Annotated in this window: 215 protein-coding genes, 1 tRNA gene and 2 pseudogenes (1 of these 218 cut by a window edge); 82 read left to right on the forward strand and 136 right to left on the reverse strand. The window is 61.9% G+C overall.

The genetic code is table 11. The features are described 5' to 3' along the window. The 12 genes and pseudogenes from AC1RKJ_RS19740 to AC1RKJ_RS19795 form a co-directional block, all read right to left on the reverse strand. Positions 1-84 (reverse strand): annotated as a pseudogene (locus AC1RKJ_RS19740) (protocatechuate 3,4-dioxygenase subunit beta); the annotation flags it as partial. 10 nt (positions 85-94) lie between these two features. After that, on the reverse strand, positions 95-1027 hold the full coding sequence (gene lipP1, locus AC1RKJ_RS19745) for a LipP1 family hormone-sensitive lipase (protein ID WP_492792814.1): 933 nt from the start codon (positions 1025-1027) through the stop codon (positions 95-97). Between the two features lie 27 nt (positions 1028-1054). Beyond that, a complete protein-coding gene (locus tag AC1RKJ_RS19750; protein WP_492792815.1) occupies positions 1055-2242 on the reverse strand; it encodes an acyl-CoA dehydrogenase family protein in 1188 nt (395 codons plus the stop codon). Then, positions 2243-3340 (reverse strand): acyl-CoA dehydrogenase family protein, encoded by a 1098-nt coding sequence (locus AC1RKJ_RS19755; protein WP_492792816.1) that lies wholly within the window; start codon positions 3338-3340, stop codon positions 2243-2245. 14 nt (positions 3341-3354) lie between these two features. Then, positions 3355-4140: an enoyl-CoA hydratase-related protein gene (locus tag AC1RKJ_RS19760; RefSeq protein WP_492792817.1), complete on the reverse strand. Its 786-nt coding sequence runs from the start codon at positions 4138-4140 to the stop codon at positions 3355-3357. Between the two features lie 10 nt (positions 4141-4150). Further along, complete coding sequence (locus AC1RKJ_RS19765) at positions 4151-6283, reverse strand: acetate--CoA ligase family protein (RefSeq protein ID WP_492792818.1); 2133 nt, start codon at positions 6281-6283, stop codon at positions 4151-4153. 70 nt (positions 6284-6353) lie between these two features. Further along, positions 6354-7895 carry an acetyl-CoA acetyltransferase gene (locus AC1RKJ_RS19770; protein ID WP_492792819.1) on the reverse strand — a complete coding sequence of 514 codons (1542 nt, stop codon included), beginning with the start codon at positions 7893-7895 and terminating at the stop codon, positions 6354-6356. Between the two features lie 59 nt (positions 7896-7954). After that, a complete protein-coding gene (locus AC1RKJ_RS19775; RefSeq protein WP_492792820.1) occupies positions 7955-9163 on the reverse strand; it encodes an ABC transporter substrate-binding protein in 1209 nt (402 codons plus the stop codon). A 20-nt stretch (positions 9164-9183) separates the two neighbouring features. Further along, the gene (locus AC1RKJ_RS19780; protein ID WP_492793240.1) at positions 9184-9888 is read right to left on the reverse strand and encodes an ABC transporter ATP-binding protein; all 705 of its coding nucleotides are present in this window, start codon (positions 9886-9888) and stop codon (positions 9184-9186) included. Continuing rightward, positions 9881-10609 (reverse strand): ABC transporter ATP-binding protein, encoded by a 729-nt coding sequence (locus tag AC1RKJ_RS19785; protein ID WP_492792821.1) that lies wholly within the window; start codon positions 10607-10609, stop codon positions 9881-9883. Before AC1RKJ_RS19785 ends, AC1RKJ_RS19780 begins: the two co-directional genes overlap by 8 nt. Beyond that, positions 10606-11580 carry a branched-chain amino acid ABC transporter permease gene (locus AC1RKJ_RS19790; protein ID WP_492792822.1) on the reverse strand — a complete coding sequence of 325 codons (975 nt, stop codon included), beginning with the start codon at positions 11578-11580 and terminating at the stop codon, positions 10606-10608. Before AC1RKJ_RS19790 ends, AC1RKJ_RS19785 begins: the two co-directional genes overlap by 4 nt. Further along, a complete protein-coding gene (locus tag AC1RKJ_RS19795) occupies positions 11577-12449 on the reverse strand; it encodes a branched-chain amino acid ABC transporter permease (protein ID WP_492792823.1) in 873 nt (290 codons plus the stop codon). Before AC1RKJ_RS19795 ends, AC1RKJ_RS19790 begins: the two co-directional genes overlap by 4 nt. Before the next feature lie 422 nt (positions 12450-12871). Between AC1RKJ_RS19795 and AC1RKJ_RS19800 the strand changes: the two genes are divergently transcribed. Beyond that, positions 12872-13354, forward strand: coding sequence for a MarR family winged helix-turn-helix transcriptional regulator (locus AC1RKJ_RS19800; protein WP_492792824.1), 483 nt, complete (start codon positions 12872-12874; stop codon positions 13352-13354). 45 nt (positions 13355-13399) lie between these two features. On the opposite strand, the gene AC1RKJ_RS19805 is transcribed toward AC1RKJ_RS19800, so the two are convergent. Next, positions 13400-14182, reverse strand: a complete 783-nt coding sequence (locus tag AC1RKJ_RS19805) for an SDR family oxidoreductase (protein ID WP_492792825.1) — start codon at positions 14180-14182, stop codon at positions 13400-13402. Between the two features lie 171 nt (positions 14183-14353). On the opposite strand from AC1RKJ_RS19805, the gene pobA reads away from it, so the two are divergent. Then, the gene (gene pobA, locus AC1RKJ_RS19810; protein WP_492792826.1) at positions 14354-15523 is read left to right on the forward strand and encodes a 4-hydroxybenzoate 3-monooxygenase; all 1170 of its coding nucleotides are present in this window, start codon (positions 14354-14356) and stop codon (positions 15521-15523) included. Between the two features lie 54 nt (positions 15524-15577). On the opposite strand, the gene AC1RKJ_RS19815 is transcribed toward pobA, so the two are convergent. The 4 genes from AC1RKJ_RS19815 to AC1RKJ_RS19830 form a co-directional block, all read right to left on the reverse strand. Next, entirely contained in the window at positions 15578-16309 is a 732-nt protein-coding gene (locus AC1RKJ_RS19815; RefSeq protein WP_492792827.1) for an SDR family NAD(P)-dependent oxidoreductase, read from the reverse strand. A 110-nt stretch (positions 16310-16419) separates the two neighbouring features. Further along, positions 16420-17700: an ABC transporter substrate-binding protein gene (locus AC1RKJ_RS19820; RefSeq protein WP_492792828.1), complete on the reverse strand. Its 1281-nt coding sequence runs from the start codon at positions 17698-17700 to the stop codon at positions 16420-16422. A gap of 69 nt (positions 17701-17769) precedes the next feature. Then, entirely contained in the window at positions 17770-20280 is a 2511-nt protein-coding gene (locus AC1RKJ_RS19825) for a branched-chain amino acid ABC transporter ATP-binding protein/permease (protein WP_492792829.1), read from the reverse strand. Further along, a complete protein-coding gene (locus AC1RKJ_RS19830) occupies positions 20277-21146 on the reverse strand; it encodes a branched-chain amino acid ABC transporter permease (RefSeq protein WP_492792830.1) in 870 nt (289 codons plus the stop codon). The genes AC1RKJ_RS19825 and AC1RKJ_RS19830 overlap by 4 nt, the downstream gene beginning before the upstream one ends. 551 nt (positions 21147-21697) lie before the next feature. Here AC1RKJ_RS19830 and AC1RKJ_RS19835 point away from each other — a divergent pair. Further along, entirely contained in the window at positions 21698-22825 is a 1128-nt protein-coding gene (locus AC1RKJ_RS19835; RefSeq protein ID WP_492792831.1) for a nitronate monooxygenase, read from the forward strand. Positions 22826-22855: 30 nt separating this feature from the next. Here the strand turns inward: AC1RKJ_RS19835 and AC1RKJ_RS19840 are convergent, their stop codons facing one another. Continuing rightward, positions 22856-24469, reverse strand: a complete 1614-nt coding sequence (locus tag AC1RKJ_RS19840) for a flavin-containing monooxygenase (protein WP_492792832.1) — start codon at positions 24467-24469, stop codon at positions 22856-22858. Between the two features lie 115 nt (positions 24470-24584). On the opposite strand from AC1RKJ_RS19840, the gene AC1RKJ_RS19845 reads away from it, so the two are divergent. Both AC1RKJ_RS19845 and AC1RKJ_RS19850 read left to right on the forward strand, forming a co-directional pair. Beyond that, positions 24585-25850: a thiolase family protein gene (locus AC1RKJ_RS19845; RefSeq protein ID WP_492792833.1), complete on the forward strand. Its 1266-nt coding sequence runs from the start codon at positions 24585-24587 to the stop codon at positions 25848-25850. Between the two features lies 1 nt (position 25851). Beyond that, positions 25852-26262, forward strand: a complete 411-nt coding sequence (locus AC1RKJ_RS19850) for a Zn-ribbon domain-containing OB-fold protein (protein ID WP_492792834.1) — start codon at positions 25852-25854, stop codon at positions 26260-26262. Between the two features lie 16 nt (positions 26263-26278). Here the strand turns inward: AC1RKJ_RS19850 and AC1RKJ_RS19855 are convergent, their stop codons facing one another. Then, on the reverse strand, positions 26279-27154 hold the full coding sequence (locus AC1RKJ_RS19855; protein ID WP_492792835.1) for a helix-turn-helix domain-containing protein: 876 nt from the start codon (positions 27152-27154) through the stop codon (positions 26279-26281). 193 nt (positions 27155-27347) lie between these two features. Here AC1RKJ_RS19855 and AC1RKJ_RS19860 point away from each other — a divergent pair, with 193 nt between their 5' ends. The 4 genes from AC1RKJ_RS19860 to AC1RKJ_RS19875 all read left to right on the forward strand — a co-directional run bounded on the left by AC1RKJ_RS19860 (position 27348) and on the right by AC1RKJ_RS19875 (position 31616). Further along, positions 27348-29054, forward strand: coding sequence for an FAD-dependent oxidoreductase (locus AC1RKJ_RS19860; protein WP_492792836.1), 1707 nt, complete (start codon positions 27348-27350; stop codon positions 29052-29054). Positions 29055-29137: 83 nt separating this feature from the next. Further along, a complete protein-coding gene (locus tag AC1RKJ_RS19865) occupies positions 29138-30376 on the forward strand; it encodes an ABC transporter substrate-binding protein (RefSeq protein ID WP_492792837.1) in 1239 nt (412 codons plus the stop codon). Between the two features lie 38 nt (positions 30377-30414). Then, on the forward strand, positions 30415-30750 hold the full coding sequence (locus tag AC1RKJ_RS19870) for an NIPSNAP family protein (RefSeq protein ID WP_492792838.1): 336 nt from the start codon (positions 30415-30417) through the stop codon (positions 30748-30750). A 68-nt stretch (positions 30751-30818) separates the two neighbouring features. After that, the gene (locus AC1RKJ_RS19875) at positions 30819-31616 is read left to right on the forward strand and encodes an SDR family NAD(P)-dependent oxidoreductase (protein WP_492792839.1); all 798 of its coding nucleotides are present in this window, start codon (positions 30819-30821) and stop codon (positions 31614-31616) included. A gap of 288 nt (positions 31617-31904) precedes the next feature. Here the strand turns inward: AC1RKJ_RS19875 and AC1RKJ_RS19880 are convergent. Then, a tRNA-Gln gene (locus AC1RKJ_RS19880) sits at positions 31905-31978 on the reverse strand. Positions 31979-32408: 430 nt separating this feature from the next. Between AC1RKJ_RS19880 and AC1RKJ_RS19885 the strand changes: the two genes are divergently transcribed. The 3 genes from AC1RKJ_RS19885 (at position 32409) to AC1RKJ_RS19895 (ending at position 35347) form a co-directional block, all read left to right on the forward strand. Next, positions 32409-34169 (forward strand): ATP-binding protein, encoded by a 1761-nt coding sequence (locus tag AC1RKJ_RS19885; protein WP_492792840.1) that lies wholly within the window; start codon positions 32409-32411, stop codon positions 34167-34169. Positions 34170-34275: 106 nt separating this feature from the next. Continuing rightward, a complete protein-coding gene (locus AC1RKJ_RS19890) occupies positions 34276-34857 on the forward strand; it encodes a peroxidase-related enzyme (protein ID WP_492792841.1) in 582 nt (193 codons plus the stop codon). A gap of 22 nt (positions 34858-34879) precedes the next feature. Next, positions 34880-35347 (forward strand): MgtC/SapB family protein, encoded by a 468-nt coding sequence (locus tag AC1RKJ_RS19895; protein ID WP_492792842.1) that lies wholly within the window; start codon positions 34880-34882, stop codon positions 35345-35347. Positions 35348-35378: 31 nt separating this feature from the next. Here the strand turns inward: AC1RKJ_RS19895 and AC1RKJ_RS19900 are convergent, their stop codons facing one another. Further along, the gene (locus AC1RKJ_RS19900; protein ID WP_492792843.1) at positions 35379-36002 is read right to left on the reverse strand and encodes a ParB-like protein; all 624 of its coding nucleotides are present in this window, start codon (positions 36000-36002) and stop codon (positions 35379-35381) included. 232 nt (positions 36003-36234) lie between these two features. Between AC1RKJ_RS19900 and AC1RKJ_RS19905 the strand changes: the two genes are divergently transcribed. The 7 genes from AC1RKJ_RS19905 to AC1RKJ_RS19935 all read left to right on the forward strand — a co-directional run bounded on the left by AC1RKJ_RS19905 (position 36235) and on the right by AC1RKJ_RS19935 (position 42019). Further along, complete coding sequence (locus AC1RKJ_RS19905; protein ID WP_492792844.1) at positions 36235-36549, forward strand: hypothetical protein; 315 nt, start codon at positions 36235-36237, stop codon at positions 36547-36549. A gap of 162 nt (positions 36550-36711) precedes the next feature. Further along, positions 36712-36993 (forward strand): acyl carrier protein, encoded by a 282-nt coding sequence (locus AC1RKJ_RS19910; RefSeq protein WP_492792845.1) that lies wholly within the window; start codon positions 36712-36714, stop codon positions 36991-36993. Between the two features lie 11 nt (positions 36994-37004). Beyond that, the gene (locus AC1RKJ_RS19915; RefSeq protein WP_492792846.1) at positions 37005-37478 is read left to right on the forward strand and encodes a 3-hydroxyacyl-ACP dehydratase FabZ family protein; all 474 of its coding nucleotides are present in this window, start codon (positions 37005-37007) and stop codon (positions 37476-37478) included. After that, on the forward strand, positions 37471-38670 hold the full coding sequence (locus AC1RKJ_RS19920) for a beta-ketoacyl-ACP synthase (RefSeq protein WP_492792847.1): 1200 nt from the start codon (positions 37471-37473) through the stop codon (positions 38668-38670). The genes AC1RKJ_RS19915 and AC1RKJ_RS19920 overlap by 8 nt, the downstream gene beginning before the upstream one ends. Positions 38671-38683: 13 nt before the next feature. After that, positions 38684-39964 carry a beta-ketoacyl-ACP synthase gene (locus AC1RKJ_RS19925; protein WP_492792848.1) on the forward strand — a complete coding sequence of 427 codons (1281 nt, stop codon included), beginning with the start codon at positions 38684-38686 and terminating at the stop codon, positions 39962-39964. A gap of 100 nt (positions 39965-40064) precedes the next feature. Next, positions 40065-41087 (forward strand): zinc-binding dehydrogenase, encoded by a 1023-nt coding sequence (locus AC1RKJ_RS19930; RefSeq protein WP_492792849.1) that lies wholly within the window; start codon positions 40065-40067, stop codon positions 41085-41087. Further along, positions 41087-42019, forward strand: a complete 933-nt coding sequence (locus AC1RKJ_RS19935) for a lipid A biosynthesis lauroyl acyltransferase (protein ID WP_492792850.1) — start codon at positions 41087-41089, stop codon at positions 42017-42019. The genes AC1RKJ_RS19930 and AC1RKJ_RS19935 overlap by 1 nt, the downstream gene beginning before the upstream one ends. Here the strand turns inward: AC1RKJ_RS19935 and AC1RKJ_RS19940 are convergent, their stop codons facing one another. From AC1RKJ_RS19940 to AC1RKJ_RS19980, 9 genes are all read right to left on the reverse strand, one after another. Then, positions 42020-43111 (reverse strand): polyamine ABC transporter substrate-binding protein, encoded by a 1092-nt coding sequence (locus tag AC1RKJ_RS19940; RefSeq protein ID WP_492792851.1) that lies wholly within the window; start codon positions 43109-43111, stop codon positions 42020-42022. A 38-nt stretch (positions 43112-43149) separates the two neighbouring features. Next, complete coding sequence (locus tag AC1RKJ_RS19945; RefSeq protein ID WP_492792852.1) at positions 43150-44301, reverse strand: aminotransferase; 1152 nt, start codon at positions 44299-44301, stop codon at positions 43150-43152. 7 nt (positions 44302-44308) lie between these two features. Further along, positions 44309-44641, reverse strand: a complete 333-nt coding sequence (locus tag AC1RKJ_RS19950; RefSeq protein WP_492792853.1) for a rhodanese-like domain-containing protein — start codon at positions 44639-44641, stop codon at positions 44309-44311. Positions 44642-44738: 97 nt separating this feature from the next. Further along, complete coding sequence (locus AC1RKJ_RS19955) at positions 44739-46640, reverse strand: potassium transporter Kup (RefSeq protein WP_492792854.1); 1902 nt, start codon at positions 46638-46640, stop codon at positions 44739-44741. Between the two features lie 156 nt (positions 46641-46796). Continuing rightward, positions 46797-47624, reverse strand: coding sequence for an OmpA/MotB family protein (locus tag AC1RKJ_RS19960; RefSeq protein ID WP_492792855.1), 828 nt, complete (start codon positions 47622-47624; stop codon positions 46797-46799). Positions 47625-47656: 32 nt separating this feature from the next. Continuing rightward, entirely contained in the window at positions 47657-48430 is a 774-nt protein-coding gene (locus AC1RKJ_RS19965) for a motility protein A (RefSeq protein WP_492792856.1), read from the reverse strand. A 259-nt stretch (positions 48431-48689) separates the two neighbouring features. Then, positions 48690-49568 (reverse strand): CDP-diacylglycerol--serine O-phosphatidyltransferase, encoded by an 879-nt coding sequence (gene pssA / locus AC1RKJ_RS19970; protein ID WP_492792857.1) that lies wholly within the window; start codon positions 49566-49568, stop codon positions 48690-48692. A 74-nt stretch (positions 49569-49642) separates the two neighbouring features. Beyond that, a complete protein-coding gene (locus AC1RKJ_RS19975) occupies positions 49643-50341 on the reverse strand; it encodes a phosphatidylserine decarboxylase (protein ID WP_492792858.1) in 699 nt (232 codons plus the stop codon). A gap of 35 nt (positions 50342-50376) precedes the next feature. Then, a complete protein-coding gene (locus tag AC1RKJ_RS19980) occupies positions 50377-52350 on the reverse strand; it encodes an ABCB family ABC transporter ATP-binding protein/permease (RefSeq protein ID WP_492792859.1) in 1974 nt (657 codons plus the stop codon). A 215-nt stretch (positions 52351-52565) separates the two neighbouring features. Between AC1RKJ_RS19980 and AC1RKJ_RS19985 the strand changes: the two genes are divergently transcribed. Next, positions 52566-53171 (forward strand): LOG family protein, encoded by a 606-nt coding sequence (locus AC1RKJ_RS19985; RefSeq protein WP_492792860.1) that lies wholly within the window; start codon positions 52566-52568, stop codon positions 53169-53171. A gap of 15 nt (positions 53172-53186) precedes the next feature. Here the strand turns inward: AC1RKJ_RS19985 and AC1RKJ_RS19990 are convergent, their stop codons facing one another. The 4 genes from AC1RKJ_RS19990 to cysS all read right to left on the reverse strand — a co-directional run bounded on the left by AC1RKJ_RS19990 (position 53187) and on the right by cysS (position 57240). Beyond that, positions 53187-53579, reverse strand: a complete 393-nt coding sequence (locus AC1RKJ_RS19990; RefSeq protein WP_492792861.1) for a VOC family protein — start codon at positions 53577-53579, stop codon at positions 53187-53189. A 29-nt stretch (positions 53580-53608) separates the two neighbouring features. Beyond that, complete coding sequence (gene cimA, locus AC1RKJ_RS19995; protein WP_492792862.1) at positions 53609-55207, reverse strand: citramalate synthase; 1599 nt, start codon at positions 55205-55207, stop codon at positions 53609-53611. Continuing rightward, positions 55204-55728, reverse strand: a complete 525-nt coding sequence (locus AC1RKJ_RS20000) for a GNAT family N-acetyltransferase (RefSeq protein ID WP_492793241.1) — start codon at positions 55726-55728, stop codon at positions 55204-55206. Before AC1RKJ_RS20000 ends, cimA begins: the two co-directional genes overlap by 4 nt. Positions 55729-55842: 114 nt before the next feature. After that, positions 55843-57240 (reverse strand): cysteine--tRNA ligase, encoded by a 1398-nt coding sequence (gene cysS / locus AC1RKJ_RS20005; RefSeq protein ID WP_492792863.1) that lies wholly within the window; start codon positions 57238-57240, stop codon positions 55843-55845. A 295-nt stretch (positions 57241-57535) separates the two neighbouring features. Between cysS and AC1RKJ_RS20010 the strand changes: the two genes are divergently transcribed. Beyond that, the gene (locus AC1RKJ_RS20010; protein WP_492792864.1) at positions 57536-57835 is read left to right on the forward strand and encodes a hypothetical protein; all 300 of its coding nucleotides are present in this window, start codon (positions 57536-57538) and stop codon (positions 57833-57835) included. 156 nt (positions 57836-57991) lie between these two features. Next, the gene (locus AC1RKJ_RS20015; RefSeq protein WP_492792865.1) at positions 57992-59128 is read left to right on the forward strand and encodes a DUF2865 domain-containing protein; all 1137 of its coding nucleotides are present in this window, start codon (positions 57992-57994) and stop codon (positions 59126-59128) included. Positions 59129-59131: 3 nt separating this feature from the next. On the opposite strand, the gene AC1RKJ_RS20020 is transcribed toward AC1RKJ_RS20015, so the two are convergent. The 6 genes from AC1RKJ_RS20020 to rpiA form a co-directional block, all read right to left on the reverse strand. Further along, positions 59132-60886: an NAD+ synthase gene (locus AC1RKJ_RS20020; RefSeq protein ID WP_492792866.1), complete on the reverse strand. Its 1755-nt coding sequence runs from the start codon at positions 60884-60886 to the stop codon at positions 59132-59134. Positions 60887-60941: 55 nt separating this feature from the next. After that, the gene (locus AC1RKJ_RS20025) at positions 60942-61295 is read right to left on the reverse strand and encodes a diacylglycerol kinase (RefSeq protein ID WP_492793242.1); all 354 of its coding nucleotides are present in this window, start codon (positions 61293-61295) and stop codon (positions 60942-60944) included. A 13-nt stretch (positions 61296-61308) separates the two neighbouring features. Further along, a complete protein-coding gene (locus AC1RKJ_RS20030; protein WP_492792867.1) occupies positions 61309-62697 on the reverse strand; it encodes a class II 3-deoxy-7-phosphoheptulonate synthase in 1389 nt (462 codons plus the stop codon). Between the two features lie 186 nt (positions 62698-62883). Then, positions 62884-64269: a glutathione-disulfide reductase gene (gene gor, locus AC1RKJ_RS20035; RefSeq protein WP_492792868.1), complete on the reverse strand. Its 1386-nt coding sequence runs from the start codon at positions 64267-64269 to the stop codon at positions 62884-62886. 18 nt (positions 64270-64287) lie between these two features. Next, on the reverse strand, positions 64288-64806 hold the full coding sequence (locus AC1RKJ_RS20040) for a DUF2059 domain-containing protein (protein ID WP_492792869.1): 519 nt from the start codon (positions 64804-64806) through the stop codon (positions 64288-64290). A gap of 11 nt (positions 64807-64817) precedes the next feature. Continuing rightward, positions 64818-65519, reverse strand: a complete 702-nt coding sequence (gene rpiA / locus AC1RKJ_RS20045; protein WP_492792870.1) for a ribose-5-phosphate isomerase RpiA — start codon at positions 65517-65519, stop codon at positions 64818-64820. A 160-nt stretch (positions 65520-65679) separates the two neighbouring features. Between rpiA and gph the strand changes: the two genes are divergently transcribed. The 5 genes from gph to AC1RKJ_RS20070 all read left to right on the forward strand — a co-directional run bounded on the left by gph (position 65680) and on the right by AC1RKJ_RS20070 (position 70859). Continuing rightward, positions 65680-66372 carry a phosphoglycolate phosphatase gene (gph, locus tag AC1RKJ_RS20050; RefSeq protein WP_492792871.1) on the forward strand — a complete coding sequence of 231 codons (693 nt, stop codon included), beginning with the start codon at positions 65680-65682 and terminating at the stop codon, positions 66370-66372. Between the two features lie 169 nt (positions 66373-66541). Beyond that, complete coding sequence (locus AC1RKJ_RS20055; RefSeq protein WP_492792872.1) at positions 66542-66988, forward strand: hypothetical protein; 447 nt, start codon at positions 66542-66544, stop codon at positions 66986-66988. Positions 66989-67098: 110 nt separating this feature from the next. Continuing rightward, positions 67099-68136: a GTP 3',8-cyclase MoaA gene (gene moaA / locus AC1RKJ_RS20060; RefSeq protein ID WP_492792873.1), complete on the forward strand. Its 1038-nt coding sequence runs from the start codon at positions 67099-67101 to the stop codon at positions 68134-68136. A 240-nt stretch (positions 68137-68376) separates the two neighbouring features. Next, on the forward strand, positions 68377-68973 hold the full coding sequence (locus AC1RKJ_RS20065; RefSeq protein ID WP_492792874.1) for a TRAP transporter small permease subunit: 597 nt from the start codon (positions 68377-68379) through the stop codon (positions 68971-68973). Positions 68974-69014: 41 nt separating this feature from the next. Then, complete coding sequence (locus tag AC1RKJ_RS20070) at positions 69015-70859, forward strand: TRAP transporter large permease (protein WP_492792875.1); 1845 nt, start codon at positions 69015-69017, stop codon at positions 70857-70859. Between the two features lie 98 nt (positions 70860-70957). Here AC1RKJ_RS20070 and AC1RKJ_RS20075 read toward each other — a convergent pair whose 3' ends face one another. The 3 genes from AC1RKJ_RS20075 to AC1RKJ_RS20085 all read right to left on the reverse strand — a co-directional run bounded on the left by AC1RKJ_RS20075 (position 70958) and on the right by AC1RKJ_RS20085 (position 74595). Continuing rightward, positions 70958-72046 carry a TRAP transporter substrate-binding protein gene (locus tag AC1RKJ_RS20075; RefSeq protein ID WP_492792876.1) on the reverse strand — a complete coding sequence of 363 codons (1089 nt, stop codon included), beginning with the start codon at positions 72044-72046 and terminating at the stop codon, positions 70958-70960. Positions 72047-72230: 184 nt separating this feature from the next. Continuing rightward, positions 72231-73319, reverse strand: coding sequence for a TRAP transporter substrate-binding protein (locus tag AC1RKJ_RS20080; RefSeq protein ID WP_492792877.1), 1089 nt, complete (start codon positions 73317-73319; stop codon positions 72231-72233). A gap of 145 nt (positions 73320-73464) precedes the next feature. Further along, positions 73465-74595, reverse strand: coding sequence for an Mrp/NBP35 family ATP-binding protein (locus AC1RKJ_RS20085; RefSeq protein ID WP_492792878.1), 1131 nt, complete (start codon positions 74593-74595; stop codon positions 73465-73467). A gap of 156 nt (positions 74596-74751) precedes the next feature. Between AC1RKJ_RS20085 and AC1RKJ_RS20090 the strand changes: the two genes are divergently transcribed. From AC1RKJ_RS20090 to AC1RKJ_RS20105, 4 genes are all read left to right on the forward strand, one after another. Further along, the gene (locus AC1RKJ_RS20090) at positions 74752-75621 is read left to right on the forward strand and encodes an NAD(P)-dependent oxidoreductase (RefSeq protein WP_492792879.1); all 870 of its coding nucleotides are present in this window, start codon (positions 74752-74754) and stop codon (positions 75619-75621) included. 249 nt (positions 75622-75870) lie between these two features. After that, positions 75871-77463 carry a sensor histidine kinase gene (locus tag AC1RKJ_RS20095; RefSeq protein ID WP_492792880.1) on the forward strand — a complete coding sequence of 531 codons (1593 nt, stop codon included), beginning with the start codon at positions 75871-75873 and terminating at the stop codon, positions 77461-77463. Positions 77464-77505: 42 nt separating this feature from the next. Continuing rightward, positions 77506-77736, forward strand: coding sequence for a DUF1289 domain-containing protein (locus AC1RKJ_RS20100; RefSeq protein WP_492792881.1), 231 nt, complete (start codon positions 77506-77508; stop codon positions 77734-77736). 16 nt (positions 77737-77752) lie between these two features. Next, positions 77753-78268, forward strand: a complete 516-nt coding sequence (locus AC1RKJ_RS20105; RefSeq protein ID WP_492792882.1) for a TIGR02281 family clan AA aspartic protease — start codon at positions 77753-77755, stop codon at positions 78266-78268. A 10-nt stretch (positions 78269-78278) separates the two neighbouring features. Here the strand turns inward: AC1RKJ_RS20105 and dusA are convergent, their stop codons facing one another. Next, positions 78279-79277 (reverse strand): tRNA dihydrouridine(20/20a) synthase DusA, encoded by a 999-nt coding sequence (dusA, locus tag AC1RKJ_RS20110; protein ID WP_492792883.1) that lies wholly within the window; start codon positions 79275-79277, stop codon positions 78279-78281. A gap of 171 nt (positions 79278-79448) precedes the next feature. On the opposite strand from dusA, the gene AC1RKJ_RS20115 reads away from it, so the two are divergent. Further along, complete coding sequence (locus tag AC1RKJ_RS20115; RefSeq protein WP_492792884.1) at positions 79449-80570, forward strand: acyltransferase family protein; 1122 nt, start codon at positions 79449-79451, stop codon at positions 80568-80570. Between the two features lie 3 nt (positions 80571-80573). Here AC1RKJ_RS20115 and AC1RKJ_RS20120 read toward each other — a convergent pair whose 3' ends face one another. From AC1RKJ_RS20120 to AC1RKJ_RS20130, 3 genes are all read right to left on the reverse strand, one after another. Beyond that, positions 80574-81362, reverse strand: a complete 789-nt coding sequence (locus AC1RKJ_RS20120; RefSeq protein WP_492792885.1) for an enoyl-CoA hydratase/isomerase family protein — start codon at positions 81360-81362, stop codon at positions 80574-80576. Positions 81363-81435: 73 nt separating this feature from the next. Then, positions 81436-82809, reverse strand: coding sequence for an MFS transporter (locus AC1RKJ_RS20125; RefSeq protein WP_492792886.1), 1374 nt, complete (start codon positions 82807-82809; stop codon positions 81436-81438). Positions 82810-82985: 176 nt separating this feature from the next. Continuing rightward, complete coding sequence (locus AC1RKJ_RS20130; RefSeq protein ID WP_492792887.1) at positions 82986-84059, reverse strand: substrate-binding periplasmic protein; 1074 nt, start codon at positions 84057-84059, stop codon at positions 82986-82988. Positions 84060-84249: 190 nt separating this feature from the next. On the opposite strand from AC1RKJ_RS20130, the gene AC1RKJ_RS20135 reads away from it, so the two are divergent. From AC1RKJ_RS20135 to AC1RKJ_RS20145, 3 genes are all read left to right on the forward strand, one after another. Further along, positions 84250-85218, forward strand: a complete 969-nt coding sequence (locus AC1RKJ_RS20135; RefSeq protein WP_492792889.1) for a zinc-binding dehydrogenase — start codon at positions 84250-84252, stop codon at positions 85216-85218. Between the two features lie 100 nt (positions 85219-85318). Further along, complete coding sequence (locus AC1RKJ_RS20140; protein WP_492792890.1) at positions 85319-86686, forward strand: cation diffusion facilitator family transporter; 1368 nt, start codon at positions 85319-85321, stop codon at positions 86684-86686. A 298-nt stretch (positions 86687-86984) separates the two neighbouring features. Then, positions 86985-89441, forward strand: coding sequence for a PAS domain-containing sensor histidine kinase (locus tag AC1RKJ_RS20145; protein WP_492792891.1), 2457 nt, complete (start codon positions 86985-86987; stop codon positions 89439-89441). Here AC1RKJ_RS20145 and AC1RKJ_RS20150 read toward each other — a convergent pair. The 17 genes and pseudogenes from AC1RKJ_RS20150 to AC1RKJ_RS20230 all read right to left on the reverse strand — a co-directional run. Further along, positions 89362-92256, reverse strand: a pseudogene (locus AC1RKJ_RS20150) (bifunctional [glutamine synthetase] adenylyltransferase/[glutamine synthetase]-adenylyl-L-tyrosine phosphorylase); the annotation flags it as partial. The gene AC1RKJ_RS20145 and the pseudogene AC1RKJ_RS20150 overlap by 80 nt on opposite strands. Beyond that, positions 92253-93662 carry an ATP-binding protein gene (locus AC1RKJ_RS20155; protein ID WP_492792892.1) on the reverse strand — a complete coding sequence of 470 codons (1410 nt, stop codon included), beginning with the start codon at positions 93660-93662 and terminating at the stop codon, positions 92253-92255. The pseudogene AC1RKJ_RS20150 and the gene AC1RKJ_RS20155, both read right to left, overlap by 4 nt. Next, entirely contained in the window at positions 93646-94371 is a 726-nt protein-coding gene (locus AC1RKJ_RS20160; protein WP_492792893.1) for a response regulator transcription factor, read from the reverse strand. The genes AC1RKJ_RS20155 and AC1RKJ_RS20160 overlap by 17 nt, the downstream gene beginning before the upstream one ends. A gap of 356 nt (positions 94372-94727) precedes the next feature. Then, positions 94728-96320, reverse strand: a complete 1593-nt coding sequence (locus AC1RKJ_RS20165) for a Do family serine endopeptidase (protein ID WP_492792894.1) — start codon at positions 96318-96320, stop codon at positions 94728-94730. Between the two features lie 203 nt (positions 96321-96523). Beyond that, the gene (locus AC1RKJ_RS20170) at positions 96524-97027 is read right to left on the reverse strand and encodes a cytochrome c-type biogenesis protein (RefSeq protein WP_492792895.1); all 504 of its coding nucleotides are present in this window, start codon (positions 97025-97027) and stop codon (positions 96524-96526) included. 5 nt (positions 97028-97032) lie between these two features. Next, positions 97033-99030, reverse strand: a complete 1998-nt coding sequence (locus AC1RKJ_RS20175) for a heme lyase CcmF/NrfE family subunit (protein WP_492792896.1) — start codon at positions 99028-99030, stop codon at positions 97033-97035. After that, a complete protein-coding gene (ccmE, locus tag AC1RKJ_RS20180; RefSeq protein ID WP_492792897.1) occupies positions 99027-99509 on the reverse strand; it encodes a cytochrome c maturation protein CcmE in 483 nt (160 codons plus the stop codon). The genes AC1RKJ_RS20175 and ccmE overlap by 4 nt, the downstream gene beginning before the upstream one ends. Before the next feature lie 4 nt (positions 99510-99513). Beyond that, entirely contained in the window at positions 99514-100614 is a 1101-nt protein-coding gene (gene ccmI / locus AC1RKJ_RS20185) for a c-type cytochrome biogenesis protein CcmI (protein WP_492792898.1), read from the reverse strand. A gap of 179 nt (positions 100615-100793) precedes the next feature. Beyond that, entirely contained in the window at positions 100794-102215 is a 1422-nt protein-coding gene (locus AC1RKJ_RS20190; protein WP_492792899.1) for a hypothetical protein, read from the reverse strand. A gap of 127 nt (positions 102216-102342) precedes the next feature. Next, positions 102343-102804, reverse strand: a complete 462-nt coding sequence (locus AC1RKJ_RS20195; protein ID WP_492792900.1) for a DUF6941 family protein — start codon at positions 102802-102804, stop codon at positions 102343-102345. Beyond that, positions 102801-103229 (reverse strand): helix-turn-helix domain-containing protein, encoded by a 429-nt coding sequence (locus tag AC1RKJ_RS20200; protein WP_492792901.1) that lies wholly within the window; start codon positions 103227-103229, stop codon positions 102801-102803. The genes AC1RKJ_RS20195 and AC1RKJ_RS20200 overlap by 4 nt, the downstream gene beginning before the upstream one ends. After that, positions 103216-103716 (reverse strand): hypothetical protein, encoded by a 501-nt coding sequence (locus AC1RKJ_RS20205; protein ID WP_492792902.1) that lies wholly within the window; start codon positions 103714-103716, stop codon positions 103216-103218. The genes AC1RKJ_RS20200 and AC1RKJ_RS20205 overlap by 14 nt, the downstream gene beginning before the upstream one ends. Positions 103717-103816: 100 nt before the next feature. Beyond that, positions 103817-105214 (reverse strand): sensor histidine kinase, encoded by a 1398-nt coding sequence (locus tag AC1RKJ_RS20210; protein WP_492792903.1) that lies wholly within the window; start codon positions 105212-105214, stop codon positions 103817-103819. An 84-nt stretch (positions 105215-105298) separates the two neighbouring features. Then, a complete protein-coding gene (locus AC1RKJ_RS20215; RefSeq protein ID WP_492792904.1) occupies positions 105299-105994 on the reverse strand; it encodes a response regulator transcription factor in 696 nt (231 codons plus the stop codon). A 98-nt stretch (positions 105995-106092) separates the two neighbouring features. Then, positions 106093-106683, reverse strand: a complete 591-nt coding sequence (locus AC1RKJ_RS20220) for a 3TM-type holin (protein WP_492792905.1) — start codon at positions 106681-106683, stop codon at positions 106093-106095. After that, the gene (locus tag AC1RKJ_RS20225; protein WP_492792906.1) at positions 106670-107461 is read right to left on the reverse strand and encodes a glycoside hydrolase family 108 protein; all 792 of its coding nucleotides are present in this window, start codon (positions 107459-107461) and stop codon (positions 106670-106672) included. Before AC1RKJ_RS20225 ends, AC1RKJ_RS20220 begins: the two co-directional genes overlap by 14 nt. A 1-nt stretch (position 107462) precedes the next feature. Next, positions 107463-107825 carry a hypothetical protein gene (locus AC1RKJ_RS20230; protein WP_492792907.1) on the reverse strand — a complete coding sequence of 121 codons (363 nt, stop codon included), beginning with the start codon at positions 107823-107825 and terminating at the stop codon, positions 107463-107465. 190 nt (positions 107826-108015) lie between these two features. Between AC1RKJ_RS20230 and AC1RKJ_RS20235 the strand changes: the two genes are divergently transcribed. Further along, the gene (locus tag AC1RKJ_RS20235) at positions 108016-110160 is read left to right on the forward strand and encodes a lysylphosphatidylglycerol synthase domain-containing protein (RefSeq protein ID WP_492792908.1); all 2145 of its coding nucleotides are present in this window, start codon (positions 108016-108018) and stop codon (positions 110158-110160) included. A gap of 9 nt (positions 110161-110169) precedes the next feature. Here AC1RKJ_RS20235 and AC1RKJ_RS20240 read toward each other — a convergent pair whose 3' ends face one another. From AC1RKJ_RS20240 to AC1RKJ_RS20260, 5 genes are all read right to left on the reverse strand, one after another. Further along, positions 110170-112158, reverse strand: coding sequence for a DUF2793 domain-containing protein (locus AC1RKJ_RS20240; RefSeq protein ID WP_492792909.1), 1989 nt, complete (start codon positions 112156-112158; stop codon positions 110170-110172). Positions 112159-112164: 6 nt separating this feature from the next. After that, entirely contained in the window at positions 112165-116040 is a 3876-nt protein-coding gene (locus AC1RKJ_RS20245) for a baseplate multidomain protein megatron (RefSeq protein ID WP_492792910.1), read from the reverse strand. A 145-nt stretch (positions 116041-116185) separates the two neighbouring features. Further along, a complete protein-coding gene (locus AC1RKJ_RS20250) occupies positions 116186-116632 on the reverse strand; it encodes an NlpC/P60 family protein (RefSeq protein ID WP_492792911.1) in 447 nt (148 codons plus the stop codon). An 82-nt stretch (positions 116633-116714) separates the two neighbouring features. Then, positions 116715-117602 (reverse strand): phage/gene transfer agent baseplate hub protein, encoded by an 888-nt coding sequence (locus tag AC1RKJ_RS20255; RefSeq protein ID WP_492792912.1) that lies wholly within the window; start codon positions 117600-117602, stop codon positions 116715-116717. After that, positions 117599-118243, reverse strand: a complete 645-nt coding sequence (locus tag AC1RKJ_RS20260) for a phage distal tail protein, Rcc01695 family (RefSeq protein WP_492792913.1) — start codon at positions 118241-118243, stop codon at positions 117599-117601. Before AC1RKJ_RS20260 ends, AC1RKJ_RS20255 begins: the two co-directional genes overlap by 4 nt. Before the next feature lie 98 nt (positions 118244-118341). On the opposite strand from AC1RKJ_RS20260, the gene AC1RKJ_RS20265 reads away from it, so the two are divergent. Beyond that, positions 118342-118578: a hypothetical protein gene (locus AC1RKJ_RS20265; RefSeq protein ID WP_492792914.1), complete on the forward strand. Its 237-nt coding sequence runs from the start codon at positions 118342-118344 to the stop codon at positions 118576-118578. Between the two features lie 187 nt (positions 118579-118765). Here the strand turns inward: AC1RKJ_RS20265 and AC1RKJ_RS20270 are convergent, their stop codons facing one another. The 7 genes from AC1RKJ_RS20270 to AC1RKJ_RS20300 are packed head-to-tail and all read right to left on the reverse strand — an operon-like array spanning position 118766 to position 121608. Next, the gene (locus AC1RKJ_RS20270) at positions 118766-119350 is read right to left on the reverse strand and encodes a phage tail tape measure protein (protein WP_492792915.1); all 585 of its coding nucleotides are present in this window, start codon (positions 119348-119350) and stop codon (positions 118766-118768) included. Positions 119351-119353: 3 nt separating this feature from the next. Further along, positions 119354-119551, reverse strand: a complete 198-nt coding sequence (locus tag AC1RKJ_RS20275; RefSeq protein WP_492792916.1) for a rcc01693 family protein — start codon at positions 119549-119551, stop codon at positions 119354-119356. Beyond that, positions 119548-119877 (reverse strand): gene transfer agent family protein, encoded by a 330-nt coding sequence (locus tag AC1RKJ_RS20280; protein WP_492792917.1) that lies wholly within the window; start codon positions 119875-119877, stop codon positions 119548-119550. Before AC1RKJ_RS20280 ends, AC1RKJ_RS20275 begins: the two co-directional genes overlap by 4 nt. A gap of 2 nt (positions 119878-119879) precedes the next feature. Continuing rightward, complete coding sequence (locus AC1RKJ_RS20285; RefSeq protein ID WP_492792918.1) at positions 119880-120287, reverse strand: phage major tail protein, TP901-1 family; 408 nt, start codon at positions 120285-120287, stop codon at positions 119880-119882. 10 nt (positions 120288-120297) lie between these two features. Then, positions 120298-120708 (reverse strand): DUF3168 domain-containing protein, encoded by a 411-nt coding sequence (locus tag AC1RKJ_RS20290; RefSeq protein ID WP_492792919.1) that lies wholly within the window; start codon positions 120706-120708, stop codon positions 120298-120300. A 13-nt stretch (positions 120709-120721) separates the two neighbouring features. Continuing rightward, the gene (locus tag AC1RKJ_RS20295) at positions 120722-121042 is read right to left on the reverse strand and encodes a phage head closure protein (RefSeq protein WP_492792920.1); all 321 of its coding nucleotides are present in this window, start codon (positions 121040-121042) and stop codon (positions 120722-120724) included. Next, on the reverse strand, positions 121039-121608 hold the full coding sequence (locus AC1RKJ_RS20300) for a head-tail connector protein (protein WP_492792921.1): 570 nt from the start codon (positions 121606-121608) through the stop codon (positions 121039-121041). Before AC1RKJ_RS20300 ends, AC1RKJ_RS20295 begins: the two co-directional genes overlap by 4 nt. Before the next feature lie 76 nt (positions 121609-121684). Here AC1RKJ_RS20300 and AC1RKJ_RS20305 point away from each other — a divergent pair, with 76 nt between their 5' ends. Both AC1RKJ_RS20305 and AC1RKJ_RS20310 read left to right on the forward strand, forming a co-directional pair. After that, entirely contained in the window at positions 121685-122446 is a 762-nt protein-coding gene (locus AC1RKJ_RS20305; RefSeq protein WP_492792922.1) for a S1 family peptidase, read from the forward strand. Between the two features lie 51 nt (positions 122447-122497). Then, positions 122498-122779 carry a hypothetical protein gene (locus AC1RKJ_RS20310; protein ID WP_492792923.1) on the forward strand — a complete coding sequence of 94 codons (282 nt, stop codon included), beginning with the start codon at positions 122498-122500 and terminating at the stop codon, positions 122777-122779. A 273-nt stretch (positions 122780-123052) separates the two neighbouring features. Here AC1RKJ_RS20310 and AC1RKJ_RS20315 read toward each other — a convergent pair whose 3' ends face one another. The 10 genes from AC1RKJ_RS20315 to AC1RKJ_RS20360 form a co-directional block, all read right to left on the reverse strand. After that, the gene (locus AC1RKJ_RS20315) at positions 123053-123571 is read right to left on the reverse strand and encodes a hypothetical protein (protein ID WP_492792924.1); all 519 of its coding nucleotides are present in this window, start codon (positions 123569-123571) and stop codon (positions 123053-123055) included. Next, positions 123571-123924 (reverse strand): STAS-like domain-containing protein, encoded by a 354-nt coding sequence (locus AC1RKJ_RS20320; RefSeq protein ID WP_492792925.1) that lies wholly within the window; start codon positions 123922-123924, stop codon positions 123571-123573. The genes AC1RKJ_RS20315 and AC1RKJ_RS20320 overlap by 1 nt, the downstream gene beginning before the upstream one ends. 5 nt (positions 123925-123929) lie before the next feature. After that, complete coding sequence (locus AC1RKJ_RS20325; protein WP_492792926.1) at positions 123930-125093, reverse strand: hypothetical protein; 1164 nt, start codon at positions 125091-125093, stop codon at positions 123930-123932. 174 nt (positions 125094-125267) lie between these two features. Continuing rightward, positions 125268-126539, reverse strand: coding sequence for a phage major capsid protein (locus AC1RKJ_RS20330; protein WP_492792927.1), 1272 nt, complete (start codon positions 126537-126539; stop codon positions 125268-125270). 355 nt (positions 126540-126894) lie between these two features. Further along, complete coding sequence (locus tag AC1RKJ_RS20335; RefSeq protein ID WP_492792928.1) at positions 126895-127284, reverse strand: hypothetical protein; 390 nt, start codon at positions 127282-127284, stop codon at positions 126895-126897. Beyond that, the gene (locus AC1RKJ_RS20340; RefSeq protein WP_492792929.1) at positions 127281-128021 is read right to left on the reverse strand and encodes a hypothetical protein; all 741 of its coding nucleotides are present in this window, start codon (positions 128019-128021) and stop codon (positions 127281-127283) included. The genes AC1RKJ_RS20335 and AC1RKJ_RS20340 overlap by 4 nt, the downstream gene beginning before the upstream one ends. After that, a complete protein-coding gene (locus AC1RKJ_RS20345; RefSeq protein ID WP_492792930.1) occupies positions 127991-128527 on the reverse strand; it encodes an HK97 family phage prohead protease in 537 nt (178 codons plus the stop codon). Before AC1RKJ_RS20345 ends, AC1RKJ_RS20340 begins: the two co-directional genes overlap by 31 nt. 62 nt (positions 128528-128589) lie before the next feature. Next, positions 128590-128781 carry a hypothetical protein gene (locus AC1RKJ_RS20350; RefSeq protein ID WP_492792931.1) on the reverse strand — a complete coding sequence of 64 codons (192 nt, stop codon included), beginning with the start codon at positions 128779-128781 and terminating at the stop codon, positions 128590-128592. A gap of 3 nt (positions 128782-128784) precedes the next feature. Further along, positions 128785-129000: a hypothetical protein gene (locus tag AC1RKJ_RS20355; RefSeq protein ID WP_492792932.1), complete on the reverse strand. Its 216-nt coding sequence runs from the start codon at positions 128998-129000 to the stop codon at positions 128785-128787. 6 nt (positions 129001-129006) lie between these two features. Beyond that, the gene (locus tag AC1RKJ_RS20360; protein ID WP_492792933.1) at positions 129007-130179 is read right to left on the reverse strand and encodes a phage portal protein; all 1173 of its coding nucleotides are present in this window, start codon (positions 130177-130179) and stop codon (positions 129007-129009) included. A gap of 147 nt (positions 130180-130326) precedes the next feature. Between AC1RKJ_RS20360 and AC1RKJ_RS20365 the strand changes: the two genes are divergently transcribed. Next, entirely contained in the window at positions 130327-130620 is a 294-nt protein-coding gene (locus tag AC1RKJ_RS20365; RefSeq protein ID WP_492792934.1) for a GIY-YIG nuclease family protein, read from the forward strand. 66 nt (positions 130621-130686) lie between these two features. On the opposite strand, the gene AC1RKJ_RS20370 is transcribed toward AC1RKJ_RS20365, so the two are convergent. The 3 genes from AC1RKJ_RS20370 to AC1RKJ_RS20380 all read right to left on the reverse strand — a co-directional run bounded on the left by AC1RKJ_RS20370 (position 130687) and on the right by AC1RKJ_RS20380 (position 132900). After that, positions 130687-131955 carry a DNA-packaging protein gene (locus AC1RKJ_RS20370; RefSeq protein WP_492793243.1) on the reverse strand — a complete coding sequence of 423 codons (1269 nt, stop codon included), beginning with the start codon at positions 131953-131955 and terminating at the stop codon, positions 130687-130689. Beyond that, positions 131942-132637 (reverse strand): hypothetical protein, encoded by a 696-nt coding sequence (locus tag AC1RKJ_RS20375; protein ID WP_492792935.1) that lies wholly within the window; start codon positions 132635-132637, stop codon positions 131942-131944. Before AC1RKJ_RS20375 ends, AC1RKJ_RS20370 begins: the two co-directional genes overlap by 14 nt. A 98-nt stretch (positions 132638-132735) precedes the next feature. Next, entirely contained in the window at positions 132736-132900 is a 165-nt protein-coding gene (locus AC1RKJ_RS20380) for a hypothetical protein (RefSeq protein WP_492792936.1), read from the reverse strand. A gap of 437 nt (positions 132901-133337) precedes the next feature. Here AC1RKJ_RS20380 and AC1RKJ_RS20385 point away from each other — a divergent pair, with 437 nt between their 5' ends. Both AC1RKJ_RS20385 and AC1RKJ_RS20390 read left to right on the forward strand, forming a co-directional pair. Beyond that, positions 133338-133619: a hypothetical protein gene (locus tag AC1RKJ_RS20385; protein WP_492792937.1), complete on the forward strand. Its 282-nt coding sequence runs from the start codon at positions 133338-133340 to the stop codon at positions 133617-133619. 161 nt (positions 133620-133780) lie between these two features. After that, positions 133781-133951, forward strand: a complete 171-nt coding sequence (locus AC1RKJ_RS20390) for a PAS domain-containing protein (RefSeq protein ID WP_492792938.1) — start codon at positions 133781-133783, stop codon at positions 133949-133951. Between the two features lie 6 nt (positions 133952-133957). On the opposite strand, the gene AC1RKJ_RS20395 is transcribed toward AC1RKJ_RS20390, so the two are convergent. Continuing rightward, a complete protein-coding gene (locus tag AC1RKJ_RS20395; protein ID WP_492792939.1) occupies positions 133958-134329 on the reverse strand; it encodes a response regulator in 372 nt (123 codons plus the stop codon). A gap of 110 nt (positions 134330-134439) precedes the next feature. Between AC1RKJ_RS20395 and AC1RKJ_RS20400 the strand changes: the two genes are divergently transcribed. Continuing rightward, on the forward strand, positions 134440-134610 hold the full coding sequence (locus tag AC1RKJ_RS20400) for a hypothetical protein (RefSeq protein WP_492792940.1): 171 nt from the start codon (positions 134440-134442) through the stop codon (positions 134608-134610). A gap of 149 nt (positions 134611-134759) precedes the next feature. After that, positions 134760-135002: a hypothetical protein gene (locus AC1RKJ_RS20405; RefSeq protein WP_492792941.1), complete on the forward strand. Its 243-nt coding sequence runs from the start codon at positions 134760-134762 to the stop codon at positions 135000-135002. On the opposite strand, the gene AC1RKJ_RS20410 is transcribed toward AC1RKJ_RS20405, so the two are convergent. From AC1RKJ_RS20410 to AC1RKJ_RS20430, 5 genes are all read right to left on the reverse strand, one after another. Further along, positions 134956-135660: an RES family NAD+ phosphorylase gene (locus tag AC1RKJ_RS20410; RefSeq protein ID WP_492792942.1), complete on the reverse strand. Its 705-nt coding sequence runs from the start codon at positions 135658-135660 to the stop codon at positions 134956-134958. The two genes, AC1RKJ_RS20405 and AC1RKJ_RS20410, sit on opposite strands and share 47 nt — an antisense overlap. A 17-nt stretch (positions 135661-135677) precedes the next feature. Next, positions 135678-136076 carry an antitoxin Xre/MbcA/ParS toxin-binding domain-containing protein gene (locus AC1RKJ_RS20415; RefSeq protein ID WP_492792943.1) on the reverse strand — a complete coding sequence of 133 codons (399 nt, stop codon included), beginning with the start codon at positions 136074-136076 and terminating at the stop codon, positions 135678-135680. A gap of 220 nt (positions 136077-136296) precedes the next feature. Continuing rightward, complete coding sequence (locus AC1RKJ_RS20420) at positions 136297-136575, reverse strand: hypothetical protein (protein ID WP_492792944.1); 279 nt, start codon at positions 136573-136575, stop codon at positions 136297-136299. Positions 136576-136666: 91 nt separating this feature from the next. After that, positions 136667-138244: an MDR family MFS transporter gene (locus AC1RKJ_RS20425; protein WP_492792945.1), complete on the reverse strand. Its 1578-nt coding sequence runs from the start codon at positions 138242-138244 to the stop codon at positions 136667-136669. Between the two features lie 212 nt (positions 138245-138456). Further along, entirely contained in the window at positions 138457-138972 is a 516-nt protein-coding gene (locus AC1RKJ_RS20430; protein ID WP_492792946.1) for a YcgN family cysteine cluster protein, read from the reverse strand. Between the two features lie 322 nt (positions 138973-139294). Here AC1RKJ_RS20430 and AC1RKJ_RS20435 point away from each other — a divergent pair, with 322 nt between their 5' ends. The 3 genes from AC1RKJ_RS20435 to AC1RKJ_RS20445 are packed head-to-tail and all read left to right on the forward strand — an operon-like array spanning position 139295 to position 142743. Further along, positions 139295-141577 (forward strand): transglycosylase domain-containing protein, encoded by a 2283-nt coding sequence (locus AC1RKJ_RS20435; RefSeq protein ID WP_492792947.1) that lies wholly within the window; start codon positions 139295-139297, stop codon positions 141575-141577. 24 nt (positions 141578-141601) lie between these two features. Then, complete coding sequence (locus AC1RKJ_RS20440; protein ID WP_492792948.1) at positions 141602-142180, forward strand: DUF1214 domain-containing protein; 579 nt, start codon at positions 141602-141604, stop codon at positions 142178-142180. Next, entirely contained in the window at positions 142177-142743 is a 567-nt protein-coding gene (locus AC1RKJ_RS20445) for a DUF1254 domain-containing protein (protein WP_492792949.1), read from the forward strand. Before AC1RKJ_RS20440 ends, AC1RKJ_RS20445 begins: the two co-directional genes overlap by 4 nt. A gap of 7 nt (positions 142744-142750) precedes the next feature. On the opposite strand, the gene AC1RKJ_RS20450 is transcribed toward AC1RKJ_RS20445, so the two are convergent. Continuing rightward, positions 142751-143680, reverse strand: a complete 930-nt coding sequence (locus AC1RKJ_RS20450) for a LysR family transcriptional regulator (protein WP_492792950.1) — start codon at positions 143678-143680, stop codon at positions 142751-142753. Positions 143681-143788: 108 nt separating this feature from the next. Here AC1RKJ_RS20450 and AC1RKJ_RS20455 point away from each other — a divergent pair, with 108 nt between their 5' ends. Together AC1RKJ_RS20455 and AC1RKJ_RS20460 are read left to right on the forward strand one after the other, a co-directional pair. Further along, positions 143789-144292: an ester cyclase gene (locus AC1RKJ_RS20455; protein WP_492792951.1), complete on the forward strand. Its 504-nt coding sequence runs from the start codon at positions 143789-143791 to the stop codon at positions 144290-144292. A 42-nt stretch (positions 144293-144334) separates the two neighbouring features. Beyond that, positions 144335-144940 (forward strand): NADPH-dependent F420 reductase, encoded by a 606-nt coding sequence (locus AC1RKJ_RS20460; RefSeq protein WP_492792952.1) that lies wholly within the window; start codon positions 144335-144337, stop codon positions 144938-144940. A 51-nt stretch (positions 144941-144991) separates the two neighbouring features. Here the strand turns inward: AC1RKJ_RS20460 and AC1RKJ_RS20465 are convergent, their stop codons facing one another. The 4 genes from AC1RKJ_RS20465 to AC1RKJ_RS20480 all read right to left on the reverse strand — a co-directional run bounded on the left by AC1RKJ_RS20465 (position 144992) and on the right by AC1RKJ_RS20480 (position 147286). Continuing rightward, the gene (locus AC1RKJ_RS20465) at positions 144992-145609 is read right to left on the reverse strand and encodes a TerC family protein (protein ID WP_492792953.1); all 618 of its coding nucleotides are present in this window, start codon (positions 145607-145609) and stop codon (positions 144992-144994) included. A gap of 222 nt (positions 145610-145831) precedes the next feature. Further along, on the reverse strand, positions 145832-146122 hold the full coding sequence (locus tag AC1RKJ_RS20470) for a hypothetical protein (protein WP_492792954.1): 291 nt from the start codon (positions 146120-146122) through the stop codon (positions 145832-145834). A gap of 171 nt (positions 146123-146293) precedes the next feature. Continuing rightward, positions 146294-147022 (reverse strand): hypothetical protein, encoded by a 729-nt coding sequence (locus AC1RKJ_RS20475; RefSeq protein WP_492792955.1) that lies wholly within the window; start codon positions 147020-147022, stop codon positions 146294-146296. A gap of 66 nt (positions 147023-147088) precedes the next feature. Beyond that, the gene (locus AC1RKJ_RS20480; protein WP_492792956.1) at positions 147089-147286 is read right to left on the reverse strand and encodes a hypothetical protein; all 198 of its coding nucleotides are present in this window, start codon (positions 147284-147286) and stop codon (positions 147089-147091) included. Positions 147287-147427: 141 nt separating this feature from the next. Between AC1RKJ_RS20480 and AC1RKJ_RS20485 the strand changes: the two genes are divergently transcribed. Next, positions 147428-148423: a DUF2336 domain-containing protein gene (locus AC1RKJ_RS20485; RefSeq protein WP_492792957.1), complete on the forward strand. Its 996-nt coding sequence runs from the start codon at positions 147428-147430 to the stop codon at positions 148421-148423. A gap of 18 nt (positions 148424-148441) precedes the next feature. Here the strand turns inward: AC1RKJ_RS20485 and AC1RKJ_RS20490 are convergent, their stop codons facing one another. The 3 genes from AC1RKJ_RS20490 to AC1RKJ_RS20500 form a co-directional block, all read right to left on the reverse strand. Next, the gene (locus tag AC1RKJ_RS20490) at positions 148442-148789 is read right to left on the reverse strand and encodes a DUF1491 family protein (protein WP_492792958.1); all 348 of its coding nucleotides are present in this window, start codon (positions 148787-148789) and stop codon (positions 148442-148444) included. 67 nt (positions 148790-148856) lie between these two features. Next, a complete protein-coding gene (locus tag AC1RKJ_RS20495; protein WP_492792959.1) occupies positions 148857-149450 on the reverse strand; it encodes a peptidoglycan-binding domain-containing protein in 594 nt (197 codons plus the stop codon). 10 nt (positions 149451-149460) lie between these two features. Continuing rightward, complete coding sequence (locus tag AC1RKJ_RS20500; RefSeq protein WP_492792960.1) at positions 149461-151254, reverse strand: sensor histidine kinase; 1794 nt, start codon at positions 151252-151254, stop codon at positions 149461-149463. Positions 151255-151705: 451 nt separating this feature from the next. Here AC1RKJ_RS20500 and AC1RKJ_RS20505 point away from each other — a divergent pair, with 451 nt between their 5' ends. Together AC1RKJ_RS20505 and AC1RKJ_RS20510 are read left to right on the forward strand one after the other, a co-directional pair. Beyond that, positions 151706-152167, forward strand: a complete 462-nt coding sequence (locus AC1RKJ_RS20505; protein WP_492792961.1) for a DUF5330 domain-containing protein — start codon at positions 151706-151708, stop codon at positions 152165-152167. A 129-nt stretch (positions 152168-152296) separates the two neighbouring features. Next, positions 152297-152722, forward strand: coding sequence for a SufE family protein (locus AC1RKJ_RS20510; RefSeq protein WP_492793244.1), 426 nt, complete (start codon positions 152297-152299; stop codon positions 152720-152722). A 4-nt stretch (positions 152723-152726) separates the two neighbouring features. Here the strand turns inward: AC1RKJ_RS20510 and AC1RKJ_RS20515 are convergent, their stop codons facing one another. The 4 genes from AC1RKJ_RS20515 to AC1RKJ_RS20530 form a co-directional block, all read right to left on the reverse strand. After that, entirely contained in the window at positions 152727-153335 is a 609-nt protein-coding gene (locus AC1RKJ_RS20515) for a DUF6456 domain-containing protein (protein ID WP_492792962.1), read from the reverse strand. Continuing rightward, on the reverse strand, positions 153332-153706 hold the full coding sequence (locus AC1RKJ_RS20520) for a helix-turn-helix domain-containing protein (protein ID WP_492792963.1): 375 nt from the start codon (positions 153704-153706) through the stop codon (positions 153332-153334). Before AC1RKJ_RS20520 ends, AC1RKJ_RS20515 begins: the two co-directional genes overlap by 4 nt. A gap of 160 nt (positions 153707-153866) precedes the next feature. Beyond that, a complete protein-coding gene (locus AC1RKJ_RS20525; RefSeq protein WP_492792964.1) occupies positions 153867-154280 on the reverse strand; it encodes a Ros/MucR family transcriptional regulator in 414 nt (137 codons plus the stop codon). A gap of 184 nt (positions 154281-154464) precedes the next feature. Further along, positions 154465-155451, reverse strand: coding sequence for a hypothetical protein (locus AC1RKJ_RS20530; RefSeq protein ID WP_492792965.1), 987 nt, complete (start codon positions 155449-155451; stop codon positions 154465-154467). Positions 155452-155781: 330 nt separating this feature from the next. Here AC1RKJ_RS20530 and AC1RKJ_RS20535 point away from each other — a divergent pair, with 330 nt between their 5' ends. Both AC1RKJ_RS20535 and AC1RKJ_RS20540 read left to right on the forward strand, forming a co-directional pair. Beyond that, entirely contained in the window at positions 155782-157431 is a 1650-nt protein-coding gene (locus tag AC1RKJ_RS20535) for a glycosyltransferase family 39 protein (RefSeq protein ID WP_492792966.1), read from the forward strand. Positions 157432-157554: 123 nt separating this feature from the next. Next, positions 157555-158334 (forward strand): class II aldolase/adducin family protein, encoded by a 780-nt coding sequence (locus AC1RKJ_RS20540; RefSeq protein WP_492792967.1) that lies wholly within the window; start codon positions 157555-157557, stop codon positions 158332-158334. A 77-nt stretch (positions 158335-158411) separates the two neighbouring features. Here AC1RKJ_RS20540 and AC1RKJ_RS20545 read toward each other — a convergent pair whose 3' ends face one another. Then, positions 158412-159812, reverse strand: a complete 1401-nt coding sequence (locus AC1RKJ_RS20545; RefSeq protein ID WP_492792968.1) for a M20/M25/M40 family metallo-hydrolase — start codon at positions 159810-159812, stop codon at positions 158412-158414. A 140-nt stretch (positions 159813-159952) separates the two neighbouring features. Here AC1RKJ_RS20545 and AC1RKJ_RS20550 point away from each other — a divergent pair, with 140 nt between their 5' ends. Both AC1RKJ_RS20550 and AC1RKJ_RS20555 read left to right on the forward strand, forming a co-directional pair. Further along, positions 159953-161365: an MBOAT family O-acyltransferase gene (locus AC1RKJ_RS20550; RefSeq protein ID WP_492792969.1), complete on the forward strand. Its 1413-nt coding sequence runs from the start codon at positions 159953-159955 to the stop codon at positions 161363-161365. A 4-nt stretch (positions 161366-161369) separates the two neighbouring features. Then, the gene (locus AC1RKJ_RS20555; RefSeq protein ID WP_492792970.1) at positions 161370-162548 is read left to right on the forward strand and encodes an alginate O-acetyltransferase AlgX-related protein; all 1179 of its coding nucleotides are present in this window, start codon (positions 161370-161372) and stop codon (positions 162546-162548) included. Between the two features lie 15 nt (positions 162549-162563). On the opposite strand, the gene AC1RKJ_RS20560 is transcribed toward AC1RKJ_RS20555, so the two are convergent. After that, positions 162564-164210 carry a helicase HerA-like C-terminal domain-containing protein gene (locus AC1RKJ_RS20560; protein ID WP_492792971.1) on the reverse strand — a complete coding sequence of 549 codons (1647 nt, stop codon included), beginning with the start codon at positions 164208-164210 and terminating at the stop codon, positions 162564-162566. A 482-nt stretch (positions 164211-164692) separates the two neighbouring features. Between AC1RKJ_RS20560 and AC1RKJ_RS20565 the strand changes: the two genes are divergently transcribed. The 12 genes from AC1RKJ_RS20565 (at position 164693) to AC1RKJ_RS20620 (ending at position 176487) form a co-directional block, all read left to right on the forward strand. Then, entirely contained in the window at positions 164693-165058 is a 366-nt protein-coding gene (locus AC1RKJ_RS20565; protein ID WP_492792972.1) for a DUF2267 domain-containing protein, read from the forward strand. A 23-nt stretch (positions 165059-165081) separates the two neighbouring features. Continuing rightward, a complete protein-coding gene (locus AC1RKJ_RS20570; protein ID WP_492792973.1) occupies positions 165082-165504 on the forward strand; it encodes a DUF4332 domain-containing protein in 423 nt (140 codons plus the stop codon). A 117-nt stretch (positions 165505-165621) separates the two neighbouring features. Next, positions 165622-166479 carry a dihydropteroate synthase gene (folP, locus tag AC1RKJ_RS20575; RefSeq protein WP_492792974.1) on the forward strand — a complete coding sequence of 286 codons (858 nt, stop codon included), beginning with the start codon at positions 165622-165624 and terminating at the stop codon, positions 166477-166479. Next, the gene (folB, locus tag AC1RKJ_RS20580; protein ID WP_492792975.1) at positions 166476-166841 is read left to right on the forward strand and encodes a dihydroneopterin aldolase; all 366 of its coding nucleotides are present in this window, start codon (positions 166476-166478) and stop codon (positions 166839-166841) included. Before folP ends, folB begins: the two co-directional genes overlap by 4 nt. A 4-nt stretch (positions 166842-166845) precedes the next feature. Then, entirely contained in the window at positions 166846-167337 is a 492-nt protein-coding gene (folK, locus tag AC1RKJ_RS20585) for a 2-amino-4-hydroxy-6-hydroxymethyldihydropteridine diphosphokinase (protein WP_492792976.1), read from the forward strand. Positions 167338-167423: 86 nt separating this feature from the next. Next, positions 167424-169289, forward strand: coding sequence for a methylmalonyl-CoA mutase family protein (locus AC1RKJ_RS20590; RefSeq protein WP_492792977.1), 1866 nt, complete (start codon positions 167424-167426; stop codon positions 169287-169289). A 5-nt stretch (positions 169290-169294) separates the two neighbouring features. Further along, complete coding sequence (locus tag AC1RKJ_RS20595; protein WP_492792978.1) at positions 169295-169759, forward strand: GFA family protein; 465 nt, start codon at positions 169295-169297, stop codon at positions 169757-169759. A gap of 44 nt (positions 169760-169803) precedes the next feature. After that, positions 169804-171963, forward strand: a complete 2160-nt coding sequence (gene scpA, locus AC1RKJ_RS20600) for a methylmalonyl-CoA mutase (protein ID WP_492792979.1) — start codon at positions 169804-169806, stop codon at positions 171961-171963. A 52-nt stretch (positions 171964-172015) separates the two neighbouring features. Then, positions 172016-172981: a methylmalonyl Co-A mutase-associated GTPase MeaB gene (meaB, locus tag AC1RKJ_RS20605; RefSeq protein ID WP_492792980.1), complete on the forward strand. Its 966-nt coding sequence runs from the start codon at positions 172016-172018 to the stop codon at positions 172979-172981. Then, positions 172978-173649, forward strand: coding sequence for a pyroglutamyl-peptidase I (locus AC1RKJ_RS20610; RefSeq protein ID WP_492792981.1), 672 nt, complete (start codon positions 172978-172980; stop codon positions 173647-173649). Before meaB ends, AC1RKJ_RS20610 begins: the two co-directional genes overlap by 4 nt. A 95-nt stretch (positions 173650-173744) precedes the next feature. Beyond that, the gene (locus tag AC1RKJ_RS20615) at positions 173745-174992 is read left to right on the forward strand and encodes a multidrug effflux MFS transporter (RefSeq protein ID WP_492792982.1); all 1248 of its coding nucleotides are present in this window, start codon (positions 173745-173747) and stop codon (positions 174990-174992) included. Positions 174993-175116: 124 nt separating this feature from the next. Further along, positions 175117-176487, forward strand: coding sequence for a TIGR03808 family TAT-translocated repetitive protein (locus AC1RKJ_RS20620; RefSeq protein ID WP_492792983.1), 1371 nt, complete (start codon positions 175117-175119; stop codon positions 176485-176487). Here the strand turns inward: AC1RKJ_RS20620 and AC1RKJ_RS20625 are convergent. The 6 genes from AC1RKJ_RS20625 to AC1RKJ_RS20650 form a co-directional block, all read right to left on the reverse strand. After that, positions 176443-176772, reverse strand: a complete 330-nt coding sequence (locus tag AC1RKJ_RS20625) for a TIGR03809 family protein (RefSeq protein WP_492792984.1) — start codon at positions 176770-176772, stop codon at positions 176443-176445. The genes AC1RKJ_RS20620 and AC1RKJ_RS20625 overlap by 45 nt on opposite strands. 149 nt (positions 176773-176921) lie before the next feature. Then, on the reverse strand, positions 176922-179186 hold the full coding sequence (locus tag AC1RKJ_RS20630; RefSeq protein WP_492792985.1) for a DUF4384 domain-containing protein: 2265 nt from the start codon (positions 179184-179186) through the stop codon (positions 176922-176924). A gap of 80 nt (positions 179187-179266) precedes the next feature. Further along, the gene (locus tag AC1RKJ_RS20635) at positions 179267-179911 is read right to left on the reverse strand and encodes an OmpA family protein (protein ID WP_492792986.1); all 645 of its coding nucleotides are present in this window, start codon (positions 179909-179911) and stop codon (positions 179267-179269) included. A 306-nt stretch (positions 179912-180217) separates the two neighbouring features. After that, on the reverse strand, positions 180218-181693 hold the full coding sequence (locus AC1RKJ_RS20640) for a S8 family serine peptidase (protein ID WP_492792987.1): 1476 nt from the start codon (positions 181691-181693) through the stop codon (positions 180218-180220). 30 nt (positions 181694-181723) lie between these two features. Continuing rightward, positions 181724-182404 carry a hypothetical protein gene (locus AC1RKJ_RS20645; protein WP_492792988.1) on the reverse strand — a complete coding sequence of 227 codons (681 nt, stop codon included), beginning with the start codon at positions 182402-182404 and terminating at the stop codon, positions 181724-181726. Beyond that, the gene (locus AC1RKJ_RS20650) at positions 182401-182970 is read right to left on the reverse strand and encodes a sigma-70 family RNA polymerase sigma factor (RefSeq protein WP_492792989.1); all 570 of its coding nucleotides are present in this window, start codon (positions 182968-182970) and stop codon (positions 182401-182403) included. The genes AC1RKJ_RS20645 and AC1RKJ_RS20650 overlap by 4 nt, the downstream gene beginning before the upstream one ends. 298 nt (positions 182971-183268) lie before the next feature. Between AC1RKJ_RS20650 and AC1RKJ_RS20655 the strand changes: the two genes are divergently transcribed. Together AC1RKJ_RS20655 and AC1RKJ_RS20660 are read left to right on the forward strand one after the other, a co-directional pair. Continuing rightward, positions 183269-184429 (forward strand): GGDEF domain-containing protein, encoded by a 1161-nt coding sequence (locus tag AC1RKJ_RS20655; protein ID WP_492792990.1) that lies wholly within the window; start codon positions 183269-183271, stop codon positions 184427-184429. A 62-nt stretch (positions 184430-184491) separates the two neighbouring features. After that, positions 184492-185601, forward strand: a complete 1110-nt coding sequence (locus tag AC1RKJ_RS20660) for a DUF2336 domain-containing protein (RefSeq protein WP_492792991.1) — start codon at positions 184492-184494, stop codon at positions 185599-185601. 14 nt (positions 185602-185615) lie between these two features. Here AC1RKJ_RS20660 and AC1RKJ_RS20665 read toward each other — a convergent pair whose 3' ends face one another. After that, entirely contained in the window at positions 185616-186254 is a 639-nt protein-coding gene (locus AC1RKJ_RS20665; protein WP_492792992.1) for an NrsF family protein, read from the reverse strand. A 2-nt stretch (positions 186255-186256) separates the two neighbouring features. Next, complete coding sequence (locus AC1RKJ_RS20670) at positions 186257-186802, reverse strand: sigma-70 family RNA polymerase sigma factor (RefSeq protein WP_492792993.1); 546 nt, start codon at positions 186800-186802, stop codon at positions 186257-186259. A 234-nt stretch (positions 186803-187036) separates the two neighbouring features. Between AC1RKJ_RS20670 and AC1RKJ_RS20675 the strand changes: the two genes are divergently transcribed. Together AC1RKJ_RS20675 and AC1RKJ_RS20680 are read left to right on the forward strand one after the other, a co-directional pair. Continuing rightward, positions 187037-187729, forward strand: coding sequence for a hypothetical protein (locus AC1RKJ_RS20675; RefSeq protein ID WP_492792994.1), 693 nt, complete (start codon positions 187037-187039; stop codon positions 187727-187729). 180 nt (positions 187730-187909) lie between these two features. After that, positions 187910-188689: an enoyl-CoA hydratase gene (locus AC1RKJ_RS20680; RefSeq protein WP_492792995.1), complete on the forward strand. Its 780-nt coding sequence runs from the start codon at positions 187910-187912 to the stop codon at positions 188687-188689. Positions 188690-188739: 50 nt separating this feature from the next. On the opposite strand, the gene AC1RKJ_RS20685 is transcribed toward AC1RKJ_RS20680, so the two are convergent. Continuing rightward, complete coding sequence (locus tag AC1RKJ_RS20685) at positions 188740-190593, reverse strand: acetyl-CoA hydrolase/transferase C-terminal domain-containing protein (RefSeq protein ID WP_492792996.1); 1854 nt, start codon at positions 190591-190593, stop codon at positions 188740-188742. A gap of 285 nt (positions 190594-190878) precedes the next feature. Between AC1RKJ_RS20685 and AC1RKJ_RS20690 the strand changes: the two genes are divergently transcribed. Further along, positions 190879-192294: a TolC family outer membrane protein gene (locus AC1RKJ_RS20690; RefSeq protein ID WP_492792997.1), complete on the forward strand. Its 1416-nt coding sequence runs from the start codon at positions 190879-190881 to the stop codon at positions 192292-192294. A gap of 11 nt (positions 192295-192305) precedes the next feature. On the opposite strand, the gene AC1RKJ_RS20695 is transcribed toward AC1RKJ_RS20690, so the two are convergent. The 8 genes from AC1RKJ_RS20695 to AC1RKJ_RS20730 all read right to left on the reverse strand — a co-directional run bounded on the left by AC1RKJ_RS20695 (position 192306) and on the right by AC1RKJ_RS20730 (position 206142). Beyond that, entirely contained in the window at positions 192306-195431 is a 3126-nt protein-coding gene (locus tag AC1RKJ_RS20695; protein ID WP_492792998.1) for an efflux RND transporter permease subunit, read from the reverse strand. Between the two features lie 51 nt (positions 195432-195482). After that, positions 195483-196694 (reverse strand): efflux RND transporter periplasmic adaptor subunit, encoded by a 1212-nt coding sequence (locus AC1RKJ_RS20700; RefSeq protein ID WP_492793245.1) that lies wholly within the window; start codon positions 196692-196694, stop codon positions 195483-195485. 155 nt (positions 196695-196849) lie between these two features. Continuing rightward, positions 196850-198247, reverse strand: a complete 1398-nt coding sequence (locus AC1RKJ_RS20705) for a CoA transferase (RefSeq protein ID WP_492792999.1) — start codon at positions 198245-198247, stop codon at positions 196850-196852. A 61-nt stretch (positions 198248-198308) separates the two neighbouring features. Next, entirely contained in the window at positions 198309-201680 is a 3372-nt protein-coding gene (locus AC1RKJ_RS20710) for an error-prone DNA polymerase (protein ID WP_492793000.1), read from the reverse strand. Beyond that, positions 201677-203263: a Y-family DNA polymerase gene (locus AC1RKJ_RS20715; protein ID WP_492793001.1), complete on the reverse strand. Its 1587-nt coding sequence runs from the start codon at positions 203261-203263 to the stop codon at positions 201677-201679. The genes AC1RKJ_RS20710 and AC1RKJ_RS20715 overlap by 4 nt, the downstream gene beginning before the upstream one ends. Further along, complete coding sequence (locus AC1RKJ_RS20720; RefSeq protein WP_492793002.1) at positions 203160-203954, reverse strand: ImuA family protein; 795 nt, start codon at positions 203952-203954, stop codon at positions 203160-203162. The genes AC1RKJ_RS20715 and AC1RKJ_RS20720 overlap by 104 nt, the downstream gene beginning before the upstream one ends. A 332-nt stretch (positions 203955-204286) precedes the next feature. Then, positions 204287-204865, reverse strand: coding sequence for a YciE/YciF ferroxidase family protein (locus tag AC1RKJ_RS20725; protein WP_492793003.1), 579 nt, complete (start codon positions 204863-204865; stop codon positions 204287-204289). A gap of 98 nt (positions 204866-204963) precedes the next feature. Further along, on the reverse strand, positions 204964-206142 hold the full coding sequence (locus AC1RKJ_RS20730; RefSeq protein ID WP_492793004.1) for a M20 aminoacylase family protein: 1179 nt from the start codon (positions 206140-206142) through the stop codon (positions 204964-204966). Between the two features lie 178 nt (positions 206143-206320). Here AC1RKJ_RS20730 and AC1RKJ_RS20735 point away from each other — a divergent pair, with 178 nt between their 5' ends. After that, complete coding sequence (locus tag AC1RKJ_RS20735) at positions 206321-207940, forward strand: GMC family oxidoreductase (RefSeq protein WP_492793005.1); 1620 nt, start codon at positions 206321-206323, stop codon at positions 207938-207940. Here the strand turns inward: AC1RKJ_RS20735 and AC1RKJ_RS20740 are convergent, their stop codons facing one another. Beyond that, the gene (locus tag AC1RKJ_RS20740; RefSeq protein ID WP_492793006.1) at positions 207941-209497 is read right to left on the reverse strand and encodes an acyl-CoA carboxylase subunit beta; all 1557 of its coding nucleotides are present in this window, start codon (positions 209495-209497) and stop codon (positions 207941-207943) included. A 156-nt stretch (positions 209498-209653) separates the two neighbouring features. On the opposite strand from AC1RKJ_RS20740, the gene AC1RKJ_RS20745 reads away from it, so the two are divergent. The 4 genes from AC1RKJ_RS20745 to AC1RKJ_RS20760 all read left to right on the forward strand — a co-directional run bounded on the left by AC1RKJ_RS20745 (position 209654) and on the right by AC1RKJ_RS20760 (position 213783). Further along, a complete protein-coding gene (locus AC1RKJ_RS20745; RefSeq protein ID WP_492793007.1) occupies positions 209654-209875 on the forward strand; it encodes an acyl-CoA carboxylase biotin carboxyl carrier protein subunit in 222 nt (73 codons plus the stop codon). A gap of 147 nt (positions 209876-210022) precedes the next feature. Next, the gene (locus AC1RKJ_RS20750; RefSeq protein ID WP_492793008.1) at positions 210023-211183 is read left to right on the forward strand and encodes a TAXI family TRAP transporter solute-binding subunit; all 1161 of its coding nucleotides are present in this window, start codon (positions 210023-210025) and stop codon (positions 211181-211183) included. Positions 211184-211238: 55 nt separating this feature from the next. Beyond that, positions 211239-213344 (forward strand): TRAP transporter permease, encoded by a 2106-nt coding sequence (locus tag AC1RKJ_RS20755; RefSeq protein ID WP_492793009.1) that lies wholly within the window; start codon positions 211239-211241, stop codon positions 213342-213344. 202 nt (positions 213345-213546) lie between these two features. Beyond that, positions 213547-213783, forward strand: a complete 237-nt coding sequence (locus AC1RKJ_RS20760; RefSeq protein WP_492793010.1) for a hypothetical protein — start codon at positions 213547-213549, stop codon at positions 213781-213783. Between the two features lie 86 nt (positions 213784-213869). Here the strand turns inward: AC1RKJ_RS20760 and hpnO are convergent, their stop codons facing one another. After that, entirely contained in the window at positions 213870-215261 is a 1392-nt protein-coding gene (gene hpnO / locus AC1RKJ_RS20765; protein ID WP_492793246.1) for an aminobacteriohopanetriol synthase HpnO, read from the reverse strand. A gap of 124 nt (positions 215262-215385) precedes the next feature. Here hpnO and AC1RKJ_RS20770 point away from each other — a divergent pair, with 124 nt between their 5' ends. Beyond that, positions 215386-216018, forward strand: coding sequence for a DUF2147 domain-containing protein (locus AC1RKJ_RS20770; RefSeq protein WP_492793011.1), 633 nt, complete (start codon positions 215386-215388; stop codon positions 216016-216018). A 65-nt stretch (positions 216019-216083) separates the two neighbouring features. Here the strand turns inward: AC1RKJ_RS20770 and hpnN are convergent, their stop codons facing one another. Beyond that, entirely contained in the window at positions 216084-218678 is a 2595-nt protein-coding gene (gene hpnN, locus AC1RKJ_RS20775) for a hopanoid transporter HpnN (RefSeq protein ID WP_492793012.1), read from the reverse strand. Between the two features lie 215 nt (positions 218679-218893). Between hpnN and dxs the strand changes: the two genes are divergently transcribed. The 3 genes from dxs to hpnH are packed head-to-tail and all read left to right on the forward strand — an operon-like array spanning position 218894 to position 222995. Beyond that, the gene (gene dxs, locus AC1RKJ_RS20780) at positions 218894-220810 is read left to right on the forward strand and encodes a 1-deoxy-D-xylulose-5-phosphate synthase (RefSeq protein ID WP_492793013.1); all 1917 of its coding nucleotides are present in this window, start codon (positions 218894-218896) and stop codon (positions 220808-220810) included. 22 nt (positions 220811-220832) lie between these two features. Beyond that, positions 220833-221792, forward strand: a complete 960-nt coding sequence (ispH, locus tag AC1RKJ_RS20785) for a 4-hydroxy-3-methylbut-2-enyl diphosphate reductase (protein ID WP_492793014.1) — start codon at positions 220833-220835, stop codon at positions 221790-221792. Positions 221793-221798: 6 nt separating this feature from the next. Next, entirely contained in the window at positions 221799-222995 is a 1197-nt protein-coding gene (gene hpnH / locus AC1RKJ_RS20790; protein ID WP_492793015.1) for an adenosyl-hopene transferase HpnH, read from the forward strand. A 77-nt stretch (positions 222996-223072) separates the two neighbouring features. On the opposite strand, the gene AC1RKJ_RS20795 is transcribed toward hpnH, so the two are convergent. The 7 genes from AC1RKJ_RS20795 to AC1RKJ_RS20825 form a co-directional block, all read right to left on the reverse strand. Further along, positions 223073-223795: a phosphorylase gene (locus AC1RKJ_RS20795; RefSeq protein WP_492793016.1), complete on the reverse strand. Its 723-nt coding sequence runs from the start codon at positions 223793-223795 to the stop codon at positions 223073-223075. After that, positions 223792-225762, reverse strand: coding sequence for a squalene--hopene cyclase (shc, locus tag AC1RKJ_RS20800; protein WP_492793017.1), 1971 nt, complete (start codon positions 225760-225762; stop codon positions 223792-223794). Before shc ends, AC1RKJ_RS20795 begins: the two co-directional genes overlap by 4 nt. Positions 225763-225785: 23 nt before the next feature. Beyond that, positions 225786-227048: a hydroxysqualene dehydroxylase HpnE gene (gene hpnE / locus AC1RKJ_RS20805; protein ID WP_492793018.1), complete on the reverse strand. Its 1263-nt coding sequence runs from the start codon at positions 227046-227048 to the stop codon at positions 225786-225788. After that, entirely contained in the window at positions 227048-227890 is an 843-nt protein-coding gene (hpnD, locus tag AC1RKJ_RS20810) for a presqualene diphosphate synthase HpnD (RefSeq protein ID WP_492793019.1), read from the reverse strand. The genes hpnE and hpnD overlap by 1 nt, the downstream gene beginning before the upstream one ends. Positions 227891-227896: 6 nt before the next feature. Further along, complete coding sequence (hpnC, locus tag AC1RKJ_RS20815) at positions 227897-228775, reverse strand: squalene synthase HpnC (RefSeq protein ID WP_492793020.1); 879 nt, start codon at positions 228773-228775, stop codon at positions 227897-227899. A 291-nt stretch (positions 228776-229066) separates the two neighbouring features. After that, positions 229067-230254, reverse strand: coding sequence for a BaiN/RdsA family NAD(P)/FAD-dependent oxidoreductase (locus AC1RKJ_RS20820; protein WP_492793021.1), 1188 nt, complete (start codon positions 230252-230254; stop codon positions 229067-229069). Positions 230255-230298: 44 nt separating this feature from the next. After that, positions 230299-230686: the 3' end of a B12-binding domain-containing radical SAM protein gene (locus tag AC1RKJ_RS20825; RefSeq protein ID WP_492793022.1), read on the reverse strand. Its footprint extends 1199 nt past the window's final position; the window shows 388 of its 1587 coding nt (coding positions 1200-1587); its start codon lies beyond the right edge, outside the window — the gene reads right to left on this strand; the stop codon is at positions 230299-230301.

The following is a 230686-nucleotide window of genomic DNA, read 5'->3' on the forward strand; positions in this document are numbered from 1 at the left end:
CGAACGCTTGACCGTGCTCTTGTAGTCAGGCGACAGCCGCGGCGCGTGCGCGAGATTGCTCTCGCGCGGATAGATCAGAGTCATATCACAGGCCCTACCAAGATTTTCTCATCCATTGACCAATATCAGTCACCGCAGCCTCGGTTGTCGGGAAATTTGTGCCCATCGTCAGGAAGCCATGAATTTGCCCAGGAAAGTGGCGGTGATTAACTGCAACTTTCGCACTCTCAAGTTTTTGGACATATGCAATTCCCTCGTCCGCCAACGGATCATAACCCGCAGTCAGAACATATGCCGACGGCAGCCCAGCGAAATTCTTTGCAAGCAGCGGGGAGGCACGCCAGTCTTCGCAATGCGCTGGATCGCCAAGATAATGATCGCGAAACCAGATCATGGTTTCACCCAAGACTGGAAGAGCAGCCTCATCCAGCTTATGCGAAGGATGAGTAAAGGCCAGCTCAACGACGGGATAGATCAGAAGCTGGAAACGGATATCGGGGGCACCATCATCGCGGGCCGTATGCGCCACAACCGCCGCGAGATTGGCGCCAGCGCTGTCACCACCGACAGCAATTCCGGCCGGGTCAACGGCAAGCGCGGCGGCATTCGAAACAACCCATTTGGTCGCCGCGATGGCATCGTCGACGGCCGCGGGGAACTTGCTCTCGGGTGCAAGCCGATAATCAACGGCGATAACCGCACACCCTGCGGCATTCGATAAACGGCGGCAAAGAATATCATGGGATTCAAGATCTCCCAGAACCCACCCCCCGCCATGGAAAAAAATAAGGCCCGGCAGCACGCCCTTCGCACCCACAGGTCGATAGAGCCGGGCTGAGATCGATCCATCCGCGACCGGTATCTCGAAATCGCGCATTTCGCCGATGGCCGGCGGCTCGACAGCCGCAGCTTTACGAGCGGCAGCCATGGCGTTACGCGCCTGCTCGGGTGTCAGCGTTTCATAACGCGGCAAATCGAGCTCGCGCAGACGCGCAACAAAGGCGGCGCTGTCGGAATCAAGAGCCATCGTGAAACCTCCACCAAAACATTCTGTTCATCGCGGCAAGTCCAGACCGCGTGATGCGATCAAGGTGCGCTGGATCTCGTTGGTGCCCCCGCCGATGGTGTAGAGCAAGGCATCGCGAACGGCATATTCAAAACGACCGTCAATAAGTGCTGAAGGCGGCCCCGAACTTAACGATGCTCCAGTTCCTAGGAGATCGAGCGCTGTTTCCGCCAAACGCTCCATCAGTTCTCCGGCATAGACTTTCACCATCGCGGCTTGATGAACGGGAACGGAGCCGGCTTCGGTCAGGCGGGCTGTTTCCACTGCAAGCAACCTGGCCGCCTCTATCTGAACGGCAAAGGAAGCAATCGTATCGCGAACGAGCGGATCATGAGCCATCGGCTTGCCATCCCGCGTCGCGATCAAAACATAAGCGATCAACTGATCGAAGTAGGATCGCGCACGAGCGGCAATACCGGCCAGCGCGATACGTTCATAAGCGAGCGCAGCCGTGATGATCTTCCAACCGCCATTCACCTCACCCACCAACGCTTCGCGCGGCAGCCGCACATCATCATAAAAGACGACATTGGAACGATGACCGTTGAGCCCGTGAAGCGGCTGAATGGTGATGCCGGGAGTATCCAACGGAACAATAAAAACGCTGATCCCGCCAGCGCGGGGGTCGTTCGGATTCGTACGGGCGGCAAGCCAGCAGTAGTTGGCGTACCCGGCTGTGCTGGTATAAAGTTTTTGCCCACGGATGATCCAGCCGTCATTATCAGACCGCGCAGCAGTCTTGATGCCGCCAAGATCAGAGCCGTTGTCAGGCTCACTATAACCCAGCGCAAAGCATACATCGCCGCGTGCAATCGCCGGCACCATTCGAGCACATTGCTCCGGCGATCCATGATTGATCAGCGTCGGCGCGATCATCCCGGCCGAGGTGAAATGCCAGCCGATCGGCGCTTCAGCGTAGGCCATTTCCTCCTCGAAAACGAGATGTTCCATTGCTGAGCGTTCCTGTCCGCCCCATTGCTTTGGCCAGGTCAGGCTCAGCCACCCTTTCTCGCCAAGCTTCCGGCTGAAAGTGCGGTCGGCCAGCCGATGGTTGACCGGAATGGTTTGGTCGGCGCCCGCGTGATCCGGCTCCCAGTTCTCAGCAAGCCAACTGCGCACTTCGCGACGGAACTGGTTGGCGCGCTCACCAAGATCGAGATCCGGAATCCGTGGCATTTAAAGGCCCCCCAGAAGCGCGGTCGCAATTTCGCGGCGAGCCTCGTGCACGCCGCCATGCCGAACGAGATCGCCATGAACTCTTCTGAAATGCCGCGGCATTTCATGATCTTCCCAGAACGATACGCCGCCGAAACCATGATGGATTTCCAGAACGGTATCGCGCAGTGTCCGTGCAGCAGCTCCCACCGCGACCGCGGCTGGATAAGCATCCCCTCGGGCCAATCCAGCAGCACCAGCACGCAACAACGTCAGCCGGCACGTCTCGATATTGATCAGGAGATTGGCCAGCTTATGCTGGATAGCCTGATACGACCCGATCTTCCGGCCAAACTGGCTTCGAACTTTCACATAGTCCGTCAGCAACTCGAAGCCTCGCTGCGCGGCACCGAATGCTCGCCCAGTCAAAAGCAATCGCGCTATTGCCCGAAGGCGACGCAGATCGATATCAGAAGTCAGCTCAAAAAGAGGTCGCACGCGATCAAAGCGGATATCGGCCAGCGCGGGGGCCGTCAGCCCCGGTGTAGGGACGATACGCAGACCTTGCTGATCTTGCGAAACGACAGCGAGCCGCCCAGCCTGTTCGTCGAGAACGACGATAAAGTGCGTTGCCGATTGAGAATTCTCGACGAAAGAGACCTGCCCATCGAGGAAGGTACTTTCTGCGTCCGTCGTCTGAGACAGAGCGTAGCCTTTCTCATCCCTGCTGGAGGCGCCAAATATCCACGCTATCCTCGCGCGGCCATCAAGCAGACGAGCGGAGAGTTCTTCTGCGTGCCGGGTTTGAGAGTTTCGAGAGCGCTGAAATGTAATATTTGTCAGAAAGACGTCCAACAGCGGTGCCGGGCACGCCGCCCTGCCCAACTCCTGCATGATGGTGAGGCACAACGATAGTGAAGTGTCATCGCCATCATCGATACCGAGCGCCGTCCACCCTTGTTGGGCCATGCCGTGCCAGATCCGCGCGATCTCATCCGGTTGATCCGCCATCATCACAGCGCGCGACTCAGGCCAATGGGTCAACAGGAAACCGCGCGCGGCATCCTGCACCATCGCAATGTCTTCGAGCAGGCCGAATGGACGATCAGCGCTCGTCATCAACGATCTCCCGACTAGCTATTGGTCCAATTCGGCTTTCGCTTCTCTGCAAAAGCGCGCGGCCCTTCCAGATAGTCATTGCTGGAGCGCAGGCGCGCAACAGCATCCGATTCCGTTGTAAAAAGATTGACGAACTCCGACGATAGCGCGCTCTTGCGAGCGACCTGCTTTGTTGCACGCAACGCCAACGGCGAGCATTCCAGCAACTGCGCCGCCCATTTCCTGGCTTCGGACAATGCCGCGCCCTCCGGCACCAATGCAGTGACGAAGCCGAGATCGAAAGCTTCTTTCGCAGGAACGCGGCGGCCGGTGAGCAGAATGCCCATTGCACGCGGCAGACCAATCGCCTTGGGCAAATATTGAGTCCCGCCGGCCAATGCCGCCAAGCCGACACGCGGTTCGGACAGCGCGAACATCGAGTTCTCTGCCGCAATGATAATGTCGGTCGCCAACGCGAGCTCGAACCCGCCGCCCATGGCGACACCATTGACCGCAGAAATAACAGGCTTTTCAAGACCGAACCGGGTGGTGAGACCCGCAAAACCTGACGGCGGGAAACGTCGGCGGCCGCCGATCTTGGCATGGGCCTTCAGATCGTTCCCGGTGGAAAACGCGCGCTCCCCCGCCCCCGTAACGATAGCGACCCATTGGTCGGGATCATTCGCGAAGTCGGTCCAGACCCCGTCAAGCTCCAGATCGCCTTCATAATGGAGGGCGTTCATCACCTCCGGTCGATTGATCGTGACGATCGTGAGGTGACCTTCACGCTCGACTGTGCAGTATTCCAGCTTCTTGCTCATCAAAATTCCTCTACCTATTCTGCACGCGGCCAACGACCAGCGCATCAAGCGCCTCGATCCGATCTCCCGATGCGACCAGCGGGTTGACCTCCAGTGTTTCGAGCCTTGATCCAAGCGCCAGTGCGGCGTCACCGATCTTCGCAATGATCGATGCAAGCTTCTGCACATCAACCGCCGGTGTGTTGCGATAGCCCGCCAGCAATTTCGCGCCGCGCAACTCCGAAATCATCTCGACCACCTGCCCTTCCGTGACGGGCAGGAGCCGCAGGCTGGTATCCTTCAGAATTTCAACAAAGACACCGCCAAGACCAACGGCAAGAACGTATCCCCATTCGGGATCCCGGGTTACGCCGACCAGAAGCTCAACACCGCCTTTGCGCATGGCTGAAACCAGAACGCCGTCGAGCTTCGCATCGGGACGACGCGTCTTCACCGTCTTCATCATGCGATCGAACGCAGCGGCAACATCGGTCTGTGCAAGATCAAGCATGACGCCGCCGACATCACTCTTGTGAGCGATATCCTCCGAGGCAATCTTGATGACGAGTCGCTCTCCAAGTTTCCCGGCGGCGTCCGCGGCTTCGTGCGGCGTGCGCGCCAGAATCGTCGGCACGACCGGCACGCCGAATTGAGAGAGGTATTGTTGTGCTTCGTACTCGGAGTTCGGCAATGGCAGGGACGCATCGGACCTGTCGGCCGATGTGTGATCAACAAAGGCAGGGATGCCCTTCCGCTTCCTCTCCCACCAGCGGATTGCGCGGCTGATCGCCGGCATCCCGAGTTCCAGGCCACCGGACACGTAGGGCAATTTGTTTTTTGTGATGATCGAACGGCCGGACTCGCTCACCGTCTTCATCATACTCGCAAGTACGATGACAGGAGACGACGCTTCTCCCACGCCTTTTCCGATCGATTCGAGCGACGCCAGCGAAAAGGCGGTCGTGTCGTCCTCGCCGGTAGGCACTTCGAATAGATAGCACAACAGCGAAACCGACGGATCCCGGGAGATCGCCTTGATGGCCTCCTGCATCATCGCAGGATGCTCCGTCGCGGCACCGGTCAAGTCGAGCGGGTTATGGGCGGTGCCAAAATCAGGCAATAACTGTTTCAGGCTCGTGAGCGTCTCGCTACTGAACGATGGAAGCTCAACGCTTTCTTCGTCAGCAAGATCCGCTGATATCTCACAAAGTCCACCGGAGATAGAGACAAGTCCGACACCTGCCCCCGCGAGCGGTCCGGCTTTTGCCATCAGATCCGCAGTGACGACCAATTCCTCGATGGATCGCACGCGAATGATCCCGCTCTGGGCACATAATGCGTCGAACACCTTATCGTCGCCGACAAGCGCTCCGGTATGGGCCTGAGCAGCCTTTGCCGTGATCTCACTGCGGCCGACCTTCAGAGCAATGAGAGGCTTACCATTCTCAAACGCGCGAATGGCCGCTTGCCGGAATGCCTGCGGATCGCGCACCGACTCCATAAAAACGCAGATGACTTTGGTAGATGGATCATCGATCAGATAGTCGATGCCGGGCGCCACGCCGAAGTTAACTTCGTTGCCGGTAGAAATAATGCAACTCAAACCCACGCCCTGCTGATAGGCAAAATGCCCCATGGCGTTGGCGACCGCGCCGCTTTGCGACACGATTCCGATATCACCCGGAATGAAGGGTAGCCGCAACGTTCCCGTCCAGATCGCCGCCCTTTCCGCAAAATTCGCGAAACCAAGGCAGTTCGGTCCCAGAATCGTAATACCGTATCCATTGGCGCGGTCGCGCAGCTCATCCTGCAAAGCCTTGCCGCTATCGCCGGCTTCGGCAAAGCCGGACGAGAGTACAACTGCATAAGAAATTTTCGCGGCCGCGAGATCTTCCAGCGCATCGAGCAATCCCGCCGCCGGAATAAGCAACAAAGCAACATCGACCTGCTCGCCGATGGCCGCACATGAAACTGACGCCGTTTGCCCCAAGATCTCTCCACCGCGCCTGTTCACGATGTGAAGCTTCCCCTGAAAGCCAAGAGCTTCGAGGTTCTTCTTAGCCATCCGTGCCCAACGCGACTTGTCGCTTGCGCCGACCAATGCGATCGACTCGGGACGAAAGAACCGATCAAGCGGCCTTTGAGACTGAAGAGATGCGGTCATTTTCTGTATTTCCGTTATTGATTTTCTTGATGTGCAGATGCCGACCCGCTGTTCCACGAATTGATTTCATTCACGCCGCAGGCGTGAAGATATTTCGACCCTCGACGTGGACGACGGACCCCGGCCGACCGATCGAATCTGCTTTTTCCAGTCTGTCAAAAATCGACGGCTCTACCGGCGTATTGGCGACAAAACGGCGATTATCATCCTTGAGGCGACCAACAATGATGCCTGCTTCGGCACCGTTCTTGCCGTGAACGACCGTATAGGTCTCGATCACGGCTTCGCCCGTGGCTTCCTTGGCGACCGGTACGAGCGGAATGGCGTCGATCTCTCTTTGCGCGGCGGCGGGATCGGGTCTCGACCACGGTTCCGACAGAGGTGTCGCCGAATACAGGCCTGCCGCATGTTTCGTCAGCAGTCCGCCGTTGGCGGTAACGAGCCCGTACGTGCCGGGAACCTTCCGAAGGCGTATGACGATCTCGGCTATCGCGTGAGTGACATAGTTATTGCCGGGACCGCCAAAAAACGGAAGACCACCCGTAACAGTGAGACCACGCGGATCCGTCGCGCTTATACCTAACTCATCACATGCGACCTGAATGGCGGAGCCGAAGCAGCTATAGATATCGAAGTAGGAAACGTTTGAGATATCGATCTTTGTCGACGAGAAGGTATCCGCCGCGACCCGCTTGATGGCAGGCGACCTGTCAAACGACGCCCGTTCCGTCACAAACCACTGATCATGAGCTTCGCCGGAGCCATGCAAATACACCCGCTTCCCGCGCGCAATACCGAGCTCGTCCGCCTTCTCTTCCGAGCAAATCAGAATTGCCGCGGCCTGATCGACATAGACGTTGGCCGTCATCAGTTTTGTGTAGGGAAATCCGATGACAGGGTTCTGTTCCGTCACGCTCGCAATCGTTGCCGCGTCGTAGCCCTTCCTGCGAGTCGCATAGGGATTGGCCGCTGCAACGCGAGCGAAAGGCTCGAACATTTCGCCCAAGGCGTCGCGCCGCTCATTAACCGTCTGTTTCTTGCTGCGTCGAAGTGATTGCTCGAACAAGGCATACATGGCAATCGCCGAACGCATGCCGTGGTCGATTTCATGACGCGTATAAAGCTCCGATGGTCCACCGAGTTCGTTGGGAAGTTCCGGCGCATCCTCGTGCCAATCCAGCGTGATGGATTCGCGGCGAGCGCCCAGTTGGGTGCGCAACGCCTCGGCACCGACGATCATCGCAACTTGGCTCTCACCGTTCGCGATTCGCTCGCAGGCGCGCGCCGTCAAGGTTTGCGGCGTATCACCTCCTTGCGGAGCATAGATCAGTTCGTTCGGCGTGGCGCCGATCCGTTTTGCAACCGACCATGGCGCATTCTCGAGACGGCCAAAGGGTGAGCGAAATGCCGGCACCGTATCCGAGAAGGATCGGATGACGGCAAGAGAATCAATGGAGGGCAGGATTTTCGCGGCCGCTCCAGCGTCTGCCGCCGCAAGCCGCGCTGCGTCGACCATCAATGCCAACGGTGACCGTGCCTGGCCCGCGGGTGTCGTCGTGTCTGCGATCTGACTGACGCCAACGATAATAGGCATGCGACTTTTATCGATCATGGAACTTTCCAACGATCCTGGTTCTCATTGCAACTGGGCGGTCAGACCGCGAGAGAAACTCACCTTGCCGTATTGATCGGCGGAGCAATCGCCGGTCCGCTGGACACATCTTCCGGCCATACCGTGACCAGCTTTCCGTCCTGCCATTGCGTGAGAAGCGCACGGCGGCCTTTGTTGAGACTTCCTTCGAACTCGATGAAAGAACTCGAGGTCGCCACGCGCTCGCCCGGAATCTTGATCTTCGCGATAGCTGACGCGATCGCGTCCGGTTTCCGGCTCGCCGCCAGTTCCAGGACTTCCGCAATCGTGCGGACGGTCTGATAGCCCTGGGCGGCGTTGGTCGACATCGGCGACTTGTATTTCTCAAGGTATGCAGCCGACACCGTTTGAACTTTTTTCAGATCGATGGCGAAGCTCGTTGAGTTGAAAACACCATTCGCGCTCTTGCCGACTTGCGCGCCAAACTTTGGATCAGCCGTCCCGCCGCCCAACGTCACGATCATGGGATGGAAGTCGTACTGATCAAACGCACGGGAAAAACCCACGACCTCGCGAAACGCACCGTTCAGGACAACCATTTGAGCCCCAGTCGTTTTGATCTTCAAAACAGTCGGGCCAAAGTCCTGTGCACGCGCGCTGTACTCGACATCACCGACAATCTCGAAGGTCTTCTGGGCTTTCATGAGTTCCCGGAAGGCACGGCCTGCGGCCTGCCCGGTCTCGTTGTCGCCATAGACCATGGCTACGCGCTTCAATTCCGGCAGCTGCTTTTGCGCGACACCAAGCGCTGCAATCGCCGTCGACATGAAATCCTTGTCCTGAACGCCGAGCGACCACAGCCACTTGAATCCCCGGTTTGTGATTTCCTCCGATTGACCATTGATAACAATCATCGGAATGCCTTTGCGCTCCGCAGCCACCGAGAGCGGTATGGTTTCGGCCGATGTGCTCGCTCCCGCGAGTACCGAAATATTCGATTGGTCGATCAGGCGCTCGCCTTCACTCCCCGCACTCGCCGGGGTGCTGTGAGAATCGCCAAAAATCACTTCCAATTGAGCTCCGCCCAAGCTCTTGAGACCTCCCTCGGCATTCACCCGTTCGGCGGCGAGCGTTGCGCCGTTACGGATATCGCCGCCGGCCGTCGCGAACGGACCGGTCAATGCGACCACCACACCAACCCGCACCGGATCCGCCGCAAATGCAGTGCCCGCCATCGCGATGGAACAGAAGGCCCCAAGTACGGCCGACAGCTTTTTGCTCTTGAACATTGTGCTCTCCCTATTTTCTTCTAAATGCCGAGGTATGCGCGCCTGATTCGATCGTCGCTCGCAATCGAGGACGCTTCGCCTTGAAGGGCTATAGATCCGTGCTCCAGCACATAGGCATAACTCGCCACCTGGAGCGCGAGACTTGTGTTTTGCTCCACGGTGAGAATGGTAATGCCACGATCCTTCAACGTTGAGAGACTGCGAAAAATGTCCTCGACGATTACCGGAGCAAGACCAAGGCTGGTCTCATCGAGCAACAGAAGCCTCGGCGCGGCCATCAAGGCCCTACCGATCGCAACCATCTGCTGTTCTCCTCCGGAGAGCGTTCCGGCCATCTGGCCGCTCCTCTCCTTCACCTTCGGAAACAGCGAGAAAACCAAATCCAGATTGTCTTTGCTGCGGCCAGCAGCCCTGTGGCTCGAAGCACCCACAAGAAGGTTTTCAAGAACCGACATGCGCGGGAACAGGCGTCGTCCTTCGGGTACATGGGCCAGCCCCGCAGCCACGATGTCTTCAGGTTTCAGTCCGTCGATCCGACCATCGGCATAGAAAATCTCTCCAGACGACGGGCGCAACAAACCCGAGATGACACGCATCAGCGTTGTCTTACCTGCTCCGTTGGCTCCTATGAGCGCAGTAATCTCACCTTCGTTGAGGTTCATGGAAAGGTTGTGCAGAACAGCACCATCACCATAGCCGGCAGAGACGTTGCGAATATCAAGCAGCATGATGGCCTTGTCCGAGGTAGGATGTGATAACCAACTCGTTTCGGCCGATCTCGGCGGGCAAGCCCTCCGCGATCCTCTCGCCATTGGCGAGAACCACGATCCGGTCTGAAATCGACATGATCGCCCGCATCACATGCTCGACGATCAGAATCGTGGCGCCCTCCTTTCGAATGCTGAGGAGAACCGGCATCATCTCATCGACCTCGGTAGGAGTCAGACCGGCCATCACCTCATCGAGCAGAAGAAGCTTGGGGCGCGGCGCAAAGGCTCGCGCAAGCTCGAGTCGCTTTTTCTCGGGAAGCGTCAGCTTCCCCGCGGGAATATCCAGACGCTCGCCGAGCCCGAGATAACCCAATGCTTCCGACGCGATCTTTCGAGAGACTGCCACGCTATGCCCGTGGGCAACGAGGCTGACCAGGACGTTGTCGAGCGTCGACAGATGCACAAACGGCTGAACAATCTGAAACGTCCGCCCTATCCCACGCCGCGCACGCAGGTGCGGCGGAAGACGGGTAATGTCGTCGCCGAGATAGGATATGTTGCCTGAGTCGGGAGTAACGAGACCGGAGATAGTTCCGAACATCGTCGTCTTTCCGGCACCGTTTGGACCGATGAGCCCCAGTATCTCACCATGCCGAACCTCGAAGCTCACATCTTTGAGCGCCTGCAGTCCGCCGAAACGGCGGGAAACATTGTCGACCTTGAGAAGCGACGTCATGGTGCGACCACCGCTTGGGGTTTCAACGCCCTTTTCCAACGCTCGCGAACGAGTTCAACAACGCCCTGCGGAGCAAATCGCATGACGAGAATGATAATCACGCCATAGATGATGAGATGAAGTCCCGATATCTTTCCACCCAGGGCACCGAGCAGCGAGTCCAGCACCGGCACGAGAATAACGGCGCCCACCAACGGCCCAAGTGAAGTTCCAACACCGCCGATGAAGGAATAGACGATGGCGTCGATTGTGAACGAGATGCCAAAAACGGAATCGGGATCGATGAACAGCACATACTGCGCATAGAAGGTCCCGGCTGCCGCCGCGATCGCCGCCGTGATCGCCGTCGTAACAACCTTCAGGCGAACAACATCAATTCCCAAAGCAGAAGCCGTTTGCTCGTTCTCACGAATGGCGGCGAGCATGTAGCCGAAGCGCATCCGGCTGATGGCCACCGACAACCCTGCAGTCAACGCAAGAAAGGCGAGCGCGATATAATAGTATGGCACCTTCCCCGCGAACTGAAATGCCATGACACCACCGGTCGTTGGCGGGATGATCAAACCATTTGCGCCTCCGATCACCGACCAGTTCAACGCGATGAACAACCCCATTTCACCGACAGCCAACGTAACGAGTGCGAAATAGACGCCGACCAGCCTGCGCTTGAAGATCACGTATCCCATGATCGCGCCGATCAGAGCCGCCAATACCATCCCCACCGGAAGGCCGAGCCACGGCGTTAACCCGTACCAGAGATACAGAACGGTCGACGTGTACGCGCCGATCCCGACGAAAAGGGACAACCCCAACATCATCTGACCGCACATTCCGCCGATCAGGTTCCAGCTGAGCGCAAGCATTCCATGAAGCGCCGTCATGATCAGAACGTGCAGCGCCTGAGCAGAGACGAAGGCCGGCACGCTCAGGAGCACGATGACCGCCACGAAGACGAAGGAAAAGCGTTTCATAGCCGCGCACTCCCGAACAAACCCTGCGGACGAAATAGCAGGATCAGCACGAAAAGCCCGAAGGTGAGAGCAAACGGCATCGATCCGCTCGTCAGCAAACCTCCTAGGGATTCAACGAGCCCGATGATAATGCCACCAATGATCGCGCCGCCGAAGTTTCCAAGACTCCCGAGAACGACAATCACGAACGCTGTCAGCGTGTAGCTGTGGCCGATCAGCGGCGAGACGTACAAGGTCGGAGCAAGCAAGACCGCGACGATACTCAACATGATGAGACCAGCACAAAACGCGACGAGATAGACACGACCGACGCGAACCCCACAGAGAGAGGCGGCGTCCTTGTCCTGCGATGTCGCGCGGATCTCTCTTCCCAGTCTGGTGTAATGCAGTATCCAGCCAAGGCTGAGGCAAAGACCGAGCGAGACAGCCGCGGTCAAGGCAACAGGGACACGCACTATGAGCGGGCCAAGTCGCGCGGTGTAACTGGCGAATTCGCTGGGAATGGTCTGCATGTCGGCGGTGAAGATCACCAGCGCGAGATTCTGAAGAATGAGACCGAACGCAAGTGTCGTCACGATCTGATTATGCTCGTTCGTCGACAGCACCGGCTCGATCAGCACGTAGTAAACCATGACCGCGAACAACAGCATCACCGGCACGACGACAACGATGGAGGCGTAGGAATCCAGCCCAAGCCAAGTCACCGACACGTACACCAGATAGAGAGCCACCATCAGAAATTCGCCGTGGCAGAACGTCACGATCCGCATCACACCAAAGATGAGCGTGAGCGTGACACCGATAGCGGCGTAGATAGCTCCCAGCAAAAGCCCATCGAACAATATCTGTAAAAAAACTGAACTCGGCATCCCATCCCCTAGCCATTGCTTGCGCAAGCTACTCACGTTTCCCTACACGGCGAGTTTCATCTCGCTACTTGTTCTTATGCTTCGCATATTTCCCAACTATGTTGTTATGTCAATATAGCGTTCATTCTTCCTAACTATGTTGACTTGTCAATAAGCATTCATTGTGCTCACCAATTTCAAGGATGACCCGGCATGCACCGTTTGCATGTGCGAAATAACCAAGATCGAACGACGGGGGCTGGCCCTTCCGGTCCACCTGACAAACCAATCGCTGGCTGATCCTCAATGGAAAGACCTGATTGCCACCTCAGGATGGAAGCATTTTCATCATCGCCCCCAATACGCCTTGCGGATGGATCGCTCTCCAGCCAATACTTCATTGAAACACTGAAGAATCGCCGCGAGAGTACGGATCCCATCGCATGCCTTCCAAGAAATCGACCCAAGCCCGGGCCGCACTTCATCTCGAGCAATACGTTCCGGGACTTCTTACCTGGCTCTCGAACAAACTTGCTGCGAGCGCATCCCAAGTCTACCGGAGCCGCTTCGGCGTCGGCGTTGTTGAGTGGCGCATACTATCTTATCTCGCCGTATATGAAGGCGGGACGGGCGCGCAAATGAGCCAGCTCATGGGGATCGACAAGGCGGCCATCAGCAGGGGCGCCGCGTTTCTCCAAACCAAGAAGATGATCAAGAGCAAGCAGGGGTTTGGGCGAAATCTTGAATTCAGCCTCATGCCCAAGGGTCGCGAACTGCACGACCGCATCATTCAGCTGGCATTGGCGCGTGAGGACGCGCTTCTTGTCGGCCTGAGCAAGAAGGACAGCGACAAGCTTATCGGCTATCTTCATATTCTTCTCAAGAACCTGCCGGCTGTCGAAGCAATCAACGCCGACGAATATTGACGAATCCTTGAATCAACCCGCAGCATCTGCGCCATATCGCCGGCACTAGCTCGGAGTTGGCGTTGATGCATCGCCTGCGTCTCCAAAAGCAGCCCACCCTCCATCAACCGACAAGACAACCCCGGTGATGTAGCCCGCCGCCTCCGAGCTCAGAAAATGGATGGCCGCAGCAATCTCCTGCGGCGTCGCCAGGCGGCCCATCGGAATCCGCCGCTCAAGTCGCGGCACGTCGATAGATCCATCGCTCTCGAGTTTCTTGACCAGCGCCGTCGCCACATACCCCGGCGCGACGGCGTTGACGCGGATTCCGCTGGACGCCCATTCGCACGCCAGCGACTTGGTCATCATCGCGATTCCGGCCTTGGCAGCTCCGTAAGCGTTTCGACGGGGAAGCCCGGTGACACCGGCGATCGAGCTGATATTGACGATCGCGCCCGATTTTTGCGGCACCATCAGCGCATAAGCCTCTCGCGAGAACAGGAACGTACCGGCGAGATGAATGCTCAGGACTCTCTCGAAGCTATCGAGAGTCTGCTCTGTGGTCGGCAGATGCGGACTGCCAATGCCGGCATTGTTGACCAGAACGTCGAGACGGCCAAATCGCGCCTTGATGAGCTGACATGCATTGCGGACATCCTGCTCCTTCGATACGTCGCAACCGACCCCGAAATGATGCGCCCCGAGCTCCGCCGCGCGTTCACCGACACTCACCGCGTTAATGTCCACTAACGCAACGCGATAGCCTTGTTGCGCGAACAGCTGGGCTGTCGCCCAGCCAATTCCATCAGCGGCTCCCGTAATCGTTACGGTCGGATTTTGATCAGCCACTGCATTCCTCCTTATCATGGCGCCTCAGCATGCAACGCTGTCGGCAGGCTAGTTCTTTATGTTGCCGTGTCAACATGGTGCATTGCGCCTTGTGCGAGGGACCGCCGTATTTGCACATTGACCTGACTATTCGCTGCGCTATGTTGCTATATCAACATAGGAAGTGCGGATTTGCGAACTCAAGTTGCGATCATTGGAGCCGGTCCTGCCGGGCTGCTGCTAGGCCAGCTCCTTCATCACCACGGCGTGGACAATATCATCCTGGAGCGCAAGGACGCGGATTACGTTCTGGCGCGCATTCGCGCCGGCGTGCTGGAACAGGGAACCGTCGACACGCTGCGAACAATAGGCGTCGCCACTCGGCTGAACACCGAAGGCCTGCCGCATGACGGGATCGAACTCGCCTTCGACGGATCGCGTCATCGGATCGATCTCGCGGCGACAACCGGAAAGCGTGTCACCGTCTACGGCCAGACCGAAGTTACGCGCGACCTCATGGAAGCGCGGGAAAAGGCGGGGCGGACTACAGTATACGACGCAGGTGACGTCACGCCACATGGGTTCGACGGAGCAAAGCCTAGCGTCAGCTTTGTGAAGGACGGTATCACGCAGGTGATCGAATGCGATTTCATCGCCGGTTGCGACGGGTTTCACGGCGTCTGCCGTCAAAGCATCTCCAAACCGGCGCTTCGTGAATTCGAGCGTGTTTATCCGTTTGGCTGGCTTGGCATTCTTTCAGACACCAGACCCGTCTCCCATGAACTGATCTATGCCGGCCACGAGCGCGGATTCGCGCTGTGCTCGATGCGCTCGATGACGCGCAGCCGGTACTACATTCAATGTCCGATTGACGATCACATCGACCAGTGGCCGGACGACCGGTTCTGGGATGAGCTAAAGCGGCGGCTGGACGATGAAGCAGTGGCCAACCTCGTCACGGGACCTTCGATCGAGAAAAGCATCGCACCGCTGCGGTCCTACGTGGCCGAACCGATGCGCCTCGGCCGGATGTTCCTTGCGGGGGATGCGGCCCATATCGTCCCTCCGACGGGCGCGAAAGGCCTAAACCTCGCGGTCAGCGACGTTTATTACCTCTCCGAAGCACTTCGCGAATTCTATGATGAAAAATCGGACGCGGGGATCGACGCCTATTCCGCAAAGGCGCTGGCGCGCGTGTGGAAGGCCGAACGGTTCTCGTGGTGGATGACGTCTGTTCTGCATCGCTTTCCTAACACCGACAGCTTTTCCGCCCGCATCCAGCAGACCGAACTCGAGTATCTGATCAGTTCGAAGGCGGCGACCGCATCGCTCTCCGAGAATTACGTCGGATTGCCATTCTAGCAGCGCTGGCGAGAGGCCCTGCCGTCAGGGCCTCCGCCTAGCGGGATGCGTTCTTTACAGCGAAAGACCGCCATCGACGCTGAGTTCGGCGCCGGTCATGTAAGCACTGTCGTCCGAAAGCAGAAACAGAACGACCTTCGCGACATCTTCAGAGGTTCCCATCCGCTTCAGTGGGATCAAGGCCGCGCGGCGTTCGAGATCCTCGCGCACCCGGCTGCTCAGCATCGTGGTGTCGATGAGGCCGGGATGGACCGAGTTCACCCGGATGCCAAGCGGGGCAAATTCAAGCGCCGCCGACTTGGTCATGCCGCGCACCGCCCATTTGGTGCCGACATAGGCAATCGCATTAGGGATGCCCTGCAGGCCGGCGGTCGATGACACATTGACGATCGCGCCTCCGCCCGAACGTTGCATTAGCGGCGCAGCGTGCTTGAGACCAAGAACAACGCCGAGCTGGTTGACCCGGAAATGGGCGTCGAGCAACGCCGTGTCGGTTTCCGGAATGGATTTCGGGCGATAGATTCCAGCATTGTTGACAAGCCCGTGCAGGCCGCCGAGCGCCTCGCAATCGGCGATGACCGCCTGCCAGTTCGCCTCGTCGGCAACATCAAGCCGCCTATAGCTCGCGCGGACGCCAAGGCTTTCGGCAAGGGCCCTGCCCTGCTCGTCCAGAATATCCCCGATGACGACGCGCCCGCCTTCCTTGACGAGTCTGCGCGCCTCCTCCGCCCCCTGACCTCCCGCGGCTCCGGTCACCAGAATGATCTTGTTTGCGAAGCGATCCATCGGACACTTTCTGCAGCCTGTCACGGGCGGCGGCTCATCCGTCGAAACACCCCCCGCCGCATTGATAGGAACCTATCCATACGGCGGGGGCAGATGGGTCCAGCTCTCGATTACAGAGCTTCCATGTTACAGCCGATCTCGTCCTTGGACCCGAACAGCCGGCCGAGCTCCGCTGCATCCGCCGCAGCCTGAGGCTTAACCTTCAACGTGTCCCACTTGTCCGACGGATTGGCCTGCGCCGTTCCGACTACAGGACGCCGGATCATCTGATGATCCCAGTCACGGAATCCGACTTCCTGATTGCCGTCCTTGAAGCGGAGACCTTCGAGCGCTTCCACGAGCTTCACGGACTCGGCGGATTTCCCGCTTTCCATCGCCGACAGAAGGAAGCGCGTCATGAACCAGCCGAACCAAACGCGATCGGTCGGCGGCTTGTCATTGGCCTTCCGGTAGGCCTCGACGAACACCTTGTCTTCCTTGGAATTGTTCGGATCGTTGAAGTACCAGGTCTTTCCGTAAATGCCTGTGAGCGCCTCGCGCGGAACGCTCCACAGGTCCGTGTCGCTCACCGCCGGGCCGGCGACGCCGACCTGCCCGGTCATGCCGAATTCCTTGAATTGCTTCAGGATCGGTCCGACATTCGCAAGCCCGCTGATGAGCAGATCAGGCTTCGCCTGCCGCACTTTCAGGATGTACGAACTGAGATCCGTCGTTTCGACCGGCACGCGGTCGGTGCCGACAATCGTTCCGCCCGCGGCCTTGATGATGTCGCTGTAGGTCGAGAGCACGTCATCGCCGAACGTGAACGAGGCGATGAGGAAATACCACTTCTTGCCGACAGCGAGCAGTTCCGGCGCCATCGCGCGGGCATAGACCGGCACCGAAGCAGGCCCGCGGAAGGTGAAGCGGTTGCACTGTTTGCCGGTGATTTCCCGAGCCGCGGCGTTCAACGAAATGAACGGCACGCGGCTGCGCTTTGCCACCGCGCCCATGGCGAGCGAGTTCGCGCTCGAGGTGCCGCCGATCACCACCGACACCTTCTGCTCCTGAATGAGCTTGGTGATGTTCTGGGTTGCGCTTTGCGGATCGGACTCGTCGAGCCAGGTCAATTCGATGTTGCGGCCCAGCGCCTTGTTGCTCGCCTCCTTGAGAGCGATCTGGACGCCCTGCGCGAGGTCAGCGCCCTGCTGCGCGAACGCGCCCTGCTTGGCGAGCACCATGCCGATGCGGATCGGCTCGTCAGCTGCTGCGGTTCGCAGATAGGGCGCCGACAGCGACAACGCGCTGCCCGAAACGATCGCGGCTCCGGATGTCGTCAGAAAACGACGCCTGGAGAATCGCGAGAGGACCGGGAGCCCGGCGTCGCTGTTACCCTTGTCAGATTTTTTCATAGTCGCTTCCTTTCCCGTTTATTCCCGTCAAATCGATTTTGTACCAGACTGAGATGTCGTAACCTGCTGTCACTCGGCGTGAGCCAGTCCGAGGTACTTCGCCTGCACCGCCGTATCTCGCGACAGCGCGTCGGCCTCGCCCTGGTAGGCGACAGCGCCGTTGACCAAGATGTAGGCACGATCGGCGATCTGAAGGATCGCAGAGGCATCGTGTTCCACGATGATCAGGCTGGCGCGGGAACGCAGTTCGAGGATCGCTGTCATGATGTCGTCGACGACGGCGGGAGCGAGGCCTTCGAACGGCTCATCCAGCAGGATGATGCGGCTCGGCACCATCAGCGCCCGCGCGATCGCCACCATTTGGCGTTCGCCGCCGGACAGGTTCTGCGCCTTGGCGTTCTGCATCACTCGCAGCTTGGGGAACAGCGCATATGCCTCGTCAAGCGAGGCGCCGCCCGGCCGCATGGCCAGAAGCAGATTCTCGGCAACCGTCAGATTCGGAAACAACCGGCGCCCCTGAGGAACCAGCGTGATGCCTAGGCGGTTGATCTCGTGCGAGGGAACGCCGCGCAGCGTCTTGCCATCCAGGCTGATATCGCCGGACTCGATCTCGCAGGCCCCCATGATGGCGCGCAACGCAGTAGTCTTGCCGACACCGTTGCGCCCCAGCAATGCAACCACCTCGCCCTCGCGAAGCTCGATGCTGAGATCACTGAGGATGCGGCTGCCTTCGTATCCGCCTGTGAGATTCGCGACACGCAGAAGCTGCTTGCCCGGCACACGCGCCGAGCGCTCGACCGTCCGTTCCGAAGCCGCGTCGCCAGCACCGCGCGATTTGCCCAGATAGGCCGCAATCACGGCGGGATCGCGCGCGATCTGGTCCGGCTTTCCGTCAGCGATCAACTTGCCCTGGTGCAGCACCGTGATCCGGTCCGAAACACTCAACACCCGATCGATGTCATGCTCGACGAGGAACACGGCGTGGCTCTTTGAAAGCCGCACGATCAGATCCGTGATGACGCGGCGATCCTGCTCCGCGAGACCGGCCAACGGCTCGTCGAACAGCAGAACCTTGGAATTGCCTGCCAGCGTGACGGCGATTTCGAGCAATCGCTGTTCACCGTGAGCAAGGTTCTCGCACAGAATCTCCGCGCGATCCTGCAGGCCGACCGCAGACAGCAGGCTCCACGTCTTGCCGTTGATGTCGCTCACCCCATAGGCGTCGCGCCACACGTCGAAGCGTTTCGGGCTGGTGGCCTGCACCGCGATGCGGGCGTTCTCGAAAGCCGACAGATGCGGAAAGACCCGCACGATCTGGAACGACCGGCCGATGCCGATCCGTGCCCGTTTATGCACCGCCATCCGGGTGATGTCCTGCCCGGCGAAGAAAATCTGCCCGCCATTTGGTGGCAGGACGCCGGTCAGCATGTTGAAGAATGTCGTTTTGCCCGCGCCGTTGGGCCCGATGAGGCTATGCAAACCTCGCGACATGATCTGCAGGTCGATCTCATGGGCCGTCACCAGCGCGCCGAAGTTGCGCGACAGCTTGCGGACTTCAAGAATCGGCTCGACCGGCGCGGCATCGTCGCCGCCCGCATCATAGGGCACGATATGCTGCGGCCGCTGCGGAATCCCGTCCCTCACCAGCGTATAACGCTGGCGCGAGAAAATCCGCTGGGCCAGCCCGTGCAATCCCTGCGGCGAGAAAAGCGCGAGCACTATCACGATCGGCGCAAACAGCAGCCACCAGTTCTCGGTGATGGCGCTCAGATAGTCCTGCAGGACAATGAAGACGATTGCTCCCCACAGCGGACCGAGAAAATGATGAACGCCGCCGAGCACATTGGCCATCAGGGCATCGCCCGCATGCTGCCAGCTCAGATTATTGGCGTAGGCTCCCTGAACCAAAAAGGCCAGCAGTCCGCCGGCCAGGCCGATGACGGAGCCGGAGATCACGAACGAGCAGAGCTTAAGCCGATAGACGTCGTATCCGAGGCTGCGCGCCCGCTCCTCGTTCTCACGAATGGCCTGGAAGGTGCGGCCGAGCGGGGAATGCCCAAGACGCCACAGCGCAAACAGCATCGCGATGGTCAGCGCCAGGCAGAACAGATGAAAGCTCTTGGCGTCCGGAAACAACACACGCGACACGTTCTGAAGACCGTTTTCGCCACCGGTGACGTCAGTCCATTTGAACGCGATCTCGAACGCAATCTGGGAACAGGCCAGCGTCAGCAGCGAAAAGTACAATCCGCGCCGCAGCAGCACCAGCGCACCCAGCGAAAGACCGAGCAACGCGGAGAACGCGACACTGATCGCCAGCGCCCCGATCTCGTTGCCGACATAGCGCTGGATCGCGATGGCCGACGCGTAGGTCGCAAGGCCAAAGAAAACAGACGCACCGAACGGGACGAGACCGGTGTAACCGAGCATCACGTTCAGTCCGACGCCATACAGAACGTAGATCACGATCTCTGTGATGATCGACAGGTGAGAGCCCAGCACGAGCGCCTGCAGCGTCAGCGCGCCGAGAACGATCGCGGCCCATAGAACCGGGTGGCTCCAGAATTTTGATTTAATCATTCGAAGCGTTCCCATGCTTCCCCAAACAGTCCGCGCGGACGCAACAGCAGCACCACCGCCATCAGCACGTACATCGCCACGCCGGAGGCTTCAGGCAGGAACTGAACACAGAGCGCCGTCACAACGCCGACGAGCAGTCCCGCCACGATCGCGCCCTTATAGGAGCCGAGGCCCCCAATGGTGACGATCACGAACGCCGGCATGCTCGCGGCCGAGGTCATTGCGGGCGAGACAGTCCAGAGCGGTCCAGCAAGCGCGCCCGCAGCGCCAGCGAGAAAACATCCCAGCGCGAATGCGCCGGTCATGACTTTCGGAAAATTGATGCCCAGCAGCGCCAGCATTTCGGGATCGCGACTGCCCGCGCGCAGAATTCGGCCGTAAGGCGTGAAGGCGAAGAACGCCCACAGCAGCACGAGAAGGAAAGCCGTGATGACGAGAAGGCCGAGGCGGTACGTCGTCAGGAGGATAGGACCGAATTCGACGAGGCCGGTCAGGAACTGCGGCGGGCTCATCGGAAGACCGGCCGATCCCCAGAACGTGCGGATCAGCGCCTCGATCAGCAGCGCGAGCGCGAACGTCACGATCAGGCTCATCAGCGGCCCTTCGCGATACAGCCGTTTGATCAGGACCAGTTCGCACACCACGCCGACCAGCGCGACCGCGATGGGCGCGAAAATCACCGCCCACCAGCCTACATGTCCGATGATCGTCACCGCGAAATACGCACCGAGCGCGAAGAACGCGCCATGTGCGAAATTCACAATGCCGAGCAAGCCAAAAATAATCGAGAGGCCGACCGCGATGAGAATGTAGAGAAATCCCAGAACGAGACCGTTCGCAAGCTGAGACAGGATTGCATCCATCATGACCGCGACACTCTTGCGAAGCGGACAACATCCATCGCAACTGCATCGCGATCGGATGACGCCGAACATGCGCCTCTCCGGACAAGCGGAGCGCCAATCGTTCGCGCAGCAGTGCACGTCGCGCACGCTACTGCAATATTCCTGCCTTCCAAATGAACGTTATGATTCATTGCTGAATGTGCATCCTCAGTTAACCGCGCCTTCTCAGCCGCGGCGACCGCTTAAGCGGGCGTCATGCTCTGCATGGAACCCACTCATCCATGGCAACAATGACAGCTCACACATCGACGACGGCACCGACATAATTGCATGGAGATGCGCAAACACCGGTCCAAGCCGCCCGCAGCAGCAAATCTCTCGTCGATCCCTCACCCATTCTTCTACGTCCGGCTTCGACTGGCTGTCTTACCCAGGACAATGTCGCATGCATGTTGATAGCGCAACATTATTTATTCGACGCAAACCTCGCACTGCATCGCAGCAAGACATGATGTTGACAACACAACATTCGTCTGTATCGATATATTCTTGATCTTTCTTGGAGAACTGCCGTGCAAACCGACATTTGCCGACGACTGGGCGCCGAAATCCCAGTATTTGCCTTTTCGCATTGCCGCGACGTCGTGGTGGAAGTTACAAAAGCTGGCGGCTTCGGCGTCCTCGGCGCTGTTACGTTCTCGCCCGAACAACTCGAGCGAGAGCTGCAATGGATCGACAACCACGTCGAGGGGCGCCCTTATGGCGTCGACGTATTGATCCCTGTGCGTTATGACCACGCCGCGGAAGGCGCGACAGCCAGCGTCCAGGATCTCATCCCAGAAGCGCAAAAAACATTTGTCGACAATTTCATGACGCACGAAGGTGTGCCGGAGCTTTCGCCGACAGAAGCTCTGCGGGCTTCGCAAGAACTCTCTGCCCGTGAACGCAACACGACTCCAGCCGGCGCCCGCAAGCTGATTGATGTCGCATTGAAGCACCCACAAGTCCGGCTCATCGTCAGCGCTTTGGGACCGCCGCCGAAGGACCTTGTGGGAGAATTTCACGCCCGCGGATTGCTGGTCGGTTCGCTGTGCGGCAAGCCTGAACATGCCATCCACCACAAGGAAGCCGGAGTCGATATAGTCATCGCTCAAGGGACCGAAGCAGGCGGCCATACGGGCACGATCTCCACGATGGTGCTGGTACCGCAGGTGGTCGATATTTGCGGTCCCGAGGTGGCGGTATTGGCAGCCGGCGGCATCAGCCGAGGGCGGCAGATTGCGGCCGCCCTTGCGCTCGGCGCGCAAGGCGTGTGGTGCGGCACGATCTGGCTCGGCACTCGCGAAAGCGAACTCACTCCGCTGGAGAAAGGCGTGCTGTTCCAGGCAAAGACCGAGGATGCCGTGCAACGTAAATGGATGACGGGGAAAACCGTCCGGATGATCAAAAGCAAGCTGTCAGAAGCTTGGGAACAGCCCGGCGCGCCCCGACACCTAATGCCTCCGCTCCAGAACACTCTCTACTACCTGGCCAAAGCGCGTATTGAGCGTGCCAAACGCGGCGACCTCCTCTCAATCCCTGCGGGGCAGGTCGTCGGCACGATGACTGAGGAGACTTCGGTTCGCAGCGTCATCGGAGATTTCCTGAATGACTACGTTGAAGCGACCGAACGCATGAAGCAGTATTTCCCGGAGGCTTAATGCCTCCGGTTGGTTCACCATGAGGCCGGCTCACGCCAATCTAAAACCCTCGTAGTCTTTCTTCGCGACATTATCGATAACCTGCTTGTAGACAGCTGCGCCGCCGAGATATGGCATGAAAACGCGCGGCTTTCCCGGAATGTTCGCTCCAACATACCACGAGTTGTTGTTCGGCATCATGGTGCGGTTCGCCACTTCATTGACGTGAGAAACCCACTTCTCTTCAGCTTCAGCAGTTGCTTCAATTGCCGAGAAGCCGCGCTTTTTCAGATGCGCAAGGCAGTCCGCGATCCAATCCACATGCTGCTCGATCGATGTCACCATGTTGGTGAAGACGGACGGACTTCCCGGCCCCGTAATCATGAAGAGGTTCGGAAATCCGGAGATCGCCATTCCGATATATGTCTTCGGGCCTTCGGCCCATCGGTCGCGTAGCTTGAGATCAGAGCGGCCGGTGATATCGATGCGGAGCAGCGCCCCCGTCATGGCATCGAAGCCGATCGCCATGATGATGACATCGAGGTCGAATGTTGCCGTCGCGGTTTTGAGGCCCGTCGGCGTAATCGCCTCCAGCGGACCGTCCTTGACGTCCACCAGCGTGACATTGCTGCGATTGAACGTCTGGAAGTAAGCCGTATCGACGCAAATGCGCTTTCCGCCAATGCCGTAATCGCTCGGCATCAAACGCTTGGCGACTGCCGGATCATCGACCACCTTGGCGATCTGGCGGCGCACGAAATCGGACGCGTGCGCATTGACCTCTTTGTCGCTGGTCATATCAGGGTAGGCGTACATGAAGCTGATGCCGCCGATCGACGTCCAACGCCGCTCGAATTCCTTCTCACGCTCCTCATAGCTCACCGAACTGCCGAGCACTGTTCCGGCATGGTTGAGCGTATTGTTGCGCGTTTCCCGCGCAGCCACGCGACGATCGCGATAGTTTTTCTTCCAGCCAAGCTCGTAGTCCTGATCCATCGGACGGTTGAGTGCGGGGATCGAATAGTTCGGCGTGCGCTGGAATACGTAGAGGTGCTCCGCCTGCTCGGCGATGTGCGGCGCCGCCTGGATTCCGGATGAGCCGGTACCGATCAATCCGACGCGCTTGCCCGTGAGATCGACACCGTCATGCGGCCAGTCCGACGTGCGATAGACCTCCCCCTTGAAACTATCCATGCCAGGGAATGTGGGAATGATCGGAATGGACAGGCAACCTGTCGCCATGACGCAAAACGGCGCCACGAAGGTATCGCCCGTCTCCGTGCGCACCTCCCACATCTTCGTCTGCTCGTCGAAGGTCGCGGCGACGACCCGCGTGTTGAGCTGAATGTCCTTGTTCAGGTCCAGCTTGTCAGCGACGAATTTGATATAGCTGAGAATTTCCGGTTGCGGCGCGTAAAGCTGCGACCAGCTCCACTCCTGCTGTATCTCATCGGAAAACGAAAACGAATACTGCATGCTCTCGACGTCGCAGCGCGCCCCCGGATAGCGGTTCCAGTACCACGTGCCGCCGATCGAATCCGCAGCCTCGAGCACCCGGACGGAGTATCCATCGCCGCGCAGCCGATGCAGCGCGTACACGCCCGCAAAACCCGCTCCCACGACGATAACATCCAAGCTGGTTGAGACCTTCTTTTTATCGCTCATCGAGCCCTCTCGCACACGTTTGGCAATCCTGACACGGGTGTCCCCACTGAACACACGCCGCAGAGGGGTCTATACATCTCTCATGTTGAGATCACAACATAGAACTTGGTGTGATTTGAATGCATTGCACAAGCGTCGAACCTGTGTTGACATAACAACAAATAGCAATGAAATTGCGGTAGCCGTCAGCCTGGTCTCTAAGACGCTTAAGGATATCGAGATGACCATCAGGGACATCGCAGCCGTCTCAGGCATCGGAGAGACGGCTTATACACGCGGCGGCGTTCCCACTCCGACAGCACTCGACCTGCAGATGGAGGCCGCGCTGAAAGCTGTAGCGGATGCCGGAATTGAGCCCCGGGACATCGACGGGATTGTTATTCCAATGGGTATCAGCCCGGTCGTTGCGGAAGATTTCATCACCAATTTCGCACTGCCGGATCTAAAGTTTTCAGCCGTTACCCCTCTTGGGGGCGCGAGCTGCGTCGCGGCTCTTCAGACCGCCGCCATGGCGATCGCTTCGGGGGTGTGTCGGCATGTCCTGCTCCCCGTCGGTCGAACCGGCTTCTCCGGCGCCCGGATCGGAACCCGGCTTCATGCCATGCCTCAGTTCCGAACGGTGGGCGAGTTCGAGCTGCCTCAAGGCGCCGTCGCTCCCGCCACGCTCTACGCGCCAATGGCGCGGCGACATATGGAGTTATTTGGAACCACCAGCCAACAGTTCGGCGAAATTGCAGTGACCATGCGCAAGCACGCAATGTTGAATGACAATGCCATCATGCGCACGCCGATCTCGCTGGACGACCATCAATCGTGCCGGATGATTTCCGATCCGTTCCGGCTTTTGGATTGTAGCCTTGAAAGCGACGGAGGAGCCGCGATCATCGTCAGCGCGGCTGACGAAGCTCGGGACATGCCGCAGCCGCTTGTCGTCATCATGGGCGTCGCGGAAGCTCATCCGGATAGCCCCAGCACAATCACTCAGCGCCCTGATATGCTTCGCCTCGGAGTTGCCAAAGCGGCCCCGCGAGTTTTTTCGATGTGCGGGCTGACCCCAGCGGACATCGACGTCGCGCAAATCTACGATTGCTTCACCTACATCGTGCTGTGCCAGCTTGAAGATCTCGGCTTCTGCAAGAAAGGCGAAGGCGGCGCGTTCGTTGAAAACGGCAACATCGGTCTGAACGGCAAGCTTCCGGTCAACACTCACGGGGGACTGCTGTCGCAGGCACATCTCGCCGGCATGAACCATGTCGTCGAACTCGTAAAGCAACTGCGCGGGCAGGCGGGAAAGGCGCAGGTCAGGAATCCGGAGATCGGGTTGGTGACCGGGTATGGCGATCTTGGCGACGGCGCCGTCGCCATCATGAGGCGGGGATGACATGAGCGAACCTTCTTCGCGTCCCCTGCCCGATATCACGCCGCACAGCCAACCCCATTGGGAAGGCTTGACGCACGAGAGATTTCTCATTCAGCAATGCGGACAATGCGGAACGTTGCGCCACTATCCGCGTCCCGTCTGCAGCGCATGCTACGCGATGGACGTCTCCTGGCTGCAAGCTTCTGGCAAAGCGCACATCCATAGCTGGACAGTTGCCCATCACGCCTATCACCCGGCTTTCAAAGCCGAAGCGCCCTATGCTCTCGTTACAGCGGAGTTACCCGAGGGCGTCCGTATGCTGGCGCGGCTGCACAATCCCGGAAATGTCACCTTGCGGATCGGCTTGCCGCTTCGCATCGGATATGAGCGAGTAAGTGATGGCGTCGTGCTTCCCATCCTGATTCCGGAATAACGATACGCACACGCATTCACCTCAGTTCCGAGCGCATAATCGTTTCACGAAATTTTCCCGGCGACACACCGGCGCCACGTGCGAAAAACCGATTGAAATATGCGGGATCGGAGAATCCGAGAGATACGCCTATCTCCCCAACATTCATCCCGGAGTACAGCAGGCTCCGCTTGGCTTCGATCAGAATCCGGTCGTTGATCAGGGACAGCGACGATCGGCCGGTGATCATGCGGCAGGAGGCATTGAGACGGGCGGTTGTAACGCCAAGCTTTTGCGCAAAATTTTCGAGCGACAGATGATCGCGGTAGTGCATCTCGATGAGTTCGCGAAAATGGAAGACGAGATCGGAATCGCGAACGCTGGAAACGGAACCGCCGCGATCCTTTCCAACGAGGCGGTCGATGGTGACGGCGATCAATTGCAAATAGGCCTTGATGGCGGTGCGGCGCCCCGGCGCGGCCCAGACAAATTCCCGCTCCAGAGAAGCGAATACATCGACAAGATTGATGCTCGTTGCAAGCCGATCCTCGGAGAAATGGCGTGGCTTTAGAAATCCGTCGAGCAGCTTCGCATCCTCCTCCAGCGCGGACCGTAGAAACGACGACGCCACCGTGATCACGAACCCATTGGTATCGCGCTGAAACTGAAAGGCATGCACGGTGAGCGCGGGGACCACGATCAGCGCCGTCGGCGCCAATTGCCAGCTTTCGCCCTCGATCAGGAGCGTTCCGCCGCCCCGATCAAGGACAAGGATTTGATGATGATCGGGGTGAGAATGAGGCCGAATCGTCCAATCGTGACGGCTGCTTCGGACCGGAATGGCCTCGATATGGAGAAACGCGGGTTCGAGCTCCGAAGCCGTTTCTTCATAGAGAAAATAGCGAGGAATCATCGCCCATGCACCATTCAGACAGTGTCGTTCTGACGCATGGAAGAGTAAGCGCAGTTACGAAAAGTGCAATAGAAATCCGAATTCGTCCATTGGCGCTGTTTCACCTCCGGCCTAAGAATTTTCCGGCACGCAGATGCTCCCGCGATGAGATCACACTCACGCGACCGACATGCTGAAAACGGGAGGAACACCAATGCACAATGCACAGCGAGATCGCGCATGCGATGTTCTGATCATCGGCTCGGGTGCCGGCGGGCTGTCCACCGCGATCACCGCGAAAAAAAACGGACTCGACGTCATCATCATCGAGAAGGAGGAATTCTTCGGCGGGACGACAGCGTTTTCCGGTGGAGTTCTCTGGATTCCCGGCAATCCTCACGCCCGCAAGGCGGGCGTCAACGATACGCGTGAAGCCGCAATCCAATACATGCGGAACGAAACCGGGAACTTCTACAGCGAGAAAGCAATCGACGCTTTCCTCGACCAGGGCCCGCGCATGCTCGAATACTTCGAGCGCGAGACCGAGGCCAAATTCGTGTTGTCCGGCTATCCGGACTACCACCCGGATGTACCCGGCGGCGCCGCGATTGGCCGTTCGGTCACGGCCGCCGCATTCGACGCGCGCGCGCTAGGCGATGAGATCAAGCGACTACGTCCGCCGCTGACCACGATCACCTTCATCGGAATGATGTTCAACTCGTCAAACGAAGACCTCAAGCACTTCTTCCGCGCAACCCGCTCGCTTAAATCCGCAGTATACGTCGCCAAGCGTCTTGTGAATCACCTGAAGGATCTCGCGCTCTATCGCCGCGGCGTTCAGATCACGAGCGGTAACGCGCTGGTGGCGCGACTGGCCAAGACCGTTTTCGATCTAAAGATTCCCCTTCTCACGAAGACGCCCGCGCGGCGCCTGCTGAGCGAGAATGGTGCAATCCGTGGCGCGATTGTGCAAGACGGCGATGGCGAGTACCGCATCTCCGCGCGCCGCGCTGTGGTGCTGGCGTGCGGCGGCTTTCCTCACGACAAGGAACGCATCGCGCGCGCTTACCCGCATGTGGCTCGTGGCGGCCAACATCTGTCACCGACGCCTGACGGCAACACCGGCGATGGCGTGAAAATGGCGGAGAGCGTCGGCGGCACGTGCGAGATCCGCTTTCCCAATGCCGCGGCCTGGATGCCTGTCTCCAAGGTGCCGATGGGTGACGGCAAGTTCGGCTTGTTTCCCCATCTCGTCGATCGCTACAAGCCGGGCATCATCGCGGTCAATCGTCACGGCAAGCGCTTCACCAACGAAGCGAATTCCTATCACGACACCGGCGCCGCGATGATCGCCGACAGCGAGGCGGAATCGGAAACCGCCGCGTGGCTGATCTGCGACCATGCCACGATCCGGAAATACGGTCTTGGACACGCCAAGCCCGCGCCGGTTCCGACCAGCATTTATGTGCGCAATGGCTACCTTCAGTCGGCGCCGACCCTGCGCGATCTAGCCAAGGCCGCAGGGCTTGATGCCGAGGCTCTCGAACAGACCGTGCGCGAGTACAACACGGGGGCCGTCGTCGGCGAGGACCCCGCATTCGGCCGCGGAACGACTGCCTTCAACCGCTTCCTCGGTGATCCGGCACACAAGCCCAATCCGAATGTGGGACCGATCGGTAAGGCACCCTACTACGCCCTCAAGCTTTTCATGGGCGATCTCGGCACCTTCGACGGGCTGACGACCGACACCGTGGGCCGCGTTCTCGGCGAGAACGCCACGCCAATCCCCGGCCTCTACGCGGTCGGAAACGATCGCGCGAGCATCATGGGCGGCAACTATCCGGGAGCCGGCATCACGCTCGGTCCGATCATGACATTTGGCTACATCACGGGCCGGCATCTGGCCGGAATCGACGAATAGACGCCGTTCACGCGACACGGCAAACCGCCGCCTTCGAAAGCCACGACAAAAAACTCAAGACAAACACAAAAGGGAAAAACAAAATGAAGATCGATCGCCGCACGTTCATTGCGACGGGATTGGCCGCTGCCACCACGATGAGACCGAAAGCCGCCCGTGCGCAGGCCGGCAAGACGATCCGCATCGGCGTCATCACCGACATGTCGGGCGTCTATCGCGATGTCTCCGGTCCGACCACCGTCGCCTGCGCCCAGCAGGCCGTCAACGAGTTCATGGCCCAGAATCCCGACATCAAGGTCGAGGTGCTGGTCGCGGATCACCAGAACAAGGCCGACATCGGTCTCGGCATCATCCGCAAGTGGTTCGATCAAGACGGCGTCGACTTGATCGAGAACGTCGGAAACAGTTCAATCGCGCTCGGCGCGCGCTACCTCATCGAGGAAAAGAAAAAGGTCGCGCTGATCACGACCGCTGGAAGCTCGGACCTCACCGGCAAGAGCTGCAGCCCCAATCTCGTTCACTGGGCCTGGGATTCCTGGTGTCTGGCCCATTCCACCGCAACATCGCTGGTCCGGACGGGCGGCACGAAATGGTTTTTCGTCACCGCGGATTACGCGTTTGGCCACGCTGCGGAAGCCGACGCCTCCAAGTTCGTCAAAGCGGCAGGCGGAACGGTTCTCGGATCGGTTCGATATCCGTTCGGATCAACCACTGACTATTCGTCCTTCCTCCTGCAGGCGCAGGCCAGCGGCGCGAACGTCATCGCATTCGCCAATTCCGGCAGCGAGTTGATCAGTTGCCTCAAGCAGGCGCAGGAATTCGGCCTCGACCGAAGCGGTGCCCGCATGGCCGCGATGGTCGGATACATCACCGACGTGAACGCCATGGGATTACCGATCGCCAAGGGACTGTCGCTGACGGAGACCTTCTATTGGGACCTGAACGACCGGACCCGGTCCTTCATGTCGCGTGTCAAGCCACGCCTCGGCAACGGCGTTTTCCCGAACATGAGCCAGGCGGGCGACTATTCCTGCGTCACGCACTACCTCAAGGCGGTCAAGGAGCTCGGCGTCGAGCGGGCGAAAGCCTCGGGCCGCGATGTCGTCGACCTCATGAAGAAGATGCCCACCGACGACGATTGCTTCGGTGCCGGGAGAATCCGCGAAGACGGCCGCAAGATTCATCCTGCCTATCTGTTCGAGGTCAAGAAACCTGAAGAGAGCAAACACGCGGGCGACATCTACAAGCTGGTCTCCACCCTGCCGTCCGAAGAAGCTTTCCGGCCGATCGCGGAAGGCAGCTGCCCGTTTATCAAGACCTGAGCCACCACAAATTCCACAACGAACCACGGTGATATCGCATGCCCTATGATGCTCCGATCGTCGACCTGCGGGTTTACACAATCCGCCTGAGGAAGATGGCTGAGTTCATCGATGTATTCGATCGCCTCGCGATGCCGGTCCAGCTCAAATATCTGGGCCGGCCGCTGGCCATGTATACGAGCGCCGTCGGCCAACTTAACCAGATCGTCCACCTCTGGGGCTTCGACGACATGGGCGAATTCGAGCAGCGGCATGCCGCGCGCGACAAGGACCCCGCCTGGCCGGCCTATCTTCAAGCGTCCGAGCATCTCATCACGGCGCAGGAGAACAGACTGATCCGGCGGATTGAGTTGCCGTCGCTCAAGACCGCGTAGCCAAACCAACGGCGACTCATTCGCCGCGATCATCAGCATCGCGGTGACACATGCAGGACGAGGATAAAATGAGCTGGATTGATCTCGCCGGTAAGGTCGCCGTCGTAACGGGTGCGGGCGCAGGCATCGGGCGCGGCATCGCTCTTGGTCTCGCCAAGGCCGGGGCGGTGGTGACATTGCTCGATCGCGATGAATTCTCCTCGCATGCGCTCGATGACATCCGGTCGATCGGAGGGAGCGGAACATTCATTCATTGCGACGTCACCAGCGACGACAGCGTGAACGAAGCTGCAACGCAGGCCCACAAGGAGTTCGGTCCAGCCGCGATCCTCGTCAACAACGCCGGCACCATGCGCGCGGGACATCTCGACACCATGTCGCTCGACGACTGGCAGACGATCCTGTCCTTGAATCTGACCGGTTATTTTCGCTGCGCGCGCGTGTTCGGAGCGCAGATGCTGAATCAGGGACGCGGCGCCATTGTCCATGTCGCGTCCATCGCCGCGCATGCGCCTCAGAGCTTCAGCGGCGCTTACAGCACCAGCAAGGCTGCGGTGACCATGCTGTCCGAACAACTCGCCACGGAATGGGGCCCGCGCGGCGTGCGCAGCAACGTCGTCAGCCCCGGCCTCATCCGCACCCCGATGACGCAGAGCCTTTACGACACGCCCGGCGTCACGGAAGCGCGGCGCGCCCTCGTCCCACGACGCCGTATCGGAGAACCTGAAGACATCGCCAACGCGGTCGTGTTCCTGGCCAGCGACCGTGCGGACTACATCACGGGCGCCGATATCATCGTCGATGGCGGCTTTACGCGCGGCATCATGGGGACCATTCCGCGGCCCGGTTTCGAAAGCCCCCGATAACCTGCCTGGTTCTCGCCTTCGGAAGAAGGAGGCGGTTGATCATGCGGTGGGCCGTACAGGCTTATCGTGACAATGCACCTGCCCGCTTCAATTTCCAGTACCTCTACTGAAATTAGCAATGTCCAAAGTCGATGATTTTATGTCTGAACTTCATGCACACCAAACAAGCCGACGCAGAATAAGACATTCCATAACGCGTCACTCAGAGACCGGTGGACGTTAAAGAAGCCCGCAATTTGCTGGCTTTTCTTCCATATGGGAAGGATATTCTATGAAAGCCGGACTGGTTGGCTGGGGGACTAGGATTCGAACCTAGATAGCCAGAGTCAGAGTCTGGAGTCCTACCATTGGACGATCCCCCAATCGATCGCGGACCTGATCAGACGCGTGGTGTGTCACCTGGCGGATCGTTATCCAAATCAGCAAATCGATATCGCGCGCTGGATATAAAGCGGGGTTGCGCTGCGGTCTACCCCTGCCTTGCCCTATCCAGCCAACGGATCGAAAAAACCGATCCCGGATAATCCCCCCGGGCCAGTAAGGGCATCGATTAATCCAAGGTAAACAAAGACTTAATGCCACATACTGGGCGCTTCGCCCTGCGCCCTGCCGGGATGAAAATACCCTTTGAACTACGGGATATTAGCAGACCGGCGGCTTTCCGGACGCTGCCGGCTCCGTTCCCGGCTGGACGAAGCAACGGCGGCCCCTTCGGAAACGTTTAACAGTTCCTGCAACAAGCCTTTGTACAGTCGAGAAAATCCTCGACGTTCAGACAGGCCAAATCTCCGCATGATGAATTCACCGCAACCAGCGGCCCTCGGACGAGTCATTTCGGTTCGCGGCTCGCAAGCGCGCATCGGGCTCGTGGCGACCAGCCAGATCAACGATTCGAACGTGCGCGCGACCGTCGGCCAGTTTTTCGGCATCCGAACCGCAAACACGATCATTGTCGCGATGATCACCGAGGTCAGCCGCGAGAACCTGCCGGCCGCCGACAACTGCATCGCGATCGCGTCCGTCGATCTGCTGGGCGAAATCGCCGCCGGCCCCAACGGCCGCTTCCAGCGCGGCGTCACCAGCTATCCGACCATCGGGGATCTGGTGGACGTGCTGACCAACCAGCAACTCCGGACGGTCTATGCGCCTTCAAAAGCCGAGCAGATCAACATCGGCACATTGCAGCAGGATCCGTCCGTCACCGCCTATGTCGACGTCGAGGACATGCTGAGCAAGCACTTCGCGGTGCTCGGGTCCACCGGCGTCGGAAAATCAAGCGGCGTTTCGCTGCTGCTGAACGAAATTCTCCGCGTGCGGCCGAACCTGCGCGTCTTCCTGCTCGATGTGCATAACGAATATGGCCGCTGTTTCGGCGAACGAGCCCTGGTTCTCAATCCACGCAATTTGAAGCTGCCTTTCTGGCTTTTCAATTTCGAAGAATTCGTCGACGTGATCTTCGGCGGACGCCCCGGCGTTCCGGAAGAGCTTGAAGTGCTCGTCGAGCTTATTCCCGTCGCGAAGGCCACCTACACGCAATACCAGAACAGCGACCGCGTCGGCCTGAAGCGCGTCGATGCCAAGACCATCGGCTACACAGCCGATACGCCGGTCCCCTACCGGCTGGTCGATCTGATCTCGCTGATCGACGAGCGCATGGGCAAGCTGGAAAACCGCTCGTCGCGCATCGTCTATCACAAGCTGATTTCGCGCATCGAAACCGTCAAGAACGATCCGCGCTACGCCTTCATGTTCGAGAACGCCAACGTCGGCGGCGACACGATGGCGGAAGTCATCAGTCTTCTGTTCCGGATGCCGGCCAACGGCCGGCCCATGACCATCATGCAGCTCGCCGGGTTCCCCGCAGAGGTCGTGGACTCGGTGGTGTCTGTGTTGTGCCGCATGGCGTTCGATTTCGGATTGTGGAGCGACGGCGCCTCGCCGCTGCTGTTCGTTTGCGAGGAAGCGCATCGCTACGCGTCTGCCGATCGCGGTGTAGGCTTCGGACCGACCCGCAAGGCCGTGTCGCGCATCGCCAAGGAAGGCCGCAAGTACGGCGTCTATCTTGCACTCGTCACACAGCGGCCGGCCGAACTCGACGCAACGATCATTTCCCAATGCAACACCCTATTCGCGATGCGGCTTGCGAATGACCGTGACCAGGCGCTGTTGCGCTCCGCGGTGTCGGACGCCGCGGCGAATCTTTTGTCCTTCGTGCCATCGCTCGGAACACGCGAAGTTCTGGCATTCGGCGAAGGTGTCGCGCTGCCGACACGGCTTCGCTTCAAGGAAGTTCCGGCCCATCAGTTGCCGCGCAGCGAAGCGACCATCGCGACGACGCCCTCGGCACACAGCGGCCACGACATCTCCTTCGTCAGCTCCGTGCTGGAGCGCTGGCGTGGCGCGACATCCCATCGCGAGACGCCGAACGATCCGACGTTCGATCGAACTGCCATCGACCGCCCGGTTCAGCGCATGCCGGACGCGCCGATGCTGCAGCCCTCGCTCGGGCTCGATCCGGATCGGTTCTCGCTGCTAAAGAAGCCCTTGCGCTGATTGCCGAACCTTCGCAGAACTGCCGTGCGCGAGCCGCCGCTTTGCGCCGGCGTCGTCCTCGATTATGGTCCACGTCATCCATGACGCTTGCATCGGACCCACCATCATGACGACGCCTCCCATCAGCCGCTTTCCAGTGCCCGCACTGAATTCATTGCCGGACGACATCCGCACGCGCATTCTTGGCGTGCAGGAGAAGTCGGGCTTCGTGCCGAACGTCTTTCTCGCGCTGGCCTACCGGCCGGACGAGTTCCGCGCGTTCTTCGCCTACAACGACGCGCTGATGGAAAAGGACGGCGGACTGAGCAAGACCGAGCGCGAAATGATCGTGGTCGCAACCAGCGCAGCGAACCAGTGCCACTATTGTGTGGTCTCGCACGGCGCGGTGTTGCGCATTCGCGCGAAGAACCCGCTGATCGCGGACCAGATCGCCAACAACTACCGCAAGGCCGATATCACACCACGCCAGCGCGCCATGCTCGATTTCGCGGTGAAGGTCTGTCTGGAATCACAGAAAACATCGCCGCAGGATTTTGATATTTTGCGCGGCCACGGATTCAGCGACGACGACATCTGGGATATCGCCGCGATTGCGGCGTTCTTCGCGCTATCGAACCGCATGGCGAGCGTCACCGACATGCGCCCGAACGACGAATTCTACATGATGGGCCGCGTGCCGAAGACATAACGCGCCCTCGGAAAGGCGATCGATGCTCGACTGGTGGGACATCGTTTTGCGGCTCGGCGTCGCCACGCTGGCGTCCGGCGCGATCGGACTCAACCGTGACCTGCAGGGAAAGCCGATCGGTCTGCGAACGCTGGGGATGGTCGGCCTCGCAACCGCGTTGATCGTCCTGATCTCCAACCCGGCGGCTCTCGAGGCAGGCCAGCTTTCAGACGCAACAAGCCGTGTCATCCAGGGAATCCTCACTGGCATCGGCTTTCTCGGCGCCGGTGTGATCGTTCACGCCGAACAGCATAAAGTGAAGGGACTTACGAGCGCGGCCTGCGTCTGGTTCACGGCCTGTATCGGCGTCGTATGCGGTCTCGGACATTGGCGACTGGTCGGCATCGCGCTCGGCATTGCGTTTCTGTTGCTTGTGTTCGGCGGACCGCTGGAGCGGACGGTGCATCGGGCCTTCGGCGGAAAGCCGTCGGATGACGCAAAACCCGACTGATGCAAGCCTGAAATGAATTAGCAGATGAGGCCTAGTCGTCGTCCGCTGGACCGCACCAGCCGGGCAGATAGATCGCGTCCTTGCTTTTGCCGAGCGACAGCGCCTGTTCGATGGCCTTGTCGAAATCACCATCGACCGTCTTGCGCGATATGCGCCGGCGCAAAAAATCCGCCCACAGGAATTCACTGAACGGTGTCGTATCTTTCGCGAAGCCTCCGGCCCGGCGCAATTCGCCGGCGAGACTCCGGAACGGATCGTCCTTCAACCCGGTCACGTCTTTCGGCAGATCGCTGTAATTGCGGCGCTCGCCCTTCGCATCATAGGGGTACACCCAGCGATGATTGTCGAGCACAACCCAGAATGCCTTTCGGTCGACCATCGTGAGATCGGCGACGACGGAGACCAGAACATCCTTCTCGCCTTCCTCATGCAGTGCCTTGGCCAGATGATGATGATCAATCACATAGTTTTTCTTGTCCGGGCCGACGACGACCGGGATCATGTGCTTGCCGAGCAGTTGAGCTCGCTTTTTATCTTTGTGCTCACGCCAGCGTTTGCGCTTTTCTTTGACCTCCCTCATGCCGACGGTCATCTGCGTCGGACGCAGCGACAAAATTGAAACAGGTGTCAGAAGAGGTTCTCGCTTGCTTGCCATGATTGCAGGACTCCAGTGGGCGATTGCAGCAATCTACCAAACTGCAGAGAGACGAAGCGCCCTGTCACATCACTTTCAGGACATCGCATTTCCGGTCATCATGCGCCGCACAGGCGCTCTCCGGAAAGCAGGTTCCGACCTATCCTTTTTGGCATCACAGGAATACTCTCTTTTCCGGAGACACGAGTGTTCAGCGGACTAGTATGATCATGCTGATTTGGAGCCGCTTCCCATGACCGACGGCGAACATCGCGTGCTGAAATTCCGTCCACGCACGCATGCGCGGCCGCCGTCAGCCGCGACGTCCGGCAAGCTGGCGCCGGACCTGTCCCGTTATGAGCGCGGAGACGAGAGCCCCGACGAATATCGTCACCGGATGATCACGAACGTCGCCGCCATCGCGTTTACGGCGGCGCTGACCGGCGTTGGCATCTGGCTTGCGGTGACCTTGGCCGATCTGCGCAGCAAGCAGGATTGCGTGCTGATGGGCCGGCGGGATTGCGCGCAAATTTCCGCGCAGAAAACCGACCCGGTTCGCCACAATTAGCCCCGAAAACCAGCCTCTTGCCAGACCTGCTGCGCCATTGAACTCAGAGCATCGCTCCGATATACGGGGATTCAACCCGTCCGGAGGGGACCGCGGCACGGTTTCGCAGCGTGCTCCCCGCGCCAAACATGGCATTTATCTCTGAAATCTCAAAGGTTTAGCATGTCTGCTACATTCGATCAGGTCGCCACGATCATTGCGGAAACCTGCGACATTCCACGCGACACGATCACCCCGGAAAGCCACGCCATCGACGATCTGGGCATCGACAGTCTCGACTTCCTCGACATCGCTTTTGCGATCGACAAGGCATTCGGGATCAAGCTGCCGCTGGAGAAGTGGACGCAGGAGGTCAATGACGGCAAGGCCACGACCGAGCAGTACTTTGTCCTGAAGAACCTCAGCGCGCGCATCGACGAATTGGTCGCCGCCAAGGGCGCCTGACGCGCCCGGCCATGCATCTCGAATACTTCCAGCTGATTGACCGCATCACCGATCTCGACGTCGGCAAGCGGACAATTACGGTCGAAGCGCAGGTTCCGCAGGCCAGCACGATCTTCGAAGGGCACTTTCCCGGCTATCCACTAATGCCGGGTGTGCTGCTGATCGAAGCAATGGCGCAGACCTCCGGCTGGCTCCTGATCGCCCATCTGAAATTCCAGCGGATGCCGTTTCTGGCCAGCGTCAAGGAAGCCAAGATGAGGGACTTCGTGACGCCGGGCGAACTGCTGACGATCGACGCCAGTCTGGTCCACGATGGCTCCGGATTTGCAGTGACCGAGGCGAAGATCCACATCGGCGGCAAACTGAAATGCAACGCGACGCTGACCTTCCGTCACACGCCGTTCCCGCATCCAGACTTGCGCGTGCATATGGAAGCGATGGCGAAGCGTATCGGCTTTCCTGAACAGGCAATCGCTCATGGCTGAGACCCCTTCATCGACTGGCGGCCCGCGCGAAGCCTGGATCACGGGCATCGGCCTTGCCACCTCGCTCGGCGAAGGCCTCGACGCGCACTGGGATGCACTGAACAGCAAGACGATCAATGTCGATGAGACGGCGTTCGCCCCCTACGTCATCCACCCGATGACGAAGCTGAGCTTCGACGCGCAGATCCCCAAGAAGGGCGACCAGCGCCAGATGGAAGCGTGGCAGCGCATCGGCACCTATGCCGCAGGTCTCGCGCTCGACTCCGCCGGCGTCAAAGGCAACGCTGACATTCTTTCCCGGATGGACATGATCGTCGCCGCCGGCGGCGGCGAACGGGATCTCGCGGTCGATTCCGCGATCATCAATGCCGACGTCCAGGGCAACGCCGCGCCGGGTTTTCTCAACGAACGGCTGATGAACGACCTGCGCCCGACACTGTTCCTGGCGCAGCTCTCCAACCTGCTTGCCGGTAACATCTCCATCGTCCACGGCGTCACCGGATCGTCGCGCACGTTCATGGGCGAGGAAGCAGCGGGCGTCGATGCCGCGCGTATTGCGCTGGCGCGTATCGCAGCCGGTCAGAGCGACATCGCTCTTGTCGGCGCGGCGCAAAACAGCGAGCGCAAGGAAATGCTGATGCTCTACGAGTTCGGCGATTTCAATCTCAAGGATAAGTTTTCGCCGGTCTGGCAGCGGGACAACGGCTTCGCGCTCGGCGCGGGCGGTGTGTTTCTCGTCATCGAATCGAAAGAACACGCGCAGGCGCGCGGCGCGAAGCCCTATGCGAAACTCACGAAGGTTGTCGCCGACCGCGCACCGCGCAAAGCGAGCGGCGACGTGACCGCGACGCTTGACGGCTTGTGGTCGAAGATCGGCGCCGCCGGCCAGACCAGCGCGATCATCACCGGGGCCACCGGGGCAGCGCCCGTCACCGCCGAGGAGCGCGCATTTCTTGGTAATCACAAGGACATTCCCGCACGCGCGACAGGTACCGCGTTTGGCCATACCGTGGAGGCGCAATTCCCTCTCGGCATCGCACTCGCCGCGCTGTCGATCTCGCGGGGAGCGCTGTTCCCGCCGAACGATACCACTGGCGTCGAGATTGAAATGACCACGCCGCCATCCCAGATTGTTGTGATCGGAGCCGGTCACTGGCGCGGCGAAGGCATGGCGCTGGTCGAGGCCGTATAAGCGGGGAAACACGATGACAGCGACTCGCGACAAATTCGGACGGCCGATCGTCGTCGTCACCGGCATGGGCGTCGTGACATCTCTCGGCGCGGGCAAATCCGATAACTGGGCCAAGCTGTCGGCGGGCGAATCCGGCATCCGGACCATCACGCGCTTTCCGACCGACGGTCTCAAGACCACGATGGCGGGTACGATCGACTTCATTCCAGTCGAGCCGTTCTCATCCACAGTGCTGTCCGAACGCCTTGCCGACGTCGCAACGGAAGAAGCCGTCGCGCAGGCCGGCATCGGCGCCAAGGGCGACTTCCCCGGTCCATTGTTTCTGGCGGTCGCGCCTGTCGAACTCGAATGGGAGCCGCGGCAGGACATCGCCCGCGCCACGGGGCTGAAATCCGGCATCGACTACGATGCGCTTCTCAAGGCAAGCGGCGGCGGCAAATTCACCGCCCTACACCGCCGTTTCGTCTTCGGCTCGGTCGCCGATCATCTGGCCGACACCTTCGGAACAAAAGGTTCGCCAATCTCGCTGTCCACGGCTTGCGCATCTGGCGCGACCGCGATTCAACTCGGCGTCGAGGCGATCCGCCGCGGCGAAACCGATGCTGCGCTCTGCGTGGCGACGGACGGCTCGGTCAATCCCGAAGCGTTGATCCGCTTCTCGCTGCTCTCGGCGCTTTCGACGAACAACGATCCGCCGCACGCGGCGGTGCGGCCGTTCTCGAAGAACCGCGATGGCTTCGTCATGGCGGAAGGCGCAGGCGCACTCGTGCTGGAAAGCCTCGAAGCCGCTACTGCGCGCGGCGCGAAGATTCTCGGCGTTGTCGCTGGCTGCGGTGAACTCGCGGACTCGTTCCATCGCACCCGCTCCAGCCCGGACGGCAAACCCATCGTCGGATGCGTGCGCAACGCGCTGTCGGACGCCGGTGTCGGCATCGAGCAGATCGACTACATCAACGCTCACGGCACCGGAACACCTGAGAACGACAAGATGGAATATCTCGGCATTTCGATGGTGTTCGGCGATCGCGCCAAGGAAATTCCGGTCTCATCCAACAAGTCGATGGTCGGACATACGCTCTCCGCGGCAGGTGCCGTGGAAGCCGTGTTCTCACTGCTGACGCTAGAGCATCAGCGTATCCCGCCGACGATCAACTACGACGTTCCGGATCCCGCGATTCCGTTCGACGTCGTCCCGAACAAGGCCCGCGATGCACGTGTGACCGCGGTCATGTCGAATTCGTTCGGCTTCGGCGGCCAGAACGCGTCCCTGATCCTGACGCGCGAGCCTATCTAGCGGCCCGGCTACGGCCGGCCGGCAGTTGACGCCATCGGCCGAACCGGCGATACGCAGCCCAACAGTTTTTCATCACCTTTCGTACCGGAGACACGGTATTATGCGTGCGCTCAGTCTTGTTGCCGACCGCCAGCTGGTGGTCGCCGATGCGCCGCCTCCCCCGCCGCCGGGCGCGGGAGAGGTGCAAATCCGCGTCAACGCGGTGGCGCTCAACCATATCGACGTCTGGGGTTACCGCGGCATGGCGTTCGCCAAGCGCAAGCTCCCGCTCGTGGTGGGCGCGGAAGCCTCCGGTGAGATCGCATCCGTCGGTAGCGGCGTGACGCGCTTCAAGCCCGGCCAGAAAGTCGTGATGTACGGCGCGCTGACCTGCGGCACCTGCCCTGCATGTCAGGCCGGCCGCGATAACCTCTGCGAAAACGTCGCCGGCATCATGGGCTTCCATGTCGATGGCTTCGCGCGTGAATTGATGAACCTCAACGAGCGACTGGTCATTCCGGTGCCCGATGGCGTGGCCGATCGCGACGCCGCCTGCGCGCCGATCGCATTCTCCACCGTTCAGCACATGCTGTTCGACAACGCCAAGCTGCTGCCGGGCGAGACCATTCTGGTTCATGCCGGCGGCTCCGGTATCGGTACGGTCGCGATCATGATGGCCAAGGCCATCGGCTGCACCGTCATCACCACCGTCGGCGACGATTCGAAAATCGAGGGCGTGAAGGCGCTCGGCGCGGATCACGTCATCAACTATCGCAAGGATCGCTTCGAGCACGAGACGCGCAAGATCACCAAGAAGAAAGGCGTCGATGTCGTGTTCGAGCATGTCGGCGCGGATACCTTCAACGGCTCGCTGCTCACGATGAAGCGCGGCGGACGTCTGGTGACCTGCGGCTCGACATCGGGCCCGACCACGACCATCAACCTGATGCAGCTCTTTCAGCAACAGTACCGCATCTTCGGATCGTTCGGCGCCACCATGCGCAACATCGCCGAGAGCCTCGACAAGATGGCCGTCGGCATGAAGCCGGTGATCGATACCGAGGTGCCGATCGACGATGTGGCCGCGGCGCTCAAGCGGATGGAAAGCCGACAGGTGTTCGGCAAGATCGTCGTGACATTCTGATGCTTCGCGTTGTCCTCCGAACGAGAGCCATTCTGCGCGATGCGCTGAAGCCCGTGACGGGCGCGATCCTCGGCGCGATCGCCGTCGCCCTGTTGCGGGTCACTCGCTACTTCGATCCGGACAAGACGGCTGACTTCTTCGCATCGGTCACGCGCGCCATCGGACCATGGCTGCCTGAACACAAGACCGGCCGCACCAACCTGACCGCAGCCTTTCCCGACAAATCATCCGCCGAGATCGACGCCATTCTGATGGGCGTGTGGGACAACCTCGGTCGCGTCGGCGCCGAATTTGCGCATCTCGATCACATCTGGAACCTCGATCCCAATCATCCGGACAAGGGCCGCATCGAACTGGCGCCCGACGCGACGGCGAAGTTTGAAGCGCTGCGCGATGACGGCAAGGGTGCGCTGGTGTTCGCGAGCCACCTCGCCAATTGGGAACTGCCCGCGCTCGCGGGTCCGGCCTACGGACTCGAATCGGCGGTGCTGTTTCGACGGCCGAACATCGCCGCCGTCGATCGCGCCATCCAGGACATCCGCTCAGTCAACATGGGCACGATGATCGCAACCACGCACGACGCGCCGTTGCGGCTGGCTCATGCTCTTGATAGCGGCGTACACGTCGGCATGCTGGTGGATCAGCATTTCGGGCGCGGTGTGGATGTGACGTTCTTCGGCCGCACCACCAAGGCCAATCCCCTGCTCGCCCGCCTCGCCCGCCAGGTGGACGTGCCGATCCACGGCGTCCGTATCGTCCGGCTGCCGAACCACCGCTTCCGTGCCGAAATATCGGACGAGGTGAAGCCGGTGCGCGACGCCGACGGCAAGGTCGACGTGCAAGCAACGACGCAGGCGATCACCACAGTGATCGAGGGATGGATTCGCGAACATCCCGAACAATGGCTGTGGCTGCACCGCCGCTGGCGGTAATCACCGTCCCGTCTTTACCCGCGTCCAGAGCCGGTTGATGATGCGCTGGGTCGCCGGATCGCGCGACGTAATGACGAACAGCCGGTTCAGCGTCGCCTGATCGGGATAGACCGTCTTGTCATTGAAGATTTTCGGATCGATCAGCTTCTGGCTGGCAAGATTGCCGTTCGCGTAAGACAAAAAATCGGAATTCTTCGCCGCGACATCGGGCCTGTAGAGATAGTTGATCAGCTCATAGGCCTCAGCGACATTCCTCGCGTCCGCCGGAATGGCGAGATTGTCGAAGAACATCTGCGCGCCCTCCTTCGGGATCGCGTAGCCGATCTCGACGCCGTTCTTCGCTTCTGCCGCGCGGCTCTGGGCTTGCTTGATATCGCCCGACCAGCCGACCACAAAGCAGATTTCGCCGGTCGCAAGCGCGCTCAAATATTCGGAGGAGTGAAACTTCCGCACATAGGGCCGCACCTTGCCGGCCAGATCGGCGGCCTTGTCCAGATCGGCCTGTTTCGTCGAATTCGGATCGAGGCTGAGATAGTTCAGCGCCGCCGGCAGAATGTCATCGGCGGAGTCCAGCATGTGAATGCCGCAGTCCTTGAACTTCGCGAGGTTCTCGGGCTTGAACACCATATCCCAGGATTCGATCTTCGCATCGGGGCCGAGAATTTCGCGCAGCTTGCCGACGTTGTAGCCGATCCCTGTGGTGCCCCACATGTAGTTGGCGGCAAACGTATTGCCGGGATCGTAGATCGCGAGGCGCCTGGTCACTTCAGGCCATGCATTGACGAGATTCGGCAGCTTCGACTTGTCCAGCTTCTGGAAAACATTCGCCGCGATCTGACGCTGAAGAAAATACGCCGTAGGCACCACAACGTCGTAGCCGGACTTGCCTGCGAGCAAGCGCGTTTCAAGCGTCTCGTTGGCATCGAAGGTATCGTAGGTGACCTTGATTCCGGTCTCCTTGGTGAACTGTTCGAGCACACCGGGCGCCATATAGTTCGACCAGTTGTAGAAGTTCACGCTGCGCTGCTGCGCCTGCGCTCCGGTCAGTGCCCCTATCGCCACCACCCCCGCGACGACGCAGGTTGTCCGCATGGCTCTCATCAAAGCAACGCGCATCGGTATCTCTCGTCTTAGCGGTGAAGAACGTGCGACAGCCGCTCCAGCGCGGTGTCGAGCGTCGAATCTTTCTTGGAAAAACAAAACCGGACCACCGAGGTTACATGGTTTTCCTCGTAGAAGGCCGATACCGGGATCGCCGCGACCTTGTGATCGTGCACGATCCGCTTGCAGAAAGCCTCATCCGTCTCGTTCAGCCCGAGCGGCGCGAGATCGACATTCAGGAAATAAGTGCCCTGTGAATCGAGCACGGGGAATCCGAGACTGGAGAGTCCCTTGCTCAGCCTGTCGCGGCTGCGCGCCAGTTCGGTCCGCATCTGGATAAAATAGTCGTCCGGCTTGCCGAGGCCGTAAGCAACCGCGACCTGAAGGTTCGGCGCGGTCGTGAAGGTGATGAACTGATGCGCCTTTGCAACCACGCGCAGGATGTGCGGCGCGGCGCAGACGAAACCAATTTTCCACCCGGTCAGCCCGAACATCTTGCCCGCGGAGCCGATCTTCACCGTGCGGTCCCGCATCCCGGGAAGCGAAATCAGCGGAATATGCGCGCGGCCGTCGAACACCACATGCTCCCAGACCTCATCGCAAATCGCGATCAGATCGAATTCCTGGCAGACACGTGCCAGCATCTCGAGATCTTCGCGCGGATAGACCACGGCGGCCGGATTGAGCGGATTGTTGAGCATGACATAGCGTGTCTTCGGCGTGATCGCGGCGCGGATCGCCTCTTCCGGCAATCGCCAGTGCGGCGGCTCCAGCCGAAGAAATTTCGGAATGCCGCCCGCGAGCCGGATGATCGGGACATAGGAATCGTACATCGGCTGGAAAACCAGCACCTCATCGCCGGGCTGGACCAAGCCGAGGATAGATCCCGTCAACGCTTCCGTAGCGCCGGAGGTCACCATGACCTCGGTCATGGGGTCGAGTTGCACACCGTGCCAATGGGCGTAATGCGTCGCGATCGCCTGACGCAACTCAGGGATCCCCATCATGGAAGGGTATTGATTGTAGCCGTTCAGTACCGCGTCGGCGGCTTTCTGGCGGATGTCGAGCGGCCCCGGATCGTCGGGAAAACCCTGACCGAGATTGATCGCGTTCAAATCACGCGCGGCCTGCGACATGACGTCGAAGATGGTGTTCGGCAGGTCCGCGAAAATCTTGTTCATCGGAAGATCAGCCGCCGGTCTTGGACGGGAGTCCGGCCGCCTTCCAGGCCAACATGCCGCCGGCGAGGTGAGAGTCATAAGGCTTGCCGTCGGCCTGCGCGGCGAGCGAAGCCGTCACCGAGCGCTTGCCGGAGCGGCAGGCAAATACGACCGTCTTTCCCTGCGGGTCGGGAATATCTGCTGTGTCGAAGGCCGAAAGCGGCACCACCACCGCGTCCGGATACGCCTCGACAGCGACTTCATTCGGCTCGCGCACGTCGACCAGAAGATAACGCCCTTCGGCAATTCCGGTGGCGACCTCTTCCGCTGTCAAATCGTGAACTTTATGATCTTGCGACACATCGACCTCCGCTGGGCATGATCCCGAAAGGCTTCGAGGGACCGTGCATGAACGGCGCAACCCTCTCTTTTTGCAGAGAGAAAATCAAGCTGTCAGTCTAGATCGTGACCTGCGTGCCGACTTCCACCACACGGCCGGTCGGAATCTGGAAATAATCGGTCGCATCATTGGCCGAACGGCTCATGGCGATGAACAGGTGATCCTGCCACTTTGGCATGCCGGACTGCGCCGCAGGCTTCAGCGAACGCCGCGAGACGAAGAACGACGTCGACATGATGTCGAACTGCCAGCCGAGCTTGCGCGCGATCGCCAGCGCCTTGGGCACATTCGGCGATTCCATGAAGCCGAAATTCAGCCGGACAGCTGTGAATTTGTCGCTGATATTTTCCATCCACACCCGATCCGTCAGATCGACGCGCGGCGTCTCCGCCGTGCGAATGGTGAGGATCACGTTGTGTTCATGAAGAACCTTGTTGTGCTTCAGATTATGCAGCAGTGCGGTGGGAACGTATTCGGGACCGCTGGTCAGGAACACGGCGGTGCCCTTGACGATGTGGGGCGGCCGCTTTTCGAGGCTCTTGATCAGGTCGAGCAGCGGCACTTCGGTGCGCCGCGTTTTGTTGGTCAGGATCGTAGCGCCCCGGCGCCATGTCCAGACCAGCATGGCCATGAACATTCCGAACAGCACCGGCACCCAGGCGCCCTGGAAAATCTTCAGGAGGTTCGCGGTGAGGAATGTGAGATCGACGATCACCAGCGGCACGATCAGCGCAGCCGCCGTCGCCGCGCGCCAGTTCCAGAGCTTCCAGATCACGACGAAGCCCATGATGCCGTCGCAGACCATCGTGGTCGAGACGGCGATGCCGTAAGCCGATGCAAGCCCGCTCGAGGTGCGGAACAGTCCGACGAGCAGCAGAACGCCGATCAGCAGAAGCACATTGACACGCGGCAGGTAGATTTGCCCCGCGTGGGACTCCGAGGTGTAGCGAACCTCGAAGCGCGGCAGCAGCCCGAGCTGAATGGCCTGTGCTACAAGCGAGAACGCGCCCGTGATCACCGCCTGGCTCGCGATGACGGTCGCCGCGGTCGCAAGACAGATCAAGGGCACCAGCATCTGGTCCGGCACCATGCGGTAGAATGGATTTTCGATGGCTTCCGGATGCGCCAGAACGAGCGCGCCCTGTCCGAAATAATTCAGCAGCAGGCACGGCAGCACGAAGAAAAACCATGCTGACTGGATTGGCTTGCGGCCGAAGTGACCGAGGTCGGCGTACAGGGCCTCGCCGCCGGTGACGGCGAGAAAAACCGCACCGAGAATGACCAGTCCGATCATGCCGTGCGTCAGCAGAAACTGGATCGCAAAGATGGGATTGATCGCGTGCACGATGCTTGGATCGTCGCTGATATGCATCAGTCCCATGACGCCGAGCGTCAGAAACCAGATGATCATCACCGGGCCGAAAGCGTTGGCGACCATCGCGGTCCCCCGGCTCTGCACGGCAAACAAACAAACGAGAATGAGGATCGCCAGCGGAACGACATAAGGTTCGAGCGCGGGCGCCGCGATTTTCAAACCTTCCACCGCTGACAGAACCGAGATCGCCGGCGTGATCATTGCATCGCCGAGGAACATCGCGCCGCCGATCACGCCCAGCGCCAGCAAGAACCAGCTGCGTCGCCCGAGCGCCCGCTGCCCGAGAGCCATCAGCGACAGCGTTCCGCCCTCGCCGTTGTTGTCGGCGCGCAGCAACAGCAGCACGTATTTGACGGTGACGACGATGATCAGCGACCACAGGATCAGCGACAGCACGCCGAGCACGATTTCGCGCGGCACAGGTCCGCCGTGAGTCGCGTTATGAACAGCTTCGCGAAAGGCGTACAGCGGCGACGTGCCGATGTCCCCGAACACCACGCCGATGCTGCCGAGGGTCAGAGCCCAAAACCCGGTGGTTACCGGCACCTCTTGGGGCGTATCGGCAGGTGTGTCGCTGGCAGCCATGATCGAGGAAACGCCCTGACGGAGTCATTGATCCCGGCAAGTCCGGTAATCACCTTGGAGTGGCGCTTCTTATATCACTGCCATGCGAAGTCCACTGCGACAGCTGCATGGAACCCGCAAAACATACCCAATTCAAGGTATTATAATACAGTCAAATCACGGCTTGAGATTCGGGGGCAGCGGCGGCTCCTCCCGCATCAATGTGATGGTCACGCGCCGGTTTGCGGCCAGCGTGGGATCGTCCGGAAACAGCGGCTGGGTGTCGGCCTTGCCCGTGACGGAGCCCACGTGCGAGGACGGCAAGCCCTCCTGCTCGAGGATTTGGCGAACGACGTTGGCGCGGTCGGCGGACAAGTCGAAGCCGTCATAACCGGATCGCGAGGGCACAAATCCCGCGGACGTGTGTCCGACAATGGCCACGCGCAGCGGCGTCGCCTTGAGCGGTCCGGCCAGTTTCTGGATCAGTCGCCGCGTCCGTTCAAGCGGCTGCTTGGAGCCGTCGGCGAACATCGAGCGGCCATCCTGATCCACGATTTCAAGATTGAGCCCCTGCTTGTTTTCCTCGAACATGATGTGCTTCGACAGTTCGGAAATCTCCGGAAGATCCTGCAACGCCTGGCGCAGCGAAGCCGACGCCAGCGCGAATTCGCGATCGGTCTTCATCCGCGCGCCGGCGGTCTTGTTCTTGTCTTCCTGATCCGGGGTCGGCGTGTTGGACGCCTCTTCGGGTGGGATGTGCGCGACGTTTCTCATTTTCGGACGCGTCGGCAGACCGTCGGATTCGATCAAACCAGAGAAGCGGGAGGCATTCTGGACTCCGAAAGCGTCGCGCATCGAGCCGGCGACGATTTTCAGCTTCTGCTGGTCCTGCGTGGAGAACGCAACGAGCATGACGAAGAAGCTCATCATCAGCGCCATGAGATCGGCGAAGGTCACGAACCAGCCGTGGCCTCCTGCGTGCGCTCCCCGTTTCTTCTTGGCCATGTGCTGTGTTCCGTCCCGTCCGTGCTGTTATCTCAAGCCGGGACCGGCTCGCCCTCTTCCATCCGATGCTTCTCCGGCAAATAGGCCAGAAGCATTTCGCGGACCAGCGTCGGCGACTTGGCGTCGCGGATCATCAGGATGCCGTCGATGATCAGCGTCCGGTTGACCTCCTCGTCGCTCAGCTTCACGTGCAGCTTGTCGGCGATCGGCAGACAGAACAGGTTGGCGACCAGCGCGCCGTAAAGCGTCGCCAGCAGCGAAATCGCCATGAACGGACCGAGCTTCGACGGATCCGCCATGTTGGAGAACATCTGCACCATGCCGATCAGCGTACCGACCATGCCGAAGGCCGGCGCGCAGTCGCCGATGGCGCGATAGATTTTCTGGCCCTCGTCGAGGTGAAGCAGGAAGTTGTCGCGGTCGCGCTCGAGATTGTCACGAATGAAATCCATGTCGTAGCCGTCGGCGACGTAGCGGATGCCTTTGGCGAGGAAGGGGTCGTCGGTCTCGACCTTCTCAAGTCCGACCGGCCCCTGCTTGCGCGCGACTTCAGCAAGACGCGCCAGTTCGTCGACCAGATCGCGCGACGTCGTGCGGCGCATGGTGAAGGCGTATTTCAGACCCAGCGGCATGCCGTGAAGGATGGCGACGAAGGGAAAGCGGATCAGCGTTGCCGCGAACGATCCACCGAAGATGATGATCATCGCGTGGCTATCGTAGAAAATCCGGAAATCGCCACCCATCAGGACGAGAGTGACCAGAACGGCAATGCCGATCAGAATGCCGGCTCCGGTGGCAATATCCATAACCAACTCCAACGCAACTGCACGGCGCGGCTCTTTCTGAGGCGCGCGGTTAACCTTAGCGTCGGGCCAATTAAGGTCGGGTAAAGGTTATCGAATTCACGCACACATCCGGCAAGATTGTCGGGTGCGCAACGAAAACAGCATCAAATGACGGTAATCCATGCCGATATTCACGCGGAGCGACGCGCGACCATAACAACTGTCAGGAATTGGTTAACCATAAGAGCGCGCGAACCCACGGTCTGTCGGGATCATGCCCCTAGTTCAGGCGCGGGGGCCGGTCATCCGCGGCGGCGGGATCGGCCGTCGCGGGAAAATCGGACGGCGGAACAAAAGCGGGAGCCGGATCGGACACCGCAGCGGCGCGGGCGCGCCGTTCGTGTTCGCGATAGGACGACCACCCGACCGGCAAGCTGAAAAGATAAAGCAGCGAGCCGCCGGTCAGCAGATGCCACGGATAACTGATCAAAACGGCGATGAACAACACGACAAGCACGACCACCGGCAGCACCATATCCGGCGCAATCTTGCCGCCGATCATCTTGCCCGAGAACACCGGAAGCCGTGACACCATCAGGAAGGCAATTGCCAATGTGAAAACAGCCGTGATCGGCGCCGGCAGTTGGGGCGCGCCGATGAACACCAGATACATCGGCAACAGCACGCAGATCGCACCCAGCGGCGCAGGCACGCCGGTGAAGTAGTTCGCGGCGAAAGCGGGCTTGTTCGGATCGTCCATGGTGGCGTTGAAACGCGCCAGCCGCAGTCCGCCGCTGATCGCGAAAATCATCGCCGAGATCCAGCCGACGTTATTCAGGTCGTGCAACTGCCAGAAATACAAAATGAGCGCGGGCGCAACGCCGAAGTTCACGAAGTCCGCGAGACTGTCGAGTTCCGCGCCGAAACGGGACTGGCCCTTGATCATGCGCGCAACGCGGCCATCGACGCCGTCGAGCACCGCGGCGAATACGATCAGGCCGAGCGCGAGCTCGGTACGACCTTCGATAGCCATGCGGATTGCAGTCAGGCCGGCACAGATCGCGAGCAACGTAATGACGTTGGGCACAAGCATCCGGATCGGAATCTCGCGAAACCGGCGGCGGCGCAGATCAGGTCTGGGATCAGGAGGCATTGTCATAGGGCCTTATATAGCAGGCCCTATCCTGCTTCACCATTGTGGCGAAAAGCCCGTTAGGGCGACCAAGGATTTGGTTAATCGACGCGGTAGCTGCGTCCGCCGTCGCCGAGCTGGAAATCGGCCAGTACGGTCTCGCCGGCAATGGCGGTCTGCCCTTCCGAGACCAGCGCTTTGGCGCCCTCCGGCAGAAAAACATCGAGCCGGGAGCCGAAGCGGATCAGCCCGAAGCGCTCGCCTGCCCCCAGAACCTGTCCCTCTTTCACGAACGACACGATGCGCCGGGCCACCAGACCGGCAATCTGGATCACCCCGATCCGGCCTGCCGGTGTCGAGATCACCAGCGAGTTGCGCTCGTTGTCCTCGCTCGCCTTGTCGAGATCGGCATTGAGAAACTTGCCGGGGCGGTAGGCGATGCGGTCGATACGACCGGCCACCGGGCTGCGGTTCACGTGGCAGTTGAACACGCTCATGAAGATCGAGATGCGGGGCAGCGGCTTGTCGCCGAGACCGAGTTCAGCCGGCGGCACCGCCTGCACCACCATCGAGACGCGGCCATCCGCCGGCGACACCACGATGCCCTCGCGCACCGGCGTCACGCGCACCGGGTCGCGGAAGAACAGCGCGCACCACACGGTCAATCCGCATCCGATCCAGCCGAGCGGCGTCCAGATCCAGAACAGGATCAGACTGGCGAAGGCGAAGGCTCCGATGAAGGGATAGCCTTCGGGGTGGATCGGCGGAATTTGCGCGCGAATGGAATTGACGACGGACATGAGTTCACAGACCTGTGGTTAAACTTGAGCCAAAGCTATTCGGCAGCTTCCGGCGCTGCCAGCGGATCGACGACCGGCGGCGGCACACGGTTGGGCGCGATGTTCTCGTCGGCCATCATGGCCAGCTTTTCCCGCGCTTCCTGAGCCTCACGTTGCCTGTTCCACATGCTGGCGTAAAGGCCGTTTGCCGCCAGAAGCTGTGAATGGGTGCCGCGTTCGGCGATGCGACCCTGATCCAGCACGATGATTTCGTCCGCGCCCACAATGGTGGACAGCCGATGCGCAATCACCAGCGACGTTCGGCCGCGCGCCACCTTCTCCAGTTCGTCCTGGATTTCCTGTTCGGTGTGGCTATCCAGCGCCGACGTTGCCTCGTCCAACACCAGGATCGGCGGGCCTTTCAGGATCGTGCGTGCAATCGCAACGCGCTGCTTCTCGCCACCGGACAGTTTCAATCCGCGCTCGCCCACCTCGGTCTCGTAACCATGCGGCGACATCCGGATGAAGCCGTCGATCTGCGCCATCGTAGCGGCTGCCTCTACTTCCGCGTCGGTCGCGTCCCAGCGGCCGTAGCGGATGTTGTAGCGGATGGTGTCGTTGAACAGCACCGTGTCCTGCGGAACCATGCCGATGGACGCGCGCAGCGACGACTGCGTGATGTCGCGAATGTTCTGGCCATCGATCGTGATCTTGCCGCCGCTGACATCATAAAGGCGGAACAGCAGCCGCGAGATGGTCGACTTCCCCGCGCCCGATGGCCCGACGATGGCGACAGTCTTGCCGGCGGGCACCTCGAAACTCAGTCCTTTCAGGATCGGGCGTTCCGGGTCGTAAGAGAAGCGCACATCCTCGAAGCGCACAGTGCCGGTAGACACCTGCAGCGGCTTTGCGCCCGGGATATCCTTCACTTCGGGATTTCTCGACAGCACGCCGAACATCTTTTCGATATCGATGATCGCCTGTTTGATTTCGCGATAGACCATGCCCATGAAGTTCAGCGGCTGGTAAAGCTGGATCATCATGGCGTTGACCATGACAAAATCCCCGACCGTGTTCGTGCCATTGCGCACGCCCACGGCGCACATCAGCATCGTCGCGGTGAGACCGAAGGTAAAGATAATCGCCTGTCCGGTATTGAGCACGGCAAGCGACGTATAGGTGTGGACGCTGGCGCGCTCGAACCGCTCGATGGACTTGTCATAGCGCTGTGCTTCGCGTTGCTCTGCACTGAAGTATTTCACGGTTTCATAATTGAGCAGCGAGTCGATCGCCTTGGTGTTCGCCTCGGTATCGGAGTCGTTCATCCGGCGGCGAATATCGATCCGCCATTCCGTCGCGTAGTAGGTAAAGACCATGTAGACGACCACGGTCACGAACGTCACCAGCACGTAGCGCCAGTCGAACTGCCACAGCAGCACACCCATCATCAGAGCCAGTTCGACGATGGTCGGTGCCAGTTGCAGGATCACCATGCGCACCATGGTCTCGATGCCGGTGCGTCCGCGCTCCAGCACGCGAGTCAGGCCGCCGGTCTTGCGCTCCAGATGGAAGCGCAGCGAGAGTTCGTGCATGTGAACGAAGGTGAGAAAGGCCAGCTTGCGCACCGCGTGCATCGCCACGCTGGCGAAAAGACCATCGCGCCATTGCGTCAGCACCATCATGACGATGCGGATGGCGCCGTAGCTCAGGGTCATGATCAGAGGCGACGCGATCAGCCACAGCATCCAGTTCGACGACTGCACCGGCGCGGTGTCGGCGCCGGTCAGGGCATCGACGGCCCACTTGAAGGTAAATGGCACGAACAACGTCGCGGCCTTGGCGACGAGCAACAACACCATCGACCACACGACGCGCATTTTGAGATCGAAGCGATCGCCCGGCCAGATATACGGCCACAAATGCGCGAGCGTTCCGAACAGCGTCGCTTTCTCGGCATTCAGATCGGCGGCTGCCGGCGGCTTGGCGTCAGCCAGAACTTCGGCGGGTTCAGCGGGATAGAGGTCGGCCATTAAGCGTCAGTCGCCTTGAGGCCTGAGGCGGCAAAATGCTGCGCCGGGCGCCTGTTCAGTGGTGTCGTCATTCCCCTCATATAGAGCTTTCGAAGCGTTTTCGCACCCTTCCGCAGCGATTCTTTTCCCAAAAAGCGCGATCTGCAAAACAATCGACCGTGCACCGCAAACCGCGCGTCTTGACGATGTCGCAATGCAGTGCCACATCGCCTTGTATGAATACCATTAAGAACGTTTGCGTCTATTGCGGTTCCGGCCCCGGCACCAATCCCGAGTTTGTCAAAGCAGCCACAGCCTTCGGCAAGACCCTTGCCGAAAACGGCGTCGGTCTCGTTTATGGCGGCGGCTCCATCGGCCTGATGGGTGCGGTGGCGACCGGCGCGCTCGACCATGGCGGCAAGGTCACCGGCATTATCCCGACCTTCCTGACCAAGCGCGAGAACGCGCTTCAGCGCGCGCAGGAGCTCATTGTCACCAAGGACATGCACGAGCGCAAGCGATTGATGTTCGAGCACTCGGATGCCTTCGTGGCGTTTCCCGGCGGCGTAGGCACCCTGGAAGAACTGGTCGAGCAGATGACATGGTCGCAACTCGGCCGCCACAGCAAGCCGATCCTGCTCGCCAACATCGACGGGTTCTGGAATCCCCTGCTCGTTCTGATCGAGCACATGAAGCAGACGGAATTCATTCGCGCCAATCTGTGGGTCGATGTTCTGACCGCCGATCGGGTCGAGGATATTCTCCCGACCATGCAGAAAGCGGCGGCGAAGGTCCCCGAAGCTGAGAAGCTGATGGACGACAAGGTCGCCAGCCGGCTGTAGGCTGCGCGTCGTGGATTACGCCGCCGGCTGCTCATCCTTCAGGAATGTCACGACCTCGATACGGTTGCCGTCCGGATCGATGACGAAAGCCGCGTAGTAGCTCGGGTGATACTCCGGGCGCGGGCCCGGCCCGCCGTCGGAGCGGCCGCTCACCTCAAGCGCGGCGACATGAAACGCATCGATCTGCGCCGCGCTTCTGGCGCGCAGGCAGATATGCGTCCCACTTTCCGGCGGCACCGGCGCCATGCCCGCACGAAGATTGATCCAGAACTCCGGATAGTCCTTGCCGAACCCGATAGTCCCGGGACGCACGATCAGCTTTTTCAGCCCCAGCGGCGCGAATGCCGCCTCGTAAAATCCCGCTGCTCGCGCAAGGTCGGCCACGCCGACTGACACATGATCGATCATCGGACCTCCAGTTTATGCGCGGCCGCCGCTCACACAGGCGCGTTGGATTTCACCAGCTTGTAGATCACCGAATCCATCAACGCCTGAAACGACGCGTCGATGATGTTGGGCGACACGCCGACCGTGGTCCAGCGTTGGCCAGCCTCGTCTTCGCTCTCGATCAGCACGCGCGTCACCGCGCCGGTGCCGCCATTGAGGATACGGACGCGATAATCGACCAGCTTCAGGCCTTCGATGTACTTCTGATACTTGCCGAGGTCCTTGCGCAGCGCGACATCGAGCGCATTCACCGGGCCGTTGCCTTCCGCCGCCGAGATCAGCATCTCGCCTGCGACATCGACCTTGACCACCGCCATCGCCACAGTCACGCGCTGGGCCATCGCGTTATCGCGCTGCTCGACATTGACGTCGAACTGCACGACGCGGAAATAATCCGGCACCTTGCCGAGCGTGCGGCGCGCCAGCAGATCGAACGACGCATTTGCCGACTCGTAGGCGTAACCCGCCGCCTCCTTCTCCTTCATCTCCTCGACAAGACGCGTGAGCTTTGGATCGTTCTTGTCGAACGGTATCCCTGCCCGTTCCAGTTCGGCGATGACGTTGGAGCGCCCGGCCTGATCGGAGACCAGGACCTTGCGGTGATTGCCGACGGATTCAGGCGCGACATGCTCATACGTCTGCGGATCTTTCAGCACCGCCGATGCGTGAATACCGGTCTTGGTCACGAAGGCGCTTTCGCCGACATACGGCGCATGACGATCCGGCGCGCGATTAAGAATGTCATCCAGAGCGCGCGAAGCATGGACCAGTGTCGCAAGCTTTTCCTGCGAAACGCCGATCTCGAACTTGTCGGCAAATTCCTTCTTCAGCTTCAGCGTGGGGATCAGCGAACAGAGATTGGCGTTGCCGCAACGCTCGCCGAGACCATTGAGCGTGCCCTGAATCTGCCGCGCGCCCGCGCGCACCGCGGCCAGTGAGTTAGCGACGGCCTGTTCGGTATCGTTGTGGGTGTGGATGCCGACATGGTCGCCGGGAATATGCCTGACCACCTCGCCGACGATGGCCTCGATCTCGTTCGGCATGGTGCCGCCGTTGGTGTCGCATAGCACCACCCAGCGCGCGCCTGCGTCATACGCCGCCTTTGCACAGGACAATGCGAACTGCGGATTTTCCTTGTAGCCGTCGAAGAAATGCTCGCAGTCGAGCATGACCTCCCGGCCCGCCGCTTTCGCGGCGCCGACGCTGTCACGGATCGAAGCGAGGTTTTCCTCGTTGGTGGTCTCGAGTGCCACGCGAACCTGATATTCGGACGACTTCGCGACGAAGCAGATCGCGTCAGCCTTGGCTTCGATCAACGCGGACAATCCCGGATCGTTCGAGGCCGAGCGGCCGGGACGGCGCGTCATGCCGAACGCGGTGAATTTCGCATGATCGAATTTCGGCTTGGTCGCGAAAAATTCCGTGTCCGACGGATTGGCACCCGGATAACCGCCCTCGACATAGTCGATGCCGAGATCGTCCAGCATGTCGGCGATGATCTGCTTGTCATGCAGCGTAAAATCGACGCCGTTGGTCTGCGCGCCGTCGCGCAACGTGGTGTCGAACAGATAGAGACGTTCGCGGCTCATGATGGCCTTCCCGGCATCTCGCCTCGCAGCGCATCGCCGCCGAGGGATTTTGTCATCGTTGTATTGGCCAGCCACTCGTCGCCAACCGTCACGGTGTTTCGTTGCTGGCCGGTATAGCCGCGGCGCACGAAAAACGGCTCGGCGGTGTCGCTCGCCTCTACCGTCAACGCGGTCGCCCCGCGCGCGGCCGCGAGCTTTTCCAGCGCATCGCAAAGCGCCGATGCGACACCCTGCCTCGCAAAACCCGGATGCACATAAAGCAGGTCGAGGTGATCCGTTCCCTTCAGCGAAGCGAAGCCGACGGGCGAGCTTTCAATGGTCGCCACCAGCGTGAGCTGGCCCGCAAGACGCTTGCCGAATTTCTCCTCGTCCTCGGCGGAGCTGGCCCAGGCCTCGCGCTGCGCTTCGGTATAATCCTCCTCGGTCAACTCATCGATGCTGGCGACGAAAATCGCCGCGAGCACCGGCGTATCCGCTGGAAGGAGCGGCCGCAGGCCGACTTTGGGGATAGCTTGGCCCATAGGTTTACCAGACATCGATCAGTTTCAGCGCCAGCGCGAGGGCCGCCACGATCAGCAGCCACTTGATCGCGATGTAATAACGCCAGTGTTTCGGAAACGGAGTGTCGGGCTTGGTCATCGCGCGATCTCCCAGGTGGTCACCGGTTTGCCATCGGCATCCTTGCCGTCCTTGATGACAACATTCATCGCGGCAAGTTCGTCGCGGATGCGATCGGATTCCTTGAAGTCCTTGCGGGTGCGGGCAGCGGTGCGGTCCAGAATCAGCTTATCGACCTGCGCCGCGTCCACGCCACTGGCGGTCTGCTTGCGCGCATTCCATTCAGCCGCGCTGGTTGACAGAAAGCCGAGCAACCGCAGCGATGCTGCGAATTCGCCGCGGCGCTCTTCGTCGCCGGACGCCGCAGCATTGCGAAGACCGTGCAACGACGTGATCACTTGCGACGTATTCAGATCGTCGGACAACGCGTCGGTCACGACACGCGACGGACGGCCACCCTTGTCGTCCGCAGCGACCCAGTACCAGTCGTCCAGCGTCTTGGCGCTTTCTTCCAGCCCCTTGAGCGTCCAGTCGATCGGAGACCGATAATGTGTCTTCAGCATGTTGAGACGCAGCACCTCCCCCGGCCAGTCCTTGAGCAGATCGTTGATTGTGACAAAGTTGCCGGTCGACTTCGACATCTTCTCGCCTTCGACCTGAAGAAAGCCGTTGTGCATCCAGACATTCGCCATGCGGTCTTCATGAAACGCGCAGCATGATTGCGCGAGTTCGTTCTCATGATGCGGAAACACGAGGTCGATGCCGCCGCCGTGAATGTCGAACTTCTCGCCGAGATGCTTCCACGCCATCGCCGAGCATTCGATATGCCAGCCAGGACGGCCTTCGGCCGTGATGCCGCCCGGCGACGGCCATGACGGCTCGCCCGGCTTCGACGGCTTCCACAGCACGAAGTCCATCGCGTCGTGCTTGTAGGGCGCGACATCGACACGCGCGCCGGCCAGCATCTCGTCCAGCGAACGCCGCGCGAGTTTTCCGTAGTTCGGATCGGACGCCACCTTGAACAGAACGTGGTCTTGTTCGGCATAGGCGTTGCCGTTGGCGATCAGCTTCTCGATGATCGTGCGCATTTCCGCGATATGCTCGGTCGCACGCGGCTCGACGGTAGGCCGCAGGCAGCCCAGCGCATCGACGTCGTCGTGAAATTGCTTCTCGGTCAGCTCCGTGACACGGCGGATTGCGTCATTCAGCGCAAGGCCGGGAAAATCCCGCGCTGCGCGATCGTTGATCTTGTCATCAACGTCGGTGATGTTGCGGACGTATTTGACGTGGTCCGCGCCATAGACGTGACGCAGCAGCCGGAACAGCACGTCGAATACGATCACGGGACGCGCGTTGCCGATGTGCGCGAAGTCATAGACCGTCGGCCCGCACACATACATGCGCACGTCATTCGGATCTAGCGGCCGGAACGGCTGCTTCTCCTTGGTCAGCGTGTCGTAGAGCTTCAGCTCCATGGAATCCAAAATCCCTTGCCTTGCGGCCGGGTCGTCCCATGATCTCGATTGAGAAAAGACGGCTCCAGCCAGCGAATCGCTAGCTAATAATCTCGCGGCAGATGCCGAAAATGGAGAGAGAACCGTTCATGGGCCGCACAATGGTCCAGCCCGGGGGACCGCGTCAAGGTCATCCGGCGACGATTTCGGCGCGTGATTAAGCCTTTGGCCGCCCGGCCTCGCCGTCCTTAATCATTCTTAACCCTTCGGACTTATTGATGTATGCGGCTGCCTTTTTCCAGAACCGGTTCATGCCATGCGATTCGCATTCACGTTGTCCGCCATCGCCTTCCTAGCCATGTCCGCCGAGACTCGTGCCGACAGCCGGGTGTTCATTGTTGCAAACCAGCCGGACGGCTACGGCATCGACGAGTGCCTCGCCAAGGGTGAAAAATGCGGAGCGCCCGCCGCGCGCGCGTATTGCCAGTCACGCGAGTTTGCACAGGCCACCGGTTACCGTCGCGTCGATCCCGATGAAGTGACCGGCGCTACCCCGGCCTCCACCGCAAGTTCGCGCGGCAACAGCGAATATATCGCGATTACCTGCCAGCGCTGACACGGCCCTTCCGGTTCCGGATCGCTAGCCGAGGCTTCTTTTCGTCACGATTGTCTGCCTTATCTCTGCCCGTAAATCGACGTGACCTCGCCGCCGGAAGCTAGTATGGGAGCGTCCGTCGGCCGCGTCGCGGTCAGCTAAACGGATCGTGACAGCTTGCCGAGTTTTTCTCATCTGCGATGGATCATTGCCGGCGCTGCGCTCATCAGCACAGCGCTGCTGAGCCATGGCGCGTCCGCGCAGCAGCCATATCCGCCACCGCCCGGCGGTCAGCCCGGCGTGGGCGGCAACCCGATCTGCCAGCGGCTGGTCGGCCAGTTGTCGGCCATCGACGGCGGCGGCGGTGACAGCGCCAAGGCCGAGCAGGTCCGCCGATACGAAGAAGCGCAGGGCCGGCAGCAATCGGAGCTTGAGCGCGTGCAGGAGCAGGCCAAGCGACAGGGCTGCGACAGCTCGGGCTTCTTCTCGCTGTTCAGCGGCCAGTCGCCGCAGTGCGGACCGCTCAACACGCGCATTCAGCAGATGCGGGCAAACCTCGACCAGATCACCACCAATCTCGAGCGGCTACGCGGCGGCGGGTTCGGCGGTTCGGAGCGCGAGAACCAGCGCCGCTCGGTGCTGATGGCGCTCGCCCAGAATAATTGCGGCCCGCAATACGCCGGCATGCTCCGCAACAGCGGTGGCGGCGGATTCCTTGAAAACCTGTTTGGTGGCAACAGCCCGCCTCCGCCGAGTGGCGATTACGGAGCACCGTCATCGACATTCCGCACAGTCTGCGTGCGCAGTTGCGATGGCTATTATTTCCCGATTTCCTTCGCCACGGTCCAAAGCCGCTTTGCGGACGACGAGCGCACCTGCAAGGCGCTCTGCCCGGCTGCCGACGCGACGCTCTACAGCTTCCGCAACCCCGGCGAAGACATCAATCAGGCAGTCTCGATCAACGGCCAGCCGTATCCGCAGTCACCCAATGCGTTCCGCTACCGCCAGAGCTTCGACAAGGCCTGCAGTTGCAAGGCGGCGGGCCAGACATGGTCTGACGCGCTGAAGAACATCGACGAGAAGGCATCTGCCGCGCAGCAAGGCGATATCATCGTCACGGACGAAAGCTCGAAGAAAATGTCGCAGCCGGCGCGAGTGCCTGCGGCGGCTCAGAAGAAGGGGGGCACCGTTGCAACCCCTGCCAACGCCCAGCCGTTGCCGACCGGCGCGGCCCCTGCGCCTGCGGCCGAGGCGCCTGCGTCCGGCGACAAGCCGATCCGCTCGGTGGGGCCGACGTTCATCCCGGCGCGGTAAACTTCAGCCCTCGAACGCTTCCGCAGATCCGCGGCTGGATCGTGTCACCAGCGCATGATCGGGCTCGGCCGGCGGCTTTCCGGTGTCGCGGAATTTATTGACGATCGGATAGCGGCGGTCGCGGCCGAAATTCTTGCGCGTCACCTTCACGCCCGGGGCAGCCTGACGGCGCTTGTATTCGGCAATATTCAGCAAGCGGTCGATCCGCGCGACGGTGTCGCGGTCGAACCCCTCGGCCACGATCGACGCCAGCGGCTCCTCGCGCTCCACCAGCCGTTCCAGAATCGCGTCGAGCACGTCGTAAGGCGGCAGCGAGTCCTGATCGGTCTGGTTCTCGCGCAACTCCGCCGTCGGCGGGCGCGTGATGATGTTCGGCGGGATGACTTCGCCGGACGGGCCAAGCGCGCCCTCGGGCTTCCACGAGTTGCGCAAGGTCGAAAGACGGAACACCTCGGTCTTGTAGATGTCCTTGATCGGGTTGTAGCCGCCGTTCATGTCGCCGTAGAGCGTGGCATAGCCCACCGACATTTCCGACTTGTTGCCAGTGGTGACCAGCATCGAGCCGAACTTGTTGGAAATCGCCATCAGCAGCACGCCGCGCGTGCGCGCCTGAAGATTTTCCTCGGTGACGTCGCGTTCCCGCCCGGCGAACGGTGGCTTCAGGATTTCCTCGAAGCCGTTTACCGCCGCGGCGATGGGCAACACTTCGTACTTGATGCCGAGCGCCTTCGCGAGTTTCGCCGCATCGTCGAGCGATTCCTGTGCCGTGAACCGGAACGGCAGCATCACGCCGCGCACCTTGTCTGCGCCAAGCGCGTCCACGGCAATGGCCGCGCACAGCGCTGAATCGATGCCACCCGAGACGCCGAGCAGCACACCCGGAAAACCTGTCTTGCCGACGTAGTCCCGCAAGCCGAGAACGCAGGCGGCGTAGTCGCCCTTGTCGCCGTCGAGCACCGGCACAACCGGTCCCTTGCAACTCCAGCCATCCTCGCCTTTGGTCCAGCGCACCGTCGTGATGTTTTCGACGAAGCCGGGCAACTGGAACGCCAGCGAGCGATCCGCATTCAGCGCGAAGGACGAGCCGTCGAACACCAGTTCATCCTGTCCGCCGATCTGGTTCAGATAAATCAGCGGCAATCCGCTTTCGGCGACACGCGCGACCGACACCGACAACCGCATGTCGTTCTTCTCGCGTGTGTAAGGCGAGCCGTTCGGCACGATCAGAATTTCCGCGCCGGTCTCCGCAAGGCATTCGACGACGTTTTCGTAGTCGGCGGATTCCTCCATCCACGTATCTTCACAAATCGGAATGCCGACCCGCACGCCACGGATGGTCACAGGGCCGGACACAGGTCCGCGCGCGAACACCCGCTTCTCGTCGAACACGCCGTAGTTCGGAAGATTGACCTTGAAACGCAGCGCGGCGATGCGGCCTTCGTCGAGCAGAGCGCAGGCATTGTAGAGCTTGCCGTCATCGACCCACGGCGTACCGATCAGCATTGCCGGTCCGCCGTCGGCGGTCTCGCGCGCCAGCATCTCGATTTCAGCACGGCACGCGGCCTGGAACGCCGGTTTCAGCACGAGGTCTTCGGGGGGATAACCCGCGACGAACAGCTCGGGCAGCACCACAAGATCGGCGCCGTCCGCGTTCGCGCGTGTTCGCGCGGCCCGCGCCTTGGCGGCGTTTCCCGTGACATCGCCGACCACGGGGTTAAGCTGCGCCAGCGTAATCGTGAATTGCGTGGATTTGGTCATGATCGCTTTTAGCCCGGCGAGCGAGGCATCCGCAATTGCTCACGAAGAGCACAAATCAGATGAGACCCATGCGCTCGACGATGGCGAACAGCCACAGCGCCCCCGCCATGACAAGCGTAAGACCGACCGCGGCCGATCCCATGTCCTTGACGCGGCCGATCTGCGGATCGTGCTCCATCGTGAGACGATCCGACAGTTTCTCGATGGCCGTGTTGAGCAGTTCAACGACCAGCAGCAGCAGCACGACCATTACGAGTTCGAGGCGCCGCACCGGCGTGACCCCGATCAGCCAGGCAAGCGGCAAGGACAGCAGCAGTGCGACTGTCTCTTCCCGGAACGCCTGTTCCGACCGGAATGCGAATTTTATTCCGTTGCCGGTGTTGATCGTGGCCCGCCACATCCGCAGCAGAATGGAGCTCACATTAAAACCCAGCGACGGCCGGCATCGGCTTCACCTTGCCCACGCGTTCCTGCTTGAGCAGTTCGGCGATCAGGAAAGCCATGTCGATGGACTGCTCGGCATTCAGGCGCGGATCGCAGACCGTGTGGTAACGGTCGTTGAGATCCTCATCGGTGATGGCGCGCGCGCCGCCGATACACTCGGTGACATCCTGCCCGGTCATCTCGAGGTGAACGCCACCCGCATGGGTGCCCTCCGCCGCATGGATCGTGAAGAACGACTTCACTTCACCCAGCACCCGATCGAACGGCCGGGTCTTGTAGCCGCTCGTCGAGGTGATGGTGTTGCCGTGCATCGGATCGCACGACCAGACCACCGACCGTCCTTCACGCTTCACGGCGCGGATCAGTTGCGGCAGATGCGCGTCGATCTTGTCCGAGCCGAAGCGGTTGATCAGCGTCAGGCGCCCCGGTTCGTTATCGGGATTGAGCACGTCGATCAGCTTGATCAGTTCGTCCGGCTTTAGTGACGGGCCGCACTTCAGACCGATCGGATTCTTGATGCCGCGGAAATATTCGACATGGCCGTGATCGAGCTGGCGGGTGCGGTCACCGATCCAGATCATGTGGCCCGAGGTCGCGTACCAGTCGCCCGTTGTGGAATCGACGCGCGTGAACGCCTGCTCGTATCCGAGCAACAACGCTTCATGGCTGGTGTAGAAATCCGTCGCACGCAGTTCCGGATGGCTTTCCAGATCAAGGCCGCACGCCTGCATGAAGTTGAGCGCGTCCGAGATACGGTCGGCCAACTCCTTGTAGCGGCGCGACTGCGGCGAATCCTTCAGGAAGCCGAGCATCCACTGATGCACGCTGCCCAGATTGGCGAAACCGCCGGTCGCGAAGGCGCGCAGCAGGTTCAGCGTCGCCGCCGACTGGCGGTACGCCATCAGTTGGCGCTGCGGATCGGGAATGCGCGCTTCAGGCGTGAACGCCATGTCGTTGACGATATCGCCGCGATAGCTCGGCAGCTCGACATCGCCCTGTTTCTCGACCGGCGACGAACGCGGCTTGGCGAACTGCCCGGCGATGCGGCCGACCTTTACCACCGGAAGACCGGCCGCATAGGTCAGCACGACCGACATCTGCAACAGCACGCGGAAGAAATCGCGGATGTTGTTGGCGCCATGTTCGGCGAAGCTCTCGGCGCAATCGCCGCCCTGCAAAAGAAAAGCCTCGCCGTTTGCGACTCGGGCGAGCGACTTCTTCAGGTTGCGCGCCTCACCTGCAAAAACCAGCGGCGGAAACGTCGCAAGCTGCGCCTCGACATCGGCCAAGGCTTTCGCATTGGGATAGTCTGGCACTTGCAGGACTGGCTTCTTGCGCCAGCTGTCGGGCGTCCACCGCTCGGACATGACGGAAACTCCTCAGGAAACAACAATATCTAATAGCGCCGGGTTATACACAGATGGCCCGGGTCTTGCCAGTTGCAAATCGGCATGACGGATCAGGGGCTTGGCCGGGTTCGAGGCCGTTAAGCATGGCTGGACGGGGCCAGCCCAACCCGATGCGGACAGATGCCGCTGGACAGCGTCGAGTGGCTATTCCGCAGCCTGACGGACGTGGCGGGCGCTCGGCGTGCGCAGGGTCACCAGTTCTTCGGCGGCGGTGGGATGGACCGCCATGGTGGCATCGAAATCGGCCTTGGTCGCCTTCATCTTCACTGCGATGCCGACGATCTGGATCAGTTCGCCCGCTTCCGGACCCACGATATGGCAACCGAGGATACGGTCGGTGGCTGCATCGACGATCAACTTCATCATGATGCGGGACTCGCTTCCCGACAGCGTCGACTTGAGCGACCGGAAATCGGTCTTGTAGATGTCGACGTGGGTGTATTGCGCCCTCGCCTCCGCCTCGTTCAGTCCCACCGTGCCCACCTCGGGCTGGGTAAACACCGCCGTCGGGATGTCGGCGTGGTCGACCCGCGTCGGGCGCTTGCCGAACACGGTATCGGCAAAGGCATGACCCTCACGGATCGCGACGGGCGTGAGATTCAACCGATGCGTGACATCACCCACCGCATAAATGTGCGGAACGCTGGTTTGCGAAAAGCCGTCCACGGCGATGCCGCCGTTCACCGGGTTCAGCGCGACGCCAACCTTTTCAAGGCCAAGACCCTTGATGTTCGGATGACGGCCGACGGCAAACATCACCTGATCGGATGCGATGCTCGATCCGTTCGACAGATGCGACGTGAAAGCCTCACCGTGCTTGTCGACCTTGGTGACGATGCAGCCGGTCAGCACCGTGATGCCCGCCTTCTCCATCTCCTTGCGGACATGCAAACGCACGTCGTCGTCGAAACCGCGCAGGATATTCTCGCCCCGATAGATCACCGTGACATCGGCGCCGAGACCCGCGAAAATGCAGGCGAACTCCAGCGCGATGTAACCGCCACCCTGAATGACGATGCGTTTCGGAAACTTCGGAAGATGAAAGACCTCGTTGGATGAGATCACATGCTCAATGCCCGGGATGGCCTCGCCGTGATTGGGCGCGCCGCCCGTCGCAATCAGCACATACTTCGCGTTGACGCTTTCGCCCGTGCCCAGCCGCAGCGTATGCGCGTCCTCGAACACGGCGCGGGTCTTGACGATACGCGCACCGGATTTCTCGACGTTGAACGTGTAGGCGGCTTCCAGCCGGGCGATTTCCCGATCCTTGTTGGCAATCAAGGTCGGCCAGTCGAATGTCGCCGGCGGGATAGTCCAGCCGAAGCCCGCGGCGTCCTCCAGTTCGTGACGAACATGGGAGGCATAGACCATCAGCTTCTTGGGCACGCAGCCGCGGATCACGCAGGTGCCGCCCATCCGGTATTCCTCGGCGACCAGTACGTTTGCGCCGTGACCGGCGGCAATCCGGGCCGCGCGCACGCCACCCGAGCCACCGCCGATTACGAACAGATCAACGTCCAAATCCGCCATCTGGAAAACCTGTGATGCTTAGATCTCTTTGCCGCGCTTCTTCATCTCAGCACGAAACTTGCCGTTGATCTCCTCGGCAAACTTCTGCGCCCACTGGTCCATATATTGGCGCGCCTGGTTGAATGCGATGGGCTCCGTCGTGATCACCTTGGCACCGAGCGGCGACTTGTAGAAGGCCGCAAGCTCCTTCAGCTCCGGCTCGGTGAAGGAAGTCGCGTAAATCCGCGCCATCTCTTCGCCGATTTCCTTTTCGCGACCGGCGAGGTCCTTCACGACCTTGAGGGCAACTTCATCGAGGTCCTTCTGATAATTCAGGTTCGACTGAAGCAGGACGTCCTTGGTCCGCTGCACCAGACCCGGAACGGCGCCCTGATAGATCCCCGCGACATTCTTGGCCAAAAGGATTTCCTTGGCATAGCCAAGAGCCGCAGCGGACGCCGGCTTCGCTGCCGGAGCCGGTGCCTGTGCGGCAGCGCTGCCCAGCATCAGGCCGAGCGCGGCACCTGCCACCAGCACCATGTTCAAAAGCTTCTTCATTTCAAGTCTCCTCAATTGCGCCGTTCAATAACGCGAATACCCTGAGGCCCTGCCAGCACCGCTGTGCGCGCAAGGCCGATAAACAAGCCGTGTTCGACCACGCCTGGAATGGAATTCAATGCCGCCGCCAGCCTGGGAGAATCCGGTATTGCCCCCAGATGGGCGTCGACAATCCAGTGGCCGCCATCGGTGACGAAAGCATGGCCGTCCTTGGCCTTGCGGACATCCATTTGTCCCGAAACGCCATTTTCCGCAAAGATCGTCTCGATGGCCCGACGGGTTGCGCCAAGACCGAAAGGAATGACCTCGATCGGAAGCGGAAAACGGCCCAGCGTCTTCACCCATTTGGTGTCATCCGCGATCACGATCATCCGGTCGGACGCGGCTGCCACAATCTTCTCGCGCAAGAGAGCGCCGCCCCCGCCCTTGATCAGTTCGAGGTCGGCGTCAATTTCGTCCGCACCATCGACCGTGAGATCGAGCCGATCCACCTGATCCAGCGTCGTGAGCGGCACGGCGCAGCGCTCCGCGTCGGCGCGTGTCGCTTCCGATGTCGGAACGCCGATGACCTTAAGTCCGGCGCGGACCCGCTCACCGAGCAATTCAACGAAATGTTTTGCGGTCGAACCGGTGCCCAACCCGAGTTTCATGCCGTCTTGCACTTGCTCGACTGCGCGCGCCGCCGCCTGCCTTTTCAGATCGTCCATCGACATGATTGACCTCAACGCCCTGCATCTCGGAACGCGGGGCATATAGCGCGATTTCGCAGGCCGTGGATATGGGCTTTCCGGCTGAAATACCCTCAAAAACGCGCGGTATCCCGGGCCCGCCTTCGCGCTTGCATGATCGCTTCCCGCCCGGTAGCGATCCGCCATGACATCTTCCCTGGCCTCCTTTCCCCTCATTGTGTTCGATCTCGACGGCACGCTGGTCGATACCGCCCCCGATCTCGTCGGGGCGCTGAATTTCGTGCTTCAACGCGAGGGACTTCCGCTCGTGCCTGCCGAATCGGCGCGCACCATGATCGGTGCCGGCGCGCGCAAGCTGATCGAGCGCGGACTGGAACTCGATGACCGCACCATGAGCGTGCAGGACATCGATCGGCTCACCGGCGATTTCATCACATATTACGAAGCCCACATCGCAGATGCGTCGCGCCCGTTTGAAGGCCTGTATGCCGCGCTCGACGAGTTGGAAGGCCGCGGGTTCAAGTTCGCGATTTGCACCAACAAGCTGGAAGGGCTCTCCAGGCTGCTGCTCGAAAAGCTGGACATGACGAAGCGATTTTTGGCGATCTGCGGGGCCGACACATTCGGCATCTCCAAACCCGACCCAGCGATCCTGCGCCAGACCATCGCGCAGGCGGGCGGCGACGTCTCCAGAGCGATCATGGTCGGCGATTCCGGACCTGATGTCGGCGTCGCGCGACGGGCCGGCATCCCGGTCATCGGAGTGACATTCGGATATACGGAAACGCCCATCGCGGACCTGAAGCCCGACATTGTCATTGGTCATATGCGTGAACTGCCAGGCGCCGTCGGCAATTTGTTCGCCCACATCGCTTGAATTTAAGTAATTGATATTACTGATATATTTTTATTAAATGCAAGATTCTCAACTGCCGTTAACCTATCTTTAACGAATAAAAGCCACCCCGTTGCACGTGGGTTGGGACACTTCTAAGGTCCCCTCGGGGACTATGCGGCTAAACCCGCATCACTTGGCGGATGCAATCATGCGTATCATTGTTGTCGTGGCGGCGGGCCTTGGCCTCGCGGGCTGTTCGTCGTTCTCCATGCCGGAAATGTTCAAGTCGACGCCGCCTGTGGTCAAGGTTCAGCTCGAATCCTTGCCTGCCGGAGCGGACGCGCGAACCTCGACCGGTGAAAGCTGCAAGACGCCCTGCTCGGTTTCGATCTCGGCCGAAAACAATTTTACGGTGACATTCTCGCTTCCGAAGTATCAGTCGGAAACCGTTCAGGCTCAGGTGATCCGCGACCCGGCGAATCCCGGCTTCAGCAACGTCGATCCAAATCCAGTTTACGCCGAGTTGCAGCCTGCCGCTCCTCCGGCGAGAGGCCGCAAGGCGCCGCCAAAGGCCGCTCCGAAGGCCAAGCGGCCGCCACCTGCTGCTGCCGCACCCGCCGAGGAATCGCCGTTCCCGCCACCGCCGGGACGCTGACCTCACCCCCCGATAGATTGATTGTGCCCAGGCCTTATCGTGCCTAGATTATGGTTGGCATACCAAGCCGGAACAACGGGCCGGTATGCCACCACAAGCAAGGCATGCGAATGAACGGCCCTCTTCCGGGTTCCCTGACCAAGGCGACCACGTCTTCGATGACCGATCCGTTCGGCCGATCGATCAGCTATCTGCGCGTGTCGGTGACCGACCGCTGCGATCTGCGCTGCTTCTATTGCATGTCCGAGGACATGACGTTTCTGCCGAAATCCGACCTGCTCTCCCTCGAGGAACTGGATCGGCTGTGCTCGGCCTTCATCGCCAAGGGCGTCCGCAAGTTGCGGCTGACCGGTGGCGAACCGCTGGTCCGTCGCAATGTGATGTCGCTTGTGCGCTCCCTGTCGCGCCACCTCGGCACCGGCGCGCTCGACGAGCTGACACTGACCACGAACGGCTCGCAGCTTGAGAAATTTGCTGCCGAGCTCAAGGACGCTGGCGTGCGGCGTATCAATGTCTCGCTCGATACACTCGACCCTGCAAAATTCCGCGAAATCACGCGCTGGGGCGACCTCGACAAGGTGCTGCGCGGCATCGAGGCCGCGCGTGATGCCGGTCTCAAGGTCAAGATCAACGCGGTCGCGCTCAAGAACATGAACGAGGACGAGATCCCCTCACTCATGGAATGGGCGCATGGCAAGGGCATGGACCTTACCCTGATTGAGGTCATGCCGATGGGCGACATCGGCGCTGGCCGGATCGATCAGTATCTGCCGCTCTCGCTGCTGCGGGCCCGCCTCGCAACACGCTACACCCTGACCGACCTCGACGACGACACCGGCGGGCCGGCACGCTATGCGCGCATCGCCGAGACCGGCGGCAAGCTCGGCTTCATTACGCCGATGACCCACAACTTCTGCGAATCCTGTAACCGCGTCCGCGTGACCTGCACCGGCACGCTGCACACCTGCCTCGGCCACGAGGATGCTTCCGATTTGCGCAAACCGCTGCGGGCGTCGAGCGACGACACGCTACTAGCCGCCGCGATCGATCGGGCAATCGGCCTCAAGCCGAAAGGCCACGACTTCATCATCGACCGCCGCCACAATCGGCCGAGCGTCAGCCGGCACATGAGCGTCACGGGCGGTTGACCCGTTCCGAAAATTGCGGGATCGAACCGTCCCGCATTCATAAATTGCGGAAAACGCGGTCGCCCGCTATCTTCGCCTTTATTCCTTCATGAAATCTCCAAACTTCCAATTGACGGCGACGTAAGCCGCTGATTTGGTTTGGCAGCTTTATGCGCCTCCGGCTGGAAAAGCCGGCCCGCCGTCACCTCTTTGGTCCCGGCAGAGCCAAGCAACGCAGGGGCACATTCGGGAGGGTGGGGTTTGCAATCGCTTCTCAAACTGAGTCGCGCGATCGACGCGTTCAATACGTTTGTCGGTCGCTGGGTGTCGTGGCTGATCGTGCTTGCCGTGATCATTTCGTCGGCGAATGCGACCATCCGCAAGGTTTTTGACGTTTCGTCGAACGCCTACCTGGAATTGCAGTGGGTGCTTTTCAGCATCGTGTTCCTGCTCTGCTCGCCCTGGACGCTGCTGAACGGCGAACACATCAAGATCGACATCATCAACCACACACTGCCGCTGAAGGTGCGAAGCTGGATCGACATGGTCGGTCACGTTTTGTTTCTCGTGCCCTTCTGCATCATCCTGATCTGGACCTCGATTCCGTTCTTCCTCGTGTCCTTCCATCAGAATGAGCAGTCGTTCAGCGCCGGTGGCCTGCCGCAATGGCCCGCGAAGTCGCTCATCATGATCGGTCTTGCGATGCTTCTCGTTCAGGCCGTCTCGGAAATCATCAAGCGCGCCGCCGTCATGCAGGGTCTTCTGCCCGATCCCAATGCACATGCCCTCAGTGCGCATGAGATCGCCGAACTCGAAGCATTAAGGCTGGCGCAAGCCATCACCACCGAAAAACCATGACCGGCGTCGCCGTCAAAGCCCGCAACCAGAGAGATTCCTAAATGGCGGCGATGTTCATCCACTACATGGCGCCGATCATGTTCGCGTCGCTGGTGCTATTCCTGCTCCTGGGATACCCGGTCGCGTTCTCCCTCGCAGCCAACGGACTGTTGTTCGCGTTCATCGGCATCGAGCTCGGGCTGTTCCGGCCCGATTTTCTGCAAGCCCTTCCCGAGCGCGTCTATGGCGTGATGAACAACGAGACGCTGCTGGCGATCCCGTTCTTCACCTTCATGGGGCTGATACTCGAACGGTCGGGCATGGCCGAGGATCTGCTCGAAACCATCGGGCAGTTGTTCGGCAGCATTCGCGGCGGCATCGCCTACGCGGTCATTTTCGTCGGCGCCCTGCTCGCGGCAACCACGGGCGTCGTCGCTGCATCGGTGATTTCGATGGGCCTGATCTCGCTGCCGATCATGCTGCGTTACGGCTATGATCGCCGCGTGGCCACCGGCGTGATCGCGGCCTCCGGCACGCTGGCGCAAATCATTCCGCCGTCGCTGGTCCTGATCGTGATGGCCGACCAGCTCGGCCGCTCCGTCGGCGACATGTACGAAGGTGCGTTCATCCCCGGCATCGTGCTGTCGATCCTGTACGCGGTCTATATTTTCCTGGTCTCGACGTTCTTTCCGGAAGCAACACCCGGCCTGCCGCTTGAAGCACAAACCCTGCGCGAACCGGAAACTGCCAAACATCCCGTGATCCTGCCGCTGGCCGCGATTTCCGCCGCCGCGACCGCCTATTTCTTCGTGGTGAAGCTCGGGCTGTTCGACTGGACATCGCCGGTCTTCAACATGATCTCCGACAATCCGCTGGTCCTGCATGGCTTCTGGTTCGTGATTTTCACGGCCCTGTTTGCAAAACCGTTCATCGGCATCATCCGCACCATGACGCTGTCGCTGTTTACCGTCCTGATCGGCGCGACCGCGATCGCGCTGGAGATCATGCAATTCACCGGCGTCAAGGCCGGCGCGGACTATGTCGTGCTCACCATGTCGATCGTGGTGGCGATGTCCTTCGTCCTTGCGGTCATCAATCGCATCTCGGGCCTCAAGCTGCTCTCAAAACTTGCCGAGCAGGTTGTTTTTGTCATGGTTCCGCCGCTCGGCCTGATCTTCCTTGTGCTCGGAACCATTTTCATCGGCGTCGCGACGCCGACGGAAGGTGGCGCCATGGGCGCGGCCGGCGCGATGATCCTTGCGATGATGAAACGCCGCTTGAGTTTCGACCTGACCCGGCAGGCGGCGGAATCCACCGCGAAGCTCTCGGCCTTCGTCATCTTCATTCTCGTCGGCGCGCGCGTGTTCTCCCTCACCTTCTATGGCGTCGATGGACATCGCTGGGTCGAGGAATTGCTGGTCTCGCTGCCCGGCGGCCAGACCGGCTTCCTGATCTTCGTCAACGCGTTCGTCTTTGTGCTGGCCTTCTTCCTCGACTTCTTCGAACTCGCCTTCATCGTGATCCCGTTGCTCGGGCCGGCGGCCGAGAAGCTGGGTATCGATCTGATCTGGTTCGGCGTCATCCTCGGCGTCAACATGCAGACGTCGTTCATGCATCCGCCATTCGGTTTCGCGCTGTTCTACCTGCGATCGGTCGCACCGAAGGAAGCGTATACCGACCGTCTCAGCGGCAAGCGCATGGAGCCGGTCACCACCGGGCAAATCTATTGGGGCTCGGTGCCATTCGTGGTCATTCAGGTCATCATGGTCGGCCTCGTCATCGCCTTCCCGGCGATGGTGATGCACTACAAAGGCACGTTGTCGACCGTCGATCCGAACAAGGTCGACATTCAGATCCAGCAGCAGGAAATGCCGGCGCTCGATTTCGGGCCACCGAGTATCAAGTAGAGCCGGGTCGTTCTCGCCCTCGATTCTCCAACGAAGAAGCCCGGCCCTTCTCGCGAAGGCCGGGCTTTTGATTGTTCAGTCTGCGCCGAGCGGAACGATCAAATTCGCGTGCGCGACCGGACCTGGAAGTTATCGAACGCGAATTCCGCGACCTGCCACCACGTGTACTGGTCGTTGCGGAACGCTGCCATGTTCTCGTAGATTTTCTTGAAGTTCGGGTTGCTCGCCGACGTTTCCGCGTAGACTTCGTTCGCGGCCTTCAGAGACGCTTCCATGATGGATTGCGAGAACGGACGCAATTGCGTTCCGCTGGCCACCAGCCGCTTCAGCGCGGGTGGATTGTAGGCGTCGTAGCGCGCCTGCATGGTCTCGTTGGCGAGCGCGGATGCTGTCTTGATGATGGACTTGTAACTCGCCGGCAGGGCTTCCCATTTGGGGAGATTGACCAGGTTGTGCAGCGTCGGGCCGCCCTCCCACCAGCCGGGATAATAGTAGAACTTCGCGACCTTCTGGAAGCCGAGCTTCTCGTCATCGTAAGGCCCGACCCACTCCGCCGCATCGATCGTGCCCTTCTCGAGCGACGGATAGATGTCGCCGCCGGCCACCTGCTGCGGCACGACGCCGAGCTTGGTCAGCACACGCCCCGCAAATCCGCCGATGCGCATTTTCAACCCACCGAGATCTGACGGCTCCTTCAGCTCCTTCCGGAACCAGCCGCCCATCTGGCAACCGGTATTGCCCGCGACAAATCCGATGACATTGTGGGGTTTCAGAAAGTCATTGAACAGTTCGCCGCCGCCGCCGACCTGGAGCCACGCTGTCTGCATGCGGCTGTTCAACCCGAAGGGCACTGCGGTCCCTAGCGCGAAGGTGGGATCTTTTCCGATGTAATAGTATGTGGCCGTGTGCGCCATCTCGACAGTGCCGTTGGAGGCGGCATCGAGCGCCTGCAGGCCCGGCACGATCTCGCCCGCGGCGAAGACTTGAATCTGGAATTTGTTGTCAGTGGCTTCCGCGACGGCTTTTGAAAACACCTCGGCTGCGCCGTAAATGGTGTCGAGCGATTTCGGAAAGCTGGACGTCATTCGCCATTTGATTTCCGGCGATGACTGCGCGATGGCGGGTGATGCGACCGCGGCGCTTGCCGCGCCGATGCCTGCCACCTTGATAAAGTCACGACGCTTCATGAAGAGCTCCCTGCTGTGATTTGTGTGTGCACCACCTTCTTGTTGTTGAGCTTGTTGTTGAGGCTTGGCCTGAGCATGGAACAAGCCGCAGCCAATATCCATGACGATTCCTGTCACCGCAGCGCAAAAGAAAAGCCCGGCCTCCTTGCGGAGGCCGGGCTCATGAAGCCTGATCGAGGCCGGATCAGCCGCGCGTGCGCGAGCGGATCATGAAGCTGTCGTTGGTGTATTCGGCAACCTGCCACCACAGATACTGATCCGAGCGGTAGGCCTGCATCGCGTCGATCGCCTTCTTGAAGTCGGCGTTCTTGCCCGAGATTTCAGCCCACAATTCGTTGGTGGACTTCAGGCAGGCGTCGAGCACTTCGTTGGTGAACGGACGCAGCTGCGTGCCGCTGGCGACCAGACGCTTCAGCGCGCCCGGGTTCTGCATGTCGTAACGCGCGGTCATCCAGGTGTTGGTGTTGGCGCACGCGTTGGTGAGGATCGCCTGGTAGTTCTTCGGCAGCGCGTTGAACTTCTCGAGGTTCGTGAAGGCATGAACCGTCGGTCCGCCTTCCCAGAAGCCAGGGTAGTAGTAGAACTTCGCAACCTTGTTGAAACCGAGCTTTTCGTCGTCGTAGGGACCGACCCACTCCGCCGCGTCGATGGTACCTTTTTCAAGCGACGGATAGATGTCGCCGCCAGCGAGCTGCTGCGGAACGACGCCGACTTTCGCCAGCACCTGCCCTGCGATGCCGCCGATGCGCATCTTCAAACCCTGAAGGTCAGCGACGGTCTTGATCTCCTTGCGGAACCAGCCGCCCATCTGCGTGCCGGTGTTGCCGCAAGGCAGGCCCATGACGCCAAACTTCTTGTAGAAATCGTTGGCGAGTTCGTTGCCGCCACCCTGATACAGCCACGAATTCATCATGCGCGTATTCAGGCCGAACGGGACGGACGCGAAGATCGCGAAGGTCGGGTCCTTGCCGACGTAGTAATAGGAAACCGTGTGGCACATTTCGACGGTGCCGTTGGAGGTCGCGTCGAGCGCCTGCAGACCCGGCACCACTTCGCCCGCCGCGAACACCTGAATCTGGAACTTGTTGTCGGTCATCTCGGCGACCTGCTTCGCCATGTGCTCGGCGCCGCCGTAGATGGTGTCCAGCGACTTCGGGAAGCTGGATGTCAAACGCCATTTGACCTCAGGCGACGACTGGGCAATGGCCGGCGAAGCGACCGCAGTGGCGGCTGCTCCGGCAGCAGATACTTTCAAAAAATCACGACGCTTCATCAGGCATCTCCTTTTGGGGGGTGTTTCTTTTTGAAATCCCTCTGGGGGCGCTCTCTAGCACGGAACGGGACCAACGGAAAATGCGGGATTGCAGGCGTTTTGCCGGATTAAACGAAAGTCGAATGACCCGGGCAAATCCCGCCTGTTACGGCCCGACAGGCGCGCCCAAGAGCTGTTTTTTGATCTCTGCGCCAATCGCGCGATAGATCGCGGCATGACCGCCGTCCGGCTCGCTGTCGACCACCGGCGTGCCTGCGTCCGACGCCGAGCGGATCGACATATGCAGCGGAATTTCGCCAAGAAACGGCACCTTGAGCCGCTCTGCCTCACGCCGCGCGCCGCCGTGCCCGAAAATATCCGAACGGGTGCCGCATTCGGGACACTGGAAATAGCTCATGTTCTCGATGATGCCGAGCGTCGGCACGTTGACCTTCTCGAACATGGCGATTCCGCGCCGCGCGTCGATCAGGGCGAGATCCTGCGGGGTCGATACGATCACAACGCCCCTCAGCGGGACCTGCTGGGCAAGCGTGAGCTGCGCATCACCGGTGCCGGGCGGCATATCCACCACCAGAACGTCCAGTTCGCCCCACGCCACGTCCCACAGCATCTGCCGGATCGCCGACATCACCATCGGCCCGCGCCACACCATCGCGGTGTCTTCCGCAACCAGAAAGCCGATCGACATCAGCGGCAGCCCGAACCGGACGATCGGGACCATCTTCTTCGCTTCATTGAGCGTCGGTTTTTCGTGAACGCCGGTCAGGCGCGGCACCGACGGGCCATAAATGTCGGCATCGAGCAGCCCGACGCGCAGGCCGTGACCGCGCAGCGCCAAAGCCAGATTGAGCGCCGTGGTCGATTTGCCGACGCCGCCCTTGCCCGACGCCACCGCGATGATGGAGCCGATGCCGGGAATGGAAGCCTGTTTGCCCATGGGAGAATCCGCGGGCGTGGCATGCACGTGCGGCTTGTGCTGCCCCAGCGGTTTCACGCCGGGGGACTGTTGTGGCGCAGGCGCTGCGCCGGGCCGGCGCTCCGCTGTCAACGCAACCATTGCCGTGGTGACGCCCGGGACCGCACGAACCGCGGCTTCCGCTTTGGCACGCACGTCTTCCCACGCCCGCGCCTCGTTCGCATCGACGTTGATCGAAAAGAATACCTTTCCGTCGGAGGCGGTGATTTCGGACAGCACTTTTGCGTCAACCAGTGAAACGCCCCGAGGCGATGTCACGGCGCGCAGAGCATCAAGAACCTGATCCTTATCGACAGCCACAATCCATCTCCAGGCAAGCGGCCAGTTCAAGCACCGCTTGCGGCCTTCATACGCGCGTCACCTGCGCCGTCAACGCTCTTGCATCCCGGCGCTTGCTTCGCATACCTGTGGCCTCCGATCACCGGCCCAAATCACCCCATTCAAAGAGCATATGGCATGGCAAAAGTCGCATTTCTCGGTCTTGGCGTCATGGGATTCCCCATGGCAGGACATCTCGTCGCCAAAGGCGGCCATGAGGTGACGGTGTACAACCGCACCGCGGCCAAGTCGAAGACCTGGGCCGAAAAATTCGGCGGACGCGCCGCAGCCACGCCAAAAGCCGCAGCCGAAGGTCAGGATTTCGTGATGGCCTGCGTCGGCAACGATGACGACCTGCGCGCCATTACGATTGGTGCGGACGGCGCTTTCTCCGCGATGAAACCCGGTGCCGTTTTCGTCGATCACACCACCGCCTCGGCCGAAGTCGCCCGGCAGCTCGATGCCGAGGCGACCAAGCGCGGCTTCCAGTTCATCGACGCGCCTGTGTCCGGGGGCCAGGCGGGTGCGGAAAACGGCGTGCTCACCGTGATGTGCGGCGGCGCTGAAGCCGCCTACAAGCAGGCCGAGCCGGTGATCGCGTCATACGCCCGGATGTGCAAATTGTTGGGCCCAGCCGGCTCCGGCCAGCTCACCAAGATGGTCAACCAGATTTGCATCGCGGGCCTCGTCGAGGGACTGTCCGAGGGAATTCACTTCGCCAAAAAGGCCGGCCTCGACGTTCAGGCCGTTATCGACACCATTTCAAAGGGTGCCGCGCAGTCCTGGCAGATGGAGAACCGCTACAAGACCATGAACGAGGGCAAATTCGACTTCGGCTTTGCGGTCGAATGGATGCGCAAGGATCTGTCGATCTGCCTCGCGGAAGCCCGCCGCAACGGTGCTAGCCTGCCGGTGACAGCGCTGGTCGATAATTTTTATTCAGAGGTCGAGACGATGGGCGGCAAGCGCTGGGATACCTCCAGCCTGCTGGCCCGGCTGCAAAGATAATACTCTCACTGTCGGATCACGCGCAGGCGGCACGGTTTCGTGCCGCCTTTTGCGTTTTGGACCCGCCACCTGCAGGCTGGCGGCCCTCAGTCGCGGCATGCGGCAACGACGAAATTCATACTTTCTTAACCGGATTAAATTGACCTTTAAGCCACCTCTTAATGATTTAGCGCCAGTAATAAACGGGCGGCAATGCGCGCGGGCGGCCCGGCGCAGCATTCGCATTTGTTCAGGATTCGTCGCGTAAACATGAGTGAAACCGCCGACAGAAAAGAACTCTCCGCATCATCGGCGGAAATACCGGCGCGCAGCCGCAGGGCGGCCTCCCAGCGTGTGCGCGAGGCGCGCGACCGGCTGACCTCGACCAGCGGAACCCGGCCGGCCTTCGATCACGAGTTGCTGCGGCAATACGCGCAGACACGCATCTCTGCGTCGCTGGTCGTCATCCTGCTCGTCGTCTCAACAGGCATCCTGGCGAGCTTCTGGATTGTTCCTGTCGCAGCGGTGGTCTGGACCGCCGGGATTCTCGCGATCCACGGCATCGTCATCCGCTTCTGCTCGAAATTTCTCGCCACCACGTCGTCATCTCCCGCCATCACGCGCAAGTGGCGGATGCGTTTCATCGGACTGGACCTGATCTACGGTCTCGCGTGGACGCTTGTTCTGATCCATCCGTCAGGCATCGACGTCGTCTCGAACACGCTGATGCTGTTCGTGATGCTGCTGGTCATTGCCGTATCCAGCATGCTGGCCGCGAGCCTTCCGATCGCGGCGTTCGCCGCGACGGTCCCGGTGTCGGCGGCGATCGCAGCGAACTTCATTCTTCGCGGCACCTTCGACGATTACATTCTCGCAGCGCTCGCGGTCACGGCGGAGGGCTATTTCGCCTTGCTCGCCCACCGCCTGCATTCCACCACGCTGGCAACGCTGGAAGCCCGCGCCGAAAAGGACGCGCTGATTGGCGAACTCGAGCAGGCAAAGTCGATCTCGGACGAAGCGCGTTACCGCGCCGAATCCGCCAACGTCTCGAAATCGCGTTTTCTCGCCCAGATGAGCCACGAACTGCGCACGCCGCTGAACGCCATTCTCGGATTTTCCGAGGTGATGAAAAGCGAGATCTTCGGCGCGCACGCCGTCGAGGTGTACAAGGATTATTCCGCCGACATTCACAACTCCGGCGTCCACCTGCTGAATCTCATCAACGAGATCCTCGATCTGTCGCGCATCGAGGCCGGGCGCTATGAACTCAACGAAGAACCGGTATCGCTGGTCCACGTGGTGGCGGATTGCCATCATCTGCTGAAGCTGCGCGCCTCAAGCCGCGGCATCACGATTCACGAGGTGTTCGAGCAGAACATGCCGAAACTGTGGGGCGACGAACGCGCCACGCGGCAGGTCGTGCTCAACCTGCTGTCGAACTCCATCAAGTTCACGCCGCCCGCCGGCGAAATCTGGCTCAAGGTCGGCTGGACCGCATCCGGCGGCCAGTATCTCAGCGTCAAGGACACAGGCTCCGGCATCGCCGAGGATGAAATTCCGATCGTGCTGGCCTCGTTCGGCCAGGGATCGAACTCGATCAAGTCCGCCGAACAGGGCGCGGGTCTCGGCCTTCCGATCGCAAAGAGCCTGATCGACATGCACGGCGGCACCTTCACCCTCAAGTCGACGCTGCGCGTCGGCACAGAGGTGATCGTCACCTATCCGCCGGAGCGCGTGATGACGGCGCTGGCCCCGATGCGCGACGATTCTCCGCCGCTGCAGCCGGAGCGGCCGCCGGAAGGATTGAGTGAGAAAAGCCGCCCCCGCTACAAGCCGATCATGAACGCAGGAACTGGTTTGTAGAACATCTTGCGCGAGCGATGAAAATGTCCATCAGTACCGTCCATGACACAAGAAACGCCGCCAAAAACAGATACGCCCTGCATAGCGGTGTGCTTCATCGATCCGAAGGCCAAGCTCTGTCTCGGTTGCGGGCGCACCCTGCCCGAGATCGCACGCTGGCACGCGATGGAGCGCGCGGAGCGGCTGGCCGTGATGGCGACGCTGCATCGGCGGATGCTGGACGCAGGATTGCCCATTCCGGCGGAAGCCGCCGCACGTCAGACCGGCTCCTGATCGCCGCAGGTGCGGCATGATGCGAAAACTCACGATCCTCGCAATCATTATCGCGGCCGTCGGCTTTCTGCTGTCGATGTCGAACCCGGTTGCGTTTGCAAATGTGAAAGGCGCGCTGATCCGCGCCACCGATCGGACCCTGAATGCGAAGCCCGCCCGCGCCGTCGAAATCGCACGCGGCGACAGCGGCGAATTCTCGCTGCGCGCGAAGATCAATGGCGTCAGCACGCCGATGGTGATCGACACCGGCGCGACCTCCGTGGTTCTGACCTACGAGACCGCGAAGGCGGCGGGGCTGCCGCTTGAACTGCTGGACTACAGCGTGGATGTCGAAACCGCAGGCGGCCGCGTTCGCGCGGCACGGCTGACGCTGGATCGCCTGTCCGTCGGCAAACTGGTGGAACGCTCGGTGCCCGCGCTGGTGGTGCCGCGTGGCCAGATGAAGTCCAACCTGCTCGGCATGAGCTTTCTCAACCGGCTGGAAAGCTGGGAAGTCCGTCCCGACAAGCTGATGCTGCGCGGATATCCGTAATCGATCTGCCTTACGCAGCGATCGACGCATCCACGCGCTGTCCGACGATGCGAAGCGCCTCACGCAGTGAATCCGTTCCCGCGCCAGGCTTGGTGCAGACCTCAGCGAGATAACGGCGAAAGCCGCGTGCGCCCGGCACGCCATGAAATGCGCCGACGAGATGCCGCGTGATCGAGTGCAACCGCGTACCGGCGGCAAGTTCGCGCTCGATATACGGCATCAGTGCCTCGATGGCGTCGTGCATGGTGGCATGAGGGGCGGCCTCGCCAAATAACTCCGGATCGACGCTGAGCAACCGCCACGGCTCCTGATAGGCCGCGCGGCCGAGCATCGCGCCGTCGACATGATCGAGATGAGCCTTCGCAGCGGCGACGGTGGCTATGCCGCCGTTGATTGAGACAGGCACATGCGGCAGCGCCGCCTTGAGGCGATAGACGCGATCATAGTCAAGCGGCGGGATGTCGCGGTTTTCCTTCGGCGACAATCCATTCAGCCACGCCTTGCGCGCGTGAACGACCAGCGCATCCGCACCGGCCGCGATCACGGCGCGCGCCAGCGTATCGAGCGCGACCTCGGGATCCTGATCGTCGATACCGATGCGGCACTTCACGGTGACGGGAATTTTCACTGCCTGTTTCATCGCGGCAACGCAATCCGCAACAAGCTGCGGCTCCGCCATCAGGCACGCGCCGAAGTTTCCGCCCTTCACGCGATCCGACGGGCAGCCGACGTTGAGATTGATCTCGTCATAACCGAACCCTTCACCGATCAGCGCGCTCTCCGCGAGATCGCGCGGGTTCGAGCCTCCGAGCTGGAGCGCGACGGGATGCTCAACGGCATCGAAGCCGAGCAGTCGCTGACGGTCGCCATGGATGATCGCGCCGGTCGTCAGCATCTCGGTATAAAGCCGCGCACGGCGCGACAGCAGACGGTGGAACACCCGGCAGTGCCGGTCGGTCCAATCCATCATCGGGGCCACGGAGAATCTGTGCTGCTGAAATTCCTGCATTTTTTCCTGAGAATGCCGGCGCGGTGAGGCACCTCTTACGATAGAAAATAGGACTTTTCGACCCGTTTCAAAGCCGGAAAACGGGAATGAAGGGCTGATATTCTCGCGGGATATTCGACCTCCGGCCCCGTTTTGGCTAAAACACGCCGAACAGCAACCGATCAAGACACCATGACCAGCCAACGACTGACCGCTTTGGACGGCCTGCGCGGGGTAGCGATCGTGCTGGTGATGGGATTCCACTATTTCTATCACCTCGAGTCGTTTTACTACAAATCGACGCTGTATCCCTACGGCGAGACGTTCAGCAATGTCGTGATCTTCAAATACGGCTACATGGGCGTCGAGCTGTTCTTCATCATCTCGGGCTTCGTGATCGCGATGACGCTGGAATCCTCAAAGTCGTTGCTCGATTTCGCGATCCGCCGATTTGTCCGTATCTGGCCCGCGCTGATCGTCTCCGCCGTGATTACCTTCTTCCTCCTGAACTGGTCGGACGCGCCGTTCGCCCTCACCCGCCGCCAGTTCTGGCCGAACTTCCTTCCGTCGCTGACGCTGACGCCGACCTCGCTGTGGTCCGGGCTGTTTCCGAAAATTGATTTCGTCACCGGCGTCTACTGGTCGCTGGTGGTCGAGATCCGGTTCTACATGATCGCGCTGATCCTCTACTGGATGTTCGCGCGGCAGAATCTTGCGCGCAATCTCGTCATCTTCACGGTGGCGATCTACATCGTTCGCGCGCTGCTCCGGCGCTGGCTGCCCGGCTACAACGGCGTTTATGATGCGCTGTTCATTCCCGACTACATGCCGTGGTTCGCCGCAGGCGCGGTGTTTTATGAACTGTACAAGGAGCGCCTTACGAAGGGCGCCGCTCTCGTCATGCTGGCGGTCGCATATGCGATGATCGCGCGGATCAGCATCAACTACGCGCCGATCGGCCGCGATCCGGTTGTCGCCAGCAGTTTCGCGCTGATGTTCCTCGTCCTGTTCTGGTTTCTGGCGACCAAGCCGGCTTCAATGAGCATTTTTGAAATACGGCCGCTGGTCTGGATCGGCGAGTGCAGCTACTCGATCTATCTCTACCACTATGCGGTGGGAATGGTTCTGATCTCGCAGGTCTCGAAGACCATCGGCCTCGTGCCGCAGCTGTTGCTGGTGGCCGCGATTTCCCTGCTGGTGCTTGTCGTCGGGCGCATCTCCTACGCCACGGTTGAAAATCCGAGCCGGCGATGGCTGACAAGGCTGTTTATCGGGCCGCCGCAGAAACCTGCGACGGCGACATCGGCCGCGTAAGTTTTACTTGCCGATAAACGTCGCCGGGCGCTTGGCGAGGAACGCGCTGACGCCTTCCGCAAAATCCGCCGTGCCGATACACCGGCCGAAAGCCGCGGCCTCGGCGGCAAGCTGATCGTGCAGCGAGTTGTCCAGCGAACCGCGCAGCAAGGCCTTGGCTTGCCCGAAAGCGAACGTTGGTCCTTCGGCAAGGCGGCGTGCGAGCTTGTCGGTCTCGCTCGCCAGATCCGCCGCAGGCACCACGCGATTGACGAGGCCGAGGCGCAACGCTTCAGGCGCATCGTAGACGTCCGACAACAGCGCGATCTCCATCGCCTTGCGCAAACCGACAAGGCGCGGCAACGACCACGACCCGGACCCGTCGGGGCTGGTTCCCAGTTTCGCGTAAGCCAGCGTGAAGATCGCGGTGTCGGCGGCGATCGCGAGATCGGTCGAAAGCGCAATGCTCATCCCTGCCCCGGCGACCGCGCCTTGCAGACTGGCGATCACCGGCTGCGGCAGACCCGCCAGGATTTCGAGGCCCTCATGCAGCGGCTCCATGATGGTCGGCACACGCACGCGCACCTCGTCCGCCGCGCCCGCGAACGCCGAAATGTCGCCGCCCGCCATGAAAGCGCGGCCCTCGCCCGCAATGACCACGACGCGAATTGCCTTGTCGGCGGCTACGCTTTTGCACGCCGAAAGAAAGGCGTTCGCCGCCTCGACGCTGAGCGCGTTCAGAACCTTGGGACGATTGAACACGATGCGCGCGACGGGCCCATCGACCTTCAGAAGTACTGGCTGATCTGACACCGGCTGATCCGACACTGGACACCTCCCCTAGGACTGTTCTTTGAACAATCGGTAGGACGGAAAATCCGGAGCGTCAACGCACCGTCAGGCGCAGGAAACTCATGACGCAGCCGAGGGCGGCGAAACCGGCGCCCAGCGCGAGCGCCCATGTCGCGCCCCCATGCCCGGCAAGACCGAAGCACAGCGCGGCCAGCGCCGCCCCGACGGTCTGGCCGGTCAGGCGCGCGGTTGCCACGAGACCGCTGGCGCCACCGCTGCGGCTCGGCGGCGCACTGCTCATGATAGCTTTCATGTTGGGCGACTGGAAAAATCCGAAACCGCAGCCGCAAATCGCCATGCGCCATACGATGTCGATCACAGTCGGTTCGGCGGGCAGCATGGCCAGCAACGCCATTCCGATGCCGAGCAGCAGAAGTCCGAGGCCGCCGAGCAAGCCCGCCGGCTGCCGATCGGACAGACGCCCGGCGATCGGCGCCATAATGGCGACCACCACCGACCACGGCGTCATGAAAAACCCGGTTTCGACCTGGCTGCGATGAAGGACGTCCTCGAAGTAGAAAGGTAGCGACACGAAGGCCAGTCCCTGCACCGCGAACGAGCAGACTGCGGTCGCGACGGACAATGAGAACATCGGCCTGCGAAACAGGTCGATGGGCAGCATCGGCGCCGGATGATCGGCCTGCCGGCGGATGAGCATCGCTCCGAAGATCACCGCCCCCATAAGTTCGGCGATGACGACGACTGCCGATGTCCCATGCGCGGCGCTGCCGATTCCGAGAATGAAAAGACACAGGCAGATCGAGGTCAGCACTGCGCCGAGCATGTCGAAAGCATGGGGCGCGCGCGGCGTCTGCGGCAACGTCTTCATGCCGATCAGCATCGCGGCGACGCCGAACGGAATGTTGATCGCGAACAGCCACGGCCATGAGGCGACCGACAGAATGCCCGATGCGAGTGCCGGGCCGATCGTGAATGCAACCGCAACCACCAAGGCGTTGTTACCGAACCCGCGCCCGTGAAGATTTGAGGGATAGACGAACCGGACCAGCGCAGTGTTCACGCTCATCACCGCGGCCGCACCGAGCCCCTGCAGAATGCGCGCGATCAGCAAGGTGGGCAACGACCACGCCAGCGCGCAGGCAAGCGATGCAATCGTGAACAGCAGCAGTCCCCAAAGATAGATTCGCTGATGGCCGACGATTTCACCAAGAGCTGCCAGCGGCAGCAGCGTCGCGACCATCGCGATCTGGTAGACGTTTACGACCCAGATCACGTCGGCTGGTGTTGTGTGGAGGTCAGCCGCGATCGCCGGAAGCGCGATATTGGCGATCGCGGTGTCGAGCGCCGCCATGGCGAGCGCTGTGAAAATCGCAAAAACCGCCCAGCGTCTGCGTTCGGGAGGAAGACCGTCGGTGACGGGCGCGGGCTTCGCCGAAATTGCGTCCATCTTGAACCTGTCACCGATGCGATTTAGGGGCACTTTGCAGAAAGCGTCTGTAGCCGGTCTGCGTTCTGCGCTGCACTGACGGCGCTGCATGTGGCATATGCAAGGCGCGGTAAACCGGGCAAACCGCGCCCCTCACGAAACCGTTACGTTGAGATGGTTCGCGGCCTCCCTCGCGATCAGGGTGAACTCAGCGAGTCTTCTCCCAGATAACGGATTCTGGCATCGCTCCATGCCTCCTTCTGCATCGCGTCGAGGATGGCGATCGACAGCGACTTTCTGAGCTTGCTGTCCGGCGGCAGCGCAAATGCATAATTCTGCGTCTCGATTGAGATATCCAGCAGCTTGAGGCGGGACGCGTAGCCCTGACGAATAGCCCATGTCAGCAGCGGCTTGTCATAGACGAACGCATCGAGGCGGCCCGCGCGCAGCGCCTTCAGTCCCTCGCCAGGCGTGTCGTAGGGCTGGAATTTGAGCTTGCGGCGCAGGAGATCGCCCTCGGACGATGTTCCCTTGACGGTGCCGACGCGAACGGCTGCAAGGTCGGAGATGCCGTAGATCGTTCCCTGGATCTGGGATGTCGTCAGCACCGACGTCACGCCGGCGGTGAAAACCGCAATCGTGATCACCGACACCACCAGCCAGATCACCGCGACACCACGGCCGAGGATCGTCTGCGGGCCCTTTTCCGCCGACGACCGCTGGGTCATGGCCAGCGTCGACCACCACACGCTGGAGCTGATGCCCTTGGTGATGCTGCCGCCGAAATATTCGTTCTGCCGCCGCTCCAGCAACCAGACAAGAATGCCGGCGCCCAGCGTCAGCCCAATCAGCGCAAAGATGGCCTGCAGGAAATTGAACGAGGTCAGCGCCCGGCGCAGCGTGCCCCAGTTCATCACGCTGACGATCGGAACGGCGATGCCTGTCCCGGTCGAATAATAGGACTGCGTGAAATCGAGAGCTTTCTCGCGCTCGACGGTGACCGTGATCGCGCCGATCGCCACATCGAGACGGCCGGCCGCCGTTTCCTGAATCAGCTCGGGCATGTCCCGAAGTTCGGTAAAACGAAATGCGTGGTTCGTCGCTTTCGCGACTTGCCGCCAAAGCTCGATGCTGAGGCCCGACCATGCGCCGTCGGCCCCCTTGAACGCGAACGGCGGCGCGTCCTTGACGCCGACCACGAGTTCGCGCTTCGCAACGGGCGATGCCTTCTGCGACTGCGCATGCGCGAGCGGCAGACAGGACAACAACATGAGCGCGAGACACGCTATCCTCAGCACTTTCGTCGCTCCCGCACGTCCGGCCGCATCGGGAGGCCGAAGCTGTGAATCAAGTGCCGCGTTTGTGACAGATTCTGTCGCGGCGCGCGTGGTCTTTTGTGAGCTGGCGCGACTGCTATATTGAGGACGACCCGCCCTGCCGCATGACTGAAAGAGCAATCCCATGAAAGCCTATGTCTATGGCGCGAACGGCGCCGCGATCACCGATGTGCCGAAGCCCACGCCGAAGGGGTCACAGGTTCTGGTCAAGGTCCACGCCTGCGGCATGAACCGGGCCGATCTCGGCATGATCAAGGGCCATGTCCACGGCGCGGCCGGCGGCGTCGGCACCGTGCTCGGCATGGAGTGGGCCGGCGAGATCGTCGAACTCGGACCCGACGCCAAGGGTGTCAAGGCCGGCGACCGCGTCATGGGCTCCGGCGCTGGAGGCTATGCGGAATACGCCGTGACCGATTACGGCCGCGTGTTTCCCATCCCCGCATCGATGGATTTTGAACAGGCCGCGTCGCTCCCGCTGGCGCTGACCACCATGCACAATGCCGTCGTGACCAACGGCGCGCTGCAGCCCGGCCAAAGCCTTCTTGTGCAGGGAGCCAGCTCCGGCGTCGGGCTGATGGCGCAACAGATCGCCAAGCTCAAAGGCGCAAAGCTGGTGATCGGCTCGTCCACCGACCCGGCGCGCCGCGCGCAGCTCACTGCCCATGGCGCGGACATGGCCATCGATTCCAACGATCCGGCGTGGGTCGATCAGGTGTTGAAAGCAACCGGCGGCGCGGGCGTCGATGTCATCATCGACCAGGTCTCGGGCAAGTTGCTCAATCAGAACCTCGCCGCGACCAAAGTCCTCGGCCGCATCGTCAATGTCGGACGCCTCGGCGGCACTCATGGCGATTTCGACTTCGATCTCCATGCCGCGCGCCGCATCAGCTACATCGGCGTGACGTTCCGTTCGCGTTCGATCGAGGAAATCCGCGATATCTTCACGACCGTAAAACAGGACATCTGGCCCGCCGTCGAATCCGGCAAGCTGAAGCTGCCCATCGACCGCGTGTTTCCGTTCAGCGACATCGCGCAGGCGGTGGACTACATGTCGGCAAACAGGCATTTCGGCAAGATTGTCCTGAAGCTTTAACGCCCTGTTCGCTCCTGCGAATGATACGCATTTTGAATCGCGAACTCCCGCATTGACGTTCAATGCACGGCCGTGACAAGACCCGCGCATTGAGGGTCCAATGAGCGCAGTCAAGCAACGGGTCGCCGCCATCTCGATTGTCGCCAGCGCCAGCATGGCGGCGATCAAGTTCGTCGTGGGCGTGGCCATCGGCAGCATCGCGCTGATCTCCGAGGCGCTGCATTCCTCGGTCGACCTGATCGCCACCATCGTCACATGGATCGTGGTGCGGATTTCCGACAAGCCCGCCGACGCCGAACATCATTACGGTCACGGCAAGCTGGAAAGCCTGTCCGCGCTGGGTGTGATCGCCCTGCTCTATATTCTGGCCGGCGGCATCGTGGTCGAGGCTTACAGCCGGCTGCGCGAAGGCGTGGCACCACCGGTGCTGACGGCGCTGCCGTTCGTCGTGCTGGCGGTCGATATCGTCGTGAATTTCTGGCGCGCGCGCGCGCTCCACAAGACGGCAATGGACACCAAAAGCCAGGCGCTGGAAGCCGATGCGCTACACTTCGCCTCCGACGTCCTTGGCTCATTCGCCGTCATCATCGGCCTCGGCCTGACGGCGTTCGGTTATGCCTGGGGCGATGCCGGCGCGGCCATCGCGGTCGCGGTGCTGATTTCGGTCCTGGGACTGCGGCTCGGCAAATCCACCATCGAGACACTGCTGGACCGTGCGCCGGACGGCGCCTCCGAGAAGGCGGAAACCGCCATCCGCGCCATTCCCGGCATAGTCGATGTGGAGCGGCTGCGCGTGCGCATGGTCGGCGCACGGCATTTCGTCGATGCCACGGTACAGGTGCCCCGCACCTACCCCATCGACCGCATCGACGACATCAAGCGCAAGGCGCAGGACGCGGTAACCGCGGCACTTCACGACGCGGACCTGACCTTTACGGCGGTACCGGTCGCACGCAGCAATGAGAGCGTGCGCGAGCGAATCATGGTGATCGCCCGCAATTCCGGCCTCGCGATCCACCATGTGACCGTCCACGACCTTGGCGGGAGGCTCACCGTCAGCATCGACCTTGAGGTTGACGGCGACATGCCGCTGAACGCGGCCCACGACATCGCACACCGGCTCGAACATGCCATCCGCGACGAGTTCGGCGCCGATGTCGAGGTCGATACCCATATCGAACCGCTCGAACCGGAATTGCCCCACGGCACCGATGCCGCCACCGGCCGTGTCGATACCATCCAGCACGCACTGACGCGCTTCGCCGCCGAGAGCGGCGCGATCCACGACGTGCATAATGTGCGGGTGCGCGACACCGATGCGGGCGAAATCGTCAACTTCCACTGCCGCGCGTTGCCGTCAATGAGCGTTATCGACGTCCACGAAAAGGTCGACGAGATCGAACGTGCGCTACGCAGTGCGTTTCCGTCGGTGAAGCGCGTCATCAGCCACGCCGAGCCCGCGCGTTAACGAATCGGCTGCTGGCACAATCGAAATTCAAAACGCTGTGTCGTCCCGCGAAGTCCGGGATGGTCAAAGTTCCTTTCACAACTCATCGCGCGCGCCGCGTTCTCGTTTCGGACTCACGCGCTGACTCAAAAACGAGTCCAAATTTCCTCCAAATTTCCTTGGGACAACATTTATTTCGCTTTAACGATTCGTTGACTCTCGACAGCGCCAAAAAAACAGATTCAAATCAAAGTCGATTCGGGTGGTTGGGGAATGCCTTCCGGACGGGGTGCAGACAAGAAAATTCGAGGGGCAAGGAATGGCGCGTTCGCACGCAGCGACAACGTGTGTCCAATCCGATTCTATCAAGGGATTGGCGCAGTCGATCGCGAAGCCGGCGTATCACCGCCTGCTGATCGCGGAGCCGGCCCTGCGACGCGCCGTTCCCACCCTCATCATCGCCTTTCTCGTCACCATCTGCATCGGCGCATTCGTTCAAGTCCTCGACCAGACCCGGCAAAAGCGCACATCGATTAAACGCGACCTTTCAGCGCTGGCAGATGTGCTGGCGGAACGTCTCGACCGCGCGACTCCTGTTCGGCAGGACCGCGCGGCGTCGGCCGAGCGGCTTCAGAGCCTGTTGCCCGGTTTGGTGCCCTCCTGGGGCGCCGCCGCCGGCCGCCATATCATCGTGACCAGCCCCGAGCAGCGCATCGTCGCGCGAATCCCCATCGATGCTCCAGCAGAGAACGCAAGCCGCATCATGGACGTCCTCAGCGCCACCCAGCAGCTTGGCGTTCCGGGACAGAGCAGCGTCATCGACATCGAACTGCCGGGCGGCCTCCGCGCCCTCGCCACCCAGCGCGTCGTCAAGTCCCTGCCCGGTCAGGTCATCGTCGTGCAGGAGCAGACCGAGGCGCCGTGGCGCTCCGACGCCGCGCTCCAGATCACGCTCTCCGCCACCACCGGCTTTGTCGTGCTGATCCTCGGCTTCGCGTTTCACTGGCAATCGTCCCGCGCCCGAGAAGGCGACCTGATCAATGACGCCGTCCGCGCGCGGATCGACACCGCGCTGAACCGAGGCCGCTGCGGATTGTGGGACTGGGACCTGTCGCGCGGCCGGATTTTCTGGTCGCAGTCGATGTTCGAACTGCTGGGGCTTGAAGGCCGCAGGGACCTCCTGACCTTCGGCGAGGTCAATGCGCTGGTAATGTCCGACGACATCGACCTGTTCGTGATCGCCGACCAACTGGTTTCAGGCAAACTCGATCATATCGACCATTCCTTCCGGATGCGCCATGCCAACGGCCACTGGATCTGGCTCCGCGTCCGCTGCGAGCTGAGCCAGGGGCAGAACGACAGCGGCAGCCACCTGATCGGTATTGCCGTCGATATCACCGAACAGAAGAGCCTCGCCGAGAAGACCGTCGAAGCCGACCTGCGGCTGCGCGACGCCATCGAGACGATTCCGGAAGCCTTCGTGCTGTGGGATGCCGACAACCGCCTCGTGCTTTGCAATTCGCACTTCAAGCGCCTGCACAAGCTCCCCGACTCCGCCGTCAAGCAAGGCACGTCCTACGAAACCGTCATCCAGGTCGGCCGTATGCCGGAAATCCGCACCCGGATGCCGAATTCGCCAGCCCCCGGCGCGCGCACCTTCGAGGCGCAACTGGATGACGGAAGCTGGCTGAATATCAGCGAACGCCGCACCAAGGACGGCGGCTACGTTTCGGTCGGCACCGATATCACCCAGATCAAGCTGCACGAGCAGAAGCTGATCGATAACGACCTCCGCCTCACCGCGAACGTGATCGACCTGAAACGCTCGCAATCCGAACTCGAGCGCCAGGCCCAGTTGCTCGCCGAACTCGCCCAGAACTACGCCGACGAGAAAAACCGCGCCGAGGAAGCCAACCAGACCAAGTCCAAATTCCTGGCGAACATGAGCCACGAATTGCGCACGCCGCTGAACGCCATCATCGGTTTTTCGGAAGTCATGGGCAGCGGCATGTTCGGCGCGCTCGGCTCCGAGAAGTATCAGGAATACTGCCACGACATCATGACCAGCGGGAATTACCTGCTGGACGTCATCAACGACATCCTCGACATGTCGAAGATCGAAGCCGGCCGCATGAAACTCGACTACGAGCCGCTCGATCTCGCCCAGACGCTCACCGAATCCCTGCGGGTCGTCTCCGGCCGCGCCGAAAACAAGAACCTCACAGTCAACGCGGATATTCGCGGCGCGATCCCGATCCTCGCCGATCGGCGCGCCATGAAACAGATCGCGGTCAACCTGCTGTCGAATGCCGTGAAATTCACACCCGACGGCGGCAAGGTCACGGTACGCAGCAGGATGCGAGATAATACAGTCCTGCTCACCATCGCGGACAGCGGCATCGGCATCGCGCCACAATCACTGGCGAAACTTGGACGGCCGTTCGAGCAGGTCGAAAGCCAGTTGACCAAGACCTATCACGGCTCGGGTCTTGGCCTCGCCATCGCCAAGTCGCTCGTCAACCTGCATGGCGGCTCGATGAAGCTGCGCTCAAGGCTCGGCGCCGGGACCATCGTTTGCGTGGCGCTGCCGTGCGGACACGGCGCGAATATCGCACCGGGCATCAGTGCCGGGGCGTCCCCTCAAGCAGCGCCAGAAACACCTCGCGTACCTCATTCTGCGTTTCCCGTACACGCGCTTCAAGCGACGAAAAGTCCGGCGCATCGCCCGCCCGCGTCATCACCCGCAGAAGATCTTCCCCTGCTGTTTCAGGCTTGAACTTCCCGATCACGCAAAGCCGGATGATTTGCGTCAGATCGTGATAGAGACGTGACGCCGCGCGAAGGACATCGGCGTCGGATTGCGGCAGCACGCCCAGCCGCGCCGCGCTGTCCAGCACCTGCACCGTGCTGACGTTGAGAATACCGGGCTTGTCCGCCGCGTGGATGAGTTGCAGATACTGCGCGATGAACTCGATATCGACCATGCCGCCGGCGGCGTTCTTCAGATCCCATATGTCGCCCTCGCCCTTTTCCTCGGCGATGGCGCGGCGCATTTCGAGAACATCGTTGGCAATGATGCCGGTTTCGCGCTTGCGCGTCAGCACGTCACGGATGGCGGCTTCGATCTTAGCGGCGAACCGGGGCGACGCGGAAATTACGCGGGCGCGCGTCAGCGCCATGTGTTCCCATGTCCAGGCTTCGTGTTCCTGATATTCCGCGAAGGAATCGATCCGCGACGCCAACGGCCCCGCCCGGCCTGACGGCCGCAGCCGCATATCGACCTCGTAGAGCACGCCGTAGTTGGTGCGCGTGGTGAAGGCGCTGATGAGACGCTGCGTCAGCCGCGCGAAATACTGCGAACCGTGCAGCGGGCGCGGGCCGTCCGAGTCCGGAGCCTCGTGATCGAAGTCGTAGATCAGGATCAGATCCAGATCGGACGATGCGGTCATCTCGCGGCTGCCGAGCTTGCCCATCGCCACGATGGCCGTTTCCTGATCCTTGATCCGCCCGTGCTGCTCCGCGAACTGGCCCATGACCAGATCGTGCACGGTATGCGCAATGCCCTCCGCGACGTCCGCGAACGCCACGCTCGCCTGCTGCGCCGACACCGTGCCGGACAGGATGCGCGTGCCGATCAGGAACAGGCTCTCCTGCCCGAACAGCCGCAGACGATCCAGAAACTCCTCGTAGGAATTGGCGTCGGACAACGTTGCGGAAAGCCGCGCGGATAATTCGCTCTGATCCGGCATCGCGCCGAAGAACCGCGGATCGATCAGGCCGTCCATGATCTGCGGCTTCCGCGCCAGCATGTCGCTGAGGCGCGGCGCGGCGCCCAGCACCAGCGCCACCAGCGCCACCAGTTCCTTGTTCTGGCTCAGCAGCGAGATTAGCCGCCCGCCTCGCTGCAAGGCTTGCAGAAAGCGATCGAATGCGGTCACCGCGTCGTCCGGCTCCTCGGCGCGCGACAGGCCGCGCATCAGGTCGGGCACGAATTCATTAAACGCCTGCCGCGTCGCCTCGATCTTGAACACGCGGTAATCCCCGCTCATCCAGGTGCGGACGGTTTCCGCCACCATCTTCGGCTTCTTGAAGCCGAGCGTCAGCAGATGCTCCAGCAGGCCCTTGTCGTCGGGCCCCGCGTTGTAATCGATGTCCGGCAGCTTCTCCGTGCCGGTGGGGTCGCCCTCGAACAGGCGGCCGTAGTGATTCTGCACGCAGGTGAGATGCGCCAGCAGATCTTTCGCAAAGGCGGCGCGGTCGTCGTATCCGAAAAAGCGCGCGAAACGCTCGACCGCCTCCACCTCGGCGGGCAGCGCATGGGTCTGCTCGTCGGCCAGCATTTGCAGCCGGTGCTCAACGCGACGAAGGAAGTCATAGGCCGCCGTCAGTTCGTCACGCGCCTCGACCGTGATCCAGTTGCTCGCGGCGAGAACGTTCAGCGCCTCGAGCGTCGGGCGTACCCGGAGTTCGGGATGTCGCCCGCCCGCAATCAATTGCTGGGTCTGCGCGAAGAACTCGATCTCGCGAATGCCACCGCGCCCGACCTTGACGTTATGGCCCTCCACGGAAATCTCGTTCTGGCCGCGGAACGTCTGCATCTGGCGCTTCATGTCGTGAACGTCGGCGAGCGCCGCAAAATCGAGATGCTTGCGCCAGACGAACGGCGCGATTTCCGCCAGCAGCGCGTTGCCCGCTTTCAGATCGCCCGCGCAAGGCAAGGCCTTGATCATCGCGGCGCGCTCCCAGGTGCGACCTTCGCGCTCGTAATAATGCAGCGCCGCCGCGATCGAGATCGCAACCGGCGTGGATGCCGGGTCCGGCCGCAGTCGAAGATCGACGCGGAACACATAGCCGTCGCCGGTGCGCTGTTGCAGCAGCCGCGACAACCCCTGCGCAATCTTGACGAAGAACGGCGACGGCTCGATGCCTTCCGCGAGCGTTGCCGCCTCCAACTCGTAGAAAACGATCAAGTCGATGTCGCTGGAATAATTCAGTTCGCCCGCGCCCATCTTGCCCATGGCGAGGACGACAAGACCGCTGCCCTCTTCCGGATGCTCGGCATCGAGCGGCAGCAGACGCCCGCGCGCGGCTTCCTGCTTGAGCAGGAAACGAATAGCGCACTGGACCGACGTGACCGCGATGTCGGTCAGCGCCCGCGTCACGCGCATCACCGGCCAGACGCCGCCGATGTCGCAGAGCGCGATCAGCAGCGCCGCCTCGGACTTCATCCGGCGCAGCGCCGTCATGATGTCGGCTTCGCTCGCGGCGGCGGCGGCATCGGCCACCGCCTTGCCGAGCAGCGCGGCGATATGGCCGTCCGGTTCGCATTGAAGCAGACGCAATGTCCGCCCCGCGTCCGCGCGCATCAGATCGAAAAGGTAGGGCGACGCCTCGGCAATACCTTCAAGGATCGCTTTCGCCTGCGGGAACTCGCGGGAAATATCCTTGAGTGCGTTCGCATGCTCGGGCGAACAGTCGCCCAGCCAGTCCGCAAGCCGCTGTTCGGCGGCCTCGCGCGCGAACAACTTCGGTCCGGCCACGAAACGGGCCGCCAGGGGACGGTCCGCGCCGCCCATCGCGGGTGAAGTCATACGCTCTTTTGTTCCACGCCCCGGCTCGGGATCACAAGCGTCACGCGCAGCCCCGGCTGGCTGTCCGCGAGTCGCAGGCCGCCACCATGCAACGTCGCGACGGCCGATGCCAGACTCAAACCGAGCCCCGACCCCGGCTGGGTCCGGCTGGCCTCCAGCCGCACAAAACGCTCGACCGCGCGCTGGCGGTCGGCCTCGGGAATGCCCGGCCCGTGATCCGTGACACTGAGAAGAACGTCGTCGCCGTCCCGTCGGGCCTCGATCAGAATGTCGGACGGGTTGCCCGCGCCGCCTGCGACCGGCTGGCCGTATTTGATCGCGTTCTCGACGAGATTGGCGAGCGCCTGACTGATGAGCTCGCGGTTGCCGTGGATTGTCGCGGTGTCGGCCTTCACGGTCAGCGTGAGGCCCTTGTCTTCCGCCAGCGGCTCGTAGAGTTCGTGAATGCCGTGGGCGATTTCAGCGGCGTCGAAGTCGGTCATGTTGTCGCGGGCCTGGCCGGATTCGGCGCGCGCGATCATCAGCAGCGCGTTGAAGGTCCGGATCAGTCCGTCGGATTCATCGATGGTCCGTTCCAGCGCGGCGCGGTATTCGCCTTCGTTGCTGGATTTCGCCAGCGCTTCCTCGGCACGATTGCGCAGCCGTGTTAGCGGCGTCTTGAGATCGTGGGCGATGTTGTCGGAGACTTCCTTCAATCCCGCCATCAACGCCTCGATGCGCTCCAGCATGGCATTGAGATTTTCCGCGAGCCGGTCAATCTCGTCGCCGCTGCGCCCCACCGGGAGGCGTTCGCTGAGATCGCCGGCCATGATCCGCTGCGTGGTGCCGGTCATGGCGTCGATCCGGTGCAGCACGCGCCGCGCCACGAAGATGCCGCCGCCGAGGCCCAGCACGACAACGATCAGGACCGACCATTGCGCGGCCTTGGCGACGATGCCGAACAGCCGCCGCCGTTCATCGAGATCGCGCCCCACCAAAATCCGGAAGCCGCCGGTCAGCTGCGACACCTTCACCAGCGCGAAGTGGTTCTTGGTGTCGGTTTCTTCCAACCGCTTGTAAGACGTCTCGGCCCAGCCGGGCTTGTCCATCACGCCAGGCGCGAGCGACGACACGTTGCCCGCGACGCCCTGCCCCTGCGGCGTGGTGACGAGATAGAGATTGGCGCCCGGACGCAGCGCGCGGCCTTCCACCCCGGCGACCAGTCCGCGCAGGCCGCCGCGCTCATACTGGCTGATGAGTTCGCTTAGTTCGGAATTGACGGTCTCGGTGATCTGTTCGGTGATCAAGCGCCGCGTGTTCCAGGCGAAATAACCCAGCAGTGACGCAGCAAACAGCGCGAACAGGAAAAGATAAACCAGCGTCAGCCGGAACGCCGTGGTCCGGATCAGTTTACCGAATGCCGTCACGGATCATGTATCCGGCACCACGAATGGTGTGCAGCAGCGGACGATCGTGTCCCTTGTCGATCTTGGAGCGCAGCCGCGAGATATGCACATCGATCACATTGGTTTGCGGATCGAAATGATAGTCCCACACGTTCTCAAGCAGCATGGTGCGGGTCACGACCTGCCCCGAATGCTTCATCAAATATTCGAGCAGCCGGAATTCGCGCGGCTGGAGCGTGATCTCGGTCGTGCCGCGCTTGACCTGATGGGACAACCGGTCGAGTTCGAGATCGCCGACACGATAGGTTGTCTCTTCGGACGGTCCGCCGTGACGGCGCGACAGCACCTCGACGCGCGCCAGCAACTCGGCGAATGAATAAGGCTTCGGCAGATAGTCGTCGCCGCCAGCCCGAAGTCCCTTGATGCGGTCATCGACCTGGCCGAGCGCCGACAGGATCAGCGCGGGCGTGTGATTGCCCTTGCCGCGCAGGGTGCCGATGATCGACAGGCCGTCGCGCTTGGGCAACATGCGATCGATGACAAGCACGTCGTAGTCGCCGGACTCCGCCAGCGCGAGACCCTCCTCGCCGTCGCTCGCGAGATCGGCGACATGACCGACCTCGCGAAATGCCTTCACGAGGTAGTCCGCCGACTCGCGGTCGTCTTCAACGATGAGCAGTCGCATCTGTGATTCGGTCTGGCTCGATATGACAGGGCTTTGTAGCACCATGGCGCGATGATCGTCCTCATGCAAGGCAACGAAACGTGTCGCTCGCCCCGGCTGAAAAAAACGGGCGGTGAAGCTGGGGGACCTCACCGCCCGCACTGCACGACCGACTGGAGTGCGATCGCGCCTGCACTCGACGGAGGGGGGCGTTTTCCATCGAGAGCAATCCGGGCATGACGGCTGGGGGACCGTCACACTCTGATTTCAAGGGACGGGTTTTTAAGGCCCGTCCCCGGGAAGGAGCCGTCGGCGGGGGCGAATTTGCCGGCGACAACTCCCCATTTCTCGTCCGCTCGCGCGGACCGTTAACTGTCGAAGTGGGCATGATCTGATCCGAAAACCGGTGCCCACTTTTTGCCTCAGCCCTTGGAGACCGGCATCGCAACGAAGCGCGACGAGTCACCGGACTTCACGCGAACCAGCACGCTGTTCTTGTTGTCGGCGCGCGCCGCGGTGATCGCATCGCGAACCTCGCCCGGCGTTCCGACCAGCTTGCCGGCGACTTCGAGAATGACGTCGCCTTCCTTGAAGCCGCGCTCGGCCGACGGGCTGTTCGGATCGACGTCGGTTACGACGACGCCGTCCTTGCCCGCACCAGCCACGCTGTTGGCCGGAGCCAGCGTCAGTCCGAGGTTGGGCACCGTTACGCTGCCCTTCGAGAACTTGCCGCCACCATCCTTCTGATCGGTGTCGGCCTTCGCCTGCCTGGCGTTCGGCAATTCACCGAGCGTCATGTTCAGGATCTTGTCCTGGCCCTTGTGGACCACAACCAGCTTCACGGTCTGGCCGGGAGCCATGCCGCCGATGGTCCGCGCAAGCTCGCGCGCATCCTTGACCGGCTGATCGTTCACCCGCGTGATGACGTCGCCGGATTCAACGCCCGCCTTCGCGGCCGGGCCGTTGGCCTGCGGTTCCGCAACCAGCGCGCCTTCGGTCTTCTTCAGGCCGAGGCTGTCGGCAATCTCCGGAGTCACCTGCTGGATCTGAACACCGATCCAGCCGCGGCTGACCGAGCCCTTGTCCTTGAGTTGCTGCACGACGCTCTTCACCGTGGAGGCCGGGATCGCGAAAGCGATGCCGACGCTGCCGCCGGACGGCGAGTAGATCGCGGTGTTGACGCCCATCACGTCGCCTGTGGTGTCGAAGGTCGGGCCACCCGAGTTGCCCTTGTTCACGGGCGCGTCGATCTGGATGAAATCGTCATAAGGTCCGTTGCCGATGTCGCGGCCGCGGGCCGAGACAATGCCGGCGGTCACGGTGCCGCCGAGGCCGAACGGATTGCCGACCGCCAGCACCCAGTCGCCGATGCGCGGCTGACTGTCGGAGAGCTTGGCGAACGCCAGATTGCTGACGCCGTCGACCTTGATCAGCGCGAGATCGGTGCGCGGATCAGTGCCGATCACCTTCGCGGTGTGGACCTTGCCGTCGTCGGTGGTGACTTCAACCTTGTCCGCGCCGTCGACCACGTGGTTGTTGGTCACGGCAAAGCCGTCAGCCGAGATGAAGAAACCCGAGCCCTGCCCGGTCATCTGGCCACCGCCGCGGCCACCGCGGCCGCCACGTCCACCCGGGAATCCATCGGGACCGCCGAAGCGCTTGAAGAAGCGCTCCATCGGCGAATTAGGCGGGAACGGCGAATCTTCCGAGGGGCCATCGTTCGAGACCTGCTTCTCGGCCATCTTCACGCGCACCGAAATCACCGACGGCTTCACGCGCTCGACAATGTCCGCGAAGCCGATCGGCTGCTGAACCTGCCGGACTTCCTTGTTGACCTGCGCATGGGCGGTCGTGGTGAGCACGTCGAAGTTGTTCGCGGGGCTGAGGCCGTAACCGGCAACGCCGAGACCCGCGACGACCGAAGCCATCAGCGCGAACTTGCGCGCGGAGAACAGCGAACGGCGCGGCGCAAGATAGGACGGGAGTTTCGAAAGATCGGTGGGATGGTCGGTCATGAATAATCTCCAGGAGGGCGAAAGCGGACGGGAAATCTCGCGGTGCCGAATCTTGAAAGACGCTGCACCTGTCCTCTGGAAGATGGGACACGCGGCCTTACCGCGCTCTGACGGGGGAATTAATGTTTTGTAATAAAAAAGCGGCCTGAAACAGCCGCCGGAACCGGCTTTCGACTGGTCCTGGAACCGCGCAAAATCCCGCGTCAGACGGGCTTTTTCGCAGCTTCCTCGCCGGCGATCAGCTTTTCCAGCCGGGCCTCTTCCTCAGGGGTGAGCTGGAATGACGCACCCTCCTCGTCGGCGGCAACGCGCGCGCGGCGACGGCGATTCCCGAGCCAGAGCGCCAGCCCGCCACCGGCCATAACCAGCGGGGGAACAAGCCACAACAGCAGCGTGCTGCTTTGAACGCGCGGCTTGAGCAGTACGAACTCGCCGTAGCGCGCCACCAGGAAATCCATCACCTGTTCGTCGGTGCTGCCGGCGGCGATGCGCTCGCGTACCAGGAGCCGCAGGTCGCGCGCCAGCGGCGCATCGGAATCGTCGATGGACTGATTCTGGCAGACCATGCAGCGCAATTCGCGCGACAGATTTCTGGCCCGCGCTTCCTGCACAGGATCGGCCATGATCTCGTCGGGCTGCACGGCGAAGACCAGCGACGGCATGAGCGTCAGCACGATTGCAAACAGCGCCGGCAGAATACGTTTCATCGCAGCTACTCCGCCGCCTGCAACGCGCCGGTCTTGCCGGTCTTGCCGGCCTTGGCGGGCTTCGGCGCACCGACGCGCAGCCGCCGGTCGGTCAGCGAGAGAAATCCGCCGAACGCCATCAGCAGCGGGCCGAACCAGATCAGCAGCACCATCGGCTTGTGATAGATGCGCGCCGCCACCGACCCATCGGCGTTGCTATCGCCGAGCGAGATATAAAGCTGGCTGAAGCCGCGCGTCAGCAATGCGGCTTCCGTCGTCGACATCGCGCGCGTGGAGAAATTTCGCTTCGACGGCGTCATGACGCCAATGGTCTTGCCGTCCAGCGACACCGTGAAATGCGACACCACCTCGCGGAAATTCGGACCCTGCTGCTGCGTCACGTCGTCGAGCCGCACCTGATAACCGCCGACGGTCACCGTGTCCTTCGGCTGCATCGATGCGATGCTCTCGCTGTTCCAGGTGGTCTCGCAGACGATCCCGATCAGCGCCACGCCGAGACCCGCATGGGCGAACGCCGAGCCCCAAGTGGAGCGCGGCAGGCCGCGTGCGCGGCTGAACGATGTGGCAAGCGGCGCGCGGAACAGTTGCGTGCGCTCGGTAATGTCGGTGATCGCGCCCAGCACGACAAAAGCCGCGATACCGATTATCAACGGCGCAAACGCGCCGCCGCCGCGGGTCCACGCCCACAGCACGGCAATGGTCACCAGCGCCACGATGCCCGCCGCCATCAGGCGCTGCGCCGCGCCCACGATGTCGCCGCGCTTCCACGCCAGTTGCGTGCCGAACGGCACCGCGAGCAGCAGCGGCAGGAACAACGGCGCGAATGTCAGATTGAAGAACGGCGCGCCGACCGAAATCTTCTCGCCGGTGAGAACCTCGAGCGCCAGCGGATAGAGCGTGCCGACCAGCACCGTGGCGCAGGCTGTCGTCAGCAGCAGGTTGTTCAGCACCAGCGCGCCTTCGCGCGAGATCGGCGCGAACAGCCCGCCCTGCTTCAGCGCCGACGCCCGCCACGCATAGAGGCCGAGGCTGCCGCCGATGAACAGGCACAGGATCATCAGGATGAACACGCCGCGCGATGGATCGCTGGCAAACGTATGCACCGACGTGAGCACGCCCGAACGCACAAGGAATGTTCCGAGCAGCGAGAGCGAGAACGTCAGGATCGCAAGCAGGATGGTCCAGACCTTCAGCGCCTCGCGCTTCTCCATCACCACGGCGGAATGCAGCAGCGCGGTGCCCGCGAGCCACGGCATCAGCGACGCATTCTCCACCGGGTCCCAGAACCACCAGCCGCCCCAGCCAAGTTCGTAATAGGCCCAGTAAGAGCCCATCGCGATGCCCAGGGTGAGAAAGATCCACGCCATCAGCGTCCACGGGCGCACCCACCGCGCCCACGCCGCATCGATGCGGCCTTCGATCAGCGCGGCGACGGCGAACGCGAACGAGATCGAGAAGCCGACATAGCCGAGATAGAGCATCGGCGGATGGATCGCGAGGCCGATGTCCTGAAGGATCGGGTTGAGGTCGCGGCCCTCGATCGGCGGATTGGCGATGCGCGCGAACGGATTCGAGGTGGCAAGAATGAAAAGATAGAATGCCGATCCGACCCAGCCCTGCACCGCAAGGACATGCGCGCGTAGCGCGCGCGGCAGGTTGTTGCCGAAGGCCGCCACCAGCGCACCGAACAGCGCGAGGATCAGCACCCACAGCAGCATGGAGCCTTCGTGGTTGCCCCATACGCCGGTGATCTTATAGAGCAGCGGCTTCAGCGAATGGGAATTCTCGTAGACGTTCAGCACCGAGAAATCCGACGTGACGTGCAGCCAGGTCAGCGCTGCGAACGACAGCGCGGTGAACATGAACTGCGTCAGCGCGGTGGAGCGCGCGACGTTCATCAGCGCCGGATCGTGCAGCCGCGCACCGATCACCGGCACCACCGACTGGATCAGTGCCAACGCGAGCGCCAGCACCAGTGCATAATGTCCGGCTTCCGCGATCATTTCGCGTTCCCCTGCACGCTTGACGCGCCGGACGGTTTCTTGTCGTAATCGTCCTTCCAGTGGCCGGTCTTTTTCAGTTCGTCCGCGACGGCTTTCGGCATGTAGGTCTCGTCGTGCTTGGCCAGAACCGTGTCGGCCTTGAACACGCCGCTGGCGTCGAGCGCGCCCTCGGAAATGATGCCCTGCCCCTCGCGGAACAGATCCGGCAAAATCCCTTGATAAGTCACCGGCAGGGTTGCATTTCCGTCGGTCACTTCAAACTTCACTTTAAGCTGGTCGCCGCGCACCAGCGATCCCTCGCGCACCAGACCGCCGAGCCGGAACCGCTTGCCGGGCTGGATTTGCTTTTCAGCGGCCATGGACGGCGTCGAGAAGAACACGATGGAGTCGCGCAGCGCGTTCAGCACCAGCGCAGCCGCGATCGCGAGCACCGCGAGCGCTCCACCGATCAACGTCAATCGCCGCTGCTTGCGCGTCATTAATTTACCCGTCTAATCCGAGACTCTTGAGACCGTCGTTCAACTGCTGCAGCCGCGCGGCGTCGCCGCCGACCGCCTGCCGCGCCTCGCCGCGCGCCGCCTGCGCCTTGTCGCGCTCGCCGAGAACCATATAGGCGCGCACCAGCCGCAACCAGCCCTCGACATCGTCACCGTTATCCTTCAGCCGCGTGGCGAGGCGATCCACCATGCCGCGGATCATGCTGTTGCGGTCGCCCTCGGTCATGCTCTTGGCGGCGGCGACATCCTCATCGGACAGCTTGGGAGCCGCAACGCCGATGCGCGTCAGCGCGTCCTGCACCAGCGGACGCCACGGCGCATCGGCCGGCGCCGAGACCAGCATCGCGCGCCAGATCTTCGCGGCGTCGTCCTTGCGGCCGTCCTGTTCGGCGGCAAGGCCGACAAAATAGCGCGCCTTCACTTCGTTCGGATCGAGCGCGATGGCGCGCTCGAATTCAGTCTTTGCCTCCGCGGTGACGACGCCGCCGCTGGCGGCCGCCATCGCCTCGCCGAGATCGGCGCGGCGTGCCGCGCTGTCGCCGTTATAGGTAATGGAATTGCGCCAGGCTCGTGCGGCATCGTCGAAGCGGCCGAGCTTCACCAGTACGGGCGCGAGCACTTCCCAGCCGCGTCCGTCGGTCGGATTCTTTTCGAGATGGGTTTCGACCTGCGCGACCAGCTTGTCCATCGGCGTGGATGCGGCCGGCGCCTGGGCGCGCTCCGCGAGCGGAAAGTCGCCGAGCGAGGGTGAGCCGAACTGCGCGTACATCCCGGCGGCGAGCAGCGGCAGGCCGACCAGTGCGACCACGGCGACGACGCGGCGAAACGTCGTGCTCGACGACGACGTTGCATTTGTCTCGGCGTCGGACGCCGCGAGCAGCCGGCGGCTGATTTCGACGCGCGCGGCTTCGGCTTCGCTGACGCCGATCATGCCTGCGGCGGCGTCGCGCTGCACCTCGGCGAGTTGATCCTTGTAGACCACCGCCTCGCTGCCCTCGCGCGCCGGCGACGTGCCGCGCCCGAGCGGCCACAGCACGGCAAAAGCCGCGGCGGCAGTCATCAGCGCGAACACGAACCAAAGCGTCATTTCAACGGGTTCCCGGCGAGAATAGAGCCGTTACAAGCGGCCCTTTCGTGCCGGGTTACACCACGGCTGGCGGAACCGTGCAATTGACATTTCCGTCACGGATTCAACGGGATTCCGGGCCGCCTTGCGGCATTTCAGCACGAAAGAATATGGGGAAGGACTAAGGCGCGAGGCTAGGATCAACTCGCGCGCGAGGGCTTGCGGTCGGTGGCGCGCGTCGCCTCGGGTGCCTTGCGCTCGGCGGGGCGCGCCATTTCGGCGGCCTTGCTCATCAGCGACGCGTAGTCCGGTCCGAACAGGACTTCGCAGAACCGGATCGCGGCCTGCATCTGCATCAAACGGAAGGCGCGGACCTTCTGGTCATGGGTGCGGAGCGATTCCACCAGCGTCTCGGTGGCCTTCTCGACGTAGTGCTGCAATTCGGTGTAGGCGCGCAGCGACACTTCGTTGATCGCGAGTTCGCTGGCATAGGAACGGCAGACCGCGACGAAATCGATCAGCGCGGCCGTCTCCTCGATGTCCACCGGATCGATCCGGTTGGCGGAGGTCACGTCCTTGTCCGGCCCCTGCCGCAGCAGCCGCCGCACCCGGCCCGGCACGCTGTCGATTTCCGATTGCAGCGCATTGGAAATCTCGGAGCGGATCGAGGCCAGTTGCTTGCCCCACGCCGAGTCCGAGCGGATGTCGAGTTCGGTGCGCAGGCCGCGCATGCCGTCGTGCAGCGTCTTGAGATGGTTGGAAGTGTCCTTGAACTGGCCGCGCTTGATGTCGTTGCGCAGGTCGGAGGCCGTGCGCGAAAGATCGTGCATCGCCATCGTCACGGTGACGCCGAACGGCGTGCCGGCAACGCGGATCTCGTCGTCGGATCCGGCCACCATGATGCCGAGACGGACGATCTGCCAGGGCGCCGCGAGCCGCTGCATCAGCAGCGACACGGCGAACGGCAAAACCTGCGGCGTTTGCAGCGATGGCATGTTGAGCGCCGCCATCGCCGACCTGATGTGGGATTCGGCGAACACGCGGATATTGCCGGGCAGCTTGTGATTGAGCTTGTCCAGTGAGTCGCGGGCGCCCAGCACGGCGCCCATCGGCGCGATGTCCTCGATCACGCTCGTCGCACCGAGCCGGCCGAGCGTGCGCTGCCGGTCGCCGCCGCTGACGGCGGCAATCGCTTCCGAGGCGGCAAGCTGGAGGGTCCGCACGGCGGCGTTGAGGTCGGGAGCGCCTGCCGTGTCGTGCGGATGCGCGAGCGCCGCAGCGAAGGCGGCGACGGCTTCGGGGCAGCCTTCGCGGCCGAGCCAGAGCCAGACCGGGCCGAGCGACGACCGCCTGATCTGGCCGGGACGGACATGAGGAACGTTTTCTACCAGAAACGGCTCGAGCGGCCGAAATACCTGCCGCATCGGGTCTTCGCTGCGCGGGGTTATGTCCTCGCTCGGCGCGCGGACGATCATGCGCAACTGCTCAAGCACGAAATTCGCGACGGTTACGTCCTCGCCGCGCTCGATGGCGCGCTCGAACTCGCGCATCAGCAGGGCCTGCGCCTTCGGCGGCAATTGCCCGAGATAGTCCCTCAACCGCTCGATCGACGATTGGCTCATACGCCCAAACGCTCACTGGCCGGAGCCCGACAGACGGGGTCCACCGGGTGTCATAGCCGGAACGTCGTTAATTTGGGGTTGAGGAACAAGAACCTGAATTCGCCAAAAGCTGTCCGAAGCCGGAATATTAAGCGCTTTTGGATGCTGATAAGCTCAAATTCTCTGCAATCAGATGTTCCGGTATCGGACCAATAGCTACTCGAAAATCATGGATTTCCATTTCATTCTCTGGATCGGAACGCAACGACAGCGTCATCCTATATCGACCGGCTTCAGAGAGTTTAAGGCTATTAAATTGAAATCCCATAATCGATCGCCCCTCAGTACCTTCTTGAGGAGGCGACGGAGACAACACGACATCACCGCCTATAACCGTTGCACCGCTTGGGGCACGAATCCTCATTGTCAAATCGATCTCATTCGATGGGCTCCGAGCGAACACAGTGAAAACCAAAATTGGAATCACGGTGGGCAGTTGGGGTACAATCATGTCCTCAGTATACATTCCTCCGATTACAAATTTTCCCGACTGATCCAGCGTCGCGAAATCTGACATCAAAACAAAACGGATATCTGGAAGCTCAATCATTTAGTTGCCTGGCCGATAACCGTTGAAATCACGTTGGAAGTTTTGGGCAACCGATTTCCGGTCAGGAGAAAACTTCCGACAATATTTCTGGCTGACGAGGTGGATGAATTTGCAGTTGGCTCCGCCGTCCAATTATGAGGTCGCATCTCTTCAATTGCCTCAGGAAGAAAAGCCAAGCGAAAACCGAGCGCAGATGTCAGAAGAACAATGGTATCTAAGGTTATTCCCGAGCGTGCGGATAAAACTCTGGAAATTTGACCTTTGTCTCGTCCCAATGCGTCGGCCAACGATTTTATTGTTACACCGTTTTCCTTCGCGCGTTTTTTGAATGCCGATTTGAGCGCTAAATAAGCTCGCATACGCCCATCGGCCTTATAATCTGCCTGCTCAACCTCAGACAGTTTCTTCAGTTCAAATCCCGCCATCGAAATCTCCCAACAACTCTACGCGAGGCGCTTTCAACATTTTGCGATCAGGAAAGAGGACTTCCCACCGCTGGCGAACGAGATCGATTATTGGTTGGAAACCGTACGCGGCCAACTGGCTGCGAATTCCATAAGAAAGCGCAACAAATTCGCCTTTCCTAAGGAAACCTCCCAAGACACGCGCTTGGGGAAAATAAATGATCTTGATTTCCCATATTCCGAGTTTGCCGTCCGGACCTTTAGTGATCGGCTTGAACATAGCGTCATCATCAAAGTCGGCTCCTCCCACAAAAGAACGAAATACGGCGCGAACGCGTGCGCCATACTCAACACCTTCGTCTGGCGCATTAGCCCATGCATGGACTTTCGGATGGAGCCAAAGGCGCCGGTTACAAGATCGGTCAGGCCACAAATCAGGAGAGTGATGGACAAGACTACGGACCTTATGAAGCTCCGAAAGATGATCTTCTGTTGACTTATTTGTCAACCACCACCCCTTAAATATGATGAACGTTAGCAAATGGAACCCCAGTATGGAGGATGGTGATGCAATAGTGCAACCTTTGTACGCCTAGCGGGCGAAACCTTCACACCCCCGGCAGGGTCAGTTCGGCCCGGAGGCCCCCGATCGGGGCCGTTCCCAGCGTAAGGCTGCCGCCATAAAGGGCTGCGAGGTCGGTCACGATGGACAGGCCGAGGCCCGAACCGGGTTTGGTCTCGTCCAGCCGCTGGCCGCGGCGGGCGACCTGACTTCGTTCGGCGGGCGACAGTCCCGGCCCGTCGTCATCGACGATGATCCGCAGCGTCGGGTCGAGCGCCCCGCCCGGCGTCAGTTCCAGCAACACCTCGATGAACACCCGCTGCTCGGACCACTTGCAGGCATTATCGACAAGGTTGCCGGTCATCTCCTCGAGATCCTGCTTCTCGCCGCGGAACTTCACGCCACCCGCCGCCTCGACGTCGATGAGAATGTCGCGGCCGCGGTGAATCTTTTCCATGGTGCGGGCCAGCGCCTCGAGAACTGGCGCGACCTCGGTCACGGTGCCGATCGTCTGCACCCGCGCGGCGATCCGCGCGCGCTCCAGATGATGCGCGACCTGATCGCGCATGATGCCGGCCTGCTCCAGAACCTTCGCCGCGAACGGATCGTCCCTGTTGGCGGCAGCCTCGTTGACGATGACGGAGAGCGGGGTCTTGATCGCATGGGCCAGATTGCCGACATGCATGCGCGAGCGCTCGACGATGGCGCGATTGGCGTCGAGCAGCGCGTTGGTTTCGCGCGCAAGCGGCGCGATCTCCAGCGGGAATTTACCCTCCAGCCGCTCGGCATTGCCGGAACGGATGGCGGAAAGCGAATTGGAAATGCGCTTGAGCGGCGCAAGACCGAAGCGCACCTGAAACAGCGTGGTGAGCAGCAGGCCGGCGGTCAGCGCCGCGAACGTCACCCCGAGATAGGTGTTGAAGGTCCAGGTTTCTTCCTCGATCTCGGTGGCGTCGCCCGCCACTGAAGCAAGGAATTTTCCATCGACCCCGAGATCGACCGGCCGCTCGACCATGCGCAGATACTGGTTTTCCGGCCCGTTGACATAGGCAAGACGAACGCCGGAGGGATCGAGATCGATACCCATATCCTCGAGCCTGGGCAGCTTGACGTCCCACAGCGACCGCGACGCGCGCACCTCGGGCTTGTCGCCGTCGATGCGCTCCATCCGCCAGTACCAGCCCGACAGCGGCAGTTCGAACAGCGGCTCGCCGAGCGACTGCACCGACTTGTCGGATTTATCGCCCTTGTCGTTCGGATCGTCGGGCTGCGCGGCTTCGGCGATCAGGGTGCGCAGATAGAAATTCAGCCTGCGATCGAAGGCGCGCTCGGTGGAGCGCTTGTAGACCGAGGACAGCACGAAGCCGGTGATGAGCAGAATCAACACCACCCACGCCGTCGCGGACAGGAAAAGCCGTGTCGCGAGTGAGTTCGTGCGGTTCAAAAGGTCTTCCCGTGCCTGTCGCGCCTCTGCACACGCGTCATTGCGAGGAGCCGTGGTTTCACGCCCACGTTAACCGATTATCCCCTAGCGCGCATCGGTTGCGGGAGACTTCGCATCAGCCACCGGCGGCGTCAGCAAGTAGCCGAGGCCGCGCACGGTCTGGATGATGTCGACCTCAAGCTTCTTGCGGATCCGGCCGACGAAAACCTCGATCGTGTTGCTGTCGCGGTCGAAGTCCTGATCGTAAAGATGCTCGACCAGTTCGGTGCGCGAGACCACGCGGCCGGAATGATGCATGAGATAGGCCAGCAGCCGATACTCGTGCGACGTCATCTTGATGGGATTGCCGTTGACGCTGACGCGGTTGGTGCGGGTATCGAGCATCACCGGCCCGCAGGTCAGCTCGGACTGCGCATGTCCGGCAGTTCGGCGCAGCAGCGCGCGAATCCGAGCGAGAACTTCTTCGAGATGAAACGGCTTGGCGACATAGTCGTCGGCGCCGGCGTCGAAGCCCTGCACCTTGTCGCTCCAGCGGTCGCGCGCGGTGAGGATCAGAACCGGCATGGTGCGCTTGTTGCGCCGCCACGCCTCCAGCACCGAAATGCCGTCCATCTTGGGAAGGCCGATATCGAGCACCACCGCGTCATAGGGCTCGCTATCGCCGAGGAAATGCCCCTCCTCGCCATCGAAGGCACGGTCCACGACATAGCCCGCGTCCGACAGGGCTGTCGTGAGCTGACGGTTCAAATCCGGGTCGTCTTCAACGACAAGAAGGCGCAAGGCGGTCTCCGCAAATCTGACATTCCACTAACGCTATCATGAACGGCGCGGCGGTGAATGATGGATGAACGGCGGCGCCCCCAGGACAACTTCCAAGATTACTTTTTCGTCACGGTCGCTGTTTTGCCGGTCACCGCCCTGGCCAGTTTGTCGAACACGCCGGGAGCATCCTGGCCGGTAGCTGCGCAGACCTTTTCGCGGGTGCGGCCGCTCATGTAGACGCCTAACACGCCGAATCGGAAGCCCCAATAGCTCACGAGAAGGCCCGTCGCGCCGACCAGCGCGTTGATCGCCGCCATGTCGCCAGTCCAGAACTCATGAACAAGAACACCCCACAAGGCCGCGCATTCCACGGTCAATTCCAATGCATAAAGCGGACGCCACCAGCGCTGCAGCGCATCCTCGCCGGTGAGTTCCGCGCGAATCGTCGCCTGGGTTTCCGCAATGGAGCCGCGCGCCGCTTCGGCCTCAGCGCGAACAGCCTCGGCCCATGTGGATTCGGCCTGCGCGATCCGGTCCGCGCCGCCGGCCGACAGCGCCTTGCCCACCGCCTCCGGCGTGGCATCGGTTGCGCCGACGACATCCGCGAGAATTCGTCCTGCGGCAGCGCCGAGCGGGCCGCCCAGCGCCGTGCCGAGAATCGGCGCGCCGAGCCCGATCACCTGTCGCGCCACATCAGCCCAATTCATGGGATGTCCTTTCAGCCAAAGGCGGCACCGCCGCTTCCTGATTCACGCGCCGGCGCCAGCGCCAGATGAGAAAGATTGCGAGCGCTGTGAGCCCGGCTGCCGCGGCGACTGCCGCCGCCACCTCAAGCCGCGACGTCGCCACCGCAGCCGCCGCGCCAGCGGCGATGACCGCGCCCGCGGACGCCTGCCCCGCCGGAATTGTCGCGGGCACAACGGCCTTGCCTTCCGACGGCGTGCTCGCGACGGGCGCAGGCGGACGGCTCTGTGCCATCGCCAACGCCGCTGTGCGCACGCCGCCCACGCGCGCGGTCCAGCCGCGCCCGAACACCGGAAATGTTTTCAGCGATTTCAGGAACGCGAGACGCTCCGCGCAGATCGCAATGACGAGATCGCCCGCGTGACGCCGCGCGGCGGCAGCGACCACATCGTCGGTGATCGCACTCGTATTGTCGGACATCGTGAGCATGCGCCGCAGCACCTTGCCCGCGCGGCCGGTGCCGGAATTCACGCCGTAATCGAACACCGCGTAATCGACACCTGTGGGAAGCTCGTCGCAACGCATCGCGTTCCAGTAGCGCTCGCGATAGATTTTGCGCGCGACGCTTTGCGGCAGCGCGCGCACGTCGTCGGCGGTGGCGTTGACCTTCCAGTAACGCCGCGCGTCGGCCAGCGTGATGCCGAAATTGGTCGGCCCGCCAGGATCCGAGGGATGATCGGTGTAGCCGCCCTCATCGCGGAGCAGCCGCGTCAGCGCCTGATCGTAGGACGCCGCCGCCATCTCAAAACGCCCACGCGACGACGATGAGCGAGACGAGCCACACGACAAGCACAGCCTTCAATGTGATCCAGGGCCGCGCCGCGATCTGCCTTGCAATCCATTCCAAAGGCACAGCGAGGCGATCACGCAATGAAGCGAGCGTCATTTTGATTTCTCCGTGGGACAGCGGCCCGCGACGGGCAAAGAAAAAGCCCCGCACGAAGCGAGGCTCGGGTTCGTCAACCTTGTGGTACGGCGCCCATAGCGCCTTCCCCGTCGCCTGCCCGCGGCTGGCGTTGATGATCGCTGGAAATTTGTAATCCGCGCTGTAGGAGCCTCTTTTTAGCAGGTTGGCCGTTTCCCCGGCAGCCTTGATCGCATTCACACGCCCTTCGGGAACGTGAAGTCGCCCGGCACCATGCTACCTCCAAAATTTTGTTTCTGGCCGGCCCGCGCCCGCACGAGCTGTTCGCGAAAATCTTCCCAGCGATTGCTGCGGGCTCCGGCCGAACGAGAGGCTTGGCATCAGTGCGGGAATCTGCCTAAGCCTTCAGTAACTAATCAGAAAGAAAGCGATGACGGATACAGGAGCCCCCGAGAAAGCTCAGGGCCGCAGAGGAAAACTTCTTGTAACCGCTGTCCTTCTCTTGGCCGCAACGATAACGGCTGTTTACAACACCACATTCGCCAATTTTACGGATTCGATCGCGCGATTTAGTGCGCATGGCCTCGTGTTGATCGTGTGCGCGATCTTGACCGCGTTTCTGGTTGCAGCATTCAGACTGAAGCTGATCGCCGCCGACTTCGGTTATCCTCTGACTTTTTCCCAAAGCGTCGCGACGGTCAGCGTTGGCCAGGTCGGAGGATTCCTCTTTTTCCAGTTGATCGGCCAGCTGATGGCGCGCGGCGCATACCTCGCTCGTCACAATATCTCGATGACCGGAACGGTGCTGATTACCGGAACAGAGCGGGTTGGAGCGGCTTTGATTTCTGCCGCTCTCGCCGTGTCGGGAGCGATTTACATTTTCAGCGGACTAACGCTGCAGGTGAACCTCAGTCCGATCCGCCTGATCGTGGGGATGTCATTCGTTCTCCTCGTCTCAGGCTATATGTGGCGCGGTGCGCTTTTGACCGCATGGCGCGCAATAACATTCAGCGACGTCAAAAAGCTGCTGCGATCCCTCGCGGTTTCAGTTCTCGTTCAGCTTCCGATGATGGGCGCGTATGTAACCGCCGCCCACGCGATAGCTCCGCAGATTCCGCTGCTTGATCTGGCCGCCGCCGCCACTCTCGTCATGTTCGCCGCTAGCATTCCGATCAGCTTCGCCGGTTGGGGCGTCCGCGAGTTGAGCGCCGTCGCAGCCTTAAGCGCAATCGGCGTTCCCAAAGAAGGCGCACTGCTCGTTGCCTTGCTCATCGGAACAATATCGATCTTGGCCGCGTTCTTTTTGACTGCGGTATCGACGGTTGGCCGGGTCAACAAAATCGAGGCTCCCGCAGCGTCACCACACGCCGATCGATTGACGGCGCGCGATCTCCTGCTGCCGCAGATCATTCCCGTCGTCGCAGCCGTCCTGATTTTCTTTCAAGTCAACCTTCCCACCCAATCGACTCTGATCAATGTCAATCTTGCCGACCCGATATTGATTCTCGGCGGATTGATTTCCTTGTTTGCGATGTCTCAGGGGCGATTTCCGCAATGGCGGATTTCCGGAATGAATCTGCATTTCATTGCCTGCACTCTCGCGATGACCCTGGCGCTCCTGATCGGCGCTCACTCGATCGGCTGGACCGAATGGGCCCTGGCAAACAAGTATCTTGGATGGTTCGTTCTCATGGCGACCGCGCTCACCGGAGCGATGTCAGCCAACATCGGCCTTGAGAAGATATTGAGAACTTTTGTCGTTGCCGGTTGCGCGGTTATTGTCTTCCAGTACGGCTCGAACCTTCTTCAGATTTTTGGCATCATCAAAACCAGTCTGACGGTCGGTTTTACGCAAAACTCAAATGCTTTCGCATTTCAATGCATCATGGTTCTGTGCGCGGCCTTGGCGCTGCCAGGGCGGCGAACGCTATTCATAGCCATCGCGTTCACTGGACTGTGGCTGGCGCTTTCAAGGGCCGGCTTGATTGCCGGCATAGCCGTCATCCTGATAGCCTCCATCTATATCAGAGGCGTCGTTGTCCCAGTTGCACTCGCTCTGTGCATCGCGGCGCTCGCGACGATCTCACTTCTGCTTGTTTCAGGTTACTCGACCGGACTTTACACCGGGGGCGGTTTGCAAGCCGTCGATAAGCTTGCTGTCTGGCGTGTGGATTCTTCCACCACTGAGCATCTGACGAATGCGACGGGCGCGGTCAAAATGTTTACCGAAAATCCGTTGTTCGGAGGCGGGCTCGGTGTCTACATCCATCAGTGGAAAACAAATGCTTTGGTCATCCACTCCACACCTCTTTGGCTCCTTGGTGAGTTCGGCCTGGTCGGACTACTTGTCTTCTTTGCCCCGATTGCGCGCATCGTCGGCGTCGAGCTGCCGCGATTTCGTTCCAACGATATGGCAGGCAATTTTACGGTTCTGATTATCGTTGCGCTTGCTGTCATGTCGCTCTCTCACGAATTGCTCTACCAGAGAACTTTCTGGTTCCTGCTGGGCGCCGCCTTGATACCGCGCCCGCACGAGTTACACGTCGGACAACCAGCCGCACAAATCCGCGCTTGAGTTCGCTCGCTAATGCACCGTGAGCCCCACGCCGTAAATCGGCACGCTCTTGCTGTTCAGCGTCTTGATCCGCGCCTGAAACGATGTACCCGACGTAAGAGCCGTGTCCGCCGTCTCTGCGACCTTGCGGCCGCCCTGGCTGTAAGACGTGACCGCGGACAGCGTTGCGCTTGCCCAGTTCGTTCCGCCGTTCGCGGAAATTTCCACCGTCAGATCGGTGTTGAGCGCAGGCGCTGCCGTATTATCGTATTCGATCAGAACCCTGCCGGTGCTCACGGATGAATCCGCCGTCTGCGCCGTCGTCACCAGTGTCATGTCGGCGGGGGCGCTGGTCGCCGTGTGCGTGTAACGCATCGGATAGGTGCTGCCGGTGTCTTCGCCCGCCGTGGCCTGCCCCGTTCCGGTCAAATCGGCCGCGACATAGGCGCGCCCGCCCGACGTGTTCTTGACGTTCGGATTCGATCCACCGGCGCCAACGTAACCCGCAAGATAATACGATCCGCTGCCGGGCACGGCATAAGACGAAGTGAGCGCAAAATCCTCCCAGCCAGAACCGGTATGTGAGAACGTCTGGGAAACGACCACATCGTAATTGTTCGCGGAATTTCGCTTTACAATCTTGGCGGTCACGCTGCGCGCAACCGTCGAATACCAGCCGATGCGGGAAACCGTCACACTGTTCACAAGCGCTGTGGTGCGATCGACAAAGGTATATGTCTGACCGGCCACCGTGGTATCGGCGGAATTGATCGTGACCGTCGTGCCGCTGACGGTTGCCGTCGGAAGAACATATCCGCTCGCGGCTGCATTCGTGGCGTCGTAGTTGCTCGACGATCCTGCGACGATCCCGCGCAGCGTATCGGTCGAGGCCTTGAACCCTGTTGCAAACAGGTTCACCAGCCGCCGGATATCGCCGAGCGACTTCGACTGGTAGATCAGACCGAGCACCGAGTTCTGCCGCTCGGTGTCGGTCATCCCGGCTGCACTTCCTCCGCCGCTGCTCGTCGACGCGATCGCGCGCCACCGCTGCGTGGTGCCGTCGTAGCGCAGCGACAGCGAGGCATTCGCAGCGAGCGTGACATTGCTGCCCAGCAGGAAGCGATTGGCCGCCGCCGATGCCGAATCCTGGTTGGTCAGGACGATGTTCTGGGAGCCGACGTTGTGAATGATGATCGTTCGCCCGTCCGCGCCGCCCGCAAGCCCGGTGACGTTCCGGCTGGCATCGCTCGACAGCCGGAGCGTCGAGGCAGCAGCAAAGCCGGTCGGCGCATAGTCGTTCTGCGCCGACGTGATCTGCGACGGCGAGATCACGCCGGTCAGCGCAAGCCCGCGCTGGAGTGAGGCGTTGCCGGTGCTCTGGTTGAACGTGATCGCCTCGACGAATGTCGATCCGTCGTTCGAGACCTTGAGCTTGAACGTATCCGATTCCACGAGGCCGAATTCTGCGCGGCCGGAGAACGCATCGGAGAACACCACCGACGCGGTATTAGCGCTTCCCTCCTTCGAGATCTGCACGCGCATGTCGCCGGAGCCGCCATCGGCCACGCCGACGGCGTTGAAGAGCGCCGCGTTGGATTTCACCGTCAGCAGGTTCGGATCGCTCGCGGTGTCGTTGATGCCGAGTTGCGCGACGCTGCCGGACACGGCGCCGATCCCGCCGCTCGCCGCCGCGGTCCATGCTGCACCGTCATAGACAAGCAACGCGCTGTCGGCGTCGGACCACGCGCACCAGCCAAGCTTCGGCGTGAGAAAGCGCCACGCCCCGTCTTCGTATACGGCGACCGCGTCATCCTGTCCGGCCCACGTGCCGGTCGCACCACTCGCCACGATATGGCGATCGCCCTCCGCTGGCGTCGGCGGCGGCAGGGTTTGATCGGTATCGAGCACTCCGATCTGGATCGCGGCATCCAAGATTCGCAACGCTTCATTGTGCGTAATATGTTTCTGCGCCTGGCTGCCTTCGATGAAGGGCATCCCGAGATGAGGTGTGTTTGTCATGATTGCTCAGATCGTGAGAGTGAATTCTGCCGGATGCCCGCGCCCGACCGTGCTTGACATCTGCACAACGCGGCCATGGAGGCTTGTTTGCGGCGCGCCGAAATCCGCGAGTTCGTCGGCGCTCGCGTAGAACGCCGCAGGTGCGATGCAGGGAATGCTTCGCACCACCGACGCGCCCGAGAGAATGTCCAGCGCGTAGGCCTCGGTATCTTCGCCGAGCGGCACTTCCACGCCCCAGCTGTCGCCGTCGCGGCGCGTCCTGCGAATCCAGGACACATGAATGCCGTCACCCGTGCGCGCGGCCTTCACATGCACCGGCGACAACGGCATCAGCGCGGTCGGCTGCGGCGTCACGGTCAGCGACAGCGCCGACGGATCGTCGTGACTGCGGCCTGTCGCGACAATGCGCAGATCGATGGCGCGGTCGAGCGCGCCGAGGCCCCGCGCGATTGCGAGCAGATGATCGTCGAGCAGCACGAACGGCGCGCCGGCGGGCAACGGATCGGCGATGGCCTGCTCGCTGCCCGCCTGCCCGCGTAGCAACCGCGAAAGCCTGTAGGTCTTGTCGTCCACCAGTTCGGCGTTGGCGAACTGAAGAATTTCCCACGCGCCCGTGGTGTTGAGCACCGCAGCCGCGTTCGCGCCGTCAAGCACGCGCGCGTCCGCGACCGACGCCAGCGCGCCGCCATAAAGCTGCACGCGCATGTTGCCACCGCGATCCCACCGGCTCGTCGGTCCCGCCGGCAGCGGATCGAGCGTCTCGCCGATGATCGAGGGTGCAAACGCCGTCGCGGCTTTCTCAAAACTCAAGCCATCGGTGGAGCGCCACACCGTCATCGACCCCGGCCAGGGATCGGCGAAGATCGCGAGCCGCGTCAGCACCGGCGGCTCGGACGCATCGATGCCCGGAAGATCGAGCACCAGCGCCTGCACCGGACCCAAAGCCGGCGGAATCACCGGCGGCTTCACGCGCGGCGCGAACAGTGGCACCGAGAAAACCTCGGGATCGATGCTGCGCGCCTTGACCTGTCGCGAGGTCGTATCGACCAGTTCACCGATCTCGAACAGCCTGCGCCGCGCGTTGATGGTCACGCCGACCACATCGCCGGGTGTCAACGTCAAAGCCCTCATGCCGAGCGAGAACTCGACGCTCTCGCGCCCCGCCCACAGATCCTGCAACCAGATGTCCGCGCGGCGCGTGGCGGCGGCATCGTCCGTCACCACCGCGAAATCCGAATGCAGCGCACGGTTCGATCCGCCGGTGAGACGACGCGACGTGACGGCGGAACGGCGATAGTCCGCCGCGCCATCGGTGAATCCAAAAGAAACCTCGCGTGGCAGTTCGGTTTCCTGCCCGCGCGTCAGCCGCGCCAGTGCGCCCTTCGCTGGGTCCACGAGCTCGTCTTCGGTAATCTCCGCAACCGGTGGCGCGCCGCGCTGCACGAACGCCAGTTCGCCGCCAGCGACCGTCGCATCGAATGCGTAAGCCATCGCCAGCGGATCGATCGCTGCGCGCGGTGACATCGGCCGGTCGATGACATAGCCGTCGCAGCTTTCGCGCAGTTCATCGGTGCGCGCGCCGGTCACAGCCGCGTCGTCGAGAATCGCCCCGACCAGCGCATCAAGCGGCGCGGCGCCGAGCCGTCCGGTCAGCCAGTGCCCGGTCTGCCAGTTCGGCGCGTCGCTCCAGACATCGGCAGCCGCCGGAAACACCGGATACGGCCGCGCGTCCCAGGTCCACAAATGCAGTCCCGACACATCGATCATCCGCCCGCCATAGACGGGTGACACCGGATTCAATGCGCCACCAAACGCAGGATCGAACGCGGCGACGATCGTCTCGATATAGCGGCGCTGGATCAGGTCGTCGCGCTGCCCGTTCGAGAAGTAGGGAATGTTGCCTTCGGCGGATTTCGGGTCGGGAAACACGCTGGGCTGGTTCGCGCCCTTGTCCACGGCGGGACAGCCAACTTCCGTGAGCCAGATAGGCTTGCTGCGCGGCGTCCATGCGGTCGCGCCGCCGAGTTCAATGCCGCCGACGCGTTCGACATGCGCACTCGCCCACCAGTTCCACAGATCCTTGGGACGATAGGTCCACGGCTTGCCGAGACCATCGGTGATGCTTGCGCGGGTCTGCGCGGCGCGTGCCGCATCATCGGCGTAGTACCAGTCATAGGCCTCGCCGCCGTCGAGGTTCGACGCGAGATAGCCGCGATCATGGATCGACGACGTGATCGACGTGTCGAGTTGCCCGGCGTCGTCGCGCCAGTCCGACAGCGGCGCGTAATAATCGATGCCGACGACGTCGATAGCGGGAGAAGCCCACAGCGGGTCGAGCGGAAAGCGCACCTCGTCGCCCACCACATGCGAGCCGTATTCGGTCCAGTCCGCGCCATAGGTCACGACGGTGTCCGCGCCGACGACAGCCTTTACATCCGAGGCCAGTGTCGTCAGCGCAGTCACCGCAGGATAGACGCCCGGCGACGAGCGCACGCGCGTCAATGCCTTCAACTCCGAGCCGATCAAAAATGCATCGACGCCGCCGCAGGACACAGCGAGGCTGGCGTAGTGCAAAATCATGCGGCGATAGTTCCAGCCGCTCGGCCCGCCGCCTGAAAAGAAGTTGGTCACCTGCGATGCCGCCGTGCTGGTGCCGTCCACCGAGCCGCTGACTCCCGGGGCGGGATGACAGGTGATGCGGCCACGCCAGGGATAAACCGGTTGCGGCGCCACGCCAGTCCATGGATCGGTCAGCGAGTTCCCTGCCGCAATGTCCATCATCAGGAACGGATAGAGCGTGACTTTCAGTCCGCGTGCCTTCAGCTCGGCGATCAGATGGCGCAGGCTGTCGTCCGACGGCGTGCCGCCGTAGGCCGGACGCCCGTCGATGGACGAGACAACGTAAGCACCTGCCCGGCTCAGGCCCGCGACCGACCATGTGCCGCCCGACGTCACTTTAATGGCGTTGTCCACGCCGGGGCGCACGGTGCAGTTGCCCGCGCGCAGATCGTTCCCGAACCAGGCCACGACAATGGCGACGCGTTCGAGGTTGGGACACGTCGCCTGCAGATCGTCGAGCGACGCCATGACATTCGACGCGGCACTGGTGACGTGACGGTTTTCCGGCGCGGACTGGCCGGGGCCGAGCACGCGCACCACGGCGGATGTCTCGTAGCCGAACTCCGTGGTGCCGGGGATCAGCGTCACCGCGCGCGCCATCTGTTCGAGCTGGCCGATGGGCCGCACGATCTCGAACGACAATTGCGGAATCCGGTTGCCGAAATCCGCCAGCGGCAGCCGCTCGAACACGACATAGGCGACGCCGCGATAGGCCGGCGCGTTAGCCGCGCCCTCCTTGGCGACGATCAGATCGTCTGCCGCCTGCTCCTCGCCGCCGCGATGAACGCGCATGGTGAGTCCGGACACATCCAGCGGCTTGCCGTCAGCCCAGATGCGGCCGACCTGGCCGATCTCGCCTTCGCACAGTCCGACCGCGAAGTTCGCATAATAGGAGTATGTGGTCGTCGTGGTGGTGACGGCACCGCCGCCTCCGCCGCCGTTGCCGAAGCCCTTTCCTCCGCCGCCGCCTGACGTCTCGGTGCGCGTCGAGACCACTTCCTCGAGCCGCGTCGCCCAGATCACCTGACCCGAGAGACGCGCGCGTCCATAGACACGCGGGATCGGCGCGCCTTCGGTCGAGGCCATAACGTCGAGATCGGCGAGCCGCGGCCCCTGCACACTGCGGCTGGAATCTTTCGCGAACAGCGAGCGGTCGAGAATGTTTCCGGCCAGCGCGCCGGCGATGCGACCGGCGATCGCGCCCGCAGGCCCGAACACCGCGCCCGCAGCACCACCGGCCACTGAAAGAACAAGGGCTGCCATCTGGATGTCTCGTGTTGGCGTCCCGGGCGCGATGCAATGCGCAGCGTTGCTTCGCAGAACCGGGACCGCAAAATCTCGTATGTAACGGTCCCGGCTCTGCGGATCGGCACTACGTGCCGCACCGCGTCCGGGACACAGCGGGAACTCAATCTTCCGCCACTCCCGGAAACCGGAACGCAAATGCGAGCCGCCTGCGCCACCACGCCGACAGCGCGACCTCGCACACCGCAGCGCCGTCATGCGCGTGAATCATTGTGCCGTCCGATGTCGCAATCGCTGCATGCTTGGCGACAAAGCCGTCGCGCCAGCGAAACAGCAGCACGTCGCCGCCGCCGATCTCCTCACGCGCCACCGGCACGAGATGACGCAATGCAGCTTCAGCAAGCGTCTCCGCGCCCGATGCCTCCGCCCAGTCCGGCGCGTAAGCCGGCGGCGTCTCCGGCTCGGAGCCGACGCAGTTGCGCCAGACCCCGCGCACCAGACCGAGACAATCGCAGCCGACGCCCTTCAGCGAACCCTGATGGCGATAGCGCGTGCCGATCCAGTCGCGGGCCTCGGTGACGATGGCGGCGCGGGTGAGAGATGGGGTCATTGGTAATGTCCAACTCAATTCTGAAATACGGCGACATGCTCTACCTCTCCCCGTTCTTACGGGGAGAGGTAGAGAGCTCCGATCACCCCATCGAGCCGCCGTCATTGCCCGCGCCGGCGTCGGGCGAGGCGATGACAAAGTCGTTGCCGGGAATTTGCGGAAAGCCGCGAAAGTTGATCACGTTGGCGAAGCGGTCGCGGCAGGTGGCGAGACGCTTGTCGCATCCGGCGGTGACGACAAACGCGTCGCCGTCCGCAATCGGTTCGGGCATCGCCTGCCACAACGACAGCCGCGCATGGCCCGCGACGATCCGGTGATCCTTGATCTCCGCCGCCAGCCCGTCATTTTCTCCCGACGTCCACGTCAGCTTGCCGCCGGTGAAAACGCCTTCGGAAAATCCGTCGAGCCCTGCGGCGACAAGCGTGGACGCGGACTCGATCGATGACACGCTGCCCTCGCCTTCCAGTCCCGCCGCGGCGAGATCGAATTTGCAATGCACGTCGCCGAGATCGGCGCTGCATCGCGCGGTGAACAGCCGCCCGTTCGCTTGCGACAGGGAATCCGCCAGACCGCGCAGCTCGGCACTGAACGCCTGCCCTTCACGCCGCACCTCGCCGAGGGTGGAGCGCGCAGTCAGCACACGCAAGCTCACATCGCTCCAGTCCACCAGCCAGGTCTCGACGCGCGCGGCATCGTAACGGCCCGCCGCCAGATCGCTCTCAAGAAGCGCATCGTCCGACAGCGCGCCCGCGATTTCCGCGCCGTCCACCGACAGGTCGAAGCGGCTGGTGGCCTCGGACGAGGTGAAGCCGGTCCCCGCGCGATAGGTCACGCCTTCAATAAGCAGATCGTCGTCATGATCGGTGAAGCCCTGCACGGCGTCATCGCGCCGCGTCAGCCTCCAGCAATGACACAACGTGGTCACACCGGAATCCAGCTTCGCCTGCAAGGCGGTTGGGATGTCCCTCATGGCCGGATCTCCACCAGCGGAATTTTCGGGATCGCACCCGCAGCGAAGGCCGACAGATCGACCTCGAGATAATCCGTATCGAACCGTACCGGCACATCGAACTGAAAGCCCGCTGTCACCGCCGCGCCCGATGCCGGAACATGCCCCGGCAGGAACGTCACCACACCAGTCGCCGTGTCGCAGGTGAACGCCGTGCCTGACGGCACTTCACTGCCCGCGACTGCAATGCTCACGCTGCCGGGCACGGGCTTGGACACGGCGCGCGTATACGGCGCGTAGGTGCTGCCGTAGGTTTTCAGCAGTTGGAATGTCGCGAGCGCGCCATCGCCGGTGCCCAGTGTCTGGTCCAGCGGGGAAATCGCCGACGCCGGCGGAGCGGACGAATGATCGAGCCGGTCGCGCCAGCGGAAGCCATAGAGCTGCCCGCGCCGCTCCTCGAAGAACGCGACCACCTCCTGCAACGCATCGAGCGTCTTCACACCGTAGCCGGCATCGAAGCGGCGGCGCGAATGCGCCCAGCGCGCATTGCGTTCCTCGCGTCCCGAACCGAACGTAATAATGTCGGTGCGCCGCTCCGGCCCGCCCGCGCTTTTCAGCGCGATGTCGAGCGGGAACAGCACCTCATGAAAACCGGCGGGCATCGTTCAACCTCGGCGTTTGTTTGAAAGTGGACCGGGAACCGATGCGCCCGGCAGCCATTGACTGATCGGATGTCGAGGCAACCAACGGGAGATCAGACATGACCCAGTGCGAAACCTGCGGAAACGATTACGACAAGGCATTTCAGGTCACGACGGGCGGCAAGACCCACACCTATGACAGCTTCGAATGCGCGATCCACGCCCTGGCGCCGACATGCGCGAACTGCGGCATTCGCATCGTCGGTCACGGGCTCGAGGCTAGCGGCAAGTTCTATTGCTGCGACCACTGCGCCGAGCACAAGGGCGTCAAGGGGCTGCGCGACCGCGTGAACTAGAGACCGGTTCGGCCTGTTGGTTTTGTCCTCACCGCGCTTGTCCCGGGCGCGATGCAGCGTGTAACGCTGCTTCGCAGAACCGGGACCATCACAGGCTCAGAGCCTCGAACGGCCCCGGCTCAGCAGTGCACTGCTGCGCACTGCACTGCGTCCGGGGCACGACCGAACGTTTTTGTAAGAGTGGCTTTCACAAACTTCGCTGCCCGCGCGAGACGGCGCGCGCGATCTGGCCGGTGATGTAGTTTTCCGAGCGGCGGAAACTTTCCAGATCCGGCGTCGCGATCTGGATGGTCACGCTGTTGCCGCCGCCGCGCCCGGCGACGCCGAGCTTGCCGTCGGGCCCGCGCGCCAGCGGCATGATCGCCTCCGGCCCGGCCTCGCCGGCGAGACCGACGCCGCCTTGCATCAGCGGGAAGTAAGTCGGCGTGCTGATCACGCCGCCACTCGCGAACGGCTTCACCGCGCCGCTTGCCGCTGCGAGGGAAATCGTTGAAGGCGACTTCGCGCCGGTCAATCCCGAGAGAAGGCTGCTCAGTCCACCGGCGAGGCCAGTCTCCAGCGGCTTGAACGCGAGCCGCACCGCGAGATCCGACAGCCGCAGCGTCAGGGATTTGAGCACGTCATCGAACTGCTTGCCGCCGACCACCGACGCCGTGAACGCACCGGTCATCGCGCGCGAAAACGCACTGGCCCCGAGCGCGAGATCGCGAGTGCGCAAGCCGAGCGTGCCCAGCGTGAGCGAAACGTCCTCGCCGGATGAATCGAGCGCCATCGTTTACTCTCCACGTTTATCGGGAAACATCTGCATCAGCGCGGCGAGCCCGGCGCGATCGATCGGCTCATGGTTCGGACCGCGCACCGCCGCCACCGCGTAAGCAAGTTCGCGCGGCGTCATGCGCCAGAAATGCTCCGGCGGCAGCCGCAATACACCTAGCCCGAAGCCGATCGCCTCTTGCCAGGGAAACGGCTTCATGCCGCGTCCGTGACGGGCGCGCCGTCGAATGTCGCCGCGATCAGGTCCGCGGCCACGCGCACATAGCCCGCGGCTCCGCCGTCCACGGTCATGGCTGCGACCTCGTCGTCCGAGATGTCTTCGCCCGCGCCGCGCAGTCCAGCCGCGATAATGCGCACAAGATCGCGCGCCGACAGCCGGCCGGTGCCGAAGCGTTCCGCCAGCGCCATCAGGTCGCTCGCACCGAACGCGGATTCCAGTTCGGCCAGCGCGCCGAGCGTCAGCACCAGGGTGCGGCGCTTACCGCCGAGGTCGGCGGCGATCTCGCCGCGATAGGTGTTGGGCATGATTAGCTCGCGGTGAAGGTGAGCGCACCGGCGGATTCCAGCGCAAGATCGAACGTCACCTCGCCGTTATGCTCGCCGGAAAACTCGAGACTCGAAATCTGGAACAGGCCCTCGATGGCGCCGAAGTCCGGCACGATCACCTGACAGGATTTCAGCACGCCGTCGAAAAACGCCTGGCGCACCATCGCGTCGGACGCGGCGTCCTTGAACAATCCCCTGCCCGACACCGATGCGCGCTTGACGCCCGCGCCGGCGAGCAACTCGCGCCATCGCTCGGTAGATTCCGCGTGAGTGACGTCGACGGTTTCGGCGTTGAACGCGATCCTGCGGCTGCGCAATCCAGCGACGGTGACGAAGCCCGCGCCGTCGTGCATCTTCAGCAGCAGGTCCTTGCCTTTCTGGGCGGCCATTGGTTTCTCCTCAGATCAGGGGTTCGGTGACGGCGCGAAACCGCACCAGCGCGTGATAGGTGCGCCCGTCGGACTCGCGGCGGATGTCGGCAATCGAAAATCGCAGGTTCACCAGCCGATGCCCGTCGGGCGACAGCGGCGCGTCGTCGAGCGCCTGCAGCAGCGCGCCGGCGATGACATGCGCTTCCCGGTGCCCGCCCTTGCGCGACCAGGCGTGCAAGGTGAGCTGATGCTCCTGCGTCTGCCCGCCGTCGGACGAGACATCCAGCAATCGCGCCTCGCCCAGCGTCACATAGGGAAACTCCGCGTCGCGCGGCGGTTCGTCGTAAATCCGTTCGCCGCCGAGCGCGCTCGTCAGCGGCGTGTCCGCGCGCAACGCATCGTGAATCGCGGCGCGGAGCGCGACATTGGCTGTGGTCATGACGGGTCCTCGATCAGGAGATGCGCACGTCCGCATCGATCTCGATGAAGCGGCGGTCGTCGCGGTCGCGGATGGCATTGATGCGATAGATGCGCGCGCCGTCGCTGAAACGATGCTGCAGCGTGAGACTGAGATTGCTGCGCAGAACGATGCGATAGCTTTGCGTCGCGCCGTCACCGTCGGCCTGCATGTCGCGGCGCGCAGCGAGCGGCGTCACCTGCGCCCATACGGTCGCGAATGTCGTGTAGCTGCGGACCACGCCGCCCTGATCGTCGGGCGTCTCCACAGGCTGCTGGATCACCAGCCGCGTCCTGAGTTGTCCGGGATCGATCATAGCGACAGCACCCGATGCGAGGAGATCATGGCGTTGACGGAAGCCGGCATTATCGCGACGGATTGGCCAATGGCGATCAGCCCGCGGTTTTCATACCAGTGCGCCACCAGTATCCGGATCGCCTGAAGCAACGTCGGCGGCACGTCGGACGACGCCTCGCCGTACCCGACCTCGATGTCGAGTTCGATTCCCGCAATGCCCCGCCCCGGCACAGGCAGCGACCAGCCGGGTGCCGCGATCACGCCCGCCGCGCGATCGAACACGAATGTCTCGGGATCGATCGTGCTCGCCTCGCCGGACCCGCTGAACACACGCACCGCCGCGAGCGACCGCAACGGACCGATCCGCGGTTTGATCCGCCCGCCGTCCGGCCATCGGTCCAGCACCAGCCGCCAGGTCTGCGCGATCAGCGCGTTGCGCGTCAGCGCCTCGACGTGATTGCGCGCAGCCGACACCAGTGCCGCGATGATCGCATCGTCGGCGTCGTGTTCCACGCGCAGGAAGTTCTTCGCCTCGATGAGCGACAGCGGCTCGGCCGCGGGCGCGGTGAGAAGGTATACAGACATGGATTGAAACTTTCGTGTTCGAAGAAGTCACCCGTAGCGGTTGACAAAACGCGCGCATCAAGGCTCATCCTTGCGGATGATCCATCCGTCCCGTCTTCTCTTTATTCTCGTTGCCGCAGCGCTTGCGCAGCCGGCACACGCCATTACCGGCAGCCGTTCCGCACCATCCGAGGCGGTTGCGCGGTCGATCGTCACGGTGATCGGCTCGCGCGGCAACGTGTGCACCGGCTCGCTGATCGCACCGAACATCGTGCTGACCGCCGGTCACTGCATCACGCCGAACACGTCGTACCGGGTCGTCGATTACTCGACGCAGCCGCCGCGCCTGCTCACCGCGCAGAAGACCGTCACCCATCCGCAATTCAACATGCAGGCGATGAACGCGCATCGCGCCACCGCAGATGTCGCGCTGCTGCAACTGCCCTCGTCCGTTCCGAACAAAGCGCCAGCGACGCTCGGCCTGCCGCGCATCCCGATCATGCCGGGCGCGCCGTTCACCATTGCCGGCATCGGCACCACCGCCTCGGGCAGCGACGCAGGCGTCGGCACGGTTCGCGCGGCGGGGCTGACGGTGACGGGAAATCCCGGCACGCTGCAGGTGCGCCTGGTCGATCCGCTCACACAGAACAAGCGCGCGGGCATCGGCGCGTGCACCGGCGATTCCGGCGCGCCGGTGTTTCAGGATCAGAATGGCATGAGCGTCATTGTCGGCGTGGTGAGCTGGTCCACCGGCGCAAACAACACGGACGGCTGCGGCGGCCTCACCGGCATGACGCCGCTGACATTATATAAAGACTGGATCGTGAAAACCGCGCGAAGCTGGGGCGCGGTCTTCTAGGACAGGCGGCGCTCGCGGCGTAACGATGAGCGCAGGAACAAGGATCCGACCATGGGACGAGGCTCGGCGACAATCTTCCGGTTCGCGATCACCGCTGTGGCGTTCGGCGTGCTGACCCCGGCCGCGCTCGCGCAACAACCAGATGCAACGCTTTCGCGACCGCGCGCGAAAGCTGCAACATCAAAAGAAACCCAGAAACCGAAGCCCATCGCGCAGCCCCGCGCCGCGACACCCTGCACGGAATTCGGCGCCGGGTTTGTGCGGATGCCGGGCTCGAACACCTGCGTTCGCGTCGGCGGATCGATCGATGTGGGCGTCGGCATGTCGCGCTGAAGCGCGCTAACTCTCAGCGCCGTCCGCGATGCCGCCATTTCTTGCGCGGGTAGACTGACGGCGGCTGCGTATACGGCTGCGAATACGAGTCCCGGTACCGCTGCCGCGATTCCTGCAGCGCCCGCTGATAGCCTGGCGAGCCCGTGATATTCGCTGCCCCGCCGCCGCGCGCGGAGGCTGGGGTGATAGCGGATACAGAAACGAGAAGGAAGAAAGCTATTGTTAGTTTGGTGTAGCTGCTCATGCTCTGCCTCCAACTGTTGCTATCGAAGGCTACCGTTTGTCCCAACCTATAGGAAGGTCGAGCTTCCTTTGCTCATTCTCGCGAATAGTATGAAAAAGATTGGAGAACGGCATGGTGTCGTGATGCGCCTGCCGGAGCGCGACAACTAAAAGCGAAGATGTCTGAGGCACTCGGCTAACCCTGCCAACGTCTGCAGAGCGACCTTCCACCGTGAATTCACCTCCGGTCATCGCATCGACAAAGTCAGACATTGCAGTATCTAACCTTGCTTGGGATGCAGTTCCCAAGCGGTGTCTAATAGCAGCATAAAGGCCGTCACAAAGTGCCTGAGATCCAAGTATCTTGGCTTCAGCAATGCGAGCCTTCGCTTTATCAGTGTATTCAGTCGCCCAATATTCAGATGCGACCGCGGCAGACTCTGAAATAACCTTGCACAACTCGTCACATCGAGCTGCCAGTTCGTCGCGTCGGAATTTCCAAATTTGGAAACCCCCTGTAACCCCGGAACCAATAAGCGCGCCTACAAGGCCGGAGAGAAGAACCAGCATCAGTGCCGCGCACGGTCAGAAGTGCGTGCAGCAGCTTCTTGGATATATATTTGAGCCCGCAAGCGATGGTGTTGAAAGCGCTGGGTCTTTGCTTCGATATTCAAGTACTTTGATAGCTGCTCTAGGGTCAGCCCTTCTCTCAACAATCCGCCAAAAGCTTCTTCGAGAAAAGAAGAGCCATATCCAGCGACATCATCCAGAATAACTACCAATCTATCATTCTTTTGTATCGCTTCCTGGATAGCTGGAATCAATTGCTCTTGCCGAAATTGCTCGCCGCTGAAAGGACCATCCTTTCTGTAACGAGGGCCCGGATATCGGCTGAATTTATCTGCAATGGAAAGCATCATCATGGCTGTTAAAGCTCAATTCGCCATTCGATAAGCGTACCACCGATCGAATTCGCATAGTTGCGGGATATGGGTTTTTTATTCTTCTCCCAAACGCAGTCACCGAAGCGACTTAGGATACGAAGTCGACCCGAACGGGCACGATCAACGACCTCACGCATCGTGTGCAGTCCTTTTCCGTGCTGCGGCAGTTTAGTGTTAGTTGAAGCTACAGTCATAGCTAGCCTAATAGCCTGTCCATCATAAGTAGGATCGCCCGCAGGGTCTGACAATCCCGATCTAGCTAGAAGACGTTGGACCATTCTATCAACTTTTCCCCAATGTTCCCAATGAGGAAGGCTTGCTGGAATGGACACACCTTGATCATAAACTGCAACGGTTACCGTTCGGTTCCGCGTATCGATTGCCCCGGTAATCCACCACCTGGGCAGAACAGGATAGTCCCATTTGTGGTTTGCCGGATATGCCCACGTGGCAGAATTCAAGGCAGCTTCCAGCATCCCACCATACGGTTCAGCGTAAAGAAGCCGCTCTTGCTCATCCCTTGGAAGCAGAGCCACAAGCTTTTCCTGAAGCTGACCTAGCCTTTCACCTTCTGCCTTCTCGCCGGAGACAAACTTGAGAATTCGAAGCGCTTCGTCGGCTTGTGGTCCAGCAATCTGGGGCTCCATTTCCAAAAGCTCATGAAACCCCAAAGAGCGAAGCACTGAAATAACCTCAGGCTTCCACAAATGCTCATCAATCGTGTGGGGTTTAGCTTTCGTAATGTACTTACGCCGATCAAATGTTGCCGCCAAAATCAGAGCGGCCGTGGGGCTAATGTGCGTCAAGGATTTGAAGTCAAAATAAGACGATATTCGTCGGCCACCTTTACGCCGAGACAGAGGTTTAGAGCGAATCGCCATTGCCTCGCGCAGAAGGCTGTTTTGCATATTCTCTAGAAAGGCGATTGTTTCTACAGGATTCTGATCCAAGCAAAATACCGCCGGAAGCGACGTCTTTCCATAAGCCCAAATTCGCTCATGACGCCCGCGATTAAAAATACTAACTCGCTCACGAAAGAGGCCGACACGCTTGTCACGACGCCAGCGCTTCCACGCGAGGCCTCTCTGCTGTTTGTAAACGGCGTGCAGCACAAAATGAATGCGCCGCGCTATCGCTAAATTCTTCAACGTAATCTCACAAAATATGAAGGCTTCATGCCTTCATATTTATACTCCTATGCTGGACTAGCTCGCAATAACTTCATGAGTTGATAGGAAACACCTCATATCCCACAGTACAATTCGGTAAAAAAGAATACGGCGTGCTGGCCTAGCACACCGCATCAGTAGTCTAGCGCCCGCTCAACTCGCCGCGAACTTCACCAGCTTGATGGCGTCGAAATCCTGGACGCCGCCGCCGACGCGCTTGGTGGTGTAGAACAGCACGTAAGGCTTGGCGCTGTACGGATCGCGCAACACGCGCACGCCGACCCGGTCCACGATCAGGTAGCCGCGCTTGAAGTCGCCGAACGCGATCGACAGCGAATTCGCGCCGATGTCAGGCATGTCCTCGGCTTCGATCAGCGGAAACGTCATCAGCGATGCGCGACCGCCCGCCTGCGCCGGCGGCTGCCAGAGATAACCGCCGCCGGTGTCCTTGAACTTGCGGATCGCGGCCTGCGTCTTGCGGTTCATCACGAACGTGCCGTTCTGCCGATAGCCCGCCTTCAGCGCGTAGATCGTATCGACCAGCACGTCGGACGGATTGGAGCCGGGGAACGCGCCTGCCGATCCGCTCGCGACATAGCCGAGATTGCCCCAGGTCCACGAGCCGTTGGCCACCGCCGTATAGTTGAGGAAACCCTTCGGCTTGTTGGAGCCGTCGCCGCTGACGAAGGCGGCGCCCTCCTGCACCGCGAAGGTCATCTCGACTTCGGAAGCGATCCACTCGTCGATATTCACCGCCGAGTCGTCGAGCAGCGTCGCGGTCGCCGCCGGCATGGCGTAAAGCTCCATCGCCGGGAAGCTCAACGCATCGAGCGTCGGCGATGTGGTCTGCGAACGTGTGTCGGTCTCGCCCACCCAGCCGGTGGCGGGGCCTGCGGTCATGAACGGCTTCTTGTAGACGTTGCCGGAAATCTCGCGCACCGAGGAAATGGCACGGATCGGCGAGATGGCGGCGAGCCGCGATCCGATCTCGTGTTCGAGTTCGGCCGGCACGAGGTAGCCGCCGTCCGCGTTGGAGCCGACCGACAGCGCCTTGGTTTCCATCGCGCGCAGTCCGCCGCTTTCGCCCTGGCGCACATAGGCGTCGAACGCGCTCTTGTGCTCGCGCGCTTGCGCATCGGTGGCGCGGGCACGCCAACCGTCCAGCCGGCCGCCTTCAAGCAAAGGCCGCGCGCCCTTCAGCGCGAGATCATCGATCCGCTTCATCTGCGCGTCGAGCGCGCCATTGATGCGGTCGACTTTCTCATCGAGCAGCACGTCGGCACGGCGGCCGAGCGAGGCCAGACGTTCGTCGTTCGAGGCCTTGAACTCCTCGAACATCTGCATGATGGCGTCGTGCTCGCCGCGCGCGGCGGACGAGATGCCGGATTTATGCTCCGGCGCGGCGTCGTTGATGTCGTAGTCCATTTTCATTGCTCTCCTGATGTTGGTTCGTGTTGAACTTGAAATGCACAAACAAAAACGCCGCCCGAAGGGGCGGCTGGTCGGTGATAGCTCAGGGATAGTCGTTAACAGAACAGAACGTCGGCTTTCACTGAGCCTCTGCGATCTAATCGAAAATAAGGTTGCGAAGGTTTTCGGAGAGATACTCGCGCTTCAGTTGATCTTTAAAACGGTCCGCGAATACATAGACACCCATACCAGGCTGTTTGTCCGTAAATTCTCTCATCACCTCCATGGTGATCGACCAGTCCGGGAAATCTGCGAGAATGGATCGTCATCACTCGCACCGCTCGCGACAAAATTGATGCAGCCGGCCAACTCAGAACGTTATGTCGCGCAGCTCAGCAGGAAGATACTCGCGTTTGAGTTCATCTTGAACTTCATCGACTGCGACAATGATTCCCATGCCGGGCCATCCATCCGCTTCGTTTCGCATCACCTGCATCGTGATCCACCAATCCGGAAAATCGACGAGGATAAGCTGAAACCTCCGCACGAATTCGGGCCAAAGCGGCGAAAGTACGAGCTCGGTCTGGAGACGGCTCCAACCCCAATCGTCCGGGACAACAAAATACTCTTCCTCGCCGATCAACCCCTGCCGTGAAAACTCGCTGAATATGGCGCCAACTTCATCATACAGCTTCTGCCAGACCAACTCGTGAGCTCGCTCTCCTTCATTAAGGCCATTATCCTCACCCATCGTCGTCATTCCCTGCCGCCGCGGAATATTCGGCGCAACATTCGCAGCGTCCGATTGTAGTCTCGAATGGTGGGATTCTCCGACTCTCTGACCTCCTTTAGAAGATCGCGAGCCTGCTCTGGTGTCATTTGACTAGGGATGATGTTGCGCTCCTTCATAAAGCGCTCGCTCAGCTCGCGTGTCGCTTCGTTGTAATTTCGGTGCGCTTCGTCCCACTGGTGACCTCTTAACACACCGTCCACCTCGTATCTCCCTGTCGGCAACTTACCGGTAGTCGCTTGATTGAAAACACGGCGAGTTTCTTCGGGTAAATCCCATTTCTTGAATATATTCTGCGGCAGGTCGTGGTGACCGCCCGGAGCATAATACGGCTCGCCGAAACTATCGAGAAGAGGCTTCCCGTCACTAGCAAGCTGAATACCTCCGAACGCGCCATCGCCGGGTGTGATCTGAAACAGCCCGAACAGGTCACTAAAACTCGGCAAGTCGCCGAAATTGATCCGCCCCGTCTGCGAGGCTGAATCGCCACCGGCACCGCCTCCGCCGTCCGTCCATCTGCCGCGCCAGTCACGCGGCTGACTCGGACTATATTTCCGCTCGTCGGGATGCGGTGGCGCCAGCCATCTGTCCACATCCGGCCGAATATACCGCGCCGCATCCGGCCGCATGAATCGCGCACGTTGCCGCGCGTGAAAAATTTCGACGTGCCGCAACATCAGCGCCCCGTCTTCGACAGCGAGCGCCACTCATGTTCAGCGCGCGTCCGCGGCAGTGACAGCTTTGGCCTGGGGAATGCCTGCTTCACCGCGCGAACACGCGCCCCCGCCAGCAGCGGGAACGTGACGATCGAAATCTCCCAGAGATCGACCTGATACAGTTTACGGATGCGCGTCTTCGGATCGATCTGGCCGCGCACGGTGCGGTAGCCGATCGAGAGCCCGTCGATCGCGCCCTCGCTCACCAGCGCCAGCAGTTCGCGGCCGCGCGCAACATCGGGGATCAGACGCCCCCTCGCCCACAGCCCGCGAAAATCCTCATGCAGGTCGAGCCAGATGCCGACCGGCTCGGCGGGATCGTGCTGGAACAGCATCGGGATCTTGCGCAAGCCCCGCTGCGCCAGCGTCTTGGTAAACGCGCCGGGCATCACCATGTCGCGCGCCTGGTCCACTTCGCCGAACAGGCTGGCGTAACCTTCCACCGTGCCGTCGCTTGCGAGCGACATGCGTGATGGCGATGACATCGGCGCGTGCATGGGCATCCTCGCGAACTGCGCGTGGTGGGGTTGGCTTGGTGATCGAAAATGTGCCGGAGGTGTTACGTCGCCTTGCGCTTCGCCTTGCGCCGCGCGGATTTGCTGCGCGCGGGTTTCGGCGATGCGGGCCGCGCCGGCGCCTTGTGCTGAATCCTGCCGAGATGCGCGAGAAATTCGCGGAACACCGTCAGATGGTCCGGCGTGGATTTCTGCTCGGGCTGTATCGCGCGCAAGACCGTGTGCAACGTATCCATGAATTAATCCTCGTTGATGAAATGAGTGAGATCGCGATGGCTCTTTGCCTTGCGATTGAAACGCGACAACTGACGAACGAATTCATCGAACCGGCGCGACGCGGCGGCCAGCTCGCGCAGCGTGAACAGAAACGCGGCGCTCGCCGCCAGCGCCCACAGCAGCAGCGCCAGATGCGCGAGATCGCCGCGCTCGGTGAAAATGCGGATCAGGTCGGACATGGAAAGTCATCCCAAACGGTCGCCATCGGCAACCGGCGCATAGCCCGTCGCCTCGCGCTTCTCGTTCAGCGTGAGGAACGGCGCGCTCGCCACGCGGTCCCACAGTGCAGCGCGATCCGCCGCCAGCGCATCGATCCGGTCGGTGTCGACGACGATGCGCAAGTCACCGCCGAATTGCGGACTGAGCCATTGCGCCAGCGATGCACCGACGCGCGAGGCCAGCGGCAAAATCGTTTGCCGCCAGAACACGCGGTTGGCTTCCTGGAAATTCGCGTAGGTGTTATCGCCGGGAATGCCGAGCAGCATCGGAGGAACGCCGAACGCCAGCGCGATCTCGCGCGCGGCGGAATTCTTCGCCTCGAGAAAATCCATGTCCTTCGGCGTCAGCGACATCGCCTTCCAGTCGAGCCCGCCTTCCAGCAGCAGCGGCCGTCCGGCGTTCACCGCGCCCTGATAGGTCTCGGTCAGTTCGCGCTTGAGCCGGTCGAATTGTGAATCCGACAGCACCGCGCCTTCCGGCCCGGAGTACACCAGCGCACCGGAGGGCCGCGCCGCGTTGTCGAGCAGCGCCTTGTTCCAGGCTGACGAGGCATTATGGGTGTCCACTGCAACAGCCGCCGCTTCGATGGGCGCTAACCCGTAGTGATCGTCGAGCGGATGGAAGAATGTCAGATGCAGGATCGGCGGCACCTGTGACGCGAGCTGATCGAACCGCACGCTGCGGCCCGCCACGCTGTACTCATAGGCCTCCGGCCAGCCGTCGGCGCCGGGCACCACCTTCATGCGGTCCGGCCGCAGCGCGTGCAGCTCGCGCACCTGGTCGCCGAGCGCGACGGCTTCGACATAGGCGTTGCCGGCCAGCAGCATGTGCGCGTAGAGCGCCTCGAAAAAACTCGCGCCGTCCTGCCGCGCGTTGGGCCGCGTCAAAAGCAGCGACAGCGGATGCGCCTCGCGCTCGACAGCGCCTTCATAAAGCAGAAATCCACATGACGCGGCATTCTCCGCGATCAGCCGCACCGCGCGATGCACGATGGCGTTGGCGAGATAACCTTCGCGCGCCAGCGCCGCGTAATCGCGCGGCGTCCACCGCGCCCGCCCGCCGGATTCGAACGCGAGCACTTTCGCCGTGCGGCTGGCTTTTGCTTCAGGGGACCGGAACAGGTTTTTGAAGTTAAGCATTTGAAATGTCCAGTTCTCGTGTCCCGGACGCGGCACGGCATGAAATGCCGCTCCGCAGAGCCGGGACCGTTACAGACTCATAACTCTTGACGATCCCGGTTCCGCGAAGCCACGCTGCGGATAACTTCACGCTCGGGACATGGATTGATGAGCAATCAGTTCTTCGTCTACATTCTCGCCAATACACCGCGCGGCGTGCTCTATGTCGGTGTGACAAACGATATGGCGCGTAGACTCACCGAGCATCGTGCGAAGCTCGCTCCCGGATTTACTGCTGCATATGGCGTGACAAGATTGGTACATCTCGAGGCATACACATCGGTGATCGAAGCCAGATCACGCGAACATTCGCTCAAGCGTTGGCGAAGATCATGGAAATTTGACATGATCGAGAAACACAATCCGGACTGGTGCGATCTAAGCGACCAAATTTCAAACTGACCCTCTTGCGGTCCCGGTTCTGCGAGGCAGCGTTGCACGCTGCGTCGCGCCCGGGACACAAACTCCTCACAACCCCCGCACCCTCGGCGCGGCGCGCGCGGTGAATGTCAGTGACGCGATCGCCCACACCAGCGCGTCGAGCCGGTCCGGCGAGCGGCCCGACGTCAGGCCGGTCGGCCCGAAGTCGCACATCTCGTCTTCCAGCCCCGGAAAATTCCCGGCGTGCTTGACGCGGCCCTGCTCATACAAGGTCGCGACCGGCTCCGCGCGCAGCCACTTGCCCCGCGAGGCGCGCACCGAAACGACGGGCACACTCGCATCGACCTCGTTGATGACCGCGCGGACCATCTCGCCGCCCTGGTTGACCTCGGCCACCAGTGAATCCGCCTCCACGCGCCGCCACAGCGCAATGGCTTTCGCCGCCCACACCGCGGGTGTCGCGCCCGACACCGTGTCGTCGGCGATGACGTAAATGCCGCCCTCGCCCGTGATGCCCGCAGCGACAATGCCGCAGGCGTCGGCGCGCTTGCCGGACGACGCCGGCGGATCGACCGCGACCACGATGCGCGACAACGCCGGTGCCTCGTTCACGCGGCAACTCTCCAGCAGCGTGCGCGACCACAGCGCGTCGGGCCGGTCCTCGATGATCTCGCCGTCGAGTTCCTGCCGTCCGAGCCGCGTGTCCTTGTAGCGCGCCAGCACGCCCTTCAGAAACGTCGGCGCGAGATGGTACGCATTGGCCTGCGTCGCCGCGCGCGTGACGACGCTGGTCGGCTCGAGCATCAGCCGCTTGATCAGCGCGGTCGGACGCGGCGTTGTGGTAATGAGCTGGCGCGGCTGGCTGCCGAGCCGCAGCCCGAACTGCAGCATGTCGAACGTCGCCTGCGCATAACGCCACTTCGCCATCTCGTCGGACCAGGCGCAGCCGAATTGCGGGCCGCGCAGGCTTTCCGGATCTTCGGCGGAAAATGCATAGGCCACAGCGCCGTTGCTCCATTCCAGCCGCCGCCGCGACGATGTCCACACCGGACGCTCATCACGGCGATGCACCGCGAGCAGCCCCGACACGCCCTCGATCATCACCTCGCGCACGTCGTGTTCTGTTTCGCCGACCAGGGCGATATTTGTGACCGGCGCCTCGGCCAGCGGCGCGATGCCGAGCGCCTGCGCCCTCACCCATTCCGCGCCCGCGCGCGTCTTGCCGGCGCCGCGTCCGCCGATCAGAAGCCATGTCAGCCACGGCTGACCGTTCGGCGCGAGGACCGGCGGCACCTGATGATCGTGCGCGAACACATCCCAGCGCGACAAAATTAGTTCGAACTCAGCCCGGCTCATTCCCTCCAGCAGGAAGCGGCGCTCCATTGGCGACCAGCCCTTCCAGGCGTCGCGAAAGTTCGCGGCGGAATTCGTCGAGGTCTCGGGGAACGGCGTCGTCATCGGCGGCTTTCGCTTTGTCGTCTCCGCTCGCCTCGCTGCGCAGCCGCATCACTTCCTTCAGCGTGCGTGCAAGCGACGCCAGCACGCGTGCGCGGCTCTCGGTCTCGATGCGTTGCGCAGGCGCGATGCGCATGGGATTGCCGATGATGCGCTCGATCTTCGACAGTTCGCGCTCGATGGCGTCGCTCACGCGCTCGACCATCGATGCGGACGGCGTTTCCCCCGGAGGCGGATCGTTGGCGTTGTCCACCGCCGTGCGTTTGCGGGGCCCGCGTACCGGGCGCGCCGCCCTCGCCCGATCGAGCGCGTCCCGCGCCTCATGATCGTGCGCATCCACGGCGATATTGTCGGGATGCTCGTTCAGCACTTTCGTCCGCGGACGCCGTTGCTTTTCAGGTTTGATTTCGGCGGGCTTGATAGCCTTCGGCTTTTTGGCCGTGGTCTTCCGAGGCGCCGCTTTCTTGCCGGTCGCGACCTTCCTGACGACAACCTTTGCTCTCTTCTTGGCGGCTGTCTTGCGCGCAGCTTTCTTCGCCACCGGCTTTTTCACCGGCGTGGAGGAAGGCTTTCTGGGCATCATGAGAAACTCGCGTGCTGATACAACAACGCCGCGCTGAGGCGCGGCGTTTAAGGAATCCGGAATTCCGCAACGAGGGCGATGCGCTCCCTCCGCGCGTGCTAGGTCCGGAAGAACACGAACCAGATGATCGCGAGCACGAAACCCGCTGCGATGGTGCTGATGGTCAGGAGCGCCAGGATCGACGGCCCCGGCTCTGCGCCCCGCGCTTCGGTGGGTGTTTCGACGATCCGGCGTTCGCCTTCGATATGCTCGACTTTTGCCATGACGTCCTCATTCATTCGAATGCGCGGAGATGCGCGGTCATATGAAGGAAACGCCTGATGCCAAGGGTGGTTCCGGTGTGGTGCGGCAGCTTGCCCCGAAGCACAATTCTGGAGCATGACGCAACACTACTGCGGCAGCGTTACGCTGTCAAGGATTATTTTCCTATCAATCTCATCGCGCGCAAAGTCAGAGAGATCAACTTTCTGTCAAAGAACCTACGACGGGGGTTTCCGCTTCGCGCGACTCAAAAATCGTGATCTAATTTTTCCCAAGAACAATCAAAGTTAGATTTTTATTTCACGAAAGAAAATTTGAAATGCGCACCAATTTCAATTCCCGCAGCCAGCATCCGGAAAGCCGGGAAAGGTGCAACGAGGTGACTCCTTGAAACATTGATGCCTGATCCTTTGACAATTCAACCGTCAATTGGTGGCAAATGAAAAAGAAACCTTCTGGGGCAACACAATCAAGTCGAACCGTGCCGATTACTTTGGCATCCCGATCTCGAAAAAATCGATCTGAAGTACATCGATCGGAAACACATCGGCTGGAAATCATAAAGCGCAAATCTGTCGGCGATCTCTGTCTGGAGATTGCGGAATTTGCGAAGAACCGCGATTTCAGAACTCTCTACTTTCTTCTGAGAATGGCCGCTGCGGAGGCCTACGAACAGACCTCGGAGATGCTGCCCGTCGATCCGCCCGGCAAAACGAGTTGATCGGTTTTTGAGATTGGGACGTCAGTCACAACCTAGCTTATGTCAATACACTTGCCGCGAAGCTGTTCGATGTCCCTTCAACGGCTACCACAAAGGGACTTCCCCTCGAATGCTATGTCAGGGCGATCCATCCCGACGATGCAAAGCAATTCACACAGGCAGTGCATCGTATCGCGGCTGAGGGGGGACAACTCGATACAACTTATCGCGTCGTCAGTAACGACAAAATCGTCTGGATTCGCGCCAAGGGCACTTGCTTTATCGATCCGGGCAAAGTCCCTGTGAGATTTCCGGGAGTCCTGTTCAATGTGACGGCAGCAATGGCGGGTTGACCCCGCTCAATGCACTGCATGACGCCGGCAGGACTGCTCCGCCTCGCGGAGCAGTTCCAGCGGCAGCCACGGCTTCGGCATGAACATGACGTTGTCGGGAATGTCTTCGACATCTTCACTTGAGGTGACGATGACGTCGATATGCGGATAGCGCCGCGTGGCGATCTTCGCCAGTTCGATTCCCGACATGTCGGCGAGATCCGCGGTGAACATCAGCGTCAGGTCGCTTCCGGATTTTTCCAGCACGACAGCCGCCGCCTCCGCGCTTCCGCACTGAATGACATGCATGTCGCTTTCCTCGAGAATCAGGCTGACGAGTTCTCGCTGCAACTGGTCGTCTTCAACCACCAGCACGATGTGTTTCCAGGCGCGTCCCATCGTTGCCTCCCGTTCCATGAGTAAAGGCAATGCGTCGGCGTCCCATAAGTTCGATTATTGCATAAGGAACGAAATCCTCGGAACCACGTTTGACTGGAAAGAGGTGCGTCATGAAAGAAGTGGTCGAGCGGGTGATGAAGGCGTTCGCGCAAAAGCACACGGAGATGACACCGGAGCAGGAGCGCAAGGTGCGCGCCGAAGTTTCTGATTTCGTGGCGGAACTTCTCTCGAAGCGGGCGGCGCAATTGACAAGGTTCAGCGGCGTCGAACCTCGAACCTGATTTAATTTGTAACGAAAAATTCCAGCACCCCGCCCTCATTGCGAGAGGCGGGTTTTCGTTTGACCTTCGATCCCAGGGAACGACCAGGAACAACGAGGAACGGAACCCGCGCGAGGCCGTTGCCACCTGACAGTGTGGAGGTTCCCGTCATGACACATCAGGAGCGTGTTCTCGACGCCGTGCTGCGGGCGCAGGGCCTTCTGGCGCAGTATATCGAGCCGGGCCCGCATGATTGCGCCCAGACCCTGAGCAGGCTTTTTCTGATCTTCGACGACCAGGAACTGACCACCGCCGTCAACCTGTTGAATCTGGAGACGGCCGGCGCTGCCATGGCGGCGGACGCAGTTAGGCAGCCACCCACCTCTCCTCTTTATAATCGAACCACCGGCTGAAGCCTTTGCCGTCCCATTCGTATTGCAGATGCCGTTCCTGCACCGGCACACCGATCACATCCGGCCAGAACGCCGCAACGCATGAGCCGCCTTCGTCGCGCACGCTCGGATAAACGATGCCGTCGCTGTCGGCTTCGCGCAGCCCCGCGGCAAACGGCCGGCTGTGGGCATAGGACTTCGGATCCAGGATTCGCCGCTTCAATTTGTCATCGAGCCGCGACACGTCATGCAGCCGCGCGTCGATGCCTCCCAGCAGCACGCGCATGTCCTCGCGGCGCGGTGGATCGTTCGAATCCGAAGCGAAGCGCGCGAAGTGATAGCCAGTCTCTTTAATTGCGGTCTGCAACGTGCGCGCGGCGTAATAGACGCCGTAGCTGCCGTCCGAAAACCGCGAGCCGTGCCTGTTGATGTGCGTGAACGGCGCCATCACCCAGGATGCGTTCGGCCCGGTCACGCGCCGCTCCGGCGGCACCAGCGCGATCTCGCCGGCCTCGTCGCGCACGCGCGGATTGGTCGCCTGCTCGAGTTCGATCAGCACATCCCACACCGCGGGATTGTCCGAGACGCGCTCGAACAGCGCGATCGGCGGATAGCGCGAGGCGATGATCCGCCACGCCTCCCGCCAGCGCACGCGCGTTAAGGCCGGTTCATCCGCCACGCGTTAAGACCAGCACTTCAGGACCACGGCGCGCGCGCGGCATCGACATAAGCGCGCACCGCCGCGAGATCGGTGACGTCGCCCGCGGTCATCCGCGCCAGCGGCGTCTGCCCGGCGAAAAACTTGTTCGGCCGCATGATCCAGCCGTCGGCCAGCGCGGCGTCGGAATAGACGATCTGCAACGCCTTCCAGATGCCGGCGACATAGCCGATCCGGCGCAGCGTATCCTCCGGCACCCGCGCCGCCTTGCCGCTCTTCCATTGAAAGAACGTGCGCTCGGCCGGGTTGCCGAGGATGCGGCGGGCTTCGGTGTTACCCACACCCCACCGCGCCATGATCTGGAAGAATCCTTCCAGCGCGAGGCCGTGGCGGGCGGCGGGAATGATATCCGAGACTTTCTGCGGATTTGCAGTCATTGGCCTACCTTATGCGATATTGCATAAGATAGGGATTTGGCCTGCGGGCGTCAACGGGCGGCCCGACGTATGCCGGGAGCCGTGAAACGCAATTCTGGAGCATTCCTGAACCCTACAGCGGCAGCGTCACGCTGTCAAGGATTAATTTCCTATACCCGAAGCCGCCAGATTGACACCCGACGGGGGAGTGTTCCCGGCAACAAAGGGAGCTGACTGTAAATCAGCCGCCGCCGATATCCTGCGCGGTGCAAATGCCTCTGGCGACACGCTGCCGGACCTTGGCCTCGCAATAACTGTTGCAGATCTGGCCGTTCAGCTTGCTGCATTTCGTCATGCAGGCCTGATAGGTGCAACTTGCGCCGCCCGCGGATCCGGCAGTCGCGGCCTGCGGCGCGGACATCGCGCTCGCGAACAGATGCACGATCAGCAACCCGCCCTTCAACATGCCCTGCTCCGTCTCATGCGGCTCGGTTTGGCAGAATGCAGCACCGCGCGGCATCCGGCGCAACCCGGACGCGCGCCGTCGCCATTTTGCCTTATGCGCCGGAGTTCGTCACCGTTTCGCCTTTTGGTGTCAGCGGGGCGTTTTGCTACTCCGCCATCTCGGCGGCGGGCTGCGGCGGACCGGCGAGCGGACGCTCTTCCATCAACGCGATGAGCGTCGCGGCGGTCGCAAGCAACACGGCGGCGGCGGCGAATACATAACGGAACGCCGCGATCATGTCGGCGCTCGCGATGGCATGTTTCGCGCCGATCTGATGCTCCGCGCCGATGGTGAGATTTCCGCCGAGCACCATCAGCAGGATCGCGGTGAAAATCGCCACCGTGAATGAGGCCATCAGCGAACGGAAGAAATTCATCGCGCCGGTCGCGGTGCCGACCTGCATCCGCGGCACCGCATTTTGAATCGAGACGACACTCACAGGAAACACCGTGCCGAGACCCACCGCCATGAGCGACAGCGCCGCAAGCAATTGCCACAGCGGCAGCGGTGTCGCTACCGCCAGCGCGAACGCAGCACTGGTCGCAAGACTCACGCCGGCAATCGCCGCGCGCTTGTAGTGCTTGGTGAACATCATCGCACGGCCCGCGATCCACGCGCCAAGCACCGACACCGCAACCAGCGGAATCAGAGCAAGCCCGGCTTCGCTCGCGGTGAGGCCATAGACGACTTCGTAGTACAGCGGCATATGCACCGTGAGACCGATCATGGTGCCGATGGCGCAGCCGCCCGCCGCCATCGCGTACGGCACCACCGTTCCCGACAGCAATGGAATCGGCAGGAACGGTTCGTCGGTGCGGCGCGCATGCCAGACGAAGGCAGCACCGAGAAAAATTGCCGAGCCAACCATCGCAATGATCGCGGGCGACGCCCAGGCGAAACGATTGCCGCCCCATGTCAGCACCAGCATCACGATCACTGCGGACGCCATCAGCAGCACGCCGCCGAGCCAGTCGACCTTGCGCTTGCGATGAAAGACCGGAATCTTTTTCATCTTCGGCAGCAGCAGCGCGAGCGACAGCGCGCCGAGCGGAAGATTGATCCAGAAGATCACCGACCAGTGCAGATGTTCGGCGAACAATCCGCCGAGCACCGGACCGCCGATGCCGGCCGCGACCCACACCGATGAGAAATAAGCCTGGTACTGGCCGCGTTCGCGCGGCGTTACCACGTCGGAGATCACGGTTTGCACCAGCGGAAGAATGCCGCCGCCGCCGATGCCTTGCAGCGCGCGCGCAAGAATCAGCGTCAGGATATTCGGCGCGACTGCGCACAGCACGGAACCGAGCAGGAACAGCGCCAGCGCAATGACGATCATGTTGCGGCGGCCGTAGATGTCGCTCAGCGTGCCGTAGACCGGCGCAACCGCGGTTGATGACAGGAGATACGCCGTGATCACCCAGGACAGATTGCTGACGTCCTGAAACTGGCGTCCGATGGTTGGCAGCGCAGTGGCCACGATGGTCTGGTCGAGCGCGGTGAGAAACATCGTGAGCATCAGGCTCAGCAGGATGGTCCGCACTTCGCTTTTCGAAAGCGGCGGCGCCGGGACGATGGGCGGCGCGTCGGTCAGATCGATCACTTCAGTCGCGATGTTGGAAATTTCGTCCGTTGCGTCCAGCGCCTCGTCGGTTGCGTCGCCGCGCTGTCGATGTGTCTCGGTCATGAATCGTCGGACGTTTTTCTGAGACGGTTTCCTGAAAGGAAGAATATTCCGGAGAATGGCCCGAGGGCAAAAGGCCTGCACTCAAAATCTCTCGGACGACGGCAAACATAGCCTGTTTCGCGCGGCCCCATAAGGAGTACAGGCGCATGGGTGCATCGCGCGGACGGTGCATCACGTGGCCGTTATCGCACGCGCGTGCAATCGCCGGATGCTTATCGGGCGGGCCGCTTCTTCAGCCGCGCGCGCTTCGGCAGCACGCCGGGCCACTGCACGATGTGGTCCTCGAGATCGGCTTCCGCCACCTCGTCTTCACTGCCCCACACCCTGCCCCGCACCGACACGCCGGCTTCATGGACGGTGTTGGGATCGCCCGAAATCAGCGGGTGCCACCAGTACAGGTCGCGGCCTTCCGCCACGAGTTTGTAGCCGCAGCTCGGCGGCAGCCATGTCAGCGTCCGGACATTCTCGGGCGTCAGCCGCACACAGTCGGGGACTTTGGCCGACCGGTTGGGATAGTCCTTGCAGGCGCACAGGCCCGCATCGAGCAGCGTGCAGGACACGTGGGTAAAGTAGATCTTGCCCGTATCCTCGTCTTCGAGCTTTTCCAGGCAGCAGCGTGCGCAGCCGTCGCACAGGCTTTCCCATTCGCTGTCGGACATCTCCTCCAACGTCTTGGTTTTCCAGAAAAATTCGCTTTGGGTCGAGGGCCGCCGAGGCGGGGCTGTCATGGTTTTGAACCTGTCGGGATCGCGAGGCGCCGTTACATTACCGGGAAGCTTTATGGGCCTTGGAGGCGCTGGCGCAAGCGCGAAGGTGAAGGGCGGCTTTTCCGGGACTGAAAAGCGTGGGCAGCGTCCACCCTCGCCATCAAAAAACCAGCGCGGCCATTGGTTTATGGTGCATGGTCAGCTAGAAGGTTCCGGATTCCCGATGTCGAAATCGCCTTCCCGGCCGCCTTGGGGATGCCGCAAATTATCGAGCATCGTCTAACCAGCGCTTTTTATCGGCGACTCGTGATCCGTCGCCGCGTCATTTGGATTAAGGGTTCCGGTGCGCCAGATCGTACCCAACGAGTGGAAAAAGCGGTTCCGGCATTTCCTGCTGGACCTCGACGCGCGCATCGATTCGACGCTGTTCTCGTCCGCTGTCGGACTGCGCGAACTCTGGGAACGCTACTCCACCTTCATGGACCGTTTCTATGTGGGCCGCTGGAAGCGCTGGGTCTTCATCGAACCGCTGTCGGAAGGCGCAACCATTGGTCTCGCCGGCCTTGTGCTGATGCTGGCGCTGGCCATCCCCGCCTTCCGCGAAACGTCCGACGACGACTGGCTGAAGAAATCCGATCTCGCGGTGTCGTTTCTCGATCGTTACGGCAACCCGATCGGCAACCGCGGCATCAAGCACAACGACTCAATTCCGCTTGAGGATTTCCCCGATCATCTGATCAAGGCGACGCTGGCCACCGAGGACCGCCGCTTCTACGATCACTTCGGCATCGACGTCGCGGGCACCGCGCGCGCGCTGATGACCAACGCGCAGGCTGGCGGCGTGCGGCAAGGCGGATCGTCGATCACGCAGCAGCTTGCGAAGAACCTGTTTCTCAACAACGAGCGCACCATCGAGCGCAAGGTGAAGGAAGCGTTCCTCGCCGTCTGGCTGGAAACGCGGCTGACCAAGAACGAAATCCTGAAGCTCTATCTCGACCGCGCCTACATGGGCGGCGGCACTTTCGGCGTCGACGGTGCGGCGCATTTCTATTTCAACAAGTCCGCGCGCGACGTGAACCTCGCCGAATCGGCGATGCTTGCCGGCCTGTTCAAGGCCCCGACCAAATACGCGCCGCACATCAACCTGCCCGCCGCGCGCGCCCGCGCCAACGTCGTACTCGACAATCTGGTCGATGCTGGATTCATGACCGAAGGTCAGGTGTTCGGTGCTCGCCGCAACCCGGCCAACGCCATCGACCGACGCGACGAGAACTCCCCGAACTATTATCTCGACTGGGCCTTCGACGAGATGCGCAAGCTCGTCCTGACCTTCCCGAAATCCTATACCGAGCGCGTGTTCGTCGTTCGCACCGCGATCGATATGAACGTGCAGCGCGCGGCGGAAGCCACCGTCGAAAACCAGCTCCGCCAGTTCGGCCGCGATTACCACGCCACGCAGGCCGCGGTGGTTCTCGCCGACCTTGATGGTGGCGTGCGCGCAATGGTCGGCGGCCGCGACTATGGCGCCAGCCAGTTCAATCGCGCCGTCGATGCGATGCGCCAGCCCGGCTCCTCGTTCAAGCCTTACGTCTATGCCACGGCGCTGATGAACGGCTTCACGCCGAAGTCGATCGTGGTCGACGGCCCGGTCTGCCTCGGCAACTGGTGCCCGCAGAATTACGGACGCTCCTATTCCGGTTCGATGACGCTGACGACAGCGATCACCCGCTCGGTCAACGTCATTCCCGTGAAGCTTTCGATCGCGATCGGCAACAATCCGCGCAACCAGTGGGAAGCCGCAAAGAAGGGCCGCGCCAAGATCGTCGAAACCGCGCGCAAGTTCGGGATCACGGCCCCCTTGATCGATACGCCGTCGCTGCCGATCGGCTCCACGGAAGTCAGCGTCGTGGAACACGCCGTTGCTTACGCGACTTTCCCCAACAAGGGGCGCTCCGTGAAGCCGCATTCCGTGCTGGAAGTCCGCACCGGCGCCGGCGATCTGGTCTGGCGCTGGGACCGCGACGGCAAGAAGCCGACACAGGCAATCCCCGCATCGGTCGCTGCCGACATGGCGGAGATGATGAGCCACGTCGTCGATGAAGGCACTGCCCGCCGCGCACGGCTCGACGGCATTCCGGCGGCAGGCAAAACCGGCACCACGAACGCGTTCAGGGACGCCTGGTTCGTCGGCTATACCGGCAACTTCACCATGGCGGTCTGGTACGGCAACGACGACTATTCGTCGACCAACCGCATGACGGGCGGCTCGCTTCCCGCACAGACATGGCATGACATCATGGTCGCAGCGCATCAGGGCGTCGAGATCAAGGACCTGCCCGGCGTCGGCGTGGGCAAGAAATTGCCTGACTCTGTCGCCTCGAACGCCAACGCGAAGGCTGCCGAAATCAATCCTGGTCCCCCGCCGATCCTGACCCGGCGCGGCGCAAATATTCTGGTGCGGGTGGAAAAACTGTTCGACGATGCGGCGAAGACCGCCATCGTGCCGGGCAAAACCTCCTCGAACGATGGCGGCAAGCCGGCGTCGCCCTCCACCGTCGCCTTTCCGGACAGTTTTGCATCGGCGACATCCGATCCGGCGGCACCCGCGCCTCCGCGCAAAAACTGACCGCTTCATGATGGCGCTTCGATCGTGCGGTTGATCTTCATCACTCTCGTGACACTGGCGATTGCAACCATCGTCGGCCTCGGCGCGACATGGACGACGGCGACGCGCGGCGTCAACGTCGGCACCATCACGATTGGCGCGTGGACCGCGCGGCCGAAGACCGGAACCAGCGACATCGACCCCTACTCGCGCGCATCGGTTGCGCGCAGCGGCGAACTTCCGGTCGGAACCGGCGATGGCGTAATGTTCACCGCAACCGCTGACGATTCAGGCCGCCCGCTCGACGGGCGGTGCGACGTCGTGGTGAAGGGTGTCACGCCCGCCGCGCGATTCTGGACCATGACGATCTACGACACCAAGGGTCAGCTCGTCGCCAATTCACTGCAACGTTACGGCTTCACCAGCCAGGAAATCGTGCGCGGATCGGACGGCGGATTCGAACTCCGGGTCACGTCACGTTCGCGCGCCGGAAACTGGCTTCCGACCGGCGGACTTGACCGGTACATGCTGGCGCTGCGGCTTTACGATACGCCGGTCGGCGTCGGAACACGCACTCAGAAAGATGCGCCGATGCCCTCGATCAAGACGGTGGGGTGCCCATGATCCGCTGGCTGTTCGCGATCCTCGGCGGCGCGTTGCTTGGCGGCGTCGTCCATCTCGTGAGCGTGCTGGTGCTTCCGCGCGTCGCGTCACTCGACGCCTATTCGCGCCTCGCGCCGATCACCAGTCTGAATGCCGTCACGGCGCTGCCGCCCGCAGCGCCCGGCACCGCGCCGATGCCGCTCATGGATCCCGCCTTCGCGAACGCCGCGTGCCGCTACGATCTCTCCAAAGGCCCGCTCAAACTCACCGTGCCGGTGAGCCAGTCGTACACATCGGTGTCGTTCTACACCCGCAACGATATCGCCTATTACGCGATCAATGACCGTTCCGCAGGACGGCGCGTGATCGAACTCGACCTGATGACGGAAGCACAACACGCCCAACTTCCGGAAGAGGAAGATGTCACCGCCGCCGACCGGCTGATCATCGATTCGCCGACGACGACGGGCCTCATCGTTCTCAAGGCGCTCGCTGCGGAGCCCGGCCTGATGCCGCAGGCGCAGGCCTCGCTCGCGGCTGCGAGTTGCGAAATTCAGACCGAAACACCGCAGGCAAAGCGTTAGTCCGCGATCAACCGATGCTGCCCGCAAACCGTTCGGCAAGATGCTCGCGGCGGAAGGCTTCGGCGACGAAATCGACAAACGCGCGCGTCTTTGCCGGCAGCAATGTCCGGGTTGCGTAATAAACCGAGATCGAACCCGCGTCGGCGTACCACTGCGGCAGGACACGCACGAGCGCCCCACTTTCGAGGTGGTGTAGCGCATCCGGCACCGCGATCAGCGTCACACCGAGACCGAGCAGCGCGGCGCGGCACATCGCAGAGGGATCGTTGAACACGATCGTGCCGGGCAATTGCACATCGACCTCCGAACCTGCGGCGTTGCGCATGGTCCAGCGGCGCACACGTCCCGTTCGCGCAGCACGCATCACGATGCCGTCGAATGCCGCCAGTCCTGAAGGATCGACCGGCAGCGTGCGGCCTTTCAGATAGGCGGGCGAAGCAACAGCGATGATATGCAACGGCGCGAGCGGCCGTGAGACAACGCCTGGCGCGAGGTCGATGCCGCCGCCAATAGCCGCATCGAAATTCTCAGCAATCAGATCGACCTGCCGGTTGTCGAAGTGCCAGTCGATGCGAACGCGCGGATACCGCGCGAGAAACGCAGGCAACAGCGGCAGGATGTGGTCGGTCCCGAGCGTCGGACTGAGGCTGACCCTGAGCACGCCCACAGGCTCGCCATGGTCGGTCGCAGCTCCAGCGATGGCCGCTTGAAGCCCTTCGAGATTGCCCCGGATCTCAAGCAGAAAGCGCTCGCCCGCTTCGGTCAGCGTGAGCTTGCGTGTGCTGCGCTGAAACAGGCGGATTCCGAGATTCCGCTCCAGCATCGCGACGTTCCGGCTGACCGCGGCCGGCGTCAGCGCCAGACGGCGGGCAGCGGCGGAAAACCCGCCATTTTCAGCGCTTTGAACAAAGGACTCGAGATTGGCCAGTGTTTCCATGCAGTTATTTTATAGCAATACTTGAAAATAAATCCAGTAATTACCGTCTAATCAGGGATCAATAAACCGGCGATATCGGATCCGTCACCAGCCAAAACGGAGCCGACAATGTCCCAGCCCCTCTTCACCACCCGCCGCAGTTTTCTGCTCGGCCTCGCAGTTGCCGGCAGCGTCACCCCGGCATTTGCCCAGACCACCGGCGCTCACCTCGAAGCCAACAAGGCCGTGGTGCGCACGGTCATCGAGGATGTGCAGCGCGACGGCAACTTCGCGAATTTCGAAAAGCTGTTCGCGGCAAGCTACGTCGACCGCACCGCGTTCCCCGGATTCGCCAGCGATCGCGAGGGCACCCGTAATATCTACCTCACGCTGCGCAAAGCCTTTCCCGGCTTCCACGCCGTCATCCATCGGCAGGTTGCGGAAGGCGATCTTGTCACGACGCACAAAACCTACCACGGCAAACACCTCGGCGAATTCAACGGCGTCGCCCCGACCGGCCGCGATATCTCGTTCGAGGTCATCGACATCATGCGCGTCCGCGACGGCCAGATCACCGATCACTGGGGTGTCACCGACATCGGCGCGCTGATGCGCCAGATCAGCGCGCGCTGAATCCCGTCGCTCGTTCTCCTCCAAACCTGAAAGGAACACGTCATGACCAAGACCATCGGAATTATCGGCTCAGGCTCTATCGGTTCGGCCTTCGCACGCAGGCTTGCCAGCGCCGGACTGGAAGCAACCGTCGCCAACAGCCGCGGCCCTGCGTCGCTGAAAGATCTCGTTCGCGAGATTGGCCCGTCCATTAGTGCTGGCACGGTAACGGACGCCGCAAGCAAGGATATCGTCCTCGTTGCCGTCAACTGGTCGAAACTATCGACTGCGCTTGCCGGCCTGCCCGCCTGGAACGGCCGCATCGTGATCGACGCCAACAACCCAATCGAAGCGCCGCTGTTCAAACCTGCCGAACTGAACGGCCGGATCTCGAGCGAAGTCTTCGCCGGACTTGTACCGGGCGCACGCGTGGTCAAGGCGTTCAATCATTTGCAAGCGCATGTGCTCGCAAGTGACCCGCAAGCCGACGGAGGCAAGCGCGTGCTGTTCTATTCCGGCGATGACCATGCCGCGAAGGCAGAAGTCGCAACGCTGATCGACACGCTCGGCTTCTTCGGCATCGATCTCGGCTCGCTCGCCACAGGCGGCAAGCTCGTTCAGTTTCCCGGCGGTCCGCTGCCGGTCCACAATCTCGTCAAGCTCGGCTAAACGAAATGGGCTGCCTGCAATCTCGCGGCAGGCAGCCCCTTTTTGTGCGCGTTATTTCAGATGCGGCCAGACCTCGATGACGCCGCGATAGATCATTTCACCGGCGACATAGAGGATAACCGCGAGGCCGACATAGGCGATCCAGCGGTGCTTTTGCAGCAGCTTCGCAATGAACGATGCGGCAACACCCATCATCGCGATCGACAGCGCAAGGCCGAAAATCAGCACCATGGGATGTTCACGCGCCGCGCCGGCGACGGCCAGCACGTTGTCCAGCGACATAGACACGTCGGCGACGATGATCTGCCAGGTCGCCTGGGCCAGCGTCTTGGTCGGGGCACCTGAAGCTTCCCCGTCAGACGGCACGGCATGCTGCTCGTGCCCGGCGCTCAATTCACGCCACATCTTCCAGCAGACCCACAACAGCAAGATGCCGCCCGCGAGCAACAGACCGACAATGGCCAAGAGCTGGGTCGTCAGAGCTGCGAAAATTATTCGCAGAAGTGTCGCGGCGCCAACGCCGATCAGGATTGCCTTGTTGCGCTGCTCTTTTGGCAGACCCGCAGCGGCAAGGCCGATGACAATGGCATTGTCACCAGCGAGTACGAGGTCGATCAGGATGACCTGTACGAGTGCAGTCAAAGCTTCTGGAGTAATGAGATCAAACATGAGCCGGGCTTCCCTGTGTGTGGAAGAGCGGCCTCCTGTCGCAGGCAAATATCGAACGCATCGCAACGTGTCACAGATCGACGAGTAACGTCGATGCGTCACACGGAACGCACGTTCCGCATATCTAAAAGGGGCCACTCCAATTGAATTCCAGTCCGACATCGCAGCATGAGGCTGCCAGAGGGGCCCGGCCTGGTGGTTCTGGTGTTAGTCTTTCTCCTGCTATTGCTCGTTGGATCGACGTTCGAACAGATGCTCGAACAATTGTGCAACCTGCTCCGGCTCACCCATCACGGATGCGGCGCAGCCGGTAATAACGAGGCCGCCTGCAACGTCCCAGAGATTGAGATTCTCCGTGTTTTTTTGAGTCCTGATCGAAAGCGCCATGATTGCGGCCAGCGCCGCTGCCGAAAAAAGCAGCGCACTGAACGCGGGCAGCACCAGATGCGATTCCAGCGCATAGACGATAAAGGCCGCGGGTGCCGCAACAGCCATCGTCAGCGCCGTCAGCACGCCATGGGATCTTCCGAAAACAAGCATTTTAGCGACTGGGGAACCTGTCATTTCATCCCCCATTCTCAGATGACAAATCAGTAGTTCGATACTGAAACCAAACAACCGATGGCGCGCAGAAACAACGCGACCTTCAGCCGCGCGCGCGAACGTCGCACGATGGAACCGGGGTCAGCCGCCGACGCGAAGGGCGCGGCCGACGACGGGCGGCGCGCTGGTCCATGCGTCTGACGCACGCTGGGACAATTGCAGGATCAGGCGGTCGGCATCCGCCGCCATCTGGTCCGGCGCATGAATCACCAGACGATCGAGCGCCCATTTGTAGGACGCAACGCGCTGTTGCAGGCACTGCTGCACCCACTGCACGACCAGAACGTTCTCGCGCATGCGCGCTTGCGCGTCGTCGTATTCACGCGGCGACAGCTCCGAGACCATCCCGAGCGCCTTGTTGCGCTTGATGTCGAGATCGTTGATACGCACCGCGACCGGAATGAACTGGTCAAGCATGACGCCATCGTTGCGCACATCTTCCATGAGGCCGGTATAGGCCGACGCTTGCGACCGGTGCGGCTCGTCGATCATGCGGCGTCCATAAGCCGTGCGATCGAAAACCACCTTCTGCCGCCAGGGCGCGGGGATTTTCAGATAATCGCCGAACACGGCCTTCCACGCGGGATGTGAATGCGGCGGCTCGATAAAATAGTACGCGAGATCGCGCAGCGTCCGCTCCTGATCGGTGAGCTGGAACTGCGACGGCCGTCCGCCAAGGCTGGTGGTGGCTTCGACACCGACCCAGCTGTGCATATCTTCATGATAGAAGGTTGCGCGCGTCCGGCCGAAGTCGTCGCTCGGGCATGCGAGGCTGGCAACGAAGGGCAAAAGGTAAAGCGGATTACACATCGTGGCCCGGTCTGAAAGCGTTGCCGATCCGGCGAGGCTGCGCCGGCAGGAAAGTCTGACCTGTATTCAGGACCGCGCGCGGCGCTTGCGGCGGCGTCCCGGTGCCGTTCCCTCCTCGGGCCCTACTCCATCGTCGGCGTAACGCTCGATCCTGATGGAAGGGAGAATCAGAATTGTTGCCGTGCTTTCGCGCGGGGCCATGTGCGCATCCGGGACGGCGCGACGCGCCGCTGCATCCGCCGGAAATTCAACAACGATGCCCATTTCGCTCTCTCCTGGCCCCGATTCTTCAAATGCCCGGCGGCCTAGTGTCCTCAGTGACGGTGATTAAGGACAATCATGGTTAACGGCTTATTAAAGAGCCCGCGATAACGTCAGCCGAGATTTAAACCTGCGTACCCCGGCATGACGATACCCCCGATGTTTCACGGCTTCGACGGCCTGATGACACTGTCCCGGCGCGAGGGCGTTGATATACGCCCGACGCTGCTTCGCGTGCTCACCGATCTGTATGTCCAGACCAGCGACCATACGCATGATGAGGAACGGCAGTTCGTCGAACTGGCCTCGCGCCTGATCGATGAGGTCGATGACGCCACGCGCGCGGCGGTGCGGGCGCGGCTGGCGATCTATTCGCGCACGCCGCGCGAAATCGCCTGGAAGCTGCAACTGCGGCACACAGCAGATGAGCGTCCGTGCGCTCCGCGAAACGAGCCACAGTTTGAGGACAGGCTGGAGATCGATCCGGCGTCGGATCTGGAAATCGTGTCGGCACCCGAGGAGCCCGCCGCTCCCGCCATGCCCACGCCGACCATGTCGATGCAGCCCGACGATGCGGCCAAACTGATCGAGATGTTTCTTGCCGCCGACAGCAGCCATCGCGCCCAGATACTGCACGGCCTGACGGACGCCCCGCTCAAGCCCTCGACTCCGGTCGATCCGCGCCGGGCCGCACGCGCACTCGCGACCCTGGAGCAAGCCGCGATGGCTGCGGATTCTGCGCGCTTCGTGGACGAACTCGCCGATGCTTTGATCCTGACTTCGCGCGTCGCGACGCAAATCGTCAACGAGCCGGGCGGCGAGCCGCTCGCATGCGCGCTCAAGACGCTCGGCATGCCGGGCGAATCCTACCAGCGCGTGCTGCTGTTCCTCAATCCGTCGCTCGGTGCATCGGTGATGGATGTCTACCGGCTCGCGCGACTCTACGAGGTTATCGAACCACGCGCCGCGCTGGTTATGCTGGCTGCGTGGCGCGGAGCAGCGCTGGCCGCCACGCGCGCGAAGTATCGCCCTGCCCTCTACGACGACGAACGCCAGCGCGCACGCGCCGCAGCGGCGCAACCGCGTTCCGCCGTTCAGCCGGCCTCGCAGGTCATCACGCGCAATACCTCGCGCGGATAATCGTCAGGCTTTCACGCGTCAGGTCTTGGTCAGATCGAGGAAGTGCCGGCCCGCCCTGTCTTCGATCTCGACGATCCAGACGTCCGGATCGAAACCGATTTCCTTCGCAAGGCGTGCTTCGATCGCCTGTTCCTCGACGGCCTGCGGCGGCGACGCCGTGAACACGCGCTCGATAGGCCGGCTGTCATCATAGGCGGTCTGGGGTGCAGGCATGAACAGCATCGCGGTGCCGTCCATCAACGCCACCTTGACGAACACGGCACCCGCCTCTTCCGCGCCTCGCCTCCGGACCGCGCCGAACACGCCCGCACTCTGGCATCGCCGAAGATACCCTGCGACCCAGATGGAAGATTTCAGACGGGACATGTGGCCGAACCGATCGCACGAAGAAAACGATGGAAGCGTGCTAGCACAATCGGGACGTGGAAGCCGCCTATTCGATCGGACGGCCGGTCAGAACGGTCAGATCCTTGATCAGCCGATCGGATAACTGGCCCGTCGGCGGCATCTTGCGATCCCGCTCGAACTTCTGAATCGCCGCCTGCGTGTCGGTGCCGATGACGCCGGTCGGCTTGAGCTGACCGTAGCCATATTCAGTCAGCGCGCGCTGGACTGCAGCGATGCGCCGCGTCGAAACGATCAGATCGCCGACCGGATCGCTCCGGGTTGCAGGAACAGCCGCAGGCGGACGCAGCGCAGCCGATTTCGCGGGCGCAGTTGCAGCGTCCGCAGGCTTGTCGATGACCCGCGCCTCAGCTTCCACCGGACGAACCCGTGGCAACGGCGCTGATACGGGCGCCGCGACAGGAAGCGCAGATACCGTCGCGGTGCTGAACATTGGCGATGGATGACGGCCGGCTTGCAGGAACATGGCATTGGTGACGATGGCGATGACAGCGGCCACCGCTGCGCCTGCCGCCAGCGTGTCCTTCGGGCTGTGGAGCAGCACGCGCAGAATCAGGCCGCGTTCGGGCTCAACAGCAACTGCGGCCGCGCGCTTGCGGCGGCGGGGTTTCTCATCGTCCATGGAAATCTGTCTAGGCACGTTTCTTCACCTGATAATTTTGGGATTCTGCGCGCGGCGGCGCAAGCGTTGCGATATTGGATGAATCTTTCAGCGGCGGTGTAAACACCATCGGCAGCGCAATGGTGACGGTCGTGCCTTCGCCGATCTCGCTCTGGACCGTCATTTCGCCGCCGTGCATGGCCACCAGGCTCTTGACGATGGAGAGGCCGAGCCCGGTGCCTTCATGGCGGCGCTGATAGGTCTTGCCGGCCTGGAAGAACGGATCGCCGATCCGCTTCAAATCCTCGACGCCGATGCCCACGCCGTTATCGATCACCCGCACCAGCAGGCGCGACCCTTCGACGGCGGCGGTCACCGTGACGGAGCCGCCACGCTCGGAGAACTTGATGGCATTGGACAGCAAATTCAGGATCATCTGCTTGAAGGCGCGCGGATCGCCGGTGATCTGCGGCAGATCGGCCGGCGCGCGGGTCACGATATCTATGCCGCCTTCCCGAGCCTTCAGCACCATCAGGTTGCAGCAGCCGATCAGGGATTCGCGCGGAGCGAACAGCTCGGGAAGAATTTCAAAGTTGCCGCTTTCCATCTTCGACATGTCGAGGATGCCGTTCACCACGGACAGCAGATGGAGGCCGGATTCATTGATGAGCTTCGCGTATTCCTGCCGGCGCGCAGCATCGATCATCATTTCGTTCTCGCGAACGATCATTTCCGAGAACCCGATGATCGCATTCAGCGGCGTGCGCAGTTCGTGACTCATGGTGGCGAGGAAGCGGGATTTGGATGCACCCGCGCGCTCGGCTTCAATATGCGCCAGTTCGAGCGCCTGTTCCTGCGTCTTTCGTTCGGTGACATCACGCATCACGGCGACAACCTCGACGCCCTGCGATGCATCGATCGGCCGGCAGCGCATTTCGATCCAGACGAATTCGGTGGCCTGCGCGCGGTCATTGTCGCGCCTCACGCGGAATTCGACGCTGCGCTCGTGTCCGCTTCGCGCGGCCTCCGAGAGAGCGGTGAGATAAGCTGGCCGGTCGGCGACATGGACACGATCGAACAGGCCGTGTCCCAGTAACAGCGCCACCGGCGTACCGAGCAACGCCTCCGCGGCGGGCGAAATGAACTGGATTGCGCCGTTGCGGCTGTGTCTGGAAATGACATCGCTGATGTTGTGCGCAAGGAGACGATAGCGCTCCTCCTCCACGACCAGCAGTTTCCGGCTGGTCTGGGCCAGCGATTCGGCGCTGAATGCCAGAGCCGAGGCGTACATGGTCGCGCTCGCAATGCCGAGCGCCTCGAACAGCGAACTGTACTGAGCGGGAATTTTGGAGGCCGGCAACGCGCCGAAAACATCAATTATGACGAGACCGAGCGCACAGCCAAGGGCCAGTACGACGGCGATGGCGACCGCGCGGCGCGAACTCGACAGCGCCGCATCGAGCGGCACGGCGACAAGCCAGATCGCCGCGAATGACGAAATACCGCCGGTGTTGATGCAGACGGCCATGACGACGGCTGCAAGCGCGGTCGATGAGAGAATATGCGCGCGTTCATAGTGGCCGGTGCGCGACAGATAGTATGAAACGAGGATGGGCGCGATCAGCCATGCAAAGACCATGACTTCGATTTCCTGCGGCGCGCCGCGCAAGGCAAGATAGATCGGAAGCATCGCAAGCGCCGCGAGGCCGCCCAGCAGCCTCGGCCCGATAAAGGCGCGATGGCGGGCGCTCGTCATCAGATCCCGCCGCGCCGATGGATGCAGCAGCGAATCCAGATGATCGCGTATGATGCCGGATAATCTCACGTTGTTCTCACCGTTCGGCCGGTCGTCGTATTCGACTGCCGGAACGCCCCCGTTTTTCGTTTGGCCGATGGTGTCAGAGCGAACTTAAGCGAACGCTAAGGCGCGTGGCCGATTGCGAATTGCATCGGCCGAATGCGGGTTTTCGCGCACAATTGGCGTTTTCATTCGGCGGGAATGGTGAACGCGAAGTTTCCATGCCGGGTCGTTATGGTTTCGAAATCGTGCACGGCGGAACGATTGGCAAGGACCGGTGCTGACCCGATCGAATCAAACAATTCGCTTATCAATCGAAAATTTACGCCAAATCAAACCATTCAAATTTTAGACAGCGCCCAAACCGGAGATTTATCCGCGCCTGATACGACAGGTAACGATTGCGGGGTAATCGCAACGGGGCGGAGCGCTTCAACAACAATGAAGCATCTCCGGCATAAGACCGACGGGGTGTGTGATGTTCTTCCTTCTTCGCATGGCGTTCTGGCTGGGACTGGTTCTCGTGCTGCTGCCGACCGACAAGACGCCCGACCAGGACAAAGGTCCGCAGATCGGCGCGTCGGATGCTATTTCGGCCGCAACCGCCGCCGTGTCCGACATGAGCCAGTTCTGCAATCGCCAGCCGGCGGCATGCACCGTGGGCGGACAGGCCGCAACCGTGATCGGTGCGCGCGCGCAATCGGGCGCCAAGAAAGTTTATCAGTTCATCACGGACAAGAACGAGAAGAACGACACAAAGGCGCCTGAAGCCGTGGAAAAATCGAACAAGAAAGCACCGGATCATACCGGCTCCATAGGCACGCCATACGACACCTATCCCGCCGACATGCAGAACGTCGCGGCGCGCCAGACGTTGACGCAAGACGACCTTGCGATCGACTGGCAGCCGGTGCCGCCGGACACGATTCCGGCGGAATAACGCCCGGCAAAGGCGCCATATTCCGGGCCGGAACGACCCGGAACTTATGGCTATCGAGGCTCCGCGATCTCATATAAGGCTCGTGCCAAGAATTTTGACACGAGTTTTGACATGAGTTTGCGGACCGCCATGACCATCGACGAGATCAGGGACAATTTCGAACTGCTCGAGGAGTGGGACGACCGCTACCGCTATGTCATCGAGCTTGGCCGCACGCTGGCCCCGATGTCCGATACCGAGCACTCCGCGAAGAACAAGGTTCAGGGCTGCGCCAGTCAGGTCTGGCTGTCGCGCGAGATCGACCGCGACGGCAGTGAGCCGGTGCTGAATTTCAAGGGCGACAGCGACGCGCATATCGTGCGGGGGCTGATCGCGATCCTGCTGACCATCCAGTCCGGCCGCACGGCGCGCGAAATCCTCGACGCCGATCCCATCGCCATTTTCGACGAACTCGGATTTCGCGAACACCTGACGCCGCAGCGCTCCAACGGGCTCCGCGCAATGGTGGAGCGGATCAAGAACGACGCCCGCGAAACGCTCGCGTCCGCTTCCTGAACTGTCACGGCGTGAAGGCGGCATCGTCCGCGAGCCACGTCCTGATCGCCGCGCTGCCGCCGCGGGCATCCGTCCGCAATCCGTAGTGCCGCGCCAGCCGGTCGAGCGCCAGTTGCAGCACCACCTTCGCCGAACGTGACGGCCAGCCGCGCTCGCGCTCGACGTCTTCCAGACCGCGCAAGAAGCAGCACACGTCGAGTAACAGTCCCGAAAATTCCGGACCGCAGGCCTCAAGCGCGTGCCGGACACGCTGACGCGACGCCACGATCAAATCCGTCATCTCGCCGCCGCCGCCGAATCCCCGAGTCCGGCCGATACCGGACCAGCTTGATGTGACACGCGGCATCAGATGCCCGCGTGTGAAGTCGGTACGCAGGCGTTCGCCCGCGATGAACTGGTCCGGTCCGATCATCGCACGCCCGTCGCGGCCCTTGCGCCGCGCCAGCCAGGCCAGGGGACTTTCGCTGTCGTTGACAATGACCTGCGTCAGGCCGGTGTCCGTCATGAGATCGCGCGTCGAGAGATCAAGATGCTTGGCACGGAATGCGCCGACGTCATCTGGCGTCTGCACGGTTTTGCCGGAAAGTCTGTTGCAGCCTTGCTGTTGCTTCATCGGACTGCTCCGCCAGCGGCTGCGCGGCAGATCAGTTCCAGCGTCGCGACGCGGCAGTCGAACCAGATGTCGTCGCGACCGTCTTCCACGACACGGCACGCATGGGCTACCGTGGTGCGGTCACGCCCGAAAGCGTACCCGACGCTCTCGAAATTCAGCCCGAACCCGACATGGGCAAGATACATCGCGATCTGGCGCGCGAAGGCCAGCCGCTGCGAGCCGCGCAGCCCGCTTTCAAGTTCGGCGGCATCAAGCCCGAAGTCAAAAGCGACACAGGCCGCGACCATGCGGCAAATGTCGCTCGGGCTATCGGCGGCTGTGCTGGACGGAGCTAACGGAACGGGAGCAACAGGCGATCTGATTTCAAGCATCGTGACCTCACTAGGAATTTATACCTATACCCTAGATGAGACGCAAATCGCGGGGATAGCTATCCCCTCAAAAACCCAAAGTTTTTCGGCTTGACTTCCGGAACGTACAATATGTGGAATTATTCCTAAAATACGGCAAGCCCAAGATCGCGCAAAGCCGCTATTTCCTGCGGCGGCGCTGCTGGCCGAGGCCCATTTTCTTGGCAAGTTGCGAACGGGCGACGGCATAGTTCGGGGCGACCATCGGATAGTCGGCCGGGAGGCCCCATTTCTCGCGGTATTGCTCGGGGCTCATGTTGTACTGCGCCCGCAGATGCCGCTTCAGCGACTTGAAGCGCTTTCCGTCCTCCAGGCACACGAGATAATCCGAAGTCATCGATTTCTTGATTGAAATGGCGGGCTTGGCCGGCTCAACCGGGGCGTCCGTCCCGCCGTGCGAAACCCGCACCAGCGCCGCATGGATCTGGCTAATCAGCGCGGGAAGTTCGGACGCAGGGGTCACGTTGTTACTGACATAGGCAGAGACGATCGACGCGGTCAGATCGACAAATCCCTTGGGAGTGGTCTCGCTCATCGTGATGTCTTTCAAAGCGGTCGCCGGATTTACAGTCGAAAAATCAGACAATCCAAGCAAATGCCCGCCAAACCAAAGTTTCGGCGGAATCTATACTTGGAAGTATGGGAGAAGTCGCACCGGCCTGACAAGCAGGACGGCACGGCGCCGCGCTTTATTTACGAGCGGATTTACGGGTCGCCGGCTAGGTGCGCTCATCCAGATGCGCGCGCAGTTCGTCGATGGATGCGAACCGCACCATGCCTTCCGGCATCTGCGCCTCGATCGAACCGTCGGAGTACAGCGAATAGGCCATCGAATCGACCACGCCGGACTTCACGATTGTTACGGACGAAGCATCGGCGCGGCGCGGCAGCTGAAACCGTTCGCGGGCAGGTTCCGGCGCTTCATCTTCGTCGGTGGATTGCGGAGATGGCGCAGCGCGGCCATTCCGCGCCGCTGAAGTGTCCGGCCGTGACCTGCTGCTTTGGGGCCACGCGCTGTCAAACGGATTGGCCGCTTCGGGTTCAGCCTCGCGAGACTGAGAGTCATCGGCAGGAGGCTGAGACGCATTGTTGTCGTCCGCCGGCGGCGGATCGCGCGGGGGAAACTCCCTGCTTTTGCCGTCGCGCCGGTGCGACGAGAACATGATATTGCGCCGCGGACGCTCGGCAGGTTCGGCCGGTGGCTCGAGCGATTCCATAGTTGGTTCAGGATCGCGCGCGCGGCTGATGGGATGATCCGGCCAGGAAGTCGGTGAAGACATCGGCAAGGGTGCTGGAGGCTCGGCCCATCCCGCCGGCAGCGGTGGTACGCGCGAGCGGTCGTCGTCATGCCGAGCATCGCGCAATGACCCCTCTGCGAACTCGTCCCGGTCGTCGGTCAAATCGGACGGCTGATCGCGTGCGAACAGCGTATCGTCGTGGGCAGGCTGTGCTTTCGGAGGAACTGCAGCCCTGTCACGGGGCAGCGCCACGGCAGCCGGAACCCCTGTGTCCAGCCGGTGGGTCAGGTTCCTGAGTTCGCGGCCAAGAAAATACAGGCCAATCAGAATCAGCCCGGTGCAGGACACGACGGCTCCAGCCAGGATCATCGTGTTGCCGAAGCTGAATTCCTTGATCGGGATACCGAAAACGACCGTCAGGAGGCCGATACATAGAACGACCGTGCCGCCGATCAACAGCGCAATCATTACAAGCTCCAAATCCGCGCCGCAGACTCGCGCGATGCCTCATAATACTTTCATCGCAGACGCATTACCAATTGGTAATTCACCCCCCGTACATCGGGCGTGCTGCATCGTTAACGCGTAACACGGGAAAAGAACCAACCCCGATCGACGGGATTGCCTGCTACGTCCCTCCGCCGAACTGGTTTTACCCTGATAGCAATGTTGCGTTGCAATTAGGGAATTTACGCCACAATTGAGAATTACTCGAATACCAAATTGGGGTACAAAGTTCCCGGGAAAAGCCTGACCGGACAAGCACGCAGGCGTGGAACGCTGGGTTAACTGACCGAGATGTCATCCATTACTACATCGGCCCTCGAAACGCCGGCCGGGCGTTCGATCGAGCAGACTTGCGACGACCTTGCGCTCGCCATCCTGGCGGTCGTCGCGGTGGTCGCGGGCCTGACGTTCCGCGACTACGGCCTGGGCTGGGACGATTACACCCACGCGGAATATGCCGATCTGCTGCTCAAGATGTTCGGCAGCGGATTTACCGATACCAGCGCGCTGTCGTTCGCCAACCTCTACATGTACGGCGGCGGCTTCGACATGGCCGCCGCGCTTCTGCACAAGATCGTACCACTCGAACTGTTCGAGACCCGGCGGCTGCTGGGCGCCATCGTCGGCGTGATCGGCCTTGGCGTAACGTGGCGGGTGGCGCGGCGCATCGGTGGACCGGTTGCCGGCCTCGCCGCGATCGTCCTGCTCGCGCTGTGCCCAACGTTCTACGGGCACATGTTCATGAATCCGAAGGATGCACCGTTCGCAGTCGCGATGGTGATCCTGATGCTCGGACTGGTGCGGCTGGCGCAGGAATATCCTTCACCGACGCCGCACACGATCCTGATCATAGGCCTCGGCGCGGGACTGTCCATCGGCTCTCGCATTCTGGGCGGGCTGGCGCTGATCTATGCCGTGATCGGTTTCCTGCCGATCTGGATCGAAGACATCCGCACGCACGGCCTGCGCGAAGCCGCGCACCGGCTCGGCCACGTCGTTTATGTGCTGCTGCCCGGCGTGCTGCTCGGCTATCTCATCATGGGCCTGATCTGGCCCTGGTCGATCATCGACCCGGCCAATCCGTTTCGCGCGCTGACGTACTTCTCCCACTTCTTCGAGAAGCCCTGGAAAGAACTGTTCGACGGCGCGATCGTTTCCGTGCCCGATATGCCGTGGTCGTATCTGCCGACGCTGTTCGCGTTGCAACTTCCCGAGGTGATGCTCGGCCTGCTCGGCGCGGGCATCGCAGGCACAATCGTCGCGCTGTTCCGCTCCAACGTCGACACCCGGCGCAAAAGCATTCTGCTGATGCTGACGCTCGCCGCGATGCTTCCCCTCATCATCGCGATGGTGAAACGTCCTGCGCTTTACAACGGCATTCGTCATTTCATTTTCGTCGTCCCGCCGATGGCGATCCTTGCAGGCGTCGCCTTTGCCGCGATTGTCGGCTGGCTGAAGCAGCACAGCCGCGCGGCGCAGGCCGTGTTCGCCGCGTTGTTCCTGTTTGGCCTGATGCTGCCGCTCAATGAAATGATCCGGCTGCATCCTTATCAATACACGCACTTCAACCACATCGCGGGAACCGTGCGCGGCGCCGACGATCGCTACATGCTCGATTACTGGGGGCTTGCGCTCAAGCAGGCGTCCGAGGGATTGCGGCAGGAGATCGAGGAACGGCAGGAACCCGCGCCGCGAAATCGCAAGTGGCGGGTTGCGGTGTGCGGTCCGCAGCGCCCCGCGCAGGTCGCGCTCGGCCCTGATTTCACCATCGGGTGGGATAGCCACGCAGCGGACTTCGCCATGACGCTTGGCGAGTTCTACTGCAAGGGCTTGAACGCGCCCGTGGTGGTCGAGATCAAGCGCGACGACGTGGTGTTCGCCCGGGTTTACGACATCCGCGGCAAGAGCATCGCCAGCCTCCTCGCCATTCCGGCTCCCTGAACCGACAAACGCTGTTTTGCAGCCCGGAGCATGGCGCCCCTGCGAAGGCGTCATGTTGCGATAGCTGGATCGCAAGGCTAGGCTCGCGGCACAGAAGACCAATAAATCGCAGAGGAAATCGTCATGTCGCCTGCCGAAGCACGCCTCAAGGAAGTTCAATCCACGATGTCGGAAGCCGAGTGGGAGCAGCGCGTCAATCTCGCCGCCGCCTATCGTCTTGTGGCGCTTTATGGTTGGGACGATCTCGTGGACACTCACATTTCAGCGCGGGTGCCCGGCCCTGAGCATCACTTCCTGATCAATCCGTATGGTTTGATGTTCGACGAAATCACGGCGTCCAGTCTCGTGAAGGTCGATCTCGACGGCAATCAGCTCAGCGAGAGCGACTACAGCATCAATCCCGCCGGCTTCACGATCCACTCCGCCGTTCATGAAGTGCGCGAAGACGCCGGCTGCGTGATGCATCTTCACACCGCGGACGGCACCGCGGTCGCAAGCTGCATGGAAGGCCTGCTGCCCCTGAACCAGACCGCGCAGCTCGTCACCGGCGACCTCGCCTATCACGACTATGAAGGCATCGCGCTCGACCATGACGAGCGCCCGCGCATCCAGAAGGACCTCGGCACCAAGAACCATCTGCTGCTGCGCAATCACGGCACGCTGACGGTCGGCCGCTCCGTGGCCTCGGCGTTCGAGCGCATGTACCACCTCGAGCGCGCCTGCACGATGCAGGTTCGCACCCGCATGCTGGGGGCGACCGCCTACCCGGTCGACAAGCTGGTGATCCAGAAAAACGAGAAACTGGTCACCGACCCGGAACGCTCAAACCTTCGTTCCACCAAACTTGTCTGGCCCCCACTGCTGCGCAAGCTTGACAGGATCGATCCCAGTTATAGAAATTGACCCGTCAGCCTCTACACTGACCGGACTGCAAACGCCGCCCAATTCCGGGCGGCGTTTTTGCGCGGGTGCCTGATACCTCAGCGCGGCGAGTCAGCGAACGCCGCAAGAATGCGCGCCCACGAGCGGATGCCCTTGTGGAAGCTCTTGAGGTCGTACTTCTCGTTCGGCGAATGGATGTTGTCATCCTCAAGCCCGAACCCGATCAGCACCGTATCGAGCCCCAGCGTCTTCTTGAAATCCGCGACAATGGGAATCGACGCACCGGACCCGATCAGCAATGCGTCCTTGCCCCACTCATCGGTCAGCGCGCGCTTCGCCGCCGCGAGCGGCTTCATGCCCCAGTCGAGCGCAATCGCCGGCGCGCCAGCATGATCGATGAATTCCGCCGTGCAATCGGCGGGCAGACGCGCCGTGACGAAATCGCGGAAGGCCTTGCGGATTTTCTCCGGGTCCTGTCCTTCCACAAGACGAAATGACACCTTTGCCGAGGCGTGCGACGGAATGACGGTCTTGGAGCCCTCGCCGGTATAGCCGCCGAAGATGCCGTTGATGTCGCAGGTCGGACGTGACGACACCTGCTCGATCAGCAGCCGGTCTTTTTCGCCGGCCGGAACCGACAGGCCGATCGGCTTGAGGAAAGACTCCGGCGTGAGATTGAGCTTCTCCCACTGCGCGCGAATGTCCAGCGGCAGATCCTTCACGCCATCGTAAAATCCCGGAAGGGTGATGCGTCCACTATCGTCATGGATGCCGCCGAGAATGCGCGTCAGAACCCGGATCGGATTCTGCGCGCCGCCGCCGAAGATGCCGGAATGCAGGTCGCGGTTCGCCGCCGTGATCTTCACTTCATCGTACACAAGGCCGCGTAGCGACGTGGTGATCGCTGGCGTGTTCTGGTCCCACATGCCGGTGTCACAGACCAGCACAAAGTCCGCCGCGAGATCTTTCTTGTGCTTGTCGAGGAATGGTCCGAAATTCTTCGAGCCGACTTCCTCCTCGCCCTCGATCAGGATCGTGACGTCGAGCGGAAGCGATCCGGTAACGCTCTTCCAGGCCCGGCAGGCTTCAACGAACGTCATCAACTGGCCCTTGTCGTCCTCGGCACCGCGCGCGACGATGATCTTGCGGCCGTCGGCATGATCCGTGACGACGGGTTCGAACGGCGGCCGATGCCACAGATCGAGCGGATCGACCGGCTGCACGTCGTAGTGACCGTAGAACAGCACACGCGCGCCGCCGTTTCCGTTGCTTTTGCCGACAATGGCCGGATGCCCGGCGGTCGGGCGCACCTCGGTCGCGAATCCGATGGATGCAATGTCGGCGGCGAGATGATCCGCGGCCTTTTTGCAATCGTCCGTGAAGGCCGGATCGGCCGAAATCGACTTGATCCGGAGCAGCGTGAACAAGCGCTCAAGGCTCTTGTCGAAGTCCTTGTCGATGTGGTCGAGAACGGCGGAGAGTTTTGGCGCGGCTGACATATTTCACTGATCCTTCCGGTCCGGCTGCACCGCCAGCGACGGCGCATAACTGGACTTGATGAGCGATTTCTGCTTGATCCTCTATCATCTTTTATCACGTCGCTCGCGGCTTTTTTACTGCCCGGAAGCATCGATCGCACATGCTATTCTACGAACCGCTCTTCCTGACGATCTTCCCCGCGCTCTACGCATTTTATCTGATATTGACCGGCGCTCCTGCGAAAAAATGGACGCTGCTGATTGCGAGCACGCTGTTCTATATCTGGGGCGAGCCGGTCTTTGTTCTGGTGCTGTTCGCTTCGACCGTCATCGACTACGCCTTGTCGTTTCATCTTGGCCCTGCAGGTCCGGCGCGCATCCGCAAGCTGGCGTTGACCACAGGCATCCTCGGCAATCTCGCCGTTCTTGTTTTCTACAAGTACGCCGATTTTCTCGCCGCCAATCTCAACGTCGCCGTCACGCCGCTCACCGGCGGCAGCATTCCGCTGTTGCATCTGGCTTTGCCGATCGGCGTATCCTTCGTCGTGTTCGAGAAAATCACCTATCTGGTGGACACCTATCGCGGCATCTCGAAGCCGGCGGACAGGTTCTCGGATTATTGCCTGTTCGTGCTGTTCTTCCCGAAGCTGCTCGCAGGCCCGATTCTGAAATACCACGAGATGCGCGACGCGATCGCCAGCCCGCCGCCCGTTGTCTGGACCGATTTTCAGGAAGGGTTTCTGCGCTTCGCGCGCGGACTCGGCAGAAAACTGTTCATCGCCGACCCGCTCGGCGCATTCGCCACCCAGATTTTTGCCGCCGATCCCGCAACGCTGGGCGCAGGCAGCGCGTGGCTTGGGCTCGGCTGCTTCACGCTCCAGATCTATTTCGATTTTGCAGGTTACTCCGATATGGCCATCGGCCTTGCGCGCATGTTCGGATTTCGTCTCAACGAAAATTTCAACGCGCCCTATGCGTCGCGCTCGATCACGGAATTCTGGCAGCGCTGGCACATCTCGCTGACCACATGGATTCGCGATTATCTGTATGTGCCGCTCGGCGGTAACCGCAGCGGGAACGCCCGAACCTATCTCAATCTCTGGATCTGCTTCCTTCTGTCCGGACTGTGGCATGGGGCCAGCTGGAATTTCGTTCTGTGGGGTGCTTACAACGGCCTGTTCCTGACACTGGATCGCCTGTTTCTCCGCGACCTGCTCAATCGCTGCGGCGCTTTCATCGCAACGGCCGTGACATTGTTCATCGTCATGATCGGCTGGGCGATCTTCCGCTCGGAGTCACCGGCACACCTCGGTCCATTCCTGACCGCACTGTTCGGACTGTCTCCTGCCCGCGCACCGATCAGCATTCCGGCGGATGTCCCGCTGACGCTGATCTTCGGCGCGGCCATTGCACTGTTCCCGGCAACGATGCTGTTCGCGCCGCTCAAGGCGGCATACCATCGCCATGGCTGGCTTCGGCTTGTCACCGCGCTCGCGCTCGTGGTGCTGTATGTTCTTGCGATCGCCCGTTCGGTGACGGTGCCGTTCCAGCCCTTCATCTATTTCAGGTTCTGAGACGATGAACAGGCTCTCCTCTTTTCACCCTGCCGTCCGCGCCGCTTGCTGCCTGTTTCTGCTCGTGCTGCCGGTGCTGACTGCGTGGAATCTTGCGAACCCGAAACAGGAGATCAAGATCGGGCCGAAACTCGCGGGCGTCACGCGGCCGCCGGTGCTCGACTGGTCGCTGCCGGCCATGATCGACGGCAGCTTGCAAAAAGCAATCACAAGCCGTGTCACAGAGGCGCTGCCGATCCGTCCGCTGCTGGTGCGTTTCAACAATGAACTGCGTTTTGAGCTGTTCGGCGACCTGACTTTGCCCGGCGTGGTTCATGGCGCAAACGGACACCTGATCGAGCAAGTCTATCTCGATGAATACTGCAGCCGCACCGAAGACATGGCGGAGACGCGCGCTCAGGCGATCATCCCGAAGCTCAAGGACATTCAGGAGTATTATCGCTCTCGCGGCGCGGTGTTTCTTTACGTGATCTCACCTTCCAAAGTCGCGCACTTGCCGGAGTACTTCGTAAAGCCCGGGCAGTGCCCGAGCACGCCCGCGGCACGGACGGGATTCGTGCCGAAATACGCGAGCCTGCTGAAGCAGGCCGGCATCGCGGTGGTGGACACCGCGACCTTCATTCATTCCCTGAAGGGGAAGTATGAAATCGAACTGTTTCCGCAGGGCGGATCGCACTGGAACGAAATCGGGGGCGCGCGGGTCGCAACGCTGATCGCCGAAGAGATCAACCGTCAGGCCGGCCAGGTGCTCGCTCCGCCATTTACATTTACTTACAAAATATCGGGGGTCACACAGGGCGTCGACCGCGAACTGGCCGATTTGCTGAACGTCTTTTTCCCGCCGCTCGGCTATCAAACGCCAAAGGTGACGTTTCAGCCATCGGCGTCATGCACGGATCATCCGTCGGCGAAGCTGAACGTCGCGGTGGTCGGCAGCAGTTTCACGCATCTGCCGGCGGAAATCCTCGCGCGCGACAACTGCCTGTCGGCGTTGAATACGTATTTCTATCTGACGCTGAGCCGCCACGGCGGATTTCCGTACCGGCGGCTCCAATCCGACCTGACGCCAAACGACCTCAGGCCTCTGCGCGATGCGAAGATCCTGCTCCTCGAGGAAAACGAATCCTTCGCGGGCGCCAGCGGCTATGTCGAGGCGTTGCGCGAACTGCTCGCGAAACCCTGATCGTTGGCGCTATCGTCAGCGCCGCAGCAGGCTGCCAAGCACATTGCGCACGATTGAGCGACCGATCGATCCACCGAGCGAGCCGCCGACCGACTTGCCAAGGCTCGCGGCAACATCGCCGGCAACCTTGTTGGTCACCGAGCGCGTCACGCTGCGCGCAATCACCTGTCCGGTCGACATCTTCCCGCGCGGCGTGTTGGTGCCGAACACCGTGCCGACGATCGAACCGAGCTGGCCGAGCATCCCTCCTCCGCCCGATTCACCGTCAGCGGGCGCGGCTGTTCCTGCGACGCGCTTTTGCAGAACCTCGTAGGCAGAAACTGAATCGATGGTGGTGTCGTATTTACCCTTCACCGGGCTCGCGGCCATGATCGCCTTGCGCTCCTCCGGAGTGATCGGTCCGATCCGCGCGGTGGGCGGCCGGATCATGACGCGCTCGACCATGGCCGGCGTGCCGTTGCCTTCGAGGAACGATACCAGCGCCTCGCCCTTGCCCAGTTCCGTGATGACCTGAGCCGTATCGAGCGCGGGATTGGGACGGAATGTCTGCGCGGCCGCCTGCACGGCCTTCTGATCGCGCGGCGTGAAGGCGCGCAAGGCGTGCTGAACGCGATTGCCCAGCTGGGCGAGAATCTTGTCCGGCACGTCGATCGGATTCTGGGTGACAAAATAAACGCCAACCCCCTTCGACCGGATGAGGCGAACGACCTGCTCGATCTTGTCCATCAATGGCTTCGGCGCGTCGTTGAACAGCAGATGCGCTTCGTCGAAAAAGAACACCAGTTTCGGCTGGAGCGGATCGCCGACCTCGGGAAGTTCCTCGAACAGTTCCGACAGCATCCAGAGCAGGAACGTCGCATAGAGTTTCGGACTCTGCATCAGCTTGTCGGCGACCAGAATGTTGACCATGCCCCGGCCGTTGGCGTCGGTGCGCATGAAATCCTTCAACTGAAGCGCCGGTTCGCCGAAAAATTTGCTCGCGCCCTGATTTTCCAGCACCAGAAGCTGGCGCTGGATGGTGCCGACCGTCTGCTTGGAGACGTTTCCATATTGCGTGGTCAGACTATCGGCGTTTTCGGCGATGAACGAGAGGATCGCGCGCAAGTCCTTCATGTCGAGCAGCAGCAGCCCCTGCTCGTCCGCCACGCGAAACGCGATATTGAGAACGCCTTCCTGCACATCGTTGAGGTCCATCATGCGGGACAGCAGCAGTGGGCCCATTTCAGAGACCGTGGCGCGCACCGGATGGCCCTGCTCGCCGAACACGTCCCAAAATACCGTCGAAAACTGGTCGGGTTTGAAGTCCAGTCCCATGTCCTTGGCGCGGCTGAGCAGAAAATCCTTCGCCTCACCCATCTCCGAGATGCCCGACAGATCGCCCTTGATGTCAGCGGCGAACACTGGAACCCCAGCGCGCGCGAAACCTTCGGCCATGATCTGGAGCGAGACGGTTTTGCCGGTGCCGGTCGCGCCGGTGACAAGACCGTGGCGGTTTGCAAGACCAAGCGTCAGGAACGCCGGCTGTTCGCCCTTGCCGATGAAGATCGACTTGTCGGTATCGGCGGATGCAACGCCGCCAGCACTGGCCTGTTTCGCCGCTGGCGCGGCTTTCGGACTGGATACGGCCTTGTCGGCAACGGTTTTGATTGTCTTTTTTGCCATCTCTCGCCTTTCGCAGGCTCTCGAACCCCTGCGCCTCGCCCAACGCGAAGCATATCTGATCTTGCAGGCTGAATCCGGCTGGTCAACCCGCCGAGAGCCCAGGCTGATACCGCGCCGCATTATATTTATTGTCTCCTGGAGCAACGGATGAGCAAATTCCTGCAGCAAGCTGCCTACCTTCTCCTTGCATCGGGCGGTCCATTGCCGGTGCGGATCGCACATCGTGCAAAATGGACGTTTCGTTTTGAAACGTCGTCGCGCTCACCGCGTCATTCGGGATCGTGCAGACACAAATTCTTCTTCTGCCGCGGCAATTGATTGCAAAATCAACTACGACTCTTGCATCTCGGCAACACTTCACGATCGATTGCGCTCAAATGCAGGATTCAAAAGCCTGCATCGCTTGTAATTCGCACCGCACGCGCTCAAGATAAAATCCATAACAAGGATCCGGCACGCAACCGGAAGGCACGGGGCATTTTATGGACGAGCTGATTGATCGGCTGGCTGCAAAAGCCGGCATCGAGAAAGCCGTAGCTGAAAAAACAGTTGGTGCAATCCTCGGGTTCCTCCGCAAGGAAGGCCCGGCCGATCACGTGCAGGCTTTGTTCGACAAAATTCCCGGCGCTGAAACTGCAATTGCCGATGCCGGTTCCAGTGGTGGTTTTTCAGGCATGTTGGGTGGCGGCGTCATGGCCCTTGGCGCGAAGCTGATGGGCTTCGGGCTTGGCATGGGCGACATTCAAACGATCGGGCGCGAACTGTTCAGCTTCGGCCGCGATAAAATCGGCGCGGACGATATGAATGCGATCATTGCCGGAACGCCCGGTCTTTCCCGGTTCGCGTGAACATTCATTACTAGTTTGATCCCATGTCTGATTCCGTTTCATCATATCCCATCTCGAAGATTGACGGACTTGGCCCGCATGCCCAAGCCAAACTCAAGGCGCAGGGCATTCGCACGACCGCCGGTCTGCTGGACAATGCAAGCACGGTGAAGGCGCGAAAAGCCCTGGCCGCCAAGACGGGCCTCAGCGAACAGCAGCTGTTGGCGTGGGCGAACATCGCCGACTGTATGCGCATCAAGGGCATGGGGAAGGCCAAGGCCGAACTGCTGCGGGCCGCGGGTGTCGTGACCGTGCGCGAGTTCGTGCAGCGCAATCCCGAGCGACTGGCGCAGGCCATGAAGGAAGCCAACGACAAGCGCAAGCTGGTCCGGGTTCTACCCTCGGACAAATCCGTCGCTGAGCTGATCCAGCGCGCCCGCAAGCTGCCTCTGAAGATTTCCTACTGAAAACGGCCCACTCCCCGGCCCGCGCAGGCGTCACCGCGCATCTTCAGCCGCGGTCTTGGGCCATCTCCCCCTCCGCCATCGCTTGACAGGCCAGCGGGGACCGCGCAAAGCGACGCCATGATGGCCGCTCCGTCCCGATCTTCGAATCCGGCTGCCGCGCAGCATCATCCGGTACTGCGGCCGTTGCTCGCACGGCCGTTTCCGGCGGTCATGGGCGTGCTCAACATCACACCGGACTCGTTCTCCGATGGCGGCCGCTTCGCCGCGCCCGAGCAGGCTCTCGCGCAGGCATCACGCATGATCGCCGAGGGCGCCGACATCATCGACATCGGTGCTGAATCCACCCGTCCCTACGGCTCGCAGCCCGTCTCCGCCGAACAGGAAATGCAGCGGCTGGAAAATATTCTGCCGGCGGTCGTTGCCTTCGGCCCACCCGTGTCCATCGACACAATGAAGGCCTCGGTTGCGGCATGGGCGCTCGGCAAGGGAGCGGCTATCGCCAACGACGTATGGGGCCTGCAACGCGATCCCGAGATGGCGCGCGTCATTGCGGACCATGGCGCGCCGGTCGTGGTCATGCACAACCGCGACAGCGCTGATCCCGCCATCGACATTGTGCAGGACATGCTGGCATTTTTCGCTCGCTCGCTCGACATCGCGGCCAAGGCAAACATCCCGGCGGGGCATATCGTGCTCGATCCCGGCATCGGGTTCGGCAAGACCCCCGAGCAAAGCATGATCGCGCTGGCGCGGCTTGGCGAATTCAGCCGGTTCGGCCTGCCGCTGCTGGTTGGCGCCTCGCGCAAGCGCTTTATCTCATCCGTGATGCCCTCCGAGCCGCACCAGCGGCTGGGCGGCTCCATCGCGGCGCATGTGCTGGCGGCGCTGCACGGCGCCAAAATCATTCGCGCCCATGACGTGGCTGAAACGGTGCAGGCCCTGCGCGTGGCATCGGCAATCGAGGACAAACGATGAGCGACACGATCTTTATCAAGGGGCTTCTGATCCACGCCCGCCACGGCGTCATGGAGCACGAAGCCGAGGTCGGCCAGCGCTTCGTGATCGATCTCGAACTGTCCATCGATCTCGCCGAATCCTCCCGCACCGACAAGCTGGCCGACACCGTCTCCTATTCCGACGTGGTCGCGACAGCGAGCGCGGCCTTCAAGGGCCATAACTACTATCTGCTGGAGCGCTCCGCAGGCGCTGTCGCGGAGGCCATCCTGAAAGCCTTTCCGCGCATCAGCACGGTCAAGGTGACTGTCCACAAGCCGCACGCGCCGATCGCCGCGATCTTCGACGACGTCGGCGTGGTCATCACACGCACACGGTCCTGAACAAATGGCGAATGTTCTCATTGCTCTCGGCGGCAATGTCGGCGATGTCCGCGCAACCTTCGGCAAGGCCATCGCCAACATCTGCGGCATGACACAGGCCGTGCTGGTCGCGCGATCCTCGGATTACGCGACACCGCCGTGGGGCGACGAACAGCAGGAGCCCTTCATCAACGCCTGCATCGAGATCGAAACGCCTCTCGATCCGCACGCGCTGCTGTTCACGCTGCACAAGATCGAGAAAAAATTCGGCCGCGACCGGGCGCAGGAACGGCGCTGGGGCCCGCGCACGCTGGATCTCGACCTGATCGCCTACGACGACATTCGTCTCGACAAGCCGGAACTGATCCTGCCGCACCCCCGCCTGTTTGAGCGCGCTTTCGTGCTTGTGCCGCTCGCGGAGATCGTGCCCGATCGTCTCATTGCGGGGCAAACCCCGCGCCAGGCCCTCGCGAGGGTTTCGGCTGATGGCATCGAACGCCTGCCCGACTTGCACTAGACGCGGCAAACAGCCATTGGCTTGCGCGCAGCCACGTGGCATTTTCCGGACAACAAAATCCAAAGCTCCGGGAGCTAACCGTCTGAATGTCAATCAAAACCGACAACCTGCCGCTCGCGGCCGATTTCGCCCCCGCCACGCATGACGACTGGCGAAAGCTGGCCGACGGCGTGCTGAAAGGCGCACCGTTCGAAAAGCTGGTGGGCAAGACCTATGACGGGCTGCGGATCGATCCGATCTACGAGCGCGCGCGAAACGCGACGGCGATTCCTGCCCGCGCAGCGGGGAGCCCGTGGCAGATCATGCAGCGCGTCGATCATCCCGACGCGGCCATCGCCAATGCGCAGGCGCTGCACGATCTCGAAAACGGCGCCAATGGACTGACGCTTGTTTTCGCGGGCGCCAACGGCGCGCGCGGTTACGGCCTCCCTCCGACCAAAGAGGCGTTGGCGCGCGCGCTCGACGGCGTGTACCTCGATGCCGGCATCGGCATCGAACTTGAGATCGGCCTGCAATCGCGCGACATGGGGCAGCATTTTGCCGAGCTGCTTGCCGCGCGCAAGATTTCACCGGCTGCGGTGAATGTCCGCTTCGGCCTCGATCCCATCGGCGGCAATGCCGTGCGCGGCGGCAGCCCCGGCAGTTGGGAATCGACAGCAAAGGTGTTCGGCGACAAGATCGCGAAACTTTCAAAGCTTGGCTTTCGCGGCCCGTTCGCACCAGCCGATGGCCGCGTGATCCATGACGCGGGCGGCTCGGAAGCACAGGAGCTCGCTTTCGTGCTCGCAGTCGGCGTCGCCTATCTGCGCGCGCTGGAAGCCGCCGGCATTCCGCTCGACGATGCACGCGGCATGATCTACGCGCGTCTTGCCGCCGATGCGGATCAATTTCTCACCATGGCGAAATTCCGCGCACTGCGGCTGCTGTGGGCGCGGATCGAACAAAGCTGCGGACTGACGCCGAGGCCGCTTTTCGTCGCCGCCGACAGCGCATGGCGGATGCTGACGCAGCGCGACCCTGACGTGAACATGCTGCGTGCGACCATCGCGGCGTTCTCGGCCGGCCTTGGCGGCGCGAACAGCATCAACGTGCTGCCGCACACGCTGGCGCTCGGCCTGCCGGATGCGTTTGCGCGGCGCATCGCGCGCAACACGCAACTGGTGCTGCTGGAAGAATCTAATCTCGACAAGGTCTCCGATCCCGCCGCCGGTTCCGGCGGCATCGAAACGCTGACGAAACAGCTTTGCGAAGCCGCGTGGACGCTGTTTCAGGACATCGAAAAGGCCGGCGGTGCGTTCGCCGCACTCGAGAAGAATATCATACAGACGAAAGTCGCCGCCGTGCGCGCCGCGCGCGACGTCAACATCGCCAAACGCAAGGATGTGCTGACCGGCGCCAGCGAATTCCCGAACCTGCACGAAAAGATTCCGGCCGTGCTGGATGCGAAGCCCGTGGCGTTGCCGCCCGGCGAAGCGCCAACGATCACGTTCGACCCGCTCGCACCCATCCGTCTGGCGTCTCCGTTCGAAGCGCTGCGCGACATGTCGGACCGGATTCTGAAGGACACCGCCGCGCGGCCAAAAGTGTTTCTCGCCAGCCTCGGAACGCCGGCTGACTTCACCGCTCGCGCGACATTCGCGAAAAGTTTTTTTGAGACCGGCGGCATCGAAGCCCTCGACACCGACGGCTTTTCCGATCCGGCAGCGCTGGCGGCCGCCTTCAAGAGTTCCGGCGCGGCGCTGGTGTGCCTCTGCTCGTCGGACAAAGTCTACGCCGCCAGCGCCGTTGCCGCCGCGCAGGCCCTTCAATCTGCAGGTGCAAAACATATCTATCTGGCAGGGCGCCCCGGCGATCTGGAATCCGGCCTCCGCTCGGCCGGCGTCGGTGAATTTATCTTTGCCGGCGGGAATGCCCTCGCGACACTGAAAGCTGCCTATCAACTCATGAGGTAGGTGTCATGAAGAACAGAGAGCCCGTTATGACCGGCGGCTGCCAGTGCGGCGCGGTTCGCTTTGCATCGTACAGCAACCCCGGACGGATCAGCGTCTGCCACTGCCGAATGTGTCAGAAGGCTGTGGCCGGGCCGTTCGCGGCGTTCGTGGAAATACCGCATGGCGATTTCGCGTGGACCCGCGGCACGCCGGGAACGTTTCGCTCGTCGTCGCTGGCGGAACGCGACTTCTGCACGGCCTGCGGAACGCCGCTCAGCTATCGCAAGCTTAACGGCTCGGCGATCGAGTTACTCACCGGCGCATTCGATCGGCCGGATCGCGTCATCCCGACCTATCAGATCGGTATTGAATCCAAGCTCGCCTGGGTCGGCCATCTGCACAACCTTCCCGGCAAAACCACCGCAGAAAGCGCTGGTTTCATCGAGGCTGGCAGCATTGTCAGCTATCAGCATCCGGACCATAATACGTAGCCGCGCGTTGCCGGCTTGATTGCACGCAAAGTCGAGACAGTAGAATGAGCCGTATTCCGAATTTCGCAGATGTCGCGTTCGCGCCAGCCACCGTCACCGGCGGCGAGAGCAACGCACAACCGTGGCTCACGCCCGAAGGCATTCTGGTCAAGCCGGGCTACACCGAAGCCGATCTGCAAGGCATCGATTTTCTCGACACATGGCCCGGCATCGCGCCCTATCTGCGCGGCCCCTATCCCACAATGTACGTCAACCAGCCGTGGACCGTGCGTCAGTACGCAGGCTTCTCGACGGCGGAAGATTCCAACGCCTTCTATCGCCGCAATCTAGCTGCGGGCCAGAAAGGTCTTTCGGTCGCGTTCGATCTCGCCACCCATCGCGGCTATGACTCGGATCATCCGCGCGTGTCCGGCGACGTCGGCATGGCGGGCGTCGCCATCGATTCCATCTACGACATGCGTACGCTGTTCGCCGGCATTCCGCTCGACCAGATGAGCGTGTCGATGACCATGAACGGCGCGGTGCTGCCGATCCTCGCGCTGTTCGTCGTCGCCGCCGAAGAACAGGGCGTGCCGCCGGAAAAGCTTTCAGGAACCATTCAGAACGACATTCTGAAAGAGTTCATGGTGCGCAACACCTACATTTATCCACCGACGCCATCGATGCGCATTATCTCGGACATCTTCGCCTACACGTCGCAACGGATGCCGAAGTACAACTCCATTTCCATTTCCGGCTATCACATGCAGGAAGCCGGCGCGACGCAGGATCTCGAACTGGCCTACACGCTCGCCGATGGCGTCGAATATCTCCGCGCGGGCCTTGCCGCCGGACTCGATGTCGACCGTTTCGCGCCGCGGCTGTCGTTTTTCTGGGCCATCGGCATGAACTTCTTCATGGAAGTCGCCAAGATGCGCGCGGCGCGGCTGCTGTGGGCAAAGCTGCTGAAGCCGTTCAATCCGAAGGACATGCGCTCGCTGTCGCTGCGCACCCATTGCCAGACCTCCGGCTGGTCGCTCACCGCGCAAGACGTGTTCAACAACGTGGTCCGCACCAACATCGAGGCGATGGCGGCCACGCAGGGACACACCCAGTCGCTGCACACCAACGCGCTCGACGAGGCGCTCGCGCTGCCGACGGATTTTTCGGCGCGGATCGCGCGCAACACGCAGCTCTTCCTGCAACAGGAAAGCGGCACCACCCGCATCGTCGATCCGTGGGGTGGCTCGTTCTATGTCGAACGGCTGACACACGATCTCGCCGCCAAGGCATGGGCGCACATTCAGGAAGTCGAGGAACTCGGCGGCATGGCCAAGGCCATCGAGGCCGGAGTGCCGAAGCTGCGGATCGAGGAAGCCTCGGCCAAGACGCAGGCGCGCATCGACGCGGGACGTCAGTCCGTCATCGGCGTCAACAAGTACAAGCCGGAGAACGAGGCAGCCATCGACGTGCTGAAGGTCGAGAACTCCACCGTGCGCCGTTTGCAAATCGACAAGCTGAAGCGCCTTCGCTCCGAGCGCAAACAGGCGGACGTCGATGCGGCGCTCAACGCCCTCACCCGCTCGGCTTCCGAAGGCACCGGCAACCTGCTGGCGCTGGCCATTGATGCTGCGCGCGCAAAGGCCACCGTCGGCGAGATTTCCGACGCCATGGAGAAAGTGTTCGGCCGTCACCGCGCCGAAATCAAATCCATCACCGGCGTCTATAAACGCGAGGCCGCCACCATGTCCGACAGGGTTGAGAAGGTACAGGCGCTGATCGATGCGTTCGAGGACGCGGAAGGCCGCCGCCCGCGCATTCTGGTCGCGAAAATCGGTCAGGACGGCCACGATCGCGGACAGAAGGTGATCGCTTCGGCTTTCGCGGACGTCGGCTTCGACGTCGATATCGGGCCGCTGTTTGCGACTGCCGACGAGGCTGCGCGTCAGGCGGTGGAAAACGACGTGCACATGCTCGGCCTGTCGTCGCTGGCGGCAGCTCATCTCACCGCCGTCCCGGAATTGAAGGAAGCGCTCAGGAAGCGCGGCCGTGACGACATCATGATCATTATCGGCGGCGTGATCCCGCCGCAGGATTACGACGCGCTGTACAAGGCCGGCGCGGAAGCGATCTTCCCGCCAGGCACCGTGATCGCGGACGCTGCGGAAGAATTGATCCGCAAGCTCAACCTGCGGCTGGGACACTCGAGCGCGGCTGCGGAGTAAATGGCGATTGGAATTCGCGTTGCCTTCACCGGTCATCAGCTCAGGTAACACGATGCCGCAACTCGCCGATGCCCTCCGTTCCGGCGACCGCGCCGCGCTGGCCCGCGCCATTACCCTGATCGAAAGCCGCCGCGCCGATCATCAGGCGCAGGCGCGCGATCTGGTGCAGGAACTGCTGCCGTTGACCGGCAAGGCGGTCCGCGTCGGCATTACCGGTTCGCCCGGTGTCGGAAAGTCCACCACCATCGATGCGCTCGGCATGGCGCTGATCGCCAAGGGCCACAAGGTCGCGGTGCTGGCGGTCGATCCATCGTCGGCGCGCACCGGCGGATCTATCCTGGGCGACAAGACGCGCATGGCGCGGCTCTCGGCGGAAGACAACGCTTTCATCCGCCCCTCTCCCGCCTCAGGCACGCTCGGAGGCGTCGCCGCGAAAACCCGCGAGGCGATGCTGTTGTGCGAGGCCGCGGGCTTCGATGTCGTGCTGGTGGAAACTGTCGGCATCGGCCAATCGGAGACGGCCGTCTGCGACATGACCGATTTTTTCCTGGCGCTGATGCTGCCTGGCGCCGGCGACGAATTGCAGGGCATCAAGAAGGGCCTCGTCGAACTGGCGGACATGATCGCCGTCAACAAGGCCGACGGCGACAACATCAAGCGCGCCAACCTCGCCGCCGCCGAATATCGCGGCGCGCTTCACATCCTTGCGCCACGCTCCGAACATTGGCATCCGCCAGTGGTCACCTATTCTGCGCTTGCCGGAACCGGCATCGATGCGCTGTGGGAGAAAATCCTCGCGCATCGCACGGCCATGAGTGCATCGGGCGACTTCGACGCGCGCCGCCGCCAGCAGCAGGTCAAATGGATGTGGACCATGCTGGAGGGCCGGCTGAAAGCGCGGCTGCGCTCCGACCCCGCCATCCGTGCGCAGGTCAAGGAGACCGAGGCCGCGGTTGCCGATGGCCGCATGACGCCCGCCATCGCGGCCGATGCCGTCGCGGCGCTGCTCCATCAATGACAAGCCGCAAGCCGCGAATTCTGGTCACGGGCTTCCGCCCATTTCCCGGCGCGCCCTACAATCCGACGGAAAAACTCGTTGAGCGGCTGCTGCGCTTGCGTCGGCCCGCGCTCGACGGCGTCGAACGGATCGGACATGTTTTTCCCGTGACATACAGCGCGGTCGATCGCCAATTGCCCGCGCTGATCACGACTCATCGTCCCGATGCGCTGCTGATGTTCGGGCTCGCGTCACGCACATCCTTCGTTCGCATCGAGACGCGTGCGCGCAATACCGTCACGCAAATCTGGCCCGACGCCGAACATGCATCGGTTCGCAGCCGGACCATTGTCCACGGGCCGGATTCGACGCTGCGCTTCGGGCCGCACACGCGCGGGCTGCTGCGCGCCGCGCAACAGACCGGCGTGGATGCCCGCGCCTCATTGAGCGCAGGGTATTATCTCTGCAACTACCTGAGCTGGCGCGCCATCGAGGCGACCCGCATCAGCGACGGCCCTCGCCTTGCCGCCTTCGTCCATGTGCCGCTGGTGCCCCGCGCGCCGGTGCACCGTCGCAGGGGACTTTCCGAGCCCGTCACGTTCGAACAACTGGTCGATGCCGGGGAAGCCGTGCTCATGGAAGTGGCACGTCTGGCGCGACCTTTGGCGAGGAACAGAGCCGAGGCCTGATCGGTCGCCGATTCCGGCTGGCAGCCATACGGGAACTGACGTTGTGCGCCGCAGCATCAATCCTTAGATAGAGGGCTCCTTGTTGCGAGCCCTTCATGACCGACACCAGCGCCAATTCATGGATTTCCTCGACCCATCGCCCGATGGGCTTCCGGGAATTCGTCGCCATCGTAGCGGCCATCATGGCCCTCAATCCGCTGGCCATGGACCTGATGCTCCCAGCCCTGCCGGACGTGGCCTCGGCCTTTCATATTAGCAACGCCAACCGCGTGCAGGCCGTGCTGTCGGTGTTCCTGACCGGCTTCGGAGCGGGCCAGTTCATCATCGGGCCGCTTGCGGACCGTTACGGCCGACGACCTATCCTTCTTGGCGGCTTGATCGTCTACGGTATCGCCAGTTTGCTTGCGATCATCGCACCGTCCTTCGAGACGCTGCTGCTTGCCCGCGGATTGCAGGGGCTCAGCACCGCCGCTGCGCGCGTGATCGCGACCTCCATTGTCCGGGATTGTTACAGCGGCCGCCGTATGGCGAGCGTGATGTCGCTCGCCATGATGATCTTCATTTCGGTGCCGGTGATCGCGCCGTCGTTCGGACAGGCAATCATGCTCGCCGCGGAATGGCACGGCATTTTCATCGTCCTGCTGGTGTACGGCATACTGACGTTGGGCTGGGTTGTCGTTCGCCTTCCCGAAACCTTGCCGCTCACCGAACGCAAATCCCTCGCTGTCCGTGAAGTGGCCAAAAATTTCCTCCAAACGATCAAGACGCGGCAGACCTTCGGCTATGCGCTCGCCGCCGGCAGCATCCAGGGAATTCTGTTCGGATACGTTTTGTCCTCGCAGCAGATATTCACGGGTGTCTACGGACTCGGCCACTACTTCCCGCTGGCTTTCGCCGCCATCGCCATCGGAATCGCCGTCGCTGGTTTCGTGAATTCGCGCATTGTCGGCCGCTACGGAATGCGCATGATTTCGCACATTGCCCTCGTGGCGCAACTGCTCCTCGCCACGGTCATGCTGACGACAGCCCTGGCGGGATGGCTTCCGCTGTCCTTGTTCATGGTGTTGGCCACAGCCAGCCTGTTTACGTTCGGATTGATGTTCTCCAATTTCTCCGCACTGGCGATGGAGCCTCAGGGACATATCGCGGGAACCGCCTCATCGCTGTTCGGATCTATCACGACCCTGATCGGAATCGCGGTCGGATCGGCGATCGGCCAGTACTATGACGGCACGGTGATCCCGCTTTCGATCGGCGCATTGCTGAGTTCGGTGGTCGCACTTGCCGTTGTGTTCGCCGTCGAAAAAGGCCGGCTGTTCAAGCCCCACAACGCGCCAATCTGACCGGCGCGCGGCTTCATTCCATTAACCCTACCACCGACAATCGCGCGCAAACGCGCGGGTAGAGGCATCGTTCGCTGCATTCCTGCATTAGGTCTTAGCGTGCATTTTCGCACAGGGCCGCATCATGGACATCAGCCGCCGCAGCCTCATCAACGCCACCGCCGCGGGTGCGGCAGCGGGCGTGCTGACGGCCGCGCCTGAGCGCGCACAGGCAGCGCCGCTCATGTCCACGCTCGGCCGCGATGCCGCGCAATACGGCGTGCGGCCGAACAGTCCCGACGACCAGACCAGGGCCTTGCAGCGCGCGATCAACGAGGCTGCCGGCGCGCAGATGCCGTTAGCGCTGCCGCCCGGCGTTTATCGCACCGGGGCGTTGCGGCTGCCGAGCGGCGCGCAGCTTGTCGGCGTGCGCGGCGCGAGCATCCTCAAATTCACCGGCGGCCCTTCCCTGCTCGGCAGCGACGGCGCCAGCGGCATCGGGCTTTCCGGTCTCACGCTCGACGGCGCAGGCATCAAGCTCGCCGACCGCCGCGGGCTGGTGCACTTCCAGAACGGCCTCGATGTCCGCGTGCAGGATTGCGACATTGTCGGCAGCGGCGGATATGGCATCTGGTTCGAGAGCATCGCGGGCGAAGTCAGCGGCAACACCATCCGCAAGACGGCGAATACCGCATTCACATCGTTCGATGCGCTGGGACTGCTGATCGCGCAGAACACGATTCAGGACGCCTCCGACAACGGCATCGAGATCCTGCGCACCACGATGGGCGACGACGGCTCCATCGTCGTCAACAACCGCATCGACGATATCAGAGCCGGTCCGGGCGGCTCCGGACAGCACGGCAACGCCATCAATGCGTTTCGCGCCGGCAATGTCATTGTCAGCGGGAACCGGATTCGCAATTGCGATTATTCCGGCGTGCGCGGCAACTCGGCATCGAACATCCACATCACCGGCAACAGCATCAGCAACGTGCGCGAGGTCGCGCTCTATTCGGAATTTGCATTCGAGGGCGCGGTGATCGCCAACAACACCGTCGACATCTGCGCGGTCGGCGTTTCGGTCGCAAATTTCAACGAGGGCGGCCGCATGGTGACGGTCCACGGCAACATCATACGCAATATTCTGCCGAAGCGTCCCATCGGCACGGCACCCGACGACGACGCCGGTATCGGCATCGTGGTCGAAGCCGACGCCGCCGTGACCGGCAATGTCGTCGAGAACGCGCCTTCATTCGGGATCATGGCAGGCTGGGGCAAATATCTGCGCGACGTGACCATCACCGGCAACGTGTTGCGCAACGCCTTCATCGGCATCGGCGTATCGGTGGTGCCGGGCGCCGGCACAGCGCTGGTCAGCAACAACCTGATTTCGGGATCGAGGGGCTCCGCGATCGTCGGGCTCGATCATGCCAAGACAGTAACGGCCGATCTTGGCGCCGACGGAGCTTCACGCTTTGCGCAGATCGTTCTCGGTCTTAACGCCGTGCGCTGACGAGATATCCGTGAACGGCTGTGTCGGGACCTCGGCATTCGCCGCCTGCGCCAGCGCGACCTCGACCGGCTTGTCCAGCACCGGATCGGGCGGTGCCAGCTTCTCCCACGTTTTCAGCGCCGCGCGGGCTTCCTGAATGACCTTCAGGAAGTCCGGCTCCTTGTAATAAAGCTTCCAGCGGCCGGTTTCGTAAAGTTCGACCAGATAGGTCAGGCGTCGCTCGGCCAGCATGCGCCAGCGTGTCACGACATTCCGTCCGTGTTCGGTATTGCCGGAATTGGCCATTTCGAATCCAGGAAATTGCTGCAGCAAATGTCACGCAACGCAACCGGAATCGCCCGCAGGCTAGCAACGCAAAGCAGATAGCTCACTCTTTACCGCGGATACATGCGACTTTCGTGACCCGCGTTCGCGGCAACCACGACTGCCTGAAATTAACGCACCTGTAGCCTGATCGCAGCGCGAAGCGACACCCGCGATCCCGCCGCCGGCGGCTCGCGGCCTGAAACCGCCACCCCGCCGGTATTTGTTGTGCCGGATACCGATGACGTTCCGGGCTTGATGGCCTCCACCGCGATCGATCGTGCAAGTGCGGAGGTGTAGTTCGGTACCGGCGTGAACTGGTTCTTCTTGAAGTCGTGCTGGATGCGGTCGCCGCCACCGGCCTGCGTCGCGCATACAGCCGTCACAGTCTCAATGCCCTTGTCCTTCATTCGGAACTGAAACGGCGCACCGGCTCCCGGGAAGCGAATCGGTACGCCAGCCCGAAGAAGGTTATCCTGCTGGAAGCTGTTTGGCAGCAGCACGGTGCCCTCGCCGCGCTCGTCGATGTCGGTCAGGGTCAGGAAGCAGTCGCGCGGCGCCACGATGGTAAAGACCGGCGTATCGCCGAGATTGTAGCTGTCCTTGTCCGATGTCAGGGAGAGATCGTCCCTGCTGACAATCGGCCTTGTCAGGGGTTCGGGCGGCCGCGCATTCCTGATCGCAACAACCGTCAGATCCGTGAGGTCGGGGGCGATCTGGCGGAACGCCGCTTCGAACTGATCGCGCGGAACGGCACCCTGGGCGAGCCGCCGGACCAGCGGGCGGAATTTCTGCTCGACATCCGCGACACCCTCGTTGAATTCGGACTTCGTGAGACCGAGTTCGGACGCCGCCAGCGTCAGGTCGAGATCGTCTTCATAGCGCTTGGCAAGCGCGTTGATCATCTCGATGCCGTTCAATTTCAGCGTCGCATCGAGACCGGCGCGCTTCATGGCATCCGCAAAGCGTTTCGCATCATCCTCGATCATCGCGTCCATCTTGTCATGCGGGGGATACAATCCCTCGACCGCATCGCGCACATCCTTCGGGAACGTCCGCCCCTTCAGAACCAGGTCGCGGACGTCGTCCTTGGCCTTGCGCATCCCCTGATCGTGGCAGCCCATGCAGGAAATGCCGTTGGTCACGGTGAAGTCCTTGCGCGACGGATCGCGCACGATGGCGGTGGGTCCCTTGTCGAGGCGGTCGCCCTTCGCAGTGTTCAGGTAATAGGCCTGAAATCCGTTCGGCAGGCTGAAGATGGTTTCGCCGCCATCATGATGAAACGCATTGGCTCCGGTCGGCCCGAGCGGATGATCGAACAGGCTCTGGCGGTCGCGGTTGCCGGCAAAATCATATGAGGTCCAGAAGAAGCCGCTGCGTGAAGGGTGCCGCTCAATCAGCCGGTTGTTCTGGCTGACGCCCGAGCGCTGGAACGCGGCGCGCTGCGCGACGAAGTTGCGGATATTGCCCTCGACGTCGATGCCCTGCTCCCGCGCAAGCTGCTGAAACGTATTCGGCAATTGCAGCAGCACGTCATAGAGCGGCGGCTGCGACGCGGTGAATGCGAACCAGTCCGCGCGAACATACGGCATCGGTGTCCGCGCGCCCGACGCCAGCGTGCGGCTGAACTCGGTGTCCGGCGCGATATTATAGGGATAGACCGCGATCACATTGTCCCAGTCAGATGCCTTCCAGCCGAGATCGGCGAGATTGAAGCGCAGGATGCTGCCCTCGGGATCGATGGTCTCCAGCCTGACGACATCGGACGAGCGCGAGAGCGAGTTGAGAAACTTGACCGCGGCCTGCTGGTAAACCTTCATCGCCGCAGGATCGGTGCAGATATTGGTGAGATGCGTCAGCGTCAGGTAACGGGTCGTGGCCCGGCGTTGCGGACGCTGCTTGTCGAGGTCGGACCCCATGAAGGACACCATGTCCTCCGGCGTGATGAACTTGTGGGTCTCGCAGCTTGCGACGGCCTTGGTTCCGAGCGCCGTGACCCAGCTTTCCAGTGCCTTGAGATCGGCCTCCGACGGCGGCGCGTGCGACGCGCCTTCGTAATAAATATCGTAGGGCATTTCCTTGTCGACGATCTGCCGGAACAGCTTCGAGCCAAGCGGATTGCCGGGAAGAACGTAATGCGGATTGGCGGCGATTTCGTCGAGCTTCAGCACGTTGCCGAAATTCTTCGCCGGGCGCTCGCGCTCGACCAGCTTGCCGGTCTGATGGCAGCGCGCGCAATGCTTGTCGAGGACGTCGAACGCGGCCTTCGCAACCGGATCGGACGGCGGGGCGATCGCCCCGGCGTCCTGCGCCAGCGCAGTTCCGGCCACACCGAAGGCCAGCCCTGCGGCAGCCGTCACACGGAGCGCGCGCAGACCAAACCCCGGAAATCTCATGAACGTCCCCTTCAAATCAGTCGCTTCGGCGAAATCCCGCCATGCATTGGTCACGCCGGCCTATCGTCAGGTTCAGACGTTCATCGCCCGGCCGTCGCCTGCACGGTGGTGTTGACGATCTGCACGCGGCGATTGACCTCGCCGAGCGGATTGGCGGGGGTTTTCAACTGCTCCTTGCCGAATCCGGCGGCAATCAGGGTATCGGGCGCGAGCTTGTATTGTTCGATCAGAACGCGGCGAACCGAATTGGCGCGGCGCTGCGACAACAACTGGTTGTAGTCGGCGCCACCCGCCGCGTCGGTATGGCCGTTGATGAAAAACACCGAGCCCTTCAAATCCTGCCGCGACAATGCGTTGCCGAGCGCAACCAGTGCCGGCGCTGCTTTGGGGCTGATATCGGCGGAATTGTATTCGAACAGAATTTCGAGATCGATCGCGGGCTTGTCGCGCGCGATTTCAGCGATCTGGGCGCGTTCGTCGGCCGTCGGCGCAGCCACGGCTTCGACGGCGATAGAGCGCGTCCGCAGCCGGTCGATGATCTGCTTCTCCGCCGCGGCTTTCGGATCGGGCGCTGCCGTGATGCTGCGCGTCAGCGGTTTCTTCGCCTGGAGCGCGGAGCCGATCTTGTCTTCAAGCGATTGAGCGTGCAGCGGCACCGGGCTCAACGCGAAAAAGATCACCAGCGCGATCAGACCGCGGGCCCGTTTCGGAAACTGGTTCGGCATTGCACGGTCCCTGATCAAATACTTTTCGCGGCAAATGGATGAATCTGCCTCATCCTTGTCCACATCGCCCAAAGCGGTCAAGAGTCGCAACGGGCTATCGCTTAACCGATGCAACGATTGCGACAAGACGGCCCGCCCGGGGGACACCGGGCGGGCCAAACCATGACGGCGCGAGGGTGGATGGGCGCCCGCACCAACCTGGCTGCGAGAGACGAGCGTGTCGTCGCCCCGCAGCCATTGGTCGGCGGCAACATTCATCAGGTTCAGGAAATTTACGAACTTGACGGCACCCTGTCAGCGACGGCGCTACTGCTTCGGGCTGCTGTCCGACGCTGCGGCCATCGGAGCCGCCGTGATCGCGGAAACCGCGCTGAACGCATCGGCCTGCCCTGCCCCGAACTGATCGTCGCGGCCCTTCGGCCCGAGATCGCGCGCGGTCGACAACAGTGTCCCGCGAACTTCGGCAGCAGAGACGCCGGGATTCCGGGCGATCATCAATGCTGCCACACCGCTGATGAAAGCAGCAGACATCGAGGTGCCCGACGACATCTGATATTTGCCGTCAGGAGCCGGCGACAGGATGTCCACGCCGGGCGCGGCAATCGCAACGTAGCTGCCCCGATTCGACTGCGCGAACAGCCGGTCGGACTGGTCGGTCGCCGTCACTGCGATGACATTGCGGTCCGCGGCCGGATACAGCGGCGGCGATTTCGCCCCGGCGTTGCCTGCGGCGGCCACCAGAACGATGCCCTTGGCGGCGGCGGCGGCCAATCCACGCTCCATGGCGGGATCGTGCGGCCCCGCGAAGCTCATGTTGATGATCTGTGCATTCTTGGCGAGTGCGTAATTGAGGCTCTTGAGAATGATGAAAGACGTACTCTCCGCGCCGCTCTTCTGCGCGCCGAACGCACGAATGGCCAGCAGGCGCGACGACGGCGCCGTTCCCATCAGCCGCGCATGGGAGGCGATGACGCCCGCGATGCCGGTGCCGTGAGGATGCGCCGCTTCGCCGTTGTTCAACGCATCGAACGTCCCGGCAATCACGCCGGCCAGTTCGGGATGGGTCACGTCGATGCCGGAATCGATCACCGCGACCGTCACGTCCGCGCCGACCGACAGAGCGTGCGCCTCGGGCAGCCGCATCTTGGCAAGCGCATATTGCGCGGGATCGCCTTCGGACTTCGGAGCCGTATCCTGCTGCAGCTTGAAGATGTTGTTGCGCTGTGCCGCCTTCACGTTACCGCCGGCAACAAGCTCGCGCACGACAGCGTCGACCGATCGTCCGTCGGAAATGCGCCAGCGAAAAAACGTGCTGTTGGTCAGCGGGAAATTCTGCGACTGAACGCGCGTCAACCGATGGCGGCGCGCGAGATCGTCAGCCTGCGCATCGGTGGGGCTGCCGTCGACCTCGATCAGCACTTCCTTGGCGACATAGGTTCTGTCGATAGCGACCGGCGTGTTCTTGCGGGCGGCGCGGCGCGGCGGTCCGCCTCGATCGTCTGGCGGCGGACCTTGATCGGCGTCACGCATGATGCGCGGGCGCGGCCTTGGGCCAGCATCGTCATATCCGTCGTAACGAATGTTCGGCGAAAAGCGGATCGACGGATTCACGTTGATCCGCGGCCCCGTATTGATGCTCGGCGCCGTGCGCATACTGAAATTGCCGTAGCCCTGCGCAAACACCGGCGGAGCCGCCAGATTGAAGATCACCGCAGCCACCGCCACCGGCCGCGCGGACCGAACGAGACCTGATCGCCGCTTGCCCTTGCCTGTCTCGGTCATCTGGCGTCCTCGGATGTTCTTGATCGGCCGTTAGTCGGCAGCCACCGCAAGGCTGACGATTTTTTCAGCCTGGAGCCGCGTCAGCAGTTGCGCCGCTTCCTCCTTCGACAACGCCTTGTCGCCGAACCGAACGCGGAACACCCCGGCCTTCGGACCCGAAACGATGGATGCATTGTAGGTGTTGAGCAATTGCGTGATGTCGTCGGCTTTTGCATCCGGCGAAAAGCGCAGCAACCCGAAAGTGCCCGCACTCGACTGGGTCGGGAACGCGGCTGTCTGGAAATTGCCGTCTGCGCGATCCTTGACCAGCGTGCCGATGACGCCGGCCTGCAACAACAGCGCCACTGCGCCAACGACCGCGGAATAAGCCAGCGTTCGCGGCGAAAGGCTAGAGAAGAACCCGACAACCCGCATCACGGGATTGAACGATGCATTCTTGCGCGCGGGCTCGGCATCGATGGCCGCGAACAGCTTCTGCATTGCCCGCGACGACGGCGCGCCGAGGCTCTCGTTCAGCAAAATCGTCTCGGCATACTCGTCCTGGATTGCCGCATACTGCCGCGCCAGATCGGGGTCGCTGGCCAGCGCCTCGTCGACGCGGCGGGCGTCACGCAGGTTGAGAGTCCCGGCAGCATGGAACGGCAACAGAGCCTCAAGCTCGGTGGGTTCGCGATCGGCGGTTTGCTTCGTGGTCTTGCTCGCAGAAGTCATGGCCAACCTCGCTCTATGCCGGCTGCCTTGAGCAACTCGGCTAATTTCTTTCGCGCGTAAAACAGGCGCGTCTTCACCGTGTTCTCCGGGATGCCCACGATTTCGGCCACTTCCTCCACGGATTTCTCGTGGTAGTAGACGAGATCGACGATCTCCCGATGGTCTGGCGAAAGTGCGGTCAGGCAATTCCGCAACGCGTTGCTCGTGTCTTTCTTCGCAACTGCGACTTCCGGATTGTCGGACGTATCCTCGATCGCGGCAGCCGCTTCGTCGTCCAGTTCCGCGTCCTTCCTCTTGCGGAGGGCAGACAGGGCCTTGAACCGGGTAATCGCCAGCAGCCACGTAGAGACGGCGGACCGGCCCTCAAACTTGCCGGCCTGACGCCACACATCGAGGAAAACCTCGCTGATGAGGTCTTCCGCGATGGACTCGTTCCGAACGAGCCGCAGCGAGAAGCGAAACACCCTGACGTGGTGCCTTCCGTAAAGCACCTGCATCGCGAGCCGGTCACCTTGGGCGATGCGACTGATCAGGACTTCGTCCGAAGTCGCGTGAGTTGCACTCAATGGCCGTCTCGCAAGGTTGGTCGCATGCGACTGGGAAGGGGTTCGATCAAATCTGTGAAAATCTTCGCGATTTCCCAGAACTGTCCGGATCGGCGAAACGCAAAATGCCCCTGAATCACGAACAAGGGCAAGTTATCAGGTTAGGGATACGATTTCGGTATTAATTTACCGGTTTCGGACTAATCGAGCATCACGAAAGGCTCGGGGCAGCCAAGGTAGCCTGTCCCTCCCAATGATACCAAACCTAAAGGCTTTCCCGCCTACAGTTCCGCATTGCTTACCTTCAGCGGCGAATTTCATGCGCAGCGCGGCGTCATCAGCACCTGAATCATTGCTAGGCGCTTCGGGCCCAGGGCCTTCGGTGCTTGAGATCGAATTAACGCCCGAGGTCCTCGCCCGCCGAACGAAACAGCGGCGGCAGATGCTCGACATGGTTGGCGTCAGCTACACAATCGACGCCGCGATCCTGCTGATTTACGCCTATGCGGGCACCACCACCTTCACGGTTGCGGCAGCCTATGGGGTCTGCGGCTTGCTGTCGGTGGCTGCGTTTATTGCGATATCCGAAGCCAGGGTGAACGACAGGTTCAAGGATCATTATTTCATCAGCCAGCAAAGCACCATCAGCCTGGCGATCATGCTGGTGTTCCTGTACGTCGCGCCCGAAGTCGGCTGCCTGTTCCTTTGCTCGATCTTCCTTGTCTACACATTCGCCGCCCTGCGTTCGTCTCCTCGCCAGACGATCCTCGGATGGACCATCGCCGCCATCGGGCTGACGGTTCTCTTTCTTCTCACAGACAAGCCCATCGCGCTGCCTCACGAAACGCCACTCGAGCGTTTCGCAACCATGCTGGTTTTCATTCTGGTGCTCGGCCGCGGCATGACCGTCGGACTGTTCAGCTCCTCGCTGCATGAATCTCTTTACAGGCGCGGCATCGAACTGAAAGCGGCCTACAAGCGCATCGAAGAACTCGCCGAACTCGACGAACTCACCGGCTCGCTCAACCGCCGCAGCATCATGCACACGCTCGACGAAGAGATCGCCCGCGCGCGCCGCAGCAAGATGCCCTGCGCTGTCGCGCTGATCGACCTCGACTGGTTCAAGCGGATCAACGATCAGTTCGGTCATCCCGTGGGAGACGAAGCGCTGCGGGCATTCGCGATTACCATATTCGCCAACATCCGCAGTATCGACAAGTTCGGCCGGTATGGCGGCGAGGAATTCCTGCTCATTCTCCCGGAGACGTCCGAGGGCGCAGCACTGCGCACGACCGACCGGCTGCGCATGATTGTGGGCGATCTCGACTGGAGCGCGATTTCGCAAGAGATGCGCGTCACGATGTCGGCCGGCCTTGCAATGCTGCGGCCGGATGACTCCGCGGACAGCATTCTCGCTCGCGCCGATCAACTGCTTTATCAGGCCAAGGCCCTCGGGCGTAACAAGGTCGTCGCTGCTTAGTTACTTCAGGCCGTCAAGAATTCGGCGGGCCGTGTTGTTTCAGTGTTTCAGGACAGAAAGTCATGAGTTTGAGATCCGCGGCGCGGCCGGTAAATCTTCTCGACGAGTTGCAGAACGCCCTTGCGAGCGGGAGCGTCGCCCGCCGCGTGGAAACGCTGCGCCGGGTCACCGACCTCTTCCTGCACGGCGTGGTGGACTATACCGACGAGCAGATCAACGTTTTCGACGACGTCTTCCATTGCCTGATCCAGCAAATCGAAATCTCCGCGAAGTCACGGCTGGCGAATCGCATGGCGCCCGTATCGAAAGCACCGCCGCGCCTGATCTATACGCTGGCTTTCGACGACGAGATCGAGGTCGCAGCACCCGTGCTGTCGCATTCCGAGCGGCTGGACGACAACATGCTGATCGAAAACGCGCGCAGCAAGAGCCAGGGCCATTTGCTCGCGATCTCGAAACGAAAAGTTCTGAGCGACGTCGTCACCGACGTTCTTGTCGAACGCGGCAATGCCGAGGTGGTGGAGAGCGCAGTCAACAATCCGGGCGCGGAGTTTTCCGACAAGGGCTTTACGCAACTGGTATCCCGCGCCGAAGGCAACGACGACCTCGCGACATGTCTCGGATCGAGAAAAGGGATTCCAAGGCCGCACTATCTCAAGCTGATCGCACGAGCGTCGGACTCCGTGCGTGCGCGCCTGCAGGCCGCCAATCCGCGCGCGTCGGACGACATCTCCGTCGCCGTCAAGGAAGCCGCTCGCGATGCCAGCCAGGACGCGTCCGTGGGCATGCAGGCCGCCAACGCGCAACGCCTCGTAAAATCCCTGTTTGACGACGGGCGTCTCGACGAAAAGGAAATCGCCGCGTTCGCAGCGGCCGGAAAATTCGAGGAAACCAGCGCAGCGATCGCGATCTGCGCGAACGTCTCCGTCCCGACCGTCGAAAGCATGATGATCGAATCACGCTCCGAAGGGCTGATGGTTCTCGCCAAGGTCACCGGGCTGTCGTGGGCGACGCTCAAGCTGATTTTCGCGATGCGAACCGCGGCGGGAGATGACATGGGCGACATCAACGAGCATCAGTCGAGCTACGACCTGCTGCGCCCATCCACCGCCCAGCAGGTCTTGCGCTTCTACCGGATGCGACAGGACACGGCGCAGACCGAAACGATATAGCCGACGACGGCGGCCTAGAATCTCAGGACGCGCGATCCCGCAAGCGCGCCGATCGCGGTGACGAGCGCAATTGCAATCGAATACCAGGTCGCCACGAACATCGGCGAGTCGTCGGTGCAGTGCGAGGCATAAAGCGTCGCGGCGAGGCCGGCGGACAACAGCCCGGCGAACGCGCCGGCCACCGCGGGGCGCGACGGCGCGCCGCGGCGCAGGGCGATCAGCGCCGCCGCCAGCAGCGGCAACGACAGCAGCGGGATCGCGGTGAGGCAAACCTTCGAGTTGGAGCCGATCAGCCGCGTCGACATTGATGTCCGGTGCGGCATCATCATCTCGCCCATCAGGCCGATGCCCAGAAGACCAAGCGGAATTGCCAGCAGCCAGCCCCAGCGTCCGAGCGAGGCTTCTGGCCGCGACAGATGCAGACTGATCGCGATGGCCGAACCGGCAAGAGCCAGAGTGATTGCAAACTTGAGATCGAAGAACGGATTGCCCATGGCGGTCATGACATCAGGCCGCATTCCCAGTCCGGCGAGAAAAAGCGCGAATGCCACCGGCATGGCGAGCAGCAGCGCGACCAGCAGCACGTTGCCGACCGGGCGCTGGTGCGTGTCGTTATCGGCGGCAAGGGTGCGGATCAGATCGTTGGTATCCATGGTCATTCTTTCCGCAGTTTGCTGGCGAGACCGGTCAGCCCGCGATGCAGCGCCACGCGCACCGCGCCTTCGGTCATCGACAGCCTCAAAGCCGTCTCCTTGATCGACGCACTATCGACCGCAATCGCTTGCAGCACATCCCGCTGCCGTTTCGGCAACCCTTCGAGATGGGTGGCGACTTCGCCCGGCGGCACGGTCTCCTCGACCGGCGCGCCCGGCAGCGTCTCCGCAAAATCGTCGATGTTGACGAAGATCCGGCGGCCACGGCGGCGCAGGGCATCGATCAGCTTGTTGCGGGCAATGGCGAACAGCCACGGCGCAAACGGGGCGTTCGTGTCCCAGGTGTGCCGCTTCAAATGCACCGCGAATAAAATATCCTGCACGATGTCCTCGGCTTGATCGACCGGCTGACCGGCGCGGGCCAGACCCCGCCGCGCCGCCGCTCTCAGGACCGGCGTGACGGCCTTGAGGAGGCGAAGATATGCGGCGTTGTCCCCGGCATTGGCCGCCCTCATCAGGTCGGTCCATTCGTCTTCACGTCCGCGCACGCGCGCTCCTATCAAGGCAATTCGCTTCTGTTCCTAAAGTGTTACGGGCGGAAGTTGCAATCACGCAATCGTGAATACGTGATCCGGGGACATGAATTGGCCTGCCCAACCGTCCCGGTCTGAGCCTTTTTTAGGGCGGCAAGTCACAAGATTCCCTTTTTTCGCCGTCCTGTGGCCATTCCGCACCGGTCTGGTCCGCTTGTGCTGGTGGCTCTGGCAAAAGGGGAAATTGCCATGCGGACAAGGACTGCTGGAATAGCGGCGCTGGTCGCAGCGGCCGGAATCTGGATGAGCTTTTCCGGCGCGCCGGCGATGGCTGCCAAATCGACCGCCAAGCCGGTTGCAAAAAGCAGCGTGGCTGCCGCGGACCGGCCGATGGTCCTTTCGAAATTCAAGAAGCAGCGGCGCGCGCAGGCCACGAAGAAAACCCGGACGGCTCATGTCCGGCACGTGAAAAAATCCGCGTCGAAAGCGTCCTCCAAATCCGTCGCGCAGAAGCCCACTCCGCAAAAACTTGCCGAGAAGGATGACGCGGCAAAGTCCATCAAGCCCAAGCTGTCGCCCGAAGTCGCGAACGCCCACGCGGAATCATTTGCCAATGACGAGGCGCGGAACATTGCCGCGCTCGACAGCACCAACGTGTCGTCCGTGAATGGCGTTTTGGTCGCCGCCGCCGACCCGCCGAACAATTCCGACAGCAATCAGCAGATTGCGCAAGATGCCGCGCCGGCCCCTCCGGTTGCCGTCGCGCCACCTCCCCCCGCCTCGAACGGCAAGATCGTCCGGGCAGTGTCGTCGTCGGAAAAGCCGGTGTTCAAGGGGGACGACAGCGACCCGTGGAGCAAGACCTCGCTGATCGGCAAGATCTTCATCGCCTTCGGAAGCCTGCTGACGCTGGCTTCGGCGGCGCGGCTGTTCATCGCCTGACGCAAACACCGTCTGCATTAAATGCAAACGCCGGTCCGCATCCCTGCGGATCGGCGTTTTTGCTTCGCGCGCCTTAACAGACCCGCCGTCACCGGTCTTGCGGATCGATGCCGCGAAAGGCAGATTGCGGCCAACGGCGCGCGACGCGCTCCATTTTCACAAGCACATCAGGGGCGAAACATGACGGCATTCGAACACATCATCGTGGAGAACAAGGGCGCGGTCGGCATTGTGCGAATCAACCGGCCTAAGATGCTCAACGCCCTCTCCTATGACGTGTTCAGCGAGATCGCCGCCGCCGTCGACGATCTCGAGGAAGACGAAGCCATCGGCTGCATCGTCATCACTGGCAACGAGAAAGCGTTCGCCGCCGGCGCCGACATCAAGGAGATGCAGCCGAAGCAGTTCATCGACATGTTCAGCCAGGATTTCATGGACATCGGCGGCGATCGTGTCACCACCTGCAAGAAGCCGACTATCGCCGCGGTCAGCGGCTATGCGCTCGGCGGCGGCTGCGAGCTCGCCATGATGTGCGACATCATCATCGCGTCCGACACCGCCAAATTCGGCCAGCCGGAAATCACGCTGGGCACCATTCCCGGCCTTGGCGGAACGCAGCGCCTCACGCGCGCCGTCGGCAAGTCCAAGGCGATGGACCTCTGCCTCACCGGCCGCATGATGGACGCCGCCGAAGCGGAACGCTCCGGACTCGTGAGCCGCATCTTCCCAGCCGACAAACTGATGGAAGAAGTGCTCGCCATTGCGGACAAGATCGCGGCTATGTCGCAGCCGGTGGCCGCGATGGCGAAAAGCGCCGTCAATCGCGCGCTGGAAACGACCCTCGCCGAAGGCATGAATGTCGAGGGCGACCTGTTCCACGCGACGTTTGCGCTGGAAGACCGCTCCGAGGGCATGGCTGCATTCATCGAGAAGCGGAAGCCGAACTTCAAGAACCGTTAAAGCACGATCCGGAAAAGTGGGTACCTGTTTCCCGACAAGATCATGCTCAACTAAATTTTGCTACGCGCCAACGCGGCGCTGACCAGCGCACGGTAAAGCCGGTCGGCAAACGACGCCGGCTGGTCGAGTTGCAGTCGCGCCAGACAGGCGGCTGTTTCCTCGTCCGGCGGTCCTGCGCGAAATCCTTGCCACGCAAGCTCAAGCAGATCGAGCTTGCTGGCCAGGGCTTCCTTCAAGATCTGCAAGGCCGGAATCAGCCGCCGCTCGACATCCGTGAAATCGCTGCCGAACGGAAACGCGGGCAACAGGCCGGCATCGCGCGACGGCTTGAGCGCGGCGGCAATGCGGTCCGGAAAGTTCTCGCGATGCGCGGTGGGGATTTCGTAAATCTTCGGCAGCTTGCCCGCGTCCTTAGCCTGTCGCATCAGCTCGCCCTGAAATCGTGAATCCGCGACGCTCAGCATTGCCGCGATGACGTCGGCATCCGATTTGCCCCACAGATCGGCAATCCCGTATTCTGTGACGATCACATCGCGCAGGTGGCGCGGAATCGTGGTGTGACCGTAGGACCAGCGGATATTGGATTGGGCATTCCGGCCGGAGCCGCGCACCGATTCCAGCGTCAACATCGATCGTGCGCCCTCCAGCGCGAATGCCTGCGCCACGAAATTGTACTGGCCGCCGACGCCGCTAACGACCTGACCGTTATCCAGACCGTCGGAGATCGCAGCCCCCATCAGTGTCGCCATCATCGCGTTGTTGACAAACCGCGCATCGATCCGCGCGCGGCGCTTGGCGTCCTCGCCTCCGTAAAGCTGGTTGGTGAACGACACTGGCACCATCTGGATGCGTGCAATGTGCTCCGGTTTCATGTCGCGCAAGGCGCGATAGAACGATTTCGGCCCAAGGAAGAAAGCTGCGTGCAGCAGCGCGCCATCGACTTCGCGCTTCAGCACACCGGCGTCGATCAGCGCGAGAAACGCCTCGAAGAACATTTCGCTGAGGCCGTAGAGGCCGGTCGCAAACGGGCCCGCTTCGCGCGGCGTGAGCCCCGGAGCCAGCCGCGACATCACCGCGCGATAGGCGGCATTGTCGCGATGACGAACGATCAATCCCTGCGCCAGCGCATCGCCGACCTGACCGATGCCGATCTGCAAGGTGCCGCCATCGCGCACCATCCCCGCCGAATGAAGTCCGATCGCGTATTTCGTATCGGAGATCGGCTCCGACGGCGGCGCGAATAACGGAAAGTCCGTCTCCGGGCTGTCGAGCACCGCATGAAACTCGTCCGCGGGCAGATCGCCCTGCCCCGGCATGAACGGCAGTTCGGAGTTCACCTGACCCACGATCTTGAACGCGATCTTGCCGTCCGCCCGCGCCCGCATCAAATCGAGCGTGGTGTCGGTGTTGCTGCTCAGGCTGTAGCGTGTCTCCCCATCGACGACCCGCTTGGCGACCAGTTGCGCGATGACGTTGACGCCCCGCGTCAACAGATAGGACGACGCGTGGGTGTAGTTCGCCGAGATGTAATGCTGCTGCGAATAGGGATTGCCGAGCCACTTGCCGGCGAGGAAGAAAAACTCGACGATTTCGATATTCGGCGGCAGCTTCTTTGCGTGGAGCGCCCGGGCGTAGTCGAGGTCGGGATAGCCGCCGAACAGCCGGTCGATCACCGGCGCGATGAACCGTCGCTCGAGGTCCGCCGCCGGCGTCGGCTTTTCCAGCGTCAGGGCGGTGAAGATGGTGAGATGGATCGAACTGTCGCTGGCCGCCCGCCGAAACAGCGCATTGACGATGTGGTTAGCCTTGCCGAGTCCTAACGGAAGCCCGACCACCAGTTTCTTTCCGACCTCGCGGATGATGTCGCCCGCGATCGCATCTGGATCGGAATAGATTTTCGGCATCGGATATCTGCTGGTCCACCACGCCGGGGGGCCCGGCAACGCACAAGGGAGGCGCGGCATCGTACTCCCGAATGGGGTCCGCTAGCCTGTAATTTCATCAGAAGGCCTTGAACGGTCAAGCGAATACCGCTCCGCGCGATAACAAATCAGTGCACATTGTCACAGTCGCCGATTTTCTTTGTCGGGACGTTTGCCCGCGCCAACAACGCGCTCTAAACAGTGTACGAATGAAGCGTGCTGGTTCCGGATTGATGCAATCCCCACCGCGACTTGTTACGGGAAACGATGGTTCGGCGGGCTTCAAGGTTTGGCGACGTAGGCTGGCGCTTTGGTGTGTCGGGCGCAGCTATCGGCGTCGTGCTGTTTGCCGGGTTCACGACCGCCGCGCAGGCGGAAACGCTGAACGAGGCCCTCGCCCGCGCCTATCAATCCAACCCGCAGCTCAACGCCACGCGCGCCCAGCAGCGCGCCACCGATGAAAATGTGCCGCAGGCGCTGGCGGGTTATCGCCCGCAGATCGTCGCGAGCCTGAGCGCAGGGTTGCAGCCGGTTCGCAACCTGCTTGTCGACAACACGATCCAGACCGCCACGTTGAAGCCGTGGACCATCGGCGTCACCGTCACCCAAAACCTGTTCAACGGTTTCAAGACCTCGAACAGCGTCCGGGTTGCTGAATTCCAGGTGCTGTCGGGCCGCGAGGCATTGCGCAATGTCGGACAGGGCGTGCTGCTCGATGCCGTCACTGCTTACATGAATGTGATCTCCAATCAGGCGCTGGTGGAAACCCAGCGCGGCAACGTGGCTTTCCTGCGCGAAACGCTCGGCATCACGAAAAAGCGCCTCGACGCGGGCGATGTCACGCCGACCGATACCGCGCAGGCGGAAGCGCGGCTGAGCCGCGGCCTCGCCGATCTCAACGCCGCCGAGGTCGCGCTGGAAACCAGCCGCGCCGTCTACGAGCAGGTGGTGGGCAACATGCCGGGCAACCTTGCCGCCGCGCAGACCGTCGACCGCTTCGTGCCGCGCAGCCGGCAGGAAAGCATCGATACCTCGATCCGTGAGAACCCGGCGGTGATCGCGGCGACCTACGACGTCGACGTCGCCACGACGACCATCAGCGTCGCCGAAAGCAGCCTGCTCCCCCAGGTCAACGTGCAGGGCAATGTCAGCCGCAGCGCCGACAGCGATCCCAATCTGGGCACCAAGCGCGCCGATCAGGCGTCCATCGTCGGCGCCCTTACCGTGCCGATCTACGACGGCGGCACCGCCGCCTCGCAGACCCGGCAGGCGAAGGAAACGGCGATGCAAAGCCGCCTCGTGCTTGAGCAGGTCAGGAATCAGGCGCGCACGGCGGCGATCAGCGCATGGATCAGCAGCGAGGGCACCAAGGTCGCGCTCGCTGCCGCCGAGGCCGAGGTGAAGTCCGCCAACATCGCCTTGCAGGGTGTACGCCGCGAGGCGCAGGCCGGTCAGCGCACCACCATCGATGTGCTTAATTCGCAGCAGGATCTCACCGCGGCGCGATCACGCCAGATCCTGGCGCAGCGCGATCGCGTGATCGCGTCCTACACGTTGCTGAGCGCCATCGGCCGCCTTGATGTCCGCACCCTCAGCCTCAACACGCCCGACTATCTACCCGAGGTGCATTATCATCAGGTGCGCGACGCCTGGCACGGCGTGCGCACGCCGTCAGGACGTTAGTTTCGGGAGCGCTAGTTCTGCGGAACCCGGCGCGAGAAGATCGAGATCAACACCGGTAGCGTGACGAGAATGACCAGCGGCGCAAGCATCATGCCGGTCACCACCACCACCGCGAGCGGCTTCTGCACCTGCGATCCGATGCCTGACGACATGGCCGCCGGCAGCAATCCGATGCCCGCCACCACGCAGGTCATCAGCACGGGACGCAATTGCAGTTCGCCAGTGCGGATCACAGCCTTGACGCGTTCGTACCCTTCATCGATCAGCTGATTGTATTGCGACAGAATGATGATGCCGTCCATCACGGCAATACCGAACAGCGCGATGAAGCCGATGGCCGCCGACACGCTGAACGGAATGCCGCTGAGCAAGAGCCCGAGCACGCCGCCGAGCACCGCCATGGGGATCACGCTCATCGCCAGCAGCGTGTCCACCATCGATCCGAAATTGAACCACAGCAGAACTCCGATCAGCGCGAGGCTGATCGGGACCACGATGGAGAGCCGCCGGATCGCGTCCTGAAGATTGCCGAACTCGCCAACCCATTCCATGCGTGAGCCGGGCGGCAGATGCACCTGCTCGGCCACCTTGTCCTGCGCTTCCTTGATCGCGCCGCCGAGATCGCGTTCGCGCACCGAGAACTTGATCGGCAGGTAGCGTTCCTGCCCTTCGCGGTAGATGTAGGCGGCGCCCGACACCAGCGTGATCGATGCGACTTCGGATAGCGGAATTTGCTGGATGCCGTTCGGACCCTGCGCGCCAATCCGCAGATTTTGGATGGCTTCCGCGCTCTTGCGGTATTCGGGTGCGAGGCGAACGATAATCGGGAAATGCCGGTCGCTGCCCGGCTCGTAAAGATCGCCCGCGCTGTCGCCGCCGATGGCGACGCGGATGGTCGCATTGATGTCGCCGGGGGACAGGCCGTAACGGGCCGCCCGCGCGCGATCGATGTCGATCTGGATCGTCGGCTGGCCCAATGAGGTGAACACCGACAGGTCCGTGACGCCCTTTACGGTCGACAGCACCGACTTGATCTTGTTGGCCGTATTGGTCAGTTCGACAAGGTCGTTGCCGTAGAGCTTGATGGAATTTTCGCCCTTCACGCCGGACACCGCCTCGGCGACGTTGTCCTGAAGGTACTGCGAGAAGTTGAATTCGACGCCCGGAAATTTCTTCTGCAACTGCCCGAGCAATTCGGATGTCAGTTCATCCTTGTCCTTCGATCCGGGCCATTCGCCGACCGGTTTCAGGGGTGCAAAGAATTCCGCGTTGAACAGGCCGGCAGCGTCGGTGCCGTCGTCGGGCCGTCCGTGCTGCGACACCACCGATTCGACTTCCGGCCGCTGACGAATGAGCTTCCGCATCTCGTTGACGTAGGAATTGCCCTCTTCGAGCGAGATCGTCGGCGGCAGCGTGGCGCGGATCCACAGATTGCCCTCCTCCAGCTTCGGCAGGAATTCGAGCCCGAGCATCCGCACCGCGATGAAGGTCACGACAACGAGGCCGGCCGCCACCGTCATCACGATCCGCCTGTTGCCGACAGCCCATCGCAGCAGCGGCATGTAGGCGGCGTGCAGCCAGCGCATGATCCGGGTTTCAGTCTCCTGCATGTGGACGGGCAGAATGATCGCGCTCAGCGCAGGCGTGACCGTGAAGGTCGCAAGCAGCCCGCCCGCCAGCGCGTAGGCATAGGTCTTCGCCATCGGCCCGAAGATGTGGCCTTCGACGCCGGTCAGCGTGAACAGCGGCAGGAACGCCGCGATGATGATCGCAGCGGCAAAGAAGATCGAGCGCGACACGTCGGCCGCCGCGCTGAGAATGGCGTGCGTCTTCATACCCATCAGGGTTTCGGGCGAGATCGCGCTCTGCTCGGACGGCGAGAGTTCGGTGGTGTGCGACAGGCGCCGGAAGATCGCCTCCACCATGATGACGGTGCCATCGACGATCAGGCCGAAATCGATGGCGCCCACCGACAGCAGGTTGGCGGATTCCCCGCGCAGCACGAGAATGATGACCGCGAAAAACAGCGCGAATGGAATCGTGGCCCCGACGATGACGGCGCTGCGCAGATCGCCGAGAAACAGCCATTGCAACAGCACGATCAGCAAAATGCCGATCACCATGTTGTGCAGCACCGTGTGGGTAGTGGTGTCGATCAGGTCCTTGCGGTCGTAAATGCGCTCGATCCGCACGCCGGGCGGCAGGACGCTGGATTTGTTGATCGACTGCACGAGTTGCTCGACCCGCGCGATGGTCGGCGAACTCTGCTCGCCGCGGCGCATCAGCACGATGCCCTGAACGATGTCGTCGTCCATGTTCATGCCGGCGATGCCGAGGCGCGGCTTCTCGCCGACGGTGACATTTGCAACATCACGCACCAAAACCGGATTGCCGCCGCTCTGCGAGATCATCGTGGTTGCGAGATCGTCGATGGAGCGGATCAGCCCGACGCCGCGAACCACCGCGGACTGCGCGCCAATGTTCACGGTGTTGCCGCCGACATTGATGTTGGCGTTACCGACCGCCTGCAACAGTTGCGGCAATGTCAGGCCGTAGGCGATCAGCTTGTTGAAATCGACCTGCAGCTCGTAGGTCTTGGTCTTGCCGCCCCAGCTTGTGACGTCGATCACGCCAGGCACGCTGCGGAAGCGCCGCTGCAGCACCCAGTCCTGCAACGTCTTGAGATCGAGCACGCTGTAGTTCGGCGGTCCGACCAGCCGGTACCGGAAGATTTCGCCGATCGGACTCAAGGGAGAAATCGTCGGCTGCACGCCTCCCGGCAGTGGGGTCAATTGCCCGAGGCGATTGAGCACCTGCTGCAATGCCTCTTCATAAGTATAGTCGAACGAGAATTGGAGTTTGACGTCCGACAGCCCGTAAAGCGAAATGGTGCGGATGGTCCGCAGGTTCTTGAGGCCCGCCACCTGCGTCTCGATGGGGATCGTGATGTAACGCTCGATCTCCTCCGCGGACAGACCGGGACTTTGCGTCACGATGTCGACCATCGGCGGCGTCGGGTCGGGATAGGCTTCGATGTTGAGCTGCTGAAACGCGATGACGCCGCCAACGAGAGTGATGGCGAACAGCACGACCATCAGGAAGCGGCGATTGACCGCGAGAGCGACGAGACGATCCATCAAGACCGGGTCTTTCGGAAGGAGCTGAATCTTGGGGAAAACACGGCCGGACTAGCTTCCGGATGCCGCGCGGTCGATGAACAGGCTGCCCTTGGTGACGATCTGCTCGCCCGGAAACAGATTGCCCTTCACCTCGACAAGATCGCCGTTGGCGAGGCCGACCTTGATCTGGCGCAGTTCGATGGACTTGTCGTCGCGCACGACCCAGACCCGCACCTGATCGCCTTCGTAGATCAGGGCCGTCTTGGGCACGCCGACAGCCGGACGATCCGCCGACGAATAGATCGTCACGTTGGCGAACATCTCCGGTTTCAGCAATCCATCGGGATTGTCGATGGTGGCGCGCACCATCAGCCGGCGGGAAGCAGGATCGATCGCCGCCGAGACGTAGTTGATGCGCGCGGTCATCGTGCGCCCCGGAAAGGCCAGAACACTGAATGCGATCTCCTGCCCCATCTCGATGGCGGGCGCTTCGGTTTCGCGCACGAATGCGGTCAGCCAGACCGTCGACATGTCGCCAATCACGAAGACCGGGTCGCTCGCGCCCGCGTTGACATATTGTCCTGGGCCGACCTTGCGCTGAACCACGGTGCCGGCGATCGGCGAGAAAATCGTGGTCTCGGGATTGATACGGCCCTTCTCCTGAAACGTCGCGATGGCCTCGTCGGTGAGACCGAGAATGCGCAGACGGTTGCGCGCGGCTTCCAGCGCCGTCTCGCTCGACCGCATGTCGTTCTTCGCGGAAATCAGCGCCGCCTGCGACTGCTGATAGTCCTTCAACGGGACGGCCTTGCCGTCATAAAGATCGTGGGCGCGCTTGTCCTGGATTTGCGCCAGTTCGAGCTGCGACTTCGCCTTGTTGTAGCCGGTCGCCGCGCTGATGAAATCGTTCTGCGCCTGAACATTGTCCGGCGCCTCGATCACGAACAGCGCCTGCCCCTGGGTGACGTGATTGCCCGGCCGCACCAGCAATCTCGTCACGCGGCCGGCATAGGGCGAGAACACCGGCGTCGACCGGTCCTCATCGATGGCGACCTTGCCTTCGGTGACATGCTCGGCGCGGAACGGACGCTGCACCACGGGCTGGACGGTCATGCTCGCCCACTCCGCCGCGGTCGGCGTATAGCGCAGCAGATTCTTCCGCGACTGGCTCGATACGTCGGAATGATTTTTCGGCGTGGTGGCGCCGCGCGTCAGGCTGAACACGGCGAGCCCCGCGATGACCGCAAGACCGGCGGCCACGGCCAGCCGCCGCCGGTGCATGGCCCGCACTCCGGCAATAAACGCACTTGGTTTGGTGGTCTTCTCGGTCACGTAACGGCTCCTGCGGCGCGCTGACGCGGCTTGCAGCTATTAGTGCCACTTCATGGATTTGGACAATCCAAAAACGTCGGGATGGAGATTATTTTCGGTTAACGTCAGGGCCGTGACGGCCACTCCGGGGCATCGGACCCCAGCGGCACGGCCGGACGCAGCCAGAATGCGGGTGTTGCCGACATCACGGCGGCGTGACGAACCGCTTGCAATGCACCAAAACCGGACTGACTTTGCTCGATCAACGGCAGAATCCTGTCCGCCGTCAGGTCCGCCGCGGCAGGACCATCCGCCAGCCGGCCAAGATTCCACAGCCAGCGTCCGGTCTGGGCCAGGGAAACCCGGACATGCCAGCTCCCGCCTTCGCGGGCCTGCCGCAGCCGCGCCATCATCGCGCCGAACGCCATCAGATAGCCGGTGGCATGATCGAGGATCTGCATCGGCAGTTCCTTCGGCCCGTCAATGCTGGCGGCCGCGCCCTCGGCATGGTTGAAACCTGTCGAGGTCTGCACCAGTGAATCGAAACCCCGGCGACCGGCCCACGGCCCGGCATGGCCATAGGCGCACAGCGACACGTAAACGATGCCGGGGCTGATCCGCGCCGCATCGTCCGGTGAAAAACCGAGCGCGGCGATGGAGTCCGGGCGATAGCCTTGCGAAAAAATATCGGCCCGTCCCAGCAGACCGCGCAACGTGTCCGTTCCCGCCTCCGTTTTGAGATCGGCAAAGCTCGACAGCTTGCCGCGCCCGGTGTCGATCACCAGCCAGGGGATCGACGGCAGATTGGGACTTGAGATCAGCATGACATCCGCGCCGTGAGCAGCCCATGTCCGCCCCGCGACCGGACCGGCGATGACACGCGACAGATCGAGCACGCGCAATCCCGCCAGCGGGCGATCGCCATTGGGCCATGGCCTCGGCGCGGCGTCGCCAATCTTCTCGATCTGGATCAGCGGCAATTGTTCGAGCGTTTGGGCCTGCGGCGTCGCCAGCCATTCGTCATGGGAGCGCATCATCGAGACGACGCAGCCGCCGGCATAGGCCGCGGTCTCGAATGCCTCGCCCTTCCACTGCATCAACGCGCGCTGCACATCGTCGCGCTCCGGCTTGCAGTTCAGCACCTTGCAGACGTTGTCGCGATGATGCGGGAAGTTGGTGTGGAGCCGCACGAAGCGTCCATCGCCTGTCTTGTAGACGCCCGCGATGGCGTCCCACGCCGACGGCGGCGGTTTATCATCGACGCGCAGATAGCGTTCGCTGCGGCACTCAACGGCGGCGTGCGTCATGTCGACGGATATACTTTGCGCCTCGCCGCTGCGCGCCTGCCAGACCTGCGCGGCAGCCAATCCGGCGGCGGCAACGGTAACTTGCGACGCTGCTCCGACACGAAACGACGACGGCAGCACCGGCTCGCTTCCGGTCAGCGTGACGGTGTCGAGCGCGGACGGCTCGCCGCCACCAAGGGCCCAGAGGTCGGCGAGAGCATCGCGGATGGATTGCATGAGCATCTCCGGCGGAATCGCAGCGGAGCATCGCGCTGAAAATACGGCGCATCAAGGACGCTTAATGAAAATCCCGCGACCGTGGAAGAATACGTACATTGCGCGGATGGCGTATCTTGTGAACCGGACTGCCGTCACGCGCGGGCAATTCATCCGCCAGCGGCTCGATCACATCCGCGCCCGCAGGAACAACATGTTTCCGGCTCAGCGCATCGTTGGCGAGCATCATCAGATCGTGCGAGCGATCGACCAATCGCTCGGCCACCAGATGCACGACCTTGTCGGGGCTGCTCTGGATTCGTCCTTCCACCTCGATCAGCCGCGCGCCCATCACTTCCTTGCGGAAGGTTTCCATGACCTTCGGCCACACCACGATGTTGGCGATGCCGGTCTCATCCTCCAGCGTCATGAAGACGACGCCCTTGGCGCTGCCGGGCCGCTGCCGCACCAGCACCACACCGGCGCAACGCACGCGGCGCCTATCGTTGACATGGGTCACGGTCTCGCACGGGATCACCCCCTCCTGCGCGAACATCGGCCGCAGGAATTCCATCGGATGCCCCTTCAGCGAGAGACGGATGGTCTGATAATCGGCCACCACCTGCTCCGGCAGCGGCATTTCCGGCAAGGGCTGCGCGGCCTCGTCAGGTTGCTCGCGCGCCGCAGCCATCTCGAACAGCGGCAGCAGAACATCGTCCGGCAACCGCCGCACCGTCCACAACGCTTCGCGGCGGTCGAGGCCGAGCGAGCGGAACGCATCGGCATCGGCCAGCAGGATCAGCGCGCGTTTCGGCAGTCGCGTCTCGCGCGCAAAATCTTCCAGTGACGTGAATGACTTTCGCGCGCGCGCGGCGACAATGCGCCGGTCCCAGTAATCCTCGCGCGGCTTTTTGCGGCTCTTTGAATCGGCGGGCTTGCTCTTCTCAAGTTCCTCCCCATCCGGATCATACACCTCAAAGCCGTCGATCTGACGGAAGCCGAGCCGCATGGCGCAATACTCGCCGCTTTGCTCTTCCAGAGTGTTCTGGCCGAAGCTGAACGACACATCGATCTCGCGCACCTCGACGCCATTTTTCTGAGCATCGCTGACGATCTGCGCCGGTGCGTAAAAGCCCATCGGCTGCGAGTTCAGCAGGCCGCAACAAAATGCGTCGGGATGATAATGCTTGAGCCATGACGACACATAGACAAGCTGCGCGAACGCGGCGGCGTGGCTTTCCGGAAAACCGTAACTGCCGAACCCCTTGATCTGGTCGAAGCAACTGTTTGCAAACACCGGATCGTAGCCGCGCGCGATCATGCGATCGACCATGCGCCTTTCGAATTTCGGCATGGTCCCGACATTGCGGAACGTCGCCATGGCGCGGCGCAGGCCATTCGCTTCTTCGGAGGTGAATTCTGCCGCGACCATGGCAATGCGCATCGCCTGTTCCTGAAACAGCGGCACGCCGAGCGTCTTGTGCAGGACGTTCCTGAGTTCGTCTTTGTCACCACTCTTCGGATAAGGATAGTCGATCTCTTCAGGCTTCATGGCACGCCGCTTCAGATACGGATGCACCATGTTGCCCTGGATCGGGCCCGGCCGGACGATGGCGACTTCGATGACGAGATCATAGAACGTGCGTGGCCTGAGGCGCGGCAGCATGTTCATCTGCGCGCGGCTCTCGACCTGGAACACGCCGAGGGATTCGCCCCGGCACAGCATGTCGAAGACTTCAGAACTGTCTTTATTCTCCGCCTTGATGTCCGCCAGCTCATAGCGCTGGTTTTTATGTTCTTCGATCAGATCGAAGCACTTGCGGATGCAGGTCAGCATTCCAAGCGCCAGCACATCGACCTTCATCATCTTCAGCGTGTCGATGTCGTCCTTGTCCCATTCGATGAAGGTGCGGTCGTTCATCGCGGCATTGCCGATGGGCACATAGGTGTCGAGCCGGTCCTGCGTCAGCACGAACCCGCCGACATGCTGCGACAGATGGCGCGGAAACTCGATCAGTTCGGTAGCAAGTTCGACCGCGCGGCGGATCATCCCGTTTTGCGGATCGAATCCGGCTTGCCGTATCTGCATGTCGCTGACGCCATCACCCCAGCTTCCCCACACCGTATCGGCAAGTGCTGCCGTGACGTCTTCCGTCAGCCCCAGCGCCTTGCCGACATCGCGGATGGCGCTGCGCGGGCGATAGTGAATGACGGTCGCGACAATGGCCGCGCGATGGCGCCCGTAACGCCTGAAAACATACTGCATCACCTCTTCGCGGCGCGAATGCTCGAAATCGACGTCGATGTCGGGAGGCTCCAGCCGCTCCTCGGAAATGAAGCGCTCGAACAGCACATCGGTCTCGGCCGGATTCACCGACGTGATGCCGAGCAGGTAACACACGGCGGAATTCGCCGCCGAACCGCGGCCCTGACACAAAATATGCTGTGAGCGCGCATAGCGCACGACATCATGCACGGTCAGGAAATAATGCGCGTAACCGAGCTTGTCGATCAGCCGCAATTCCTTCTCGATCGTCGCGGCGAGCTTCTCATCGATCCCGTTCGGAAAACAACGCCGGATGCCCTCCTCGGTGAGATCACGCAAATGCCGCTGCGCGGTCTTGCCGGGCGGCACCGGCTCGTCGGGATACTGATACTGCAATTGATCGAGAGAGAACGTGATGCGGTCCGCGAAGCGCATCGTCTCTTCGATGGCCTCCGGCAAATCGCGAAACATCCGGCTCATTTCCGCCGCAGGCTTCATATGCCGCTCGGCATTGGCCTGAAGTTTTTTCCCGACGGCATGGATGGTGGTCTTTTCGCGAATGCAGGTGAGCACATCCTGCAAGGGCCGGCGCGCGGGATGATGATAAAGCACCTCGTTGGTCGCCAGCAGCGGCACGCGCGCAGTCGCCGCCACACGATACAGCCGGGACAGACGCCGCTTGTCGTCGCCGCGATACAGCAAACTCGCCGCGAGCCAGATGTCCTTTGCGCCATCGGCGCGGCTGCGCTGCAAGCGATCCAGAACGTTAAGTGCTGCCGCAGTCTCGAAACGATGCGGCAGCATCAGAACAAGCAACTGCCCTTCGGCAAATTCCAGCAGATCGTCCAGCTTGAGATGGCACTCGCCTTTTTCGGCGGCGCGCTTGCCGCGGGTCAGCAACTGGCACAGCCGGCCGTAGGCGGCGCGGTCGCGCGGATAGACCAGAATATCCGGCGTGCCGTCGATAAAGACGAGACGCGCGCCGATCAGCAGCTTCGGCTTGTGGATGATCTCCGGATTGCGCAACTCGCTGTAAGCGCGCACCACTCCGGCCAGCGTGTTGCGATCGGCAATCCCGATCGCCGGAAGACGAAGTTCGCCCGCCTGATGCACGTATTCCTGCGGCTGCGATCCGCCGCGCAGGAACGAGAAGTTCGTCGTGATGCCGATTTCCGCATAGGCCGTCATGCGAACAGTCCGTGCACGAACCATTTGGGCGGAATGGGTTCGCCTTCCGCGTTGACAGGTTCTCCGTAAAGTCCGTCGCGATAAACCCAGAACCGCAAGCCCTCCGCATCTTCCATGCGGAAGTAATCGCGCGTCAGCGTTTGCTCCTCATGCTTCCACCATTCCATGGCGATGCGCTCGGGGCCTTCGACGCGCATCACCACATGGGTCGCCCGCCGCCATGTGAAATGACGCGGTGGTCCATCCGGCACCGTTGCAAAGGGAACGTCGATCATTTCCGGCCGCTCGAACAGCCGCAACGGACGCAGCGGCGGCTCCGCCTCGACGCGCGCTGGCCAGTCGGCAACAGCTGCTGCCGCAAGATATTGCTGTGCGGGCGCGGCCAGCGCCGCGCGTTCCGGGATATGCGTGTCCTGCGGCAGATGCACCACGACACGCTTGCCGCCGATACGCGCGGCGATGCGGTCGATCAGCGCCGCCACTTCGTCGTTGTCCTGCGTGCGGGTGTCGAAATCGCGCTGCTCCTGCACCACGATCTCGACATGGCTGGCGGACAGCCGGATGAGATCGAACCCGAATCCGGGATCGAGCGGATCGGCCAGCGCATCGAGCCGCTCGCGAAACAGCCTGTCCACGACATTGACCCTGGTCACTGGCTGTCCGGCATCCACCGCGATGGTGCGCACCGCGCCGTCGGTGCGGAAGAAACTCGCTTCCAGCCGCCGCGCGCCCTTGCCTTGTTTGTCCATCGCCGCGACCAGCATCTGCGCGAGGCCCGAGAGTATCGCGGCAATCACGGTATCGGTGGCGACAGGCTCTGGAAAACGCTTCTCCACCATGAAATCCGGCAGCGGCTTGCGCGGCGAGATCGGCGCATCACCCTGCCCCAGCGCCTGCTGCAACAGGCTCGTGAAGTCCGCGCCGAACCGTGCAGTGATCTCATGCGGCGCGCGGGACGCCACATCGCCGATAGTCTTGAGCCCCGCCCGGCGCAAGCCGCGCGTGATCGCATTGGCAGCACCCAGCGCGAATACCGGCAGTGAACTGACGGCGCGCGCTTCCTCGCCGTCCGGCACGATGCAGCTTCGCGCCGCGCGTGTCATGGTGCGCGCGCAGACCGGCGTACTCGCAATCGCCGCATTGACGATAAAGCCTTGCCGTTCGAGCGAGGCGCACACCGTGCGCAGCATCGCAGCCTCGCCGCCGAACAGATGCGCGCAGCCGCTGATGTCGAGCAGCAGACCATGAGGTGGATCGAGCGCCACCAGCGGCGTGAAGCGGTCGCACCAGTCGGCGATGGCCTCGAGCAGCCTTGCATCCGCCGCCTCGTCGGCGTCGCACACCTGCACGTCGGGACAGACCGCCCGCGCGTTCGCCAGCGGCAGGCCGGCCTCAAGACCGATATGCGCAGCAGCATCGTTCAGCGCCGCGATCTGCAACGCGTTGTTGAGCTTGGCGACGACGACGCAGGGACGTTCGTTATCCGGCGCGGCGTCGCCCGGCAGCCGCTTCAAGCGGTCGGTCGGCAGGCGCGGCAGCCACAGGCTGAGGATACGCCGAGTCCTTATGGAAGATGCCTTCACGGAAGAGGCCCTCATCACATTTCCACTCCATGATCCATTGCCCGGTCGAGCCGTGACGGTTGCGAACGAGTTGTGCGTCGAACATCGGCGCGCCCCACACCTCGTTTACGGATGACGATGGTGCTGCGCGCACGACCCATCGCGTCTCGGCGGTGCTGGCGGATGGTGTCGCCGCCGTTCGCAGCACCAGACACGCGACATTCGATGTACGTGCAGTAAGCGTCAGCCTGCGACTCGCGACCAGATCGAGCGCGCGCACCTCGCCCCACACATCCAGCACCACCGCGCCGAGCGCGTCGCAGGCAAGCGCATCGGCGGCCACGCGCAGCGCGGTCTCCGCATCCGCCGCCCACACCGTCACCAGCAGGCGCGGATCGAGCCCGAGTTCGTTGAGGCCGCTCATCGACAGCGCGCCGGATTCGATTTCGGTGAAATCCTGCCGCACCCAGACCAGCGGCCGCCGCCCCGCGAGACGATGCGCAAGACCGGCGACAAAGCCCGTCGCCACAGCACCGTGGCGGCCACTTTCCGCGAACACCTCATGCAGCGCGCCGCGCACCAGCCCGCCTTGAAGCATCGCGTCCGCCTCGGCATGACCGAGCGCCACGCGCGCAAGTCCACCGGCCTCGCCTTCAAGGCGGCCGATGGTCCCCCGCAGGGACGCAAGTGTTCTCGTGCGCGCGCTCATCATGCGCCGCTCCTGACAATCCGGTTCGTCACTCTCCTTATGGAACGGGTGACGGTCTCATTTGTTCATGATATGTTCTAATATAAAGCTAACAGTCGCCTGCGAGTCAACCGGCTTTATGGGTCATTTTTCTTGAGCAAAAACAATCATCTAGAAGGGCAACAAGGCGCAACATGAGTTTTCGCAGCCCCAGCACATCAACCTTATGGTGAGGAGCACGGCTCTCGCCGCGCGTCTCGAACCATGAGGCATGACGACATGCCCTCATCCTTCGAGACGCAGCCAAAAAGGCCGCTCCTCAGGATGAGGGGATGGATCGCCTTCAGATTATTCCGTCACGCCGCAAGCGCTTCGGGATTCACTTCCGCCAGCGCGAGGCTCGTCAATGCCTCGTCGGTGTTGTGTTCCTGCTGGAGCGTTTCATCCAGCAGCCGCACGGCTTCCGACATGCCGAGCTTGGTCGCCCACGCCTTCAAGGTTCCATAGCGCGAAATCTCGTAATGCTCGACCGCCTGAGCCGCTGCGAGCAAACCAGCATCGAGCGCTTCGGTGCCCTTGTACTCGTCCATGATCTCCTTGCCCTCGTCGAGAATTCCCATGATGGCGTGACATGTTTTTGCTTTCGCAGGCTTGTCGATCAGGCTGAACACCTGCTCGAGGCGATCCACCTGGCCCTCGGTTTCACCGTGATGTTTCTTGAACGCCGCGCTCAGGTCCGCCGACTGGGCCGCCTTCGCCATCTTCGGTAGTGCCTTCAAAATCTGTTTCTCGGCGAAGTAGATGTCCTTGAGCGTGTCATGGAACAGGTCGTTGAGATCCTTGTCCTTCGGCGCAGCCCTCTTGGCCGCCGGCCGTTTGGGTGCCTTCTTCGCTGACTTCCTGGCTGATTTTTTCGCGGATTTCTTCGCTGCCATCTGTCCGACTCCAAGTTGAATGCGGGATCGTTCCCGCCTCTCAACTCAACGTCCGGAGCAATGTTCCGTCAGCATGCTGAATCCAGCCGATCCGCGCTTCAGCTCGCGGCAAGCTGTGTTTCGACCAGCTTGATCCAGTAAGACGAGCCATAGACGATGGCGTCATCATTAAAATTGTAGGCGGGATGATGCAGCCCGGCGCTGTCGCCGTTGCCGATAAAGATGAAAGCACCTGGTCGGGCTTCCAGCATGTAGGCGAAATCCTCCGCGCCCATCACCGGCGGAATCTCGGAACTGACATTGCTGTCCCCTGCCACGGCGGCCGCGACCCGCGCGGCAACGCCGGTTTCGACAGGATGGTTGACCAGCACCGGGTAGCTGCGCTCGTAATCGAGGGTGATCTTCGCGCCCGACAGCCGGGCCACGCCTTCCACGACCTCGCGCACGCGCTGCTCGATCAGGTCGCGGACCTCGGGCGTGAGACTCCGCGCGGTGCCGAACAGTTCCGCCGTCTGCGGAATGACGTTGCGGGCATTGCCGGCATGGAACTCGCAGATCGAAATCACGGCAGCGTCGAGCGGATCGACGCTGCGCGAGACGATCGACTGCAAGGCGGTGATGAGTTGAGCGCCGACCAGCACCGAGTCGATGCTCTTGTGCGGCCGCGCGGCATGACCGCCCATCCCCTCGATGTGGATGTTGATGTGATCGGTCGCGGCCATCGCCGGGCCGACGCGCGTTGCAAAGGTGCCTATCGGCATACCGGGCGAGTTGTGCATCCCGTAAACCTGCTCGATCTTGAAGCGATCCATCAGGCCGTCTTCGATCATCGCGGCAGCACCCGCGCCGCCCTCCTCCGCCGGCTGGAAAATCACCACGGCGTCGCCGGCAAAATTCCGCGTCTCGGCGAGATAGCGCGCTGCACCCAGCAGCATCGCGGTGTGGCCGTCATGACCGCAGGCGTGCATCTTGCCGGGCACCGTCGAACGATAGGCTACGCCGGTTTCTTCCTCGATCGGCAGCGCATCCATGTCGGCGCGCAAACCGATTGCCTTCACGTCGCCGCCGTTGGCTAGCTTGCGTCCCTTAATGACGCCGACCACGCCGGTCCGCCCGAGGCCCGTCGCCACTTCATCGCAACCGAATTCGCGCAGGCGCTCGGCGACGAATGCCGCAGTGCGATGCACGTCATACATCAGCTCTGGATGCGCATGCAGGTCGCGGCGCCAGCCCATGATCTCGGGTTGCAGGTCGGCGATACGGTTGAGGATAGGCACGGCTGACACCTCACGGGACTGATCGAAACAGGAAAACTAGCATGATGCGGCGGCGGACCCAACATCCGTGCAAACGTCAATTGCACAGGATCGGACTGTACAGCCAACCCCGGCCGAGGCCATAAGATAAGAAACGTCTCGAATACGAAGAAACGCAGGCGAAGAATCAGGACAGGGAATGGCGAAACGTCTCGAAGGAGATTTCGACTACATCGTCGTCGGCGCCGGCACCGCAGGGTGCATCGTCGCCAACCGCCTGAGCGCCGATCCCCGCAAGCGCGTCCTGATCCTGGAAGCCGGCGGCAAGGACAACTGGATCTGGTTTCACATTCCCGTCGGCTATCTCTTCGCCATCGGCAATCCGCGCTCCGACTGGATGTTCAAGACCGAACCGGAGCCCGGTCTCAACGGCCGCGTGCTCGCTTATCCGCGCGGCAAGGTGATCGGCGGCTCGTCGGCGATCAACGCGATGATCTCCATGCGCGGTCAGGCGGCGGACTACGATCACTGGCGACAACTCGGATTGAGCGGCTGGGGCTGGGACGATGTGCTGCCCGCGTTCAAGAAACTGGAAGATCATTTTCTTGGGCCAAGCGAGCATCATGGCACAGGCGGCGGCTGGCGCATCGAAGCGCCACGCCTGTCATGGGCGGTGCTCGATGCCGTCGGCAATGCCGCACATGAGATGGGAATTCGCCGCACGTACGATTTCAACACCGGCGACAACGAAGGCATCGGATATTTTCACGTCAACCAGAAGCGCGGACGGCGATGGTCGGCGGCGCGCGGTTTTCTCAAGCCCGCGCTGTCGCGGCCGAACCTGCGGCTGGAAACCAATGTGCTGGTGGACAAGCTTATCGTCGAGAACGGCCGCGCCGTCGGCGTGCGCTTCACGCAGGGCGGCGAGACGATGGAGGCCCGCGCGAAGGGCGAAGTCATTCTCTGCTCCGGCTCTGTCGGATCAACGCAGGTTCTGCATCGTTCCGGCATCGGCCCGCAGGAATGGCTGTCGCCGCTCGGGATCGACACCGTGCTCGACCGGCAAGGCGTCGGCCGCAACCTTCAGGATCACTTGCAGCAGCGCGCCATCTATAAAGTGGACGGCATCCGCACCCTGAACGAGACCTACTACAACCTGTTCCGGCGCAGCTGGATGGGCGTCGATTACGCGCTGCGGCGGCGCGGGCCGCTCACCATGGCGCCGTCGCAACTCGGCATCTTCACGCGCTCCGATGCACGGCAGGAGCGCGCCAACATCCAGTTTCACGTGCAGCCGCTGTCGCTGGACAAATTCGGCGAGCCGCTGCATCGCTTCCCGGCCATTACGATCGCCGCCTGCAACCTGCGCCCAACCTCGCGCGGCACCATCCGCATTAAATCCGGCGCCCCCGATCAGGCGCCGGCGATTGCACCGAATTATCTCTCAACCCCCGAAGACCGTCAGGTCGCCGCCGACGCGATCCGGGTGACGCGCAAACTGATGAAGCAGCACGCGCTGGCCGCCTACCATCCGCAGGAATATCTCCCCGGCCCGGCTGTGGGCGATGACGATGCGTCGCTGGCGAAGGCAGCCGGCGACATCGGCACCACGATCTTCCATCCGGTCGGGACCGCGAAAATGGGCAGCACTAGCGATCCGTTAGCAGTGGTGGATGAGCGCCTGCGCTTTCACGGCCTCAAAGGGCTGCGCGTCATCGATGCATCGGTGATGCCGACGATTACATCGGGCAACACCAACACGCCCACCGCGATGATCGCGGAAAAAGGCGCATCGATGGTGATCGAGGACGCGAAATAATTACGGCCTGATTGTCATGTGCGCCACGCCCGGCGTGCGCAGCGGCTCGGCCAGCCGCGCGAACTCGCACAACAAGCCGCGCGTCTTGCGTGGATCGATGATTTCCTCGACCCAGAATTTCTCCGCCGTACGAAACGGCGAACGCAGCTTGTTGAGACGATCCTCGATCTCCGCGAGCTTTGCCTTCGGATCGTCGGCTTCCGCGATGTCGGCGCGATAGGCAGCCTCGATGCCGCCTTCCAGCGGCAGCGACCCCCAATAGGCCGACGGCCATGCATAGCGCATCGAGAACCGTCCCGCAGGCTGATGCACCACACCCGCGACGCCGAACGAGTTGCGCACGATGATCGTGCACCATGGCACGGTGCTCTGGTTGACGGCGGCCATCGCACGGACGCCGTGGCGGATCGTGGCCGCCTTCTCGGCATCGAGACCGATCATGAAGCCGGGGCAATCCATCAGATAAACCACCGGCAGATGGAACGTCTCGGCAAGATCCACGAACCGCACGACCTTCTGACAGGCGTCGGCCGTCCACGAACCACCATAGACAAAGGGATCGCTCGCCAGCACCAGCACGGCGCGGCCCTCAAGCCGTGCAAAGCCCGCGATGACCGAGCGCCCGAAATTCTGGGCCATCTCGAAGAACGAGCCCTTGTCCATCACCGACTCGATGATGGGGCGCATCTTGTAGACCTGCTTGCGGCTGCGCGGCACGATGTTGAGCAGCGCTTCGTCGGTGCGCTCCGGATCGTCGTCGCACGCAGTCGTCGGCGGAAGATCAAACACCGACGATGGCAGATACGACAAAAACCTGCGCGCGCATTCGAACGCTTCTTCCTCGGTGTCGACCGCATGATCGACACCGCCGGCCTTGGTCTGGATCTGCGCGCCGCCAAGCTCCTGCTTCTCCAGCGATTGCCCGAGACGCGCAACCACCGGCGGACCCGCGACGAACATCGCGGATGATTTTGTCATGACGGAATAATGACTGGCCGCGAGCCGCGCAGCACCCAGACCCGCGACCGATCCCAGACCGAGGCCGACAACCGGCACGCGCGCCATGTTCGCAGTCGTGTACCAGTACCATTCCGTGCCGCCGATGCCGCCCGGCAGATTGGCCGCGCCCTTGGTCTCGATGGTCTTCACCGATCCGCCGCCACCGGAGCCTTCGATCACGCGGATGATCGGCAGGCGGAAATCATGCGCCATCTGCTCGGCCATGGTCGGCTTCGCGGAGATCGATGCATCGGCCGATCCGCCGCGCACGGTGAAGTCGTCGCCGACCACGACAACAGGACGGTCGGCGATCTTGCCGCGGCCGAACACGCAATTGGCCGGCGTCACGGTTTTCAGTTCGTTGGTCTCGTCATATTCCGCGATGCCCGAGAGCGCGCCCATTTCATGGAAGCTTTTGGGATCGACCAGCTTGTCGATCCGCTCACGCACCGTCAGCCTGCCCTGATCGTGCTGCCGCTTGACCTTGTCCGCGCCGCCCATTTCGCGGGCGAAGGCTTCCCGCCGCGCGAGTTCATCGAGTTCAGGCTTCCAGTTCATCGTGACTCCTTGGAGTACGCGCTGCGAACGCGCGTTTTCATTTGCCCACCGGCTCAAGTTTCCTCTTGCGGATCACGCTACCCCGGGCAATCTTTCGTCACAACAAAGAAGCCGCACGGGCATAACTTGCTCAAAGCGGAGGGAGGGGAAACTTTCGTGGCCGACATCAAGATCACGACCGAGGTTGCCGGACGCATCTGCGTGATCGCGGCCAGCGTCGGCGGAAGCGTCGGCAACGGAGACGATGTTGTGCTGGTCGAAGCCATGAAGATGGAAATTCCAGTCCCCTCGCCCGCCGCAGGAAAGATCAAATCGATCCTCGTCAACATCGACGACGTTGTGGCGGAGGGACAGACGATCGCAATTCTCGAAACGTGATTCGTTTGCACTGCAGCTTTTCCGCGACAAACTGTCCGGTAAACCTAAGTAGGCTTGCGGGCGTTGCGCCGGGTGCGGCACGATGACATGATCCGACAAAATCAAAAACGCATTCCGCATAGCGGAAGCACTGGGAGGACTTATTTCATGACGCGACCAATCACTACGATTGCGGCAATGTTTCTCGCGGGTGCGGCGGCGATATCGTCCGCGCAGGCCCAGGACGTCAAACTGCCGCCGACGATGGCGTTCACCGCCTATGATACCGGCACCTCCGGTTTCAATATCGCCGTCGGCGTCGGCAAGATGATGAAGGACAAATACGGCTCCGACGTGCGCGTTCTTCCCGCAGGCAACGACGTGGCGCGTCTCGCCCCGCTGCGCGCAAACCGCGCGGTGCTGGCTTGGATGGGCACCGGAAGCTATTTCGCTCAGGAAGGCGTGTTCGAATTCGGCGTCAAGGAATGGGGTCCGCAGGCGTTGCAAATGACGCTTTCGACCGTCGACTGCAACGGATTGTCGGTCGGCGTCGCGAAGGATGCCGGCGTCAAGGAGTGGAAGGATTTCCGCGGCAAACGACTCGGATTCGTGGTCGGCTCGCCTGCTCTGAACCAGAACGCTCTTGCGATCATCGCCTATGGCGGGCTCACGCAGAAAGACGTGAAGATCGTCGAATTCGCGAGCTACGGGGCGATGTGGAAGGGACTCCTCAACAACGATGCCGATGGCGCATTCGGCTCGACGGTGACAGGGCCCGCCAAGGAACTGGAAAGCTCGCCGCGTGGCATTAACTGGCCGCCGCTTCCGCCGGAAGACAAGGCCGCATGGGAGCGCGTCAAGAAAGTCGGCGCGTTCTTCACCCCGCACAGCGTGACGTGCGGCGCCGCGATCGAAGCCTCGAAACCGCAGAAGCTCGCGACCTACCCCTACCCGATCGCGACGACCTACGCGACGCAGCCTGCCGATCAGGTTTACGGACTCACCAAGGCGATGATCGCCGGTTACGATTCATACAAAGACGCCGCGCCGGGCTCGTCCGGCCTCGACGTCAAGCGCCAGACCAAGCAATGGGTCATTCCGTTTCATCCCGGAGCGGTGAAGGCGCTGAAGGAAGCCGGCAACTGGACCGCCGAGGACGAGACGTTCAACAACAATCTCATCAAGCGGCAAGGCGTTCTGGCTGACGCATGGAAAGCCTACAACGCAGCGAACCCGCCGGCGGAAGCCGACAAGTTCCTGACCGGATGGATGGCTGCGCGAAAGGCCGCGCTGGCCAAGGCGAACATGCCGAACGGTTTCGAAGAATAACAGTTTCGATCCCGGCAAATACGGACGTCGTCAACATCCACTATCGGAATCGCCAATGTCAGCTTCGTCCGACGACACCAATCCGGCAGCCGCGCCCGTCGCGGCTGCCGCCATCGCCTCGGCACAGAAGAAAGTACAGTTCGACGATCCCCATGCCGGGGTCGGCGGCTTGCAGGAGGCCGAGGTCACGCGGGTGCGCACCTTGCGCGGCGGATGGCGCTGGGCACTGGTCGTCGCGACCGCCGCGACCATCCTGCTCTGCATCAACCAGCAATTCGCGCTGCGTTTTTTCGTCGATTTCACACAGCTCAACACCGAATACTTCTATCTGCTGATCGCGCTGATGCTGCCGTTCACGTTCCTGATTTTTCCGGGCACGGAGACCGCGCCGCTCGATCGCATTCCCTGGTACGACATTGTCCTGTTCGTCATGACATTCGCATCGGCGATCTGGCTGATGATGAACATCCGCAAGGCCGCCGCGCTCGGCTGGGAATTCGCCGGCGCGCCGATGCCGGTCATCGCCGGCGGTCTGGTGATGTGGGCGGTGCTGATGGAGGCGCTGCGCCGCACCGGCGGCTGGAGTCTGCTGCTGAGCGTCTTCCCCTTCACCGTCTACCCGCTGTTCGCGGAGTCGTCATGGCTGGGGCCGTTTCGCGGCAGCCAGTCGACCCTCGAACAGGCGACCGCCTATCATGTGCTGTCGGGTGAAAGCCTGCTTGGCATTCCGATCCAGGCTTTCGCCGACACGGTAATCGGCTTTCTGGTGTTCGGCACCGCGCTGATGATGACCGGCGCGGGCAAGTTCTTCATCAACATCGCATTCGCGTTGTGCGGAACATTCCGCGGCGGCGCCGCCAAGGTTTGCATCTTCGCGAGCGGACTTCTCGGCATGATGTCCGGATCGATCATTTCCAACGTGCTGACCGCAGGCACCATGACCATCCCCGTCATGAAGAAGAGCGGATTCCGCGCGTCCTATGCGGCCGCCATCGAAGCCTGCGCCTCCACCGGCGCGGTGCTGGCGCCGCCGGTGATGGGCGCGACCGCGTTCGTCATCGCGCAATTCCTGAACGTGAGCTACGCCGACGTCGCGCTCGCCGCGATCATTCCGGCTGCGCTTTATTATCTCGGATTGTTCATGCAGGTGGATTCCTACGCGGCGCGTCACGGCCTCGCCGGAATACCGCGCTCCGAACTGCCGAAGATCTGGGATACGATCAAGGAAGGCTGGTACTACATCTTCGTCATCGCGCTGCTGATCGTGATGCTGCTGTACTTCAAGCGCGAAAGTCATGCGCCGTTCTATGCAACCGCCCTGCTGCTGGTGCTGAACCAGTTGTTCTCGAAGGACACACGCTGGACCTTCGCGACGATCGGAAAATTCCTCGAGGTCAACGGCCGCACCTTTGTCGAGCTGGTGGGCATTCTCGCCGGATGCGGCCTGCTGATCGGCGCGTTCTCGATGACGGGCGTGGTGTCCAGCCTCGCCAACGATCTTCTGACGATTGCCGGCGATAACGCGTTCCTGCTGCTGGCGATGTGCGCGTTCACAAGCCTGGTGTTGGGACTCGGGCTGACGACAACGGCTTGCTACATCTTCCTCGCCATCCTTGTCGCGCCTGCGCTCGAGAAGGTCGGTCTCAACAAGATGGCCGTCCACATGTTCATCTTCTATTGGGGCATGTTGTCGTCGATCACGCCGCCGGTCGCCATCGCGTCGTTTGCCGCCGCAGGCATCGCCGGTTCACCCGCGATGAAGACTGGCTGGGAATCGATGTGGGTCGGCAGCATCATCTACTTCATCCCCTTCTTCTTCGTGCTGAACCCCGCACTCGTGTTGCAGGGAGACTTCCCCTATTTCGAGGCGCTCGGCCTGACGGCGCTGGTGGCATTCGGCACGCTGTTCATCTGCGGCGGAATTCAGGGCTATCAGGCTTTTGTGGGAGACCTCAGGCGAACCGGCGCATTCGAATGGCCGCTTCGTTTTCTGCTGATCATCGGAGGATTCACTGTCGCAACGCCGGGCGGCGGCATCGTGCCGATTTCGCAGCTGCAAATGACAACGCTGGGACTGTCGATCCTGGTTCCGACATTGATTGTCGCTCTCGTATTGATGCGCCGGAACCCGCTTGCGCCGACGCCGCTGTCGGCGCGCTAACGCTATCGGCAGCGCGCGTTCGAGCGGACCGTGCGCTCATCGAAATGTGGCAGCAAGTTGTACGGCGTGTTCCAACTCAGTGCGCGAACGCCACACCCGGCGAAATACGATTTCGCTGTCTCGATGCGTAAGACTTGTGTCTGGCCTTCTGATGTGTTGGACATATAGTCCAGTCATCAACGAACCTTCATAAGGGATAACGATGTTCAAAGCACTTCTCGCGACCACATTGCTTGTCTCGGCCACGGCCGGTGCATTTGCCCAAGGCCAGCAGCGCAGCGGCACACCCGAAGAACAGAAAGCCTGCGCACCGGACGTCTCGCGTTATTGCCGTACCGTGATGAATGATGGCGACTTCGTGATTCTGGGCTGCCTTCAGGCGAACCGCCCCAAGATCAGCAAGAAGTGCGACGCGGTTCTCAAGAGCCACGGTCAATAACAGACCGCCTGCCCTGGCGCCCATGCCGGGACGCATATGACTGGACCGGACCGATCAGCCTGACACCCGTCAGGCTGATTTCGTTGTCAGGCTGATTTTCTCGCGGCGTTGTCGACCAGGGTCTTGCCGAGCGACCAGATCGCGCCGGGCACGCGATGACTGCTTTCGATCACGTTGTCGAACGCGCCGGTGATCCAGTCGCAATCCTCGGTGGTCAGCGTCAACGGCGGGATCAGCTTGATCGTATGGCTGGCGTGGCCAGACACCTGGGTGAGGATCTTGTGGTCCTTGAACAGCGGAATGGTGATCAGCTGGCAGAACAGGCCTTTGCTCGCCGCCTCCAGCATGGTCCACGACGCCTTGAGCTTCAGCGATTTCGGCGGACCGAACTCGACGCCGATCATCATGCCCTTGCCGCGCACGTCCTTGAGCAATTCATAGCGCGGCACCATCGCCGACAGCGCCGAGAGCAACTGCTCGCCGCGCGCCGCCGCGTTCTCGATCAGCTTCTCGGATTTCAGCACCTCGAGCGTGGCAATGCCGGCCGCCATGGCAAGATCGTTCTTCGCAAAGGTCGATCCGTGCACCACGGCACGGTCCATGCGATCGAAAATCTTGTCGAAGATCGCCTTGCGCGTCAGCACCGCGCCGACCGGCACGTGGCCGCCGGAAAGCGATTTCGACAGCAGCACCATGTCGGGTTCGACATTCCAGTGCTCGACTGCGAGGAAGCGCCCGGTGCGGCCCATGCCCGTCTGAATCTCGTCCGCGACGAACAGCGTTCCGTAGCGTTTGCACAGCGCGGCGGCCGTTGGCAGAAAGTCATCGCCAGGAATGTTGACGCCCTTGCCCTGGATCGGCTCGACGATGAAGGCCGCGATCTGGCGGGAGGCCAGCGCCTTCTCAAGCGCAACGAGATCGTTGAACGGGATCGAGGTGCAGTCCGGCAGCAGCGGCCCGAAGCCGGTGCGGAAATTCGTATCGCCGGTCAGCGACAGCGAGCCATACGACAGGCCGTGATAGGCGTGGTCGCAATAAAGGATGCCGGTGCGGCCGGTCGCGCCGCGCGCAAACTTGATCGCAGCTTCGACACATTCTGTCCCTGAATTCGCGAAAAAGACCTTATCCAGATAAGGCACATTCGCGATCAGGCGCTCGGCCAGAATGCCGGCCAGCGTCGACAGATCGAGCTGAACGAGATTCGGAAGATCGCTGTCCAGAACGCTCTTGAGGGCGTCCTTGACGGTGGGATGGTTGCGGCCAAGCGCGAAAACGCCGAAGCCGCTCAACAGATCGAGGTAACGGTCGCCGTCGCGGTCGAACAGATACTGGCCCTGCGCGCGCTGAAAGCCGACGTCATAACCGATGGTCTTAAGCACCCGGACGAGTTGCTCGTTGAGGTACCGTGTATGCAAAGTGTTACGCTGGAACTGGCGATCCGCGAACATCTCTGAAATGTCTAGATTTGACTGCATGATGTCATACATACTTCGCTTGGCGGGCATCTAGTCAACCTAAAATAGTGTCTGCGTCGTTTTGTCAGTATCTAGAACAATGAGCGACTCTTGTGATTAAAGTTGGTTGCAATGCACGCGAGGATTCATGCGGAAATTAGCCTTTAGTGGAATGTTTTTTCTCGCCGCCGTCGGAACAGCCCATGCCGCCGACCCGCTGGGTGAATGGCGGGACGAGGACGGCAAGGCGACGATCCGAATCGTCGAGTGCAATTCACGCATATGGGGGATCATTGCGTCCGAAAAAACCCCCGGCACGATCGACAAGAACAATCCCGACAAGGCAAAGCGCACGCGCGCCACACTCGGCATTCCCATCCTCATCAACATGAAGAAGGATGAGGAAGAAAAAGACAGATGGGAAGGCGAAATCTACGACCCCATCCGCGGCAAGAACTTCTCCTCATCGATTCAGGTCAAATCCGCCAACGCATTGCGCGTCGAGGGATGCCTGGCGATGGTCCTGTGCGGCGGTCAAACCTGGACCCGCGTTGAACCTGGAACATCCGGTTTCACCTACTTGCCGAGCCTCGCCGCAAAGGCAGCACCGGGCGCGGCTCCTGCCCCTGCCGGCGCGCCCAAGACCACAGCCTCGCCCTTCCCTGCTCCGATCGGCACGCCCAAGGCTGCCGCCCCGAAAGCGGGCGCAGCCAAGGCGGGCGATTCGGTCTCGCACGAAATCTGCATGCTGCCCGAGATCATGTCCGCCCCGGTCAAGTAGGCTTCAGGCAGACGTCAAACAAACTTTAAAGGCAGGCTTCACGAAGCCTGCCTTTTTTACGGTCGTTACTTGTCCGTGGTCTCGCGCGGCTTGCCCATCAGCGCAGGCTGGAACAGCACAGCGGCCGCGAGAGTCGTGACCAGCGAGAGCGCCAGCAGCTTGCCCATGCTCGATGTGCCGGGATGGCTCGAAAGCCACAGGCTGCCGAACGCCGTCGCGGTGGTCATCGCGCTGTAGAAGATCGCGCGCGTCAGCGGAGACTGTAGCAGGTCGGTCTGACCGTTTCGCCACGCCGTCACGTAGTAGATCTTGAACGCGACGCCGATGCCGAGCAGCAGCGGTAGCGCGATGATGTTGGCGAAGTTCATCGGCAGCCCGATCAGGACGCAGATCTCCAGCGTGACCACACCTGCCAGAATCAGCGGCACAAGCGTCAGCAGCACGTCGCCGATTCGCTTCAGCACGATCCAGAGCAGGATCGCGATCGACAGCAGCGCCCAGCCGCCGGCCTGAATGAAGGCCGACACGATGGTGTCTCCCGATTTCAGGATCGAGATCGGACCGCCGATGGCGTCCGGCTGAACTTTCAGGATCGCGCCGGCAAACTTGCGCAGCGTGTCGTTGTCGTTGGGATCGCCCTTCGGCTGTGCCTCGACGCGGGTGCGCCCATCCGTGGACACCCAGTCGCTCAGGATGTCGGGCGGCAAGGTTTTCACGCTGACCGGCTGCGCCTTGAGCAGGCCACGGACCTGATCCAGCGCGACGTTCAACGGCGAGATGAACGTCGTCTCGGCCTTCTCGCGGGTGGCCTTGTCGGCCTGCGCGAGTTTCGCCAATGCGTCAGCCAGACGGCGCGCCGCCAGAGCGCCCGCCCCCTTGTCGTCGCCTGCGGTCTTGCGCAGGCTTTCCACGGAGCCTTTTAGCGCCGCGACGTTTTCCTCATCGGACGGCGCGGTGCCGCGCGATGTTTCGTTCAGGATCGGATTGAGCGACGCCGCAGCCTTGCGAATGATCCCGAGTTTCGCTTGCTGATCGTCCGGGATGAAGGTGTCGAGCGAAAGCGTTCGCGACACTTCGGGAAGTTTCGCAAGACGGGCCTGGATTTCCTTCGCCGCGGCCGGGGACGCAGCCATCACTTCGACGGCATTGGTGCCGGTGTTGGGATCACGCCGCAGATCGAGATAGGTCGCAACGGATTCGACCTTTGCGCTGCGCAGGTTCATCGGATTGAAGTCGAACTGCAGGAAGTAAAGTAACGGCAAGCCGAGGACAGCCACGCCGAGCGTCGCGACAACGACGCCGACGCGATGCCGCTCCAGAAAGCTGTCGACCGGAGCCAGAAACTTGAAGCCGAGCGCTTCGGCCTCGCCCGGAGGATTCAGGACCTTGAGCAGCGCGGGCAGCACGGTGATCGCCGCAATAAACGCGATGATCATGCCGGCGCCGGCGATCTTGCCCAGTTCCGACACACCCTTGTAGTCCGTCGGCAGGAACGAGAGGAAACCGGCCGCCGTGGCCACCGCCGCAAGCGTGAGCGGAACCGCGGAATACTCGGCGGCCTTCTCGATCGCGGGACTGAGTTCATCATTTTCGTGGCGTTCGGCGCGATAGCGCACGCTGTACTGGATGCCGAAATCGACTCCCAGACCGACGAACAACACGAAGAACGCAATCGAGATCAGGTTGAACGCCCCGACGATCATGAGTCCCATGGCGGTCGTGACCGACAGGCCGATCACCAGCGTGATGAAAACCGCGGCGATGATCTTGGATGACTTCAGCGCGCACCACAGGATGAACAGCACGATCAGGACGGTGCCGGTATGGGTGACAAGCGCCCCCTCCTGCACCGTCGCGAACTCATCGTTCGCGATCGGGACCGGCCCGGTCAGACGGACCCTGGCGCTGTAATCGCCCGCGAGTTTCACGTCCTCGGCCGCCTTGCGGATGGCATCGACAGCGGCGCCGCCCGGCTCCAGCGCCTTGAAGTCGAGAACCGGCCGGATCATGAGAAGCGTGCGCTTGTCGGACTCGGTCAGAGGCTCGGTGCTGGACAATTCCCTCCAGGAGAAGGTCGCAGGCTGGTTCGCCGTCACCTTTTCGACGGTCTCGGCCACCTGATTGAGCGGCTTCGCCATGGAATCGCGGGAATACTGGCCCCGCTGGGATCCGGCGAGGCCGAATTCCAGCACGCCGGTCAGGCCGCGCAGGCTGGGGTCATCGACCAGAATGTCGAAAATCGGGGCTGCGGAGGCCAACTGGCTGGTCTGCTTGGCCACCTCGGGGGTCGGCAAGAACAAAAGACCGTTATTATCGAAGAACGGTCCACCGCCCGGCCGGCGCACCCAAATGAACCTGTCGGTTTGTGGGAGCAACTTCTTCTCAAGGGCGTCGGCGGCCTGCCGGGAGAGTTCCGGGGTCGGCGCCTCTACAACGGCCAAAATGGTGTCATTTCGGCCCGGAAACGCCTTTTCGAACGTAATTTCGCGCTTACGCCAGTCCAGATTAGGAGAGATCAGCGTCGCAACGTCGGTATTGATGGCAAAGTTCCGGTGGGAATAGACGCCTGCCGCCGCTGCCAGAGCTACGCCGGCCAGGATGACCAGCCATGCATGGCGCGTGCAAAAACGAACAAGCGATACAATAGTCCTTGTCAGCACAGGTTTTCTTTCTATTTCTGGCGGCCAGCTTGAGGAAAAGAGGCAACTGCCGGGGGGGCAAGCCGTTAACTAACTGATGCCTCAAACGATGCCCTTAAGTCACACAATAGTGGCATTTAACCGGCAGTTCCTCAGAACTACTGATGGATAGCTGCAATAATGCTACACTGCAAAATGTTCCCGTCTTGTTCCACTGTCGCATTGGAAGCCTTGTTATGACCTCATCGACCCCATTGCTCGACGCAATCAAAACGCCCGCCGACCTTCGCAAGATGAAGGAAAGCGAACTGCCTCAAGTCGCAGCAGAGCTTCGCGCCGAGACCATCAACGCGGTTGCGGTAACCGGCGGTCACTTGGGCTCCGGCCTTGGCGTCGTGGAACTGACGGTGGCGATACATCATGTTTTTAATACGCCGAACGACCGTGTCATCTGGGACGTCGGCCATCAGGCCTATCCCCACAAGATTCTGACCGAACGCCGCGACCGGATTCGCACCCTGCGTCAGGGTGGCGGATTGTCCGGGTTCACCAAGCGCGCGGAGAGCGAGTACGATTGTTTCGGCGCGGCGCACTCCTCGACCTCCATTTCAGCAGGCCTCGGTATGGCTGTCGCGCGTGATCTCGCGGGCGAAGAGCGAAATATCGTCGCAGTAATCGGCGACGGCGCGATGTCCGCCGGCATGGCCTATGAAGCGATGAACAATGCAGGTGCAATGGATTCGCGCCTGATCGTCATTCTGAACGACAATGAAATGTCGATTGCGCCGCCGGTCGGCGCGATGTCGTCCTATCTGTCGCGCCTCACCTCCAGCAACACCTACCGCTCGCTCCGCGAAATCGGCAAGCAGGTGGCCAAGCGTCTTCCAAAATTCGTTGAGAAGGGCGCGCAGCGCGCCGAGGAATATGCCCGCGGAATGTTGTCCGGCGGCACGCTGTTCGAGGAACTCGGCTTCTACTATGTCGGCCCGATCGACGGCCATAACCTTGACCATCTTCTGCCCGTGCTGAAGAACGTGCGCGACTCCAAGGTCGGCCCGACGCTGATCCACGTCGTCACCGAAAAGGGCAAGGGCTACTCCCACGCCGAAACCGCCGCCGACAAGTATCACGGCGTCGTCAAATTCGATGTCGCCACCGGCAAGCAGGCGAAAGCACAGGCCAACGCCCCCGCCTACACCAAGGTGTTCGGCAACAGCCTCGTCAAGGAAGCCGAGAAGGACGACAAGATCGTCGCGATCACCGCCGCCATGCCGTCCGGCACCGGCGTCGATATTTTCAGCAAGGCTTTCCCGGAACGCACGTTCGACGTCGGCATTGCAGAGCAGCACGGCGTGACGTTCGCCGCCGGTCTCGCCTCCGAAGGCATGAAGCCGTTCGTCGCGATCTACTCCACCTTCCTGCAGCGCGCTTACGATCAGGTCGTACACGACGTCGCGATTCAGGGCCTGCCCGTCCGCTTCATCATCGACCGCGCCGGTCTGGTGGGCGCCGATGGTCCGACCCATGCCGGTTCGTTCGATCTGGCCTATCTCGGCTGCCTCCCCGGTATGGTGCTGATGGCCGCTGCCGATGAAGCCGAACTGGTTCACATGGTTGCCACCGCGGCCGCGATTAACGACGCGCCATCGGCGATCCGCTTCCCGCGCGGCGACGGTGTCGGCGTCGATCTGCCCGCCGTCGGCGTTCCGCTGGAAATCGGCAAGGGCCGCATCGTCCGCGAAGGCACTTCGGTGGCGCTGGTGTCGCTCGGCACGCGTCTCGCCGAATGTCTCAAGGCTGCAGATATTCTAAAAACGCACGGCTTGACCACGACGGTGGCCGATGCACGCTTTGCCAAGCCGATCGATACGGACATGATCCTGCGTCTGGCGCGCGAGCACGACGTGCTCATCACCATCGAGGAAGGCTCCATCGGCGGCTTCGGAGCGCAGGTCCTGCATGCCCTTGCAGAGAACGGTGCGCTGGACAGAGGACTGAAGGTTCGCGCGATGGTTCTGCCGGATACGTTCATCGACCAGGACAGCCCGGCCGCGATGTATGCGAAGGCCGGCCTCGATGCCAAGGGCATCGTGACGCGGGTGTTCGAGGCATTGGGCCGCGAAGGCAAAACCGGCGCGGTGCAGCTTGCTTGATCGCGCGCCAATGAACGCCCCGATGAAAATCCTGCTGGCTCAGCCGCGCGGGTTTTGCGCTGGCGTGGTGCGTGCGATCGAGATCGTCGAGCGCGCGCTGGAGAAGTACGGCCCGCCGGTCTATGTCCGTCACGAGATCGTGCACAACAAGTACGTCGTCGAAAGCCTCAAGGCCAAGGGCGCGGTTTTCGTCGAGGATCTGCACGAAGTGCCGGCCAACGCCATCACGGTATTCAGCGCGCACGGCGTGGCCAAGAGCGTCGAGGAAGAAGCCGCTTCGCGCGGGCTGCCCGTTCTGAACGCCACCTGCCCGCTGGTGACCAAGGTCCACAACCAGGGCAAGCGCTACGTGTCCAAGGGACGCAAGCTGGTGCTGATCGGCCATGAGGGCCATCCGGAAGTCGTCGGCACCATGGGACAGGTCCCCGGCCCCGTGATCCTCGTCCAGAGCGTCGAGGACGTCGCGGCGCTGGACCTGCCGAATGACGCCCCGATGGCCTACATCACCCAGACCACGCTCAGCGTGGACGACACGCGGGACATCATCGCAGCCCTCGAGGACCGCTTTACCGACCTCGAAGGCCCGGATACCCGCGACATCTGCTATGCGACACAAAACCGCCAGTCTTCGGTGCGAGACCTCTCGAAATTGGTCGATGTCATCCTCGTGGTGGGTGCGACCAACAGTTCCAACTCCAACCGTCTGCGGGAAATCGGGACCGAAGTCGGCGTCCCGAGCTACCTCCTCGCTGACGGCAGCCAGCTCAATCCTGAATGGTTGAAAGACGCGAAAACCGTCGGCATCACCGCGGGCGCCTCGGCGCCGGAGGTGCTGGTGGACGATGTGATTGACGCCCTGCGGAGAATCGGACCGGTAACAGTGTCCGTGCTGCCGGGTCGGGAGGAAAACATCGAATTCAGGCTTCCTGCGGAGCTGGTTCAACGCCAGCCGCGCCTCTCTCCTGCGATGCAAGAAAGATAGTTGTTCATGGCCATTCCATTTTTCAAAGAAATCAAGATCGGCTCCTACCTGGTGAAGCAGAAGCTGCTTGGCCGGAAACGCTATCCGCTCGTGCTGATGCTGGAGCCGTTGTTTCGCTGCAACCTCGCCTGCGTCGGTTGCGGCAAGATCGACTATCCCGATGCGATCCTGAATCGCCGCATGTCGGCGCAGGAATGCTGGGACGCCGCCGACGAATGCGGCGCGCCGATGGTTGCGATCCCTGGCGGCGAACCGCTGATCCACAAGGAGATCGGCGAGATCGTGCGCGGCCTCGTGGCGCGCAAGAAGTTCGTCTCGCTCTGCACCAACGCGCTGCTGCTCGAAAAGAAGCTCGATCTGTTCGAGCCCTCGCCTTACCTGTTCTTCTCCGTGCATCTCGACGGCCTGAAGGACCATCACGACAAGGCCGTGTCGCAGAAGGGCGTGTTCGACCGCGCCGTGTCCGCGATCAAGGCTGCGAAGGCACGCGGCTTCACCGTCAACGTCAACGCGACCATCTTCGACGGCCATGCCGCCGAGGACATTGCCAAGTTCCTCGACTACACGGTCGAACTCGGCGTCGGCGTTTCGATGTCGCCCGGCTACGCCTACGAGCGCGCGCCGGATCAGGAGCACTTCCTGAACCGCACCAAGACCAAGAAGCTGTTCCGCGACGTGTTCGCGCTCGGCAAGGGCAAGAAGTGGAATTTCATGCACTCGGGCCTGTTCCTGGACTTCCTCGCCGGAAATCAGGAATACGAGTGCAAGCCGTGGGGTATGCCCGCGCGCAACATCTTCGGCTGGCAGAAGCCCTGCTATCTGCTCGGCGAAGGCTATACCAAGACCTTCAAGGAGCTGATGGAAACCACCGACTGGGAAACCTACGGCACCGGCAAGTACGCGAAGTGCGCCGACTGCATGGCCCATTGCGGTTACGAGCCGACCGCGGCCGATGCGGCGCTGACCAATCCGCTCAAGGCGCTTTGGGTGTCGCTGCGCGGCGTGAAGACCGAAGGCCCGATGGCGCCGGAGATCGATCTCAGCAACCAGCGGCCGGCGCAGTACATCTTCTCGTCGGAAGTGCAGAAGCGCCTGTCGGAAATCCGTGCCGATGAAGCGAAAGCGGCGGAAGCCAAAGCCGCCAAACTCGCCGCCGCAACGGCAGACGCAAAGTCGGCTCAGGGCGCTTCGACCGCGGCATAACGATTTCAGCAACTGCTGATAAAAAAAGGCGCGAGCAATGCTCGCGCCTTTTTTAATTCGCTAAATGACGCGGGCCGTCAGCCCAGCGCGCCCCGGCAGCCGCGCAGCGAGCGCAGCGCGCGGCTGAAATCCCGGCCCGTCGAAATCAGATGAGGGATCGTCTTCGGATTACGCGCGATGCCGCGCATCACCTTCCACATATCGACATTGCCGTTCGGCTTGATGGCGCTCATCGTCAGTTCCGGCAGCGCCCGATGCGCCGGATCGCTGATCACGCGGACCGCCGCGAAAGGCAGGCCGTAGTGCTCGGCATAACGCGCAGCGATATGGCTTTCCATGTCGACGGCATCGGCGCCGGTGGTCGCGCGCAGCGCGGCCTTGCCGAGCTGGCCGGTCACGACTTCTTCCACGCCGACCAGAACACCCGGCACGACCGAACGGCCGCGCTTGGTTGGCCGCGCGATCAGGTTCTCGGTCAGTGAAGCTGAGGTCGCCCAGCGATGATCCGCGGCGACGATTTCAGAGGCGATGATAATGTCGCCCGACTTGAGCGCCGGATTGAGACCGCCTGCGACGCCGAAGCTCACGATGCCGCGAATGCTCGCCGGATCGAACGACGTCATCATCTCGCGCAGCTGAATCGGATTGCTCGAACTGCAAATGACAGTGAGGCCGGGGCCGGCGGCGATGCGGGCCTCCTGCTTCAAACCGGTGACGATAAGCACCGGCAATTCGACCGGCAGTCCATCCCGTCCAAGTGCGATGTGTGCGGCGTTGTCCCCGCCGGCGCCGTTGATCACATTCCAATCCCCACGAAGCGGCTGTTAGTATTGCGCAAATTTCGGTATCGCGCCAGCGCCCACAGCGGGAAGAACTTGGAATATCCGTGGTATCGCAAATAGAACACACGCGGGAACCCGCCGCCTGTGTATTGCGGCTCGGTCCAGAGCCCGTCCTTGGCCTGATTTTGAATCAAATAGTCGATGCCCCGTTTGGTCGCGGGATGATCGACCTTGCCCGCCGCCATCAGGGCCAGCGTGGCCCAGGAGGTCTGTGAGGCCGTCGTATCGGCCTTCACATAGCCCTTGTAGTCCAGCCGGTAGCTGTTGCCGTCTTCGCCCCAGCCACCGTCGGCGTTCTGGATGGCGATCAGCCAGTCCGCCGCCTTGGCGATCACAGGGTCGCTGTGATCGATGCCGGCGGCATTCAGCGCGCACAGCACGGACCAGGTTCCGTAGATGTAGTTGACGCCCCAGCGCCCGAACCAGGAACCGTCGGGCAATTGCGTGCGGCGAAGATAGTCGATGCCCCGCGCCATCGCCGGGCTCGTCTCGGCGGTCTCGCCAAGCTGCGCCAGCATCGAAACGCAGCGCGCGGTGACGTCCTCGGTCGGCGGATCGAGCAGCGCGCCGTGGTCCGAAAACGGAATGTTGTTGAGATAGTATTCGAGATTGTCGGCATCGAACGCCGCCCAGCCGCCGTCCTTGCTTTGCAGCCCGAGCAGCCATTCCGTTCCGCGCGCGATCGCCTCGTCGTATTTGGTGCCGGCGTTCAGCGTGCCGCGCGCGCGGTCCATCGCCATCACCACCACGGCGGTGTCGTCGAGGTCGGGATAGTGCGCGTTGTTGTACTGGAACGCCCAGCCGCCCGGACGCACGCCCGGCCGCTTTTCGATCCAGTCGCCCTCGACATCAAGCACCTGCCTCGGCTTCAGCCAATTCAGCGCAGCCTTGGCCGCCTCGACGTTCTCGTCGCCGCCGGCTTCGATCATGGCGTGCGCGGCGAGTGCAGAGTCCCATACCGGCGAGACGCACGGCTGGCAGTATGCCTCGTCATCCTTGATGACGAGCAGGTTCTCGATCGACTGGCGCGCCAGCACATAGTCCGGATGATCTTTCGGATAGCCGAGCACATCGTACATCATCACGGTGTTGGCCATCGCCGGGAAGATCGCGCCGAGACCATCGACGCCGTTCAGGCGCTCGGTCACGAAGTCGACCGCCTTATCGATCGCCCGCTGGCGGGTCTTCTTCGGAAAGAAAGGATCGAAGGCGCGCAGCGCGGCATCGATGATCGCAAAGCCCGTGAACCAGAGCTGGCTCTGGTGCGGCGCCTTCGCCGTCATTCCGATGGTCTTCGGATCTTCAAGAAACAACTCGTCAATGCCGATCTTGAGCTCGTTGCGCGCGCGCGGCTTCTTCGCCAGCAGCACAAGCAACGGCACGATCACGGTGCGCGCCCAATAGGACATCTTGGTGAGGTGGAACGGAAACCAGCGCGGCAGCAGCATGATTTCAACCGGCATCACCGGCACCGCGCGCCACGTCATGATGCCGAACAGCGCCAGCATGATGCGCGTGAAGACGTTGCTCTTGATCGCGCCGCCGCGGCGAAGCATTTCCTCGCGCGCCTTCTTCATGTGCGGCGCGTCCACGGAGTCGCCGATCATCTTGAGCGCGAAGTAGGCCTTCACGCTCGCGCTCATGTCGAACTCGTGGCCGTGGAACAGCGACCAGCCACCGTTCTCGTTCTGAATGCGCCGCAGGTAATTAGCGATCTTCGCTTCCAGCCCGGAATCGACAGGCTCGGCGAGATAATGCCGCAGCAGGATATACTCGGCCGGGATCGTGGCGTCCGCTTCAAGCTCGAACACCCAGTGTCCGTCCGGCTTGTGATGAGTCAGCAGCGCGCTGCTCGCGGTCGCGATGCTTGCCTCGAGAGCCGCAGCAGCGGGCGCGGCCTCCATATGCTGGTCTGTGATCGTCATGATGGTCGTTGAATTGAGCCCAATTACTGCATTTTGAGGGCGAAATCCGCGGCTTTATCGCCGGATCGGATCGAGCCCTCGATGGTCGCAGGCAGTCCCGTATCAGTCCAGTCACCCGCGAGGAACAGGTTTTTCCACTCGGTGCCAGTCCCGGGACGCATGGCGTTCTGTTCCGGGGTCGCCTCGAATGTGGCGCGGCGTTCGCGCACGATCTGCCACGGCGGCAGCGGGCCTTCCGCGACGTCGGTTCCGATTTTGGCGGCCTTGCAGATGTCGCGCCAGATGTCGCGCGCAAGCTCTTCGCGCGGCGCATTCACCAGCCGGTCGGCATTGCTGATGGTCACCGACAGCCGCTGCGGGAATGCGAACAGCCATTCGACCACGCCGCCGATCACGCCCATCATCGCCGGCGTGCCGGGCGGCGGATCGTAACGGAAATGCGCGTTGACGATGGCGCGGAACTTGGTCGGCGTCTTGAGCCCGAGCAGGATCGACGAGGCGGCGCGCGGCGGAACGGCCAGCACGATGACGTCGCTCGGCGCGACCGCAATCGTATCGTCGACAAACTCCAGCGACGAGACCGTTTCGCCGCCCATCAGCATCTGCCGCAGCTCATGTCCGAAATTGACGGTGCCGCCCTTCTCGCGGATCAGCTTGATCGCGGGATCGACCAGCACGGAGCTGAGACCTTCAGCCGCGATCAGCGGACGGCATGACTTGCCGCCGGCGAGCAGCGTCTCGCGCACGATCGCGCCCGCGAGACCCGCTGAGCCTTCCGGTGGATCGACATTGAGCGCCGCCAGCAGCAACGGCTGCACAAGGCGGTCGTAGAGCGGGCCTTCGCATTTGATCGTGTTGCCGATCAGCGCGTCGTTGTTCGCCCAGATCACCGGCGCAAGCGCGACATAATCGCCGACGGCCGTATCCGGCACACGGCGCGATTTATCGAACACCCAGGTCGGCAACCGCCCCTTGCCGAGATCGAGCTTCCAGCGCTTGTCTGATTTGAGATCGACGAAATCGAACTCGGCGCGCTCCGGACCGACGAGGCCTGCTTCGGAGCCGATCGACAGCGCATAGGACCGCGCGTGGAGATTGCCCGACAGCATCAGGTGGTTGCCGTTGTCGATGACGAGATCGGTTGCTGCGTCATAGTACGAACGGCAGCGGCCGCCGGCCTGCTGCGTCGCTTCGTGGACGTGAACCTCGAAACCTTCATTCGCGAGCCGGACCGCCGCGGACAGGCCGGATATGCCGGCGCCGATGATGTGAGCTTTTTTTGTCATCAGATAAATGCGTACCGAATGAGAATGAAAATCTTGGCAGCCTTGCTGAGCTTGACCGGCTTGCGGGGCAGCGCGAAACCGCGCTCCACCAGTTTCTCCAAAATCGCGTGGTAGTATTCCGACATGATCCTCGGCGCGCGCACGACGCGGCGCGAGTTGCGCGCCATGATATCGTTCGACTTGGCGAAATGATCGCGCGCCTGTTTCAGAATCCCCTCGCACGCGCGCGGCAATCGCGGATCGGAAGCCACCGTCAGCGGATCGTTCGACATGATGCCGGCGGCGTTGAGATTTTCACGCGGCAGATAGAGCCGGCCGAGGCCTGCGTCCTCGTCGATGTCGCGCAGGATATTGGTGAGCTGAAGCGCGCGGCCGAGATGGTGCGCGAGCAGAATGCCGTCTTCCTCGCCGAGGCCGAACACCCGCACCGACAGACGTCCAACGGCGCTGGCGACGCGGTCGCAATACAGATCGAGCGTCTTGGCATCCGGCGCGCGGATGTCGGCAGGCACATCCATCGCCATGCCATCGATGATCGCGATGTAATCCTCACGCCGCAGGCCGAACTGTTTCACCGATGGCGCGTAGTCCTTCACCCGCGCGGGCGGGTTGCCGGCATAGAGCGCGTCGATGTCGCGCCGCCACTGATCGAGCGCAGCAAGACGCTCCGGGCGCGGGCCGTCGGAATCCGCGATGTCGTCCACCTGACGGCAGAAGCTGTAAATCTGGAACATCGCATCGCGCTGCTCGCGCGGCAGAATACGCATCGCCGCATAGAACGAACTGCCCGAGGCGGTACCCTGCGCGTTGGTGTCCGGCGCTGTGGTGTCAATCGAGGTCATGTCAGATCACGCGCCCGGTACATGCCGCACGGCGGACGTCTGCCCGGTCGCGCGCCGATAAAGTCCCTGCGCCATCGCGGAGAGCGCAATGCCCGCCATCTGCCCCTTGGACAGATGCACGGTCTCGCTCAACGGATCGCGCATCTTCAGCAGATTGACGATCCTGTCGGCGAATGCATCGATCACGGCAATCTCGAGCCCGAACCGCGTATCCTTGATGTCGGTCGGAAGCGACGCGCCCTCATGCAGCAGCGTTTCTGTCCGGCGCGCCAGAGCGTGAAGGCATGTCAGCAATTCCGGCGACGACTTCGGCGCGCCGAGCATCTCCACCGTGGCGCCCGAGGCCGCCAGCGCATCGCGCGGAATATAGACGCGGTCGAGTTCGCGATAGTCCTTGCCGCAATCCTGCAAGTGATTGTTGATCTGCAACGCTGCGCAGATCGCGTCCGACGCCGCCCAGGTCGAGCGGTCCTCGCCGTGAACATCCAGCATGAAACGTCCGACAGGCATGGCGGAGAGCGAGCAGTAATGGATCAATTCGTCCCAGTTCTCGTAGCGCAGCTTGGTGACATCGAGACGAAACGCGTTGAGTAGGTCCTGTGCGTGCTTCGGCGGCATCCCGCGTTCCGCGAACGCCGCGCGCAGCGTCACTGCTTCCGGCTGGCTGTCGCCCTTGCCCAGCAACTCGGCTTCCAGCAGATCGAGCCGGTCGAGCTTTTCCTGCGCCGGCAACGAGGTGTGGTCGGCGATGTCGTCGCCGGTGCGGACGAAATTGTAGAACGCAAGGATCAGCGCGCGGTGGCGCGGATGGATGATCCACGACGCGACCGGGAAATTCTCGTCCTTGTGGCTTTTGCCTGAGCGCAACTCGCCTGCGGTCGTCATGGCGCGCACGCCGCGTTGGCTTGGACATGCGCCATCGCGCCGGATTTGATCCAACGATCGCAGGTCACAGGAAACAAGATGATTTCAGCCGACAAATCAGGCTCACAGATCATGGGGCGTCAGTTGCAAAGGAATCCGGCGAATTCCAGCCGTCGATTAGCAGTTTAGCGCGACCGAATACAAATTCCTATAGGTCAGGGAAATATAGTCCTGATTTCAGGGGGTTATGGCGCGTCAAAACGGCGCTCCGGGAGCATTTTTTACCGTTTTGGAACCCCTGCCCGCGCGGGCTTACACATTGCGGCCCGCGGCCACGCCGGACGACCAGGCCCACTGAAAATTGAAGCCACCGAGATGGCCGGTAACGTCGATCACCTCGCCGATGAAAAACAGGCCAGGCACGGATTTGGCCTCGAAAGTTTTCGACGACAATTCCGCCGTATCGACACCGCCAAGCGTGACTTCAGCAGTCCGGTAGCCTTCGGTGCCGCGCGGCGTTACGCGCCATTGGTTCACAAGAACTGCGACCGCCTGCAATTGCTTGTCCGGCAGATCGGCCATCCGCGAAACGCCGCCGGCTGTTTCCGCGATCATCTGCGCGAGCCGCGCGGGCAGCAGCCGCGCAAGCGCCGTCGCCAGTTCCTGACGCGGATGATCGCGCCGCATCTCCTTCAGCGCAGCCAGCACATCGACGCCGGGCGCCATGTCGATTTGAATGTCGTCGCCGTCGCGCCAGTAGGATGAAATCTGCAGGATCGCCGGGCCGCTCAGGCCGCGATGGGTGAACAGCATCGCCTCGTCGAACTGCGTCCCGTTGCAACTCACCACCGACTCGACCGCAACGCCCGCCAGATCGCGCAACCGCGCCAGCAGCGCCTCGTCGAAGGTCAGCGGCACCAGCGCCGCGCGCGGCGGCACGATCTTCAAATCGAATTGCTCCGCGACTTTGTAGCCAAAGCCGCTCGATCCCATTTTCGGAATCGACGGCCCGCCGGTGGCGATTACCAGCGATTGGGCGCGTATCTCGCCGCGATCGGTGACGACGGCAAATCCGCCCTCGCCCTTTGCGATCGACGAAATCTTCGTACCCGGATGCAGCGCCACGCGGGCGGCACCGCATTCATCCAGCAGCATGTCGATGATCTGCTGCGAGGAGCCGTCGCAGAACAGTTGCCCACGCGTCTTCTCGTGATAGGCGATGCGGTATTTTTCGACCAGCGCGATAAAATCGTGCTGGGTGTAGCCGCTCAGCGCGGACTTGCAGAAATGCGGATTGCGCGACAGGAAATTCGCAGGCGTGGTGTGCAGGTTGGTGAAGTTGCAGCGCCCACCGCCGGAAATGCGGACTTTCTCGGCCGGACGCTTCGCCTGCTCGATCACCGCCACGGAACGACCGCGCGCGCCGGCGACACTGGCGCACATCAGTCCGGCCGCGCCCCCGCCAAGGACCACGACGTCATAAACCAGCGGCTGTTTCATGGATGCTCAGGCCGCGAGACGATGCGCGCGGCCGTCATGCGCCGTTACTCGGCGGCGACAGGCATGTCCCGCAATCTGGTCGAATAATACGATGCATTCTGCTGCCCGCCCGATGCGTCCCGCGCGAACAATATCAGATGGTGCGCGACCAGACCAACAGTGATGATCCGCTCGATATCGCCGCGCCTGAGCAGCGGCAGCGAGAATTTCCAGAATTCGCGCCGGTAGTCGCTCTTGACGCCGACCTGCCAGACTATATTGGCGAACATCGTCAGTCCGCGCTTGATGTTTCGCAGCGACCATCGCTCCTTGCTTTTCGGAAGCTTGATCCGGTTCGGATAGGTGTGGATCACCTGATACTCGAAACGCGCAAACAGCTTCTCCGGCGTGTACGCCCGGCCCATGCACTCGCGCCACGTCGAGACGACGTGA

This window comes from Afipia sp. GW822-FHT04G07, from assembly GCF_058800765.1.

Coding starts and splice junctions, on each gene's coding strand:
- folP (WP_492792974.1), top strand. CDS start 165,622: ATGATGGCCGCTCCGTCCCGATCTTCGAATCCGGCTGCCGCGCAGCAT.
- AC1RKJ_RS20345 (WP_492792930.1), bottom strand. CDS start 128,527: ATGCACGCGCCGATGTCATCGCCATCACGCATGTCGCTCGCAAGCGAC.
- AC1RKJ_RS20305 (WP_492792922.1), top strand. CDS start 121,685: ATGATCCATCCGTCCCGTCTTCTCTTTATTCTCGTTGCCGCAGCGCTT.
- AC1RKJ_RS20290 (WP_492792919.1), bottom strand. CDS start 120,708: ATGACCACAGCCAATGTCGCGCTCCGCGCCGCGATTCACGATGCGTTG.
- AC1RKJ_RS20260 (WP_492792913.1), bottom strand. CDS start 118,243: ATGCCCGCCGGTTTTCATGAGGTGCTGTTCCCGCTCGACATCGCGCTG.
- AC1RKJ_RS20490 (WP_492792958.1), bottom strand. CDS start 148,789: ATGTCCCGTCTGAAATCTTCCATCTGGGTCGCAGGGTATCTTCGGCGA.
- AC1RKJ_RS20270 (WP_492792915.1), bottom strand. CDS start 119,350: ATGGCGCTCGATTCATCCGGCGAGGACGTTTCGCTCACGCTGGGCACG.
- AC1RKJ_RS19925 (WP_492792848.1), top strand. CDS start 38,684: ATGACAGCGACTCGCGACAAATTCGGACGGCCGATCGTCGTCGTCACC.
- AC1RKJ_RS20420 (WP_492792944.1), bottom strand. CDS start 136,575: ATGCCGCGCGGTGCTGCATTCTGCCAAACCGAGCCGCATGAGACGGAG.
- AC1RKJ_RS19760 (WP_492792817.1), bottom strand. CDS start 4,140: ATGAGCAAGAAGCTGGAATACTGCACAGTCGAGCGTGAAGGTCACCTC.
- AC1RKJ_RS19960 (WP_492792855.1), bottom strand. CDS start 47,624: ATGGCCAAGAAGAAACGGGGAGCGCACGCAGGAGGCCACGGCTGGTTC.
- AC1RKJ_RS19800 (WP_492792824.1), top strand. CDS start 12,872: ATGCCTTCCAAGAAATCGACCCAAGCCCGGGCCGCACTTCATCTCGAG.
- AC1RKJ_RS19945 (WP_492792852.1), bottom strand. CDS start 44,301: ATGAACAAGATTTTCGCGGACCTGCCGAACACCATCTTCGACGTCATG.
- AC1RKJ_RS20485 (WP_492792957.1), top strand. CDS start 147,428: ATGACGATACCCCCGATGTTTCACGGCTTCGACGGCCTGATGACACTG.
- hpnD (WP_492793019.1), bottom strand. CDS start 227,890: ATGACCTCGATTGACACCACAGCGCCGGACACCAACGCGCAGGGTACC.
- AC1RKJ_RS20505 (WP_492792961.1), top strand. CDS start 151,706: ATGTTCTTCCTTCTTCGCATGGCGTTCTGGCTGGGACTGGTTCTCGTG.
- AC1RKJ_RS19830 (WP_492792830.1), bottom strand. CDS start 21,146: ATGATGGATGCAATCCTGTCTCAGCTTGCGAACGGTCTCGTTCTGGGA.
- AC1RKJ_RS20515 (WP_492792962.1), bottom strand. CDS start 153,335: ATGAAGCAACAGCAAGGCTGCAACAGACTTTCCGGCAAAACCGTGCAG.
- AC1RKJ_RS20300 (WP_492792921.1), bottom strand. CDS start 121,608: ATGTCTGTATACCTTCTCACCGCGCCCGCGGCCGAGCCGCTGTCGCTC.
- AC1RKJ_RS20525 (WP_492792964.1), bottom strand. CDS start 154,280: ATGAGCGAGACCACTCCCAAGGGATTTGTCGATCTGACCGCGTCGATC.
- AC1RKJ_RS20655 (WP_492792990.1), top strand. CDS start 183,269: ATGCGCAGCGCGGCGTCATCAGCACCTGAATCATTGCTAGGCGCTTCG.
- AC1RKJ_RS20000 (WP_492793241.1), bottom strand. CDS start 55,728: ATGGGCCAAGCTATCCCCAAAGTCGGCCTGCGGCCGCTCCTTCCAGCG.
- AC1RKJ_RS20140 (WP_492792890.1), top strand. CDS start 85,319: ATGAGCGCAGTCAAGCAACGGGTCGCCGCCATCTCGATTGTCGCCAGC.
- AC1RKJ_RS20335 (WP_492792928.1), bottom strand. CDS start 127,284: ATGACGACGATGGGTGAGGATAATGGCCTTAATGAAGGAGAGCGAGCT.
- AC1RKJ_RS19795 (WP_492792823.1), bottom strand. CDS start 12,449: ATGCCGAGTTCAGTTTTTTTACAGATATTGTTCGATGGGCTTTTGCTG.
- AC1RKJ_RS20510 (WP_492793244.1), top strand. CDS start 152,297: ATGACCATCGACGAGATCAGGGACAATTTCGAACTGCTCGAGGAGTGG.
- AC1RKJ_RS20385 (WP_492792937.1), top strand. CDS start 133,338: ATGAAAAAGAAACCTTCTGGGGCAACACAATCAAGTCGAACCGTGCCG.
- AC1RKJ_RS19875 (WP_492792839.1), top strand. CDS start 30,819: ATGAGCTGGATTGATCTCGCCGGTAAGGTCGCCGTCGTAACGGGTGCG.
- AC1RKJ_RS20475 (WP_492792955.1), bottom strand. CDS start 147,022: ATGTGTAATCCGCTTTACCTTTTGCCCTTCGTTGCCAGCCTCGCATGC.
- AC1RKJ_RS19765 (WP_492792818.1), bottom strand. CDS start 6,283: ATGACCGCATCTCTTCAGTCTCAAAGGCCGCTTGATCGGTTCTTTCGT.
- folB (WP_492792975.1), top strand. CDS start 166,476: ATGAGCGACACGATCTTTATCAAGGGGCTTCTGATCCACGCCCGCCAC.
- AC1RKJ_RS20620 (WP_492792983.1), top strand. CDS start 175,117: ATGGACATCAGCCGCCGCAGCCTCATCAACGCCACCGCCGCGGGTGCG.
- AC1RKJ_RS19840 (WP_492792832.1), bottom strand. CDS start 24,469: ATGAGCGATAAAAAGAAGGTCTCAACCAGCTTGGATGTTATCGTCGTG.
- AC1RKJ_RS19820 (WP_492792828.1), bottom strand. CDS start 17,700: ATGAAAAAATCTGACAAGGGTAACAGCGACGCCGGGCTCCCGGTCCTC.
- AC1RKJ_RS20275 (WP_492792916.1), bottom strand. CDS start 119,551: ATGAAGCCGTTTCCCTGGCAAGAGGCGATCGGCTTCGGGCTAGGTGTA.
- AC1RKJ_RS20370 (WP_492793243.1), bottom strand. CDS start 131,955: ATGAGCCGGGCTGAGTTCGAACTAATTTTGTCGCGCTGGGATGTGTTC.
- AC1RKJ_RS20680 (WP_492792995.1), top strand. CDS start 187,910: ATGACGGCATTCGAACACATCATCGTGGAGAACAAGGGCGCGGTCGGC.
- AC1RKJ_RS20225 (WP_492792906.1), bottom strand. CDS start 107,461: ATGGCGGCGGCGTCCTACGATCAGGCGCTGACGCGGCTGCTCCGCGAT.
- AC1RKJ_RS20135 (WP_492792889.1), top strand. CDS start 84,250: ATGAAAGCCTATGTCTATGGCGCGAACGGCGCCGCGATCACCGATGTG.
- AC1RKJ_RS20095 (WP_492792880.1), top strand. CDS start 75,871: ATGAGTGAAACCGCCGACAGAAAAGAACTCTCCGCATCATCGGCGGAA.
- AC1RKJ_RS20075 (WP_492792876.1), bottom strand. CDS start 72,046: ATGAAGCGTCGTGACTTTATCAAGGTGGCAGGCATCGGCGCGGCAAGC.
- AC1RKJ_RS19915 (WP_492792846.1), top strand. CDS start 37,005: ATGCATCTCGAATACTTCCAGCTGATTGACCGCATCACCGATCTCGAC.
- AC1RKJ_RS19980 (WP_492792859.1), bottom strand. CDS start 52,350: ATGGCCGACCTCTATCCCGCTGAACCCGCCGAAGTTCTGGCTGACGCC.
- AC1RKJ_RS20520 (WP_492792963.1), bottom strand. CDS start 153,706: ATGCTTGAAATCAGATCGCCTGTTGCTCCCGTTCCGTTAGCTCCGTCC.
- AC1RKJ_RS20630 (WP_492792985.1), bottom strand. CDS start 179,186: ATGAGATTTCCGGGGTTTGGTCTGCGCGCGCTCCGTGTGACGGCTGCC.
- AC1RKJ_RS19815 (WP_492792827.1), bottom strand. CDS start 16,309: ATGGATCGCTTCGCAAACAAGATCATTCTGGTGACCGGAGCCGCGGGA.
- ccmI (WP_492792898.1), bottom strand. CDS start 100,614: ATGACGCTTTGGTTCGTGTTCGCGCTGATGACTGCCGCCGCGGCTTTT.
- AC1RKJ_RS20750 (WP_492793008.1), top strand. CDS start 210,023: ATGACGCGACCAATCACTACGATTGCGGCAATGTTTCTCGCGGGTGCG.
- AC1RKJ_RS20395 (WP_492792939.1), bottom strand. CDS start 134,329: ATGGGACGCGCCTGGAAACACATCGTGCTGGTGGTTGAAGACGACCAG.
- AC1RKJ_RS20545 (WP_492792968.1), bottom strand. CDS start 159,812: ATGTCAGCCGCGCCAAAACTCTCCGCCGTTCTCGACCACATCGACAAG.
- AC1RKJ_RS20720 (WP_492793002.1), bottom strand. CDS start 203,954: ATGATGAGCGCGCGCACGAGAACACTTGCGTCCCTGCGGGGGACCATC.
- hpnH (WP_492793015.1), top strand. CDS start 221,799: ATGGCCATTCCATTTTTCAAAGAAATCAAGATCGGCTCCTACCTGGTG.
- AC1RKJ_RS20160 (WP_492792893.1), bottom strand. CDS start 94,371: ATGGTGCTACAAAGCCCTGTCATATCGAGCCAGACCGAATCACAGATG.
- AC1RKJ_RS20315 (WP_492792924.1), bottom strand. CDS start 123,571: ATGCTGGTTCTTCTCTCCGGCCTTGTAGGCGCGCTTATTGGTTCCGGG.
- AC1RKJ_RS20080 (WP_492792877.1), bottom strand. CDS start 73,319: ATGAAGCGTCGTGATTTTTTGAAAGTATCTGCTGCCGGAGCAGCCGCC.
- AC1RKJ_RS20535 (WP_492792966.1), top strand. CDS start 155,782: ATGTCATCCATTACTACATCGGCCCTCGAAACGCCGGCCGGGCGTTCG.
- AC1RKJ_RS19850 (WP_492792834.1), top strand. CDS start 25,852: ATGAGCGAACCTTCTTCGCGTCCCCTGCCCGATATCACGCCGCACAGC.
- AC1RKJ_RS20400 (WP_492792940.1), top strand. CDS start 134,440: ATGAAAGAAGTGGTCGAGCGGGTGATGAAGGCGTTCGCGCAAAAGCAC.
- AC1RKJ_RS19775 (WP_492792820.1), bottom strand. CDS start 9,163: ATGTTCAAGAGCAAAAAGCTGTCGGCCGTACTTGGGGCCTTCTGTTCC.
- AC1RKJ_RS19975 (WP_492792858.1), bottom strand. CDS start 50,341: ATGTCCGTCGTCAATTCCATTCGCGCGCAAATTCCGCCGATCCACCCC.
- AC1RKJ_RS20220 (WP_492792905.1), bottom strand. CDS start 106,683: ATGAATTGGGCTGATGTGGCGCGACAGGTGATCGGGCTCGGCGCGCCG.
- AC1RKJ_RS20125 (WP_492792886.1), bottom strand. CDS start 82,809: ATGGACGCAATTTCGGCGAAGCCCGCGCCCGTCACCGACGGTCTTCCT.
- AC1RKJ_RS20415 (WP_492792943.1), bottom strand. CDS start 136,076: ATGACTGCAAATCCGCAGAAAGTCTCGGATATCATTCCCGCCGCCCGC.
- AC1RKJ_RS20425 (WP_492792945.1), bottom strand. CDS start 138,244: ATGACCGAGACACATCGACAGCGCGGCGACGCAACCGACGAGGCGCTG.
- AC1RKJ_RS20555 (WP_492792970.1), top strand. CDS start 161,370: ATGAACAGGCTCTCCTCTTTTCACCCTGCCGTCCGCGCCGCTTGCTGC.
- AC1RKJ_RS19930 (WP_492792849.1), top strand. CDS start 40,065: ATGCGTGCGCTCAGTCTTGTTGCCGACCGCCAGCTGGTGGTCGCCGAT.
- AC1RKJ_RS20360 (WP_492792933.1), bottom strand. CDS start 130,179: ATGCTTAACTTCAAAAACCTGTTCCGGTCCCCTGAAGCAAAAGCCAGC.
- AC1RKJ_RS20100 (WP_492792881.1), top strand. CDS start 77,506: ATGACACAAGAAACGCCGCCAAAAACAGATACGCCCTGCATAGCGGTG.
- AC1RKJ_RS20660 (WP_492792991.1), top strand. CDS start 184,492: ATGAGTTTGAGATCCGCGGCGCGGCCGGTAAATCTTCTCGACGAGTTG.
- AC1RKJ_RS19750 (WP_492792815.1), bottom strand. CDS start 2,242: ATGCCACGGATTCCGGATCTCGATCTTGGTGAGCGCGCCAACCAGTTC.
- AC1RKJ_RS20700 (WP_492793245.1), bottom strand. CDS start 196,694: ATGCACCGGCGGCGGCTGGCCGTGGCCGCCGGTCTTGCGGTCATCGCG.
- AC1RKJ_RS20320 (WP_492792925.1), bottom strand. CDS start 123,924: ATGATGATGCTTTCCATTGCAGATAAATTCAGCCGATATCCGGGCCCT.
- moaA (WP_492792873.1), top strand. CDS start 67,099: ATGAACGGCCCTCTTCCGGGTTCCCTGACCAAGGCGACCACGTCTTCG.
- AC1RKJ_RS19890 (WP_492792841.1), top strand. CDS start 34,276: ATGACGACGCCTCCCATCAGCCGCTTTCCAGTGCCCGCACTGAATTCA.
- AC1RKJ_RS20190 (WP_492792899.1), bottom strand. CDS start 102,215: ATGAGCCAATCGTCGATCGAGCGGTTGAGGGACTATCTCGGGCAATTG.
- AC1RKJ_RS20690 (WP_492792997.1), top strand. CDS start 190,879: ATGGTTCGGCGGGCTTCAAGGTTTGGCGACGTAGGCTGGCGCTTTGGT.
- dusA (WP_492792883.1), bottom strand. CDS start 79,277: ATGCAGGAATTTCAGCAGCACAGATTCTCCGTGGCCCCGATGATGGAT.
- AC1RKJ_RS20460 (WP_492792952.1), top strand. CDS start 144,335: ATGACCAAGACCATCGGAATTATCGGCTCAGGCTCTATCGGTTCGGCC.
- dxs (WP_492793013.1), top strand. CDS start 218,894: ATGACCTCATCGACCCCATTGCTCGACGCAATCAAAACGCCCGCCGAC.
- ispH (WP_492793014.1), top strand. CDS start 220,833: ATGAAAATCCTGCTGGCTCAGCCGCGCGGGTTTTGCGCTGGCGTGGTG.
- AC1RKJ_RS20625 (WP_492792984.1), bottom strand. CDS start 176,772: ATGGCCAATTCCGGCAATACCGAACACGGACGGAATGTCGTGACACGC.
- AC1RKJ_RS19940 (WP_492792851.1), bottom strand. CDS start 43,111: ATGCGGACAACCTGCGTCGTCGCGGGGGTGGTGGCGATAGGGGCACTG.
- AC1RKJ_RS19965 (WP_492792856.1), bottom strand. CDS start 48,430: ATGGATATTGCCACCGGAGCCGGCATTCTGATCGGCATTGCCGTTCTG.
- AC1RKJ_RS20560 (WP_492792971.1), bottom strand. CDS start 164,210: ATGGCAAAAAAGACAATCAAAACCGTTGCCGACAAGGCCGTATCCAGT.
- AC1RKJ_RS20235 (WP_492792908.1), top strand. CDS start 108,016: ATGACGGATACAGGAGCCCCCGAGAAAGCTCAGGGCCGCAGAGGAAAA.
- AC1RKJ_RS19990 (WP_492792861.1), bottom strand. CDS start 53,579: ATGATCGATCATGTGTCAGTCGGCGTGGCCGACCTTGCGCGAGCAGCG.
- AC1RKJ_RS20330 (WP_492792927.1), bottom strand. CDS start 126,539: ATGGACTACGACATCAACGACGCCGCGCCGGAGCATAAATCCGGCATC.
- hpnE (WP_492793018.1), bottom strand. CDS start 227,048: ATGACAAAAAAAGCTCACATCATCGGCGCCGGCATATCCGGCCTGTCC.
- AC1RKJ_RS20640 (WP_492792987.1), bottom strand. CDS start 181,693: ATGACCGAGACAGGCAAGGGCAAGCGGCGATCAGGTCTCGTTCGGTCC.
- AC1RKJ_RS20020 (WP_492792866.1), bottom strand. CDS start 60,886: ATGACCAAATCCACGCAATTCACGATTACGCTGGCGCAGCTTAACCCC.
- AC1RKJ_RS20740 (WP_492793006.1), bottom strand. CDS start 209,497: ATGAACTGGAAGCCTGAACTCGATGAACTCGCGCGGCGGGAAGCCTTC.
- pssA (WP_492792857.1), bottom strand. CDS start 49,568: ATGACAATGCCTCCTGATCCCAGACCTGATCTGCGCCGCCGCCGGTTT.
- AC1RKJ_RS19905 (WP_492792844.1), top strand. CDS start 36,235: ATGACCGACGGCGAACATCGCGTGCTGAAATTCCGTCCACGCACGCAT.
- AC1RKJ_RS19860 (WP_492792836.1), top strand. CDS start 27,348: ATGCACAATGCACAGCGAGATCGCGCATGCGATGTTCTGATCATCGGC.
- lipP1 (WP_492792814.1), bottom strand. CDS start 1,027: ATGGCTCTTGATTCCGACAGCGCCGCCTTTGTTGCGCGTCTGCGCGAG.
- scpA (WP_492792979.1), top strand. CDS start 169,804: ATGAGCCGTATTCCGAATTTCGCAGATGTCGCGTTCGCGCCAGCCACC.
- AC1RKJ_RS20645 (WP_492792988.1), bottom strand. CDS start 182,404: ATGACTTCTGCGAGCAAGACCACGAAGCAAACCGCCGATCGCGAACCC.
- AC1RKJ_RS20355 (WP_492792932.1), bottom strand. CDS start 129,000: ATGTCCGACCTGATCCGCATTTTCACCGAGCGCGGCGATCTCGCGCAT.
- AC1RKJ_RS19770 (WP_492792819.1), bottom strand. CDS start 7,895: ATGATCGATAAAAGTCGCATGCCTATTATCGTTGGCGTCAGTCAGATC.
- AC1RKJ_RS19825 (WP_492792829.1), bottom strand. CDS start 20,280: ATGATTAAATCAAAATTCTGGAGCCACCCGGTTCTATGGGCCGCGATC.
- rpiA (WP_492792870.1), bottom strand. CDS start 65,519: ATGTCGATGGACGATCTGAAAAGGCAGGCGGCGGCGCGCGCAGTCGAG.
- AC1RKJ_RS20760 (WP_492793010.1), top strand. CDS start 213,547: ATGTTCAAAGCACTTCTCGCGACCACATTGCTTGTCTCGGCCACGGCC.
- AC1RKJ_RS19755 (WP_492792816.1), bottom strand. CDS start 3,340: ATGACGAGCGCTGATCGTCCATTCGGCCTGCTCGAAGACATTGCGATG.
- AC1RKJ_RS20175 (WP_492792896.1), bottom strand. CDS start 99,030: ATGATCGCGGAAGCCGGACATTATGCACTGGTGCTGGCGCTCGCGTTG.
- cysS (WP_492792863.1), bottom strand. CDS start 57,240: ATGGAGCTGAAGCTCTACGACACGCTGACCAAGGAGAAGCAGCCGTTC.
- AC1RKJ_RS20450 (WP_492792950.1), bottom strand. CDS start 143,680: ATGGAAACACTGGCCAATCTCGAGTCCTTTGTTCAAAGCGCTGAAAAT.
- AC1RKJ_RS19900 (WP_492792843.1), bottom strand. CDS start 36,002: ATGGCAAGCAAGCGAGAACCTCTTCTGACACCTGTTTCAATTTTGTCG.
- AC1RKJ_RS19910 (WP_492792845.1), top strand. CDS start 36,712: ATGTCTGCTACATTCGATCAGGTCGCCACGATCATTGCGGAAACCTGC.
- meaB (WP_492792980.1), top strand. CDS start 172,016: ATGCCGCAACTCGCCGATGCCCTCCGTTCCGGCGACCGCGCCGCGCTG.
- gor (WP_492792868.1), bottom strand. CDS start 64,269: ATGGCGGATTTGGACGTTGATCTGTTCGTAATCGGCGGTGGCTCGGGT.
- AC1RKJ_RS20725 (WP_492793003.1), bottom strand. CDS start 204,865: ATGGCAGCGAAGAAATCCGCGAAAAAATCAGCCAGGAAGTCAGCGAAG.
- AC1RKJ_RS20280 (WP_492792917.1), bottom strand. CDS start 119,877: ATGCCCAACACCTATCGCGGCGAGATCGCCGCCGACCTCGGCGGTAAG.
- AC1RKJ_RS20480 (WP_492792956.1), bottom strand. CDS start 147,286: ATGGGCATCGTTGTTGAATTTCCGGCGGATGCAGCGGCGCGTCGCGCC.
- AC1RKJ_RS20455 (WP_492792951.1), top strand. CDS start 143,789: ATGTCCCAGCCCCTCTTCACCACCCGCCGCAGTTTTCTGCTCGGCCTC.
- AC1RKJ_RS20610 (WP_492792981.1), top strand. CDS start 172,978: ATGACAAGCCGCAAGCCGCGAATTCTGGTCACGGGCTTCCGCCCATTT.
- AC1RKJ_RS20285 (WP_492792918.1), bottom strand. CDS start 120,287: ATGGCCGCCCAGAAAGGCAAGGACCTGCTGCTGAAGATGCACGACGGC.
- AC1RKJ_RS20170 (WP_492792895.1), bottom strand. CDS start 97,027: ATGAAACGTATTCTGCCGGCGCTGTTTGCAATCGTGCTGACGCTCATG.
- AC1RKJ_RS20445 (WP_492792949.1), top strand. CDS start 142,177: ATGATCCGCTGGCTGTTCGCGATCCTCGGCGGCGCGTTGCTTGGCGGC.
- AC1RKJ_RS20495 (WP_492792959.1), bottom strand. CDS start 149,450: ATGGACGATGAGAAACCCCGCCGCCGCAAGCGCGCGGCCGCAGTTGCT.
- AC1RKJ_RS20255 (WP_492792912.1), bottom strand. CDS start 117,602: ATGAGGGACATCCCAACCGCCTTGCAGGCGAAGCTGGATTCCGGTGTG.
- AC1RKJ_RS20405 (WP_492792941.1), top strand. CDS start 134,760: ATGACACATCAGGAGCGTGTTCTCGACGCCGTGCTGCGGGCGCAGGGC.
- AC1RKJ_RS20635 (WP_492792986.1), bottom strand. CDS start 179,911: ATGCCGAACCAGTTTCCGAAACGGGCCCGCGGTCTGATCGCGCTGGTG.
- AC1RKJ_RS20200 (WP_492792901.1), bottom strand. CDS start 103,229: ATGGCGGGATTTGAACTGAAGAAACTGTCTGAGGTTGAGCAGGCAGAT.
- AC1RKJ_RS20375 (WP_492792935.1), bottom strand. CDS start 132,637: ATGATGCCCAGAAAGCCTTCCTCCACGCCGGTGAAAAAGCCGGTGGCG.
- AC1RKJ_RS19895 (WP_492792842.1), top strand. CDS start 34,880: ATGCTCGACTGGTGGGACATCGTTTTGCGGCTCGGCGTCGCCACGCTG.
- AC1RKJ_RS20265 (WP_492792914.1), top strand. CDS start 118,342: ATGACCCAGTGCGAAACCTGCGGAAACGATTACGACAAGGCATTTCAG.
- AC1RKJ_RS20010 (WP_492792864.1), top strand. CDS start 57,536: ATGCGATTCGCATTCACGTTGTCCGCCATCGCCTTCCTAGCCATGTCC.
- AC1RKJ_RS20565 (WP_492792972.1), top strand. CDS start 164,693: ATGGACGAGCTGATTGATCGGCTGGCTGCAAAAGCCGGCATCGAGAAA.
- AC1RKJ_RS20820 (WP_492793021.1), bottom strand. CDS start 230,254: ATGAAACAGCCGCTGGTTTATGACGTCGTGGTCCTTGGCGGGGGCGCG.
- AC1RKJ_RS19955 (WP_492792854.1), bottom strand. CDS start 46,640: ATGGCTGCCAGCGACACACCTGCCGATACGCCCCAAGAGGTGCCGGTA.
- AC1RKJ_RS19985 (WP_492792860.1), top strand. CDS start 52,566: ATGAATACCATTAAGAACGTTTGCGTCTATTGCGGTTCCGGCCCCGGC.
- AC1RKJ_RS20055 (WP_492792872.1), top strand. CDS start 66,542: ATGCGTATCATTGTTGTCGTGGCGGCGGGCCTTGGCCTCGCGGGCTGT.
- AC1RKJ_RS20705 (WP_492792999.1), bottom strand. CDS start 198,247: ATGCAATCCATCCGCGATGCTCTCGCCGACCTCTGGGCCCTTGGTGGC.
- AC1RKJ_RS20130 (WP_492792887.1), bottom strand. CDS start 84,059: ATGTTGTTGTCCTGTCTGCCGCTCGCGCATGCGCAGTCGCAGAAGGCA.
- AC1RKJ_RS20240 (WP_492792909.1), bottom strand. CDS start 112,158: ATGACAAACACACCTCATCTCGGGATGCCCTTCATCGAAGGCAGCCAG.
- AC1RKJ_RS20165 (WP_492792894.1), bottom strand. CDS start 96,320: ATGACCGACCATCCCACCGATCTTTCGAAACTCCCGTCCTATCTTGCG.
- AC1RKJ_RS19790 (WP_492792822.1), bottom strand. CDS start 11,580: ATGAAACGCTTTTCCTTCGTCTTCGTGGCGGTCATCGTGCTCCTGAGC.
- AC1RKJ_RS20040 (WP_492792869.1), bottom strand. CDS start 64,806: ATGAAGAAGCTTTTGAACATGGTGCTGGTGGCAGGTGCCGCGCTCGGC.
- AC1RKJ_RS20295 (WP_492792920.1), bottom strand. CDS start 121,042: ATGATCGATCCCGGACAACTCAGGACGCGGCTGGTGATCCAGCAGCCT.
- AC1RKJ_RS20540 (WP_492792967.1), top strand. CDS start 157,555: ATGTCGCCTGCCGAAGCACGCCTCAAGGAAGTTCAATCCACGATGTCG.
- AC1RKJ_RS19935 (WP_492792850.1), top strand. CDS start 41,087: ATGCTTCGCGTTGTCCTCCGAACGAGAGCCATTCTGCGCGATGCGCTG.
- AC1RKJ_RS20755 (WP_492793009.1), top strand. CDS start 211,239: ATGTCAGCTTCGTCCGACGACACCAATCCGGCAGCCGCGCCCGTCGCG.
- shc (WP_492793017.1), bottom strand. CDS start 225,762: ATGACGATCACAGACCAGCATATGGAGGCCGCGCCCGCTGCTGCGGCT.
- AC1RKJ_RS20595 (WP_492792978.1), top strand. CDS start 169,295: ATGAAGAACAGAGAGCCCGTTATGACCGGCGGCTGCCAGTGCGGCGCG.
- AC1RKJ_RS20115 (WP_492792884.1), top strand. CDS start 79,449: ATGACCAGCCAACGACTGACCGCTTTGGACGGCCTGCGCGGGGTAGCG.
- AC1RKJ_RS20570 (WP_492792973.1), top strand. CDS start 165,082: ATGTCTGATTCCGTTTCATCATATCCCATCTCGAAGATTGACGGACTT.
- cimA (WP_492792862.1), bottom strand. CDS start 55,207: ATGAGCCGCGAACGTCTCTATCTGTTCGACACCACGTTGCGCGACGGC.
- AC1RKJ_RS19865 (WP_492792837.1), top strand. CDS start 29,138: ATGAAGATCGATCGCCGCACGTTCATTGCGACGGGATTGGCCGCTGCC.
- AC1RKJ_RS19855 (WP_492792835.1), bottom strand. CDS start 27,154: ATGATTCCTCGCTATTTTCTCTATGAAGAAACGGCTTCGGAGCTCGAA.
- AC1RKJ_RS20070 (WP_492792875.1), top strand. CDS start 69,015: ATGGCGGCGATGTTCATCCACTACATGGCGCCGATCATGTTCGCGTCG.
- AC1RKJ_RS20665 (WP_492792992.1), bottom strand. CDS start 186,254: ATGGATACCAACGATCTGATCCGCACCCTTGCCGCCGATAACGACACG.
- hpnC (WP_492793020.1), bottom strand. CDS start 228,775: ATGACGACCGCAGGCGAGTTGCGCTCAGGCAAAAGCCACAAGGACGAG.
- AC1RKJ_RS19870 (WP_492792838.1), top strand. CDS start 30,415: ATGCCCTATGATGCTCCGATCGTCGACCTGCGGGTTTACACAATCCGC.
- AC1RKJ_RS20615 (WP_492792982.1), top strand. CDS start 173,745: ATGACCGACACCAGCGCCAATTCATGGATTTCCTCGACCCATCGCCCG.
- AC1RKJ_RS20530 (WP_492792965.1), bottom strand. CDS start 155,451: ATGATTGCGCTGTTGATCGGCGGCACGGTCGTTCTATGTATCGGCCTC.
- AC1RKJ_RS20350 (WP_492792931.1), bottom strand. CDS start 128,781: ATGGATACGTTGCACACGGTCTTGCGCGCGATACAGCCCGAGCAGAAA.
- AC1RKJ_RS20250 (WP_492792911.1), bottom strand. CDS start 116,632: ATGACCCCATCTCTCACCCGCGCCGCCATCGTCACCGAGGCCCGCGAC.
- AC1RKJ_RS20145 (WP_492792891.1), top strand. CDS start 86,985: ATGGCGCGTTCGCACGCAGCGACAACGTGTGTCCAATCCGATTCTATC.
- AC1RKJ_RS20310 (WP_492792923.1), top strand. CDS start 122,498: ATGGGACGAGGCTCGGCGACAATCTTCCGGTTCGCGATCACCGCTGTG.
- AC1RKJ_RS20550 (WP_492792969.1), top strand. CDS start 159,953: ATGCTATTCTACGAACCGCTCTTCCTGACGATCTTCCCCGCGCTCTAC.
- AC1RKJ_RS20590 (WP_492792977.1), top strand. CDS start 167,424: ATGTCAATCAAAACCGACAACCTGCCGCTCGCGGCCGATTTCGCCCCC.
- AC1RKJ_RS20685 (WP_492792996.1), bottom strand. CDS start 190,593: ATGCCGAAAATCTATTCCGATCCAGATGCGATCGCGGGCGACATCATC.
- AC1RKJ_RS20195 (WP_492792900.1), bottom strand. CDS start 102,804: ATGATTGAGCTTCCAGATATCCGTTTTGTTTTGATGTCAGATTTCGCG.
- AC1RKJ_RS19920 (WP_492792847.1), top strand. CDS start 37,471: ATGGCTGAGACCCCTTCATCGACTGGCGGCCCGCGCGAAGCCTGGATC.
- AC1RKJ_RS20710 (WP_492793000.1), bottom strand. CDS start 201,680: ATGACGGCCTATGCGGAAATCGGCATCACGACGAACTTCTCGTTCCTG.
- AC1RKJ_RS20675 (WP_492792994.1), top strand. CDS start 187,037: ATGCGGACAAGGACTGCTGGAATAGCGGCGCTGGTCGCAGCGGCCGGA.
- AC1RKJ_RS20430 (WP_492792946.1), bottom strand. CDS start 138,972: ATGACAGCCCCGCCTCGGCGGCCCTCGACCCAAAGCGAATTTTTCTGG.
- AC1RKJ_RS20770 (WP_492793011.1), top strand. CDS start 215,386: ATGCGGAAATTAGCCTTTAGTGGAATGTTTTTTCTCGCCGCCGTCGGA.
- folK (WP_492792976.1), top strand. CDS start 166,846: ATGGCGAATGTTCTCATTGCTCTCGGCGGCAATGTCGGCGATGTCCGC.
- ccmE (WP_492792897.1), bottom strand. CDS start 99,509: ATGACGCGCAAGCAGCGGCGATTGACGTTGATCGGTGGAGCGCTCGCG.
- AC1RKJ_RS20030 (WP_492792867.1), bottom strand. CDS start 62,697: ATGTCCGAGCGGTGGACGCCCGACAGCTGGCGCAAGAAGCCAGTCCTG.
- gph (WP_492792871.1), top strand. CDS start 65,680: ATGACATCTTCCCTGGCCTCCTTTCCCCTCATTGTGTTCGATCTCGAC.
- AC1RKJ_RS20695 (WP_492792998.1), bottom strand. CDS start 195,431: ATGGATCGTCTCGTCGCTCTCGCGGTCAATCGCCGCTTCCTGATGGTC.
- AC1RKJ_RS19885 (WP_492792840.1), top strand. CDS start 32,409: ATGATGAATTCACCGCAACCAGCGGCCCTCGGACGAGTCATTTCGGTT.
- AC1RKJ_RS20465 (WP_492792953.1), bottom strand. CDS start 145,609: ATGTTTGATCTCATTACTCCAGAAGCTTTGACTGCACTCGTACAGGTC.
- AC1RKJ_RS20090 (WP_492792879.1), top strand. CDS start 74,752: ATGGCAAAAGTCGCATTTCTCGGTCTTGGCGTCATGGGATTCCCCATG.
- AC1RKJ_RS20245 (WP_492792910.1), bottom strand. CDS start 116,040: ATGGCAGCCCTTGTTCTTTCAGTGGCCGGTGGTGCTGCGGGCGCGGTG.
- AC1RKJ_RS20365 (WP_492792934.1), top strand. CDS start 130,327: ATGAGCAATCAGTTCTTCGTCTACATTCTCGCCAATACACCGCGCGGC.
- AC1RKJ_RS20380 (WP_492792936.1), bottom strand. CDS start 132,900: ATGGCAAAAGTCGAGCATATCGAAGGCGAACGCCGGATCGTCGAAACA.
- AC1RKJ_RS20735 (WP_492793005.1), top strand. CDS start 206,321: ATGGCGAAACGTCTCGAAGGAGATTTCGACTACATCGTCGTCGGCGCC.
- AC1RKJ_RS20105 (WP_492792882.1), top strand. CDS start 77,753: ATGATGCGAAAACTCACGATCCTCGCAATCATTATCGCGGCCGTCGGC.
- AC1RKJ_RS19785 (WP_492792821.1), bottom strand. CDS start 10,609: ATGACGTCGCTTCTCAAGGTCGACAATGTTTCCCGCCGTTTCGGCGGA.